The organism is Uliginosibacterium sediminicola (assembly GCF_039631295.1).
Taxonomy (GTDB): domain Bacteria; phylum Pseudomonadota; class Gammaproteobacteria; order Burkholderiales; family Rhodocyclaceae; genus Viridibacterium; species Viridibacterium sediminicola.
Map to the genome: position 1 here is coordinate 57,672 of NZ_JBDIVE010000008.1, position 162,016 is coordinate 219,687.

Consider the following 162,016-nt stretch of genomic DNA (forward strand, 5'->3'; position numbering starts at 1 on the left):
TTGGCCGGTGCTTTGCCCTTGAGCACCCAGTTGTCGAGCAGGTTGTAGAAATCGACTTTGTCCTTGGGCTGGCGGTAGGCCTTGCCCTGGGTGGTCACCGATCCATACGGTTCGACAGCGATGGGGCCGAGTGCTTCGGCGCCGGGATACCAGGTGTCGATGCTACGAAGGGCGTTGCCGATTTTCTGCGAGTGGATGCCGGCGACCTTGTTCACGTGGTAGAGCGTCTTGCTCTTGTCGCCCCGGCCACGGTCGAGAATCAGCTCCTGCGAGGGGAAGACTTCCTGCCCGGCGCCCAAGCGTACGAAAGCCGTCACCTCCAGCAGCACATGGGCATCCCCCGCAAGCCCGCTGGCGATCAGCGCGGCAAGTTCATCCAGCGCTGTGCTCCCGGCCGCGAAGTCGCGCAAAGACAAGGCCAGCGCATCGAAAGTCCAGCTCTGCGCGGCTTGCCCGTTTTGCAGGCGGCGGATCTGCACTTCCACCTGCTCGGCGCCGATGCGGTTGCGCCACAGGAAGCGGCCATTGGCGAGGTTGGTGGCATAGCGGCGGGCGAGTTCACTGAAGCGATGCTGCTGCACATAGCCCGCGACAGTGGCCTGCAAGGCTTTCTGGTAATCAGCGTCGTTGCAGGCCGAAGGCTTGCCGGTGCCGGCGAGCACGCGCAGGGTGAAGCGCACGCGCAGAGTGTCGGCCTCGGCCGGGAGGGCGGCGACGTCGACTTTTTGCAGGTTGGGGTTTTCGATGGCGGCATCGAGTTTGGCAGGGTCCTGATCCTTGGTTTTGAGGCGGTTGGAAATCGTGCCGCGCACGGACTTCTCGTTGATGGCGACGGCTTGCCAGCTGGCGGCTTCGCCACGTTCGGCCCATTTACCGGCGTGGAACAGCGCATCGGAAGGATCGAGCTTGCGTTCAAAGGCGAGTACGGAAGCGGTCTTGAGGGTGATGGTTTCAGCCATGATGGATGCTCCTGGATTCAATTCGTTTAAACGGATTCGGATAGCGTTTCGGTCGCGGGTTTGAGCCCGGCGGCATAGTCGTTGCGCACGCGGTAGAGGCCGGCTTCAGCGTCGGAGTCGGCGTACCAGAGGAGTTGCTGCGGCGATTGCAGACGGTGTGGCGCCAGCCATTCGCCAATCGAGTAGAGGCTTTCGACGAAGCGGAAAGGTGTCGTCGCATCGCGGGCGTTGGCGACGGTTCCTGCTGGATGCAGGTCGGAGAGCGCGCCATAGCCCACCGGAATCGGCACCAGCCAGCCCTCGCGGTCGTTTTGCCAGACGATCTCGCGCTTTTTCACTTCGCCGGTGTCCGGGTCTAGTGTTTCTTTGACGTCGGATCGCCAGTTGAAACGCGCGAGGTCCAGCCAGGCATCCAGCGCGGTGGCAGTCGCTTGCGTGCTGCGCAGCGTGCTCAGGCGGCGGGCGAGCAGATCGTCGCGGCTGACCAAGGCAAAGCCGGGCAGCCAGCGGCGACGCAGTTGGCGGAACTGCTTGGCCGCATCGTCCGGCTTTTCATCGAAAACCTGGATTTTCGGCTGGAAGCGCCAGCCACTCTGGCGTGGCAAGACGCTGCCACCCGCCACACGCATCTGCGCCAAGGTGTCGGCCAGGGCGACTGCGCAGGCTTGGCGTGCCTCATCCGATTCCGCGATGATGCCGCCACGAATGCCGAACACCAGGGTCAGCTCCAGGTGGATGCGACCTTCCTCGACGATGGCGGCGGTGCTGCCATCTTTGCCCACCGGATTGCGCGTGAGGCGAAAGGCACGGGTGAAGCCACCTTCGGTGGTCTGCTCCTCGTGGCTGTGGCAGATCACGCCCAGGCCATCGAACACAAGCGGCCACGCGCCGGCCAGCTTGCGCTCCAGTGCCCACATCAGCCCCAGAAAGGCACTCATCGCCGGGAAACCATGCGTCAGCGGGCTGGAGATGGCATTGGCGTTCTGGATGCGCAGATGCGGCAGGATCAGCAGCGCATCCACTTTGGTTTGAGCGCTCATGTGCCCTCCCGCGTCGGAATGTAAGTGGGCGCATCAACGTCATGACGCAGCGTATGCAAGCGACCGGCCCAGGTGGCACGGCGTGCTTTGGGGTCTTCAGGCGGCTCATCAAGCAGTAGCTCTTTGACCCATTCACGCGCTTCGATTTCGCCGAGTGGCAGACGCTTGTCGAGCTGGTTATTGAGCCAGTTGCCAAAGCGCTTGCCGATTTGAGCAGGCCAATCCATCCATTCCCAATCTGAACGGAAAACTGCGTCCTTTTCCGTGCGGTGTGGGTCCAGCCAAAGCTGCTCCTCGCGGACCAGCTCGCAATCCTCGTCCAGCGTCCAGCCTTGCGGTAGCGCCTGCTGCAGTTCGGCAGCAAAGCTCACCAGCTCGTCGAGCAGTGCGTCGATGAAAGCATCGCGCTGATTGCGTGTCTCCATCGTGGGCGGTGGATCGCTTTCGAGAAAGCTAAGCAGCTCGCGGACGGTCTTGCGCACCGATGGACTGCGCCCGAAACGCGGAAAGACCGAATCCGTGCTCAAGGGGGCGAGGATGCCGCGCGACTTCCACTGTGGCGGCAGCGAGCCCAGCAGGTAGTTGTTGCCGCCGCGTTCGCTGTTGAGCTGGCTGATGTTCTGCGGTTTGGTGCCGCCCAGCTTTTGCACCGCGAGCGAGGGGTATTCCGCGTAGCCCTGCGGGTGCTCGACATTGTCGCGCCGGGCTTGGCGCGCGGCCTTGGCAGCGTCTCCGAAGCGGTCCTCGTTGAGCGTCTGGAATACCCGGTGCGCCAAAGCACTGGCATACAGCGGCGCCAGCAGGTGGTAGTGGGTATCGTCGAGTGGATCGCCGCCGCTCAGCCAGTACAGCTGCTTGGCCAGGGTGTGGCTTGAAAGCTTGCTTCTCGGTTTGGAAAGTGCTGCAAAGCTTGCTGCCCACGCATGGGCTATTTCTGGGTCATCGTTCAGGGCTGCAATCGCGTCCGGGTCGCCATCTCGGAACCACTCCAGCAATGTACGTCCTTCAAATTCCTGTTTTAGCAGCTTGTAGTGTCCAAGGGCTGCCGCATCTCCGGTTACGTCGTCAGCAAAACCCGTACTCGCCAAGCAATGACTTCCGACCTCTTGATGCTGAATTAATGTCGTTGGATTGACGTACAGGTTGGTTGCTTGTTTGATCTTGATGTCAGGATGCGTTCCCTTCAGGGGATGAGTGACTAACTGAATGTCTTGAAGCTTTACGGTTGCCTCGGCTAGTCTGGTACTGCGTTCGTACTGTGCTGCTAGTGCCGTGTATTTCGGATCGTCATCCGGCAGCTTGTCGCGCTTGGCATCGAGGCTTTTTTGGAAGAAAGCTTCGATGAGGGCGCGGAAGGCTGTACGGCGTGCTTGTGATGGATCGTTCAAGTCATGCCCTCCCAGGTCAGTTGATTGGCGGACTTTCTGGATGGCATGCGCCATCCAGCTGGGATACTGACATGGCGAGAGCGACCGATGTTTGCGGGGGCTCGGGCCTACCTATTTAAAGGAGTATGCATGCCCTTCTGGGCATAAAGACTTTCAAAGTGCTTCGAGCCCCAACTCCCTCGGATGCCTGAACGCGCTGGCCACGCGGTCAATCTCTTCGCCTGGCACGCCGAGTTCTTCGAAGCGCTGTTTCCATTCGCGCACCACAGCCGCGATGTGCTGCATGATCCCGCTTGCCTGTGGCCGGGTGAGGGCGAATACGCCGTGCTGGCTCATGGCGTTGGGCAGGGTGGCAAGGCGTCCTTGCTTGCCGACGCCCAGATGCAGATGGCGCTCCTGGGCGAGGCTGGGCGTGGGGAGCACGTCGTAGAGCGGCGAGAGACGCAGGCCGCCGATGCTGGGGTCGAACAGGAAGCCGTGGTTGCGCAGGTGGTCGTCGTTGTTATGGACGAGGATGTTGAACACCATGCGCGCAAAGAGCTGGTGCTGGTCGGCGCGGATCGCCGCTGCCGCGCCGTGGGTGGCGATGGCGTGCGAGAGATCCGCATAGCTCATGTGCGGCGAATCGGCCTCGTGGCAGGCCAAGAGCGTCAGCGCGGAGAGAAAGTGGCGGCGCGCGTAGCCGCCGGGCAGGCGCTCGCGGTCAAAGCGCTCGATGAGCAGCACCGGTCGCGCACCCAGCCATTCGAGGCGCAGCGCGGGCACCTGCAGGCCGGCGGCGCGGGCGAGTTCGAGCGTGGCGTACTCGATCAGCGGAATGTTGAACGGATCATTGGGCAAGGCGAACTTGGCCAGCCACTGGCGGTCATCGGCCTCGACCACGGCCTTGGGGCGTGCGCCCCCCATACTGCTGCCGGCATCGAAAATGCCGGCCAGCCGTGCTGGTATCTGGTCGCCGATGTCGATGCGTTCAGCCGCTTCCTGCAGATAGGCCAGATCCAGCACCTGGGCCAGCGGGCTGTTGCTGGCCGGCGAATCGGGCGCGGCGCGGAAATCCAGCGCGCCGCTGCGATTGCTGCCGGCGTGACGCAGGTATTCCGATTCAGGCAGCGGGCCGCTTTTCTGCAGTTTGTTTTCGATGACGCGGCGGCCCCAGCGGTCGGGTGCTGCGTCGCGGATCACGCCGAATTCCTTGAGCGCGCCATGGCGGCCTGTCGGCGGCGTGCGCGGCACATCGATGCCGGGGCCTGGTAAAGCCAGGCTGAGTGGATCGAGGGCGAGGCGGTTGCGGCGCTCGGCATAGCGGCGGCCGTAGCGAAAATGCGATTGCACGGTGTCGGCCGCTTGCTCCAGCAGTTCGAGCAGGCCGGCGGGAGTGGCTTCAAGCTGATCAGGCAAGTGGATGAAGACCGCAAACTCCGTGAGTCTAGAAGTCATAGCGCGCATCCTCGTCGGCCGATTTGCGCACGCGGCGTGGCGCTTTGCGGGCGCGCAGCGCTTCGCCGAGCGCATCGGCCTGTGGCGCCGTGGCGGCCAGCACGGCGTCGAGCAGTTGCAGCTGGTGCAGGACGGTGATCCAGGTGCCAAGCGCGACCGAGGGTTCGCCCGCTTCCAGGCGTTTGTAGGTGGCGGGCGAGACCAGGCTGCGCGCGGCAGCTTCGGCGATGGTCCAGCCGCGCGCCTGGCGGGCTGCACGCAGATTGCCGCCCAGCGTGTGCAAGGGCGCAACGAGCAGGCTTGGCAGCGCAGCACTGGCTTGTTTTTTCATGGCTCTTAAAATGACCCTAAAGTTAGATAGTGGCTAATTTATGAGCCAATATAGGCGGGTGCGGTGGTTTTGCCAAGGCGCTTTCGCGACCTCGCTAACGCTTGGCGCTGAGGCCCAGGGCGGGGTGAAAGCACCAGCCTCGATCGTTTTTGGGGACACGCAAGCTGCCATAGCGGCGCGCGCACTGCGCCAGCGGCATGTCGAGTGTTTCGGCGAGCTGGCGAAGTTCGTCCATGTAGTCGAGTACGCCCCAGGCGCTGATTTGCTCGCCCTGTACGGCGCTGGCTGGCAGGCGTTCCTCGGAGGCTTCGACCAGCAGTTCGCCAGGGCCGGAAACGCCAATTAATTCATTCTTGTCGCGGGCCCGCTTGAGGCGGTAGTCCTCGCCGTCATCGTCAGGCATCAGCACCAGCTCGACTTCAGGCACGTCGTCGTCGCGGAAGGGTTGGCGCTGCGAGAGCACAGCGGTGAGGTGTAGCAGGCTGTGTGACCAGATGCTGCTGGCGTTGAGTGTGCTGGTGGGTTTGATGCCTGCGCGCAGCTCGCGTGCGGTGAGCGGTTTGGCTTCTGCGCCGGGCAGCATCAGTTCGCGCAGGCGGGCGTGCTCAAGGTCGACAAGGTTGTCCTGCGGTCGTCGTACGGCGGGCGGCCGCTCCTGGATGCGCGGGCGGGAATCCGGGCTGGTGTATTCCTCGTCATGCAGGAGCTGGGCGAGATCATGGCTGCCCAGCAAGTTGGCGGCGTCTTCGAAGCCAGGCTTGCAGAATGCAGGCTCGCCTGGTTTCTCGATATGGCGCAGATTGGTCGATAGCACGGCGATATTGGCCTGCGTGCACACGCCATTGCGATGCCGCTGCACCCGCCCGGCCAGCTGGATCAGCGAGCGCATCGATGAAGGTTCGACGATGGCCCAGTCGTAATCGTGATCACGGCCGACTTCGGTGACTGGGCTGCCGAGCACGATGAACAGTTGGTCTGGCGCCGCATGCGCATCGAGCCGTTGGCGGATATCGGGCAGCTTGAAGACGGCGTCCGGCGTGTGGCGGGCGAGCGCGGCATCGAGCTGGGCCTCGATGGCCGAGCGCAGCAGCAGCGGGTATTGCGCGTGGTACACGCAGAGATGGACTTGGTAGCCGGCCGGGAAGCCTTGCGCGTAGAGCGCTTGCGCGACTTCGATGAGCGGGCGGATGTTGGCCATGCGTACGAGGCCGAAGCTTACGCGCTTGCCACTTGCCGGGTCGATGCTGTGATGCACGGCGTGGAGCGCCAGCGCTTGCTCGCGCAGCGTGGCAGCGAAAGCCTCGACGCGTTGGGCCTTGCTTGGGCTGAAAGGCACCAGACGCGCCAGGCGGCGCGGCGCTTCGCGGCTGGCTTGGCCGAGCTTGGCGTGGCGCGCGCTGGCGAACGCTAGATGGCTGCTTTCGAAGCTCGCCGCGTCGCCGCAGGCATGTGCCTGGGATGCGAATTCGTCAAACCAGGCGCAGGCGATGTCCGGCGCGCTGCCGGGCCGCTCGCCACGATTGCGCTGAAAGATTTCGCGTCCGGCACGGTAGGCGAGGAACATGCCCTGCACGAGGGCGGGCGGCAAGGTGGCGGACGACAACAGCACACGGCTGCCCAGCAAGCCGGCCCAATGCACGAGGCGCGTGAGGGCGGGCAGGTCGTCGAGATCGAAGTCATCGAGCTCATCGAGCACCAGGTCGCTGCTCATGAGGCGCAGCATCGGCACAATCTGGTGGCCGCCGCGTTGGCTCTCGGTGGCCGGCGCCAGATGGTCGACGGTGCACACCAGGATGGGGGCCGTGAGCAGGGCACGGATACGTGGATCGGCGCTGAGGCGTGCCAGTACGGGTGAGTCGGTGTTGCCCTCGTAGAGCACCCCTCCCTCGCCAAAGCTTTCATCTTCGGGCAGCGGCTGGGCGGATTCGGAGCCAGCCTGGGCGGCAAGCCGAGTGTGTAGTTCGAACAGTTCGCGGCTGGCGCCACCGCCCACGCGGATCGCCAGTTCGTCTTCACCGAGCGCGAGGCGCTGGCGCAATGCATGGCCGCTCTGCAGGGTCAGCGTGCGCAGGCCCAGCGCGATGACGCAGCGCAAACCGTGTTGTGGCGTGGCCAGTGCGTTCATGATGCGCGCGTTGGCCAGCGTCTTGCCGCAGCCGGTGGAGGCGAGATTGATGCCGAAGAAGCCGTGGCGCAAGGAAGCTTCCCGCAGGCCGCTGGCCAGATCGGCCGCCTTGTTCTGCCACTGGAAGCGCTCGCCTGTGCTGCGCTGGCGCAAGCCCTTGTGGCGCGCCAGGCTGGGCAGATTGCGCGCGAGCTCCGGCAGAGCGCGCAGAGCGAGACTGGCGTGGCGCTCCACGCCCAGCAAGTGTTCGTCCAGGCCCTGGTTGAGTGCGCCGGTGTCGCGCCGCGTATTGGCGTGCAGCGGATAGCCGGCTTCGCCGGTAACGCGATCAGACTTATTGCTCAGGCTCGAATAATGATGGTCGGCCAGCATCAGGCAGAGGCGCGAGACGTGCATCACGTAGGGGTCCTGCAGCCAGCCGCCGGCGCGCATGCGCGGCAGGCGTTCCAGCAGGCGCTGGGCGAGCCGGGCTGCGCGCTTGCGCCACAATGCTGTGGTGACGGGCAGGCCGTGCTCGAATTGCCAGTACGGCGCAATCACGCTGGGTTCGCTGCTGGTGGGGAGTTCGTTCCACAGCACATCGATCTTGCCGAGCAAGTCGTTCACCTGGGCGCTCTGAAAGCTGCGCAGCTTGGCGCCATGGTGGCGCCACAGGCCTTCGCTGTCGCGCTCGGGCATGGCCGGCAAGCGGTGGTGTGTCAGTACCAGCCAGCCGATGGCGGCGGCGAGTGGTGGCAGTCTGGCGAAGGGCTTGTCGGTGACGGCGTCGATGCCATCGCGCTGCAGGCGGCTCAGCCAGCTGGCATCGTCTTCGGTGCTTGGCGTGATCAGCCGCTGCAGCCATTGCTCATCGTCGCCTTCGCCGACAAAGGCCTGGAACAGGCGCAACGAAGTCCATTCGTGGCGGTATTGGTTGCGCTCCAGCCCGCCATGCTTGAGGCGCTGCTGGAAAGCACGGCTGGCCTTGCCCAGATCGTGCAGCAAGGCGGCCAGCGCGGCGAGCAGGCGGATGTCTTCGCCGCTGTGCCAGTCGTTTTCGTCCTGTGTGCGCAGCACGTCGCGTGCGGTGCTGTTGGTGGGGGCGGCGCCGAGGGCGTTGAACTGGCTGGCGTCGCCGACGATCCACAGCAATTCACTGTGATCGAGGCCGCGAATCCAGTGGCAGGCGACGGCGGTATTCTTGCGTGCGGTCTTGCGCAGCAGGCGGCGCACGGTGTCCAGCCCGGCCTGGGTGATCGGCGTCTGCCAGGTGCGCTCGCCGCGGCGTTCGGCAAACTGGTCGAGGATGCGGCGCGTTTCGCTGAGTGCGCGCTTGCTGCACTGGGAGACGAACAGCACATTCACGGCGCCGCCTTGCCGAGGCGGTCGGCGATGAGTTTGAGGGTGTCGATCATGAAATCCAGCGACTCGCTGCGCGTCAGTGCTTCGATACAAGCCTGGCGGAACTGTTGTTCATCGTCGCCGCGCATGGCGCTGATGAACGCCTGAGGCAGGATGATGGCGTCCTTGACCAGATCTGCAGCGTCGAACACCAGGCCGCCACGCCGTGTCTTGCCGTGCAGCACGGCGAGCCCGTGCGGCAAGCCCAGTACCCAGGTTGCGGTGGCGCCCAGACCGTAGGCGAGGTAGTTGCCGTGGTCGAGGAAGCGATTGGCCGGATCGCTGGCGTCACCGCGCTGGCCGCGCACGAAATCGCCATAACCGGTCGCTCGCGCTGCAAGCTTGAAGAGCTGTTTGGTAAGCCGTGCTTCTTCGGTCAGCAGGTGGGTGACATCGGGCGCGCTGTCCACGCCTTGCGCGCAAGCTTGGAGCGCCTTGTCCAGCGCGGCGGCGTCGATGTCGAAGCCGGCCTCGCGCAGGGCGCGGCTGCAGCTCCAGCGCTCGCGGACGAAGGTCAGGCGTGTGCGCTGGATCTGTTTGGCCGCTTCCAGGCGCAGTGCGTCGTCGAACCAGAACTTCACCCAGCGCTGCAGGTATTCGGTGGGGCGGTATTCGCTTTGCGGCGAGAACCAGGCGACTTCGACATCGATCTCGTTGGCCGAGAACAAGGGCGTGCCACCGCCACCGCAGAAGCCAACCAGCACGCCCGCGCTGGCCAGTTCGCGCATGGCGGCCTGGGTGATGGAGGTGCCGGTGCCGAGCAGTACGCAAGTGGTATTGGCAATGGGAATGTTCCAGTACAAGGAACGCTTGCCTTCGTCGGTGACGAATTCGACGCGACCGCCATTGACCAACACCCGGCAATGTTCCAGGTAGTAAAGGTTGGCACGTTTGGAGTGCAGGATGGACTTGAGGTCGGACGATGAAATAGGCATGTGTGCTCAGTCGCTTAGACGCCAGATTGGCATATTAAGGCCAGACATGATGCGGCTGAAGCGTTGATTGACATCGCCGAATGGGGCCCGCCATTGCCGTCGAATGCGCCGCCAAGCGGCGATGTTTGATGGTTGGGTTGTGCCGGCGCGCTCTGTGTCTGAAATATGCGTGTAACAGAACAGAAATAAGCTTGCGCCCGTTCTCACTCACCCTATGGGGAAACGCAATGCGCAAGACTTTGATTTCTGCAGTTCTGATGAGCCTTCTGGCCGGCGTGTCGCTGGCAGCTTCCGCCGCTGAGGTGACGGGTGCAGGTGCCTCGTTCCCGGCGCCGATCTACTCCAAGTGGGCCGATGCTTACCAGAAGGCGACTGGCAACAAGGTGAACTACCAGTCGGTGGGTTCGGGTGCCGGTATCAAGCAAATCACGGCCAAGACTGTCGATTTCGGTGCTTCCGACATGCCGATGACGCCGGAAGATCTGGCCAAGAACGGCATGGTGCAATTCCCCGCTGTGATCGGCGGCATCGTGCCGGTGGTCAATCTGGCAGGTATTAAGCCCGGCGAGCTGAAGTTCACGGGCGCTGTGCTGGCTGATATCTACGCCGGCAAGATCACCAAGTGGAACGACGCAGCAATCAAGGCGCTGAACCCCTCGATCAACCTGCCGGAGCATGACATCGCCGTGGTGCGCCGCGCCGACGGTTCGGGCACGACTTTCAACTTCACCAACTACCTCTCCAAGGTGTCGCCGGAGTGGAAGAAGAATGTTGGCGAAGGCACGACCGTGCAGTGGCCGGTGGGTCTGGGTGGCAAGGGTAATGAAGGTGTTTCGGCCTTCGTGCAACGCATTCCGAGCTCGATCGGCTATGTCGAATACGCCTACGCCAAGCAAAACAAGCTGACCTACGCGCTGGTGCAGAACAAGGAAAAGGCCTTCCCGCAACCGGACGACACGACTTTCGCGGCCGCTTCGGTGAGCGCCAACTGGAGCAACAGCTTCTATGAAATCCTGACCGACGAACCGGGCAAGGATGCATGGCCGATCACCGCTGCCACCTTCATCCTGATGCACAAGACGCAAGACAAGCCGGCACAAGGCGCTGAAGTGCTGAAGTTCTTCGACTGGTCCTACAAGAACGGTTCGAAGATGGCTGCCGAGCTTGAGTATGTGCCGCTGCCGGAAGCCACCATCAAGCTGATCGCGAACTCCGCCTGGACTCAGGTCAAGGACGCCGCGGGCAAGCCCGTGTTTTCCAAGTAAGCAAGTAAAGTAGAATCCTATGTCTGTAAAGCTGGGTTCTGGCGGTGATTCTTCCGGGGCCGCACTGGCCTCGGAGGTGTCCGTGATGGAGAGCATGTTGGTGGATAAGCAAGCAGAATCGGTCGTCGCCCCGCGGCGGCAGGATTGGGGTGATGTGGTCTTTGCGTGGTTGTTGCGCATTGTCTGCTCGCTGACCTTGCTGACACTTTTCGGCATCATCGTAGCGCTGGTCTACGCCGCTTGGCCCAGCATCCATGAGTTCGGCTTCCATTTCTTGCTGACCAAGGAATGGAATCCGCCGATGGACCGTTTCGGTGCCGTTGCACCGATCTACGGCACCCTGATCAGCTCGATAATCGCGCTGGTCATTGCAGTGCCGGTGAGTTTCGGTATCGCATTGTTCCTCACCGAACTCTCGCCTTCCTGGTTGCGTCGCCCGCTGGGTACGGCCATCGAGCTGCTGGCGGCGATTCCCAGCATCGTGTATGGCATGTGGGGCTTGCTGGTGTTCTCGCCGGTCTTCGGTGAGTACGTGCAGCCTGCGCTGTCGGCCACGCTGGGCAAGATCCCCTTCATCGGCGCCTTGTTCAGCGGCCCGCCGATGGGTATCGGTCTGCTCTGTGCCGGCATCATCCTGGCCATCATGATCATTCCCTTCATCGCTTCGGTGATGCGTGACGTGTTTGCGATCACGCCGCAGATGCTCAAGGAGTCGGCCTACGGTCTGGGCTGCACGACCTGGGAAGTAGTGTGGAGCGTCGTGTTGCCGCACTCCAAGGCAGGTGTGGTCGGCGGCATCATGCTGGGCTTGGGTCGTGCGCTGGGTGAGACCATGGCCGTGACCTTCGTGATCGGCAATACCAATTTCATCGACTCGGCCTCGCTGTTCATGCCGGGTAACAGCATCACCTCGGCGCTCGCCAACGAGTTCTCCGAAGCCTCGCCGGGTCTGCATACGGCCGCGCTGATGGAGCTGGGGCTGATCCTCTTCGTCATCACGCTGATCGTGCTGGTGATTTCCAAAATGTTCCTCGCTCGCCTGGCGCGTAGCGAAGGCAGCAAGTAAGAAAGGGCTACACCATGCAACTTGTTGCCCAACGCAAACTGATCAATCGCGTCGCGCTGACGCTGTCGATGGCGGCCATGGTTTTCGGCCTGTTCTGGCTGGCCTGGATCCTCTTTACCGTGCTCAAGCTGGGTATTGGCGGCTTGTCGCTCGATCTCTTCATCAAGATGACGCCGCCGCCGGGTTCGGCTGACGGTGGCCTGGCCAACGCTATTGTCGGCAGCGGCATCATGGTCGGGCTGGGGACCCTGGTGGGTGCGCCGATCGGGGTGCTGGTCGGTGTCTATCTGGCCGAGTACGGTGTCAAAACGCCGCTGGGTCGTGTCACCCGTTACGTCAATGACCTGCTGCTGTCGGCGCCGTCGATCGTCATCGGCCTGTTCATCTGGACAGTCGTCGTGGCCCGCTTCGGCGGCTACTCGGGCTGGGCCGGCGTGGTGTCGCTGGCGCTGATCGTGGTGCCGGTGGTGGTGCGTACGACTGAGAACATGCTGGCCCTGGTACCCAATACCTTGCGTGAAGCGGCCTTCGCTCTCGGTGCACCGAAGTACAAGGTGATCCTGATGGTCTCCTTGCGGGCCGCCAAGTCGGGCGTGGTGACGGGTCTCCTGCTGGCGGTGGCGCGGATTGCCGGTGAGACGGCGCCGCTGCTCTTCACTGCGCTGTCCAATCAGTTCTGGAGCACCGATCTCACCAAGCCGATGGCCAATCTGCCGGTGACGATCTTCCGCTTTGCCATGAGCCCCTTCACCGAGTGGCAGCAGCTGGCCTGGGCAGGGGTGCTGATCATCACGGTGGCCGTCCTCGTCCTCAACATCGTTGCCCGCGTGTTCTTCCGCCAAGAAGCACAGCACTGACAGAGAAAATTGGAAAACAAGATGACCAAGCTCGTCTCGCAGATCGAATTCAAGAACTTCAATTTCTACTACGGCAAGTATCACGCCCTGAAGAACATCAACCTGTCGCTGGCGCGTCGCCATGTGACGGCCTTTATCGGCCCCTCCGGTTGTGGCAAATCGACCCTGCTGCGCACCATCAACCGTATGTACGACCTGTATCCGGATCAGCGTGCCGAGGGTGAGCTGCTGCTCGAAGGCAATAACATCCTCAGTTCGGCCATCGATTTGTCGTCGCTGCGTGCCAAGGTTGGCATGGTGTTCCAGAAGCCGACGCCGTTCCCGATGTCGATCTATGACAACATCGCCTTCGGCGTGAATCTGCACGAGCGCATCTCCAAGGCTGACATGGACGAGCGCGTCGAATGGGCACTGCGCAAGGCGGCGCTGTGGGACGAAGTGAAGGACAAGCTGCACAAGAGCGGCATGGGCCTCTCCGGCGGTCAGCAGCAACGTCTGTGCATCGCCCGCGGCGTGGCGGTCAAGCCCGAAGTGCTCCTGCTCGACGAGCCGACCTCGGCGCTGGACCCGATCTCGACGATGCGCATCGAAGAGCTGATCGACGAGTTGAAGGAAGAATTCACCATCGTCATCGTCACCCACAACATGCAGCAAGCCGCGCGGATCTCGGATTTCACGGCTTACATGTATCTGGGCGAGCTGGTCGAGTTCGGCGATACGGACAAGATTTTCGTCAAGCCGGCGCGGAAGGAAACGGAAGACTACATCACGGGCCGCTTCGGCTAAATCCGAACCGCGCATCAGGCTACTGCGCGGCCCGATCTCAAGTCTGCGATGCTCAACGTACATGCGTACGTCTGCGCTTCTCGACTTGACCTCGAACCGCTCGCTACGCCCGCTGCACGATTCTCGCACCGAGAAAGATTCATCAAAACCCCGCTTCGGCGGGGTTTGTTTTTGCTGCGCCGGTCTGAGGTAGTAAGATCGGATTTTCGTCCACGTTCATTGAAAGGAACGCTCGTGAGTACTGCTGTCCAACGCGCCGATTTTGATCGGTACATGGTGCCTGTCTTCAACCCGCTCGAAATGATTTTCGTGCGAGGTGAAGCCTCGCGCCTGTGGGACCAGCAGGGACGTGACTACATCGATTTCGGTGCCGGCGTGGCGGTGACGGCGCTCGGCCATAGCCATCCGGTGCTGCTCAAGGCTTTGAGCGAGCAGTCGGTCAAGCTTTGGCACGTCTCCAACTATTACACCAACGAACCGGCGCTGCGCCTGGCGAAGAAGCTCTGCGAGGCGACCTTTGCCGAGCAGGTGTTCTTCTGCAACTCTGGCGCCGAGGCCAACGAGGCCGCGCTCAAGCTGGCGCGCAAGCGCGGCGTCGATATCAATCCGGACAAGATCGAAATCGTCGCTTTCAACGGCTCTTTCCACGGCCGGACCTTCTTCACCGTCTCGGTCGGCGGCCAGCCCAAATACTCTTCGGGCATGGGCCCCAATCCGGCTGGCATCATCCATGTCGATTTCAATGACATCGAGGCGGTCAAGCGCGTCATCGGTGCGAAGACCTGCGCCGTGATCGTCGAGCCGGTGATCGGCGAAGGCGGCATCATCCCGGCCAGCCCGGAGTTCCTGCAAGTGCTGCGCGAACTCACTACGGCCCATGACGCGGTGCTGATCTTCGACGAGATCCAGTCCGGCAACGGTCGTACCGGCGCGCTCTACGCCTACATGAACACCGAAGTCGTGCCCGACATCCTGACCACCGCCAAGGGCATCGGTGGCGGTTTTCCGATTGGCGTGATGCTGACCACGGCGGCGGTGGGCAACTACTTCAAGCCGGGTAGTCATGGTTCGACCTTCGGTGGCAATCCGCTGGCCTGCGCCGTGGCCGAAGCCGCTTTCGACTTCATCCGCGAGCCGGCCTTGCTGGCTAGCGTGAAGGACAAGGCGGATCGCGCTGCGGCCAAGCTGCGCGAACTCGGCCAGCGCTATGGCTGCTTCTCCGAGGTGCGCTACTTTGGTCTGTGGTTCGGCTGCGAAATGAGCCCGGCATTTGCCAATCGCGCCGGTGATTTGATCAGTGCCGGTGCCGCACGTGGCGTGCTGATGCTGCAGGCCGGGCCGAACGTGCTGCGTATCGCGACATCCCTGACGATCAGTGAGGCCGAGCTGGACGAGGGATTGCAGCGCCTGGAACAAGCTTGCGCCGCGCTGGCCGGCTGAGTGGAGGCGGGGGCTTCAGTCTGGGGCCCCCGATCCCGTTATCTGCTGTGCTGAGTATGCACACAACCCCATGCCATGACACTGCCTGAGCGGCCGACAACAATAACAGCGCTGCGTGCCGAGCTCGAACAGCTCGCTGCGCGGGCGGGCCGTGCGCGCTTTTTCGACGCCTGTGACGATTCACCCGAATCGCTGACCTGGCGCCTGAAAACCCTGCTCGAAGACGAAATCAACCAGCGCGCCCGTGTTGAATTGGCGCTCGATAGCGCCCATGACGGCCTGTGGGATTGGGACCTCGTCACCCATGGCAGCTACCTGAGTCCGCAGTGGCGGCAGGTGCTGGGCATCAGTGATGAGAACTTGCTGCAAGGCCTCAGCTTCTGGGAGACCTTGATCCATCCCAACGACGTGCTGCCCGCGCGCAGCCGGCTCGACGAGCATCTGCTGGGCAAGAGCGAGGTGTTCTCGGCCGAGTATCGTCTGCGCTACGCCGATAGCAGCTGGCACTGGGTGGCCACCTATGGCCGCGTGGTGGATCGCGACCCTGCCGGCAAGGCTTTGCGCATGGTTGGTGTGCATCGCGATATTTCAGAGCGCAAGCGTTTCGAGATGGAATTGCTGCGCGCCAAGGAGCTGGCCGAGTCGGCCAGCCGCGCCAAGGGGGACTTCCTGGCCAATATGAGCCATGAAATCCGCACCCCGATGAATGGCATCATCGGCATGACCGAGCTGGCCCTCGACACGCCGCTGGACAACGAGCAGCGCGGTTACCTGCAGACCGTCAAGCGCTCGGCCGAATCCCTGCTGTCGATCATCAATGACATTCTCGACTTCTCCAAGATCGAGGCCGGCCGCATGGAGCTGGAGAACATCGAGTTCTCGCTGCCAGCGGTGCTCAGCGATGCTTTCAAGGCGCTTGCCCTGCGCGGACATCAGAAAGGGCTGGAGCTGGTCTACGGCATCGAGAGCGGCACGCCGGAAGTCTTGCGCGGCGACCCGAACCGTTTGCGCCAGGTCTTGTTGAATCTGGTCGGCAATGCCATCAAATTCACTGAGAAAGGCGAAATCGAGGTGCGTGTGCGCCAGGTCGGCGCGCATGGCCGTAATGTCCGCCTGCAGTTCAGCGTGCGCGATACCGGCATCGGCATCGCCGCAGACAAGCAGGACGATGTGTTTGGCGTGTTTTCGCAGGCCGATACCTCGACCACGCGGCGCTACGGCGGGACCGGTCTGGGCCTGGCGATCTGCCGCCGCATGATCGAGCTGATGCGCGGCCGCATCTGGCTGGAGAGTGAAGTCGGGCGCGGCAGCTGCTTCCACTTTACGGCCGAACTGGAAATGCTGCGTGACAGCGTCAATGGCGATCAGCTCGATGGCAGTCTGCGCGGGCGGCGCTTGTTGCTGGTCGAGGACAATGCTTGCGTGCGCCGCAATATCGCTGAAAACCTGCGGCGCTGGGGCGTCATGGTGGTCGAGGCGATCAGTGGCGACGAAGCGATGGCGGCGCTGCGCATGGCGCAAAAAGCCGGCGATGCCTTCGATTTGATGCTGGTTGACGCCAAGATGCCCGAACCCGGTGGTTTCGAGTTGCCGTCGCACTTCCACGCCGAGGGCGCGCCCTGCGACCGCATCGTGATGATGCTCAGCACCGAATCGCAGCGTAATGACTCGGCGCGTTGCCGCCAGCTCGGGGTGCGCTCGCATGTCGTCAAGCCCTTTTCCAGTATCGAGTTGCTCGATGCAATCCGGCTGGCCTTGGTCAACAATGTCGAGCCGGCCGAAGCGCTGGAAGAGTTCCGCATCGACGAAGCGCTGGCTGAAGTGGGTAAGCCGGTCAAACGGCGCAAGGTCTTGCTGGTGGAAGACAATCCGGTCAACCAGACCGTGGCCAGCAAGGTGCTCGAACGCAATGGTTTCGAGGTGACGGTGGCCAGCGATGGTCAGGAAGCCATCGACTGTTTCGAGAAGCAGCGCTTTGACATCATCCTCATGGATGTGCAGATGCCGATTCTTGGCGGGCTGGAGGCGACGCGGGCGATCCGCGCACGCGAGGCGCGGCGCAGCTGGGCGATGTCAGGGCGCTGGGAGTCGGTGCCGATTGTGGCGATGACCGCGCACGTGATGGCCGGCGACCGCGAGCGCTGCCTTGATGCGGGCATGGACGACTATGTGACCAAACCGATCCAGCCGGCCGAGCTGTTCGCCGCCATCGAGCGCGCCTGCGCTCGCTATTCGCGCACCGATGTCGAGTCGGAAATGATCAGCACCGACGAGTTGCTGCGCGGTGACGCCGACGAGATCGCTGACCTCTCGCAAACGCGCAGCCTGCTCGAAGGTGACGAGGAGGCAGTCACCGCGCTGATCAGTGTTTTTCTCAACGATGTCGGCAATGTCTGCAACCGTTTGCAGGCCGCTGTGCAGAAGGGCGATGCCCAGGCGCTGGGTGCGGTGGCGCATTCGGTCAAGTCTTCAGTCGGGATTTTCGGCGCCATGCATGCGGCTGAAGCGGCGCGCCGGCTGGAGATGGTGGGGCGTCAGGGCGACACCGATGGGGCGCTGGCGGCCACACCCGCCTTACTCAAGGAGATTAACCGCCTGGCGGGCTATTTGCGGCAGCAAATCAAGCCGCTTTGAGGCCTTGATAGGTTCTGTGGTGACGGTCGGCATTGCCGGAGGTGGCAAAAAACGTTACAATTCCAGAAATTAGCTGCAGCAGTATCTAGCTAGGGAAAAACAACGGGATGGGCCCAGTTCGATAGGGGACCGTCCCGTTTTTTACGTCACCCGTCACGCGCCCAGGGCGCGCCGACTGCGGTGCCCCGGCTGCTGTGGCTCCCCGGAATGACGACTTCAGGAGTTTTACCTTGTCCGACACCCTGCATGCCTTGCTTGCCCTTGCCGACGGAACGATTTTTTACGGGCAGGGATTCGGCGTCGTAGGCAATTCGGTGGGTGAGGTGGTGTTCAATACGGCCATGACTGGCTACCAGGAAATCCTCACCGACCCGTCTTATTCGCGTCAGATCGTGACGCTGACCCAACCGCATATCGGCAATGTCGGCGTCAATGCCGAAGACAGTGAATCGGGCAAGGTGCATGCTGCCGGCCTGATCATCCGCGACTTGCCGCTGCGTGTTTCCAACTTCCGTGCCGAACAAAGTCTTGATGCCTACATGAAGGCGCAAGGCGCGGTCGGCATCGCCGGCCTCGACACCCGCAAGCTCACCCGCATCCTGCGTGAAAAAGGTGCCCAGGCCGGCTGTATCGTCACCGCGACGAGCGCTGCCGGGCTGGATGCCGAAGCTGCCATCGCCAAGGCGCGCAGCTTCCCCGGCCTGGCCGGCATGGATCTGGCCAAGGTGGTGACGACTGACAAGTCCTACCCCTGGACTTCGGGCGAGTGGAAGCTGGGCCAGGGCTATGTCGAGCAATCGGCACCCAAGTTTCATGTCGTGGCCTACGATTTCGGCGTCAAGAAGAACATTCTGCACATGCTGGCCGAACGCGGTTGCAAGCTGACCGTGGTGCCGGCGCAGACGCCGGCCGCCGAAGTGCTGGCGCTCAATCCGGATGGCGTGTTCCTCTCCAATGGCCCCGGCGATCCGGAACCGTGCGACTACGCCATCGCCGCTGCGCGTGAATTCCTTGAACGCAAGCTGCCGACTTTCGGCATCTGTCTGGGTCACCAGATTCTCGGTCTTGCCGCGGGCGCCAAGACGCTGAAGATGAAGTTCGGTCATCACGGTGCGAATCATCCGGTCAAGGATCTGGATAGCGGCCGCGTGCTGATCACCAGCCAGAACCACGGTTTCGCGGTCGATGCCGCGACGCTGCCGGCCAATGTGCGTGCCAGCCATGTGTCGCTGTTCGACGGCAGCCTGCAAGGCCTGGTGTGGACCGACCGACCGGCGCTGTGCTTCCAGGGGCACCCGGAAGCGAGCCCTGGTCCGCACGATGTGGCTTACTTGTTCGATCAATTCATTGCCTTGATGGAAAAGGGTAAAGGGGCTAGGGGCTAGGGGCGAGTGTGAAGTTTCCGGGCGCGGGGCGCCCGCATGAATTTCCTAATCCCTAATCCCTAATTCCTAGTCCCTCAAACAAAATGCCCAAACGTACAGACATCCAATCCATCCTCATCATTGGCGCTGGCCCGATCATCATCGGCCAGGCCTGCGAATTCGACTACTCCGGCGCCCAGGCCTGCAAGGCTCTGCGTGACGAGGGTTACAAGGTCATCCTGGTCAATAGCAATCCGGCTACGATCATGACCGACCCGGAAATGGCCGATGTGACCTACATCGAGCCGATTACCTGGCAAGTCGTCGAACGCATTATCGAAAAAGAGCGTCCGGACGCCGTGCTGCCGACCATGGGTGGCCAGACCGCGCTCAACTGCGCGCTGGATCTGTGGCGCCATGGCGTGCTCGACAAGTACAAGGTCGAGCTGATCGGCGCGACGCCGGAAGCCATCGACAAGGCCGAAGACCGCCTCAAGTTCAAGGATGCGATGACCAAGATCGGTCTCGAATCAGCGCGCTCGGGCATTGCCCACAGCATGGAAGAAGCGCTGGCCGTGCAGGCCAAGTTGGGCTTCCCGGCGATCATCCGCCCGTCCTTCACAATGGGTGGCAGCGGCGGCGGTATCGCCTACAACATCGAGGAATTCGTCGAGATCTGTACGCGCGGCCTCGACCTCTCGCCGACCAACGAGCTGCTGATCGAAGAGTCGCTGCTGGGCTGGAAAGAGTTCGAGATGGAAGTGGTGCGCGACAAGGCGGACAACTGCATCATCGTCTGCTCGATCGAGAACCTCGACCCGATGGGCGTGCACACCGGTGACTCGATCACCATCGCGCCGGCGCAGACGCTGACCGACAAGGAATACCAGATCATGCGTAATGCATCGATCGCGGTGTTGCGCGAGATCGGTGTCGATACGGGCGGTTCGAATGTGCAGTTCGCGGTCAATCCGCGCGATGGCCGCCTGATCGTCATCGAAATGAATCCGCGCGTCTCGCGCTCCTCGGCGCTGGCCTCCAAGGCCACCGGCTTCCCGATTGCCAAGATCGCCGCCAAGCTGGCTGTCGGCTTCACCCTCGACGAGCTGAAGAACGACATCACCGGCGGCGTGACGCCGGCGTCCTTCGAGCCCTCGATTGACTACATCGTCACCAAGGTGCCGCGTTTTGCCTTCGAGAAATTCCCGACCGCCAACAATCGCCTGACCACGCAAATGAAGTCGGTGGGCGAGGTGATGGCGATTGGCCGCACCTTCCAGGAGTCCTTCCAGAAAGCGCTGCGCGGCCTGGAAGTGGGCGTTGATGGCCTGAACCAGAAGACGACTGACCGCGAAGAGATCGAAAAGGAACTCGGCGAGCCCGGCCCCGAGCGCATCTGGTACGTTGGCGACGCCTTCGAAAACGGCTTCACGCTGGAAGAAGTGCATGCCCTGACCAAGATCGACCCGTGGTTCCTCGCGCAGATCAAGGACATCGTCGATCACGAGATGGATCTCGATGATCGCGAGCTGGATTCGGTCAGCGCCGAAGAGCTGCGCCTGCTCAAGCGCAAGGGTTTCTCGGATCGTCGCCTCGGCAAGCTGCTCAAGGTGGGCGAGCAAGCCGTGCGTCAGCGTCGTCACGCGTTGGCCGTGCGTCCGGTCTACAAGCGCGTCGATACCTGCGCGGCCGAGTTCGCTTCGAACACCGCCTACATGTACTCGACCTACGAGGACGAGTGCGAAGCGCTGCCGACCGACAAGAAAAAGATCATGGTGCTCGGCGGTGGCCCCAACCGCATCGGCCAGGGCATCGAGTTCGATTATTGCTGCGTGCATGCCGCGCTGGCGCTGCGCGAGGACGGCTACGAGACCATCATGGTCAACTGCAATCCGGAAACCGTGTCGACCGACTACGACACCTCGGATCGCCTCTATTTCGAGCCGCTGACGCTTGAAGACGTGCTGGAAATCGTGGCGATTGAAAAGCCGGTCGGCGTGATCGTGCAGTTCGGCGGCCAGACGCCGCTCAAGCTGGCTCGCGAGCTCGAAGCCAATGGCGTGCCGATCATCGGCACCTCGCCGGACATGATCGACGCCGCCGAAGACCGCGAGCGCTTCCAGAAGCTGCTCAACGATCTGGGCCTCAAGCAGCCGCCCAACCGCACCGCGCGCAACGAGCAGGATGCGATCGCCCTGGCCGCCGAAATCGGTTACCCGCTGGTGGTGCGTCCGAGCTATGTGCTGGGCGGCCGCGCGATGGAAATCGTGCACGAACAGAAGGACCTGGAGCGCTACATGCGCGAGGCCGTCAAGGTCTCCAATGATTCTCCGGTGCTGCTCGACCGCTTCCTCAATGACGCGGTTGAAGTCGACGTCGACGCCATCTCTGACGGCAAGCAATTCATGATCGGCGGCATCATGGAGCACATCGAACAAGCCGGCGTGCACTCGGGCGACTCGGCTTGCTCGCTGCCGCCCTATACCTTGTCGGCCAAGCTGCAGGACGAGCTGCGCCGCCAGACCGAAGTGATGGCGCGTGGCCTCAATGTGGTCGGCCTGATGAATGTGCAGTTCGCCATCCAGGGCAAGGGCGACGATGCCGTGGTCTATGTGCTCGAAGTGAATCCGCGTGCCTCGCGTACCGTGCCCTTCGTGTCCAAGGCTTGTTCATTGCCGCTGGCCAAGATCGCCGCACGCTGCATGGCTGGTCAGTCGCTGGCCGAGCAAGGCATCAAGGGCGAGATCGTGCCGCCGTACTACTCGGTGAAGGAGGCTGTGTTCCCCTTCAACAAGTTCCCCGGCGTCGACACCATTCTGGGGCCGGAAATGAAGTCCACCGGCGAGGTGATGGGCGTCGGTCGCACCTTTGCCGAAGCCTTCGTCAAGAGCCAGCTGGCGGGTGGCACGCGTCTGCCCACGGCAGGCAAGGTGTTCATCAGCGTCAAGCCGGCTGACCGTCCCAAGGCGGTTGAAGTGGCGCGCGAGCTGATCGATCTGGGCTTCTCCCTGGTCGCGACCAAGGGCACGGCGACCCATCTGCAATCGATGGGCATTGAAGTTGCTCCGGTCAACAAGGTGATGGAAGGTCGTCCGCACATTGTCGACATGGTCAAGAATAACGAGATCGCCCTGGTCATCAACACGGTCGAGGAAAAGCGTCAGGCCATCATCGACTCGCGCTCGATCCGTACCAGCGCGCTGGCCGCCAAGGTGACTTCCTACACCACCATCGAAGGTGCGCGCGCGGCCTGTATGGGCATGCGTCATCTGGCCGGTCTTGAAACCTATTCGCTGCAAAGCTTGCACGCAGAACTGAGCGCCAAACAATGAACAAGATTCCCCTCACCGTGAAAGGCGCGGAGCTGCTGCGCGCCGAGCTGCATCAACTCAAGACGGTGGAGCGTCCGCGCGTGATCGAGGCGATTGCCGAGGCGCGTTCGCACGGCGATCTGTCGGAAAACGCCGAGTACGATGCAGCCAAGGAACGCCAGGGCTTCATTGAAGGGCGCATCAAGGAGGTGGAAGGCAAGCTGTCGTCTGCCCAGATCATCGACCCAAAGCTGCTTGATGCTGACGGCCGCGTGGTCTTCGGTGCGACTGTCGAGCTGGAAGACTTGGACAGCGGGGAATCGGTGACCTATCAGATCGTCGGTGACGACGAGGCCGATCTCAAGTCGGGCAAGATCTCCATCTCCTCGCCGATTTCGCGCGCCCTGATCGGCAAGTTCGCCGGCGATGTCGCCGAGGTGCAAGCCCCCGGCGGCGTGCGCGAATACGAAGTGCTGGACGTCAAATACATCTGAGCGGCAGGAATCCCCCGGACTTCTGCGTCAAACTTCTGGAGTTGCCGGCATGAACCGTGTGGCCGATTATCTGTTCGCCATCTGCATCACGCTGTGGGTGGGCGCGCTGTGGGCGGTGGGCTTTCTCACCGCACCGGTGCTGTTCCACGAGCTGGCCGACAAGACCCTGGCTGGCAATCTGGCCGGCAAGCTCTTCGCGATCATCGCCTGGCTGGGCATCGGTTCGGCCGCTTACGCGTTGCTCTATGTTCTGGCGCGCCAGGGCGCACGCAGCCTGAAGACGGCCGTCTTCTGGCTGATCTTCCTGATGCTTCTGCTGACCCTTGCCGGACATTTTGGCGTCACCCCCGTCATCGCCCAGCTCAAGGCCGAAGCCTTGCCGCGTGAGGTGATGGAGAGCGTGCTCAAGGATCGTTTTGTCGCCTGGCACGGTGTGTCGAGCGTGCTCTACCTGATCCAGAGCGTGCTCGGCATCGCCCTGGTGACCCAGATCTACCGGCGCTGAGCGCGCCGGCCGCAGCGACTTAGCGTGCGCTTTTCTTCGGGCGGGCGCTGCCCAGCGGGGTCTTGCGCACGCGTTCGGACACGCCGCGCAGCTTGGCGCGCGGCGGCGCCTTGGTGGTGGGGCGTGCGGCGGTGCGCGGCGTAGCAGCTTTGCCGGACTTGGCCGGCGCTTCCTTGACGACCAGTGCCTTGGGCTGCGGGCGGAACACCACCAGCAGTTTGCCAATGCTTTGCACGGCGGCGCAGTCGAGCTGCTTGCAGATTTCTTGTAGATAACCCACACGTGCGTCGCGATCATCGCCATAGACGCGGATCTTGATCAGTTCGTGGGCTTTCAGGGCGGCATCGATTTCCTTGATGACGTTTTCGGTCAGACCGTTGCCAGCGATGCTGACAACCGGATCAAGGTGATGCGCTTTGGCGCGCAATTCGCGACGCTGGATAGGTTTTAGTTCAAACATTGAGTATTTCTTTCAGCAAACCGCTATTTTACTGCCATGAAGCGTAGCAAGACCAGCAAAGGCTGGATGCAAGAGCATATGAACGATCCCTGGGTGCAAAAAGCCAGGGCCGAAGGCCTGCGTTCGCGTGCCGCCTACAAGCTGATGGAGATCGACGACAAGGACCACTTGCTCAAGCCGGGCATGGTGGTTGTCGACCTTGGCGCTGCGCCGGGTTCCTGGTGCCAGGTGGCAGCACGGCGGATCCAGCCGGGTGGCTTGTTGCTGGCGCTCGATCTGTTGCCGGTCGAGCCCTTGCCGGGCGTGAGCTTCTTGCAGGGGGACTTCCGCGACGATGAAGTGCTGGCCGAATTCGAGCGCTTGCTCGACGGTCGTCAGGTAGACCTTGTTTTATCGGACATGGCCCCCAATATGTCGGGAGTGTCGGTCAGTGACGATGGCCGCATGATGCATCTGGCTGAACTTGCACTCGATTTTGCCGACAAACACTTGAGACCGGGCGGCAACATGCTCATCAAGCTGTTTCAGGGCGCGGGCTTCATGGATTACCGCAAGGCCATGCAGGCGATGTTTGCCAGCGTGGCTTCACGTAAGCCGGAGGCTTCGCGTGATCGCAGCGCCGAGGTTTATCTGCTGGGGCAGCGCAAGTCCGGATAATCCCTGCCGTCTGCGCTTTGCGGCCGGGAACGAAGCAGCATAAAATGGGTCTGTTCCACATTGGACGTATAAAAGCCCCGCAGCGTCGGGCAGCGAGGAAGCAACTTGAACAATATTTTCAAGAATCTGGCGATATGGGCAGTCATCGGCATCATTCTCATGATGGCCGTTGGCAAGATCACGGGCGGCGGCACCAGCGGTGCGCAGGAAGTGACCTATTCCGAATTCATTGATGCCCTGCATGCTGGCCAGCTCAAGCAGGTGGACATCATGGAGGGCGGGCGTTCGCCGGAACTCATTGCCGAGCGCAATGATGGCCGTCGCATCCACACCACCGGCACCTACATGGACAAGGGCCTGATCGAGGACCTGGTCGTCAAGTACAAGACGCCTTTTGACGTCAAGCCGCGCGAAGAGCAGGGCTGGTTCGTCAGCGCGCTGATTTCCTGGTTCCCGATGTTGCTGCTGATCGGCGTGTGGATTTTCTTCATGCGCCAGATGCAAGGCGGTGGTCGTGGTGGTGCGTTCTCGTTCGGCAAGAGCCGTGCGCGCATGCTCGATGAGTCGGCCAATTCGATCACTTTTGCTGATGTCGCAGGCTGCGACGAAGCCAAAGAAGAAGTCTCCGAACTGGTCGACTTCCTGCGTGATCCGACCAAGTTCCAGAAGCTGGGGGGGCGTATCCCCAAGGGCGTGCTGATGGTCGGTTCGCCCGGTACGGGTAAGACCCTGCTGGCCAAGGCGATTGCCGGTGAGGCCAAGGTGCCGTTCTTCAGCATCTCGGGTTCGGACTTCGTTGAAATGTTCGTTGGTGTCGGCGCCGCACGTGTGCGCGACATGTTCGAGAACGCCAAGAAGCACGCGCCGTGCATCATTTTCATCGATGAAATCGATGCGGTGGGCCGTCAGCGTGGTGCGGGTCTGGGCGGTGGCAACGACGAACGCGAGCAGACGCTTAACCAGCTGCTTGTCGAGATGGATGGTTTTGAAGGCCAGACTGGCGTGATCGTCATCGCCGCCTCGAATCGTCCTGATGTGCTGGATCCCGCGCTGATGCGTCCGGGCCGCTTCGACCGTCAGGTCGTCGTGCCGTTGCCGGATATCCGTGGTCGCGAGCAGATCCTCAAGGTGCACATGCGCAAGGTGCCGATTGCACCGGACGTCGATGCAATGGTGCTGGCACGTGGTACGCCGGGCATGTCGGGTGCCGATCTGGCCAATCTGGTCAATGAAGCCGCGCTGTTTGCCGCACGCGCCAACAAGCGCTTGGTCGACATGGAAGACTTTGAAAAGGCCAAGGACAAGATCTTCATGGGCCCCGAGCGCCGCTCGATGGTGCTCACCGAAGACGAGCGTCGTGCCACGGCTTATCACGAGTCGGGTCATGCCGTGGTGGCCAAGGTGCTGCCGGGAACCGATCCGGTGCACAAGGTCACCATCATGCCGCGCGGCCGCGCGCTGGGTCTGACCTGGCAGCTGCCGGAGCGTGATGCAATCAGCCTCTATCAGGATCAGATGCTGTCGCGCATCTCCATCCTGTTCGGCGGTCGTATTGCGGAAGACCTGTTCATCCATCGCATTTCGACCGGCGCATCGAACGACTTCGAGCGCGCGACCCAGCTGGCCCGTGACATGGTCACCCGCTACGGTATGTCGAGCAAGATGGGGCCGATGGTGTACGGTGAGAACGAAGGCGAGGTCTTCCTCGGCCGTTCGGTGACGACGCAGAAGAATGTGTCCGAGAGCACCATGCAGCAAGTCGATAGCGAGATCCGTCGCATCATCGACGAGCAGTACGCTCAGGCGCAGCGCATTCTGGAAGAGAACCGCGACAAGGTTGAAGCCATGACGGCCGCGCTGATGGAATGGGAAACCATCGACGCAGAGCAGATCAACGACATCATGGATGGCCGCCCGCCGCGTCCGCCCAAGCCGCCTTCGGCCAGCTACCCGCCCAAGCAGGATAGCTCGCCGGGCGCAGCGCCCAACGCACCGGCTCCGGCCTGAGTGGCTTTGCCGCAAGACCAATGGCCCCGCCTGGCGGGGCCTTTTTCTTTGTTCGAATCTACGCGATGAGTGCTCAATCCCAATTTCGTTGCGGTCGTTTCACGCTGTCGCTTCAGCGGCCATTGATCATGGCCATTCTCAACGTCACTGCAGATTCATTCTCTGGCGATGGCCTGGCCGGTCGGCGTGATGCGGCCTTGCGTCGCGCCGAACAGGCGGTGCGGGACGGCGCCCATATTCTGGATATCGGCGGCGAGTCCTCGCGTCCAGGCGCGCCTCCAGTCAGCCTGCAGGAGGAGATGGATCGTGTGCTGCCTATCGTCGAAGCGCTGGCGGCTCAGGATGTGCCTTTATCCATCGATACCGTGAAGCCCGCATTGATGCGCGCAGCCATTGCCGCAGGCGCTGCGATCATCAACGACATCTGCGCCCTGCAAGCCCCCGGCGCGCTGGAGGCGGTGGCGGCCAGTGAGGCGGGCGTCTGCCTGATGCACATGCAAGGCGAGCCACGCACCATGCAGCAGGACCCGCATTACCAGGATGTGCTGGGCGAGGTTGAGGCATTTCTGGGTGAGCGTCGCGATGCCCTGCTAGCGGCCGGTGTGGCTGCCGAACGCATTCTGCTTGATCCGGGCTTTGGCTTTGGCAAGACCCTGGCGCACAATCTGGCCCTGTTCGCCGCCTTGCCGCGCTTGCGTGCGCTACAGCAGCCGTTGTTAGTTGGCGTGTCGCGCAAATCCATGCTCGGGCAGATCACTGGTCAGCCGGTTGAGCAGCGTGTTGCAGCCAGCGTCGCGGCTGCCTTGCTGGCGGCGCAATCCGGCGCGGCCATCCTGCGCGTACATGATGTCGCTGCCACGCGTGATGCACTGGCTGTCTGGACAGCCGTAGAAGAACATCGAAATTCTGGGGACTTGGTCTGAAATGAGTCGTAAATATTTTGGTACGGATGGTGTGCGCGGCAAGGTGGGTGAAATGCCGATCACGCCTGATTTCGTCATGCGTCTGGGCTATGCCGCAGGCAAAACCCTGGTCGGTCGCGAGCAGCTCAAGCAGGGCGAGCATCCAGCGGTGCTGATCGGCAAAGACACGCGGATTTCCGGCTACATGCTTGAAGCTGCACTGGAGGCGGGTTTTGCTGCAGCAGGCGTCGATGTCATGCTCGCCGGCCCGATCCCGACGCCGGCCGTTGCCTATCTGACGCGCGCGCTGCGCTTGCAGGCGGGGGTGGTGATTTCCGCCTCGCATAATCCCTACGACGATAACGGCATCAAGTTTTTCTCCGCCGGCGGCACCAAATTGCCTGACGCGGTTGAAGAGCAAATCGAGGCCTATCTGGAAGAGCCGCTGGGTTGCGTGGATTCGGCGCGTCTGGGCAAGGCACGGCGGATTGATGACGCAGCCGGGCGCTATATCGAATTCTGCAAGAGCACTTTCCCCAATGACCTCGATCTGCGCGGCATGCGTATTGCGCTCGATTGCGCCAATGGCGCGGCCTACAACATTGCGCCCAAGGTTTTCCACGAGCTGGGGGCGGATGTCATCGCCGTGGCGGTCGAGCCGAATGGCCGCAATATCAATGATGGCGTGGGTGCCACGGTGCCGGCGCATCTGAGTGCTGCCGTCAAGCGGAGTGGGGCGCATATCGGTATCTCGCTCGATGGCGACGCAGATCGCCTCGTCATGTGTGATGCAAACGGTACGGTCTACGACGGTGACAAGCTGCTCTACGTGATTGCCCGCGCCCAGTACGCCCAGGGTCGCCTGGGTGGTGTTGTAGGTACCTTGATGAGCAATCTGGGCTTTGAACTGGCGATTCGCCGGTTCGGTGTGCCCTTTCACCGCGCCAAGGTCGGTGATCGCTACGTGCTGGAAAAGCTTTACGAGAGCGCGTGTACGCTGGGTGGCGAAAATTCCGGACACATCATTTGTCTGGACCGGCATACCACGGGAGACGGCATCGTTTCGGCTCTACAGGTTCTGGCTGCATTGCGCCAGTCTGGCGAGAGTCTGGCGCAAGCGTGTGCCGACCTGGTGTTTTATCCGCAGTTGCTCCTCAATGTCCGCATGCAGCAAGGCTTTGATTGGGCGGACAATCCGGCAGTGTGTGCGGCGGTGAAAGCAGCTGAAGATGAGCTGGGGGCCTCGGGGCGGGTATTGTTGCGCCCCTCCGGTACCGAGCCGGTATTGCGCGTCATGGTAGAAGCTGCCGATGCCGCCGTGGTGGAGCGTCTGGCAGGCGGGATTGCACGCGAAGTCGAAAAAGCAATGGCCTGATTGTTGCAAGATCCTTGCGTTATCCAGAAGTTCTGCCTATAATCTCGCTTCTTTTTTCAGGCCATAGTCGATAGGCGACTGAGTCATGGGTGGTTTCCTCGGCAATCTCATTCTTGTTGTGCATGTGCTCATTGGCCTAGCGGTCATTGTGTTTGTGCTTTTGCAGCATGGTAAGGGTGCCGACATGGGGGCTTCCTTTGGCAGTGGCGCATCGGGTAGCTTGTTTGGGGCATCGGGTTCGGCGAACTTCCTCAGTCGCACGACCGCCATTCTTGCAACGATGTTTTTTTTGACGAGTCTGACTTTGGCCTATCTTGCAGCGCATCGCATTGATACTCCGAAGAGTGTGCTGGATACCTTGGGTGCGCAGTCTGTGCCCGTGGCTGCGCCAGTTGCTGCTTCGGCTCCCAGTGCGGGCGATCTGCCTAAGTAAAGGCAGCTTGGCAAGAGGGTTTTTAAAAAAGATTTCTGGTCTTGTTGCTTGGCACCATTTAGGGTGCCACGTATAATCCGCTCAGTTTTGAGCGTGCCGACGTGGTGAAATTGGTAGACACGCCATCTTGAGGGGGTGGTGGCGCAAGCCGTGTGAGTTCGAGTCTCACCGTCGGCACCATGGTTATCAAAACGCCCGCAATTGCGGGCGTTTTTCCAAAATCTGTCTATCTGGAGTGCGAGGGAAAAATGCTGGAAAACTACTTCCCGGTGTTGTTGTTCATAATCCTTGGGGTAGTGATCGGTGTTGTTCCCGTTGTACTCGGTTGGTTTGTCGCTCCGCATCGTCCTGATGCGGAAAAGAATTCTCCCTATGAGTGTGGCTTCGAGGCATTCGAAGATGCGCGGATGAAGTTTGATGTCCGTTACTACCTCATTGCCATTCTCTTCATCCTGTTCGACCTCGAAGTGGCCTTCTTGTTGCCCTGGGCGTCGATTCTCAAGGAAATCGCCGCGAGCAACTCGCTGCGACTCTTCGGTTTCATCGAAATGTTCGTTTTTCTTGCCGTGCTCGTAATTGGCTACGTGTATGTCTGGAAAAAAGGCGCGCTCGACTGGGAATGATCCATCTTCGCTGCAGGGTCTAGATCTGTGGCTTTGTGTTGATGGTTTTGTTTGTGCTGCATCCCGCGTGGGGTGTAGGCATTGAGTGCCTGATACGATATCGGGCTCTGGAACGCGACTTGAATTGAGGAAATCGCCGTGAGTATCGAAGGCGTCTTGCGCGAAGGTTTTGTCACAACCTCGCTGGATACGGTCATCAACTGGACGCGTACCGGTTCGCTGTGGCCGATGACTTTTGGTCTGGCGTGCTGTGCGGTCGAGATGATCCATGCTGGCTGTGCGCGCTACGATCTTGACCGCTTTGGCGTGGTGTTCCGCCCGAGTCCGCGGCAGTCCGACCTGATGATTGTCGCCGGCACGCTCTGCAACAAGATGGCGCCGGCTTTGCGCCGCGTCTATGACCAGATGGCTGAGCCGCGCTGGGTGATCTCCATGGGCTCCTGTGCCAATGGTGGCGGCTACTACCACTATTCCTACTCTGTTGTGCGCGGCTGTGATCGCATCGTGCCCGTTGACGTCTATGTGCCGGGCTGTCCGCCGACGGCCGAGGCGCTGCTCTACGGCATCGTGCAGCTGCAAAATAAAATCAAGCGCACCAACACCATCGCCCGCTAAGGACCCCAAGGACATATCTGATGAGTTCAAGGCTGGAAAATCTGCAGGCGGCGCTTGCCTCTGTGTTTGAATCGAAGGGTTTGACTTCGGTGCTGGATCGCCAGGAAGTCACCCTTGATGTGGCTGTCAATGACTACCTCGTCGTTGCCGAAACCTTGCGTGATCACGCTGAGCTGCGTTTCGAGCAGCTGATCGACCTCTGTGGTGTGGATTACTCCAGCTATGCCGCGCCGCGTAGCAGCTCCCTGCGCTATGCCGCTGTCTTGCATCTGTTGTCGGTGAGCAAGAACTGGCGTCTGCGCCTGCGTGTGCATGCTGCTGACGATGAATTCCCGGTTCTGCCCTCGGTGAACGGCATCTGGCCGGCCGCCAATTGGTTCGAACGCGAAGCTTTTGATTTCTACGGCATCATGTTTGAGGGCCATCCGGACCTGCGTCGCATCCTCACCGACTACGGTTTTGTCGGACATCCGTTCCGCAAGGATTTCCCGGTTTCCGGTTACATGGAAATGCGTTACGACCCCGAACAAGGTCGTGTCATCTATCAGCCTGTGACGATTGCGCCGCGTGAAGTGACGCCGCGCATCGTGCGTGAAGAAAGCTACGGAGACGTCGGCCATGGCTGAGATTCGCAACTACACGATCAATTTCGGCCCCCAGCATCCGTCTGCCCACGGTGTGCTGCGTCTGGTGCTTGAGCTCGACGGCGAAGTGGTGGAGCGTGCCGATCCGCACGTCGGTCTGCTGCATCGCGGGACGGAGAAGCTTGCCGAGACGCGCACCTGGATCCAGTCCGTGCCGTATATGGACCGTCTCGATTACGTCTCGATGATGTGTAACGAGCATGCGTACTGCATGGCCATCGAGAAGCTGTTGGGCATCGAAGTGCCGCTGCGTGCGCAATACATCCGTGTGATGTTTGACGAAATCACGCGTGTGCTCAATCACCTGCTCAACATCGGCACCCACGCGCTCGATATCGGCGCCATGACCATGGTGCTCTACACCTTCCGCGAGCGTGAAGACCTGATGGATGTGTACGAGGCCGTCTCCGGTGCACGTATGCATGCAGCGTACTACCGTCCGGGTGGTGTCTATCGCGATCTGCCCGACACGATGCCCAAGTACGAGGTGTCGAAGTTCAAGAATGCCGCCACGGTCAAGTCGCTCAATGCTGCACGTGAAGGCTCCTTGCTCGACTTCCTGGAAGACTTCACCAAGCGTTTTCCGACCTACCTCGACGAATATCACACCCTGCTGACCGATAACCGCATCTGGAAGCAGCGTACAGTTGATATCGGCGTCGTGACCCCCGAGCGTGCTCTGGCGCTGGGCTTTACCGGCCCGATGCTGCGTGGTTCCGGTATCGAGTGGGATCTGCGCAAGAAGCAGCCTTACGAGGTCTACGATCGTCTCGATTTCGATATTCCGGTGGGCGTCAACGGCGACTGTTATGACCGTTATCTGTGTCGCATGGAAGAGATGCGTCAAAGCAACCGCATCATCCAGCAGTGCATTGCCTGGTTGCGCGCCAATCCTGGTCCGGTGATTACCGGCAATCACAAGGTTGCCCCGCCGGCGCGCGAGAAGATGAAAGAAAACATGGAAGAGCTGATTCACCACTTCAAGCTCTTCACCGAAGGTATTCACGTGCCGCAAGGCGAGGCCTATGCCTCGGTCGAGCATCCCAAGGGTGAATTCGGCGTGTACGCCATTTCGGATGGGGCCAACAAGCCTTATCGCCTGAAGTTGCGCGCACCGGGCTTTGCGCACCTTGCCGCGATGGACGAAATGTCGCGCGGCCACATGATTGCAGACGTGGTTGCCATCATCGGTACGATGGACATTGTGTTCGGTGAAATCGACCGATAAGCGATAGACAAGAGAATGAGTATGCTCAGCGCAGAATCCCTGCAGAAGATCGACCGCGAAGTCGCCAAATATCCGGCTGACCAGAAGCAGTCTGCCGTCATGGCTGCCTTGCGTATTGCGCAGGTGGAAAAAGGCTGGCTGGCGAACGAGACGATTGCCTTCATTGCCGATTACCTCGGCATGCCGGCGATGGCCGTGCTCGAAGTGGCGACCTTCTACAACATGTACGACCTCAAGCCGGTCGGCGCCCACAAGATCACGGTCTGTACCAATCTGCCGTGCGCGCTCTCCGGTGGTGAGCAGGCGGCCGAGTACCTCATGGAGAAGCTGGGGATAGGTTTCAACGAAACGACGCCGGACGGCAAGTTCACGCTTAAGGAAGGCGAGTGCATGGGCGCCTGCGGTGATGCTCCGGTCATTCTGGAAAACAATCATCGGATGTGCTGCAAGATGGATCATGCGCGCATCGATGCGCTGCTGGCGGAGCTGGGCAAATGAGTGAGCTGGTGACTGAAACGCCAAGCCTGCCTTCGGGCTACGGCATCATTCTTGACGGGATTGCCGGTGAGTCGAGCTGGCGCCTGGCCGATTACGAAAAGCGTGGTGGCTATGACGCGCTCAAGAAGATCCTGAACAACAAGATTTCGCAAGACGAAATCATTGCCGAATTGAAGAAGTCGGCGCTGCGTGGTCGTGGCGGTGCGGGTTTTCCGACTGGTCTGAAGTGGAGCTTCATGCCGCGGGCGTTCCCGGGTGCGAAGTACGTGGTCTGCAACTCGGACGAAGGCGAGCCGGGTACCTTCAAGGACCGCGACATCCTGCGCTACAACCCGCACGCCCTGATCGAAGGCATGATCATCGCCGGCTACGCGATGGGTAGCGCAACGGGTTACAACTACATTCACGGCGAAATTTTCGAAGTCTACGAGCGCTTTGAAGAAGCGCTGGCCGAGGCGCGTGCCGCGGGTTTGCTGGGCCAGAATATTCTGGGTTCGGGCTTCAATTTCGAGCTGTATGCTCATCATGGTTATGGTGCGTATATCTGTGGCGAAGAAACTGCGCTGCTCGAATCGCTCGAAGGCAAGAAGGGACAGCCGCGCTTCAAGCCGCCGTTCCCGGCCAGCTTCGGTCTGTACGGCAAGCCGACAACGATCAACAACACCGAGACTTTCGCTTCGGTCCCCTTCATCATTCGCGAGGGTGGCGATAAGTTCCTGAGTCTCGGCAAGCCGAATAATGGCGGAACCAAGCTGTTCTCGGTGTCGGGTCATGTCAACAAACCCGGTAATTATGAGATTCCGCTCGGCACGCCGTTCTCGGTGCTGCTGGAGATGGCCGGCGGCATGCGCGGTGGGCGCAAGCTCAAAGCCGTGATTCCTGGTGGTTCATCTGCACCGGTGCTGCCCGCCAGCATCATGATGGACCTCACCATGGATTACGATGCGATCTCCAAGGCCGGCTCCATGCTCGGTTCGGGCGCTGTCATCGTGATGGATGAGTCGACCTGCATGGTCAAGGCGCTCGAACGCCTCGCTTACTTCTATCATGAAGAATCCTGCGGCCAGTGCACGCCTTGTCGTGAAGGCACCGGCTGGCTGTATCGCATCATCCATCGCATCGAGCATGGCTTGGGCCGCCAGGAAGATCTGGAAGTGCTCGACAGCGTGGCAGAGAACATCATGGGCCGCACGATCTGCGCGCTCGGCGACGCGGCAGCAATGCCGGTCAGAAGTTTCATCAAGCACTTCCGTGACGAATTCCAGTTCCACGTCGACAACAAGCGTTGCGTCGTGCCGACGGATGTACAGCGCGAAGGCAGCAAGATTTATGTGGGCTGATTTTATGTGGACTGACGCAGATGCTTGAGATCGAAATCGACGGCAACAAGCTTGAAGTGCCGGATGGCAGTACGGTGATGGACGCCGCCAACAGGATTGGCGCCTACATCCCGCATTTCTGCTATCACAAGAAGTTGTCGATTGCCGCCAACTGCCGCATGTGTCTGGTCGACGTCGAAAAGGCGCCCAAGGCGCTGCCGGCCTGTGCAACGCCGGTGACGCCGGGCATGAAGGTCACCACCCATTCTGAAAAGGCCGTCAAGGCACAGAAGGCGGTGATGGAGTTCCTGCTGGTCAACCATCCGCTGGACTGCCCGATCTGTGACCAGGGCGGTGAGTGCCAGCTGCAGGATCTGGCCGTCGGTTACGGCGGTTCGGCTTCGCGCTACAAGGAAGAGAAGCGCGTTGTCTTCAACAAGAACCTCGGCGCGCTGATCAACACCGACATGACGCGTTGCATCCACTGCACGCGCTGTGTGCGTTTCGGCCAGGAAATCTCCGGCATCATGGAGCTGGGCATGTCGGGTCGCGGCGAACACTCCGAGATCCAGGCTTTCGTCGATCGCACGGTCGATTCCGAGCTCTCCGGTAACGCCATTGACCTGTGCCCGGTGGGCGCGCTGACCTCGAAGCCTTTCCGCTTCTCGGCGCGGACCTGGGAACTGTCCCGTCGCAAGTCGGTGAGCCCGCATGATTCGCTGGGTGCCAATCTGATCGTGCAGACCAAGCATGAGAGCGTCATGCGTGTGCTGCCGCTCGAAAACGAAGCCATCAACGAATGCTGGCTGTCCGACAAGGATCGCTTCTCGTACGAAGGCCTCAATGCCGCAGACCGTCTGACCCAGCCGCGCATCAAGCATGGTGGTGAGTGGCACGATGTGGACTGGCAGACGGCGCTCGATTACGTTGCGCGTACGCTCAAGGACATCGTCGCCGAGCATGGCGCTGACCAGGTCGGTGCGCTGCTCTCGCCGCACAGCACGCTCGAAGAACTGTTCCTCGCGCAAAAGCTGGTGCGTGGTCTGGGCAGCGACAATGTTGACTTCCGCTTGCGTCAGAGCGATTTCTCGCTGGACGGCAAGCTGGCCGGCGCGCCCTGGCTCGGTCTGCCGATTGCAGACTTCAATACCCTCGACGCGGCGCTGCTGATCGGCAGTTTTGCGCGCAAGGATCATCCGCTGCTGACCCAGCGCCTGCGCCAGGCTGCACGTACCCACTGGGCCAAGATCAGCCGCCTGCATGTGGCACGCGAAGACTGGCTGCTGCCGATTGCGGCTGAAGCGATTGTCGCACCGGATGCGTTGGTGGCTGCGCTGGCCGCTGTGCTGGCCGCTGTGCTCAAGCAGCAAAATCTGACCGCGGGCGAGCCTTTCGCAGCCCTGCTGGCCGGTGTGACGATCAGCGCTGAGGCTGAGGCTGTCGCTGCTTCCTTGCTTCACGGCGAAAAACGGGCTGTGTTGCTTGGCAACTATGCCGTGCATCACCCCAACTACGCCTCGCTGCATGTGCTGGCGCAGGAAATTGCACGCCTTGCCGGCGCCAGCTTTGGCGTCATCGGCGAAGCGGCCAACTCGGTGGGCGGTTATCTGGCCGGTGCCGTACCGCAGCAGGGCGGCAATGCGCGCAGCATCATCGAACGCAAGCTACGTGCTTACATCGTGATGGGTGCTGAACCCGAGTTCGATACCGCTGACGGTGTGGCTGCACGTGCTGCGCTGGAATCTGCCGCTTCGGTGATCTATCTGGGCAGTTTCGTGGGCAGTGCCGCAGCGTACGCAGATGTGCTGTTGCCGATTGCACCTTTCACTGAAACCTCAGGCAGTTTCGTCAATACCGAAGGCAAGTTGCAATCCTTCAATGCAGTGGCCAAGCCGGTGGGCGAGACGCGTCCGGCCTGGAAGGTGCTGCGCGTTCTGGGCAATCTGCTGGGCCTGTCGGGCTTCGAGCAGACGAGTTCGGAGGCCGTGCGTGCCGAGGTCGAAGCGCTGGGTGATATCGCTTCGCGCCTGAACAATGCGGTCACTGGTGTGGTGCCGGTGCTGCCGGCTGCCGCAAGCGGTCTGCAACGTGTTGCGGATGTGCCGATCCACTTCGCCGATCCCTTGTCGCGCCGTGCGCCGGCACTGCAGAAGACACGCGATAGCGCGGCACCGATGGCACGTCTGGCGGCTAGCACGCTGAGTGCGCTGGGTGTGGAAGAGGGCGCTTTGCTCAAGCTGCGCAGCGCACAAGGCGAGGTGAGCCTCAAGGCCAAGCGCGATGACACGCTGGCCGCCGGCACGGTGCGGGTGGCTGCGGCCCATGCCAGCACGGTGGCGCTCGGCGCCCTGTTTGGCGAGCTGACTGTGGAGCGCGCGTGATGGAAGCCTTGTTGCTGAGCATTGTTCAATTCATCGCCGACACGGTTCATCTGCCGGCCAGTCTTGTGCCGACGATCTGGCCGCTGATCTGGAATGTGGTCAAGATCCTCGTCATCATTCTGCCGATCTTCGGCTGTGTGGCTTACCTGACGCTCGCCGAGCGCAAGGTGATCGGCTACATCCAGGTGCGTATCGGTCCTAACCGCGTCGGTCCGGCGGGTTTGTTGCAGCCGATTGCCGACGGCGTCAAGCTCCTGCTTAAAGAAGTGATGGTGCCTACACAGGCGAGCAAGGGGCTGTTCCTGCTGGCGCCGGTGCTGGCGCTGGCGCCGGCGCTGGCGGCCTGGGCTGTAGTGCCGTTCTCGGACACATTGCTGCTGGCCGACGTGAATGCTGGCATGTTGTATCTGATGGCCATTACCTCGTTTGGCGTGTATGGCGTGATCATTGCTGGTTGGGCGTCTAATTCGAAGTACGCTTTCCTCGGCGCGATGCGTTCTGCGGCGCAGATGGTGTCCTACGAACTGGCGATGGGGTTTGCGCTGGTCTGCGTGCTGATGGTGTCGGGCACGCTGAACATGTCGGATATCGTGGGCGGGCAGGGCAAGGGCTGGTTTGCCGCGCATGGACTGAGCTTTCTGTCCTGGAACTGGCTGCCACTGCTGCCGATGTTCCTGGTCTATCTGATCTCTGGCATTGCGGAAACCAATCGCGCGCCGTTTGACGTGGTGGAAGGCGAATCGGAAATCGTCGCCGGTCACATGGTCGAGTACTCGGGCATGGCCTTCGCACTGTTCTTCCTGGCCGAGTACGCCAACATGATCCTGGTGTCGGCGCTGACCAGTACCTTCTTCCTCGGCGGTTGGTTGTCGCCGGTGGGCTTCTTGCCGGATGGTTTCGGGTGGCTCGCACTCAAGACAGCGTTCATCCTGTTCCTGTTCTTGTGGTTCCGGGCGACTTTCCCGCGCTTCCGCTACGACCAGATCATGCGTCTGGGCTGGAAGGTGTTCATCCCCATGTCTATTGCATGGGTGCTGGTGCTGGGGATTTGGATCATGTCGCCGCTGTCGATCTGGAAGTAGGAAAAAGTTATGGGTGCAGTCAGCGAATTTTTTGGCAGCGTATTGTTGCGCGAGCTCGTCAAGGGTCTGGCCCTGACGGGGCGTCACCTGTTTGCGCGCAAGATCACCGTGCAGTTCCCGGAGGAGAAGACGCCGCAGAGCGCGCGTTTCCGTGGTCTGCATGCCTTGCGCCGCTATCCGAACGGTGAAGAGCGTTGCATTGCCTGCAAACTGTGTGAAGCGGTTTGTCCGGCAATGGCGATCACCATTGAGTCCGATCAGCGCGATGATGGTTCGCGTCGTACGACGCGTTATGACATTGATCTGACCAAATGCATCTTCTGCGGTTTCTGCGAAGAAGCTTGCCCGGTCGATGCAATTGTTGAAACGCGTGTCTTTGAGTACCACGGCGAGCAGCGCGGTGATCTTTACTACACCAAGCAGATGTTGCTGGCGGTCGGTGCGCGCTACGAAGAACAGATTGCCAAGGACCGGGCGCAGGACGCGCCGTTCCGTTAAGACATACTGAAGACATATAACCCGTCACATCACTGATACGGACTGCCGAAAGAACCGGCTACATGGAAATCTCGACTATCTTTTTTTACATCATGGCGACCGTGCTGGTGGCATCCGGCTTGCGGGTGATCACGTCGCGCAATCCCATTCACGCAGCCCTGTACCTCGTGCTCGCGTTCTTTACCTCGGGTGCGATCTGGATGCTGCTTCACGCAGAATTCCTTGCCATCGCCATCGTGCTGATCTATGTCGGCGCGGTGATGGTGTTGTTCCTGTTCGTGGTGATGATGCTCGATATCAATATCGACAGGCTGCGCGAGGGCTTCTGGCGCTATCTGCCGGTCGGCCTCATCGTCGCACTGGTGATGGTTGCCGAGATGGCCATGGTGCTCAATGGCGCCTACTTCCAGCTGCAACAGCTGCCTGCACCGGCTGCTCCGCCTGCTACGCACAGCAATACGCAGGATCTGGCGCGTGAGTTGTTCACCAACTACGCCTATCCCTTCGAGATTGCTTCGCTGATCTTGCTGGTAGCCATGATTGCTGCCGTGGCGCTGACCTATCGTCGCCGCCAGGGTAATAAATACACCAACCCAGCCGACCAAATTGCCGTCAAGGCAGCCGACCGCATGCGCATCGTTTCGATGCCGTCCGAGTCGCGCGACTGACCCGGAGCCGAACCAGGAACAAACATGCTGCCGCTCGCACACGTACTCATACTCGGCTCCTTGCTCTTCGCCATCAGCGTGGTGGGGATCTTCCTCAATCGCAAGAACCTGATCATCCTGCTGATGGCCATCGAATTGATGCTGTTGGCGGTGAACATGAACTTCGTCGCCTTCTCGTCCTATTTTCAGGATCCGGATGGCCAGATTTTCGTTTTCTTCATCCTGACCGTGGCGGCTGCTGAGTCGGCCATTGGTCTGGCGATCCTCGTGGTGCTGTTCCGCAACATGCGCTCGATTCACGTTGATGACCTGGACAGCCTCAAGGGCTAACGATGACGGCTATGCAGAATCTCTATCTCCTCGTACCGCTTGCTCCTCTGGCTGGCTCCCTTCTGGCCGGTCTGTTCGGGCGAGTCATTGGCCGCACCGCTTCGCATGTGGTGACCATTCTCGGCGTGCTGGTCGCGCTGATCGCCTCGATCATCATTTATCGCGACGTGCAGGCCGGGAACACCTTCAACGGTGCGCTCTATACCTGGGCGACCAGCGGTGGCATCAAGTTCGAGATTGGCTTCCTGATCGACAGCCTGACCGTGATGATGATGCTGGTGGTGACCTTCGTCTCGCTGATGGTGCACCTCTACACCGTCGGTTACATGTCGGAAGACCCCGGCTACCAGCGCTTCTTCAGCTACATCTCGCTGTTCACCTTCTCGATGCTGATGCTGGTGATGAGCAACAACTTCCTGCAGCTGTTCTTCGGCTGGGAAGCGGTGGGTCTGGTCTCTTACCTGCTGATCGGTTTCTGGTACACGCGTCCGACGGCGATCTACGCCAATATGAAGGCCTTTCTGGTCAATCGTGTGGGTGACTTCGGCTTCCTGCTTGGTATCGGCCTGATTGCTGCCTACGCAGGCACGCTCAATTACGCCGAGGTGTTTGCCAAGGCGCCGGAGCTCGTCAAGCTCAGCGTGCCGGCAACTGGCTGGCCGATGCTGACGGCGATCTGTATCTGCCTGTTCATCGGTGCGATGGGCAAGTCGGCGCAAGTGCCGTTGCACGTCTGGCTGCCGGATTCGATGGAAGGTCCGACGCCGATCTCGGCGCTGATCCACGCCGCCACCATGGTGACGGCCGGTATCTTCATGGTCACGCGCATGTCGCCGCTGTTCGAACTCTCGTCGACGGCGCTGTCCTTCGTGCTGGTGATCGGTGCGACCACCGCCTTGTTCATGGGCTTTCTGGGCATCATCCAGAACGACATCAAGCGCGTGGTGGCGTACTCGACCCTGTCGCAGCTTGGTTACATGACTGTTGCGCTGGGCGTCTCGGCCTATCCGGCCGCCGTTTTCCACCTGATGACGCACGCCTTCTTCAAGGCCTTGCTGTTCCTCGGTGCCGGTTCGGTGATCATGGGCATGCACCACGATCAGGACATCCGCAACATGGGCGGGCTGCGCAAGTACATGCCGATCACCTGGATCACCTCGCTGATCGGTTCGCTGGCGCTGATCGGCTTCCCCTTCCTGTCGGGTTTCTACTCGAAAGATTCGATCATTGAAGCGGTGGCGGAATCACATCGTTGGGGTGCCGACTACGCCTATTTCTGCGTGATCGCAGGCGTGTTTGTGACGGCTTTCTACTCGTTCCGCATGTACTTCCTGGTCTTCCATGGCGAAGAGCGCTTTGGCAAGGCACACGATGCACATGCCCATGACGATCATGCTCATGCCGATGATCACCATGCCGCCGCGGATGCCCACGACGATGCACATGGCGCCCATGATGACGCGCATGCCGACGAACACCATCACGGTCTGGCGCCGGGTCAGAAGCCGCATGAGTCGCCCTGGGTGGTAACCGTGCCGCTGGTTCTGCTGGCGATTCCTTCGGTGCTGATCGGTTTCTTCACCATCGAGCCGATGCTGTTCGGCGAATGGTTCAAGGGCGTTGTGACGATCGCCGAGCACAACGATGTGCTGGGTGAAATCGGCCACGAATTCCATGGTCCGGTAGCGATGGCCGTGCATGGCCTGACCAGTCTGCCGTTCGCACTGGCGATGGCGGGTGTGTTGCTGTCCTGGTTCTTCTACCTGAAGCGTCCGGATATCCCCGCCGCGATTGCCAAGCGTCTGAGCTTCGTCAATCGTGTGCTTGACAACAAGTATTACTTCGACCGCTTCAACGAGATCGTGTTCGCCGGTGGCGCGCGCGGCTTGGGGCAGTTCCTGTGGAAATTCGGCGATCAGACGGTGATCGATGGCGCCGTTGTCAATGGCTCGGCAGGTTTCGTCGGCTGGCTGGCACGCGTCTCACGTCTGTTGCAGACCGGTTATGTTTATCACTATGCGTTCTGGGTCATTTTCGGTGTGGTCATCCTGCTCGTCTGGGGCCCGTACCTGCGCACGGTGGGAGCCGGCTCCTGAGCTGTTTGAAGATATGAACTTGAATTCCACGCGACTACACATTAACGGAAACTGCAGATGACCGCTGTGCCTTACCTCAGTCTTTCCATCTGGATACCGATCCTCGGTGGCCTGCTCGTGCTGGCCACCGGTTCTGATCGCAATGCCCAGGTTGCGCGCGTCATCGCTCTGATCACGGCTATCGCTGGTCTGCTGGTGACGATTCCGCTCTACACACATTTCAATGTGGCGAGCGCGGCCATGCAGTTCCAGGAGAGCACGCCCTGGATTCCGTATATCCGCATCAATTACGCTCTGGGCGTGGATGGCATCTCGATGCCGTTCATCCTGCTCAACAGTTTCATCACCCTGATTGTGGTGGTCGCCGGCTGGGAAGTGATCCAGACCAAGGTGGCGCAGTACATGGCCGCCTTCCTGATCATGTCGGGCCTGCTCAACGGCATCTTCTCGGCGCTCGACGCCGTGCTGTTCTACGTGTTCTTCGAAGCTTCGCTGATCCCGCTGTACCTGATCATCGGTATCTGGGGCGGCGCCAACCGCGTCTATGCGGCGATCAAGTTCTTCCTCTACACGCTGCTCGGTTCGCTGGTGATGCTGGTGGCTTTCATCTACCTGTTCCTCAACTCGGGCGGCAGCTTCAACATCCAGGACTGGCATGCCCTGCGTCTGTCCCTGCCGGTGCAGCAATGGATCTTCTGGGCCTTCCTGCTGTCCTTCGCGGTCAAGGTGCCGATGTGGCCGGTGCACACCTGGTTGCCGGATGCCCACGTTGAAGCGCCGACCGGTGGCTCGGTGGTGCTCGCTGCAATCGCGCTGAAGCTCGGTGCTTACGGCTTCCTGCGGTTCTCGCTGCCCATCGTTCCGGACGCCAGCCAGTACTTCGCGCCGCTGATGATCACCCTGTCGCTGATCGCCGTCATCTACATCGGCTTTGTGGCGCTGGTGCAGACCGACATGAAGAAGCTCGTGGCGTATTCCTCGATCTCGCACATGGGCTTTGTGACCCTCGGTTTCTTCATGTTCAACGCGCTGGGTGTTGAAGGTGCGCTGGTGCAGATGATTTCGCACGGCTTTGTTTCGGGCGCGATGTTCCTCTGCATCGGTGTGCTCTACGATCGCATGCACAGCCGTCGCATTGCTGACTACGGTGGTGTGGTCAACACCATGCCCAAGTTCGCTGCGCTGTTCATGCTGTTCTCGATGGCCAATGCCGGTCTGCCGGCAACCAGCGGTTTCATCGGTGAATTCATGGTCGTGCTGGGCGCCGTCAAGTTCAATTTCTGGATCGGTTTTGCCGCTGCGACCACCCTCATCATGGGTGCCGCCTACACGCTCTGGATGTACAAGCGCGTGGTTTTCGGCGCGGTCGCCAATTCGCATGTCGCCGAACTCAAGGACATCAACCCGCGTGAATTCGCTTTCCTGGCCGTGCTGGCAATCTGCGTGCTTGCCATGGGGATCTACCCCATGCCCGTCACTGAAGTCATGCATGCTTCGGTCACCGAGCTGCTGCAACACGTTGCAGCCGGAAAACTCTAAGCCAGGCAAACACACAGGCACAAAATGGAATTCCAGATCCCCGACTTTTATCCCGCAAGCGCAGAGTTCTTCCTCGCCGGCGCGGCTATCCTGACCCTGCTGATCATCTCCTTCGTCAAGCAAGGGGCTGAATGCGTGGCTTACCGTCTGAGCCAGGCGGCGCTGTTGCTGACCGCCTTGCTGACGCTGGCGCCGATCCTCGCCAACATCGACTTCGGCCAGATGTTCGGCAGCAAGAGCTGGACCCTGGAAGGCCTGGGCTTCTCCTTCGGCCACATCGGTTTCACCTTCGGCCAGATGTTCATCAATGACGGCCTCGGTGTGGTCCTCAAGTTCTTCTCCTGCATCAGCGTTGCAGCGGGCCTGTTCTACGGTCGTCGTTACATCGCGGATCGTCGCATCGAGTCGCCCGAGTACTACCTGCTGGTGCTCTTCGCGACCCTCGGTGTGATGGTGCTGATCTCCGCCGGCAGCTTGCTGACGGTGTATCTGGGCCTGGAAATGCTGTCGCTGGCCTCTTACGCACTGGTGGCGATCAATCGCGACTCGATCCAGTCGACCGAAGCCGGCATGAAGTATTTCGTGCTCGGCGCACTGGCCTCCGGCCTGCTGCTCTACGGTATCTCGATGGTCTATGGCGCGACGCAGACCCTCAATATCGTCGATGTCGCCCGCGCGCTGTTCGAACAGCAAGCCAATAACACGGTGATGCTCTTCGGCATGGTCTTCGTGGTCGCCGGCATCGCCTTCAAGCTGGGTGTCGTACCTTTCCACATGTGGATTCCGGACGTCTATCAAGGCGCGCCGACCGCAGTCACCCTGCTGATCGCCACCGCGCCCAAGCTGGCTGCCTTCGCGATGGCGTTTCGCGTGCTGGCCGTGGGCTTCTGGGCCTTTGCCGATCAGTGGCAGAAGATGTTCATCTTCCTCGCCATCGGCTCCATCGTGCTGGGTAATCTGGCGGCCATCGCGCAGACCAATATCAAGCGCATGCTGGCCTATTCGGCAATCTCGCACATGGGCTTCGTGCTGCTGGGCCTGACTTCGGGCGTGGTCAATGGCGATCCCTACCTTGCAGACAATGCCTACGCCGCATCGCTGTTCTATGTGATCACCTATGTGCTGACCTCGCTGGCCGGCTTCGGCATCCTGCTGCTGCTCTCGCGTGCCGGTTTCGAGGCCGAGACGCTCGACGATCTCAAAGGCCTCAACAAGCGCAGCAGCTGGTGGGCGGCGATGATGGCGATCGTGATGTTCTCGATGGCCGGTATTCCGTTCTTCGTCGGCTTCTTCTCGAAGTTCCTGATCCTGCAGTTCGTGGTGGCGACCGACCACATCTGGCTGGCCGTGCTGGCTGTTCTGATGTCGCTGATCGGTGCCTTCTACTACCTGCGTATCGTCAAGCTGATGTTCTTCGATGAGCCGACCGACAATTCGCCGATCACCGCGGGTCTGGGTCTGCGCCTGACGCTGTCGTCGAACGTGTTGATCATCGCCTTGCTCGGTCTGTCGCCGAATCTGCTGATGACCTTCCTCAGCGTCGTCATGCACGGTTCGTTCTGAGCGGGATGAGCGAGACGCGCAATCTCGAAGAGCGCTGCCTGAGCAGCGAGCAGATCTTCGAAGGCGGCCTGCTCAAGGCCTGGCGTGACCGCATCGAGTTGCCGGACGGTTCGCAGTCGGTGCGCGAATACGTCCGCCATCCCGGAGCCAGCGTGGTGATCGCCGAGACGCAGCCGGGTGTGCTGCTGTTCGAGCGCCAGTTCCGCTACCCGGTCGGCCAGGTGTTCATCGAATTCCCGGCCGGCAAGCGCGACCAGGGCGAAGACTTCCTCGCCTGCGCCCAGCGCGAGCTGCGCGAAGAGACGGGCTACCGCGCCGAGTCCTGGCAGCATCTGGGTACCATGCATCCTTGCATCGGCTATTCGGATGAGCGTATCGACATCTTCCTGGCCCGTGAGCTGAGCTATGTCGGCCAGCATCTGGATCAGGGCGAGTTCCTCGAAATCTTCGAGATGTCGCTGGCAGAGGCCGAGCAAGCCGTGCTCGATGGCCGCATCACTGATGCCAAAACCGTCACCTGCCTGTTCTGGGCAGCTAAATACCTCGCTTAATCCGGGCGAAGCGTTTTGTTGACCTGGGGCGCCTGCGGGCGCCCTTTGTTTTTTCCGCATGCATCCTGATTGAGCCCTGTCAACGCTGAGCTACAGGTAAATGCTGATGATGATGCTGAAGCAAGACCATTCGCACAAGGAGCAGCCGCTATGGAAATCATCACCTGGACCGAAGATCTGCGCACCGGGCACACGGACATCGACCAAGATCACCGCGGCTTGTTCGAGCTGCTGGCACGTTTGCAACATGATGGCAGCACCGGCCTGATCAATCAGGAAACGCAAGCCATCGTCGATGCCCTGCGTGAATACACCGAAGCACATTTCTCGCGCGAAGAAGTCTTCATGCGCGAGATCGAGTACCCCGGCTACCCGGCCCACAAAGCCGCGCATGACCGTTTTGTCAGCGATGTCTGCGCGCTGCAGTCGCGCATCGCCCGTGGCGCCCAGACGCCGCAGCTGGATATCCACAATTTGCTCTGTGAGTGGCTGCGCAACCATGTGCTGGTGATGGACAAGGCACTCGCCGCAACCCTGGGTGCGACGGTCTGAACATCGCTGATTGACAGCGTGGCGTCCTGCTCGGGCGCCCCGGGTGTGCATCCATGAAAGCCGCCATGGCCAGCGCTTGCGCTGCCATCGCGGCTTTTTTGCGTCTGCTGGCCGGCCTGCGGGGCGGGGCGCTGCATCAAAGGCCTGCGAGCAGGCACAATCGCGGCTCACGTGTATTTCGCATCTGGAGAATCCCCGCATGAGCGACTGGACGGCCGGCTATGTAGCCGAATGCGGCTATACCTACGGCTATTACCCCGAACTCAATCCGCTGGCGACGCAGCTGGCGTTTGCCCATGCCGGTCTCCCGCTGCCCGTGGTGTCGACGGCCTGTGAGCTGGGCTTCGGCCAGGGCTTGAGCGTCAATATCCACGCCGCGGCGAGCGGCACGCGCTGGTTCGGCAATGATTTCATCCCCGCGCAGGCTGCTTTTGCGCAGCAGCTGGCGGCGATCTCGGGTGCGGCTGCGCAGCTCACGGATCAGAGCTTTGCCGATTTCACCCGGCGCAGCGATCTGCCGGACTTCGATTTCATCGCCATGCACGGCATCTGGAGCTGGGTCTCGGCCGAGAACCGCGCCATCATCATCGATTTCGTGCGCCGCAAGCTCAAGCCGGGCGGTGTGCTCTACATGAGTTACAACGCGCTGCCGGGCTGGTCGGCGTTTGCGCCGATGCGCCAGCTGATGAGCGAGCACGCACGCCGCGCCGCCGCTGCGGGCGATGGCATTGTCCAGCGCATCGACGCAGCAGTCGACTTCGCCGGCGCGCTGCTCGCCACTGATCCGCTGTACCTGCGTTCCAACCCGGCGGTGCTCAATCATTTTCGCCAGGTCGCCGGCCAGGCGCGGCCGTATCTGGCGCATGAGTATTTCAATCGCGACTGGGCGCCGATGTATTTTGCCGAAGTGGCCGATCTGCTGGCGCCGGCTGGCCTCAGCTTTGCCTGCTCGGCCAGCTATTTCGAACATATCGACGCGCTCAACATGACGGCCGAGCAGCAGGCTTTCCTGCTGCGCATCGAGGACGCACGGCTGCGCGAGAGCAGTCGCGACTACATGCTCAACCAGCGCTTCCGCCGCGATTACTGGATCAAGGGGGAAGCGCCGCCGCGCGAGCCCGGCTGGAGCGAGGCGCTGGCCCGGCAGCGGGTGATGCTGATCGTGCCGCGTGCGGAGGTGCCGCCACGCATCGTGGGCTCGCGGGGCGGTCTCGACATGGACCCGGCAGTGTATGGTCCGCTGCTCGACGCACTCGCCACCCAGCAGCCCTGTAGCCTGGGCGAGCTGGCCGAGCGCCTGCAGCCGCAGGGCGTCACGCGGGCGCAGCTGCTGCAGGCGCTGATCATTCTCTGCGGCATGCAGCAGATCGCCAGCGTGCAGGACGCAGTGCTGGCCGCCGCCGCCCGCCCGTGTTGCCAAGCGCTGAATGCCTGGCTCATCGAGCAGGCGACGCACAGCGAGGATCTTGGCCATCTGCTCAGCCCGCTCACCGGTGGCGGAATCGCCGTGTCGCGCCTGCATCAAGTCTTTCTGCAGGCTTTGCCTGCGACGGAATCGCCGGCTGATCTGGCAGGGCATGCGCGCCAGGTGCTCGGCGAAGCGCGGGACTTGGCTGGCGACCAAGATGAGCTGAGCGCCCGCGCCCGGATCTTTGTCGAGCGCCATCTGCCGGTGTTGCGCGCGCTGCAGGTCGTCCCTTAGCCAAAAGAAAAGGCCGCATGCGCGCCATGCTGTTCAGTGAAGGCGTAGGCAGTTTTTAAGCGCTGGATATGGCATCGATATGGCATCGCAAAGCTGGCTGAGAAAGACGAAAGGTCCGCAAAGGGAAGCATGAACTGCTTTTCCTTTGCGGACCTTTGCTGTTTCTTCGCGCCCTTCGCGTCTACAGGCTGGCGCACAAAAATGCACGGTGTCTAATGCATTACTGCATGTGCGGCCTTTTCATAGCGCAGGGCTGAACTTAGCCGCAGGTACCCACGGCGCCGCAGGCGGTGCAGAAGTCGCAGCCATCCTTGCGGATCACCGACAGATTGCCGCATTCGTTGCACAGCCCGCCCTGCATCAGCTGGCTGTCGCCACGTTCACGCGGGGCTTCGAGCAGACCGCTTTCGCGGATCGGGTAGCCTTCTTCATCCAGCACGCCGAGCATGGCGTAGCGGTGGATGATCAGGCGCGCCAGATAGGCCACCGTGCTCGGCCAGTTCTGCTGACGGCGGGTGCCGGGCACGAAGGCCATGAAGTCGCCCAGCGGCTCGGGGTAGTTGAGCAGCTTGCGCAGCTTCATGCCGATCCAGCCCGGATCGACGACGCGCATGTCGAGCGACAGCAGGCGCGCCAGGCCATCGAGGGCGCGCGGGTAGTTGCCCGACAGCCACATCGAGTACGGGCGGGTGACGCCGTCGGGCAGGCTGATTTCCTTGAGGCCCAGCACGAACTCTTCGCCGGTGGCCGGGTTATTGATGTCCACCGTCCACGACAGGGTGCCATCGGTACCGGTTTTCGGTTCCTGCACGCTGAACACCGCGTCTTGCAGCGGGGTGTCGCCCTGGCTCTCGAAGGCGCCGAGCTTTTCGCAGCGGTAGCGCACGACTTGGGCAAAGGCGGAGACCACGCCGGGCACGCGGCGATGCTCGCCATGCGGCGGGAAAGGCAGCTCGAAACCGGATTCGCCGACCGTGAAGGCCAGTGCGTCGAGCTTGAGCTTGAGCCAGGCGCGGTCATTGGCGCGCATGTCCATCGACAAGGTCTTGGCGACGGCGCCGAGGCCGCGCGGCTGGTCAGCACCATTGACCCACACTTCGAAGGGGAAGGCGCCGCGCGTGCGTTCGTCTTCGCTGGCATCGGCATGGCCGACGAAGATGGCGAAGGAGCCTTGCGGGCTGCTCAGCATGTAGGTCCACGAGCTGTTGCCGTCCGGCATGTCGGGGCGGCCCGGCCAGCGCAGGCTGGAGAGCACCGGCGCGGGCAGCGAGGGAATCGTCAGGCGGCGGTTGGCGTCATTGACCACCACATCGTGCGGCGCGCGCTTCTCTTCCTTGGCCTGGGTTGATTCGACCGACAGCACCGAGCCGAGCACGCTGTTCGGGCGATAGGTGGCCAGACCCTTGAGGCCGGCCTTCCAGGCCGACATGTAGAGGTCTTCGAAGTCGCTGTACGGATAGTCTTCCGGCACATTGACGGTCTTCGAGATGCTGGTGTCGACGTAGGGCGCGACGGCCGCGACCATGTCCTTGTGCGCCTGGGCGGAGATTTCCAGCGCGGTGACGAAGTAGGGCGGCAGCGCTTCGACATTGCCGCCGAGGTGCTTGTAGAGGCGCCAGGCGTAGTCTTCAACCGCGTACTGCTTGTGGGTGCCGTCGGCCATGCGCTTCTTGCGCTGGTAAGTCCAGGAGAAGGGCGGTTCGATGCCGTTGGAGGCGTTGTCGGCAAAGGCCAGGGAGATGGTGCCGGTGGGCGCGATCGACAGCAGGTGCGAGTTGCGGATGCCGTGCTTGCGGATCTGTTCCTTGATCTCGGCCGGCAGGCGCGAGGCAAAGTTGCCGCCGGAGAGGTAGAGGTCGGCATTGAACAGCGGGAAGGCGCCACGCTCGCGGGCCAGTTCGACCGAGGCCAGGTAGGCGCGGTCGCGCATCAGGATGCTGATTTCGCTGGCCTTGGCGCGCGCCTCCGGCGTGTCGTAACGCAGACCGAGCATGATCAGCGCATCGCCCAGACCGGTGAAACCCAGGCCGACACGGCGCTTGCTGGCCGCCTCTGCCTGCTGCTGCGGCAGCGGCCAGTGGGTGGTGTCGAGCACGTTGTCGAGCATGCGCACCGAGGTGTCGACAACCTTGCCGAAGGCGGCTTCATCAAAGCGGGCCTTGGCACTGAACGGATCGCGCACGAAGTTGGTCAGGTTGATCGAGCCCAGGCAGCAGCAGCCGTAGGGCGGCAACGGTTGCTCGGCGCAGGGATTGGTGGCTTCAATCGTCTCGCAGTAGTAGAGATTGTTGTCCTTGTTCATACGGTCGAGGAACAGGATGCCCGGCTCGGCGTGGTCGTAGGTCGAGCGCATGATTTGCTCCCACAGCTCGCGTGCCGGCAGCTTGCGGTACACCCACCAGCCGTCGTCACGTTGCCAGGCGCCGGCGGCCATGATGTCGGCCGCCGGTTCGGCGCGGTGCGCCAGTTCGACTTCGCCATCGACTTCAACGGCCTTCATGAACACATCGGTCACTGCCACCGAGATGTTGAAATTGGACAGATCGCCCTTGTCCTTGGCGTGGATGAAGGCTTCGATGTCCGGGTGGTCGCAGCGCAACACGCCCATCTGCGCGCCACGGCGGGCGCCGGCCGATTCGACGGTCTCGCAGCTGCGGTCGAAAACGCGCATATAGCTCACCGGGCCGCTGGCGCGCGACTGCGTGCCACGCACCAGGGCGCCCGAGGGGCGGATGCTGGAGAAATCGTAGCCCACGCCACCACCACGGCGCATGGTCTCGGCCGCATGGGCCAGGGCCGTGTAGATGCCGGGGCGCGCATCGACTTCCTCGGTCACCGAGTCGCCAACGGGCTGCACGAAGCAGTTGATGAGGGTGGCCGACAGCTTGGTGCCGGCCGCCGAGTTGATGCGGCCGGCGGGCACGAAGCCTTGTTCCTGCGCCGACAGGAAGCGCTCTTCCCACTGTGCGCGCTTGTCTTCGGACTCGATGCTGGCCAGGGCGCGGGCCACGCGCAGGCGCACATCCAGCGCCGTTTTCTCGTCACCCTTGGCATACTTCTCGATCAATACTTCGCCCGCTATTTCCTGTTCGGTCAGCGGTGCGATGGTGGTGACTTGTTTGCTCACGTACTCACTCCGTCAATATCTTGATTTGAAAGATTCTGTTCTTGTCTCTCAGTGCAGGGGCAGTCCCAGCGAGCGCAGCATTTCCTGCAATTGCGCCTCGCAGTGACTGATCAATACCGGTAGTTCGCCCGGCTCGATGTCGGCCAGTGACAGCACATCGAGGTCGAGCTGGCCCACCATGTCGTCGAGCGCAGCCTCTGCTTCGCAGTGCTCGTCGATCTGGCGCGCCGTGTTGAGGATGGCGGCAAGGCGCAGATGCTCGCCGGCCTGTTCCGGATGCAGCTGGGCGCCCAGGGTCACGCCGATGCTCAGCGGCAGTTGCCAGGAAGAGGCCAGCGCCGCGCCGACTTCGGCAAAGTCGCAACCGATGATCTGCCGTTCGCGCTCGGCACGTGCCTTGAGCGAAGCTTGCGTGCCGTCCATGGACAGCTCGATGAGATCCGGAATCGCCTGATACATCACCAGATGCCCCATGTCGGCCAACAGGCCGAGCAGGAACACCCGTTCGCCGTCGCTCTTGTGATGCCGCTCGGCAATCCCGCGGCAGAGCAGGGCGCAGCGTACCGAGCTGCGCCAGAAGCGCGCCATGTCCATGCGATTGGGGCGGATGCCGCCAAAGCTGGTGGCGATGGCGCTGGTCAGCACCAGATCGCCGACCTGTTCCAGACCGATCAGATTGATCGCCCGGCTGACCGTTTCGATGCGCCGTGAAAAGCCGTAGAACGCCGAATTGGCCAGGCGCAGCAGGCTTGCACTGAGCGCTGGCTCGCTGCCGATCTGCTCGGCCAGTTGCTGGATGGAGGCCTCCGGATCGTCCAGCGTTCGGCGGATGCGGAAATAAACGCTGGGCAGGCTGGCCAGCTTGTCAAGACTTGCAACCAGCTCTTGAGCCACATGCATGCGCAGCACTCCGTGTTAGGCAGGGGTTGAACAGTATGCGTGAAAAAGCGCCAGCGCGCATACCTTAGGCGCAGTGCGCGCGGCGGGCTTTGACCGAGAATAAGACTGGCCGTTTAGATCCGCGTCAGCTGCCACAGCTCGCAGGAGGCCAGGCGCTCACTCACGCCCTCCAGCCGGAAGCGCAGATCGCCCTCGCGCTGCGCCACGCGCAAGACCATGCCGACCGTTACGTCATCGTGTGGCGCCAGCATCGCCGGGCCGCCGTCAAAACACACGCTGCGCGGCAGCAGGAGCACCGGAATCGAATGCGTGCTGCCATCGGCGAGCGTCTTTTCGATCAGGGTCGGCAAAGCGCTGCCGCTGAGGCGTTCGAGGCCGATATTGCAGCCCTCATCCTCATGGCGCAGCCGGCGCGTCACGCAGATGTGCACGTGGGAGCGTTCGAGCGGGCGCATCGCGACCACCTCGCCAATGCTCACCGGCAGAGTGTGTGCGCTGGCTTGGCGCAAGCCGAAGCCGGAGCGGCTCTGATCGAGAATGCGCCATTCGCTGGCCACCGACAGACCCGCACCAGCGCCTTGCAGGCGGTCTGACTCGCGGCGGCGGAAGGCGGTGCTGCTGAGGAACTGGCGGATTGCATCGAAGCCGCTGACCAGCTCGGCCAGCGGCAGGTAATCCTCGCGTGTGTGGCGCCGGGTCTTGGCCTCCGACCATTGCTCGACGCAGCGCGACAGCATGTAGGCGTAGGACGCTTCGTTGGCGACCATCGGCAAGCCCAGCTTGGTGGCGTGCAGACCCTGGCGCAGTCCGGCCAGGTGATGGCGTGCGCGTGCCAGCAGCTCGCGGCAATCGAGCACGCGCTCCTTATCGCCCAGAACCTGATCGGCGCGCAGCTGGCTCGGCCCGCGTGGGCCATTGCCGAAGACGAAGAGGCCGGCGCTGGTGTCCTCGAACAGGGAGACTTCCTTGCGCAGCTTGGCCAGATGGCCGAAGCGCTCGATGTAGAAGCGGATCCGGCCCAGTTCGCTGTTTTCCAGGCTGGCCGGATCACAGAGGCTCATCAGGCATTCGCGGGCGATGGCCTGTTCAAGGGTGTCGCTGCTGCCGGGGATTGCCGGTTGGTTGAGCAAGGCGTATTGCTCGCCAATCTCCAGCAGCTTGCGCAAGAGCTTCCAGCGACGCGGTGAGCCGGCGGCGTGCGCACGATGCACGACGGCGGAACGGCGATTGATCAGCTGTGCGGCGCGCAGCATGGCCATGGCGAAGGTCTTGCCGTGCAGGCGACGCTGGATGCTGCTCGGCTTGATCGTCTGCACAATGTGCAGATGCGCTTCGGACAGGCTTTTGAGCAGGCGGTCGGCGGTGTTGGCGGCGGCCTTGCTGGCCGAATCCAGCGGCAGGCGGCAGGCGTCCAGCTGCGCTTCGAGGCGCTTGAGCAGCGGTTCGGCGTGCTGGGCGAGCTGTTCAAGCTGGCGGAAGCGGCGGCTCGGCGAGACGCTGCTGTGGGCGACCGCCTTGGCGCGCTCGGCCAGACTGTCGAGCACCACCAGCGGCTGTTCCGCAGGCAGTCCGGCGACCCAGCTCGACATCTCGCGGGTCGAGGGCGCGATGCTGAAACTGACGGCGGGCAGGACGCTTTGCAGAAAGCCAAAGCGCGCCAGGCGGGGCGGAAGTCGGATATCCAAGTGATGCTCGCGGCGGGTCTGGAAAGGCAATCGGGCAGTACTCAGTGAGGATGAGTCTGCCCGATTGCATTATGCACCGTGGTCGGCGCACAGACAGCGGAGGCCGCGCACCGGTCGCTGCTGGCGGTCCAGCGGGCGGTGCAGCGGGTGGAAGGTGTTTTGCCGCAGCTCGGTCGCGCCCTCAGGCCAGGCTGGGTGGCGTGAGCAGGCGCTCGATCAGGGTGATGCGGTCGCGTACCATCAGGCGGCGCTTCTTGAGGCGATGAAGAACCAGCTCGTCGTCGTAAGGGGCTGCCTGTTGTCCCAGATGCGAGATGGTGTCATCGATCTGGCGATGTTCGTCGCGCAGCGATGACAGGCGGGTTTCAAGACTTGTCGCTTGCGCGATGATGCCGTCCATCATTTTTCCTCCAGCTTGTCTGAGCATGACCGTTAAAAGAGTAATGCAGCTGCTTTGCTGCATCGCCGAGAAACATTATTTTTCAACTAACGGCTTGAAGTTCCGCAGGTTTAACCCGATTTTTAAAACAAGGTCATCTTTTCGGGTGACCGATTCCGATAAAGGGGGCTGCCATGCAGGTCGTACTGAACAACCCGATTCTCTATGTGGTTGACTATCCCGATGTCGATGGTCTTGAAGCCATCGACAAGCGGCGCGCACGTGGCATGTATCTCTTTGGCGACGCAGCCCAGCGCTTTCGCGATGAGCTGGCCGATGCCCTCAAGCGTGGTGAAGGGGCTGATGAACTGGATCTGTGTATCGACCAGTTCGATGGCTTGTTCACCCAGCCTGCAATCTATCAGTGAGCGGCGGCTCGCTATCTGTTCAGCGTAGACAGCTGGCCGTGAATTAGTTCATCAGGACAAACCTCAAGTCTTTGTTGCATGCGGATTTGTTCGCCCAAGAAAACGGCCCTGCAGGCTGACGCCTGCAGGGCCGTTTCATTGCCTGAGCAAACGGTGCTGGCTTATTTCGGACCGGCGTTGGCCTGCACGATGCTCGGGATATTGGTGGTATCCGCCGTGTAGGTATAAGCGCCGACGGGCGAGCCGGTGAACGCTGCGCCGGTGATCTTGGTGCCGGTAACACCGTTGTAGGTGTTGGTGCCGCTCTTCTCGAAGAAGCTGTAGCTGTCACCCGAGGAGTCGAGGCCGAGCTGATTGCTGTTGTTGGTCAGGTAGTAGTAGTTGTACTCGGAGTAGATGACACTGCCGCTACCGATCTGGAAGGCGTTGTACTGTTGCTTCGAGTAAGCCGTGCCATTGGTGGCGGTGATCGTGCCGCTCGGTTGGCCGGTATTGTCGAAGTAGTTGTTGTAGGCATGCACCCAGCCACGGATCAGCGGACGGCCGCGCATGTTGGGGCCGAACCAGTTGTGATGCATGGTCACGCGAAGCTTGTTGCCGCCATAGGTGTAGGAGTCCGACTTGTTGGCGCCGATGACCATGGCCAGGCGTTCGCCGGCCAGATCGCTATCGGTGCCGACCCAGTTCCACACCGGATCCGGATTCATGTCGCGCCAGGCGGCCGTGAAGTAGAAGTGGTTGTAGGAGAGGGTGACATTGTCCGAGGACAGCGACACGCTCATCAGATCATCGCTGATGTCATAGAAGGTGCAGTGATCAATCCAGGCATTGCTGACGCGGCGCAGCGAGACACCCAGGTAGTTGATGCCGACATTGTTCGAGGTGCCATAGACCTGTTTGGGCAGGGCTTGCAGGTCGGCGATGCGGCCGCGGAAGGTGATGTTCTTGACGACGATGTTTTCGATATTGGTGCCGGTCGCCAGGGTTTCGCCGGAGAACTTCAGCTGGATGTTTTCCAGAATCGCTTGGCCGCCGCTGGCGCCTTCGATGGTGGTGTTGTTCCAGCTGGTGGAGGCGAAGGTCAGCGTGGTGAGCGTGGCGCCGCCGTAGATCGTGCCACTGACGATGATGTGATGATTGCCGTTGTTGAAGGCGTTCTTGAGTTCGGTCAGTGTGGTGACGGTCACTGCCGTTGCGGTTGAACCGGTGCCGCTGGAAAAGCCGCCGGTTGCAGCTTCACTCACGGCACTGAGGCCGATCAGTGAAACCACCAGCGCCATACGCGCCATGTTTTTGATGCGGTGAATCATGATTTGTGTCTCCTGATGTTTTTGTGATACCGATAACATTACGCAATCTCCGTTAAAAGAAATTGCTGTTACCGGTAACACAATAGTCTCAACTTAGTCGTTGCAAGGGTTACTAGGGATAACCTGTACGCTGCGTGACGGATTGGAGCTTGCTGCTCAATTGCCGTACGTCCCGTCCGCTGTCTGGCTCGCGTGCACAGGCGGATGAATGCCCATCCGGCGCCCAGCTCCACTAGAATCGGCCTGATTGACAGAGGTGGGCATGAGCAAGGCATTTACCAAAGAGAGTGATCAAGACGACGAGGAAGAGGCGGGCGCCACGCCGGCCTTGCCGCCGGGGACGCGTAACTACATGACGCGGCGCGGTTTCCAGATGCTCAAGAGCGAGCTGGATCAGCTGCTGCGCAAGGAGCGGCCGGAGGTGGTGCAGGTGGTGTCCTGGGCGGCCGGCAACGGTGACCGCTCGGAGAACGGTGACTACATCTACGGCAAGCGTCGCCTGCGCGAGATCGATCGGCGCATCCGGTTCCTGATCAAGCGCCTGGAGTCGGCCGAGGTGGTTGATCCGGCTGATCAGCAGAACGTCGACCAGGTCTTTTTCGGCGCCACGGTGCGCGTCTGCGATGAGGATGGCGAGGAAGCGGAATACCAGATTGTCGGCGTCGACGAAGCGAATGCCACCGAGGGGCGCATCAGCTGGATCTCGCCGATGGCGCGCACCCTGCTCAAGGCGCATGTCGGCGATACCGTCAAGCTGATGACGCCGTCGGGCCCGCGCGAGATCGATATCCTCAGCGTGCGCTACGTCTGAGTCGATGCCGCGCCGCGCCGGCGTCGCACCACGGCCAGCTGCTGCGGCAGGGTGAAGATGAAGCGAGCGCCTTCGCCGGGGCTGGATTCGGCATGGATCTGCCCGCCATGCCGTTCGATGATGCGGCGCACCGAGGCCAGACCGATGCCCATGCCGCCAAAGCCCTGATCCGCATGCAGTTGCTGGAAGGGCTGGAACAGGCGCTTGGTGTGCGCGAGGTCAAAGCCCAGGCCGTTGTCACTCACCGTGTATTGCATGCCCTCGGCCAGCGCTTCGGCGTGGATGCTGATCCGCGTGATCGGCTGGCCGCGCGTGAATTTCCAGGCATTGTGCAGCAGGTTGTAGAGCGCATTGCGCAGCAGAGCTTCATCGCCCTCGGCATGCAGGCCGGGCTGTACGCTGAGCTCGGCCTGACGCTCGGGCTCGGTGATCTGCAGCTCGGCAAAGATCTCTTGCGCCATCTGGCTCAGCTGCAGCGGTTTGATATTGAGCGGGCGGCGCGACACATTGGCGAGGTTGAGCAGTTCATCGATCAGCTCGCCCATGCGCACGCTGGCGCGGGTGATGCGCGAGAGGTGGTCGTGGGCCGTCTCGTCAAGCTGCTCGGCGCAGTCTTCGCGCAAGGCGTGGGCAAAGCCGTTGATGGCGCGCAGCGGCGTGCGCAGATCGTGTGACACCGAGTAGCTGAAGCCGACCAGGTCGCGATTCGATTGCTCTAGCTCGGCGGTGCGCTGGCGCACGCGTTCTTCCAGCGAGGCGTTGATGTCGGCCAGCTCGGCGCGGTCGCGCTCGCGCTGGCGCGCATCGCGAAAAATCACCCAGGTACTCAGGGCCAGCAAGCCCAGCAGCAGGGCGCCGCCGACCACCAGACGGGTGCGCATCTCGAAGTAGTTGCGCAGTGCGACGTTGCGTGGCCGTGCGATGCCGACCAGCAAGGGGTAGTTCTGCAAGCGTCGCCAGGCGACCACACTCTGCTGTCCATCGTTGTTCTGTTCGCCGCTGAAGGCCTGCATTGTGCTGGGACCGGTGTCGAGCATGGCGGGCGGCGCTGGCAGGCGGCGGCTGTTGCCGTCCTGCGGTGGAAAGCGCAGCAGGCTGCGGCCGTCGCTGGCCAGCAGGCTGATGCTGTCACCTGGCGCGAACTGGATGTCATGGTAGAACTCGTCGAAGTAACGGCTGCTGATCCAGCCGCTGACCGCGCCGATGTGTTGCCCGCCCAGGCCACGGATCGGCCGCGTCACCGGGATGAACCATTCCTCGCCTTGACGCTTGAGCCATTTGACCGGCGTTGCAATCGTCAGCGTGTCCTCGATCTTTCCGGCAGCGCTTGTAGGCGGGCTCAGCGCCATGCGCAGCCAGTTCTGCTGCACCAGCAGCAGCGGTTCGCCGCTGACATCGCTGATCGCCAGTGCGCCAGCCTCGGGCGCAGCCTGCAGCCAGTTACGCGCATAGATGCTCAGCGTGGCGAGCGCTTCAGGGCGGATGTGGGTGTCGTTGGCGAGCAGGCGGGCGAGAAACTGCAGGCTGGTATCGACGTGGCCGATGGTGCGTGTGACGTGCTCTTCGAGTGCCCGCGCCAGGCTGGTCAGCTCGGTTTGCTGGCGTTCCAGCTCGCGCTGGCGGTCGCGCGCTTCCAGCGCCCAGATGCTGCCGATGATGAGCACGGCAATCAGCGCATAGGCACCAAAGAAGCTGCGTGCCAGGCTGTTGTAGCGGCGCGCCGCCGGCATGACAGGCGTCTGCGGCGTCGATGCAGTCGATTGCGATGGGGGCTCTTGAATCGTGCTCATTGCGCCCCATATTACGTCGGTCTCCCAAACCTTAGTTTCACGAACAGAAGGAGTTATTCCCATGTCCGACACCGTACAAGCCGAAAAACGCGGTTTCCAGGCCGAGGTCAAGCAGCTCTTGCACCTCATGATCCACTCGCTGTATTCCAACCGCGAGATCTTCCTGCGCGAGCTCGTTTCCAACGCTTCGGATGCCTGTGACAAGCTGCGCTTTGAGGCGCTCGACAAGGCCGAGCTGTTCGAGTCCGACAGCGAGCTGAAGATCCGCGTCGCCTTTGACAAGGCCTCGCGCACCATCACCATCTCGGACAACGGCATCGGCATGAGCCGCGATGACGCCATCGCGCATCTGGGTACCATCGCCAAGTCCGGCACCAAGGAATTCTTCTCCAAGCTCTCCGGCGACAAGCAGCAGGATGCCAATCTGATCGGCCAGTTCGGCGTCGGCTTCTACTCGGCCTTCATCGTCGCCGACAAGGTCACCGTACTGACGCGCCGTGCCGGTCTGGCGGCCGATGCTGGCGTGAAGTGGGAATGCTCGATGGCTGGTGACGAAGCGGGCGAATACACGGTCGAGCCCTACACCAAGGCGATCCGCGGCACCGACATCATCCTCCACCTGCGCGACGGCGAAGACGACCTGCTCTCCGGCTGGAAGCTGCGCAGCATCCTGCGCAAGTATTCCGACCACATCATCCAGCCGATTCTCATGCGCAAGGAAGAGTGGAACCAGGAGAAGGCCGAGAACATCCTCAGCGACGAGGAAGAGACCGTCAACCAGGCCAATGCGCTGTGGACGCGTGCCAAGAACGACATCTCGGACGACGACTACAAGGCTTTCTACAAGCACATCTCGCACGACTACGAAGACCCGCTGGCCTGGAGCCATGCGCGCGTCGAAGGTCGTCACGAATACACGCAGCTGCTCTACATCCCCAAGCGCGCACCGTTCGACCTGTGGGACCGCAACACGCAACACGGCTTGAAGCTCTACGTGCGCCGCGTCTTCATCATGGACGAAGCCGAGAAGCTGCTGCCGCACTACCTGCGCTTCGTGCGCGGCATCGTCGATTCGGCTGATCTGCCGCTCAATGTCTCGCGTGAAATCCTGCAAGAGAGCAAGGACGTCGACACCATCCGCGGTGGTTGTTCCAAGAAGGTGCTGGGTCTGCTCGAGGACCTCGCCGAGAATCGCAAGGAAGACTACACCGAGTTCTGGGGCCAGTTCGGCCGCGTGCTCAAGGAAGGCCTCGGCGAAGATCACGCCAACAAGGACAAGATCGCTGGCCTGCTGCGCTTTGCCTCGACCCACCTCGATTCGCCCGAAGAGTCCGTCTCGCTCAAGGACTACATCGGCCGCATGAAGGAAGGCCAGGAGAAGATCTACTACGTCACCGCCGAGAGCTTCAACGCCGCCAAGAACAGCCCGCACCTCGAAGTGTTCCGCAAGAAAGGCATCGAAGTGCTGCTGCTCGCCGACCGCATCGACGAATGGGCGGTGAGCTACCTCACCGAATTCGACGGCAAGGAAGTCGTCTCTGTCGCCAAGGGCGGCCTCGACCTGGGCAAGCTCGAAGACGAGGAAGAGAAGAAGAAAGTCAGCGAACTGGCCGAAGAGTTCAAGCCCCTGGTCGAGAAGATCCAGGCTTCGCTCGGCGACAAGGTCAAGGAAGTGCGCGTCACCAACCGCCTCACCGACAGCCCGGCCTGCCTGGTCGTCGACGAGCACGACATGGGCGCCAACCTCGCCCGCATGCTAAAGGCCGCCGGCCAGAACGTACCGACCAGCGCACCGATCCTCGAAATCAACACCGAGCATCCTTTCGTGGTGCGTCTGAAGAGCGAGGAAGCCAAGTTCGACGACTGGACCGCAGTGTTGTTCGACCAGGCGCTGCTGGCAGAAGGCGGCACCCTGGATGATCCGGCGACTTTCATCAAGCGCATGAATCAGCTGATGTTGGATCTCAGCAAGTAATCCCAGAGGCCGCAGTCGCGGCCTCTTTTTTTGCCCGGATACACGAGCTCAGCGGAGTCATCGATGAGCTCTGCCTCGATACGCCGCTGCGCGGCACGCGTCACGAACGGGTGGAGAGGGGCTAAGCTTGGCGAGGGGTATTCCGCGAACAAGCTTCGGCGCGGTGTTATGTGCCGAATGTGCTGGTCGAGGGCGAGGCGGGCGAGCAGCATCACGGGCACAGGGTGGCTGTTTGCCTTGGCTCATGCTGTGGTCTGATTCTCAACCTGTTCTATGCAAAAATCCTTATGCTTTTCGCACATTACATAAGGAGACATTTGTGAGGCCTTTCTTCCGTCTGTTTGCGCTGGCCCTTTTTCTCTTGCCCAGCATATCGTCTGCTACGCGTCTGACTGTGTTGCCTGAAGTGGGCGTGTTGCCGCAGGTGCGTCTGGGCGGGGTTCAGGTCGAGGATTGCGATTGGAGCGCGCAGCTGGTGAAAACGCTCAGTGTGGCCGTGGCCAAGGGTAATTACACGCAGATCAGCGGGCATCAGGCCTTGCAGCTGAGCCTTGCGCTGCGCCGCCGGGATGTCGCGCAGCGCGGGCTGGCGTTCGAGGCGGATGTCGGTTTGCGTGTTGGTCTGCTGGCGGGTGGTCACATGATAGCCAGCACCGATGCCGTTGATGAGCGCGAGGGCGTCAAGGCGCCGAGTCAGGCATGTGATGCCTTGCGTGCGGTGGTGCCGGCTCTGGTGGAATCGATCGGGGACTGGCTGAGCGAGGTTCAGGTGCCGCAATGTGCGCAGGACTGCGAAGACGTTCTGCCGGATCAGCCCTTGTTTGTGGCAGCCTCGATTACCGAGATTGCCGCCGGCGTGCGTAACGATGCTGCGCGCGACGAATGCCGCTGGCTGGACTACATGCCGGCCCAGATAGCGGGCGCCTTCAACCAGCTGGACAAGAACGTCTATATGCAAGCGCCGCCGCTGATCGTTAAGAAAAATCACCAGCCTGCGCCGGGTGTGCGGACCCTGATCTTGAAGCTCGGCGATGCACGCAGCACAGCGAATGGATCATCCGCCAATTTGCCGGACCTGCGTGGCGAACTCTACGCCGGGCGGATGCTGCTGGGCAGCTTCCAGACCAAGCCGCGCTCCAGCACTTTTGGCTCGGCTTTCGGCGCCAGCCTGTGCAATCAGCTGGTAAGTCTGAGCGACAAGGCTGCTGAAGCCATTGCCGAGTGGCTGAAGCTGCCCAGGCTCGACGCTCAGCTTTGAGTTTCTTATTTGGCGGGCGCGGATTGCGCCACCGCTGCGCTCTGCAGCTGCTCGCCGATGATCGATGCCTCGCCCAGGGGCATCGCCCACATGCCTACTTTGTCGGCCTTGGCGCGGGCCTGCAGTGCATGCAGGTCCTTGCGCGCCGGCGAGGCGGTGGCGAGGCCGGCGGAGACCAGGGATTCGCCGACGTGTTCGGTGCCCACCTGCACGTCGCCTTCGAGCACGCCATCGGGCGCGATGCGCACGTTGGTGACCAGCACATTGCGACCGAACACCAGGGTGCGTAGCGCCAGGTCGGCGTCGTAGGCTGCCTTCTGGTCCTCCGGCAGGCTCAGGTCGCGTACGCGCAGATTGGCCAGCTCGTTGGCGGCGAGGGATTTATCCACGGTGATCGACATGGTGATGCCGTTCGAGGTGGTCATCACGAAGCCACGGAAGCTGGCCGGTACCTTGCGCGGATCAATCACCTGCTGGGTTGGCGCATCGATCGGATTGCCCAGCGCCGAATATTGGGCGGCCGAGCTGATCTTGATCTCCTCGGCCGGCTTGTTCAGCCCGAAGTAGTAATAGGCGCCGGCTGCGCCGAGTGCTGCGACAAGCGTGACTGCGAGGAGGATTTTTTTCATGGCGATTTTATTGTTTTTGAAACGTGTGGTCGGTAGCTGGATGGCGAGGGGGCATCTTGCTGCAGGGTTTTTAAGGCTCTGTCATGCGCAGTATATCGTCCAAGCTATTTTTGGCGCGGCTTGTTATGCATGGGGCTCTTCGCGTAAGCACGTGGCGTCGAGGACATTATTGTCGCAGTGCTCGGGGTTTTCGCGCGACGGCGAGGCGGCAAGGTGATAAACGGCGTGCTTTGCGCCCCTGCTGGTCATTCGCCGGGGGCTCGACGTCGCAGCCGGATGGATGCCAAGCCGGCTGAGGGGCTAAACGCCTGCAACACAGGCAGGTGGATGTCCTACACTGGGAGTGGATGTTGCTCTGACAGGCAGAATTCCAAGCCTGTTGCCTGAGTTGCGAGAGACACGCTGATGAACGCTAATTCCACACTTTCACCGAGCGGGCTGGCAGGGCTCTCTGGCCTTACGCCAGTGGCATTCTCTGCGCTGAGCGGTGCAAGTGGCAGCAGCAGCGTGCAGCTGACTCCCACGCCGTCGAGCATCGTGCAGCTCTCGGGGCTGGCCCAGGTGCTGTCGGCCAGCGCCAGCCTGGGCAGCAGCATTCAGTCACTGCAGGGCGAAGCACGGACGGCCACGCCGGACAGCGTGCAGAGCGCTGCGACAAGCTTTGTCGCGGCCTTCAATCAGCTGCAGGGCAAGCTTGGCGAGGCCGCATTTCTTTCTGGCGATGGCGCTGCGGACAACTTGATTGAAAATTTCGCCTTGAGTCTGAACGCAGCGAGCACGGCGAAGACTGATGCCTCGCTGGCCAGCCTGCAGGCAATGGGCATCCGCGTCGAGGTGTCGACAGCGCAGGGGAGCGGACAAGTCCTGCTGAGCCTGCAGCTGGACCCGACGCGCCTGGACGCGGCGGCGACGGACGATCCCGCTGGCACCCTGCGTACGCTGGGCGAGGCCGCCGCCAGTCTGCTGGCGCCCATCACCCGTTTTGAGGCGCAGGCCAGCAGCTCGGCCAGCGCGCTGGCCGGTGGCGAGCTGAGCAGCGGCGAGCTGCTCGCGAATCTGCTCAGCAGTACGGCCAGCACTGCAGGCACGCAATTGATCACCCCGGACATCAGCAGCCTGGCGGTCGACAGCAGTAGCGGCCCGGTGGCGCGCAGCGCGGCAGTGACGGCCACATCGCTTGCCGACACGACGCGTGCGAGCAGCGTACAAAGCACCGCGATGACAGCGCCAGCGCAGACGAGTGCAGCCCGGACGACTGTCAATGCCGAGCCCGCCGAGGCCCGTGTGGTGGCAGATCAGACCGAGCTGAGCGTGGCGGAGACGACTGACTCCACCGCGCCAAGTCCGAGCCAGACCGCTGCGACACAAAGCGCCGCCGCGCAGGGCGCGGTGCGGCCAGCCATGGCCGATCCGGCGCTCAGCACCCAGGCGGCCAATCCTTTCTACGCCGGCAGTGTAGCGGCCTATCTGCAGAATGCCCTGAGTCCGCCTGCGTCGGCCGCCCGCCCGCTGGAGATCGAGTTGCCCGAACCGGTGGCGGCGGTGGCGGCGGTCAGGGCCGTACGCGGACTGTCGGCCTGAGCGCTGGTTCGCTCGGACTACTCAGATCGCGCAGCCGTCGACACCGCATTGCGGCAGGCTCGTCGCCTGTGCCGGCGCCGGTACCCGTGCGCTGAGGAAGTCCGTCCAGGCTTGCGGCTGACCCAGGAAGCGGCCGATGTCCAGCGTCTCCAGGCGACCGTCGGCGTGTTCCAGCGCGATGGTCGGGAAGCCCTGGCCGCCCGCGCGCGCCAGCCACTGGCGGCTGTCGCGGAAATGCGCATCGGTGGCTGCACCTTCCAGGCGCTCGAAGGCGGCCTTGAAGCTGGCCTCATCCAGCCCCAGCTCCGCAGCAAGCGCGAGGATCACGCTTTGATCCGCGATGCGGCGACCTTCGGCATAGTGTGCGTGCTGCAGGCGATGCGCCATCTCCAGACCGCGTCCGGCAAGCTCTTCGGCGGCGAGGATGGCGGTGCTCGGCGGTGCCGAATCCATCAGCGCCGTGTTGTCGCGCAGCAGGCCTTCGAAATAGGCCTCGCCGAAGGGCTGGCCGGTGAGCTGGGCGATGCGCTGGTCATGCGGCATGACGTAGTCGCGCCATTGCGGTGTCACGTGCTGGCGGCGCGCGCCGGTGAGCATGCCGCCGCTGTGGAACGTGATTTTGAGGCCCGGCAGGGCCTGGCTGGCCTTGATCAGCGGCGCCACGGCGTAGCACCAGCCGCAGAGCGGGTCGAAAATGTAGTGCAGGTTTGTCATGCTGTGTCCTTTCGCGGCAAGCCGGCCAAAGCTGGCGCGGCTTGCCCGGGAGTCTGGGATTCGGCTTGTGGGTTCAGTTGCCTGCGCTTACCACTTCATCTCGCCCTTGATCACCTTGGCCGAGATCTCGAGGCTGGCCGGTTCGCCGACATCGGGGTAGCTGGTCTTCATGGCGCCAATCAGTTCGGCTGAATCCTTGGCCTTGGCCGCTTCGGCTTCGAACTTCTGGATGTAGCCGCTGGTGAACTTTACCGCAGCCAGACCCTTGGGCGCGGCGCCCAGGTAGTGGCCGGGCACCACGGCGACCGGCTTCAGTGCCGCGATGCTGTTGAGCGTGGCCTGCCAGTTCTGACGCGATTGCGGGCTTTGCGTATCAGCGATCCAGACGTGGGTAGCGCTGAACACATTGATGCCGCCGGTAACCGTCTTCAGCGAGGGAATCCACAGGTAGCTGCGCTCCGGCGCCGCACTCTTGAGGCCCTTGATGCTGATGCGCTGACCTTCGAGCTTGAGCGTGTCGCCCTTGATCACTTCGGGCAGCACCAGCTTTTGCGGCGCGTTGTTCTTGAGGATCGGGCCCCAGTAGGCGAGCTTGCCGTCCATCGTTGCCTTGATGTGCTCGACCGTCGGCGCGGTGGCGAGGATCTTGGCTGCGGGGAAGGCGGCCTGGATCACGTCGAGACCGAAGTAGAAGTCCGGATCGCCGTGGCTGATATAGACCGTGCTCAGCGTCTTGCCGCTGGCCTTGATCTTCTGCACCAGGGCTTCGGCGTCGTTGCGCTGGAACTGCGCGTCGACAAGGATCACCTCGTGTGCGCCGGCAATGATTGTCGAGCTGACCGGGAAGATTGCTTTGTCGCCCGGGTTGTAGACCTCCAGGCTCAGGCCGGCGGCGCCTGCTGAGCTGGCGGCCAGCAGGCCGAGGGTGGCGAGGGTGAGGGAAATCGAGCTGCGCTTCATGGTGTTCGTCCTTGTGTGTGCGTTGCGATGGCTGAATCTTAGGTTGCACATATCGAACGAAAAAGCCGCTATAGTGCAATGAATAGTTGCGTCAATCGGACGAATCATGGACCGCATCCTCGCCGCACAAGTCTTTGTGAACATCAGCGAACGCGGCAGCCTGGCGGCGGCGGCCGAGGCGCTGGATATGTCGCGCGCCATGGTGACGCGTTATCTGGCAGAGATGGAGGATTGGGCCGGCGCCCGCCTGCTGCACCGTACGACGCGTCGCCTGGGGCTGACAGCGGCCGGCGAGGTCACCCTGGCGCGCTGCCGCGAGATGCTGGCGCTGGCCGAGCAGATGCCTTCGGCGGCCGATGCGGCGGCGGCTGAACCGGCCGGCATGTTGCGTATTGCCTGTGCGCAGTCCTTGGCGCAGGCCAGCCTGGCTTCGGCGGTGGCGGCGTATCTGCAGCGCTACCCGCGCACGGCGGTCGATTTGCTGATCGGCAACAAGGCGATCAATCTGGTGGAAGAGCGCATCGATCTGGCGATCCGCATCACCAACCAGCTCGATCCCAATCTCATCGCCCGCCCGCTGGGCTCATGCCCCTCGCTGATCTGCGCAGCGCCGTCCTACCTCAAGGCGCACGGCACGCCACAACGCGCCGAGGATCTGGCCCTGCACAACTGCCTGACCTATTCCTACTTCGGCAAGAGCTTGTGGAATTTCGAACGCGACGGCGAAGCGCTGAGCGTGCCGGTCAGCGGCAATCTCAGCGCCAATGAATCCCTGGTGCTGTTGCAGGCAGCCGTGGCTGGCGCCGGCATCACCATGCAGCCGGTGTATTCGGCGGCGCCGCTGATTGCCAGCGGTGCGCTGCTGGCGATCCTGCCGCAGGAAACACCACAGGCCTTGGGCATCCACGGCATCTACAGCTCGCGCCAGCACCAGTCGGCGACCCTGCGCAGCATGCTGGACTTTCTCGTCGACTGGTTCCGCGACTGAGCGGGAGACTTATTTGTAGCGCTGTGGCGTCGGGGCCGGGATGAGGTTGGCGCTGGCGATGCGCTGATCCCGGCGCAAGCGCGTCTGGACCTCGCCGATCTTGTCGACGCCAACGGCAACCTGGATGTAGTTGCTGTTGGCGAACACGGTCGCCAGCTCCGGATGTGCGGCGGCATAGCTGGCGGCGCTGCCGGGCGTGGCCATGACCAGGGTCAGCCCGGCCTGGCGGTAGCTCAGTTGCCCGCTTTCCGGGTCGCGCAAGGCGACAAGATCCGTGATGCCGGGGATCTCCGCCTTGCCGAGCTTTTTCGCGCCGATGACTTGCCACAGCCGCCCATCGATCTGCACGGCGCTCTCGCCGGACGGAATCTGATCGAGCTGCAGTATTTGCGCCAGTGATTCGCGGCTCATGTTCGCCAGGGTATTGCCATTACCCGGCGGCAGGCTGGGCGGGGCAGGCTGGGCTTCGGCATCCTGCGGCGAATTCGCACCGCTACCACCACCGCCCGCTGAGGGCTGCCCCGCGCCGCTTGCGGCCGAGGCGGCGAGGGCCGCCGCTGGTGCGGCGCCCTCATCGGCAGCGTGGCTGTTGGCCATGACGATCAGCCCGACAAGCAGCGCGATTACAATCACCACCAGTGCTCCCCAGATCCATCGTTTAGCGAGCATTCTGCCAGCACTCCTTACAGGCTGTAGGACGTGAGTGTGGCCTTAACATCGGCGCTGCTCTTGAAGCTCACGCCGGTGCCCACACTCATGACCTTGACCGACCAGGTGCCGCTGAGCGCTTCACCATAGAAGGCATTGGTGAAGATGCGCAGCTTTTGCTGACCGCCAACTTGCAGCAGATTGGGGCCGACCGCCAGGTTCGAGGGGTTGTAACGCGAGCCGGCGAGGAAGTTGCCAAAGGCCGGCAACACCACCGAATTGACGCCGCTGCTGGCCCCTGCGGGGATGTGCTGCAGCTCGATCTGCACGGAGCCGAGATTGAGCGGCGAGCCCGTGGTGTTGTTGAGCGTCACATCGATCTGCATGGTGCCGGTCGGCACGGCGGAGGAGAAGCTCGGCGTCAGCGTCTGGATGACGGTATTGGCCTTGCTGCTGCTACCCGCGTCGAGCGAAGCGGTGGTCGAACTGATGCGCGAACTGTCGATGTCGCCGCTACGACGGCCCGCCGGGGTGCTGAAGTTCTGTGCCAGCGTCACGGCCGCCGTCGCATCCACCAGACCAAAGCCATAGCGGTTGTGGAAGTTAAAGCCCGCTGCATTGGTCTGCCAGGCCGGCATGATGTCGATGCTGCCTGCTGCGCCATTGCCGGTGAAGCTCACCGCAGCGGCGCTGGCATCCACCTTGCGCGCGGTCTTGGCAAGGATGTAGCCGACGTCTTGCCAGCTCAGGTTGGCATTCTGTTCGAGCATCAGCGCGACCACGCCAGCGACCGAGGGCGTGGCGGCCGAAGTGCCGTTCATGGTGCCGGTGTAGTTGCAGTTGGTGTCATTGCTCGAACGGCCAAACAGGTCGGCAATCCGCTTGGGGAACCATTCGCTGTTGAAGATCGCATCGATCAGGGCGGTGAAGAAGGCACGCCAGCCACCACTCGGGCGCGTCACCGTGGTGCCCTGGGCATTGGTGATCGAATCGGGATTGTCAGCGCCGGCGCCGCAGCCCTGATTGTCGGTGGTGACGATGGCTGCGCGATCCGTGCCGAATTCGCCGCCGAAACCGGTAATCCAGTTGGCCGCCGAGGCGCTCGAATAGGTCGAGGCGAGGCCGGTGTTGGAGATCGCGGCAACCTGATACATGTACGGCTTGTTCATGTAGGTCTGGTTGCTGTCACCGCAGCTGACCGGCGCCGACAGGAGGCCATTGATCAGCGGTGCGCCGTCCTGCGCGTTGAACAGCGCCTGGATGGCGGCGACGCTGGAGCAGTCGGTCGTAATCCTGGTGGTGCCATCCTTCAGCAGCGCATTGGCGTCAGTCTGGTACTCATTACCGGTGGCTTGCAGGTAGATATTGCCCTTGCCGCCGCGACCGTTCTTGACGCCCCATTGCACAGCCTGATGGATCGGGTCCGCGTCGGCGTCCGTGGCGGGAATATCCAGCGGCAGGGCTGCGTCATAGCCGGCGCTGTAGTTGAAGATGGCGACGCCGTCGGCGCGAGAGGCGAACTGCGTGGTCGTCGCATCACCCGTTGCGGCCAGGCTCTTGGCGCCAAAGGCGAGCAGTTGCTGGTTGTTCTGGTTGGCGCCGGAATAGCCGACCAGAGAGGCATAAGGTGCCGTGCCGCGCGAGCCCTTGCCGTTCCAGCCGACTGCAGCAGCGACCCCTGCGACGCCGGTGCCGTGGTCGAGCGACTTGGCATTGGCAGCAGGTGTCGGGTCGTCACTGCTCTTGGTGAAATTGAAGGACTTGGTCGTCGTGGTGCTGACCACATTGGCGGCCAGATCTTCGTGGGTCACATCCAGACCGCTGTCGATCACGGCAATCGTGACGCCCTTGCCGGTGCAGCCTTTGCCAGCGTTGTGCGCGGCTTTGACATTGGCATCAATGCCGGCCAGTGCGCCGGTATTGTCGTCGGCCGATACGACCTGAGTTGCGCCGGTATTTTCCAGGTGCCAGGCGGCGCTGTAGAGCGGGTCAGCTGCGCCGGGGGCATTGCTGGGGCCGGTCGAGCCGCAGAAGGCGGTCACGCTGCTGGCGCTGGATGCCGCGCTACTCGCCGCCGTGCTACTCGCAGCCGCGCTGCTGGTGCTGCTCGTGGCCTTGCTGCTGGCGGCGCTGCTTGCTGCGGCACTGCTGGCTACCGCACTGCTGGCGGCTGCACTGCTGGCGGCGGAACTGGAACTGCTGCTCGGCGTTGCACTGCTGGTCGAGCTGCTTGAGTTGCTACTGCTGGCGGCAGCGCTACTTGCATTGCCTGCCGATGAAGATGTGTTGCCCGATAAAGCCGTGCTCGTGCTGGGGCTGCCGCCACCGCCGCCGCAACTGGCCAGAACCAGTGTGCTCAGCAGGCAGAAGACGAGGTGATTGATTGCGGTCCGACGCATGCAGTAACTCTCCCTGAAGCTTGATTGGCCTGGGCGTACAGCACTCAGTCAAGACCGCTGCCCGCCCTTGGTAACTTTTTGACGAGCGCTCTGGCCCGTGAAAATCCTTGACCTGCGAGAGCCGGATTTTCATTTTTTGCCATGTATACAAGACGGGATGCGGCGGATCAAGTAATTTTTTAACAGATCGTGTGAGGGTTCATGTTTTTGCGTAAAAACCTTCAGCGTCAGCGCTTCGCTCACAGCCATCCGCGCAAGCATTGTTTTGCTGTGCGGATGGCTGTTTGCCCTGGTCAGCTCAGCGCAAGCCGATGGGTGCGCGTGGCCGGGTCAGCACATCGGGCTGCAGGATTTCATCGAGCTGGGCGCGGCTGAGCAGCCCGCGTGCCAGCACCAGCTCATAGACGCTGGCACCGCTGAGCAAGGCTTCTTGCGCGATTTCGGTGGCATTGGCGTAGCCGATATAGGGATTCAGCGCGGTGACCAGGCCAATCGAGTTCTCGACGCTGCGCCGCAGTTGCTCGCGATTGGCGCTGATGCCGCGCACACAGCGCTCGGCCAGGGTCAGGCAGCCGGCGCGCAGGTGGGCGACGCTCTTGAACAGGCTGTGAGCGATGATCGGCTCGAAGGCATTGAGCTGCAGTTGCCCGGCTTCGGCGGCGAAGCTGATGGTGACATCGTTGCCGATCACCTCGAAGGCGATCTGGTTGACGACTTCCGGGATCACCGGATTGACCTTGCCGGGCATGATCGAAGAACCAGCCTGCATCGGTGGCAGATTGATCTCGCCGAGGCCGGCGCGCGGCCCGGAGGCGAGCAGGCGCAAGTCGTTGCAGACCTTGGAGAGCTTGACCGCGACACGCTTGAGCACGCCGGAGAGCTGCACGAAGCTGCCACAGTCCTGGGTGGCTTCGACCAGGTTGGGCGCGGTCAGCACCGGAATGCCGGTGATGCCGGCCAGATGCTGGCGGACCAGGCCGGCGTATTCCGGGTGTGCATTGATGCCGGTGCCGATGGCGGTGGCGCCGAGATTGATCTCACAGATCAGCAGCGATGCTTCGCGCAGGCGGGCGATATCCTCGCTGAGCATCTCCTCATAGGTCGAGAATTCCTGGCCGAGCGTCATCGGCACCGCGTCCTGCAGCTGGGTGCGGCCCATCTTGAGCACATCGGCGAATTCGCGCGCCTTGTCGCCAAAGGCATCGCGCAGCACCTGCATGGCGGCGATCAGCTGCTGCACGCCGACATAGCCGGCCAGCTTGAGCGCGGTGGGATACACGTCATTGGTGCTCTGGCTCATATTGACGTGCTCGTTGGGATGCAGCTGGGCGTAGTCGCCGCGCGCATGGCCGAGGATCTCCAGCGCCCGGTTGGCGATCACCTCGTTGGCGTTCATATTGGTCGAGGTGCCGGCGCCGCCCTGGATCACATCGACGACAAAATGCGCGTGCAGCGCGCCGCCGCGGACTTCCTGGCAAGCCTGGATGATCGCGCTGGCACGGGTTGCGTCGAGCAGGCCCAGCTGCAGATTGGTCTGCGCCGCAGCCTGCTTGATCGCGGCGAGCGCCTTGATCAGCTCCGGGTAAATGGAGATCGGTGTGCCGCTGATCGGGAAGTTTTCAATCGCGCGCAGGGTGTGCACACCGTAATAGGCGCTGGCCGGCACGGCGCGTTCGCCGAGCAGGTCGTGTTCCAGACGTTCCGCAGTCATGATGCATCCTTTGTGGTTGGGGGTGTCTGGATACTAGGAAAATTAAGGCCAAGCCTGTACATTTGATGCATTAATTGCATGATGAGCGCCATTTTCCGAATGTGCGCCGGGCCGGGAGGGCGCGATGCAGGTACGCTGGCTGGAGGATTTCCTGAGTCTTGCCGATCTGCGCAGCTTTGCGCGGGCCGCGACACAGCGCAATATTTCGCAGCCCAGCCTGAGCCGTCATCTCCAGGCGCTGGAAGACTGGCTGGGCGTAGAGCTGGTCGATCGTCGCGAGCACGGCGTGCAGCTGACGCCGGCCGGGCGCATCTTTCGCGGCTTCGCGGCCGAACAGCTCAAGCGCACCTATGACATGCGGACCTTGTTGCGCGGCCAGGCGCCAGCGCAGCAGGACGCGGTGCGTTTTGCGGTGGCGCATACCTTGTCGCTGACCTTCTTTCCGCGCTGGCTGCGCGGCATCAAGGAGCAGCTGGGCAATGTGCTGGCCCGCGTCAGCGCGGTGAATGTGCCGGAAGGCGTGACCGCCCTGGTCGAGGGCGCGGTGGATCTGCTGATCATCTACCACCACCCGCAGCTGCCGGCCTTGCTGGATGCCGAGCGCTTTCCCTTTGTCAGCCTCGGTGTTGATCGCATGCTGCCTTTTTCGGCGCCGCGCGAAGACGGCCGGCCGCGCTACGCCTTACCGGCACAGGCGGGCCAGCCAGCGCCCTTGCTGGCGTATGCGCCGGGGTCCTATCTGGCGCACGTGGTCGAGACGATCCTGCTGGCTGCGGCCGAGCGCGCCTATCTGGAGCGTTCTTTCGACACGCATATGTCCGAGGCCCTCAAGGCGATGATCGTCGAGGGGCATGGCTTGGGCTGGTTGCCCGAGAGCTGCGTCGCCCATGAGCGCGCCGAGGGGCATCTGGTGGAAGCGGGCACGGCACAGTGGCGTTGCTCGCTGGAGGTTCGCCTGTATTGCGCACGAGACAATCAGAACCCGCTGGCGCAGCGCATCTGGTCACAGTGCGCTGCTGCGCCACTTGCATGATGCCGGCCGGATGATCTGCGTTCTGCTTAAAAGAACGCTATGCTGCAGTTTGAGCACAGGTGCGGCACTTGCACCGGTTTTTGCGCCAGCGCAGTTCCGGTGTCATGCTGGACGGGCACACTGCAGGCTGGGGGCGCCTGTGTGTGGGGCCAAGGGGAGAGGGGTCGCGGCAATGGGGAAGACATGAATAAGATCCACGGACACTGCCGGATGCAACAGGAAGGCCGCATTCTGCACGCCTGGGTGCAGGGCCCCTGGAATCTGGATCTGGTTCTCTTGTTCCGTGAACAGGCCCAGGCCTTGCTGCCGTCGCTGGCTGCGCAAGGCGCCTGGGGCATGCTGATCGAGTTCGATGGAGATGCGGTGTGCCCGCTCGACGCCACCCTGGCCATCCATGAGATGGCGGAAGACCATTCACGCAACTGGCAACGCGCCGCCACCGCCTATGTGGTCGGCCCGCAGGTCGGTGGTTATCAATTCATGAATCGCGTCTGGCATGGCATCTACCAGCAGGTCGGCAGCTGGGCGAGCTTTGATGCCCTTGACCCGGCGCTGGACTGGCTCAACGACCAGCTCGATGAACTCGAGGCGCCGCAGTCGCAACGCCTCAGCGGCGGCTGATGCCGCTCGCTGAGCGCAAGGCCTCGGCCAGATCCTTGACCGACATGGCGTAGAAGCTGGAGCGGTTGTAGCGTGTGATGACGTAGAAATTCTGCAGACCCAGCCAGTACTCGGTGGCCTCGCCAGGGGTGACCAGATCGATCAGCGCCGCTTTTTCGCCATTTGCCAGTTCTGCCTGGCTGCTCACGCCAGCTTGGCGCAGCGTATCTGCTGAGAGACTGGGTGTGAAGCCGGCGGCGAGCAGTGCGCTGGCGTCGCGGCCATCGGCGAGCGTGGCGCGCAGCGCAATGCGGCCATCGCGTTGCCAGCCGTTTTCGGACAGATAGCTGGCGACACTGCCGATCGCATCAGCCGCGCTATTGCGCAGGTCGATCACGCCGTCGTGATCGAAATCCACCGCAAAAGCGCGAATGCTGCTCGGCAGGAACTGCGGCAGACCGATGGCGCCGGCATACGAGCCCTTGAAGTCGAGGGCGCTGACGTGGCGCTCATGCGCCAGCTGGAACAGTGATTCGAGCTCGCGGCGGAACAGGTCGGCACGCGGCGGGTAATCGAAAGCCAGGGTGGCGAGCGCGGCGACCGTGCTGAAGCTGCCGGTATTGCGGCCATAGACGGTTTCGACGCCGATGATGGCGGCGATGATCTCGCGCGGCACGCCGTACTGCGCCTCGGCGGCAGCCAGTGTGGCGGCATTGTCGCTCATGAAGCGCTGGCCGTGGCTGATGCGGATCGGCTCGACAAAGCGCGCGCGATAGCGCTTCCAGGAGCGCACCAGAGGATTGGCCGAGGGCTTGATCAGATCGATCACCTTGGGCACCGGCGTGACCTCGGCGAGCGTCTGTTCGAGTTCGGCGCGTGGCAGGTTCAGGCGCAGGCTGACATCACTGATGAAGTCCTGCACATCCTGGCGCAGCAGGTAGCTGCCCTTGCCGCCGGGCGCCGGTTCGAGCGGGGTGTTCTGGGCGCAGGCCGAGGTGCCGAGCAGGGCGGGTAGCAGGCAGACAAGAGCAAGAAGCTGACGCATGGACCGTGGTGATTTCAAGTGGAGCCCAGGCTGGCGCTCAGGGTTTTGATGCGCGCACGCAGCGTGCTGATGTCGTCTGCATGGGCGGCGAGCTTGCCGTAGCGCAGGCGCGCGTAAAGCTCGGCAATGCCCTGCAGGTTATCAGCTTGTGCCGGATATTGCAGGCTCAGCCGTGCGGCATAGGCGGCCGGCGTCTCCCAGCTGTGGCGTGCATGTCCACGCCGCGCCATCTGCTTGCAAAAGCGCTGCCAGCTGCGATCGAGCGCATCGGCACGCGCATATTTGGGGGCCAGGCGCCAGATCAGCCACAGCAACCACAGCCCGGCGCTGCCGGCCATCAGGCTGACCAGCATGCGCCAGTCGGCGTCGGCAAAACCCAGGCTGCGCAGCATTGCCATCTGGCGCTGGGCGTTATAGCCGAGCACCCACAGATTCCAGGTATTACCCAGCGCTTCCCAGCGGTAGCGCAGATTGCGCAGCCAGCCGATATCGGTGCGCACCATGAAGGGCAGGGCGTCGCTGGGCGGCAAGCTGCTCTCCAGACCGCGTTCGTCAATGCGTCGCGGAAAGCTCTCGGCGGTCGGGTCGACGCGTAGCCAGCCGCGTTCGGGCAGCCACACTTCGGCCCAGGCATGGGCGTCGGACTGGCGCACGACCAGGGTGCCATCGAGCGGATTGACTTCGCCGCCCTGATAGCCGGTCACTACCCGCGCCGACAGACCGGCCGCGCGGGCGAGCACCACGAAGGCCGCCGCAAAGTGTTCGCAGAAGCCGCTGCGGGTGACGAACAGGAAGTCATCGACGCTGTTGCGTCCGGTGGGCGGCGGCGACAGCGTGTATTGCAGGCTGCGGCTGCGCATCAGATCGATCACCGCACGCAGGCGTTCGGGGGCGCGTAGCCAGCGCCCGCCGATTTCTTCGCCGCTGGCGATGGCACGCGGATTGAAGCCCGGCGGCAGGCGCTGCATGATCTCCAGCAGCTCCGCTGATTCATTGAGGCCGACCACGATGTCCGGGTAGGAGCGCAAGTTGTAGCGCGTGCGCTGGCGCACCGGCGCACTGGCGATCAGGCCGTTGTCGTAGCTGAAGCGCCCGCTGTCACTGCGCAGCGGGTAATCGAGGCTGAGCAGCCAGCGCAGATTATTCGGCTCCAGGGTGATGCTGTAATCCCAGCTGCGGCCGATTTCCTCGTAACTGGCGCGGCTGCGTGGCGGCGCCAGCAGCGGCCTCCATTCTTCGCCATTGAACAGTCCCAGCACCGGGCCGCGCCAGTAGCGCTCGGCCGGCGGCGGAATGGCGCCCTTGAAGCTGGCACGGAAGGCGATGCCACCGGTTGGCACCAGCTTGCTGATGCTGGCGCTGTCCATGCGATCCGACAAACCCGTGCTGCCCGTATAGGCATCCAGCGGCATGCCCCACAGCGGCCCTTCGATGCGCGGGAAGAGCAGGAATAGCAGCAGCATCAGCGGCAGGCCGAGGCCGAGCAAGCGGCCGCCCAGACGCAGCGACTCGCCGAGCGGCAGCGCCGGGCGCTGGGTGCGCGCGGCGCAGGCGATGGCGAACAGGCTGGCAGCACCCGCCGCGATGGCAACGATGGCCGACTGCTCATGCAGGAACATGCCGACGATGAGGAAGAAGGCCAGCAACAGGGTGACGCGGATGTCGCGCGTGCGCTGCGTCTCCAGCAGCTTGAGCGGCAAGAGCTGGCACAGCGCGGCGAGCCCCGGCAGGCGGCCGACCGGATTGCCGTAGGCAAACAGGATCAGCGCCAGCGCCACCAGGGCCAGCGGCAGCTGTACCAGACGGCGCGGCGTGGCGCGATCCTGCCAGGCCAGGGCCGCGCGCCAGCCGATCAGCAGCGCCGCCAGCAGTGACAGATACCAGGGCTGGAACAAGGCATAGGGCCATAGCGTGATGGCGGCCAGCGCGCAGAGCTGCAACTGCAGCGCTCGCGGAATGCGCGCGGCCTCAGTCATGCTGCGCCTCCGCATGGGCGAACAGCGCCAGCGTCTGCAGACAGAGCAGGTAGTGGCTGGCGTCCTGTGCGGCGTCCAGCTGTACGCCGGGCAGCTGCAGGCTCACCCGCAGCTGCGCCGTTTGCGCTTGCAGCAGCCATTGGCAGAGCTGGGACAGGCGTGCTTCGACATCCAGCGCGGCGGGGAGCTGCTGCCAGCTGAGCGCGAGCTCGGCGTAATCGAGTGGCGTGAAGTGCTTGACCAGCAGGGTGCCGTCGCGCGCCGTGCGGCGCCAGGCGATGCGCCCGGGCGGGTCGCCTGGACGATGTTCGCGCAGGCCGGCGAATTCCTCCTCGGCGAGCGCCAGCGGCTGGCGGGCATCCTGCTGGCCGCTGGCGCCACCGCTGGGCAGGGGCAGATCGCCCGCCGGCTGCGGATAGACGAGCAGCTGCGCATCCGGCTCGATATAGCTCCAGGCGCGCACCCAGCCCAGCGGATAGCGCGTCTCGATTCGCAGTCGCCCGGCGCGCAGCCAGCCACGCCGCTGCGCCGGCAGCGCCATCGGCGAGGCGAGCGTGCCGCTGTGGTCTATGCTCAGGCGTTCGCTGCCGGCCGCATCGAAAATCTGCAGGGCATAGCGGCGCTGTTCGCGCGGGCAATCGAGCTGTACGCGGAATTCCGCCATCTCGCCGGCAAAGCAGGGCTCGCCGGGCTTGAGGTGGATGCGCAGGCCGACCAGGTTATGCCAGGTGGCGAGGATGTGCGCCACGCCGCTGCCAGCAATCAGGAAGGTGAAGGCATAGCCCAGCGAGAGGTTGTAATTGATCGCCGCCAGCAGCATCACCACCAGCATCACTACCACGCCGAGGCCGGCTGCGGTAGGCATGACATAGACGCGGCGCTGCGGCAACACGATCGGTTGCCGCTCGGGTCCGGGCACGCGCTGCATGAGGCGGCGCGCGCGCTCACGCCAGGCGTTCAGGTGCTTGTTGAGGCCAAGTGCAGACACGTGCGGCTCAGGGCAGGGCGACGGCTTCGATCAGTTGCCGCACGCGGGCACCAGCACCGGCACCCGCGCCTTGCAGGCGGTGGCCGGCGACGCTGGGCAGCACGGCCTGCACATCGTCCGGCAAGACGTGATCGCGCCCGGCCAGCAGCGCCCAGGCGCGGGCTGCGGCGAGCAGGCCGATGCCGCTGCGCGGGCTCAAGCCTTGCGCCACGCCGGCCATGCTGCGGCTGGCAGCAAGCAGGCCTTGCACGTAGTCGAGCAGGCGTTCGCCGACATGCACGCTGCTGCAGGCGCGCTGCATGACGAGCAGCTGCTCGGCCGAGCACAGGGGCTGCAGCTGCACCAGCAGTTCGCGGCGGCTTTGCCCGGCGAGCAAGGCACGCTCGGCCACCGCATCCGGCAGGCCGATGCTGATGCGCATCAGGAAGCGGTCGAGCTGCGATTCGGGCAGCGCGAAGGTGCCGATCTGGTGCGAGGGATTCTGCGTGGCGATGACGAAGAAGGGCTCGGGCAGCGCATGCGCCTTGCCATCGACGCTGACCTGCTGTTCTTCCATCGCTTCAAGCAGGGCGCTCTGTGTTTTCGGCGTGCTGCGATTGATTTCGTCGGCCAGCAGCACTTGCGAAAAGATCGGCCCCGGATGGAAGCGGAACACCTGCTCGCGCGCATCGAAGATCGACACGCCGAGCAGGTCGGCGGGCAGCAGATCGCTGGTGAATTGCACGCGCTGGAAGCGCAGGCCCAGGGTCACCGCCAGGGCGTGGGCGAGGGTGGTTTTGCCGACGCCTGGCTGGTCTTCGATCAGCAGATGGCCACGGGCCAGCAGGCAGGCCAGCGCCAGGCGCAAAGGTTGCGGCTTGCCGAGCACGATCTGCTCGAGCTGGGCGAGGATCTGGCTGGCCAGCTGACTGCTGTGGGCGATATCGGCGTGCTGGGGACCTGCGTTCATGGATGAAACCCTGTTTGTGTGGCGGGATGAAAACTGCATGGGCTGCGCGTGGCGCATGGCAATTTTCAGGATTATTGACCATGAGCAGAAACTATGGGGGCTTCCCGGCCTACTGTGGCTGCGCCTTCCGCTGAGCGGAGGCCCAGACATGCGCCAGTTTGCCGGAGACAAGAGAATGAACAACCCCTTTGCCAGCAGGCAGCCTGCCCCACCAGCGTCGCTCATCGCTGACCGTGGCCTCAAACCCAGTTATGTCAAACGCTTGCCGCCCTGTAATGGCGTCTGTCCGGCCGGCGAGGATACGCAAGCCTGGCTGGCCTTTGCCAGCAAGGGCGAATACGAGACGGCCTGGCGCGTGCTGACCGCGCAGAACCCGCTGCCGGCAGTGATGGGCCGCGTTTGCTATCACCCCTGCGAGGGCGCTTGCAATCGCGGCAAGCTCGACGAAGCGGTGGGCATCAATTCGGTCGAACGCTTCCTCGGCGATGAGGCGATCAAGCACGACTGGCAGTTTGCCTTGCCCGAGCAGGAATCGGGCAAGCATGTGCTGGTGGTCGGCGCGGGGCCCTCGGGCCTGGCTGCCGCCTACCATCTGCGCCGTCTCGGGCATCGGGTGACGATTCGCGAGGCCGGCCCGCTGGCGGGCGGCATGATGCGCTTTGGCATTCCCAAATACCGCCTGCCGCGCGAAGTGCTCGAAGCCGAGGTGCAGCGCATCGTCAAGATGGGCGTCAAGCTTGAACTCAATACCAAGGTCGAACGCATTCTCGACGCCATGAAGGAAGGTTTCGACGCCGCCTTCCTGGCCGTCGGCGCACACATCGCCAAGCGCACCAGCATTCCGGCCGGTACGTCGGCACGCATCCTCGACGCGGTGTCGGTGCTGCGCAGCATGGAGGGCGAGGAGATGCCGATGCTCGGCCGCCGCGTGGTGGTCTATGGCGGCGGCAATACCGCGATTGACGTGGCGCGCACCGCCAAGCGCCTGGGCGCCACCGAGGCGATCATCGTCTATCGGCGCACCCGCGACAAAATGCCGGCGCATGATTTCGAGGTCGAAGAGGCGCTGCAGGAAGGCGTCATGATGAAGTGGCTGTCGACCATCAAGGAAGTCGGCGAAGGCGCCATCACCGTCGAAAAGGTAGTGCTCGATGAGAGCGGCAAGGCCGTGCCGACCGGCGAATTCGAGACCCTGGCGGCTGACTCGGTGGTGCTGGCGCTGGGCCAGGATGTCGATTTGTCCCTGCTCGACGAGGTGCCTGGCCTGAGCATCAAAAATGGCAGTGTGGAAGTGGCGGAAAACATGATGACCGGCTACCCGGGCATCTTCGCCGGCGGTGACATGGTGCCGTCGGAGCGCACGGTGACGGTTGGTGTCGGCCACGGCAAGCTGGCGGCCCGTCATATCGACGCCTGGCTGCGCGGCGTCAAGCATGTGGTTGCGCCGCGAGCCGAGATGGCCTCGCTCGACAAGCTCAATACCTGGTACTACAGCGATGCGCCGCAGTCGGTGCGGCCGATGCTCGATGTGCTGCGCCGGCAGAGCACGTTTGACGAGGTACAGGGCGGGCTCGATAGCGAGACGGCGCTGTTCGAGGCGCGGCGCTGCATGTCCTGCGGCAACTGCTTCGAATGCGACTGCTGCTACAACGTCTGCCCGACCCAGGCGGTGATCAAGCTCGGGCCGGGCAAGAAGTTCGAGTTCAATTACGAGGCCTGCAACAACTGCGGCCTCTGCGCGGGCGAGTGCCCCTGCGGCGCGATCAAGAACGAGCTGGTCGGCGCTTGAGCTTTGCCCTGCGCCGCAGACCGCATCAGGGCTGCGGCGGCTGACCGAGGCGCTGGCGCCGGGTCAGTTCGGGGAAGCTGCGCATCCACACGGCGACCACCACCAGGGTGCCGATGCCGCCGACCAGGACTGACCACACCGCGCCCCACCAGGCGGCGGTGACGCCGGACTCGAATTCGCCGAGCTGGTTGGAAGCGCCGATGAAGATCGAATTGACCGCGCTGACGCGGCCACGCATGTCGTCCGGCGTTTCCAGCTGCACCAGGGACTGACGGATCACCACGCTGATCATGTCGGCGATGCCGGTGACGAACAGCGCCGCCAGCGACAGCACGAAGGAATGCGACAGCGCGAAGATGATGGTGCCGACGCCGAAGATCGCCACGGCGCCGAACATGATCTTGCCGACATTGCGCTCGAAGGGGTGACGGGTCAGCCAGATCGAGGTGAGCAAGGCGCCTGCCGCCGGTGCGCCACGCAACATGCCCAGCCCGAGCGGGCCGACCATCAGCACATCGCGCGCAAAGATCGGCAGCAGCGCCGTGGCGCCGCCGAGCAACACGGCAAACAGATCCAGCGAAATGGCGCCGAGCACGGCCTTGCGATGCCAGATGAATTGCACCCCGGCAAACAGGCTCTGCAAGCTCACCGGCTCGCGTCTGAGCGTTTGTTGCTGTTCCAGACGCATCAGCCAGAAACAGCCGGCCGACACCAGCGAGAGCAGCGCGCACAGCGCATACACCACGCTGGCACCCAGGGCATACAGCAGGCCGCCGAGTGCCGGGCCGACGATGATTGCGAACTGTGTGCCGGATGAGGCAAGTGCCAGCGCACGCGGCAAGTGCTGTGTTGGCACGGTCAGCGGTGCCAGCGCTTGCTGGGTCGGCAACTGGAAGGCCTTGGCGGTGCCGATCAGGAAGGAGCAGATGAGGATCAGCTCGCGATTGATCCAGTGCTCATGCGTGCTCAGCAGCAGCACGCCGACCAGCAGCACTTGCAGTGTCAGGCACAGGCTGAGGATCAGGCGCCGTTCGTAGCGATCAGCCACATGACCGACCACCAGGGTGAACAACAGTGCCGGCGCAAACTGCACCAGGCCGACCAGGCCCAGATCCATCGCGCTGTTGGTCAGATCGTACATCTGCCAGCCGATGGCCACGGCCAGCATGTTGTTGGCCATCGAGGTGAAAACGCGCCCCAGCCAGAACAGCAGGAAGGGGCGATGCTGGAATAGAGGGAAGTCCTGGCCTGCCACAGTGTTCAGAATTTGAAGTCCAGCAGTGAGCCGCTTTCGCGCTGGGTGATCGTGATGCGGCGGGTTTGCGGCGACAGGTCGAACACGATCTGGTTGTTGTCCGAGTCATAGCGCCAGTCCGCCGGATTGACGCCGGTGACGCTGCGCGGTGCCGTGGCCTGGCTGACGCGCAGGGTGGTCGCCTGCGGCTGGCTGATGTCCAGGGTGATGATCTTGCCTTTGAGGCTGATGTCGATATCCAGCGGACGATCTGCGTCCAGGCTCAGCCAGTTCGATTTGAGGCGCCGTGCGGCAACGACCACCAGCTGCGCTTCCTGTTCGTCACGTTTGCCGATCCAGCCGGCTGCGCCGTCGATCTCGATGCCCTCGGCACGGATGCGCTGTTCGTCCTGGCGTGCGATGTAGACGCGATCTTCCTTGCCATCGCGGGTCAGCGCCAGGGCAAAGCCGCGCGAAGCGGGCAGGCTGCGCGCACTGGCGTCTTCCGCCGAGACATCCGCACGGTGCGGATAGAGCAGGCTGAAGAAAGCTTGATCGCGCGCGGCATTGAGGGTGCTGGCGCTCACATGCCATTCATTGGGCATGCGTTGTTCGTAGCCCGGCGCGACCGGCGGTGTGAAAGCATCGGTCTGCTTGAAGGCAAGCTGGCCCGGTGCCGGCCAGAACAGTTGCACATCGAGGCGCGCCGCGTTGCGAGCGATGCCGATGCTGTTATGGCTTGCGTCGATGTTCATCTTGTCACGCGCGTGCAGCAGCCACTGGAATTGCGCCGGCGCTTTGGCACTCAGCTCATCGAGCATCACGAAGTAGCGCTTGTCCACGAAGAACACATGGCGCAATGCCTGATTGGCCTGCTGGCTGTAGGCCTCGCGTGCGTCGCCGGTGGTGAAGGTGAAATGCTCACCCTGCACAAAGCGCGTAATGCGCCCGCGGGCCGCGGCCGACTTGATCGGCTGCCCCTCGCCATTGATCAGGATGGCGTTCTTGGCGGCGGTGCTGCGCGTCCAGCCCTTGTGGTGCGGGCTGTCGTACCACTCGCGATAGCCCGAGGAGATCGCCAGCGGCTCGCCGAAGGCATTGATCACAAAGCTGTTCTGGTCGGCAAAGCTGTGGCTGGCCGAGCCGTAAGGGCTGGACTTGAAGCCGAGCATGATGTCGTTGGCCTTGTCGCCAAAGTTCGAGTGCATCGCCACCCAGCCAATATCGTCGAAATAGCGGCTGGCCGGCAAAGCCTTGAGGCCGATCTCCTGCAGGCTGGTGCGGCGCGTGCGGAACACCTGCAAGAGGGTGTCGATGGCATTGAATTCGTAGTAGCTGAAGCCGCTCGGGTAACGCGGATTGAGCGTGTGGGCGTAGCCGTAGAGATAAGGGTCTTGCAGCAACAAGGCGAACTTCTCGACCAGCATGGCCATGCTCGGCGAGGGCGCCATCACATTGGTCAGGTCGCCAAAGGAGCTGGCCGCGTAAGGCTGCTGGAAGTAGCTGGCAAACCACGCCGTGTTGCGGAAGAAGGGACGCTGCAAAACATCGTCGAAGCCCAGCAGTTGCATCGCTTCGAGAAAGCGCAGGTGCTGGGTCATGCCGGTGGACCAGTAGTTCAGGCCCTCGGCCCAGCCGCCTGCATCGCCGCCCCACACCGGGAACTGGCGCAGGTAATACTCATAGCTCCAGGCCAGCCAGGCCGGCGCTGCGCTCGATTCGTGATACAGCGCCAGACCGCCCAGACCCAGGGTCGAGATGAAGCGCAGCGGATGGCTCAGCGAATTGTCGGGCGCACTCGGGCGGCTCAACGAGAACTTCGGCTGGATGCGATCAGCCAGCAGTTGCAGGCGTGCCGTCAGCGCTGCGCGAACCGTCGTGCGCTCTTCCGGCGTCAGCGCGTTCCAGGCCCAGTCGTAGGCGAAGATCATCGGCCGCAAGTGCTGGATGAACAGCTCGTCATTGGTGCGCAGCACTTCAGCATCGATCTTCCAGCTGGCCAGATGCAGCAGCCAGCGTGCGGCTTCGCGGCCGTAGCGCTGTTCGCCGGTAAGCTGCCAGGCCAGCGCATAGCGCCAGGCCATATTGCCGGTGTCGTTGGCAATGTTGTAACCCTCGCGCCAGGCTTGCGAGCCCTCTTGCGTGCCATTCGACACCGCCAGCGGCTGCGCCGGCAGCGCTTTGCCGTCGATGGCCGGAATCAGCTGCTTGAGCATGGTGCCGCCGTCACCTTCGCGCGGCAGCACCTGCGTGGCGAACTGTTTGAATGCGGATAGCTCCTCAGGTTTGAGCAGCAGGCGCGGATGCTGATCCTGCAGCTTGGCCGAGAAGACGGCGATGCGCGCCTTGACGATGTCGCCATCGGACTCAGCGGCTAGCGCAGCGTGTGAAGTCAGGAAAGTGAGACCGAGGGCCAGCAGCAACTGGCAGGCACGTAGCACGCGAGGCGCGCTGATCAGCATGGAGAGGGCGAGCATGATTTCCTTGGTGTGCGAGCGGCGCAGCAATCAGGGCGCCGTGGCGCGCAGCCGTGATACGGGGGTCCGCAATATAGCATTCGTCCCTGTGCTGAAGGCGAAGTTCCATCAGGCTGGCGACTCAATCGCCGGCCGGTGGCTGAAAACTCGGAAAGTCGGCAGCGTATTTGCCTATCCATTCGGTGGCGGCTGAATGGCCGTCGAGCAGCCGGCCTTCGCGACGCAGCACCTCGTTGCGATAGTGCTCGATGTGGCAGATCTGTTCGACCATGCGCGCCGCGTAGGCATCTTCCTCCTGCATGAACTGGATCCCCAGCTCGTGCCGGCCATCGCACTGGCGGCACCACACCACACGGCCGGCCGCCTCGAAAGGCGGCGAGACGCAATCGATGCAGACATTGACCGGCGTGCCAATCTCCAGCGCGTACTCGATGCGACAGGCGAGGCCGCCGATGCAGACATCCTTGAGCGGCGCATGGCGTTGCTCGGCAACAGCCATGACCTTGATGCGGATCGGTATATCCGTGGGGTGGCGCAGATAAGCGCGTGGTCGTGGCGATGTGACGCCCATGAACGGGATGTCTCGCAGGGAGAGGGAAGCGCATTATGGCGGCATGCCAGGATTTTGAATATTGCTGTCAGCCCCAAGCCGCGCGGCCTCATTTCTCGCGCATTACCCCGTCCACATAGAACCAGCGCCCATCCTCCAACACGAAGCTGCTCAGCTCGTGCATGCGCTGGGCGCGGCCGCCAATGCGGAAGCGCGCCACGAATTCGACCTCGGCGCGCTCGCCCTGGGTTTTTGCGGCGAGTACCTGGAGGCCGATCCACTGCGCGGCATCGCCGCTCAGATCCAGCTCGGCCGGGCGCGTGCTGGGGTGCCAGCTGGCCAGCACATAGTCCGCCAGGCGCAAGGCGTAGGCGCTGTAGCGTGAGCGCATCAGCGCTTCGGCGCTGGCTGCCGGCGTGCCGGCGTGCAGCGGCGCGCAGCAGCTGGCATAGGGCCCCTTGCCGCAGGGGCACGCGGATGGGGTGTTGGTGCGAGGTTTCATGTTCAGAAATCAGCAGGTTCCAGGGGTTCTTCTTCCATCGCGGCGATCTGTTCCTTGAGTTCGAGGATGCGATCCTGCCAGTAGCGCTGGCTGCCAAACCAGGGGAAGGCGCGCGGGAAGGCCGGGTCCAGCCAGCGACGGCCGATCCAGGCGGCGTAGTGGATCAGGCGCAGGGTGCGCAGCGCTTCGATCAGCTGCAGTTCGCGCAGGTCGAAATCGCGGAACTGGCGATAGCCGCGCAGCACGGCGCCCAGCTGCAGGGCGCGGGTGTCGCGCTCGCCGGCGAGCAGCAGCCACAGGTCCTGCACCGCCGGGCCCATGCAGCTATCGTCGAAATCGACAAAGCACGGCCCCTCGTCCCACAGCACATTGCCGGCATGGCAATCGCCGTGGATGCGCAACTGCTGCACCGCGCCGGTCTGCGCGAACAGCGCCTTGACGCCTTGCAAGGCGCGCTCTGCGGTGCCCAGCCAGGCGTCGCGGATGTCGGCGGGCAGTAAGTCTTGCGCAGCGATCCACTGCAGCGCCTCGCTGCCGAAGCGCTCGACGCTGAAAGTCTGGCGCACGCGGTAGTCCTGCTGCTCGCCGACGAGATGGCTGCGGGCGATGAAGCGGCCCATCCAGCGCAGGGTGTCCAGATCGCCCAGCTCCGGCGCACGGCCGCGCATGCGCGGGTAGAGCGCGAAGCGGAATTCGCCATGGCTGTGCAGGCTTTGCCCACCGAAGTTCAGGGGCGCCGCGACGGGAATTTCCGCTGCGGCCAGTTGCTGGGTGAAGGCATGCTCTTCGAGGATCGCCGCATCGCTCCAGCGTCCTGGCCGGTAGAACTTGGCGATCAGCGCTGGCGCATCTTCGATGCCGACCTGATAGACGCGGTTTTCGAAGCTGTTGAGCGCGTGCAGGCGCCCGTCGGTGCGCACGCCCAGACTGTCGATGGCGTCGAGCAGCGCATCGGGCATCAGTTGGGAAAATGGCTGTACAGCGTCGCTCATTACAGGCTTTCGGCTAGGTTAGGGCGTGTTCACAGTAGGCGAGGGGTTGCGCTCGCACGCAATGGGTGCAGGGCAAGGCGCGGCGACGCTGGCAGGGTAGTCTCCTGGCGAGTCGCCGCAACGCAGCCATGCGCCCATTTCGTCCGAGCCCTTCGGGTTGAGGACTATGGCCTGCGCTACTGCGTTGCGCTCCTTGTGCGGGGGAACCACCCCGCACCGCGTCGCACGCCTTGTCCCGCAAGCCATAGTCCTCAACGCAATCCCCTCGCCTACTGTGAACACGCCCTAATTCCCGAGTGTACATGCTGTTGGAAATCTTGCAGGAGTAAGCTCTGGCTTGCGATCAATCCGGTCGCCTCGAAGGGAGTGCATGAATGATTTATTTCTGGCTGATTGTGGCGGTGCTCGCCATCGTCTGCGAAATGTTGAGTGGCACTTTGTATCTTCTCGTCATCGGCCTTGCTGCCGCCTGCGCAGCCGGGCTCGCCTGGTTCGATCAAAGCCTGGTCTTGCAGCTCTTCGCTGCTGCGCTGCTGGCCTTGCTCGGCGGCCTGCTGGTGCGCAAATACCGCAGCCCGGCGCGTGCCGACATGGCCGCCGATCTGCACGGCAAGGCCGAGGTTGCCAGCATCGTGGCGCCGGGGCGCTTGCGTGTGCGCTGGCGTGGCACCGAGTGGGAGGCTGAATGCGCGATCGGCTCTGCTCTTGCGCCGGGCGATGCGGTGAGCATCCTCAGCCAGCAAGGCAATGTCCTGCAAGTGGTGGCGTTTGTGCCGCCCCAACAGCAATAAGGCCGACCGGCCATCACATTACGGAGATTCTCGATCATGATCCAAATCGCATTCGCCCTGGCCTTGCTGGTGGTGGTTTTCTTCTTCGTCGCCCAGGCGATCCGCATCGTGCCGCAGCAGACGGTGTTCATCGTCGAGCGCCTGGGCAAGTTCCACGAGCAACTGCATGCCGGTCTGCATTTCCTGGTGCCCTTTATCGACCGCGTGGCCTATCGTCACTCGATCAAGGAAGTGCCGATGGATGTCGCGCCGCAGATCTGCATCACCAAGGACAATACCCAGGTGCACATCGACGGCATCCTCTACTACCAGATCACCGATCCGCGCCTGGCGTCTTACGGCACCGCCAATTACGAGTTCGCCATCGAGCAGCTGGCCAAGACCATGCTGCGTTCGGAAGCGGGCAAGCGCGAGCTCGACCTGCTGCTCGAAGCGCGCAGCGAGATCAATCAGGCCGTTGTCGCGGCGCTTGACGAAGCCTCTGGCGCCTGGGGCGTCAAGGTGCTGCGCTATGAAGTGAAGGACATCACGCCGCCGGAGAGCATCCTGCAAGCCATGGAATTGCAGATCAAGGCGGTGCGCGAGAAGCGTGCGGTGATCGCGCGTTCCGAAGGCGAGCGGCAGGAGCAGATCAACCGTGCCGAGGGCGCCCAGCAGGCCGCGGTGATGACGTCGGACGGCGAGCGTCAGGCGGCGATCAACCGTGCCGAGGGCGAGGCGCGTTCCATTGCGCTCGTCGCGGATGCTACGGCATCAGCGATTCGCGTCGTTGCCGCAGCAATCCAGAGCGACGGCGGCGACAAGGCCATCCAGCTCAAGGTCGCCGAGAAATACGTCGAATCTTTCGGCCAGATCGCCAAGACCGGCAATACGGTTGTCGTGCCGGCCGATCTGGGCAATATGGCCGGGCTGATCAGCGCGGCGATGAGCATTGTGGGCAACAAGCCGGCGAGCTGATCGAAGCCGGCGGGCGGGCGCAAGCTGCGCCCGCTTCAGCCGCCAGCGAGCAGGGAGGCCACCGCGCTGCTTTGCTCGGCGCTGAGCTTGAGTTCCTTGACCAGCTTGCCCAGCGAACCGGTGGCCGTGGTGATGGCACCCGACATGGCCTGGATCTGTGAGCGCAGCGCCTGCACGGCGGCGTTTTTCTGCTCTTCCGTCTGGTTTTGCGCCGACTCGGCGGCAGCCAGCTTTTCTTGCAGCTGTTTGAGCTGCTCTTTCAGCTGACGAATCTGCTTGATGCTGTTCTTGATTGAATCGGGCAAGTCGGCCTTGTCGACATCCTCGTTGGCATTTTTCTTCGCCCCGGCTTTCTTGCTGTCGGCGCTCGCCATGAGGAGCCCCATCGACGAGAGGCTCACGCGCACGCTGCCCTTGTCAGCCTTGGTGCTTGTGCTTTGATCGAGCTTGGGAAGCGCTGATACCGGCAGGCTCGCGGTGATGCTGCTGTCGAATGATGTGTCGATGCTCGTGCTGGAGATCGGATTCATGGCTTTACAAGACAGTCGTTACTGCCAGGCTTAACGGCAGCCTGGCCGCATTTCTGAAGCCAGGCCGGATCGTGCGAGGAGGCTTCAAGCATGCTCAAGGCATGTATTGCCCGCCATTCACATCGAGGATCTGCCCGGTGATGTAGCCGCTCATCGCGTGCGAGGCGAAGAACAGGAAGGCGGGTGCCATTTCTTCAGCCTTGCCGAAGCGCCCGAGCGGGATGCCGTTGCTGATGCGCTGGCGTACTTCATCGTTCTTGTCGGCGTGGAAGGCGGTGTCCACGGTGCCGGGCGAGACGATGTTGAAGCGGATGTCGTCTTGTGTGTGGTAATCGACCCAGTTCTTGTGGATGTTGTGCAGCCAGGCTTTGGCCGCGCCGTAGAGCGAGGCGCCGGGGCCGCCGCCGGTGTGGCCGGCGATTGAGCCGACCGAGATCACGCTGGCGCTCTGGCCGCTGGCCTTGGCCGAGGCGCGCAGATGCGGCAGGGCGGCGCGGGTGGTCATCAGCACCGAGCGCATGTTGAGATCATTGACGGCGTCGAAGAAGGCGTCGTCGATCTCGGGCAGCGGCTTGCGGCCGACCAGACCGCCGGCGTTGTTGATCAGCACGTCGATGCCGCCGAAGCGGGCGACGAAATCGTCGACGAGCTTGGCGCAAGCTGCGCTGTCAGCGAGGTCGGCAGCGAAGAATTCGGCTTCGCCACCATCCTTGCGCAGGTCTTGCAGGATCTCGGCGAGCTCGGCAGGCGCGCGGCGCGCGTTGAGACCGACGTGCGCGCCCTGGGCAGCGAAGGCGCGTGCTGCAGCCAGGCCGATGCCCATGCTGGAGCCGGTGATGAGGACACGTTTGTGGGCAAGATCGGGGAAGTGGGCAGCGCTCATGGTGTGCAGAGGATGTCTGTAGAGGAATGCCGCAATCTACCATTCACGCGCGGTGTGGGGTAAGTCACGGTAAGCTATGGCATGGGCTTCGCTTGCCCACTTTCGTTCCGATTCATACCGAGGTGTCCCCATGTCCGTTCATGCCAAGATCGCTGCCGCGACCGAAACCATCATCGAGCGCAGCCGCGAACGTCGCGCGCGCTATCTGGCGCGGCTCGATGCAGCCATCCCCGGCTCGCCTTATCGTGGCCAGCTTGGCTGTACCAATCTGGCGCATGGCTTTGCGGCCAGTCCGGCCGATGACAAGTTCCGCATCAAGACGATCAAGGCGCCCAATCTGGGCATCATCACCGCTTACAACGACATGCTCTCGGCGCACCAGCCGTTTGGCGACTACCCGGAGCTGATCAAGGCGGCCGCGCGCGAAGTCGGCGCCACAGCGCAGGTTGCGGGCGGCGTGCCGGCAATGTGCGATGGCATCACCCAGGGTCAGCCGGGCATGGAGCTGTCGCTGTTCTCGCGCGACGTGATCGCCATGAGCACGGCGATCAGCCTCTCGCACAATATGTTCGATGCCGGCCTATGCCTGGGCGTCTGCGACAAGATCGTGCCGGGTCTGCTGATGGGCGCGCTGCGCTTTGCGCATCTGCCCTTCATCTTCGTGCCCGCCGGCCCGATGCCGACCGGCATCTCCAATGACCAGAAAGCCAAGGTGCGCCAGCAGTACGCGGCGGGCGAAGTTGGCCAGGACGCCTTGCTCGAAAGTGAGGCACAGTCCTACCACGCGGCGGGTACCTGCACCTTTTATGGCACCGCCAACAGCAACCAGATGCTGATGGAAATCATGGGTCTGCACCTGCCGGGCAGCGCCTTCGTGCCGCCGGGCACAGCGCTGCGCGAAGCGCTGACGCGTGCGGCGACCCAGCGCGCGGTGGAGATCACCGTCGGCAAGCCGGATTTCGCGCCGATCGGTCGCGTGGTCGATGAACGCGCCGTGGTCAATGGCATCGTCGGCCTGCTGGCTACCGGCGGCTCGACCAATCACACCATGCACCTGGTCGCTGCAGCACGCGCGGCCGGCATCCTCATCGACTGGAGCGATTTTGAAGCGCTCTCGCATGTCGTGCCGCTGCTCGCCAAGGTGTACCCGAACGGCAAGGCCGACGTGAACCAGTTCCACGCCGCAGGCGGCATCGGCTGGGTGATCCGCGAACTGCTCGATGCGGGCCTGCTGCACGAAGACGTGCAGACGGTGGTCGGCAACAGCCTGCGCCCCTACGCCACGGCGCCGCGCCTGGAAGGCACGACCCTGGGCTGGCACGCGCTGCCGCAACAAAGCGGTGATGAGGGCATTCTCGCGCCGGTCAGCAAGCCTTTCAGCGCTGACGGCGGTCTGCGCCTCCTGCAGGGCAATCTGGGCCGTGCGGTGATCAAGGTCTCGGCGGTCAAGCCCGAGCATCGCAAGATCACGGCGCCGGCGCGCGTGTTTGAAAGTCAGGACGCTTACCTCGCGGCTGCGCGCGCCAAGCAGCTTGAATGCGACTTCATCGCCGTGCTGCGCTTCCAGGGCCCGAAGGCGATTGGCATGCCCGAGCTGCACCAGCTCACGCCGACGCTCGCCAATCTGCAGGACAAGGGCTTCAAGGTTGCGCTGGTGACCGATGGCCGCATGTCGGGCGCTTCCGGCAAGGTGCCGGCGGCGATCCATGTCTCGCCCGAAGCGGCGGCTGGCGGCCCGCTGGCCCGCGTCAAGGATGGCGATCTGATCGAGCTCGATGCGGACACGGGCAGCCTGCGCTTCCTCGGCGAGCAGGCCGAATTCGATCAGCGCACGGCGGCGACGTTTGACTTGACAGCCATGCAGTACGGCATGGGCCGCGACATGTTCGGCCATTTGCGTGCCTGCGTGAGTGCGGCGGAAGAAGGCGCTTCGGTGCTGACCTTGGAAGACTGAGGTCCGCTCAGGCTGGCCTTGCCGGGCGTCGCGAGCGATGCAGCAAGGCCGGCCAACTGAGCACCCAGGTGTAGAGCGCACCGAACATCAGTACATCAAGCAGCGGCCCGCAGGCGAGGAACAGCAGCGGGATCACGGCGGTGCTCAGCTGGCTGATCAGCAGGCAGTGCAGCACCAGCTTGAGCGGCAGGCTGAGGATCTGGTAGGCGATGATCAGCAGCGTGGCGAGCAGGCGGTTGAACAGCCGCCGTTCGCTGAGGTAGTAGCCGGCGGCCAGCAGGCTGGGCGTGAGCAGCAGCCACAGCAGCGAAAAATCCACCAGTGATTGCGTGTGACGCAGAACGTCCCAGCTGTAGTGATCAGCTTGCAGCTTGATCAGTGCGAGGCTGATGCCATGCGTCACGCACAGTGCTTGCACGACCAGGCGCGCCGGAGTGCTGCGCATGGCCAGCGCGAAGCAGAACACGCCGGTGATGATCACCGCATGCAGGCTGAGTACGAACCAGTCGGCAGCGGCCACGCTGATATCCAGGCCGAAGCGCATGGCCAGGGGCAGTTGTCGCAGCAAGAGTTCGTCTTCGACCAGCGACAGTTCAATCGAGAGTGCGCGCAAGAGCTGGGTGCTCAGCTGCGCCTGAAGCTGGCTGATTGAAGGCAGGGCCAGCAGCAGCATGAGGCTGATGAACAGCGCCAGCAATACCGCCTGGGCAGCGCGGCGGCCGGGCGTCAGGGGCGGCGTCTTGCTGCGCAGCGCACGCAGGCGGCCGGTGGCGGCCATCAGCGCCGAGCTTTGTTCGTCTGCCGGTTCGAGTGAGTGAGGGCCGTTCATGTGCGGGCGCTCTCGGCACAGACTTCGCCGCGCTGGATGGCATGAATCGCACCATGCACGATGCAGCCCTCGTGGATCTGCAGCTGGCGGGCGATGATTGTACTGGGCCGGTTCGGCGTGCCGACGATGGTTTGACTGCCCAGGCTCAGACTACCTGCGCAGCGAATCGGCCCGGCCAGCAGGCAGCATTCGCCGACGCGCATCTCGGCATCGCATTGGATGGCGCCGTGGATGTAGGCGTCGTGATGCACCACTAGTTCGCCCATCACATGCAGCTCGCCCCGTAACTGGCTGCCGGTGCCGACCAGCAGCGAGCCATTGACGATCAGGCGCGCCTTGAGCTGGCGTGCCGGCGGAATGCTCAGATCGCCGTCGACCAGCCAGCGGCCATCGCTCATCTGGCGGGCATGCGCGGGTAGCTGCATTTCCAGGCAGCGCAGCGGCGCCGCCGGGCGGCGCTGGCCGAAGCTGTGGCCAAAGCGGATCCGCGCCGAGAGCAGGCGCTCGAAGCGGGCACGGCGGGCCAGCACGATCTCCTGCCCGGCGCTGGCACAGCCGGCGAGAATGGCGCCTTCGGCTACATCGAGGCGATTGCCGGCGTGAATCCACTGGCGCACGCGTGCCCGCGGGCCGATGACTGCATCGCGCCCGGCCAGTGCGGTGCGCAGCACCACGTTGTGGGCGATGTTCAGCCGCGCCTGGGCATAGACCAGGCGATCGCAGATCAGCTCGCCGGGAATGTCCAGATGGCCCACCGCGAGCAACTGGGTGCGCAGACGCCGTGTCGAGATCTGCAGGTGCTCGGACAGGTAATCATGCGGACCGAGGATCATGAACAATGCGCCGTCCTCACGCGCGCCACGGATCAGGCCGTCGCGTTCGGCGTGTTGCAGCAGATCGCTGAAACTCTCCTGCACGCGCTGCAGGCTGGCCCGCGCCGGAGCATCCCAGGCCGCGCCGATGGGCCAGATGCGCTCGCCAGCGACCGCTACGCCAGCGCGCCAGCGCGATAGCAGCGGCCACAGCGGCAGCAGCAAGAACAGCAGGGCAAGCGGCAGGAAGCTGGCGGCCAGCAGACTCATGTGCCGACTCCTGATAGCTGTGAATGTTCGCTGCTGATCATCGCAGCCTTTGGCTTGATGCCCAGCAGCGCGCACAGTGTGCCGCGTCCGCTGGCCAGCAGGTCGAACAGGAAGACGATCGGGCTCAGCGCCATCAGCGGCGTGGTGTTGCGCCCGCAATAGGTCCGCGTGAGCACGGCACTGGCCGGCAGCGACTGCGGGCGTCCGTTGAGCCCATAGGCGCTGAGTGCGCACAAGGCCAGGCCGCAGGCGGCGGCAAGCCCCTGATCGAGGAAGAACATCGTCAGGCTGGCGCTGGCGAGCAGCAGCCACAACAGGCGCATCAGGCTGTCGGAGAGGCGGCCCAGCTGCGCCGGATGTGGTGCGCGCAGGCCGGGTTCGGCATAGCGGTCACGCGGCGTGCGGGCATTGAGCGCCAGCCAGTTGCCGCGTTGCTGCCAGGCGCTGCCGCTATGCCCGATGGCGACATACTCGTGACACAGAGCGATGCGATAGGCTTGCTGGGTGAGCTTGGCCAGCAGTTCGATCAGCGTGGTGGGTGAGAGCACGTCGATATCATGATCGCTGGCCGCCGAACGGCGGATGCCCAGCAGGGCCATGCCGGGCGGGATGTTGCGGATCTCTTCAACAGCCAGGTTGCCGCGCTGCAGACGTGTCAGGCGTTGCGCCAGGTCGCCGTGCGGGCTCTCGGTATCGGGCAGACAGTCGAGCAGGGCGCCCAGCGAGGGGTCGAAGAAGCGGCTGGCACAGGCGCGGATCAGATGCGGCGCGACGCTCTGTCTATCGTGCAGGGCCAGCAGGATCTCCCCGGCGCCGTGCTGCAAGCCAGCCTGGAAGCAGCGCTGGCTGGTGTCGCCGGAACGGCCTGCGGGCAGCGCCAGCAGACGCCCGGCCCAGTCCTTGGCGACGGCTTCGAGCACGCTTTGCGTGGCGCTGTCCTGTGTTCTGCACAGGGCCAGCACACGTAGGCGCTCAGCCGGGTAGTCCGACTTCTGCAGGCTGGCCAGCATGCTGGCCAGGCGCTGCGCGTCGAGGCTCTCGAAGACGACGGTGAGCAGCGGCCAGGGGGCGAAAGGCAGATGGCTGGGCGCCAGCGGCGTGCCGGAGAGCAGGCGGGCAAGGCTTTGCAGATTGTCACGCAAGAGCTGGAAGGCGAGGAACAGCAGCACAAACCAGAATCCCAGCTTGAACAGCTTGCCCGCGTCACTGTTGGCAAAGGCCGACTCATCTTCTGTGATCGGGCGCAGATGCAGTGTGCGCGATAGCTGCAGACTGAAATCGCTTGGCTCGTGCTCGTCCGGGAACAGGAAGTCCGGCGATGCCGGCTCGCGCTGCAGTTCCGCGTGCTGCGCCAGTTGCAGTCGGAGTGGGGCTTGCGCTGCGCTGGTCCCTGCGAGCATGCACAGGCAGAGCGCACAGCCTGCCAGGCGCAGGGTGCGCAGCAGGAAGTGCGCTGTGGCGTGCCAACTGTGTCTCATCTATTTTTATTGGGATCAGGTCTGGCGCCGCGCCTGGGTTCAGGTGACTTCGAGGTTGTCGATCAGGCGCGTGCCATCGAGTCGCGCGGCCGCCAGAATCACCCGGCTGTCTCCCGGGCCGGGTTCGAGCAGATCGGCACGGCGGCGGATCGCAACATAGTCCGGCTGCCAGCCATGCTGGCGCAGCTGTGCGCAGGCCGCCTCTTCCAGCGCGCGCAGATCCGTCGCGCCCGCATTCAAGGCCGCTGCGATGGCTTGCAGCTGGGCGTAGAGGCGCGGCGCTTCGGCGCGTGCGCTGGCCGACAGATAGCCATTGCGCGAGGAGAGGGCGAGTCCGTCGTCGGCGCGCACGGTGTCGCAGCCGACGACCTCAATGGGCATGTTGAGCTGCTCGACCATGTTGCGGATCACCATCAGCTGCTGGTAATCCTTCTTGCCCAGCAGCGCGGTGTGTGGCTGCACGATGTTGAACAGCTTGCACACCACCGTCGTCACACCCTGGAAGTGGCCCGGCCGTAAGGCGCCTTCGAGGATGTTGTCGTGCGCTGTCGCCGGCACTACCACATAGCTTTGCGGCTGCGGATAGAGCGTGTTTTCGTCGGGCGCGAAGAGGTGCTGCACGCCCGCAGCCTGCAGCTTCTGGCAGTCGGCTTCGAAAGTACGCGGGTACTTGTCGAAATCCTCATGCGGGCCGAACTGCAGGCGATTGACGAAGATGCTCGCCACCACGCAGTCGGCGTGCGCATGGGCTTGCTGCATCAGGCTCACATGGCCGGCGTGCAGATTGCCCATGGTGGGAGCAAAGGCTACTCGTCCAGCTTGCCGCAGCGCGGCGCGCAAGCTGGCAATCGATGTATGGATCTGCATCGTTGTCGGTACCTTGGAAGCGCTCAGCGCTCGGGCGGTACGTAGTCGCGGCTGAGCCAGGCGCTGTTCGGGTAGTTCTGGCGCAGCACGCGTTCGGCGTCGACACGCAGCGACTCCAGCCCCATCTGCTTGTAGCTGGCCGCCATCAGCGCCAGGGTTTCCTCGATCACGCGTGAATCCGGGTGATTGCGCAGCAGGTCCTTGGCGCGGTTGGCGGCGGCCAGCGGCGCGCCACGGCGCAGGTAATAGCGTGCGATGTTCAGTTCGCCGCGGGCCAGAGCGTCGGCAATGTTGATCATGCGCTGGCGCGAATCCGGTGCGTAGATGCTGTTCGGGTAGTTCTGCACCAGCTGCTTGAAGATGTCGAAAGCTTCACGCGTGGCCGCCAGGTCGAGATTGGCCATGTCGCGCTGATAGACGAAATTGAGGATTTCGTCTTCGGGCATCAGTGTGGACAACGCCTTCAGGTAGTAGGCGTAATCGACGTTCGGGTGCTGCGGGTATTGCTTGATGAAGCGGTCGCAGGCTGCGATGGCCGAGGCCGATTCATGCATGCGGTAGTAGGTATAGGCAATTTCGAGCTGCGCTTGCTGCGCCTGACGGCCGTAGGGGAAGGTGGCCTCCAGTTGTTCGAAGCCCTTGATCGCTTGTTCCCAGGAGCCTGAGGACTGCAGCGCCTTCGCTTCATCGAGCATGGCCTGCGGCGATTCGCCCTTGAGGCGGGGAGGTGTGCTGTCGCAAGCCGTGAGGCTGAGCATCAGGCAAAGAACGGCGACTACCGGTACACTGCTTGGGGTGAGCTTGAACATTCCGACACCACTGACAAAAGAGTCCGCCGATTATAGCGGAAGGGCTGAGCCGCCGACGCTCGACATGCAAGTGCCGCGTGAGCTGGCCGGCATGCGCCTCGATGCGGCCATCGCAAAACTGCTACCGGAGCACTCGCGCAGCCGTCTGCAAGCGTGGATCCGCGAGGGTCGCGTCAGCCTCAAAGGCACGCCGGTGCTCGATACGCGCTTCCGGCTGGCGGGCGACGAGGACCTGCAGATCCGGCCCGCACTCGCCGATACCGAGCTGGCCAGCGAGCCTGAAAATATTCCCATTGATGTGGTCTTCGAAGACGAACACATCATCGTGATCAACAAGGCAGCCGGTCTGGTGGTCCATCCGGGCAGCGGTAATCCGCAAGGCACCTTGCAGAACGCGCTGCTGGCGCACGACATTTCGCTCAAGGGTTTGCAGCGCGCCGGCATCGTCCATCGCCTGGACAAGGAAACCTCGGGCCTGATGGTGGTGGCGCGCAGCCTGATCGCGCAGACCGACCTGGTGCGCCAGCTGCAAGAGCGCAGCGTCAAGCGCCATTACGCGGCGCTGGTGATGGGGCAGCCGATTCCTTCCGGCACCGTTGATGCGCCGATCGGCCGTCACCCGACGCAGCGCGTACGCATGGCGGTGGTCGATTCGGGCAAGGAGGCGCGCACGCATTTCAAGGTGGTCGAGCGCTTCAACAACTGTGCGCTGGTTGAATGTGCGCTGGAATCGGGGCGCACGCATCAGATCCGCGTGCACATGACCCACATCGGTCACCCTCTGGTGGGCGATCCGGTCTATGGCGGGCGTCGTCCGCCACCACCGGCCGCCAAGGATTTCAAGCGCCAGGCCCTGCACGCTTTTCGCCTTGGCCTGATTCATCCGCTGACACGCCAGGCCATGCAGTGGGAAGTGCCGCTGGCCGCTGACTTCCAGGCCTTGCTCGAAGCTTTGCGGGCGAGCAGCTGAAGCATGGCTGAGCTGCCTTTCATCACCCCCGACTGGCCCGCGCCCGCGCGCGTCAAAGCGCTGGTGACGACGCGCGCCGGCGGCGTCAGTGTGGCGCCGTGGAACAGCTTCAATCTCGGCCTGCACGTGGGCGATGATGCGCAGCACGTGGCGGAAAACCGCCGCCGCCTGCGCGCGCAGCTGCCGGCCGAACCGCGCTGGCTTGATCAGGTGCACGGCACCAGCGTCTGGACTTGCGAGCAAGCCGGCCCGGCCAGTGCCGATGCGCTGGTGACGCGCTTGCCGGCGCAGGTTTGCGCGATCATGACGGCCGACTGTCTGCCGGTGCTGTTCACCAATCAAGCCGGTACTGTCGTCGCGGCTGCGCATGCGGGCTGGCGCGGCCTGTGCGCCGGCGTGCTTGAACGTAGTCTGGAGGCCATGCAGGAACCTGCCGGGGCGGTGATGGCCTGGCTGGGGCCGGCCATCGGGCCGCAGCAATTCGAGGTCGGGCCGGAAGTGCGCGCAGCTTTCATCGAACAGGCCGCCGAGGCGGCAGAAGCCTTTGTGCCCGGAGCTGAAGACCGCTACTTGGCCGACATCTACCAGCTGGCTCGCCAGCGTCTCTGTGCCGCCGGCATGCGCGCCGAGGCCATTTACGGCGGTGGCTTGTGCACTGTCAGCGAGCCGCAGCGCTTCTTCTCCTATCGCCGCGATCGCGTGACCGGGCGCATGGCCAGTCTGATCTGGCTAGATCAGGGAGGTGACTGAGCGTCTTGTTGCTTAGCCGCTTGCGGGCGTCTGCGTACGAAGATGTACCAGATGATCGACAGCGGCAGTGGCCCCCAGGCAATAAAACCGAGCACCCCTGCAATCAGCGATTCACTGCCCAGTGAGAGCATGAGGGCGACATAGATCCAGGCAATAACGATGGTCATGAACATAAGCTTGACGAGTCTATTGTGCGGTGCAAAAATCCAGACGCGAAATGCTCTTTGAGCGCGCTGTTCGCCGCCTTGTATCACCGCTTTGTGCCGTACCTGTAGCAAATTAGTTTCACACTTGCTTCACACCAAGACACTTCAAACGGGTTTTTACAATGACTATGACGCCAGAGCAGTCCCGCGAATCGCTTGAAGCCATGATGCGCGCAGGTCAGGCCTTCATGCAGAATTTTTTCCAGCAGTTCTCCCAGATTCCCAATGCCGCCGCCGCACCGGCGCCGGTTCCACCGGTTGCCCTGCCGGGTTTGTCCAGTCTCGGCGTCGATGCCGAAAAATTCGCCCAGCTGCAGCGCGAGCACCTGGAGCAGCACGCCAAGCTGTGGGCCAGTGTCGCTGCCCGCAAGGCTGACGAGCCGGCGGCCGAACCTGTGGTGGCGGCCGTCGCCAAGGATCGCCGCTTTGCCGCTCCGGCCTGGTCGGCCAGTCCGTTCTACGATTATCTGCGTCAAGCCTATGTGCTGAACTCGCAGTTCCTCACCGCCGTCACCGAAGCGCTGCCGATCAATGACAAGGGCGCCAAGAGCCGTCTGCAGTTCATGACCAAGCAGTACGTCGAAGCGCTGTCGCCAGCCAACTTCGCGGCCACCAATCCCGAATTCGTGCAGCGTGCGCTCGACACCAAGGGCGAGAGCATCACCGCCGGCATCATGAACATGATTGCCGACATGGAAAAAGGCCGCATCTCGATGACCGATGACACCGCCTTCGAGGTCGGAGTGAATCTGGCGACCACGCAAGGCTCGGTGATCTACGAGAACGAGGTGATGCAGCTGATCCAGTACGCGCCGCTGAGCGAAAAGGTCAGCGAAACGCCGTTCCTGATCGTGCCGCCGTGCATCAACAAGTATTACATCCTCGACCTGCAGGCCGAAAACTCCTTCGTGCGCTACGTGGTGGAGCAGGGCTTCACGGTCTTCCTGGTGTCCTGGCGCAATCCCAAGGCCGAGCAGTCCACGCTCAGCTGGGACGACTACGTCGGCGATGGCGTGCTCAAGGCCATCGATGTGGTGCGCGAGGTGAGCAAGGTTGCCAAGCCCAATATCCTCGGCTTCTGCATTGGCGGCACCCTGGTTGCCAGCGCGCTGGCTGTGGCTTACGCGCGTGGTGAAGATCCGGTCGAGAGCGTCACCTTCCTGACCACGCTGCTGGATTTCTCCGATACCGGCGAGATCGCCTGCTTTGTCGACGAGACCGCCGTGGCGGCCAAGGAAGCCACCATCGGCAATGGCGGCCTGCTCAATGGTCGCGAGCTGTCGAACATCTTCTCCAGCCTGCGCCCGAATGACCTGATCTGGAACTACGTCGTCGACAACTACCTCAAGGGCAACAAGCCGCCGGCCTTCGACCTGCTGTACTGGAACTCCGACAGCACCAATATGCCCGGCCCCTTTGCAGCGTGGTATCTGCGCAACACCTACCTCGAAAACAATCTGCGCATTCCGGGCAAGCTCGAAGTGCTCGGCGAGAAGGTCGATCTGGGGCGCATCAAGGTGCCGGCTTATTTCATGGCAGCGCGCGAAGACCATATCGTGCCCTGGCAGACCGCTTACCTGGGCCGTCGTCTGGTCTCCGGGGAGACCACCTTCGTGCTCGGCGCTTCCGGGCATATTGCTGGCGTCGTCAATCCGGCGGCGAAGAACAAGCGCAGCTACTGGGTCGGTGAACAGGATGCCGCCAGCGCTGAAGAATGGTTCAATGCAGCCCAGGAGCAGAAAGGCAGCTGGTGGCCGCACTGGATCGAATGGCTGCGCGCGCGTAGTGGCAAGCAGATTGCTACTCGCACGCGTCTGGGCAATCGCCAGTACAAACAGATGGAGGCTGCACCCGGTCGCTACGTCAAGGAAATGCTCTGAACAGGTGCTGCGCGATCGGTCCGCGTCGCGCAGCGCTGATACCGACGACGGACATCCAAAAACAGAGGAGACAGGTATGGTTCGCAATGCATTGGTAACGGGTGGCATGGGTGGTCTGGGTGAAGCGATCTGTATCAAGCTCGCAGCGCTTGGCTACAAGGTCGCCACCACGTACTCGCCCGGCAATACCACGGCGGACGAATGGCTGACCCGCATGCATCACCTGGGCTATGCCTTCAAGGGTTACAAATGCGATGTCACCGATTTCGACTCGGCCAAGGCCTGCGTGCAGCAGTTCAATGCCGAGATCGGCCAGGTCGATGTGCTGGTCAACAACGCCGGCATCACGCGTGACATGACCTTCAAGAAAATGAGCAAGGCCGAGTGGGATGCCGTCGTGCACACCAATCTGGACTCGGTTTTCAACCTCACCAAGCAAGTGATGGACGGCATGACCGAGCGCCGCTGGGGACGCATCATCAATGTCTCGTCGGTCAATGGTCAGAAGGGCGCTTTCGGTCAGACCAACTATGCCGCCGCCAAGGCCGGCATGCATGGTTTCACCAAGGCGCTGGCGCTGGAAGTGGCGCGTCACGGTGTGACGGTCAACACCATCTCGCCCGGTTACATCGGTACCAAGATGGTGACGGCGATTCCGCAGGAAATCCTGGAGTCGAAGATCCTGCCGCAGATTCCGGTGGGTCGTCTGGGCAAGCCCGATGAAATCGCTGGCCTGGTGGCCTATCTGGCCTCGGAGGAAGCGGCTTTTCTCACCGGCGCCAATATCTCGATCAACGGGGGGCAGCACATGTACTGAGGGGCGTTTGCCGTGTTGGCGGACGTACATGTCCGGCGACCGATTCCCCGTCGGCAGCCGGACAGAATCTGAATGAGCGAGAGGTAGATCATGGCAAAGAATGTGGCACTGGTAACGGGCGGCATGGGTGGTCTGGGCACCGCCATCTGCAAGGCGCTGGCCGATGATGGCTGGAAGGTCGTGGCCAACTGTCTGCCCGGGTTCGCCCCCAAGGACGAGTGGCTGGCCAAGACCAAGGCTGATGGTTACGAGTTCTTTGTCGGTGAGGCAGATGTGACCGACTACGAGCAGTGTGCGGCAATGGTGCAGAAGATCGAGGCCGAAATCGGCCAGATCGATGTGCTGGTCAACAACGCCGGCATCACGCGTGACGGCATGTTCCGCAAGATGGAAAAGACGCAGTGGGATGCAGTGCTGTCGACCAATCTGGATTCGGTTTTCAATGTCACCCGCCCAATCCTGCCGGCGATGGCCGAGCGTGGTTTTGGCCGCGTCATCAATATCTCCTCGGTCAATGGCGTCAAGGGGCAGTTCGGTCAGGCCAACTACTCGGCCGCCAAGGCCGGCATCCTGGGTCTGACCAAGGCACTGGCGCAGGAGGTGGCCAAGAAGGGCGTGACGGTCAACGCGATTGCCCCGGGCTATATCGGCACCGACATGGTCATGGCGATCAAGGAAGAAGTGCGCGAGGCGATCATCGCCACGGTGCCTGCCGGTCGTCTGGGCAAGCCGGAAGAAATCGGTGATCTGTGCGCTTACCTGGCTTCCGACAAGGCCGGCTACATCACCGGTGCAACCATCAATATCAATGGCGGTCTACACATGGGTTGAGCGTAGTGCGCTCATGCTGCTAACCCGGCAGCATGAGCCGCCTGTGCTACAGCGAGAACTAGTTCCGCGCTGGTGTTTGAATTTCTTTGCGGGGCTGAATTTTTCGCGCTGTTATAATCGCAGCAAAACACACAAGGCGACGCGACGGGTAAATTGTTATTACCGGGCACAGCGCCATAACCAGCAGCAGGAATGCGGAGGAAGACATGGCGGAGCATCACTCACGACTTATCAAGAAGTATCCCAATCGCCGTTTGTACGATACGGCTTCGAGCTGTTACATCACCCTCGCCGATGTGCGCGATCTGGTGCTGGGACAGGAAGAGTTTCAGGTCATCGACGCCAAGTCGGGCGAAGATCTCACGCGCAGCATCCTGCTGCAGATCATTCTCGAAGAGGAGAGTGGCGGTTCGCCGATGTTCTCCAGCGATGTGCTCTCCCACATGATTCGTTTCTATGGCAATGCCATGCAGGGCTTCATGGGGCGCTACCTCGAGAACAACATCTCGGCCTTCACCGAGATGCAGGCCAAGCTGCAGGAACAGACCAAGTCCCTCTACGGCGAAAACAGCCCGATGAGCAAGGATCTGTGGGCGCAGTTCCTCAACTTCCAGGGGCCGGCACTCAACAGCATGATGACGGCCTACGTTGATCAGAGCCGGCGCATGTTCTCGCAGATGCAGGAGCAGATCGAGTCACAGACGCGCACCTTGTTTACCGGCTTTCCCTTCCCGGGCAGCAAGCCGCCGGGCGACAAGTCTTGAACCTTCAGCATCGATCAAACAACAGCGCCTGCGGGCGCTGTTGTTCTATGTGCGCAGCCCTCAGTCGTTTTCGGCGACTTGATAGCCGATGACCTTGTGGGTTTGCTTATCGACGTTGATGTAGAGCTGGGCTGAGCCGAAGTTGTCGCTCGACGGTGTTTCGTAGGCCAGCGAGTAGCTGCCGTCAAGCCAGGCCGGCTTGAATTCGGGCTTGCCGAGCATGGCAATCACTTGCTTGGCCGGCTCGCCGGGCTGGATCATGTCCAGTTGTTGCGGGCTGACGATGTGGGGGGCGGGGGCGGCCTGCGCCAGGCTTGCGAAACCGAGCAGAACGGGCAGGGCGATAGCAAAGCGTGTCATGTCAAACTCCTTGAGAGATAGAGGGGGCCGGCTCACTGACCGGTCGCAAGCTTGGAGTGCCCTCACCCTGGCCGAGGTTCCAGTCCTTATGTAACAGGGTGTTGCCCGGCGTAGCTGGTAGAATCGGCGGATTGAAGCGAAACGCGGCATGGGCCGCATTCGCAGTTTCCGGAAGGTTGAGCTGATTTGAGTACCACCACTCCCCGCGTTGGTTTTGTTTCCCTGGGCTGCCCCAAGGCCGCTTCAGACGCCGAAGGCATCCTCACGCGCTTGCGCGCCGAGGGCTACGACATCTCCTCGAACTACGCCGGCGCCGATCTGGTCGTCGTCAATACCTGTGGCTTCATCGACGCGGCCGTCGAAGAATCGCTGGACGCCATTGGCGAAGCTTTGCGCGAGAACGGCAAGGTCATCGTGACCGGCTGTCTGGGCGCGAAGAAGAATCAGGACGGCAGCGGCATCGTCGAGAGCGTGCATCCCAAGGTGCTGGCGGTGACCGGCCCGCACGCGACCGAGGAAGTGATGACGGCGGTGCACGCCTACCTGCCCAAGCCGCACGATCCCTTCACCGATCTGGTGCCGCCGCAAGGCGTGCGCCTGACGCCGGATCACTTCGCGTACCTGAAGATTTCCGAAGGCTGCAATCACCGCTGCACCTTCTGCATCATTCCCTCGCTGCGTGGCGATCTGGTCTCGCGGCCGATCCACGAAGTCATGCGCGAAGCCGAAGCCCTGGTCAATTCCGGCGTCAAGGAGCTGCTGGTGATCTCGCAAGACACCAGCGCTTACGGCGTCGACGTGAAATACAAGACCGGCTTCATCGGCGGCAAGCCGGTCAAGACCAAGCTCTACGACCTGTGCAATGCACTCTCGGAGCTGGATGTGTGGGTGCGCCTACACTACGTCTATCCCTACCCGAATGTCGATGACATCATCCCGCTGATGGCCGAGGGCAAGATCCTGCCGTATCTGGATGTGCCCTTCCAGCACGCCAGCCCGCGCATCCTCAAGTTGATGAAGCGCCCGGCCAGCGCCGAGAACAATCTCGAACGCATCCGCCGCTGGCGCGAGATCTGTCCGGATCTCACCATCCGCAGCACCTTCATCGCCGGCTTCCCCGGCGAGACCGATGCCGAGTTCGAAGAGCTGCTCGGCTTCCTCGAAGAAGCGCAGCTTGATCGCGTCGGCTGCTTTGCCTATTCGCCGGTCGAAGGTGCGACCGCCAATGCATTGCCGGATGCCGTGCCCGACGAACTGCGCGAGGAGCGCAAGCAGCGCCTGATGGAGTTCCAGGAAGACATCTCGACGCGTCGCCTGGAGGCCAAGATCGGCAAGGAAATCGTGGTGCTGGTTGATGATGTCGATGAGGAAGGCGCCATTGCCCGCAGCGAGGGCGATGCACCGGAGATCGACGGCCTGGTGATGATTCCCGACGGGCAGGAGATGGAGGTTGGCGGTTTCTACCGCGTGCGCGTGACGGACTGCGATGTGCACGACCTCTACGCCGAGCCGATCTACGCGGACGAATAAGGCGCAGCATGTACCGCAACAGACCTTCCGTTCTCGAGCATTGCGTCTGTTGCCTGTGGTTCGCCGGCTTTGCCGGCCTGGCCTTCATGGCGCTCAGCGAGCGCAGTCTGGCGCTGGGCGGCTATGCCGACATCCGCCTCGGCAGCGGCCATGCGGCGCTGGTCGGCTTGTTGCTGCTTGGCGCTGCGCTGCTGATGCCTGCCGTGCTGCTGCGTTACGCGCGTTTCAAGCGCCTGTTGCTGGCCGGCATCGGCCTTGCCTACCTGATCTTCGTGGGCGTCTATCTGTGCTGCCGGGCCTAGGCGTGCCGCGCTGATGTATCCGAGAGGTCGCCATGCTCTTGCTTGATCTGCTGGCTGAACAACGCATTGAACAGGCGCGCGATGCCGGCGCCTTCGACAATCTGCCTGGCGCCGGCCAGCCCTTGCCGGAAGAAGATCTGAGTCTGGTCCCCGAGGAAGAGCGCGTCGCCTTCCGCATCCTCAAGAACGCCGGCTACATCCCGCCCGAGCTGGAAATGCACAAGCGTGCGGTCGATCTGGCCCTGCAGCTGGCTACCGAATCCGCTCCTGAAGCACGCGCGGGTTTGCTGGGCCGCCTGGCGCGCATCAATATCCTGTTGGCCGAGGCGGGCAAGCCGCAACTTTGCGTGCCCGCCGATTACCAGGCGCGCTTGGCCGAGCGCCTCTCGAAAGGCAATTGAATTCCATGCAGGCTTTCATCGAGCAATTGCGCGCCATTGTGGGCGACGCTCATGTGCTGACGGCGGACGCTGATCGCGCCGCTTATGAACTGGATTGGCGTGGCCGCTACAAGGGCCGCGCCCTGTGCGTGGTGCGGCCGGGTTCTACCGAGGAAGTGGCCGCCGTGGTGCGTGCCTGTGTCGCCGCCAAGCGGCCGATGGTGCCGCAGGGCGGCAATACCGGCCTGGTCGGTGGTGGCGTGCCGCACGCGGACGGTGATGAAGTGCTGATCAGCCTCGCGCGCCTGAACCGCGTGCGCGCCATCGATGCGGCCAATAATACGATTACCGTTGAAGCCGGCTGCACCCTGGCTGCCGTACAGGCCGCAGCGGCAGCGGAGGAGCGCTTGTTCCCGCTGTCGCTGGCCTCCGAAGGTAGCTGCCAGATCGGCGGCAATCTGTCGACCAATGCCGGCGGTGTGCAGGTGCTGCGCTATGGCAACACGCGCGAGCTGAGCCTCGGGCTCGAAGTGGTGCTGCCCAGCGGCGAGATCTGGCAAGGCCTGCGCGGCCTGCGCAAGGACAACACCGGCTACGACCTCAAGCATCTCTTCATCGGCGCCGAGGGCACGCTGGGCATCATCACCGCCGCCGTGCTCAAGCTGTTCCCGCTGCCGCGCAGCCGTGTCGTGGCCTGGGCCGCGCTGGCCAGCGCCGAGCAGGCGATCAGCTTGCTGGCCGCCGTGCGTAGCGGCTGCGGCGAGCGGCTGACAGCGTTCGAGATCATCTCGCGCCAGGCTCTGGCGATGGTCTTGCAACACATTCCGGGCACCACCGATCCCTTGCAGGACGTGGCGCCCTGGTATGTGCTGATCGAACTCAGCGATCCTGCGGTAGAGGCCGACTTGCAAGGCGTGCTCGAAACCGTGCTGGGCGCCGAGCTCGAAGCAGGGCGCCTGCTCGATGTCGTGCTCTCGGCCAGTGAAGCGCAGGCGCTGGCGCTGTGGGCGCTGCGTGAGAACATTTCCGAAGCGCAGCGCATCGAGGGCGTGAGCATCAAGCACGATGTGGCGGTGCCGGTGAGTAGCATTCCCGATTTCCTGCAGCAGGCGGGGGCGGCGCTGCAGGCGCAGTTCCCGGATGTGCGCTGCGTGGCCTTTGGCCATGTCGGCGACGGTAATCTGCACTACAACCTGTCCAAGCCGGTAGCGGGCGACAACGCCGCCTTCATCGCCCAGACCGAGGCCGTCAATCGCATCGTGCACGACATCGTGGCGGCGCTGGGCGGCTCGATTTCAGCTGAACATGGCCTGGGACAGTTGAAACGTGAGGAGATTACGCGTTATAAATCAGCCCTTGAGCTGGGCTTGATGCGCAGTATCAAGGAGGCCTTTGATCCGGCCGGTCTGATGAACCCGGGAAAGCTGCTGTGATGCGGCCCGGCCTTGAATGCAGACAGTAAAAAAATTGCATTCTGGTGTTGACGAACGGGTCTTTGGTTTCTATAATTTCGCTTCTTCGTTGCCGGGGGGTATAGCTCAGCTGGGAGAGCGCTTGCATGGCATGCAAGAGGTCAGCGGTTCGATCCCGCTTACCTCCACCAACTGACGAAGAATGCAGTACAGCAGTAGAAGTTTAGTTTTGCCTCTGTCCCCATCGTCTAGAGGCCTAGGACATTACCCTTTCACGGTAAGTACCGGGGTTCGAATCCCCGTGGGGACGCCAGATTTCTGGCAGCTGGTTGCAGTAAAAGTGTAGCCGGCAGCTTGCAGTTAAAAGGCTTCAGACTTCGGTCTGGAGCATGGAGTGGTAGTTCAGTTGGTTAGAATACCGGCCTGTCACGCCGGGGGTCGCGGGTTCGAGCCCCGTCCACTCCGCCAATCATGCAAAGCGCCTGGCAAATTCGTCCTCACACGATATGCCAGGCGTTTTGCTATGTAGTGTAAGCAGCAAGTTTTTGTAGCTGTCCGGGCGCGCTGATCTGATCAGCCAGCGCTTCATCGACGAAGATGAGCCGGCTGCAGGAATATGTTGTTTTGCCTCTGTCCCCATCGTCTAGAGGCCTAGGACATTACCCTTTCACGGTAAGTACCGGGGTTCGAATCCCCGTGGGGACGCCAGATTTCTGGCAGCTGGTTGCAGTAAAAGTGTAGCCGGCAGCTTGCAGTTAAAAGGCTTCAGACTTCGGTCTGGAGCATGGAGTGGTAGTTCAGTTGGTTAGAATACCGGCCTGTCACGCCGGGGGTCGCGGGTTCGAGCCCCGTCCACTCCGCCAAATATCAAAAAGCCGCCTTCGGGCGGCTTTTTGTTTTGTGGCTGCTGCGCAGCCTTCTCCGCTGCCAGCCTGATGCGGCGCGGCTAGGCTGCGGCGCGGTTTGCAGGTAGCCTTCAGGGCCTTGAATGAGGCCAGAGATGAGCGAAAGCATCCAGAAAAAGTTATTGCGCGTCCGTCCGCCGCGTGTGCGGATCACTTACGACGTGGAGAGCGCCGGCAGCATCGAAAAGCGCGAGCTGCCCTTCATCGTCGGCATCTTTGCCGAGCTCAGTGGCGACGCCGATGCGGCGGGCGCCTTCAAGACGCGGCAGATGCTCGACATTGACCGCGACAACTTCGATGCCGTGCTGCGCGCCTGTGCGCCACGCGTTTCGCTCGCCGAGGTGGCCGACCTCATCAGCGGTGGCGGGGCGATGCTGCAGGGCGCGCTCAGCTTCAGCTCCCTGGCCGACTTTGAACCGCTCAGCATCGTCCGCCAGCTGGATGTCCTGAACCGCGTATTCGTGCAGCGCACTGCGCTGCGCAGCCTGCAAGCGCATGCGGACGCCGATGAGCGCTGCGCACAGCAACTCAGCGCGATCTTCAGCGCAGCGCCGGATGGGCGGGATCGTGCCGTGCAGGCGCTTGCCAGCGAGTATGTCGCGGAGCACCTTGATGCCTTGCAGGCCGCGCTGACGACCTATGTCTTGCCGCTGCTGGCCGACACGCCCGCTGCCGCGCCACAGCGCTTGCTGGATCAGGGCATTGCGCGCATCGATGCGCTGCTCAGCCAGCAGCTCTCGCTGATCATGCACGCGCCGAGCTTTCAGCGCCTGGAAGCGAGCTGGCGTGGCCTGCACCGCCTGGTCGCGCAGAGCGAAACCGGCGCCAATCTGAAGCTGCGCGTCTTCAACGCCAGCAAGCAGGCCGTGTATGAAGATCTGGAAAAGGCTGTCGAATTCGATCAGAGCCATCTCTTCAAGCTGATCTACGAGGCCGAGTTCGGCACGCTCGGCGGCGAGCCTTACAGCGTGCTGATGGCTGATTACGAAGTGGGCCGGAGTGCCGAAGACCTGAGCTTCCTGCGCAAGATGGCGGCCATCGCCGCCGCCGCCAATGCGCCCTTCATCACCGCCGCAGCGCCGGACTTGTTCGACTTGCGGCAGTTTGCCGATCTGCGCAAACCGCGCACCTTGAGCAAGATTTTCGAATCCGTCGAGCTCAGCGGCTGGCGCGATTTCCGCGACAGCGAAGATGCCCGCTACGTCGCCCTGGTGCTGCCGCGCGTGCTGATGCGCCTGCCCTATGGCCACGGCACCGAAAAGATCGCAGCAGACGGTGTGTGCTTCGAGGAAGAGCTTGGCCCTGACGCCGCACAAGGCCCCGCGCCTGAACGACTGCTGTGGGGCAATGCCGCGTATCTGCTGGTCGAGCGCATCACCCAGGCCTTCGCCACCTATGGCTGGCCTGCGGCGATCAGCGGCGTGGAGGGCGGCGGTCTGGTCGAGGGCTTGCCGTACTGGCAGATCAAAGACGATGGCGATGTCGCCGGCAGGCCGCGAACGCTGGGGCCGACCGAGCTGGATATCAGCCTGCGCCGCGAAAGGGAATTGCGCGATCTGGGCTTCATCGCCCTGTGTCATCGCAAGGGCGAGGGCAGCGCCGCTTTCCTCGGCACGCACAGCAGCCAGCAGGCACGCAAAAACTTGAGCGACGGCGCCAATGCCGATGCCGCCATGGCCTGCAGCCTGCCCTACATGCTGGTCTCCACGCGCATCGCGCATTACGTCAAAGTCATGATCCGCGACAAGATTGGCAGCTTTCTCACGCGCGCCAATGTCGAGCAATTTCTCAACGCCTGGGTCGCGCAATACGTCTTGCTCGATGAAGACGCCCCGGCGGAAGTCAAAGCCGCTTTTCCCCTGCGCTTTGCTCAGATCAGTGTTGAAGAAGTACCCGGCGCACCCGGCAGCTACAAGAGCAATATCTTCATCAAGCCCCACTTCCAGCTCGGTGCGCTGGCCAGCTCGATCCACATCGTCGCTGATCTGCCGGCCTGAGCCGGCCGCCAGCGCTTTTACACGGAGTCCAAGATGGACCTGATCCTCCTCCAGCCCGGCGACAGCAGCCTGCTAGGCACAGCGCCTATCGCTGCGGACAGCCATTTGACCACCGACCAGGCCTGGCGCACCCAGCTCCCCGAGCTTGGCCCCTGCATTGAACTGATCTCGCTGCATCAAGGCATGAAGCAGCAAATGACGACTGATATCAGCAACAGCGCCCGCAGCTCTGGACGCCCCGTTGTGACCGAATTCACCTGCGTGAAATACGTCGATCAAAGCTCGGTGAAGCTCTACGACCACTGCCTGCGCGCCCAGCCGCTGGGGCAGGGCGCCGAGCAGCCAAGCCGCATCTACATCTGCCGCAACACGGGGGATGCCATCGCCACCATCATGAGCTTCGCCCTGCGCGACGCCATCATCAGCGAAATCCAGCTGCAATCGCACCCCGACGACATGCCGACCGAGCAATTCAAGCTTAATTTCACGGAAATCCTGTGGGCCTACCACACGCAATCCGCCCGCGAGCCGGGCACCAGCCAGCACGCGGGCTGGAGCCTGATGCGCAATCGGCCGATTACGGCGTTCAGTTGAAGCTGACCCGGCATTGACGTTAGCGAATGGCGTGGTGTGATGACTGTTTCGACCCTGTACCGATAGGGCTTGATGCTATTTGAGTAATTGGATCTGGTAGCGGGTGCTGCGGCCCCCGCCGGGGAGTTTGACGAGGCAGCCGCGCGTGACGAGGTCTGCAAGGTGGCGGGTGGCGGTGGCCTTGGAGACCTTGGCGACGGCTTGATACTGGGCGGCGCTGATGCCTTGCTCGAAACCACCACGGTCGGGCTGGTCGCCATCGAGCAGGCGGTTGAGCACTTTGACCTGCTCGGGGCTGAGCCCTTGGGCGCGGTGCTGCAGCCAGAAACGGCTTTTGCCCAGTACGCGGTCGATCTGCGTCGAGGCGCTCTGGATGGCAGCCAGCAGGGTGCCGAGAAACCAGCTGAGCCACGGAGTGAGGTCCAACGGCTCAGCGCTGGCGCGCATCTTCTGTGCGGCTTCGAGCTGGGCGTAGTAGGCCTTGCGCTCGGCGAGGATGGCCGCGGACATGGCGTAGAAACGAATGCTCTGCTGCTCGCCTTGAGCAAGTGCAAGGTCGGTGAGCGCCCGAGTGAGGCGGCCGTTGCCGTCGTCGAAGGGGTGGAGCGTGACAAACCAGAAGTGAGCGATGGCGGCGCGCAAGAGCGGGTCGAGCGTGGCGTTTGTCCGGCTGGTGTTGAACCAGGTGAGAAATTCGGCGATACGCGCTTCAAGGCCTTCACGCGGCGGAGCCTCGAAGTGCACGGTGGGGCGGTCGATGCGGCCGGAGACGACCTGCATGGCGTTCAGCCCGCGCCAGTCGCCGATGCGGATCTTGCGACCGAGAAAGCCATCGTCGCCTGCGAAGAGCCAGGCGTGCCACTGCAGCAGGCGCGCTTCGCTGAGCGGCGTATCAAGCTCGGTGGTGGCATCCCACATGATTTGGGCAAGGCCTTCGCTGCGCGCTTCGGGCGGGGATGCGTTTCCGTCGGGTAGGCCAAGGCGGCGAGCGATGCTGGAACGCACAGAGCCAACATTGAGGGTTTCGCCCTCGATGGCGCTGGAATTGACGATGTTCTGCAGCAGGGCATCGAGTGTGAATTCGGTGCGCAGCGCGGGCTCTGAGCCTTGAGTACGGCCGAGCAGGGCGCCCTGGGCGAGCGTGACCTGACGCAGCAAGGGCGCTAGGGTGTCCGCTTGCCAGGTAACCTGCGGCCAGTTGGGGTGTTGCCAGATCCAGCGGGGCATCAGAGCGCGGCTCGAAAATGGAGTGAGCCGAATTTTATCATTATTCGGCTCATGATTTGATTTGATTGTGCTGGTGTTTCAGCTCGATTCGGCTCGGGCGGTGGTAGTCCAGAGGGCTTGGGTTTTCCTCTGTTCCGTAGATCAGGTCTTTTCCAGTGCCACGACTGTGTCATACAGCCCGTAATGCGCCAAGCCTTCGTGGCTCTCGATCCCTGTGTAACGCAGTGACGCATCTTCATAGCGGCGGAATGCGAACACCGCCTGATTCATCTGCTCGGTGTTGAAGACCTTGAGGCGCACAAGCAAATGGAAGTCGCTCACCGTCAAACCAGTGACGGCCTGGAACAATTCCGGCTCCAGCCTAGTGATCACATCGCGCAGCGTGTTCTCACGGAAATCGGTGAGGTACATGAAGGCGGGGATGCGCGTGGCGAACTTGATCAGCTTTTCCTGGATCAGCTTGCGCTTGGACTTGTATTCCCTCTCCGCGTCCGTCAGCTCCTTTTTCTCCTTAGCGCTGAGTTTGCCTTCCTTGGCCTTTTTCTTGAGATCTTTAACCTTCTCGCTTTTGTTGATGATGGTCTCGATGATCTTGTCACCCAGCGCGCGCCAGCCCTCAATGCGCTCCACCGCGGCCATGGCCTCGGGGTTGTCCATGATGCGGCGCAGGGTGTCATTGTCCACGTTCACCAAGAGCGCACTTTCCCACTTGCGCGCCAGTAGCGTGGCGGAAGTACCCGCCATGGCGATGTCGAGAATGCCGCCCGCGTCGATCTGCGTCATGTTCGCGCCGTCGTAGGCCAGCACGGGCAGGAAGGCGACCAGATCCTTGACCGCGTTTTCCGGGTTCGATTCATTGGGCGACAGCCCGATACCGTACTCCGAGAGCTGTCGCAGCGCCCGCGTCGGCGCAAAGTCGAAGACGAAGCAGGCGGGTTTGAGGATTTCTTCCTCGTTCGGATTGTCACCGTTGGGATTCTTGATCGACCACGGCGACTGCACGCGGAACGCGGCCTGGAAATAGGTCTCCGGCGACTTGAGATTGCGCAGCATCAGGATGGACGACCACTGCGGCACGGTCACGCCCGTGGTGAGTTTGCCGCAGGAGAGCGTGATGGTCTTGCTCTCGAAACCGCTGCCAATCGCACGGCGCACCGGCGGCAAGGCTTCCAGCCCGATGCCCGCAGAGGCCCCGGCGGCAACCAGCACTTCGTAACCGTGCCAGAAAGTGTTGTGCCGCTCTGCCAAAAGGTTCGCCATGGCGTGGCAGGCCGCCACATTGGGCAGGAACCAGAATGAATGCTGCAGGTAGGGCAGCAGGCGCACATCGGAGTACGGAAATGGCGGCCGTGTGCCGGTCTTTAGGTGCTCCACCGATGTCGGCGCGTAGCCGCCCCGGATGATGTCCAGCCACTTCTGCACGTCGCTCTTGTGCGTGAACTCGGCCGCTTTGCCTGTGCCCTTGGCCGCGAAGAACTCATTGAGGTCGAATTCATCGAACTCGCCAGAACTCGCCACCGTAATCAGCTCATCGGGCATCTGGTAGGTGAGCAAACGCATCTGCGGCAAGGCGCCGTAGGGGTTACGCTTGTCCGGATGTTCCGCCGCAAACGCTTCCTTGGCGCGCTGCTCGTCGGTGTAGGTCCAGTTGAAAATCTGCTCTTCGATGAACTCGCCCGTCGCCAGCGCCTTGAACGGTGTGCCGGAGAGGTAGAGATAGGCTCGCGTGGTGATCGGCAGGAACTCTGTTTCCTTCTCCGAGAGCACGCTGAGGTCTTCGTTCAACTCATCCAGCCCGCCCGCGTACTCAAGCTTGGCCTCTTTCTTAGCGACAGCATCTTCCTCCCCCTCGAACAGCTCCTTGGCCGTGTCACGCCAGGCGCCGAAGTGGTATTCGTCGAACACCACGAGGTCCCAGTTCACCGTGTGCAGCCACTCGTTCGTCGGCTTCACGTTGCCGACGTCATCGCGGCCCAGCAAGTCCTGGAAGGAGCCGAAGTACACCACCGGCTTGTTGCGGTCAATCTGCGTCGGGTCGCTGCCCGATGAGCGCGACAGATACTGCCAGCCATCAAAATCCACATGGCTTTCAAGGTCGCTCTGCCAGGCATCTTCCACCGCAGGCTTGAAGGTCAGCACCAGCACGCGGCGGGCGCCGAGCTTCTTCGCCAGTTGATAGCTCGTGAAGGTCTTGCCGAAACGCATCTTCGCGTTCCACAAAAAGCGCGGTACTGCCTTCGGATTTTCTGCCCAGATCGACTGGTAGTAGTCGAAGGTCTTGTCCACTGCCTCACGCTGCTCGCGGCGTGGCGGAAAGCTTTCGTGATGCGTGCCGCCCAGGGGCTTGCCTGTGCGCAACTCGGCCAGCACGGTCTGCACATCCGCAACAGTGCAGCGCATCCACTCCAGCTCCGTGTTCTCGAAACCCTTGCGCACCAGTGCTGCCCGCACCTCATGGTCGCTGAAGAGGCTGCCATCGTCGCGCTCGGCAGGCACATCAAGCTCAATGGTGAAATTCTTGATCGCGGCGGTCTTGAGCTGCTCGGCCACGCGCTGCCTCACCTCACGCGTGGTCTGCCCCACCTTGAGCTGCCCCGCGTGTGCCGCATCGGCAATCGAATAGACGTAGATGCGTGGCCGCGCTTCGGGTTTGGGGGCGAGGATCTCGTCGACGGTTTTACTCATCAGCCTCGCCCATCGGACGGATCAACGATTCAATGAAAGCTTGCTCGTCATCCGAGATGTCGTACTTTGCGTAGAGCATTTCATCCGTCCACTTACGGTCCCATGCTTGCATCGGAACCCATTTATATGTCGAGTGAGTAGCATCCTGAGTGATCTTTCGGAGGGAAACTAAAAACCGAAAGAATCGAGTTTTGTAATAGGACTGAAGGCTCTCCACCTCTTCGCTTGAGGATACGTAGAAGAATAGGAACGATTGCGTACACACCGACGGTGAAGGCGCAATTTGCGATGGGCCTAGGACAAGATCAACCCCGCTTCGCTCTCTTTCTCGGCCAGAACCAACCTTTGGTACAAGCAACTTCCAAGTGTCAATCAGGTGTTCGCTTTTTGTTACCTCTGTCCGTGCGATATAGCCCACGGAGCGCTTCATCGTACGAATGTAGTAAAGCGGCAAGTCGCCTTCACGTTCCTTCTTATGGAAGCCGTCAAAGTTTGACGTCCAACCAAACTCTTTGTCGCGTGCAAGGATCGTGTTGATGGACGTTTCGTTGTGGGCCAGAACTTTGCGTAGGATGTTTAAAGCTCGGGTATCGCGAACCAATACGTCAAACTCGTTGAGTGCTCGACTCGTAGGGCCGTAAACGTCGCCAGACCGAACATTTGAAAAGTCGCACGGTCCGCTATGTGCCGCCTCCCACAGGAAATAACATATGCCCCCATTGATCCCCACTGAGGGAAAAACGTCCGCAGCATTGGGATAGTCGACGAGATTGCGAATACGTGTGTCGCTGAGCATAGTCTCGCGGAACTCACTCAACCCAAGCCCGCCAGCCATCCAACGTGACGGAATAATCATCGCCAGATAGCGCGGTTCAAGCTTCTTGGCTTGTTCCACAAAATGATGATAGATGGGAATGTCGCGACTTCCCCCATCGCTTTTCAATTGGTACGGCGGGTTCCCAATGATCACGTCGAACTGCATGTTTTCTCCAAACAACTCGGCAATACGAGTCGTGATGTTGTCAGTGTGAATGAAGGCATAGGCGTGGGTTTCCATACCTTCGCCACGGTCGTAAGTCGCCTGGTTCGCATTGCAATACTCACATTTGCCTTTGTCCCATGTGTGCTCCAAGCGCTCAAACCAAATGTTGCCGGCCTCACTTGAGAACCCCTTGGCAATCGAATGCGGCCCGTCAGCATGCTTGGAGCAGTACACGCTACGCCGCGCCAGCAGGCTGGTTAGCTGGGTGATGCCGATGCCGAAGACCTGGCGGGTGAGGATGTGATTGACGCGGGTTGCGAGGTCCGGCATTTCGCCGGCCAGTCCTTCGGTGAGGCGGCGGGTGATCTCGCGCAGGAAAACTCCGGACTTGGTGCAGGGATCGAGAAAGCGCACGCTGCTGTCGGCCCACAGATTGGCGCCATCGTGACTTTCGGCCCATGCGGCGGCCAGGGTGTCGAGCATGCGATTGGCGAACTCGGGCGGGGTGAACACCTCGTCGTTGGAGAGGTTGGCAATGCAGGTGAGCACGTCCGGGTTGCGGCCTCTTAGTGTGAAACTGGCTTGCTCGATCAACGCGTCCGGTGCAACACTCATGTTTGCTTGCCCTCCTGATTGGCTAGTTCGCTTAGCGTCATGGGTGGCCAGGTCTTGGCTGGTGTGAAAATCTCGTGCTTGCCGAGGCTGGCAAAGAGTGAGCCTTCTGCGCTGAAGGCTGATGAACCAGTCAGCACATCCAAGCGGAAGTCGCGCCGCTGAAACTTGCCCTTGCCGAGATAGCCCCATTCGGCAAAGGTGATGGGTTTCTTGTCTTGCTCAAGCATAGTGAGTGCATCGCCGTGAACGAGATTGAGTGAAAGTACGTGGGATGCTGCCCGATAGAGGTCGTCGCCTTCATCAAGATTCAGGTAGCCAGCCAGAATTTCCAGCATGTTGGTGCGGCACTCAACGATGTTGTCAGGCAGTAACTCGATGCCGTAGATGCACATGAGCGCGAGCAGCGCGTAATGACGCCGTTCGAAATCGGACTTGCCGTATTTGATCTCCACGGCGGCAAGCTTGCGCTGCAGGATGCGCACGATGAAGTTGCCGCTACCGCAAGCCGGCTCAAGAAAGCGGGCGTCGATTCGTTCTGATTCGTCCTTCACCAGATCGAGCATGGCATCAACCATCCATGCTGGGGTGAAGACCTCGCCATGGTCTGCGACGCGTTGTTTTGATTTGACTAAGCTCATGGGGTAGATCGGTCCGAATCTGGATTGTGTTTAATGAGCGATAGCAGCGCTGGATGGATAAACAATTTTTCTCGTCCCGCCTTCTCTTCTCGCAGTATGCCAATGTTGCACAGTTTATTGCGGTGCGCAGAGGCGGTCTGGCGGTGCGCTAGCCCGGCATCTACGAGCTTGCCGATGCTCATGACTCGCTTCCTTCGTCTTGCGCTGGCCAGTCGAGGATATGGCGGCGTTCAAGCTCGGCTTGCAGTTCTTCTTCGCTGGGCAGGACGAGGCGATAGCGGGAGGCGAAGAGTTGCTGGCTCTCGCTGAGCACGGAGTAGCGGACGAGGGTTTCGTCTTTGTCGGCGCAGAGGATGATGCCGAGCGTGGGGTTGTCACCCTCGCCGCGCTTGAGGTCGTCAAACATGCGCACGTACATGTCCATCTGGCCGATGTCACCGTGGCTGAGTTTTTTCGTCTTCAGGTCGATGAGGACGAAGCATTTGAGCAGGTAGTTGTAGAAAACGAGGTCGACGTAGAAGTGGCTGCTCTCGGTGCTGATGCGGTATTGGCGGCCGACGAAGGAGAAGCCTTTGCCGAGTTCCATGAGGAAGTCGCGCAGCCGGGTGACGAGAGCGCCTTCGAGCTGGCGCTCGCTGGGTGTGTGAGCTTCCGGTAGGTCGAGGAATTCGAGGATGTAGGGGTCTTTGAGGAGTTGGTGGGGCGTGGGTCCGGACTTGGGGGGCCGGCCGGCCGGGGCGCTGGGCGCTGGGTCCGCGAGCAGTCGTTGGTAGCTGCAGGTTTCGATGGCGCGCTCCAGCATGCGGGAGCTCCATTGCTGGCGGGCGCATTCTTCGATGTAGTAGGCGCGGGCCTGCGGGTGGTCGACGCGCATGACGAGGCGCCAGTGCGTCCAGCTCAATTCGCTACGCAGTGCGTAGCCTTTTCCGGCTTCGGGAAAAGTTAGATAAAACTGTCTGAAATTCTTGAGATTGGCAACCGAAAGACCCTTGCCGAATTCTTCGCCCAGCGCGCGGGCGAGGTTGCGGATGAGTTGGCTACCGTATTCGGCGCGTGCGGCGCCGCCTTGCTCTTCTTCGACAATGCGTCTCCCGATACGCCAGTAGGCGTCCACCATGGCGGTATTGGCGGCGGCATAGGCGGTGCTGCGCGCTTCGCGCAGGATGCTGCGAACCTCGTCGAAAAAGCCGGAAGGCGCCGCTGGCGGTGTTGTCTTGGGCATGGTCAAGCTCTCTCCTGTGGGGCTAGCTTGCTGGTGTTGCGCTCGAGTCGGTGCAAACGTGTTGTGGGGCTTTGACGAGGTTCATACGGCCTGGCTCGAATCGATGAGGCGCTGTGGCAGGGGCGAATGAATAGCTTTTCCAGGCCCGCTTTTTCCTCGCGCAGTGTGCCAATGTTGCACAGTTTCTTGATGTGTGTGGAAGCGGTTCGCTGCTGCGCGGGCCCTGCATCAACCAGGTCGCCGATGCGGCAAGAAAGCTGCTCGAAAATGAGTTCGACGAGTTCCCGGCTGTAGATCTGCCGGGCGTTGCGGCGCATCGTTTCGGCGGTGTCTTGCATCAGGCTACGGATGGCAAGTGCTTCGAGCGCTACCGGAGGCTGGGCCATGGGTGCGTGGCGGGACTTGCTCGGCTCAAAGACGATAGACGCGGCCATCAGTCGAAAAATCTCCGCCAGATCGACATGTTTTCAGAAGGTGTCGAGCGTATCGACATATTGAATCGATGTGTTGAGGAATCTAGGGCGTGTTCAACCTATGCGCTTGGCTGGCGCCGAGGCTTGGTGGAGGAGTCTGCGCGCAATGCGCGCGCGAAGGCTGTCCGGGGGTTTTGGGCTTGGCTTTGTGGTCGGCATGCCGATCTCTAGCTAAGTCTTTGTTTTGCTGGTGCCCGGGACGGGGGTCGAACCCGTACAGCGTTGCCGCCGAGGGATTTTAAGTCCCTTGTGTCTACCAATTTCACCACCCGGGCGAGGGGGCTGGGGAGCCCGCTATTATTACCCGGAGTGGTGTCGAAAGCGAGTGCTTCAGAAGCCGGCTTCGCGTTGGGGCGAGACGGCGGCGCGGACGTTGGCTTCGGTGAGCAGGGGGGCGCAGAGCTCGATGAAGCGGTAGGCGTAGCCGCGCAGGTAGTGGCCGCGGCGGACGGCGATGCGCGTGGTGTTGAGGGCGAACAGCTCGGGCGCTTCAATGAGGCGCAGGTCGTTGTCCTTGGCTGCGTTGTAGGCGCCGGGGGCGATGATGCCGATACCGAGGCCGAGTTCGACGTAGGACTTGATGACGTCGGCGTCGAGGGCGGACATCACGATGTCTGGTGACAGATTGGCTTCGGCAAAGGCGCGGTCGATCTTGCTGCGGCCGGTAAAGCCGGTGTGATAGGTGACGATGGGGTACTCGGCGAGCGCGGCGAGGCTCAGCGGCTGCACGTCGAGCAGGGGGTGACCGGCCGGGACGAGCACGGCGTGGTGCCAGTCGTAATAGGGGAAGGTGACCAGCTCGCTCTCGGTGTCCAGCGATTCGGTGGCGATGCCGATGTCGGCTTCGCCGGAGAGCAGCTGTTGCACGATCTCCTGCGGGCTGCCCTGGTGCAGGGCCAGGTGCACCTTGGGGTATTCCTGCTTGAAGCTAGTGACCACTTTGGGCAGGGCGTAGCGCGCCTGCGTGTGGGTGGTGACTATAGTCAGCTGGCCCTGGTCCTTCTGCGTGAACTGGTCGGCGAGCTTTTTGATGTTGCGTGCGTCGAGCAGCATGCGTTCGACGATCACCACGAGTTCCTTGCCCGGCTCGGTGAGGCCCAGCAGGCGCTTGCCACGGCGGATGAAGAGTTCGACGCCAAGCTCGTCTTCAAGGTCCTTGATGTGCTTGGAGACGCCCGGTTGCGAGGTGAACAGGGCGTTGGCGACATCGGTCAGGTTGAAGTTCTGGCGGACGGTCTCGCGGATGATGCGGAGCTGCTGGAAATTCATGATGCATGCGCCTCTTTGCGTGAGCCGATGGGAGTGTCGGCAGCGTGTTCGAAGACCTTGAGACGCGAGGGGACCAGGCGTACTTCGAGGCCGTCCTTCAGTTGCAGTGCGATCAGGCGCTCGAGCGTCAGTTCGACTTCGTGGTGATGCGTGGTCTCGCCTTCCTGACGTTCGAGTTCGACACGTGCGGTCAGGCCGAAGGCGAGGATGCGCGTGATGCGGGCGCGGATGCCTTCGGCATTGTCCAGATCGGTGACGATATCAAGTTCATGCGGGCGGGCGAAGGCGACGACTTCGGCGCCGTGCGGCAGGGCGTCTTCTTCGTGACGCAGGGCGTGATCGCCGACCTTGACTTGGCCGCTGTCGGCGCGTCCGTGGAACAGATTGACTGCGCCAAGGAAGCTGTAGACGAAGGGTGTCTTCGGCGCCGACCAGACTTCTTCGGGCGTGCCCAGTTGCTCGATGCGGCCGCGGTTCATCAGCACCACGCGGTCGGCCACTTCGAGGGCTTCTTCCTGGTCGTGGGTGACGAAGATCGAGGTGATGTGCAGCTCGTCATGCAGGCGGCGCAGCCAGCGGCGCAGTTCCTTGCGCACCTTGGCGTCGAGCGCGCCGAAGGGTTCGTCGAGCAGCAGCACGCGCGGTTCCACCGCCAGGGCACGCGCCAGGGCGATGCGCTGGCGCTGGCCGCCGGAGAGTTGCGAGGGGAAGCGGTCGCCGAGCCAGTCGAGCTGGACCAGCTTGAGCAGCTCGCTGACCTTTTCGCGGATCTTCGCTTCCGACGGGCGCTCGCTGCGCGGCTTGACGCGCAGGCCGAAAGCGACGTTATCAAACACGGTCATGTGGCGGAACAGGGCGTAGTGTTGGAACACGAAGCCGACCTGACGCTCGCGCACATGGGTGTCGGAGGCGTCAGTGCCTTCGAGGATCACATTGCCGGCGTCGGCGTTTTCGAGGCCGGCGATGATGCGCAGCAGGGTGGTCTTGCCGCAACCGGAGGGGCCGAGCAGGGCGACCAGTTCGCCAGTCGGGAAATCCAGCGTGACATTGTCGAGGGCGACGAAGTTGCCGAAGCGCTTTTGTATGTTCTGAACTTGGATGCTCATTTTTGACTTTCTTCCGACTGACTTATTCTGCGGCGGCTTCGCGTGCTGCCACGGCGGCACGCCATTCGATGAACTGCTTGAGAACCAGGGTGACCAGGGCCAGCAGGGCCAGCAGCGAGGCCACCGAGAATGCAGCTGCAAACTGGTACTCGTTGTAGAGGATCTCGATCTGCAGCGGCAGCGTATTGGTTAGACCACGGATGTGACCGGAGACCACGCTCACCGCGCCGAACTCGCCCATGGCGCGGGCATTACACAAGACCACGCCGTAGATCAGACCCCATTTCACATTGGGCAGGGTGACGTGCCAGAAGGTCTGCCAGCCACTGGCGCCAAGTACCACGGCGGCTTCTTCCTCGTCCTTGCCTTGCGCCTGCATCAGCGGGATCAGCTCGCGCGCCACGAAGGGGAAGGTGACGAAAATGGTGGCCAGCACGATGCCCGGCACGGCAAACACGATCTTGATGTCATGCGCTTGCAGCCAGGGGCCGAACCAACCCTGTGAGCCGAACAGCAGGATGTAGATCAGGCCGGCGACAACCGGCGATACCGAGAAGGGCAGGTCGATCAGGGTGATCAGCAGCTGCTTGCCACGGAAATCGAACTTGGCGATCGCCCAGGCAGCCGACACACCGAACACCAGATTCAGCGGCACGGCAATCGCGGCAGCGATCAGCGTGAGCTTGATCGCCGAGAGGGTGTCCGGTTCAGTGACCGCAGCGGTGTAGGCGTCCCAGCCTTTCTTGAGGCCTTCGACAAACACCGTGATCAGCGGAAACAGCAGGAAGCAGGTGAAGAACAGCAGCGATACCGCGAGGATGCTCCACTTCACCCAGCTCGCGTCGCGCGTGGCCGGGCTGTCCTCGTAATGGCGATGTTGCTGCAGTGCGCCTGCGTGCAAAGCGGTGACGACGCCAGCCATTATTCAACTCTCCCGATGCGGTTCGAGGCCCAGGCCTGCAAACCATTGATGATGAACAGCAAGACAAAAGACAGCAGCAGCATGACCACGGCAATCCCGGTGGCGCCTGTGTAGTCGTATTGCTCCAGCTTGGTGATGATCATCAGCGGCGTGATCTCCGAGATCATCGGGATATTGCCGGCAATGAAGATCACCGAACCGTATTCTCCGACCGCGCGGGCAAAGGCCAGCGCAAAGCCGGTCAGCAGCGCGGGCAGCAAGGCCGGCAGCAGCACCAGGCGGAAGGTCTGCCAGCGCTTGGCACCGAGACTGGCGGCGGCTTCTTCAAGCTCGGTTTCCAGCTCTTCGAGCACCGGCTGCACGGTACGCACCACGAAGGGCAGGCCGATGAAAATCAGCGCAATCAGGATGCCCCAGGGCGTGAAGGCGATACGGATGCCGTGTTCAGCCGCGAGCGAGCCGACCCAGCCCTTGGGCGCATAGATGGCGGTGAGCGCGATGCCGGCCACGGCGGTGGGCAGGCAGAAGGGCAGGTCGACCAGGGCATCGATCAGCTTGCGACCGGGGAAGCGGTAGCGCACCAGGCTCCAGGCCAGCAGCAGGCCGAACACGCTGTTGATCGCGGCGGCGATCAGCGCCGCACCGAAGGAGAGCCGGTAAGAGGCCATTACGCGCGGCGAGGTCACGGTTTGCCAGAAGTGCTCCCAGCCGCCGCTGGCGGTCTTGAAGAACACCGCTGCAAGCGGGATCAGCACGATCAGGGAGAGATAAAGCAGGCTGAAGCCCAGCGTCAGCCTGAAGCCGGGCAGGACGCGTCTGGGTTTGGCGGGAGGGGTGTGGGTGATGGCAGTCATTGTTCCTTGCTCTGCTTGTCCTTGAACACAGTGGCCTGTGTTTCGTTCGAGCGCCCAGTCTATGAAGCAATGCTTAGATCAATAAATAATAAATAGTGTTTTGTTTATTCTTTAGTTTTATATAGAAAAATGCTTGCGGTGACGGTGTTCTTTCCGCAACCTTGTGCGTTAAGGCTTGATGACGTGGTTTTTCGGCGCATGCTGTGCTGAACGCTCGTCGCCCGGCGTGCATGTGGCATCTACTTTGCTACATGCTTGCCGTTAGTGCAGTCATGTATTTGCAATGGAGTTGTGATGTGCCAGTTGTTGGCGATGAATTCCTTCAAGCCTGCGCGGCTTGATTTCTCGCTCGCAGGCTTTCTGCGACGCGGTGGCGAGACCGGCGAACACGCCGACGGCTGGGGCGCCGCCTTCTTCGGCGAGGAAGGCTGCCGTCACATCATCGATGAGCAGGCTTCGGCCCGCTCGCCGCTGGCGCAGGCGGTGCAGCAGCAAGCGGTCAGCGCTTGCAACATCATCGTGCATATCCGCAAGGCCACGCGTGGTGCAGTAACCAGCGAAAACTGCCATCCTTTTGTGCGCAAGCTGTGGGGCCGCGAATGGGCATTTGCCCACAATGGCACACTGGAACAGGTCGATGCCTCTGCCACGGGGCATTTCCGCGCCGTCGGTCAGACCGATAGCGAGCTGGCCTTCTGCAGCCTGCTCAATGCCTTGCGTGAGGAGTTCGGCGAGCAGGCGCCCGAGCTGCAGGCGCAGATTGATTGCCTCGACGCCGTCAGCGCCAAGCTGGCCCGCCATGGCAGCTTCAATTTCGTGATGTCCAATGGCGAGACCCTGTTCGCACGCCGCGCCACCGAACTGAGCTACGTGCAGCGCGCCTATCCCTTCGGCTGCGCACGTCTGCTCGATTGCGCGATGAACATCGATTTCGCGCGCCACAACCATCTCGACGACCGCATGGTTATCGTCGCCACGGCGCCGCTCACCGATGAAGCCTGGCAGCCGCTGCCGCAAGGCGAGGTGATCGCCTTTCAGCGCGGCATGGCGCACACCGCCTCGCCGATGCAGTTCGCGGTGTAGCGCGGCTCAGTGGTTCAGCGGTTCAGGCGCAGCGCCTGACCATGGCGCAGGCGCGTTTCCAGCGCCTGGCCAAAGCGCGAGATGCCGTAGCAGAACGCCCAATACACCAGGGCGATGAATAGATACGCCTCCAGGTAGAACGGCCGCCAGTCCGGATCGCCGCCCAGCGCCAGCGACAGTGCGCCGGTGAGTTCGTGCAGGCTGACGATGGAGATCAGCGAGGTGTCCTTGAAGATGCCGACGAAGTTGCTGATCAGCGCCGGCAGCGCAGCGCGGAAGGCTTGCGGCAGCACGATGTAGCGCATCGCCTGGCTGTAGCGCATACCCAGCGCCAGCGCACTTTGATATTGCGTTGCCGAGACCGCCTGCAGGCCGCCGCGAATCACTTCCGCCAGATAGGCCGCCGCAAACAAGGCGATGGCGATGATCACGCGCGGCAGCATGTCCACATGCCAGGCCTGCGGCAGCAGCAGTGGGAACAGGAAGGCCGCCATGAACAGCAGGCTGATCAAGGGCACGCCGCGCACCAGTTCGATGTAGCTGGCGCAGAGGCTTTTCAGCAGTGGCAGTTGCGAGCGCCGCCCGAGCGCCAGCAGGCAAGCCAGCGGCAACGCCAGGACCGTTCCGCTGATGGCGACGATCAGGGTCAGTGGCAAGCCACCCCATTGCGCGCTCGGAACGCGGGCGAGCCCCAGGATGCCGCCGTACATGAGCACGCCGACACAGGCTGCGAGCAACAGCCAGGCGCCAACCAGGGCGGGGCGCCACAGGCGTGGCCAGCAGCTGCCCAGCAGGGCGAGGATGATCAGCAGCGAGGCGAGCAAGGGGCGCCATTGCTCGGCATAGGGATAGCGACCAAACAGCAGCAGGCGGTGCTTCTCCGCCAGCACGCCCCAGCAGGCGCCAACGCCGCGCGCCGCGCGGCAGGCCTCGGCGTCGGCGCCGAACACCGCATGCGTCAGGCCCCATTGCCAGGCTGGAATCAGGCATAGCACGGCGAGGGCGAGCCACAGCAGCGTCTGCAGATGATGCGGCCAGCGCGCCAGCAAGCTTGAGTTCATGCTTCACCCCGCAAGGCGATGCGCGCATTGAAAAGATTCAGCAGCACCGCCGTCAGCAAAGACAAGCTCAGGTAACTGGCCATCACCACCACAATGCATTCGAAGGCGCGACCGCTCTGGTTGAGCGCGGTATTTGAAATGGATACCAGATCGGGGTAGCCGACGGCCACTGCCAGTGAGGAATTCTTGATCAGGTTGAGGTACTGGTTGCCCAGCGGCGGCACGATGCTGCGCAGTGCCAGTGGCAGGGTCACGTAGCGCATCACCTGGCCGGGGCGCATGCCCAGCGCGCGGGCCGCGTCGAGCTGGCCGTCAGGCACGGCGAGGATGCCGCCGCGCACGATCTCGGCGATGAACACTGCGCCATAGACGCTCAGCGTCAGCAGCACGGCGAGGTATTCGGGACTCAGCGACCAGCCGCCCTCGACGCCGAAACCGGCGACTTCCGGCAGCTGCCAGTGGCAGCCCGCCGCGCAATCGAGCACAGGCATGAACAGCCCGCTGCGCGCCAGCAGCACGCCCGGCAGCAGATGGATGGCAGCCTCGGCATCGGGCAGCAGATTGCTGAGCGTGAAATAGATCATCAAGAGCTGCAGCAGCAAGGGGATGTTGCGCACCGTCTCGATGATCAGGCCGCAGATACGCCGCGTGATCGTGTGGGTCGACAGGCGGCCAATTCCCAGCGCGGTGCCGAGCAGGCTGGCCAGCACGATGGCCGGCAAGGCGGCGCGCAAGCTGTTGAGCAGGCCGACAACGAAGGCGCGCCACAGGCTCTGGCTGGCATCGTAATCGAGCAGGCTTTCGCTGATCTCGAAGCCGGCCGGTTGCAGCAGAAAGTCGAAGCCGGCGCGGATGCCGCGCGCGCGCATCGCCTCCAGCGCGTTATGCCCGAGCCATGCGATCAGCAAGGCGAACAGGAGTAGGATGAAGAGCTGCGGCAGGTAGCGGCGCAGCCAGGCAGGAATCGATGCAGACATGGCTGCGATGATAGCGCTTCATTGCATGGCAGCCAGCAATTGACGCGGCTGCGCGCAACTTTGTAACGCGGCGCATGTCCTAATGCTTGAACGGCCCGCATGTGCATTCTGTACATGATGCCGTCTCGACATTTTTCAGGAGACTCTCATGGCGAATACAACTTCTAGTTTGCTCGACGAATCGAAAGACATCCTGCAGGAAACCGAACAGCTGCTCTCCGAAGTGGCGGACGCAACCGGTGAAGAAGCCAAGGCTTTGCAAGCGCGCATCATCGCCGGCTTGCGTGACGCCAAGGCGCGCCTGGGCGAAGCGGAAGAAGTGGCCGTTGCCAAGGCCAAGGCCGCTGCGCGTGTGACCGATGAATACGTGCATGCCAATCCCTGGAAAGCTATCGGCGTCGGTGCCGTGGTCGGCCTGCTGGTCGGCGCGCTGATCGCGCGTCGCTAGGATGGGGAGCGGACTCTCCGAGCGTCTGCGACGCCTGCTGGGCCATGCGGCGGCGCTGGCCGCCACCCGCGTGGACCTCTTCGGGCTGGAGCTGCAGGAAGAGCTGGAGCGCCAGATCAAGCATCTGGCGCTGCTGCTGGGCGTCTTGCTGTGCGCCGCGCTGGCCGCCATTTTTGGCGCCGTGCTGGTTCTTGTGCTGGCCTGGCACAGTGGTCATCTGTTGGCGGCGGCGACTGCGCTGATGCTGTGTTTTGCGGCGCTGGCGCTGGCTGGCTTTGTGGTTCTGCGCCGTTGTCTGCAGCGTGCGCCGACGCCCTTTGCGGTCACCCTGGAGGAGTTTCAGCGTGATGCCGAAAGCATGCGCACGGCTCGGGAGTCCGACTCATGAATGAACGTCAGCTGACCCGTCAATTGCGCAAGCAGGCCTTGCAGCTGCAGGCGCGCCGTTATCGCCTGAGCATCCGGCAAGACATTGCCGCGCTGGCCGAACCCTTTACGCACAGCGCCAGCGAGCTTGGGCAGGGCTTTTTGCGCGGCCATTGGGCCGAGATTTTCAGCACCCTGTTGTCTGTTCTGCCGGGGCGCTGGAGCCGCATCCTCAGCATGGGCAGCGTGGCTTGGCAGTTGGCGCGCCGGGTGCTTGCCAAGCGCGCGGCGCAGGCCGGCGATACGGACACAGAGGAGGCCGCAAAAGAGGCCGCACAGAAGGCGACTGCGCCGGCAAAGGAAAAAGCCCGCTGATGCCTGTGGCATGAGCGGGCCAGTTGCGGCGGAACTTGCCGTGCCGCTTCAGTCCTTGTGGAACAGACTGTAGATGTCAGCGCCGAAAATCGCCACGGCCAGTACGATGCAGGCCAGCGGTGCGATGCGCAATCCAGCAAACGCGGCGACGATGGCGATCAGCAGGAAGGTCGCGGCGTAGCACTCGGCACAGACGTGCGGGTTGTAGCGGAACGCCTGCCAGCGGTCGCGCAGGCTGATTGCGCGGGTGCTGCCCGCTCGATTGCTGGGTGTCATGATGGTCTCCTTCCACACACACAAAGCCTCTTTGTTTCATGCTAGGCCGTGATTCGGGCGCGGCCGGGAAATCATGCGCAGATTTGATCTGGCTTAAATCTCACCGGTCGCTGTGGCAGGAGACGCGTCGCTCAGGGCTTGATGACCTTGTACACGGCGGCGATGTCTTCGTCGCCATAGCCGGCAATCAAGGCGCGCTTGAACACCTCATTGGCGCTGCTTGATGTGTGCAGGCTCTGACCCAGCTCTTCGCCCAGCGCGAGCGCCAGGCGCAGATCCTTCTGCATGTGCTTGAGCGGGAAGCTGGTGCTGTAGTTCTCGGCCAGGAGCATCGGGCCTTTGCCCTTGAACATCGGGCAGGCCATGGCGCCGGCATCGAGCACATCGAGAATCTGTGCGCCGTCCAGGCCGCCCTTGAGCCCCAGCGCAAGACCTTCGCCGAGGGCGCTGAGCATCGAGCCCATGATCATGTTGACCACCAGCTTCATGCGCGCGCCCTGACCGACGGCGCCGAGGTAGAGGCGCTTCTTGCCGAGCTTGTCGAAGGCACTGCCGGCTTCGTCGTAAAGGCTTTGGTCGCCGCTGGCGAGGATGATCAGGGTGCCGTCTTCGGCCGGTTTCTTGGTACCGGAGACCGGTGCTTCGAGAAAGCGGCCGCCCTTGGCGCTGATGGCGCTGGCGATCTCGGCAGCGGTCTGATCATCGACCGTGGACATGTCGACATAGCCACGCCCTTCGCCAATGCCGGCGAGCACGCCATCGCTACCGAAACAGACTTCGCGCGCGGCGGCCGGGTCGGAGAGGATGGCGAAGGTGATGTCGCAGCTGGCGGCGACTTCGCGCGGCGTCGCGGCCTGGCGCGCACCGAGCGCCACCAGGGGAGCGCATTTGTCGGCGCTGCGGTTCCACACCGTGACATCGAAGCCAGCGCGGATCAGGTTGCTTGCCATGGCCTTGCCCATGATGCCGAGGCCGAGAAATCCATAACTTGCCATGTGTTGCGTCCTTTTCATGTAATGCGTGTGGGGGGCGTCATCTTACCGTGCGGGCTGGCGGCGGCTGCCGCAACGGCCATCTGCTTTGGCGCATGAAGCTTATTGGTCAGTCACCCGCCAGGACCACGCGATTGCGCCCGGCAGACTTGGCCAGGTAGAGCGCTGCGTCAGCGCGATCCATCAAGCTGTGGATGCTCTCGCCGTGCTCATCGTGGGTGGCGGCGCCGATACTGACTTTCAGGTCGACGCGCCGATCCTGCCAATGAATGTTCAGCGCGCGCGATGCGGCACACAGCTTTTCCGCAATCAGCCGGGTCTGCTCGCCTGCAATGCCCGGCAGCAGTACGCAGAACTCTTCGCCACCGAGGCGGGCAATGATGTCGGAGCGGCGGAAGTGCGTTTTGAGCAGGCTGGCGTATTCCTGCAGTACGTAATCGCCGGCGGCGTGGCCGTAGCTGTCGTTGATGCTCTTGAAGTGGTCGATATCGATGTAGAGCAGCGAGAAAGCCTGCTGGTTACGCGCCTGCATGGCGTGCTCGTGCTCGGCCAGCTCGTAGAAGATGTGGCGGTTGTAGAGTCCAGTCAACGCATCGTGATGGGCCTGTATCTTCAACGAGGCATTCAGGCGTAGCGCAATGCTGAGGATGATCGAAAAGTACAGCGCGATGACCGCCAGCATCGCCGCCATGGCTGAGATCAGGCGCGGCAGCGAGTAGTCGAACAGCGAGGCGCCGGCATACAGCTCTGGCGGCGCGGGGAGGAATACGAAGCGATACAGCGCCTGCGCTGCCAGCAAGGTCGTGATGCCGCTTAGCGTCAGCAAGGATATGTAGAGGCAGCCGAGCAGACCGGTGCCGCGCACTTGCGGCAGATCTTTGCGCACGGTCTTGGCGCCGATGAACAGCAGCAGCGCATTGAAGCCGGAAGTAGTGACGATGCGTAGATTGGTGTCGGGCACCACGAACCAGCCGAACAGCTGGCCGAGGATCACGCACAGCAGGATCGCCCACAGCACACGTGGTTTGACGGCGTGTGAGAAGTCCAGGCCGAGCGCGCGGACCACCAGGCACAGCGCTCCGGTCAGCAGCATATTGCCGACCATTGCGCTGAAAATCGGCGAGATGCTGCCGCGCAGGCCCAGCAGCGCCAAGCCGACGCCGAACATGGCGCATGAAATTGACCACAGTGGCAGCGAGGGAAATTGCCGCATGTAGTGCGCAGCGAGACGAAAGGCCAGCGCACAGGACAGCAGCAGCACACTATTGGACAGCATCAGCGTGCGCAAGTCCGGGACGAAACTCATGGGTGCAGCCAGCTCTGTAGATCAGGTCGTCAAGTGTGCTGACTGTTGCGCCTGAATTCAAGTTCACACGCGCTGCGGGCCGGCACAGACATGGCGGTGCTTGCAGCCCGCTTGCTAGAATGCAGCATCCGCGCCGCATCTCGCGGCGGAGCCATAACAATGAAAAGGACTTTCCCCATGATCAAATCCCGTGCTGCCGTTGCCTGGGCTGCTGGTGCGCCGCTGGAAATCACTGAAATCGACGTGGCGCCGCCGCAAGCCGGCGAAGTGCTGCTGCGCGTGGTGGCGACCGGTGTCTGCCACACCGATGCCTACACCTTGTCGGGCGATGATCCGGAAGGTCTGTTCCCGGCCATTCTTGGCCACGAAGGTGGCGCCATTGTCGAGGCCATCGGTCCGGGCGTGACCTCGCTGGCGGTCGGCGATCATGTGATCCCGCTCTACACGCCCGAGTGCGGCAAGTGCAAGTTCTGTCTGTCGGGCAAGACCAATCTCTGTCAGGCCATTCGTGGCACGCAAGGCAAGGGTTTGATGCCGGACGGCACCAGCCGCTTCTCCAAGGACGGCAAGCCGATCTTCCACTACATGGGCACTTCGACTTTCTCCGAATACACGGTGCTGCCCGAAATCGCCGTGGCCAAGATCAGCAAGGATGCGCCGCTGGAAAAGGTCTGTTTGCTCGGCTGCGGCGTCACCACCGGCATGGGCGCGGTGCTCAATACCGCCAAGGTCACGCCGGGCAGCACGGTGGCGATCTTCGGTCTGGGCGGCATCGGCCTCTCGGCGGTGATCGGCGCGGTGATGGCCAAGGCCTCGCGCATCATCGGCATCGACACCAATCCGGCCAAGTTTGAGATCGCCAAGCAGCTGGGCGCGACCGAATGCATCAACCCCAAGGACTTCGACAAGCCGATCCAGCAAGTCATCGTCGACCTCACCGATGGCGGCGTCGATTACTCCTTTGAGTGCATCGGCAATGTGAACGTGATGCGCTCGGCGCTGGAGTGCTGTCACAAGGGCTGGGGCGAGTCGATCATCATCGGTGTCGCCGGGGCGGGGCAGGAGATTTCGACGCGTCCCTTCCAGCTGGTGACTGGCCGCGTCTGGCGCGGTTCGGCTTTCGGCGGTGTGCGCGGTCGCAGCGAGCTGCCGGGCTATGTCGATCGCTTCCAGAAGGGCGAGATTCCGCTTGACACCTTCATTACCCACAAGATGGGTCTCAAGGACATCAACCATGCTTTCGAGCTGATGCATGAGGGCAAGAGCATCCGTACCGTCATTCACTACGACCTCTAAATCATGCTGACGCAGCTTTCTGAGAATCTCGCCTTCGGCGGCGTGCATCGCCGCTACCGTCATAGCTCCACCGTGCTCGCTTGCGACATGGTCTTCGCCGTGTTCCTGCCGCCGCAAGCGCTGGCCGGCGCCAAGGTGCCGGTGCTGTACTGGCTCTCCGGCCTCACTTGCACGGACGAGAACTTCATGCAGAAGGCTGGCGCGCAGCGCGTCGCGGCCGAGCTGGGCATCGCCATCGTCTGCCCGGACACCAGTCCGCGCGGCGAAGGCGTACCGGGCGATCCTGATGGCGCCTGGGACTTCGGCCTCGGCGCCGGCTTTTACCTCAATGCCACGCAGGCGCCCTGGTCGGCGCACTACCGCATGCACGACTACGTGGTGCAGGAGCTGCCGGCGCTGGTCGAGGCGGCATTGCCGGTGAGCGATCTGCGCAGCATCAGCGGCCACTCCATGGGTGGCCATGGCGCCCTGGTCTGCGCGCTGCGCAATCCCGGCCGCTACCGTGCGATCTCGGCGTTTTCGCCGATCACGCATCCGGCGGATGTTCCGTGGGGCGAGAAGGCGTTTAGCCGCTACCTCGGTGAAGACCGTGCGACCTGGGCGGAGTGGGATGCCAGCTTGCTGATCGCCAAAGCCGCCGAAAAGCTGCCCTTGCTGGTCGATCAGGGCAGTGCCGACAGCTTCCTGCACAGCCAGCTCAAGCCCGAGGCCTTGCAGGCTGCGGCGGAGGCAGCTGGCTACCCGCTGACTTTGCGTCTGCAGGAAGGCTACGACCACAGCTATTACTTCATCGCCAGCTTCATCGAGGCGCATCTGCGCCACCACGCGGCGGCGCTCGGCGTGTGAGTGCCGACGCGGCCACGCCGCAGCACTGGCGCATCCACTGCGATGGCACGGCCTGGCCCAATCCGGGCCGCATCGGTATCGGCGTGGTGTTGCAGGCGCCGGATGGCAGCATCGAGCAGATCTCGCAAGCGGCGGGCTCGGGCTGCAACAACGAGGCCGAGGCGCGTGCGCTGATCGCGGCCTTGCAGGCGGCGCGGGCAAGAGGCGCGCAGCAGCTCTGCGTGTATTCGGATAACAGCGTGCTGGTCGAGCATGTATCAGGCCGCGCTAAGACCCGGATCGAGCGCCTGCAGCGTCTGTTTGCCGAAGCGCAAAGCCTGCTGGCAAGCTTTGCGGGCGTCGAGCTGAGCTGGATTCCGCGCCATCGTAACAGTGCAGCCGACACCCTGGCGCGTGCCGCGCTGGGTTTGCCGGCCAAGCCTGCTGGCCGACCGCTGTCGCGCCGGCGAGGTAAATAAGTGTTGCCGGAGGCGGCTGCGGACCAGCGGCCTTGATCGGGAAGCTGCGCGATGCGCTGGCCTCATGGCATCATGCGAAGCTTATTGTGTTCTGCCTTCCCTGAAGCTCGAAAATGTCGAATCTGATTGTTCACGGTGGTCGCCCCCTGCGTGGCGAAATCGTCCCGTCCGCCAACAAGAATGCTGTGCTGCCGATCCTCTGCGCCACGCTGCTGTCGGATCAGCCCCTGCGCTTGCTCGGCGTGCCCGAGATCACCGATGTGCGCAAGATTCTGGACATCTTCCGCGCGCTGGGCAGCGACGTGAACATGGACTTCAGCACCGGCACCCTGGAGCTGCACCACAAGAACACCCGCTTTGATCCGCAGCAGCACCATCTGCCCGAGGAGATGCGTTCCTCGATCATGCTGGTGCCGCCGCTGCTGGCGCGCTTTGGCGTGGCCCGCCTGGAAGATGACGTCAAGGGCTGTACCCTGGGCGTACGCGAGATCGACCCGCACGTCGAAGTCTTCAGCCACTTCGGCGGTCAGGTCGAGCGCGGCCACGGTTCGCTGATCGTGCGCGCCGATTCGCGCCTGCAGGCGGTCGAGCACTGGCTCGATTACGCCTCGGTCACCACCACCGAAAACTTCGTGCTCTGCGCGGCCTCGGCCGATGGCGTGTCCACCCTCACCAATGCCGCCTGTGAGCCGCATGTGCAGGAGTTCTGCCGCTTCATGAGCATGCTCGGCGTGCCGATCGAGGGCATCGGCACTTCGCGTCTGCGCGTCAATGGCGTGACGCGCTTCAAGGGCGGCGAATACCGCTTCGATGAAGACTTCCACGAGATCACCACCTTCCTCGCGCTGGGCGCCATCACCAAGGGCGAGATCGTCGTCAAGAACTCCGCGCCGGAGCAATTCCCGCTGATTGACCGCAGCTTTGCCAAGTTCGGCATCGAAGTCGAGCACAAGGATGGCTGGTCGCGTGCGCATACGCAGCCCGAAGGTTTGCGCGTACGCCAGCCTTTCACGCCGAACATCCTGACCAAGATCGAAGCTGCGCCCTGGCCGTACTTCCCGGTCGACCTGTTGCCGATCTTCGTTGCGCTGGGCGTCAAGGCGCAGGGCAGCGCGATGTTCTGGAACAAGATCTACGACGGTGCCATGGGCTGGACCAGCGAGCTGTCCAAGTTCGGCGCCCATGTGGTGCTGGCCGACCCGCACCGCCTGATCACCTTTGGCGGCATCCCGCTGCGTCCTTCGCAAGTCGAGAGCCCCTACATCATCCGCGTGGCGATTGCCTTGCTGATGGTGGCGGCGAGTATCGAGGGCAAGTCCACCATCAAGAGCGCCACGCCGATCCGCCGTGCGCATCCGCGCTTCGTCGAGAACCTGCAGACGGTGGGTGCCGAAGTCGAGTGGGTCGAGGGCGACTGAGCCGTCTAGGGTTGCGGCGGCCTGACGTTTGAGGGCCGTGTGGCGAAGTCCAGTGCCAGCTGCTGGTAGAGCTCAGGCCCGATGCGCGCGCTGATGGCCTTGGCGATCAGTGCCACGGCCATCAGGCTGATCACCATATCGTGGCCGTCGATCATTTCCATGACGATGATCGCGGCGGTGATCGGCGATTGCGTCACCGCGGCAAGAAAGCCGGCCATGCACAGCGCCACGCAGGGCACGATCTGTGCGTGTTCGCCGAGCAGATGGGCGGCGTTCGAGCCCAGCGCGGCACCGACCGCCAGCGAGGGCGCAAACAGCCCGCCCGGAATCCCCGAGTAATAGCTGATCAAGGTCGCGATCAAGCGCGCCAGCGGCGCATACCAGGGCAGGACGGTGTCCGCCGACACCGCCTGCGTGCTGATCAGATAGCCGCTGCCGTAGGAGAGGCCGCCGCTGGCCCAGCCGATGAGGGCGATGCACAGGCCGCAGGCGCCGGCAAACCACACCGGATGTTCGCGGCGCCAGCGCCACAGTCGATTGCCCGGCCGCTGTTGCGGCCAAAGCAGCAAACGGCTGGTCAGCCCGCCGAGCAGACCGCAGGCGATGCCGGCCAGCACGACCGGCAGCACGATGGCGCGGTTCATGTCTTCAATTTTCAGGTGACCGAAGTAGTTGTAATTGCCCTGCAGCGCGATGGCGACCAGGCCGGCCATGATGATGCTGCTGAGCAGAACGCCGCTGGTGCGTGTTTCAAGCTTGCGCCCGAGCTCTTCGACGGCGAACACGATGCCGGCCAGCGGCGTATTGAAGGCGGCGGCAATGCCGGCGGCGCCACCGGCGAGAATCAGATCCTTGGCACGCAGCGCACGGCTGTTCGGCAAGAAGCGGTGCGAGGCATGCAGGATCGAGGCCGCCACCTGGACCGAAGGCCCTTCGCGTCCCGCCGAAAAGCCACCGCACAAAGCCAGCGCGCCCAGCAAGACCTTGCCGCAGGCAATGCGCAGCGAGACCAGATGAGCGACCGCGCCGCCAGCGCCGGCGATGCGTGTGGCGGCGATGACTTGCGGAATGCCGCTGCCCTGGCTGCCCGCGCAATACCGCCGGCTGGCCCACACGACCAGCATGCCAAGGCCCGGCGCGAGCAGGAAGGGCAGCCAGGGGCGCTGCGCTGACAGCGCAAAAAACAGATCCAGTGCCCATTCTGCAAGCTTGGCAAACAGTACGACGACGAGGCCGGCGCTCAGCGCTGCGGCCCATAGCGTGGCGCGGATGCGCCAGCGTGCGGCGCTGAACTGGCCGGAGAGCTGGCCGAATAGCTGAACGGATTGGCGGCGCATGGCGGCTTAGAGATCGGCCAGCGGCTTGTCGGCGAAGCGTTCGTCGCGCAGCTGTAGTTGTTCGACCACGCCGGAGAGTGCGGCATCGAGTTGCTGCAGCTGTTCAGGGCTCAGCGCGGCGAGGGCTTCGGGCAGCAAGCCGCTGGCCGGGCCGGGTGCGCGGGCGAGCAGTTGCTGTGCGGTGTGCGAGAGCAGCAGGCCGACACGGCGCTGGTCCATGCGGCTGCGTTCCTTCTGGATCAGGCCGCGCATGTTCAGCTTCTCGACCAGCTGGCTGCAGGTCGATTGATGGATCGACAAGCGCTCCGCCAGTTCGCTGACGCCGATGCCAGGTGTCTGCGAGATCTCCTGCAAGATCCACAGCTGCGAGCCGGAGACGCCGCAGCTTTGCTCGATGTCACGGTAGTGCTGGCGTACCGAACCGTAAATCACGCGAAATTTTTTCAGCACCCGCGTCGGGGCGGGGGGCAGCTTGAGCTGATCTGTGGACATTGAACTCGCGCCTGGTGCATGCGGTGACGGACAAGGCGCGATTTTATATGGATTGCAATTGAATGGATATAAATGTATCGCTTGCGGTGTTCAGCTGTGTAGCACCTGCAAGCGTTCGCTGGCCGCCTGCAGGGTCTGCTCCTGTTTGGCAAAGCAGAAGCGCACGAGCTTTTGCGCCGGCGCCTGGCGGTAGAACACCGAGACCGGAATGCTCGCCACGCCATGCTCGATGCACAGCCAGCGCGCGAAGGCGACATCGTCCAGATCGTCACGGATCGCCGAGTAATCGGCTAGCTGGAAGTAGGTGCCGGCGCTTGGTAGCAGCGTGAAGCCTGCCGCCTGCAAGCCGGGCGCGAGCAGATCGCGCTTGCGCTGGAAGAAGGCTGACAAGCCCTGCCAATGCGCAGGCTCCGCTAGATGCGCGGCAATCGCGTGCTGCGCCGGGCTGTTCACCGCGAAGACCAGGAACTGATGAATCTTGCGGAATTCGCTGGTCAGCGCAGCAGGCGCGACGCAATAGCCGATCTTCCAGCCGGTGGCGTGGAAGGTTTTGCCGAAGGAGTAAGTGGCGAAGCTGCGCGCGCGCAGCGCCGGGTGGGCGAGCACGCTGTGGTGTTGCTGGCCGTCGAAGACGAGGTGCTCGTAGACTTCGTCGGCGAGCACCAGCAGATCGTGGCGTTCGGCAATCGCGGCGAGTGCGTCGAGATCGGCGCTGCTGAACACCGAGGTCGAGGGATTGTTCGGGTTGTTGATAAGGATCAGCCGCGTGTGCGGCGTCACCGCGGCTTCGACCAGCGCCCAGTCGACCGCGAAGTCCGGCGCGCTGAGCGCGATGTGCACCGGCTTGGCGCCTTGCGCGAGGATGCTCGGCGCGTAGCTGTCGTACGAGGGATCAAGCAGGATTGCTTCGTCACCGGCATGCAGCACAGTGGCAATCGCCGTGAACAAGGCCTGGGTGGCGCCGGCGGTGACGGTGATTTCCGTCTCGGCATCGACGCTGATTCCATGCTGCAGCGCCAGCTTGGCGGCGATGGCTGCGCGCAGTGCCGGCAGGCCAGCCATTGGCGCGTACTGGTTGTATCCAGCCTGCGCCGCGCGGTTCAGTGCATCGAGCAGGCCGGCATCGCAGGGGTAGTCGGGAAAGCCTTGCGAGAGATTGATCGCGCCGTGCTCGTTGGCCAGGGCGCTCATCACCGTGAAAATGGTGGTGCCGACTTCGGGCAGCTTGGACTGGATAGGCATGATGGGTCTTGGATCCGGGCCTGCGTGGCGTGATTGAATACTGCGGCGCAGTTTAGCGCATGCTGCGCTGCAAGCCGACGATCAGCGCCAGGGGCAGGCTCAGGCAGGCCAGCGCGAGGAACACATCGGCGCTGGCCATCGACACCGCGCTGAGCGATTGCGCCGTGTTGGTGGCATGGATGAGTGACTCCAGCTGCGCCGCCGTCGCCTGGCTCCCTGCGTTGTCGGGCTGTGCGTAGAAATACTGCAAGGCCGTCGTGGACAGCGAGATGCTGGAGGAGAGGCCAAGCTGGCGCACGATATTCTTCACCTGGTAGGCGTGCGAGAAGACTTCGGCACGCACCTCGGTGAAGGTGCCGAAGGCAACCGAGCCGAGGAAGAAGGGCAGCGACAGGCTGCACAACATCAGCGGCATCAGCAGGGTGTGCCAGCTATGGCTGTTGAGCGCACGGCTGAGCCAGTAGCAACCGGCCGCATAGAGCAGCAGGGCGAACAGCATGAACAGCCGCAAGCGCGGCCAGTGTTTGGCGCACAGCGCGTGGATCAGCGCTGCAACGACGCTGCCGGCAAAGCACAGCGACATGATGGCGGCGCTCAAGCCCAGCGACAGCCCCAGACCGTGTTGCAGCAGCAAGGGCGCCATGAAGCCGTAGGCGCCGATCAGCGCATAACCGCAGAAATACAGGCACAGACCCAACAGGTAGCGCATCTGGAACAGACCGCGATAATTGATCAACGGGCGATCCTTGTGCCACTGGCGCCAGGCAAACACGCTGAGCACCACAATCGAGGCGGAGCCGATGTAGAGCAATTGCGCCAGCGAGCCATCGATCATCGCCGGGATCGCCTGGATGGCGTATTGCAAGCCGAACACGCCGAGCACCAGCCAGACCAGCCAGCCCCAGTGCTCCTCGCTGCGCTGATGCGCCGGGCTGCGCTCGCTGGGCAGATCGCCAGCGGCAAGCCAGGCGACGGCGCCACACAGCGGCAGCGAAACCCAGAACAGGCTGCGCCAGCCACCCAGGCTGAGCAGGCCGGCGGCGGCAATCGGTGCGATGGCAGCGGCGCCGAGCAGACTGGTGACGAAGGCGAGCAAGCCAGCAAAGCGCTTGTCGGCCGGCAGCTGGTTGATCAGCATGCGGCCGGCGGTGAAGAAGGTGGCACCGGCGAAACCTTGCAGCGCACGGCCGCAGGCGAACTGGGCGAAGCCATGGGCGGTGGCGCAGAGCAGGCCGCCAAGGGCAAACACGCCCAGCGAGGCGAGGATGAAATCCCGGTAGCCCAGGCGTTCGACCATCCACTGATGCTTGTAGAGCATGAAGATGGCGGTCACGCCATAGAGGGTGTAGGCCAGCGCAAACTGATGCGGCTGCAAGTGCAGGGCGGCCATGATGTGGCTGGCCGAGAAGGTGACCATGCCGGTTTCGAAAAACTCGACACCGGTGACCGCCATGATGATGGCCAGGAAATGCGGCAGGGCGCGGACGGGGGATTGTTGCGAGGACATCGGCAGACAGAAGGTCGATTCAAGCTCAGGAGTCTAAGCGCTGAGTGCTTAATGCTTTAAATCGATTGATCTGATTTATATTATCGATATGGATAATGTTGACCACACCTCTTTCCGCCGCCTCGATCTCAACCTGCTGGTGGCGTTCGACGCCTTGCTGGTCGAGGGCAATGTGACGCGCGCAGCGGCGCGGCTGTGCATCGGCCAGCCGGCGATGAGTCACGCTTTGGCGCGCCTGCGCGAGCTGTTTGGCGATGACATCCTCTACCGTGATGGCGCCGCCATGCGGCCTTCGACGCGGGCGCGGGCGCTGGCGCCGCGCGTGCGTGCGCTGCTGGAGGAAATCCAGAGCCTGGCCAAGATCGATGAAGACTTCGATGTGGCAAAAATCAGCGCGCAGTTCCGCATGGCGCTCAATGATCCGCTCGAAGCGCTGCTGCTGCCCGGTCTGGTGGCACGGCTGCGTCTGGCTGCGCCCGGGCTGACCCTGGCGGTGCGCCCGATATCAGCCTCGCAGCAGCTGGCCCAGCTCGATGCCGGCGAAATCCAGCTGGCGACGGGTTATTTCCCGCAGCTGAGCAGCGTGCACGATGCCAGCCTGCTGCATCGCACGAGCTTCTGTTGCATCTACAACCCGGCCCTGCTGACATTGCCGGAACACATTGATTTGCAGTGCCTGACGCAGTACCCGCACATTCACACCACCTATACCGGTGACAGTCCGGGGCTGCTCGATCGCCTGTTGCAGGAACACGGCCTGCAGCGCCAGATCGTCGCCTATACGGCGACGCCCTTGTCGATTCCCTTCGTGGTCAAGCAGAGCCCGCTGATTGCCGTGCTGCCCGAGCTGGTCACCCGCCTGTTCAGCCGGCACAGCGATTTGTGCATCCGGCCGCTGCTGATCGAGGGCATGAGCTTCCCGATCAGCATGGTCGCGCATCGCCGTGATCACAGTGATCCGCTGACGCGCTTCGTGATGGAGCAGGTCCGCCAGACCGTGCAGGCGCTGTTGGGTGAGGTGGCCTAGTGTTGAGCCAGCGCTGCACTGTGACGTGTGGCGCTGATTTTCTCTGCCAGTTCTTGCTGCAGCGTGCCTTCGGCCAGATGCTGGGCGGCGTAGATGCTGCCGACTTGCGCGTAGAGTTCTAGCGCGCGGCTGTACTGGGTGTCGGCGGCATAGGTGGCGGCCAGGCTCATCAGCGCGCCGGCGTAGGGCATGCTGTTCCTGTAGCCCATGTCTTCGATCAGGCTCAGTGCGCGCTGCGCCATGCTGATCGATTCCTTGAAGCGGATGGTATTGCGATAAAAGCTCGCCAGCTCGTTGAGCAGGGTCAGCCGCGCAGCCAGGTCGCGTCCCTGGGAGGCCAGTTCCAGCCGCGAGAGCAGGAAGGGTTCGATCTGTGCAATGTCTTGTTGCAGGAACAGCGCATTGAGTTCTTGCAAGGTGTGGTCGAGTTTCAAAACAGAAGCCTTTCTGGCTGCGCCAGCGGGATTGCCGCGGCAGCGTATGATTCCGGCATCACCGGCAAAGAGCGCCACCATAGCGCATCTGCGCGCCGCGCTTCTTGACCCACCTCCACTGTTGTCCATTGCGCTGGCCGGTGACTGCCGGGCTTTGTACAATTGTGTTGCGAATGCATCGTCGGAGGGGGCGATGTCCCCGTCGTGCGGCACTTCATGCTGCGCGGCATCTGTGCTGACTGATCCGAAGGGAAACGAGATGTCCAAATGGTTTGCTGATAATGCCCAGTCCATCGGCAACACGCCGCTGGTTCGTTTGAATCGCGTGACCGATGGCGCGGGCGCCACGGTGCTGGCGAAGATCGAAGGTCGTAATCCGGCCTATTCGGTCAAGTGCCGCATCGGCGCGGCGATGATTGCCGACGCTGAACAGCGCGGCCTGCTCGGGCCGGGCAAGGAACTGGTCGAGCCGACCAGTGGCAATACCGGTATCGCGCTGGCTTTTGTGGCCGCCGCCAAAGGTATTCCGCTGACTCTGACCATGCCGGAGACGATGAGCATCGAGCGCCGCAAGCTGCTCGCAGCCTACGGCGCCAAGCTGGTGCTGACTGAAGGTGCCAAGGGCATGAATGGCGCGGTGGCCAAGGCCGAAGAGATCGCCGCCTCGAGCCCCGACAAATACGTGCTGCTGCAGCAGTTCAAGAACCCGGCCAATCCGGCGATCCACGAAGCGACGACGGGGCCGGAGATCTGGAATGACACCGATGGCGCGGTCGATATCTTCGTCGCTGGCGTGGGCACCGGCGGCACCATCACCGGCGTCTCGCGCTACATCAAGAATACCCAGGGCAAGCCGATCATCTCGGTGGCCGTGGAGCCTTCGGCCAGCCCGATCCTCACCCAGACGCGTGCGGGCGAGGCGATCAAGCCCGGCCCGCACAAGATCCAGGGGATTGGCGCGGGCTTCGTGCCCGGCGTGCTGGATATGTCGCTGATCGATGCGGTGGAGCAAGTCAGCAATGAGGAGGCGGTGGCCTTTGCGCGGCGCCTGGCGCGCGAGGAGGGCATTCTCTGCGGCATCTCTTGCGGCGCTGCCGCCGCAGCAGCGGTGCGCGTGGCGCAGCGTCCGGAGAACGCCGGCAAGACCATCGTGGTGATCCTGCCGGATTCGGGCGAGCGCTATCTGAGCTCGGTGCTGTTCGAAGGCATGTTTGACGACAAGGGTCTGCCGCTGGCGGGCTGATCACTCGGGCCTGCGGGCCACGGGCAATGAACAAGGGCAGGCTGCCGCTGAGGGCTGCCTGCCTTTTTTTATACCATTTCACGCATTCGCTGATTTGCGTTTATATTGTTTTTGTTGTTTTTGACAAATAGTAACAAAGAGGAGGCGCTTGTTTTGCCACAATGCCTGGCTCAGCCAGATTGCGTGCGTGGTCATACGAATGTTCGAAGTGAGGTTTTCCGGGCGCAAAGTTCTCGGCCTGCTGCTCGTCGTCAGTGCGCTGTTCAGCGCAAAGCTGGCTTTTGCCGCCAATCCTCTCTATACCCTCGCGGCCTCACTCGATGCGCCCACGCCCAGCACGGCGCGCCCGGCGTTCAAGCTGCAACTGCCGGACGCAGGCTTTGAGCGCGAGCTGAAAATCGCCGATCTGGGCTTTGCCGAAGGCGCCGAGCTGGGCGCGCTGGGCGGCACGCAGACTTTCTATTTCCCGATTGCCCGTGCGGCCCGTTACACCGGTGCAACGCTCAATCTCGCCTACGAGGCGGCGACGCCGCTGGCAGGCCAGCGCAGTCTGCTGGTGCTGGTCGGCGAACGTGTGGTGGCCTCGCGCAAACTGCTGGCCGGCAGTGATGCACAGCGCATCAGCGTCGCCTTGCGGGCGGAGGATCTGCGCGGAGATTTCGTCAAGCTCAGCGTTCGCTATTCGGGCTTGCTCGGCGATCAGCGCTGCTTCGACGCACGGCGTGCCAATGATTCGCTGCGCATCTTGCCGGACAGCTCGCTGCAGCTGAACGTGGCGAAAGAGAGCCTCAGCCAGGTGCAGAACGTGCTGGCCTTGATGCCGTCGCGGGTGGCGATCGGCATGCCCGAGCGCGTGCTCAGCGAGGCCGAGTCGGCGGCGGTGATCGCTGCGATCCGCCTCTTCCGCCAGCGCGGCCAGCAGATTGAGGTTCTGCCGCTGGCGCAGCTCTTCGCCAAGCCCGCTGCAACATCGGGCAGCTGGCGGCGCGGCGTGGTGGCGGTGGCCAATGCGGCCGATCTGCGCAGCCTGCAGAGCACGGCGGCCTTGCCGGCTACGGCACCGGCGAACGTCAGCAGCTGGCTGTTTGCGGATGGACCGGGGCTCCTGCTCTCTGGCAGTGATCCGCAATTGGCGACGAACTTCCTGGCGGCGCGCTGGGCGGGGGCGGGCGAGGGACGGGCTTTCACGGTTGTGCACAACCAGCGCAGCGCGCTGCAGGGCGAGCGCATCAGCTTCGATCAGCTGGGCATTGCCTCGCCGGTGCTCGATGTCGCCGAGCAACAGAGCTGGAGTGTACGCATCAATGCGCGCGATCTGCCGGCCGGTCGCTGGCCGGTGGCGCTGGATCTGGACATCGGAATGGGGGCCGACGGGCATGCACAGCCTGCGGTGGCCAATGTCTTCCTCAATGGCCGTTATCTGGATGGGCGGATTGCGGCGCGCGAGGGCATCACCCACATTCACGCCAGCATTCCGCGTGGCCTGATCGGTCTGGACAATGAATTGCGCGTGGTCCTGCAACGCCAGCCCACGGGCGGCGATTGCCGCGAGCTGTCGCCAGCATATCCGGCCCAGGTGCTCGGATCGAGTAGTTTGCAGCTGAGCGAATCGGCGACGCCGGATGCCGACTTTTTCAGCCTGGCCCCGCATGCCAGCGAGCAGCTGACTGTTTATCTGCGTGACAGCTTGCCGCTCGCCAGCCAGGCACAGGCGCTGCGCAGTATCGGGCTGGCGGCGGCCCAGCTGTCCTCCGCCGCAGCGCCTTTGCAGGTCAAGCGAGTCAGTGCTGCGCAGATCGACAAATTGCCGGCGGCCTTCATTGCCTGGGGCGATTTTGATTTCTCGCGCAATACGCCGCCGCTGCGCCTTGATCAGGGCAAGGTGCTGCTGGCCACCCGCGAGGGACGCGAGCTGTTCAAACTCGAACCCGGGCAGAGCAGCTTGCTGGCCCAGGTGATCAGCGTTTCGGGGCAGGCCGCCGGTGTCTGGCTGCATGCGTCGGGGGCGTCCGCGGACTGGCCGCAGCCCGAGGCGATTGATCTGGACCGTGGCAATGTCGCCTTCATCAATCAGGGCGGCGTGGCGACCGCGCTATCGACCGAGCGCGAGCGCCTGATCGAGGTGCGCTATCCGGAAGCGCATTCCTGGCTGGACTGGCTGGAGCGCTATCGCGCCTGGCTGGTGGTCGCTGCCTGGTTGCTGCTGACCCTGGTGGTGCTGATGGCACTGCGGCGCATGTACGCGCGCAAGCAGCCGCATGACCAAGCCTGAGCGACTGAGCCTGAGCGCCGGCACGCCGGCTGCCAACGCACCGCGCCTGGGCGACGTGCTGCTTGAGCGCGGGCTGATCACGCCGGCGCAGCAGGCGCGCGCGCTCGATCTGTCGCGCAGCTGGCGGGTGCGTTTCGGCGAGGTGGTGATCGCCATGGGCTGGACCAAGTCGCTGGACTTGTTCCGCACCCTCGCGGCACACCTTGGCGCGCCCTTCGTCGATCTGCTCGCCGAGCCGCCCGATGCGGCCTTGCTGCACGCCGAGGACGCGCCGCAGTACATGGCCCAGCTGCTGATCCCCTGGCGCAAGCGCGCGGATGGCGTACTGATTGTGGCGACCGCAGCGCCGGGCGAGGAGACCACCGCCTTCATCGCCCGCAAATGGGGGCTGGATGTCGAGATCGTCATCACCTCGAAGTTCGACATCATCTGGACCATCCAGCGCAGCTTTGACCGCATCCAGTCGCACGACGCGGTGCACAGCCTGAGCGAGCGCGATCCGCTGATGTCGGCCAAGCAGATCATCACGCCGGAACAGCTGATCTTCATTTACGCGCTGCTCTCGCTGCTGGCGCTGGGCCTGATTGTCTCGCCGGTGGCCACGCTGATTGCTGCCAATACCATCATGGGCCTGTGGTATCTGGGCAATTTCATCTTCAAGGGGCTACTGGTCTGGCATAGCGAGCAGGCGCAGGATGCCGAGGGCGACCAGCTCAGCCGCGCGGCGCAGGCGCTGCGTGACGAGGATCTGCCGGTGGTCACCGTACTGGTGCCAATGTTCCGCGAGCCCGAGGTGCTGCCCATCCTCACCCACGCGCTGCGCAATCTGCAGTACCCGCGTTCCAAGCTCGACATCAAGCTGGTCCTCGAAGCGGGCGACCACGAAACCATCCAGGCCGCCCAGGCGCTGGGGCTGGAGGGGATTTTCGAGATCCTGCGCGTGCCGCCCTCGCATCCGCAAACCAAGCCCAAGGCCTGTAATTACGCGATGCGCTTTGCGCGCGGCGAGTATCTGGTGATCTACGACGCCGAGGACAAGCCCGAGCCCGACCAGCTGCGCAAGGTGGTTGCCGCTTTCCAGCGCTCGCCTGCCAATACCGCCTGCATCCAGTGCCGGCTGAATTACTACAACGCGCATGAGAACTGGCTGACGCGGATGTTCACGCTGGATTACTCGTTGCTCTTCGATCTGCTGCTGCCCGGTCTGGAGCGCCTCAAGGTGCCGATTCCCCTGGGTGGCACCTCGAATCATTTCCGCCTCGATGTGCTGCGCGAACTCAATGGCTGGGACCCGTTCAACGTCACGGAAGATGCCGATCTGGGCATCCGCCTCACGCAAAAGGGCTATCGCGTCGGCGTGATCGATTCGACCACCTACGAAGAGGCCAATGTCGCCATTGGCAACTGGATCCGTCAGCGCTCGCGCTGGATCAAGGGCTATATGGTGACCTTCCTGGTGCACACCCGGCGGCCGATCCATCTGGTGCGCGCCACCGGCATCGGCGGCGCCCTGGGCTTCACCTTCTTCGTCGGCGGCACGGTGCTCTCGGCTCTGCTCAATCCGCTGTACTGGTTGATGCTGCTGTTATGGACGCTCTCCCATGCCAGCGGCTTCGAGCGCTTTTTCCCGCCGCTGCTGGGCTATCTGAGCCTCTTCAACCTGCTCGCCGGCAATGGTGCCTTTGTCTATCTGAGCATGCTGGCGCCGCTGCGCCGGCGCTGGGTGGACCTGGTGCCGTACAGCCTGAGCATCTTCGCCTATTGGGGGCTGATGTCGGTGGCGGCCTACAAAGCCTTGTGGCAACTGGTGTACAAACCGTTCTACTGGGAAAAGACCCAGCATGGCCTGTCCACCCACACGGCGGCCGAGCTGGCCAAGGCCAAGGCGGCCATGCAAGAGGGCAATCAATGAATGCCTTGCTGCGCCATGCCAGTACCTGGCTGGCGGCGCTGCTCCTGCTCCTGCTGGCCAATGCCTGGTGGAGCGGGCAGGGCTATCTGTCCAGCGCAGTCTTGCAGGAATGGGCCACGGTGATGCGCTACGCCGCGGGTCATGGCAGCTATCGCGAATTTCTCAGCAGCTATCCGCCGCTGGCCTTCCTGCTCAATGTACTGCTTGGCGTGCCGCTGCACTGGCTCAGTTCGCTGCCAACGCCCTTGTTGCTGGCGAGCATGCTGAGTGCTGGCCTGCTGGCGCTGTGGCGTGCGCAGCTGTTGCGTGCAGGTTGGTCGGGCATGGCCAGCGCGCTGGCGGTCTTGCTGGTGCTCATCAATCCGCTGTTCCTCTACCTGCTGAGTGCCGGCATCAGCGCGATCCTGCTGCTGGGCGCGCTCTACTGGTTTGCTGCGGCTTTCTGCGCCAGCCATCGCCATGGCCGGGTCAGTGACTTGATGAGTCTGGCGCTGTCCCTGGTCTGTCTGGTGTTCGTGCATCCCTTTGGACAGCTGTTCGCTCTGGTGGCTTTGCCCTTTCTGGTGCTGGTCTTGCCGCAGGCACTGCTGGCGCGCTCGGTTTTCAATTCCTTGTTGGTCTTGCTGTTTCCGCTGCTCTTTTCGATCCTCAGCTTTGTCTACGTGGTGGGCATGTTCGACGAGGCGCCGGCCAGTTTTCTGGCGGCTGCCTTGCAGCATCCGCCGCTGCAGCCAGCGGCCTTGAGCGCCAGCCATACCCATGGCGGGGCCGGGTCCCTGGCGCTGGGTCTGGCGCTGGGTGTGCTGCCGAGCGCCTGGCTGATTCTGCGGCGGCCGCCTGCTCATGCTCGCCGCGCAGTCTTGCTTCTGATCCTGATGTGCGTGTTGGCGGCCGCTTTGCAGCTGTGCATCCAGGCCAGCCAGCAAGCCTGGTCGCCCGGTCTGGGCGAGGCCTTGATCGCCCTGGCGCCTTGCATGGGTGTGCTGCTGGCGCTGCTGCGCGACTGGCCGCTGTCGCGGCTAGCATTCTCCGCTGCGCTGGCGGTATTGCTCGCCAGCCTGTTGCTGGCGGGGCTCGGTTTGCTGCAGCTTGGTACGGGCGAGGCGGCGCGTTGGCGCGATGCGGGTCTGGGGCGCGGTATTCCGCCAGCGGAGAGCGCCAGCATTGCGCTGGGCAAATGGCTGGCGCAGCATACGGACATTTTGCTCGATGCGCAGGCGCACCCGGCGCTGCTCGCCGCGCGCGGCGGCGCACGCGGGCTGATCGTGCCTGGCGACGAGGCCTTCAGTGTTTTGCTGCTGGGGCAGGCGCCACAGGCGCGGTTTGTGGTGCTGCCGGACCCGCTCAGCGCGGCCGGCGAGGACCAACTCAATCAGCGCTTCCCAGAGTTTTATCTGCACGGCATGCCGGGCTATCACCTTGAATATGAGACGTATGGCTGGAGAGTCTATGAACGCAATCCATCAATCACGACTGCGCCTTGAGATGCGGCATCTACCGCTGTGCCTGGCCTTGCTGTTACCCGGTACTTCGGCCTGGGCCGGCGCCTGGACCTTGTCGGCCGGCATGACAGACACCTTGCTGAGCAGCACGATCAGCTCCAGCGAGCATTATTTCGACGCCGATCACAAGATCATCAAGGGCGAGCGCTACAGCAAGAAGGAATTCCAGCTGCGTCTGGAACATGGCATGAGCGATACGACCACCGTCATCGTTGCGCCGACCTACATGCGTACGCGTGCCGGTGGCAGTGCGGGTGGCAGCTACAACGGCATGGGCTATTCGGAACTGGGCCTGCGTCAGCGCGTGTATATCGATGACGCCAACGTCTTCTCGTTGCAAGGTGTTTTGCGTGCGGCCGGGGCGCGGGACTCGGACAATGCGGCGGAGCTGGGCAATACCGACCATGAATACGATCTGCGTGCGCTGTATGGCCGCAACCTGCAGTTCGGCAGCTGGCCGGCCTTTGCCAATATCGAACTGGCCTGGCGCATCCGCAGCGGTTCGCCGCCCGACGAGCATCGCGTCGACCTGACCCTGGGGCTGAAACCCAGCCCGCAATGGCTGATCACCCTGCAGTCCTTCAGCGTCTATTCCGATGGTACGGGGCAGGGCGCTTTTACCGCGCCTTATTACTATCACAAGGCGCAGGCCGGGCTCACCTGGCGCTTCCTGCCGGCGTGGTCAGCAGGCGTGAATGCGCTGACTACTTACGCCGGCAAGAACGCCTGGCGTGAGCAAGGCGTGGTGGCCACTCTCGGGCATCAGTTCTAAACCTCGCTGCGGCCCTGACGCGAGGCTGCGCCGGGGCGAGGCAGATGCTTGGCGCGGCCTTCGAAGCGGCCCAGCGGCAGGCCGGCATTGGCCGCGCGCAGGGCAGAGAAAATCTCCAGACCGTCGATCCAGGGACCGAAGCCGGATTCGGCATTGATGTGCCCTTTGGCGCCGATATTGATCAGGCGGCTCTCCCATTGCTCGGCCAGAAAGCCGGCTTTGAGCATGCGCACCCAGGGATCATTGGTGCTGGCGACGACGACGCTGGGAAAACCCAGTGGCCCCTCGGGCAGTAGCGCGCTGACATTGAATTTGTCCGGGTCGGCCGGTGCGACCAGCATGGCGCCGGCGATGCGGTCACGGTACTCGGTGGCGGCGTGGACGGCGGCCAGGCAGCCGAAGCTGTGCGCGACGATCCACACCGGACCGTTGGCGCGCGCCAGTTCATGGCGCACGGCACCGGCCCAGCGCGGCAGGTAGGGCTCGTCCCAGTCCTCCTGTTCGACCCGCACGCAGCCTTCGAGCTTTTGCTCGAACCAGCTTTGCCAGTGTTGCGGGCCGCTATTACCAAGCCCGGGCACAATCAGGATGGTGGACATGTGATTCTCCGCTGAGACCTGATGCAGTATGGTCTCAGAGTGTGGCGATGGACACCTCGGTCGATTTGACCAGGGCGACGACTTCGCTGCCGATTTTCAGACCTAGATCGTCAACAGAACGTGTGGTGATCACCGAGGTGACGATGCCGGAAGCGGTTTGCACATCGATTTCGCTGACGACATCGCCGCGGATGATTTCCTTGACGACACCACGAAACTGGTTGCGCACATTGATGGCTTGAATGCTCATGATGGGTTTCCTTGTTCTCTGGAGGATGGACGGACGTGCTGCCGTGCAAGGCGGCATGTCTGGCGGGGCTTGTATTGGCGCCACTCTATGAGCTGCCCAGCCTGAACGGAAAGAAGAAATCGTGACTTGCTTATGCCGCGTCTCCGTATAAGCGCGTATGCATTTATTCGTTTGCCGCCCTGCTCATGCGATCTAGTCTTGCACTCACACCACATCAGGGGAGTGATGATGAATGCATTGATTGTAGGCGCTGATCGCATCGAACCGATCCGTCAGGAACTGGAACGCCACAGTGAGACCCTGGGTATCCAGCGTTGCTTGCATTGGTCCGGCCGTCACGTCGGCGATTCGCGTCGCCAGGTGCCGGGGGATACGCGTGTGATCGTGATGATCTGTGATCGCCTCAGCCACCAGTTGCTCAATAATGTACGCAAGCAGGCGCAGAAGCTGGGCGTGCCGGTCATCTATGCACGCCACTCACTGGTGGAAGTGCGTGACAAACTGCAGGCGCTGCAGAGTGTGGCGCTGCATTGAGCATGTGCGCGTGCCGGGGCTGAATCGTGGCCCATGAACTCTCCACGCGGCAGATCAATGCCTTGCGCGCCGTACTGGAGCGCCGGCATTTTTCGGCCGACGATGTGGCAGGCATTGATTACCAGATCCTGATCCGCACCCCAGGGCTGGGCAGCAAGAGCCTGCAGACCATTCTCGACTGGCTGCATGCGCAAGGCCTGGAACTGCGCAATGCGCCTGGTTCGGACACCCTTCATACCCATTCCCTGCGCCGCGGTGGCCGCATCGAGCGCGCCATCGCCTTGCTGCTTGCCCACGGCTATCGTGTGCTGCCACCGGAGTCGGCCAGCGCGGCGGCGAATCCGGGCTTGTCTGCCAGCCCGCTGCGAACTACCCAGCCACAGAGCGAAGACGAGGGCCTCAATCACTGAGCATCTGTATATAAGCTCAGACGATTTGCTTTGTTGGTGCGTGCTACCCCTTGCCCTAGGCTGTGCCGCCTTTCATTCCTGCGTCCTCCATTCCGCTTTGCCCTTGAACACCTTCCGCTGTGTGTGTTTCCCTTCAGCCGTCTGCACATTACGACGTATGCATGGTCCTTTGCGTGTATAACAATCGCTTACAAACAAGCAATTCGTTGTTTCACGCGACTCGATACGATGTCGTCGTTCGACTTGCGCGCTGTGCCGGGATCCACCTCTCTGAACGAAGCCATGAATCCACCCACCTCTCCCGACAGCGCAGGCGCTGTCTCGCCAAAATCTTCTACAAAACGTCTGCGTCGCGGTGTGCTGGCGACGCTTCTGATTCTGGCGCTCGGCGCCGGCGCCTGGTTCGCGTGGTCACGTTGGCAGGCTCCGGGTGGGGCCGCCGCCAGCAAGCCCGATGCCGCACAGCGCGGCGGGCAGCGCCCGCCACGACGCCCGACGCCGGTACAGGTTGGCGCCGTGACACGCGGTGATGTGCGCGTCTATTTCGCCAGCCTCGGCACGGTGACGCCGAGCAGTTCGGTCGTGGTGCGCACTCGCGTCGATGGCCGGCTTGATCGCCTGGCATTCAAGGAAGGGCAGGTGGTGCGCGCCGGTCAGCTGCTGGCCGAGCTCGACCCCAAGCCTCTGCAGGTTGAGCTGGCGCAGGCTGAAGGCCAGCTGGCCAAGGATCAGGCCCAGCTCCTGAACGCTCGCCGCGATCTGGCGCGTTATCAGGATCTGCTGGCCAAGGACTCCATCTCGCGCCAGCAGGTCGATACCAGTGATGCGCTGGTCAAGCAGTACGAAGCGGTGGTGCGGACCGATCAGGCGCAGGTCGATAGTGCCAAGCTGCAGCTCAGTTACACCCGTGTTGTCGCACCGGTGAGTGGCCTGCTCGGTTTGCGCCAGGTGGATGCCGGCAACATGGTGCATACCTCGGATAGCGCCGGCATCGTGCTAATCAACCAGGTGCAGCCGATCAATGTGAGTTTCACCTTGCCTGAATCGCAGCTGCCGACGGTGCTGCAAGCCAAGGACAAGGGTGAGAGCCTGCGCGTCGAAGCCTGGGACCGCGAGCAGAAACACATGCTGGCGCGTGGTCGCGTCGCCGCCCTCGACAACCAGATCGACCTGAGCACGGGCACGGTCAAGCTCAAGGCGGTGTTCAGCAATGAAGATGGCAGCCTGTTCCCCAACCAGTTCGTCAATGTGCGCCTGCTGGCAGACACCCACCGCGATGTGGTGATCGCGCCGGCAGCGGCAATTCAGCGTGGTCGGGCCGGTAGCTTTGTCTATGTGGTCAAGGCGGACAACAGTGTCACCCAGCGCGTGGTCAAGACCGGCGTGGTCGATGGCACAGGCATCGAGATCATCGACGGCTTGCGTGGTGATGAAGCGGTGGTGACCGATGGCATCGACCAGTTGCGCGAAGGCGCCAAGGTCGAAGTGGCCAATCCGGCCGCCTTGCTCAAGGAGAAGCCGCGTGGCGCGGGACGGCGTAATGCTGGCCGCCGTGACGACGCTGCAAGTGGCCCCGCTGCAGCGGGCGAGGCTGAGAGCAGGCCGCGTGCTCCGCGCCGTGAGGGCGCTGAAGCGGCGCCCGCCGGCTTGTCTGCTGCCGCGCCTGGTCCGGGCAGGGGGCCTGGCGATGAGCGTCGCGCCAATGCTGGCGCGCGTCCCGACTGGGCCAATCTGAGCGAAGCGCAGCGTGCCGAATGGCGTGCGCGCCGCGAAGCCATGGGCTTGGGCCCGCAGAGCGGGCCGCGTGGCGAGGGTGGCAATGCTGAGCGGCCGCGTCGTCGGCCCGATGCAGCGGCGGACTGAGTAAAGCTTTCATGAGTCCTTCGCGAATCTTCATCCTGCGGCCGGTGGCGACCTCGCTGCTGATGCTGGCCATCCTGCTCGCGGGTCTGGTGGCTTTACGGGTGCTGCCGGTTTCGGCTTTGCCCGAGGTCGATTACCCGACGATCCAGGTGGTGACGCTTTATCCGGGCGCCAGTCCCGACGTGATCACCTCCTCGATCACCGCGCCGCTGGAGCGGCAGTTCGGCCAGATGCCGGGGCTCGACCAGATGTCCTCGCAGAACTCGGCGGGCGCCTCGGTGATCACGCTGCGCTTCTCGCTGGACCTGAGTCTGGACATTGCCGAGCAGGAGGTGCAGGCGGCGATCAATGCCGGCTCCAACCTGTTGCCCAGTGACCTGCCCAATCCGCCGATCTACAGCAAGGTCAATCCGGCCGATGCGCCAATCATGACCCTGGCGATCAGCTCGAACAGCATGCCGCTGCCGCGCATCGAGGATCTGGTCGAGACGCGTGTGGCGCAGAAAATCTCGCAGATTCCCGGTGTGGGTCTGGTCAGCATCTCCGGCGGGCAAAGGCCGGCAGTGCGCATCCAGGTCAATCCGCGTGCGCTGGCCTCGCTCGGCCTGGATCAGGACGATATCCGCACCGTCATCACCAATGCCAATACCAAGCAGGCCAAGGGCAATTTTGATGGTCCGCTGCGCTCATCTTCGATTGACGCCAATGACCAGCTGAAAACCATCGACGAGTACCGCAATCTGGTGCTGGCCTGGAAGAACGGTGCGGCGATCCGCCTGGGCGATGTCGCACAGATCGTCGATGGCGCCGAGAACGCCAAGCTTGCCGCCTGGGCTGATCGCACGCCGGCCATCGTGCTCAACATCCAGCGCCAGCCGGGCGCCAATGTCATCGATACGGTCGACCGCATCAAGGCCATGCTGCCGCAGTTGCAGGCCAGCTTGCCCGGCGCGGTGGAGGTCCGCTTGCTGACGGATCGTACGGTCACCATCCGCGCCTCGATTGAAGATGTGGGCATAGAACTGGCGATAGCAGTGTGTCTGGTGGTGTTGGTGATCTTCCTGTTCCTGCGCAATGTGCCGGCCACCATCATTCCGGCGGTGGCGGTGCCGCTGTCTCTGGTCGGCACCTTCGGTGTGATGTATCTGGCCGGCTTCTCGGTGAACAATCTGACCCTGATGGCGCTGACGATTGCCACCGGCTTCGTCGTCGATGACGCCATCGTGATGATCGAAAACGTCTCGCGCTACATCGAGGATGGCGAGTCACCGATGCAGGCTGCGCTCAAGGGCGCCAAGCAGATCGGCTTCACCATCATCTCGCTGACCATCTCGCTGATTGCCGTGCTGATTCCGCTGCTGTTCATGGGCGACGTGGTCGGCCGTCTGTTCCGCGAGTTTGCGATCACGCTCGCGGTGTCCATCCTGATCTCGGCCGTGGTCTCGCTGACGCTTACGCCGATGATGTGTGCGCGCCTGCTGCGCCATGTGCCGGAGAACAAGCAGAGCCGTTTCTACCACGCCAGCGGGCGTTTCTTCGATGCGGTGATTGCAGCCTACGGCCGCATGCTGCGCTGGGTGCTCGATCGCCAGGCGCTGACCCTGCTGGTCGCCTTGGCGACCCTGGTGCTGACGGCAGTGCTCTACCTGTGGGTGCCCAAGGGCTTTTTCCCGATTCAGGATACCGGCGTCATCCAGGGCATTTCCGATGCCACGCAATCGACCTCGTTCGCCGCCATGGCCGAGCGCCAGCAGGCTTTGGCCGACATCATCCTCAAGGATGCCGATGTCGAGAGCATCACCTCGTTCATCGGCACCGATGGCACCAATGCCGCGCTCAACAACGGCCGCATGCTGATCAACCTCAAGCCGCTGGAGCAACGCTCGGCGCGCGCGCCCGCCATTGCCAAGCGCTTGCAGGAGGCGGTTGCAGGCGTGCCGGGCATCAAGCTCTATCTGCAGCCGGTGCAGGATCTGAGCATCGAAGACCGGGTCAGCCGCACGCAATACCAATACACCTTGCAGACCAATGACCCGGCCGTGCTCGGTGAGTGGATGCCCAAGCTCACCGAGCGCCTGCAGCATGTGCCACAGCTGGCGGATGTGGCCAGCGACTATCAGGACAAGGGCTTGCAGACCTATATCGAGATCGACCGCCAGGCGGCGGCGCGGCTCAATGTGACGGCAGCGGGCATCGACAACGTGCTCTACAGCGCTTTCGGCCAGCGCCTGGTGTCGACCATCTTCACGCAGTCCAACCAGTACCGCGTGGTGCTGGAGGTGTCACCGCAATTTCAGAATGGTCCCGAGGCGCTGAAGGAACTGTATGTGCCTGCGGGGGGCTCGGTGGTGCCGCTGACCAGTGTGGCCCGTATCGTCGAGCAGAACAGCTTATTGGTGATCAACCACATCGCGCAATTCCCGGCCGGCACCATCTCCTTCAATCTGGCGCCCGGCGCTTCGCTGGGCGATGCGGTCCAGGCGATTGAGGCCGCGAAGGACGAAATCGGTGTGCCGCTGGCGGTGAAGACCGGCTTCCAGGGCGCGGCGCTGGCCTTCCAGGCGTCGCTCTCCAATGAGCTGTGGCTGATCCTCGCCGCCATCGTCACCATGTACATCGTGCTTGGCGTGCTCTACGAGAGCTACATCCACCCGGTGACGATTCTGTCCACGCTGCCCTCGGCCGGCGTGGGCGCCTTGCTGGCGCTCAAGCTGGTCGGCTCGGAGCTGAACGTGATTGCGATCATCGGCATCATCCTGCTGATCGGCATCGTCAAGAAAAACGCGATCATGATGATCGACTTTGCGCTGGAAGCCGAGCGGGGTAGCGCTGGCGTGCCGGGCTTGAGTCCGCGCGAGGCAATCTATCAGGCTTGCCTGCTGCGCTTCCGGCCGATCCTGATGACCACGCTGGCGGCCTTGCTGGGCGCCTTGCCGCTGATGCTCGGTAGCGGCATGGGTTCGGAACTGCGTCATCCGCTGGGCGTCACCATGGTTGGCGGTTTGCTGGTCAGCCAGGTACTGACCTTGTTCACAACGCCGGTGATCTATCTGGCCTTCGACCGCCTGACCCGCTGGCGTCGCAAGGCCACTGTGCAGCCTGCACTTGAGTCGGCGCCATGAGTTTCTTTGGTCTGTGCATCCATCGCCCGGTGGCGACGACGCTGCTGAGCATCGCCATCGCACTGGCCGGTGCAGCGGCGTTCCGGCTGTTGCCGGTGGCGCCGTTGCCGCAGGTGGATTACCCGACCATCTCGGTGAGCGCTTCGCTCTCCGGCGCTTCGCCCGAGACCATGGCGGCGACCGTTGCAACGCCGCTGGAGCGTGCGCTGGGGCGGATTGCTGGCGTCAATGAAATCACCTCGACGAGTGCGCTGGGCAGTACGCGCATCACCTTGCAGTTCGATCTGGACCGCGACATCAATGGCGCGGCGCGCGACGTGCAGGCGGCGATCAATGCTTCGCGTGGCATGTTGCCGGCGATGCCGCGCAACCCGACTTATCGCAAGGTGAATCCGGCCGATGCGCCGATCATGATTCTCGCCCTGACCTCGGAGAGCATGACGCGCGGGCAGATGTACGACGTGGCCGCCACCTTCCTCGCGCAAAGCCTGTTGCAGGTCGAAGGCATTGGCGATGTCGGCGTCAGTGGTGCCTCGCTGCCAGCCGTGCGCGTCGAACTCAATCCCGATCAGCTCTCGCGCTACGGCATTTCGCTCGAAGATGTGCGCACGGCGATCAGCAATACCAATGTCAATCGTCCCAAGGGCTTCCTCGAACAGGATGATCGGCATTGGCAGATCCTTGCCAATGATCAGGCGACCAAGGCTGCCGATTACCAGCCGCTGGTGATCCGCTATGTCAATGGCGCCGCTGTGCACCTCTCGGATGTCGCCAGCGTGGTCGACTCGGTGCAGGACCTGCGCAATGCCGGCTCGGCCAATGGGCAGCCCTCGGTACTGCTGGTGCTCTCGCGCGAGCCGGGGGCCAACATCATCCAGACTGTGGATCGCGTGCGCGCGCTCTTGCCGCAGCTCGAAGCGCAGATTCCCGCCTCGATGAAACTGGCTGTGGCGATGGACCGCTCGCCGACGATCCGCGCTTCGCTTGCCGAGGTCGAGCATTCGCTGGTGATCTCGGTGGTGCTGGTGATTTTCGTCGTCTTCCTGTTCCTGCGCAGCGGCCGCGCCACCCTGATTCCCACGGTGGTGGTGCCGGTGTCGCTGATCGGCAGCTTTGCGCTGATGTATCTGTTCGGCTTCAGCCTCAACAACCTGACCTTGATGGCGCTGACCATTGCTACCGGTTTCGTGGTTGATGACGCCATCGTCGTGATGGAGAACATCCACCGCCATGTCGAGCGCGGTGTGGCGCCGTTCAAGGCGGCCTTGCTGGGCGTGCGCGAGGTGGGCTTCACGGTGCTGTCGATGAGTCTGTCACTGATCGCCGTGTTCATTCCCATCCTTTTGCTCGGTGGTGTGCTGGGGCGCCTGTTCCGCGAATTCGCGATCACCTTGTCGGTCGCCATCCTGATCTCGCTGCTGGTCTCGCTGACTACCACGCCGATGATGTGTGCGCGCCTGTTCCGCCACGAACCGGCGGCCGAGGCCGCGGCGCGCCGTGGCTGGCTGGCGCGCTTTCATGCGGCGAGCGAGGGCTTCTTCAGCCTGTTCCTGCGCGCCTATGAGCGCTCGCTGGGCTGGGCCTTGCGGCACGGGCGCTGGATGATGCTGATCCTCGCCGCCACCGTCGGGCTCAATGTTTATCTGTATTCCATCGTCAACAAGAGCTTCTTTCCGCAGCAGGACACCGGCCGCATCAATGGCGCGGTGCAGGGCGACCAGGCGATCTCGTTCCAGGCCATGCAGCAGAAGCTGGCCAACTTCATCGAGATCGTCCGCAAGGACCCGGCCGTCGACAGCGTGACCGGCTTCACCGGCGGTTCGCGCGTCAATAGCGGCTCGATGTTCCTGTCGCTCAAGCCCTTGTCGGAGCGCCAGGAGAGCGCGGATCAGGTGATCGACCGCCTGCGCCTCAAGCTCGATCACGAACCCGGTGCGCGGCTCTATCTGCAATCGGTGCAGGACATCCGCATTGGCGGTCGGCAGAGCAATGCGCAATACCAGTACACCTTGCAGAGCGATGATCTGGATGCGCTGCGCGAATGGGAGCCGAAGATTCGCCTGGCTTTCTCCAATCTGCCGCAACTGGCTGATGTGAACACCGACCAGCAGGAGAAGGGGCTGCAGACCTCGATCACCATCGACCGTGATGCGGCGGCGCGTCTCGGGCTCTCGCCACGTGCGGTGGACGCGGCGCTGGCCGATGCCTTCAGCCAGCGTCAGGTGTCGACCATCTACCGGCCGCTCAATCAGTACCGCGTTGTCATGGAGGTCGCCGAGCCCTTCCGCCAGGGGCCGGAGGCGCTGGACAAGATGTACCTGATCAATAGCAGCGGGCAGCAGATTCCCTTCTCGGCCTTTGCGCGCTATGCACCGAGCTTCACCTCGCTGGGCGTCAATCACCAGAGCGGCTTTGCCGCCTCGACCATCTCCTTCAATCTGGCCGAGGGCGTGTCGCTTTCGGAAGCGTCACGCGCGGTCGATAACGCCATGCGCCAGATCGGTGTGCCGACCTCGGTGCATGGCAGCTTCCAGGGCTCGGCGGCGGCCTTCAAGTCCACCTTCTCCGGCCTGCCGCTGCTGATCCTCGCCGCCATCATCACCATGTACATCGTGCTCGGTGTGCTCTACGAGAGCTACGTGCATCCGCTGACCATCTTGTCCACCCTGCCGTCGGCGGGTGTCGGCGCGCTGCTGGCGCTGATCGTCTTCAAGACCGACTTCAGCATCATCGCCTTCATCGCTGTCCTGCTGCTGATCGGCATCGTCAAGAAGAACGCGATCATGATGATCGACTTCGCGCTGAGCGCCGAGCGCAATGAAGGCCTGTCGCCGCGCGAGGCGATCCTGCGCGCCTGCTCGCTGCGCTTCCGGCCGATTCTGATGACCACGCTGTCGGCCATCCTCGGCGCCTTGCCGCTGGCCCTGGGTCATGGCGAGGGGGCCGAGCTGCGCCAGCCGCTGGGCATCTCGATCATCGGCGGCCTGCTGCTCAGCCAGCTGCTGACGCTCTACACCACACCGGTGGTCTATCTCTATCTGGACCGCTTCGCGCTCTGGTGCGGCAAGCTGCGCGCTGCGCGCAGTCATGCTGCAGCAGTGCCGGTCCTACCGCAAACCAATCAGGATCGTGCATGAACACGCCGCATTCTTCTGTCTTCCGCCGCTCACTGCTGACTGTGCTGGTGGCGCTTGCGCTACCCGTCCTCGCTGCTTGCGTTGCCGGGCCCGACTACATCAAACCCGCGCAGGATCTGCCGGCGGACTTCAAGGAGGCGCGCGGCTGGAAGAGCGCCCAGCCGGCTGACACGCTCCCGCGTGGCCAATGGTGGGAGGTGTATGGCGATGCCGAGCTCAATGCCCTGGTCGCCCAGCTCGACGTCTCCAACCAGAATGTTCAGCTGGCGCTTGCGCAGTATCGCCAGGCGCAGGCGACGGCTGATGCAGCGCGGGCAAGCTTTTCGCCGACGCTCGGCGCATCGGCGGGTGCTTCGCGTAGCGATAGCGGCAGCAAGACGGCCAACAGCTTCAAGCTGGGTCTCGACGCCAGCTGGGAGCCCGATCTGTGGGGCAGCATTGCGCGCAGTGTGGAGTCGAACGACGCGAGCCTGCAGTCCAGCGCGGCCTCGCTGGCTGCGGCCAGCCTCAGCGCGCAAGCCAGCCTGGTGCAGAACTACTTCCAGCTGCGCGTGACCGACGCCAGCATCGCCTTGCAGACGCGCACCGTGGAGGATTACCGGCGCGCCCTGCAGATCACCCAGAACCAGTTCGCTGCCGGCATCGTGACGCGTTCGGATGTCGCCCAGGCGCAGACCCAGCTCAAGACGGCCGAAGCCTCGCTGATCGATCTGGGCGTCACGCGCGCCCAGCTTGAACATGCCATTGCGATCCTGATCGGCAAGGCGCCGGCGCGCTTTGAGCTGGGCAGCAAGACTTCATTGGCGCCCTTGCCCGAGCTGCCGCTGAGCCTGCCATCGAGCTTGCTCGAACGCCGGCCCGATGTAGCGGCCGCCGAACGCAAGGTGGCGGCAGCCAATGCGCAGATTGGTGTGGCGCGAGCAGCCTTCTTCCCCTCGCTGAGCCTGAGCGGCAGCGCGGGCTATCAGGCCAGCCGGGTGTCCGACTGGTTTGACGTGCCGGCGCGCGTCTGGTCGCTCGGCGCCTCGCTGGCGGCCACGCTGTTCGACGGCGGCTTGCGCGAAGCCCGCACGCGCAACGCCATCGCCGCCTACGACGCAACGGTGGCGCAATACCGCCAGAGCGTGCTCGGCGCTTTTCAGGAAGTCGAAGACAACCTGGTTGCCCTGCGTCTACTCGCCGATGAGGCACAAGTGCAGGAGCAGGCGGTAGCCGCCGCGCGCGAGGCGCAACGCCTGGCGCTCGACCAATACAAAGCCGGCACCACCAGCTACACCAGCGTGATCAGCGCACAGTCGGCACTCAATAGTGCCGAACGCAATGCGCTGCAACTGCTGGGCCGCCGCTACACCGCCAGCGCCTTGCTGATCAAGGCGATTGGTGGCGGCTGGCAAGGGCTGGATGCGTACTGATATGTGTGCGGTTGTCCTTTCATCACGCTTTGGTGAAGTCAGAATCTCTCTTTTCTGAGATTGGCGTCGATATCTTCTCTTTCCCCGTCGTACCTATACCGCTTGGCAATCGCTTCTAGCATGAATGCCACGTTCGGATGGGTGCTTTGTACGCGCTCAGCTTGAGCTAGGTAGTAAGCGGCGAGTTCGCGTTCTTGGTCACCGCCCTCATTAGGCAAGCGGCTCGTCATGCCACGTTTGTTGAACGTGCCGATGCTAAACCCGCTTCGCATCTCATCCATCTCGACTCTGTCCAGTATTTCGCGTGCGGGGAGAAGTGGCCAAGTACCATCGTCGTCGGCAGGGGCATGAGCGAGAATCTGGCCGAGAGTCCTGTCGCATGAACCAATTCGATCTACGGTCATGCATAGGTTGCGTGCAGTTTCGATAAAACGAGCGAATTCAGCAGGATCAATTTTTCCGTTGTCCTGCGTGCCGGGTTGTCGTTTGCAGGCATGCAATATCTTCCATCCTGCATGTGCGTTAGCTTGAGTCGCTTCAGTTAGCTCTTCGCGTTCGCCATGATCAGGTTTGAACGTCAAGCAGATGATTTCCTTGAATAGCTCTGGCGTGGACATGATCCCCTCGTACAGCGCCCTGGCACTGGTTTCGTAGCCATAGCTCAGCGCAGGGAATAGACCGAACTCAAGCTGAATCAAGGACGCTCTATTGATCGCGCTTGATGTTTCCAAGCGCTGCAGCATTTTATCAAGATGCCAAGAGTCGATCATGTCTGCATCCGCTTCTTCACCTGCCAATAAGTGTTGAAGCGCATCCATGAGTAATCCCTCTGACATTTTATCGAGGTTGAATTTACAGCACTGTAGTGCTGTACGTGGACGCTTGGCTTGGAGCAGACTTTCGACAACGTGACCAATTTCTGTGTCGTAACGCCAGTATCCTGGACGTACCTGTTGCCAGTAATGCATTTCCACTTCCGGGCCGCATTCCTGCGCTAGTGTCCATGTCAGTGTATGAATTGGAGCCAGAACCAGTAGGCGTGCGAGTTTTTCAGAAGACCAGCTGTTGGTTTTGCCCAGCTCAATGACGGATGAAAGCACTTTGTTATCTGCAAAGCCAGGCGAACCTAATAGGCTGGAAATGCACCAAGAAGGTTTTTCCATCGGCAGGAACTCTCCACCGAAATCTGCAATCCATTGCGACCATGGAAAGGTGTTTCCCACAGCCTGAACTAATGGATTTCCAATAGAGCCTGGTTCAGTGCTTGTTTCAATCAAGTGTTCGATTCCGGGCATGCCTTGAGCGCGAAAAATTTCACTGAGTGCGGCAATCCTGGCGCGCGTGACAAGTTCTATTTTTGCGTTCGAGTCGTTCAGTCGGTCATGGCAAGGCAGTTCCGGCCAATGGTTTCCGAATAGCCAGCGATGGCGAACAATCAGATCATGCGGGGCGAGTCGTTCGTACATTTCTTCGATGGGCTTTAACCATCGATCCAATTCTTCTGTCGGCGCATCGTCATAGTTGCGGTGCCAATGGATGACTTTCCTGAGTGCTTTGCGCAGCAAGTCACGATCCTCATCAATCGCTTGCTTGGTGGAGAATGGTTCCATCAAAGACAGAACTTCTGGCATATCGTCCTGGTGCGTCAGTACGTTGTGTTCAAGCAAGGACGCAATTCTTGAAGCATTGTGATGACTCAGTCGGATGATTCTTTCTCGCGCAGCGATCTGCATGGCCTGCTCCTCTTCAACTGTCACGCCATGGCCTGCCCCCGCGTCATCCTCGCGCCATTTCGGTTGTGCAGCAGAGTCTGCCATTTGCGGTCCGCCTGAGCCGAGAGCGATGAGGACATCAAATGCCGCATCAGGGGCATGGGCAATCAATTTGTCCAGTGTTGCGATTCGTGCCGGTAGGCCTGCCGCGGTACGCGGTAGCCACGAACGAAAAAGGCCGAAAAGGCTGGAGGCTGGGGTGTTGCTCCAGTTCCCTTTGACAGGTTCGTGACTGAGTTGCGCCAGAATCAAGGCGACGCGGGTTAGACGGTTTGGCGCCCAAGCAAGCGTTTCCAAAGCCCAAAGAAGTCCTGCGTGCCAACACCGGCCACCAAATCCGGTTGTGCTGCCTGTCTCGGAAATCAGGCGAAGAACAGGCGGGTTGGCTTGGCGCAGGCTCTTTTCAATCGCTTTCAGAAAAGCGTCCGGTGCAGCTTCGGCCAAAGCAGGAAGATGGCTTGCCAAAGACAACCAGCGAATTTCATCTGCGTTATCGAACAGTTCGTGAATCAATCGATCCACACGGCCGTCTATGTGGAGGTTTTGCAAGGCAGGGAGTTCCATGCCACGCACGGACAACTTGATCAAAGAATCGCAGATTGCCTCGAACATCAGTCCGGAGTAGAGGTGAGTTTTTCCGTAAACCTGTGCCTTCCAACGATCTTCGTCTGGAAGATCAAGCTGTGGGTCTGGCGTCTCCAGAATCGTTTTCGCTATTGAGAAAAAACGATCTAGTTGCCCGGTTGTGATGCGGTTGCCGATTTGTACCAATAATTCCAGAGGCGATTTCGATTTCCATATATCCCCGATCTTCAACAATGGGGCGTCATCCATTGCTGCGAGCGCGTGCAGGTCTTGTTCAATGTCTTCATATGAACGGTTTGCCAAATCCGTCACGACTGCCTTGTCAGCGTCTTTGCGTGAATTCCATGCTCCGAGCAAACACAGTAAGGTCAGACAGTTCGCTTGAGGCGTATCGAGCCATGCCGGGTGACGAATAGCCGGGTTGATGGCATTGGTCCGCCGAAAGACAGTCCAGGATCGTCCCGTATTCAAGGCCAGGCGTCTGGCGTCAGATTCTTCAACGCCGATTGATACCAAAGCCTTCTCGTACTCATAGATCCCGGGCCTCTCTAGCGTCAGCTCTTCGCGATGTGTTCTACCCGTCCAGTTACCCGTCGCTTGGGGGATGACAACAAGAAGGTCAGGTCGAGAGACGGGGCGAGTCGCCACCTCTGCGTTTGCCGCAATGGCTAGTTTGAGCTGCGGATTTGCATTCACGTAACGCCAACCTGTTTCGTCCGTCACAACGACTGCTTCGTCCTGAATACTGCTGAGATGCATGGCCGTCGCAGTGCAAAAGGCGACAGCCTCTTCCACACTTTCTGCCCGAATCGTCAGAGACGAAGAGGAAGGCGGAGCCACTGATAATTTTGCGGAAAGTTCATCTCGTACTTTGATGCGGTCAACAAATAACGCATCGGCAGTGATGGCAGGATCGCATTGCTGCGACCATGCCTGCCAATAGCGCGACAGACTTTCAATGCCCGGCCCGCTCAACCCTAGTTCTTCACCAAATTGCAAAGCAACCGCAGGTGTTTGCTCAAGCCATTGCTCTAGATCATCGGCATCGTAGGCGCGTACCTCGGCCCATTCATTTCGCGCTTCTTGGGCGGCAATCCACTTGCACTTTCCTTTCCATCTTCTGGGAGAAACAAACACGAATGCGCAGGAGTGGCGCTCTTCATCCGATGTACTTTTCGTGCGCTTTCGATACTCTATGTTGGCTTTTTTAGTGACTGTCTGATCGCATCCTATTTCCCAGCGGGATGCGCCTTTCGGAATCCATGCATTACCTTGGTCGCTGAACAGGACGCCATCCCAACCAGGCATAAAGGTCGAGTCTCCAGAAGGGAAAGACAACTGGCGTGTTGCATTCGGATCGAAGCAAAGCCGCCTTATCCAGCGTGGCAGGTTGGCTTGTGCTTCTTTTGAGTGCTTATCGACCCAGCTGATGATGTGCGAGGCGGTGATTCGCAAGGCATTCTCCCGTGAAGTTATAAGGTGCTTCGGGTACGCAGGATCGAGCATCATATGCGAAGGATTAAAGGGACGAGATCGTTGTCTCCCATCTGGACGCTGCAGCGGCTCTGCGTTTTGCGCCTTAGCTCCAAACCGGATCAGGCACAGGCAATTTCGCGTACGGCTGCATGCCAGCACCCGTTTCAGATTTTGATGATGGTGTCGCTGTTGCGCGCGACTAGCGAGTCGTGCGTCATCAGCCGCCCAGCTCGCCGTACTACTTCCTCGGTGAGAAGTCTGCCTATCCGGTTTCGTCGCCCGATGTGAATGTGCCACGCGAAGACCGTGTCACCGCGCGCTCCTTCGGTTTGCCTGGTGAAGACGAGCTGCGTGCACTGCTCGTCGGTACGCCACCCACTGCAGCAGCGGCGCCGGCTGCATCGGCGCCTGCGAAGAAAGACCAGTGGTATTACTTCACTGATCTGACACGAGGGAACGGAAAAGCGGAAACTGGCAAGGCTCCCGCGCGTCAGCAGGACGCTCACCCGGCCTTCGACGTGAATGCCGTGCGCCGCGATTTCCCGATCCTGCAGGAGCGGGTGAATGGCAAGCAGCTGGTCTGGTTCGACAACGCCGCCACCACGCACAAGCCGCAGGCCGTGATCGACCGCCTCGCGTACTTTTATGCGCACGAGAACTCCAACATCCACCGCGCTGCGCACGAACTCGCCGCGCGCGCCACGGATGCCTACGAGGGCGCGCGCAACAAGGTCACGCGATTCATCGGTGCATCCTCGCCTGAAGAGATCATCCTCGTGCGCGGCGCCACCGAGGCGATCAACCTGGTGGCCAAGACCTGGGGCGTGCAGAACGTCGGCGCCGGTGACGAGATCGTCGTTTCCAATCTCGAACACCACGCCAACATCGTGCCCTGGCAGCAGCTCGCTGCACAGGTCGGTGCCAAGCTGCGCGTGATTCCCGTGGATGACAGCGGTCAGATCCTGCTCGAAGAGTATCGCAAGCTGCTTAACGACAAGACCAAGATCGTCGCCGTCACGCAAGTGTCGAACGCACTCGGTACGGTCACGCCGATCAAGGAAATTGTCGCCCTCGCACACAGCGTTGGCGCCAAGGCCCTGGTCGATGGCGCGCAATCCGTGCCGCATATGCGGGTCAACGTGCAGCAGCTCGAGGCGGACTTCTTCGTCTTCTCGGGTCACAAGATCTTCGGCCCGACCGGCATCGGCGTGGTGTACGGCAAGCGTGACATCCTCGAACACATGCAGCCATGGCAAGGCGGCGGCAACATGATCGCGGACGTCACCTTTGAACGCACCATCTACCAGGGACCGCCCAACCGCTTCGAAGCCGGCACCGGCAACATTGCGGATGCCGTCGGCCTTGGCGCAGCACTCGATTATGTGGATCGCATCGGCATCGACAACATCGGCAAGTACGAGCACGACCTGCTCGCCTATGCCACGCAGGGCTTGTTGACGATTCCGGGCATCCGCCTGATCGGTACTGCGGCGGACAAAGCCAGCGTCGCCTCCTTTGTGCTCAAGGGTTACACGACCGAAGAAGTCGGCAAGGCACTCAACCGCGAAGGCATCGCCGTACGCACCGGCCACCACTGCGCGCAACCCATCTTGCGCCGCTTCGGTGTCGAGACCACGGTGCGCCCCTCGTTGGCCTTCTACAACACCTGCGAAGAAGTCGATCGCATGATTTCGGTGGTGTACAGGTTGGCGACGGCGGGGCGTTGATTGTGTGAGTTGTGCAAATAAAAAACGGCCGCGTGAGCGGCCGTTTTTACTGGAGGATCCCATGAGCGAACTGAATCGCCCCGGGTTTTCTAGACAGTCCCGAGCCTCATGAAGTACTGCTTTTCGTAGTCTACCGGAGACATGCCAT

At 62.6% G+C, this 162,016-nt stretch carries 140 protein-coding genes and 7 tRNA genes (1 of these 147 running past the window's edge); 84 read left to right on the forward strand and 63 right to left on the reverse strand.

What is annotated here, in order from left to right; all coding sequences use genetic code 11:
- From csy3 to cas1f, 7 genes are all read right to left on the reverse strand, one after another.
- A protein-coding gene (gene csy3 / locus ABDB84_RS14260; protein WP_345920420.1) for a type I-F CRISPR-associated protein Csy3 crosses the window boundary here: on the reverse strand, positions 1-959 show its 5' portion. The gene continues 67 nt to the left of window position 1, outside the view; 959 of the gene's 1,026 nt are visible here — the first part of the coding sequence; its start codon is at positions 957-959; its stop codon lies off the left edge, out of view.
- A gap of 26 nt (positions 960-985) precedes the next feature.
- Positions 986-1,999, reverse strand: coding sequence for a type I-F CRISPR-associated protein Csy2 (gene csy2, locus ABDB84_RS14265; protein ID WP_345920421.1), 1,014 nt, complete (start codon positions 1,997-1,999; stop codon positions 986-988).
- Positions 1,996-3,387, reverse strand: a complete 1,392-nt coding sequence (gene csy1, locus ABDB84_RS14270; protein WP_345920422.1) for a type I-F CRISPR-associated protein Csy1 — start codon at positions 3,385-3,387, stop codon at positions 1,996-1,998. The genes csy2 and csy1 overlap by 4 nt, the downstream gene beginning before the upstream one ends.
- A 153-nt stretch (positions 3,388-3,540) precedes the next feature.
- A complete protein-coding gene (locus ABDB84_RS14275) occupies positions 3,541-4,824 on the reverse strand; it encodes a type II toxin-antitoxin system HipA family toxin (RefSeq protein WP_345920423.1) in 1,284 nt (427 codons plus the stop codon).
- Positions 4,814-5,155, reverse strand: coding sequence for a helix-turn-helix domain-containing protein (locus ABDB84_RS14280; protein WP_345920424.1), 342 nt, complete (start codon positions 5,153-5,155; stop codon positions 4,814-4,816). The genes ABDB84_RS14275 and ABDB84_RS14280 overlap by 11 nt, the downstream gene beginning before the upstream one ends.
- A 94-nt stretch (positions 5,156-5,249) precedes the next feature.
- Positions 5,250-8,624 (reverse strand): type I-F CRISPR-associated helicase Cas3f, encoded by a 3,375-nt coding sequence (gene cas3f, locus ABDB84_RS14285; RefSeq protein ID WP_345920425.1) that lies wholly within the window; start codon positions 8,622-8,624, stop codon positions 5,250-5,252.
- A complete protein-coding gene (cas1f, locus tag ABDB84_RS14290) occupies positions 8,621-9,595 on the reverse strand; it encodes a type I-F CRISPR-associated endonuclease Cas1f (protein WP_345920426.1) in 975 nt (324 codons plus the stop codon). Before cas1f ends, cas3f begins: the two co-directional genes overlap by 4 nt.
- A 227-nt stretch (positions 9,596-9,822) precedes the next feature.
- Here cas1f and pstS point away from each other — a divergent pair, with 227 nt between their 5' ends.
- The 10 genes from pstS (at position 9,823) to ABDB84_RS14340 (ending at position 23,317) form a co-directional block, all read left to right on the forward strand.
- Entirely contained in the window at positions 9,823-10,860 is a 1,038-nt protein-coding gene (gene pstS / locus ABDB84_RS14295) for a phosphate ABC transporter substrate-binding protein PstS (protein WP_345920427.1), read from the forward strand.
- A gap of 100 nt (positions 10,861-10,960) precedes the next feature.
- Positions 10,961-11,926 (forward strand): phosphate ABC transporter permease PstC, encoded by a 966-nt coding sequence (gene pstC, locus ABDB84_RS14300; RefSeq protein WP_345920428.1) that lies wholly within the window; start codon positions 10,961-10,963, stop codon positions 11,924-11,926.
- 14 nt (positions 11,927-11,940) lie between these two features.
- The gene (gene pstA / locus ABDB84_RS14305; protein ID WP_345920429.1) at positions 11,941-12,783 is read left to right on the forward strand and encodes a phosphate ABC transporter permease PstA; all 843 of its coding nucleotides are present in this window, start codon (positions 11,941-11,943) and stop codon (positions 12,781-12,783) included.
- Positions 12,784-12,804: 21 nt separating this feature from the next.
- Positions 12,805-13,569 carry a phosphate ABC transporter ATP-binding protein PstB gene (pstB, locus tag ABDB84_RS14310; protein WP_345920430.1) on the forward strand — a complete coding sequence of 255 codons (765 nt, stop codon included), beginning with the start codon at positions 12,805-12,807 and terminating at the stop codon, positions 13,567-13,569.
- 234 nt (positions 13,570-13,803) lie between these two features.
- Positions 13,804-15,009: an acetylornithine/succinyldiaminopimelate transaminase gene (locus ABDB84_RS14315; RefSeq protein ID WP_345920431.1), complete on the forward strand. Its 1,206-nt coding sequence runs from the start codon at positions 13,804-13,806 to the stop codon at positions 15,007-15,009.
- A 75-nt stretch (positions 15,010-15,084) separates the two neighbouring features.
- Positions 15,085-17,643 carry a response regulator gene (locus ABDB84_RS14320; protein WP_345920432.1) on the forward strand — a complete coding sequence of 853 codons (2,559 nt, stop codon included), beginning with the start codon at positions 15,085-15,087 and terminating at the stop codon, positions 17,641-17,643.
- Between the two features lie 230 nt (positions 17,644-17,873).
- Complete coding sequence (carA, locus tag ABDB84_RS14325; protein ID WP_345920433.1) at positions 17,874-19,028, forward strand: glutamine-hydrolyzing carbamoyl-phosphate synthase small subunit; 1,155 nt, start codon at positions 17,874-17,876, stop codon at positions 19,026-19,028.
- Positions 19,029-19,111: 83 nt separating this feature from the next.
- Positions 19,112-22,339 (forward strand): carbamoyl-phosphate synthase large subunit, encoded by a 3,228-nt coding sequence (gene carB, locus ABDB84_RS14330; protein ID WP_345920434.1) that lies wholly within the window; start codon positions 19,112-19,114, stop codon positions 22,337-22,339.
- Complete coding sequence (gene greA / locus ABDB84_RS14335; RefSeq protein WP_345920435.1) at positions 22,336-22,812, forward strand: transcription elongation factor GreA; 477 nt, start codon at positions 22,336-22,338, stop codon at positions 22,810-22,812. The genes carB and greA overlap by 4 nt, the downstream gene beginning before the upstream one ends.
- 49 nt (positions 22,813-22,861) lie before the next feature.
- Entirely contained in the window at positions 22,862-23,317 is a 456-nt protein-coding gene (locus ABDB84_RS14340; RefSeq protein WP_345920436.1) for a DUF4149 domain-containing protein, read from the forward strand.
- 19 nt (positions 23,318-23,336) lie between these two features.
- On the opposite strand, the gene yhbY is transcribed toward ABDB84_RS14340, so the two are convergent.
- On the reverse strand, positions 23,337-23,777 hold the full coding sequence (gene yhbY / locus ABDB84_RS14345; RefSeq protein ID WP_345920437.1) for a ribosome assembly RNA-binding protein YhbY: 441 nt from the start codon (positions 23,775-23,777) through the stop codon (positions 23,337-23,339).
- Between the two features lie 36 nt (positions 23,778-23,813).
- Between yhbY and ABDB84_RS14350 the strand changes: the two genes are divergently transcribed.
- The 23 genes from ABDB84_RS14350 (at position 23,814) to ABDB84_RS14460 (ending at position 47,040) form a co-directional block, all read left to right on the forward strand.
- Positions 23,814-24,434, forward strand: coding sequence for an RlmE family RNA methyltransferase (locus ABDB84_RS14350; protein ID WP_345920438.1), 621 nt, complete (start codon positions 23,814-23,816; stop codon positions 24,432-24,434).
- 105 nt (positions 24,435-24,539) lie between these two features.
- Positions 24,540-26,441 (forward strand): ATP-dependent zinc metalloprotease FtsH, encoded by a 1,902-nt coding sequence (ftsH, locus tag ABDB84_RS14355; RefSeq protein ID WP_345920439.1) that lies wholly within the window; start codon positions 24,540-24,542, stop codon positions 26,439-26,441.
- Positions 26,442-26,569: 128 nt separating this feature from the next.
- Entirely contained in the window at positions 26,570-27,364 is a 795-nt protein-coding gene (gene folP, locus ABDB84_RS14360) for a dihydropteroate synthase (RefSeq protein ID WP_345920440.1), read from the forward strand.
- A gap of 1 nt (position 27,365) precedes the next feature.
- Positions 27,366-28,718, forward strand: coding sequence for a phosphoglucosamine mutase (gene glmM / locus ABDB84_RS14365; protein WP_345920441.1), 1,353 nt, complete (start codon positions 27,366-27,368; stop codon positions 28,716-28,718).
- Between the two features lie 85 nt (positions 28,719-28,803).
- Complete coding sequence (secG, locus tag ABDB84_RS14370) at positions 28,804-29,151, forward strand: preprotein translocase subunit SecG (RefSeq protein WP_345920442.1); 348 nt, start codon at positions 28,804-28,806, stop codon at positions 29,149-29,151.
- Positions 29,152-29,246: 95 nt separating this feature from the next.
- A tRNA-Leu gene (locus ABDB84_RS14375) sits at positions 29,247-29,331 on the forward strand.
- 68 nt (positions 29,332-29,399) lie between these two features.
- Positions 29,400-29,774, forward strand: a complete 375-nt coding sequence (ndhC, locus tag ABDB84_RS14380; protein WP_345920557.1) for an NADH-quinone oxidoreductase subunit A — start codon at positions 29,400-29,402, stop codon at positions 29,772-29,774.
- 138 nt (positions 29,775-29,912) lie between these two features.
- Positions 29,913-30,389 carry a NuoB/complex I 20 kDa subunit family protein gene (locus ABDB84_RS14385; RefSeq protein WP_345920443.1) on the forward strand — a complete coding sequence of 159 codons (477 nt, stop codon included), beginning with the start codon at positions 29,913-29,915 and terminating at the stop codon, positions 30,387-30,389.
- A gap of 20 nt (positions 30,390-30,409) precedes the next feature.
- Entirely contained in the window at positions 30,410-31,015 is a 606-nt protein-coding gene (locus tag ABDB84_RS14390; protein ID WP_345920444.1) for an NADH-quinone oxidoreductase subunit C, read from the forward strand.
- Complete coding sequence (locus ABDB84_RS14395; protein WP_345920445.1) at positions 31,008-32,261, forward strand: NADH-quinone oxidoreductase subunit D; 1,254 nt, start codon at positions 31,008-31,010, stop codon at positions 32,259-32,261. The genes ABDB84_RS14390 and ABDB84_RS14395 overlap by 8 nt, the downstream gene beginning before the upstream one ends.
- 21 nt (positions 32,262-32,282) lie before the next feature.
- The gene (gene nuoE, locus ABDB84_RS14400) at positions 32,283-32,759 is read left to right on the forward strand and encodes an NADH-quinone oxidoreductase subunit NuoE (protein ID WP_345920558.1); all 477 of its coding nucleotides are present in this window, start codon (positions 32,283-32,285) and stop codon (positions 32,757-32,759) included.
- Entirely contained in the window at positions 32,756-34,099 is a 1,344-nt protein-coding gene (gene nuoF, locus ABDB84_RS14405; RefSeq protein WP_428715099.1) for an NADH-quinone oxidoreductase subunit NuoF, read from the forward strand. Before nuoE ends, nuoF begins: the two co-directional genes overlap by 4 nt.
- Positions 34,100-34,119: 20 nt before the next feature.
- Positions 34,120-36,459, forward strand: a complete 2,340-nt coding sequence (nuoG, locus tag ABDB84_RS14410) for an NADH-quinone oxidoreductase subunit NuoG (protein ID WP_345920446.1) — start codon at positions 34,120-34,122, stop codon at positions 36,457-36,459.
- Positions 36,459-37,541 carry an NADH-quinone oxidoreductase subunit NuoH gene (gene nuoH / locus ABDB84_RS14415; RefSeq protein WP_345920447.1) on the forward strand — a complete coding sequence of 361 codons (1,083 nt, stop codon included), beginning with the start codon at positions 36,459-36,461 and terminating at the stop codon, positions 37,539-37,541. Before nuoG ends, nuoH begins: the two co-directional genes overlap by 1 nt.
- Positions 37,542-37,550: 9 nt before the next feature.
- Positions 37,551-38,039, forward strand: coding sequence for an NADH-quinone oxidoreductase subunit NuoI (gene nuoI, locus ABDB84_RS14420; RefSeq protein WP_345920448.1), 489 nt, complete (start codon positions 37,551-37,553; stop codon positions 38,037-38,039).
- A gap of 62 nt (positions 38,040-38,101) precedes the next feature.
- On the forward strand, positions 38,102-38,707 hold the full coding sequence (locus ABDB84_RS14425; RefSeq protein WP_345920449.1) for an NADH-quinone oxidoreductase subunit J: 606 nt from the start codon (positions 38,102-38,104) through the stop codon (positions 38,705-38,707).
- A gap of 24 nt (positions 38,708-38,731) precedes the next feature.
- Positions 38,732-39,037 carry an NADH-quinone oxidoreductase subunit NuoK gene (nuoK, locus tag ABDB84_RS14430; protein ID WP_345920450.1) on the forward strand — a complete coding sequence of 102 codons (306 nt, stop codon included), beginning with the start codon at positions 38,732-38,734 and terminating at the stop codon, positions 39,035-39,037.
- 2 nt (positions 39,038-39,039) lie between these two features.
- Positions 39,040-41,133, forward strand: a complete 2,094-nt coding sequence (gene nuoL / locus ABDB84_RS14435; protein ID WP_345920451.1) for an NADH-quinone oxidoreductase subunit L — start codon at positions 39,040-39,042, stop codon at positions 41,131-41,133.
- A gap of 57 nt (positions 41,134-41,190) precedes the next feature.
- Positions 41,191-42,672 carry an NADH-quinone oxidoreductase subunit M gene (locus ABDB84_RS14440; protein WP_345920452.1) on the forward strand — a complete coding sequence of 494 codons (1,482 nt, stop codon included), beginning with the start codon at positions 41,191-41,193 and terminating at the stop codon, positions 42,670-42,672.
- A 24-nt stretch (positions 42,673-42,696) separates the two neighbouring features.
- Positions 42,697-44,235, forward strand: coding sequence for an NADH-quinone oxidoreductase subunit NuoN (gene nuoN, locus ABDB84_RS14445; protein ID WP_345920453.1), 1,539 nt, complete (start codon positions 42,697-42,699; stop codon positions 44,233-44,235).
- Positions 44,236-44,240: 5 nt separating this feature from the next.
- Positions 44,241-44,786: an NUDIX domain-containing protein gene (locus tag ABDB84_RS14450; protein WP_345920454.1), complete on the forward strand. Its 546-nt coding sequence runs from the start codon at positions 44,241-44,243 to the stop codon at positions 44,784-44,786.
- A 150-nt stretch (positions 44,787-44,936) separates the two neighbouring features.
- Positions 44,937-45,338, forward strand: a complete 402-nt coding sequence (locus ABDB84_RS14455) for a bacteriohemerythrin (protein ID WP_345920455.1) — start codon at positions 44,937-44,939, stop codon at positions 45,336-45,338.
- Between the two features lie 199 nt (positions 45,339-45,537).
- Positions 45,538-47,040, forward strand: a complete 1,503-nt coding sequence (locus ABDB84_RS14460; RefSeq protein WP_345920456.1) for a methyltransferase regulatory domain-containing protein — start codon at positions 45,538-45,540, stop codon at positions 47,038-47,040.
- Positions 47,041-47,299: 259 nt separating this feature from the next.
- Here the strand turns inward: ABDB84_RS14460 and ABDB84_RS14465 are convergent, their stop codons facing one another.
- The 4 genes from ABDB84_RS14465 to ABDB84_RS14480 all read right to left on the reverse strand — a co-directional run bounded on the left by ABDB84_RS14465 (position 47,300) and on the right by ABDB84_RS14480 (position 53,155).
- Positions 47,300-50,167, reverse strand: coding sequence for an adenosylcobalamin-dependent ribonucleoside-diphosphate reductase (locus ABDB84_RS14465; RefSeq protein WP_345920457.1), 2,868 nt, complete (start codon positions 50,165-50,167; stop codon positions 47,300-47,302).
- 48 nt (positions 50,168-50,215) lie between these two features.
- Positions 50,216-51,067, reverse strand: a complete 852-nt coding sequence (locus ABDB84_RS14470) for an HDOD domain-containing protein (RefSeq protein WP_345920458.1) — start codon at positions 51,065-51,067, stop codon at positions 50,216-50,218.
- Positions 51,068-51,180: 113 nt separating this feature from the next.
- Positions 51,181-52,752, reverse strand: coding sequence for a hypothetical protein (locus ABDB84_RS14475; protein ID WP_345920459.1), 1,572 nt, complete (start codon positions 52,750-52,752; stop codon positions 51,181-51,183).
- Positions 52,753-52,933: 181 nt separating this feature from the next.
- A complete protein-coding gene (locus tag ABDB84_RS14480) occupies positions 52,934-53,155 on the reverse strand; it encodes a YdcH family protein (RefSeq protein WP_345920460.1) in 222 nt (73 codons plus the stop codon).
- A gap of 170 nt (positions 53,156-53,325) precedes the next feature.
- On the opposite strand from ABDB84_RS14480, the gene ABDB84_RS14485 reads away from it, so the two are divergent.
- Entirely contained in the window at positions 53,326-53,559 is a 234-nt protein-coding gene (locus ABDB84_RS14485) for a DUF3567 family protein (protein WP_345920461.1), read from the forward strand.
- A 161-nt stretch (positions 53,560-53,720) separates the two neighbouring features.
- Here the strand turns inward: ABDB84_RS14485 and ABDB84_RS14490 are convergent, their stop codons facing one another.
- Positions 53,721-54,869 (reverse strand): pectate lyase family protein, encoded by a 1,149-nt coding sequence (locus ABDB84_RS14490; RefSeq protein ID WP_345920462.1) that lies wholly within the window; start codon positions 54,867-54,869, stop codon positions 53,721-53,723.
- A gap of 262 nt (positions 54,870-55,131) precedes the next feature.
- On the opposite strand from ABDB84_RS14490, the gene greB reads away from it, so the two are divergent.
- Positions 55,132-55,680: a transcription elongation factor GreB gene (greB, locus tag ABDB84_RS14495; RefSeq protein WP_345920463.1), complete on the forward strand. Its 549-nt coding sequence runs from the start codon at positions 55,132-55,134 to the stop codon at positions 55,678-55,680.
- On the opposite strand, the gene ABDB84_RS14500 is transcribed toward greB, so the two are convergent.
- Complete coding sequence (locus ABDB84_RS14500) at positions 55,671-57,470, reverse strand: sensor histidine kinase (RefSeq protein ID WP_345920464.1); 1,800 nt, start codon at positions 57,468-57,470, stop codon at positions 55,671-55,673. The genes greB and ABDB84_RS14500 overlap by 10 nt on opposite strands.
- 61 nt (positions 57,471-57,531) lie before the next feature.
- Between ABDB84_RS14500 and htpG the strand changes: the two genes are divergently transcribed.
- Together htpG and ABDB84_RS14510 are read left to right on the forward strand one after the other, a co-directional pair.
- The gene (gene htpG / locus ABDB84_RS14505; protein WP_345920465.1) at positions 57,532-59,445 is read left to right on the forward strand and encodes a molecular chaperone HtpG; all 1,914 of its coding nucleotides are present in this window, start codon (positions 57,532-57,534) and stop codon (positions 59,443-59,445) included.
- A gap of 319 nt (positions 59,446-59,764) precedes the next feature.
- Positions 59,765-60,703, forward strand: coding sequence for a hypothetical protein (locus tag ABDB84_RS14510; RefSeq protein WP_345920466.1), 939 nt, complete (start codon positions 59,765-59,767; stop codon positions 60,701-60,703).
- 5 nt (positions 60,704-60,708) lie between these two features.
- Here ABDB84_RS14510 and ABDB84_RS14515 read toward each other — a convergent pair whose 3' ends face one another.
- Complete coding sequence (locus tag ABDB84_RS14515) at positions 60,709-61,332, reverse strand: thermonuclease family protein (RefSeq protein ID WP_345920467.1); 624 nt, start codon at positions 61,330-61,332, stop codon at positions 60,709-60,711.
- 507 nt (positions 61,333-61,839) lie between these two features.
- Here ABDB84_RS14515 and ABDB84_RS14520 point away from each other — a divergent pair.
- A complete protein-coding gene (locus ABDB84_RS14520) occupies positions 61,840-62,913 on the forward strand; it encodes a hypothetical protein (protein ID WP_345920468.1) in 1,074 nt (357 codons plus the stop codon).
- Positions 62,914-62,934: 21 nt separating this feature from the next.
- On the opposite strand, the gene ABDB84_RS14525 is transcribed toward ABDB84_RS14520, so the two are convergent.
- On the reverse strand, positions 62,935-63,627 hold the full coding sequence (locus tag ABDB84_RS14525; RefSeq protein ID WP_345920469.1) for a DsbA family protein: 693 nt from the start codon (positions 63,625-63,627) through the stop codon (positions 62,935-62,937).
- Positions 63,628-63,714: 87 nt separating this feature from the next.
- Positions 63,715-64,587 carry an MBL fold metallo-hydrolase gene (locus ABDB84_RS14530; protein ID WP_345920470.1) on the reverse strand — a complete coding sequence of 291 codons (873 nt, stop codon included), beginning with the start codon at positions 64,585-64,587 and terminating at the stop codon, positions 63,715-63,717.
- 106 nt (positions 64,588-64,693) lie between these two features.
- Between ABDB84_RS14530 and ABDB84_RS14535 the strand changes: the two genes are divergently transcribed.
- Positions 64,694-65,575: a LysR family transcriptional regulator gene (locus ABDB84_RS14535; protein ID WP_345920471.1), complete on the forward strand. Its 882-nt coding sequence runs from the start codon at positions 64,694-64,696 to the stop codon at positions 65,573-65,575.
- A gap of 9 nt (positions 65,576-65,584) precedes the next feature.
- On the opposite strand, the gene ABDB84_RS14540 is transcribed toward ABDB84_RS14535, so the two are convergent.
- Positions 65,585-66,244: a DEAD/DEAH box helicase family protein gene (locus tag ABDB84_RS14540; RefSeq protein ID WP_345920472.1), complete on the reverse strand. Its 660-nt coding sequence runs from the start codon at positions 66,242-66,244 to the stop codon at positions 65,585-65,587.
- A 14-nt stretch (positions 66,245-66,258) separates the two neighbouring features.
- On the reverse strand, positions 66,259-68,265 hold the full coding sequence (locus ABDB84_RS14545) for a S8 family serine peptidase (protein WP_345920473.1): 2,007 nt from the start codon (positions 68,263-68,265) through the stop codon (positions 66,259-66,261).
- On the opposite strand from ABDB84_RS14545, the gene ABDB84_RS14550 reads away from it, so the two are divergent.
- Positions 68,231-68,602 carry a hypothetical protein gene (locus ABDB84_RS14550; RefSeq protein WP_345920474.1) on the forward strand — a complete coding sequence of 124 codons (372 nt, stop codon included), beginning with the start codon at positions 68,231-68,233 and terminating at the stop codon, positions 68,600-68,602. The genes ABDB84_RS14545 and ABDB84_RS14550 overlap by 35 nt on opposite strands.
- 318 nt (positions 68,603-68,920) lie before the next feature.
- Here ABDB84_RS14550 and aspA read toward each other — a convergent pair whose 3' ends face one another.
- Positions 68,921-70,333, reverse strand: coding sequence for an aspartate ammonia-lyase (aspA, locus tag ABDB84_RS14555; RefSeq protein ID WP_345920475.1), 1,413 nt, complete (start codon positions 70,331-70,333; stop codon positions 68,921-68,923).
- A gap of 124 nt (positions 70,334-70,457) precedes the next feature.
- Here aspA and ABDB84_RS14560 point away from each other — a divergent pair, with 124 nt between their 5' ends.
- Together ABDB84_RS14560 and ABDB84_RS14565 are read left to right on the forward strand one after the other, a co-directional pair.
- Positions 70,458-71,366, forward strand: coding sequence for a LysR family transcriptional regulator (locus ABDB84_RS14560; protein ID WP_345920476.1), 909 nt, complete (start codon positions 70,458-70,460; stop codon positions 71,364-71,366).
- 183 nt (positions 71,367-71,549) lie between these two features.
- On the forward strand, positions 71,550-71,987 hold the full coding sequence (locus tag ABDB84_RS14565) for a hypothetical protein (protein ID WP_345920477.1): 438 nt from the start codon (positions 71,550-71,552) through the stop codon (positions 71,985-71,987).
- Here the strand turns inward: ABDB84_RS14565 and mltB are convergent.
- The 4 genes from mltB to ABDB84_RS14585 are packed head-to-tail and all read right to left on the reverse strand — an operon-like array spanning position 71,974 to position 76,924.
- The gene (gene mltB, locus ABDB84_RS14570) at positions 71,974-73,011 is read right to left on the reverse strand and encodes a lytic murein transglycosylase B (RefSeq protein WP_345920478.1); all 1,038 of its coding nucleotides are present in this window, start codon (positions 73,009-73,011) and stop codon (positions 71,974-71,976) included. The two genes, ABDB84_RS14565 and mltB, sit on opposite strands and share 14 nt — an antisense overlap.
- Positions 73,012-73,025: 14 nt before the next feature.
- The gene (locus ABDB84_RS14575) at positions 73,026-74,987 is read right to left on the reverse strand and encodes a transglutaminase TgpA family protein (RefSeq protein WP_345920479.1); all 1,962 of its coding nucleotides are present in this window, start codon (positions 74,985-74,987) and stop codon (positions 73,026-73,028) included.
- Positions 74,980-75,975 (reverse strand): DUF58 domain-containing protein, encoded by a 996-nt coding sequence (locus tag ABDB84_RS14580; RefSeq protein ID WP_345920480.1) that lies wholly within the window; start codon positions 75,973-75,975, stop codon positions 74,980-74,982. The genes ABDB84_RS14575 and ABDB84_RS14580 overlap by 8 nt, the downstream gene beginning before the upstream one ends.
- Before the next feature lie 7 nt (positions 75,976-75,982).
- The gene (locus ABDB84_RS14585) at positions 75,983-76,924 is read right to left on the reverse strand and encodes an AAA family ATPase (RefSeq protein WP_345920481.1); all 942 of its coding nucleotides are present in this window, start codon (positions 76,922-76,924) and stop codon (positions 75,983-75,985) included.
- Positions 76,925-77,099: 175 nt separating this feature from the next.
- Between ABDB84_RS14585 and ABDB84_RS14590 the strand changes: the two genes are divergently transcribed.
- On the forward strand, positions 77,100-78,713 hold the full coding sequence (locus tag ABDB84_RS14590) for an NAD(P)-binding protein (RefSeq protein WP_345920482.1): 1,614 nt from the start codon (positions 77,100-77,102) through the stop codon (positions 78,711-78,713).
- A gap of 25 nt (positions 78,714-78,738) precedes the next feature.
- Here the strand turns inward: ABDB84_RS14590 and ABDB84_RS14595 are convergent, their stop codons facing one another.
- From ABDB84_RS14595 to ABDB84_RS14615, 5 genes are all read right to left on the reverse strand, one after another.
- The gene (locus ABDB84_RS14595; protein WP_345920483.1) at positions 78,739-79,968 is read right to left on the reverse strand and encodes an MFS transporter; all 1,230 of its coding nucleotides are present in this window, start codon (positions 79,966-79,968) and stop codon (positions 78,739-78,741) included.
- A gap of 5 nt (positions 79,969-79,973) precedes the next feature.
- Entirely contained in the window at positions 79,974-82,424 is a 2,451-nt protein-coding gene (locus ABDB84_RS14600; RefSeq protein ID WP_345920484.1) for a DUF4962 domain-containing protein, read from the reverse strand.
- A gap of 121 nt (positions 82,425-82,545) precedes the next feature.
- Complete coding sequence (locus ABDB84_RS14605; RefSeq protein WP_345920485.1) at positions 82,546-82,995, reverse strand: PilZ domain-containing protein; 450 nt, start codon at positions 82,993-82,995, stop codon at positions 82,546-82,548.
- Between the two features lie 88 nt (positions 82,996-83,083).
- Complete coding sequence (locus ABDB84_RS14610) at positions 83,084-83,476, reverse strand: YchJ family protein (RefSeq protein WP_345920486.1); 393 nt, start codon at positions 83,474-83,476, stop codon at positions 83,084-83,086.
- Between the two features lie 2 nt (positions 83,477-83,478).
- On the reverse strand, positions 83,479-84,468 hold the full coding sequence (locus ABDB84_RS14615; RefSeq protein WP_345920487.1) for a serine/threonine protein kinase: 990 nt from the start codon (positions 84,466-84,468) through the stop codon (positions 83,479-83,481).
- 374 nt (positions 84,469-84,842) lie between these two features.
- On the opposite strand from ABDB84_RS14615, the gene ABDB84_RS14620 reads away from it, so the two are divergent.
- Both ABDB84_RS14620 and ABDB84_RS14625 read left to right on the forward strand, forming a co-directional pair.
- A complete protein-coding gene (locus ABDB84_RS14620) occupies positions 84,843-85,259 on the forward strand; it encodes an NfeD family protein (protein ID WP_345920488.1) in 417 nt (138 codons plus the stop codon).
- 36 nt (positions 85,260-85,295) lie between these two features.
- Positions 85,296-86,216, forward strand: a complete 921-nt coding sequence (locus tag ABDB84_RS14625) for an SPFH domain-containing protein (RefSeq protein ID WP_345920489.1) — start codon at positions 85,296-85,298, stop codon at positions 86,214-86,216.
- Positions 86,217-86,251: 35 nt separating this feature from the next.
- Here the strand turns inward: ABDB84_RS14625 and ABDB84_RS14630 are convergent, their stop codons facing one another.
- Both ABDB84_RS14630 and ABDB84_RS14635 read right to left on the reverse strand, forming a co-directional pair.
- Complete coding sequence (locus ABDB84_RS14630; RefSeq protein WP_345920490.1) at positions 86,252-86,746, reverse strand: hypothetical protein; 495 nt, start codon at positions 86,744-86,746, stop codon at positions 86,252-86,254.
- Positions 86,747-86,840: 94 nt separating this feature from the next.
- Positions 86,841-87,629: an SDR family NAD(P)-dependent oxidoreductase gene (locus ABDB84_RS14635; RefSeq protein WP_345920491.1), complete on the reverse strand. Its 789-nt coding sequence runs from the start codon at positions 87,627-87,629 to the stop codon at positions 86,841-86,843.
- Positions 87,630-87,759: 130 nt separating this feature from the next.
- On the opposite strand from ABDB84_RS14635, the gene edd reads away from it, so the two are divergent.
- Positions 87,760-89,583: a phosphogluconate dehydratase gene (gene edd, locus ABDB84_RS14640; RefSeq protein WP_345920492.1), complete on the forward strand. Its 1,824-nt coding sequence runs from the start codon at positions 87,760-87,762 to the stop codon at positions 89,581-89,583.
- Between the two features lie 7 nt (positions 89,584-89,590).
- Here edd and ABDB84_RS14645 read toward each other — a convergent pair whose 3' ends face one another.
- From ABDB84_RS14645 to ABDB84_RS14665, 5 genes are read right to left on the reverse strand one after another with little or no spacing between them, the layout of a single operon-like run.
- Positions 89,591-90,412 carry a hypothetical protein gene (locus tag ABDB84_RS14645; protein WP_345920493.1) on the reverse strand — a complete coding sequence of 274 codons (822 nt, stop codon included), beginning with the start codon at positions 90,410-90,412 and terminating at the stop codon, positions 89,591-89,593.
- Positions 90,409-91,494 (reverse strand): bactofilin family protein, encoded by a 1,086-nt coding sequence (locus ABDB84_RS14650; protein ID WP_345920494.1) that lies wholly within the window; start codon positions 91,492-91,494, stop codon positions 90,409-90,411. The genes ABDB84_RS14645 and ABDB84_RS14650 overlap by 4 nt, the downstream gene beginning before the upstream one ends.
- On the reverse strand, positions 91,491-92,972 hold the full coding sequence (locus ABDB84_RS14655; protein WP_345920495.1) for a glycosyltransferase family protein: 1,482 nt from the start codon (positions 92,970-92,972) through the stop codon (positions 91,491-91,493). The genes ABDB84_RS14650 and ABDB84_RS14655 overlap by 4 nt, the downstream gene beginning before the upstream one ends.
- A 39-nt stretch (positions 92,973-93,011) precedes the next feature.
- Positions 93,012-93,839 carry a pantoate--beta-alanine ligase gene (panC, locus tag ABDB84_RS14660; RefSeq protein ID WP_345920496.1) on the reverse strand — a complete coding sequence of 276 codons (828 nt, stop codon included), beginning with the start codon at positions 93,837-93,839 and terminating at the stop codon, positions 93,012-93,014.
- A gap of 23 nt (positions 93,840-93,862) precedes the next feature.
- Positions 93,863-94,648 (reverse strand): outer membrane protein assembly factor BamD, encoded by a 786-nt coding sequence (locus ABDB84_RS14665; protein ID WP_345920497.1) that lies wholly within the window; start codon positions 94,646-94,648, stop codon positions 93,863-93,865.
- A gap of 64 nt (positions 94,649-94,712) precedes the next feature.
- Between ABDB84_RS14665 and rluD the strand changes: the two genes are divergently transcribed.
- Positions 94,713-95,618 (forward strand): 23S rRNA pseudouridine(1911/1915/1917) synthase RluD, encoded by a 906-nt coding sequence (rluD, locus tag ABDB84_RS14670; protein ID WP_345920498.1) that lies wholly within the window; start codon positions 94,713-94,715, stop codon positions 95,616-95,618.
- Positions 95,619-95,621: 3 nt separating this feature from the next.
- Entirely contained in the window at positions 95,622-96,368 is a 747-nt protein-coding gene (gene pgeF, locus ABDB84_RS14675; RefSeq protein WP_345920499.1) for a peptidoglycan editing factor PgeF, read from the forward strand.
- Here the strand turns inward: pgeF and ABDB84_RS14680 are convergent.
- Entirely contained in the window at positions 96,353-96,535 is a 183-nt protein-coding gene (locus tag ABDB84_RS14680) for a hypothetical protein (RefSeq protein ID WP_345920500.1), read from the reverse strand. The genes pgeF and ABDB84_RS14680 overlap by 16 nt on opposite strands.
- Before the next feature lie 161 nt (positions 96,536-96,696).
- On the opposite strand from ABDB84_RS14680, the gene phaC reads away from it, so the two are divergent.
- The 4 genes from phaC to phaR all read left to right on the forward strand — a co-directional run bounded on the left by phaC (position 96,697) and on the right by phaR (position 100,866).
- Entirely contained in the window at positions 96,697-98,454 is a 1,758-nt protein-coding gene (gene phaC, locus ABDB84_RS14685) for a class I poly(R)-hydroxyalkanoic acid synthase (RefSeq protein ID WP_345920501.1), read from the forward strand.
- Positions 98,455-98,530: 76 nt separating this feature from the next.
- The gene (gene phbB, locus ABDB84_RS14690) at positions 98,531-99,271 is read left to right on the forward strand and encodes an acetoacetyl-CoA reductase (protein WP_345920502.1); all 741 of its coding nucleotides are present in this window, start codon (positions 98,531-98,533) and stop codon (positions 99,269-99,271) included.
- A gap of 90 nt (positions 99,272-99,361) precedes the next feature.
- The gene (gene phbB / locus ABDB84_RS14695) at positions 99,362-100,102 is read left to right on the forward strand and encodes a beta-ketoacyl-ACP reductase (RefSeq protein ID WP_345920503.1); all 741 of its coding nucleotides are present in this window, start codon (positions 99,362-99,364) and stop codon (positions 100,100-100,102) included.
- Positions 100,103-100,308: 206 nt separating this feature from the next.
- Positions 100,309-100,866 carry a polyhydroxyalkanoate synthesis repressor PhaR gene (gene phaR / locus ABDB84_RS14700; RefSeq protein ID WP_345920504.1) on the forward strand — a complete coding sequence of 186 codons (558 nt, stop codon included), beginning with the start codon at positions 100,309-100,311 and terminating at the stop codon, positions 100,864-100,866.
- A 60-nt stretch (positions 100,867-100,926) separates the two neighbouring features.
- On the opposite strand, the gene ABDB84_RS14705 is transcribed toward phaR, so the two are convergent.
- A complete protein-coding gene (locus ABDB84_RS14705) occupies positions 100,927-101,226 on the reverse strand; it encodes a hypothetical protein (protein ID WP_345920505.1) in 300 nt (99 codons plus the stop codon).
- A 186-nt stretch (positions 101,227-101,412) separates the two neighbouring features.
- On the opposite strand from ABDB84_RS14705, the gene rimO reads away from it, so the two are divergent.
- The 11 genes from rimO (at position 101,413) to ABDB84_RS14760 (ending at position 108,346) form a co-directional block, all read left to right on the forward strand.
- Positions 101,413-102,756, forward strand: a complete 1,344-nt coding sequence (rimO, locus tag ABDB84_RS14710; RefSeq protein WP_345920506.1) for a 30S ribosomal protein S12 methylthiotransferase RimO — start codon at positions 101,413-101,415, stop codon at positions 102,754-102,756.
- Positions 102,757-102,764: 8 nt separating this feature from the next.
- On the forward strand, positions 102,765-103,058 hold the full coding sequence (locus tag ABDB84_RS14715; RefSeq protein WP_345920507.1) for a hypothetical protein: 294 nt from the start codon (positions 102,765-102,767) through the stop codon (positions 103,056-103,058).
- Between the two features lie 32 nt (positions 103,059-103,090).
- Positions 103,091-103,459: a DnaJ family domain-containing protein gene (locus ABDB84_RS14720; RefSeq protein ID WP_345920508.1), complete on the forward strand. Its 369-nt coding sequence runs from the start codon at positions 103,091-103,093 to the stop codon at positions 103,457-103,459.
- A 5-nt stretch (positions 103,460-103,464) separates the two neighbouring features.
- Entirely contained in the window at positions 103,465-104,871 is a 1,407-nt protein-coding gene (locus ABDB84_RS14725; protein ID WP_345920509.1) for an FAD-binding oxidoreductase, read from the forward strand.
- A 94-nt stretch (positions 104,872-104,965) separates the two neighbouring features.
- Positions 104,966-105,041, forward strand: a tRNA-Ala gene (locus tag ABDB84_RS14730).
- 46 nt (positions 105,042-105,087) lie between these two features.
- Positions 105,088-105,163 (forward strand) — tRNA-Glu (locus ABDB84_RS14735).
- A gap of 78 nt (positions 105,164-105,241) precedes the next feature.
- Positions 105,242-105,318: transfer RNA gene (locus tag ABDB84_RS14740), tRNA-Asp, on the forward strand.
- A 164-nt stretch (positions 105,319-105,482) separates the two neighbouring features.
- A tRNA-Glu gene (locus ABDB84_RS14745) sits at positions 105,483-105,558 on the forward strand.
- 78 nt (positions 105,559-105,636) lie between these two features.
- A tRNA-Asp gene (locus tag ABDB84_RS14750) sits at positions 105,637-105,713 on the forward strand.
- Between the two features lie 137 nt (positions 105,714-105,850).
- Positions 105,851-107,752, forward strand: coding sequence for a type VI secretion system contractile sheath large subunit (gene tssC, locus ABDB84_RS14755; protein WP_345920510.1), 1,902 nt, complete (start codon positions 105,851-105,853; stop codon positions 107,750-107,752).
- 33 nt (positions 107,753-107,785) lie between these two features.
- Positions 107,786-108,346 carry a type VI secretion system tube protein Hcp gene (locus tag ABDB84_RS14760; protein WP_345920511.1) on the forward strand — a complete coding sequence of 187 codons (561 nt, stop codon included), beginning with the start codon at positions 107,786-107,788 and terminating at the stop codon, positions 108,344-108,346.
- A gap of 75 nt (positions 108,347-108,421) precedes the next feature.
- Here ABDB84_RS14760 and ABDB84_RS14765 read toward each other — a convergent pair whose 3' ends face one another.
- From ABDB84_RS14765 to cysT, 12 genes are all read right to left on the reverse strand, one after another.
- Positions 108,422-109,573, reverse strand: coding sequence for a Fic family protein (locus ABDB84_RS14765; protein ID WP_345920512.1), 1,152 nt, complete (start codon positions 109,571-109,573; stop codon positions 108,422-108,424).
- A 141-nt stretch (positions 109,574-109,714) separates the two neighbouring features.
- Complete coding sequence (locus tag ABDB84_RS14770) at positions 109,715-112,258, reverse strand: DEAD/DEAH box helicase family protein (RefSeq protein WP_345920513.1); 2,544 nt, start codon at positions 112,256-112,258, stop codon at positions 109,715-109,717.
- Entirely contained in the window at positions 112,251-113,855 is a 1,605-nt protein-coding gene (locus tag ABDB84_RS14775) for an Eco57I restriction-modification methylase domain-containing protein (RefSeq protein WP_345920514.1), read from the reverse strand. Before ABDB84_RS14775 ends, ABDB84_RS14770 begins: the two co-directional genes overlap by 8 nt.
- Positions 113,852-114,493, reverse strand: a complete 642-nt coding sequence (locus tag ABDB84_RS14780) for an N-6 DNA methylase (protein ID WP_345920515.1) — start codon at positions 114,491-114,493, stop codon at positions 113,852-113,854. The genes ABDB84_RS14775 and ABDB84_RS14780 overlap by 4 nt, the downstream gene beginning before the upstream one ends.
- Complete coding sequence (locus tag ABDB84_RS14785) at positions 114,490-114,675, reverse strand: hypothetical protein (protein ID WP_345920516.1); 186 nt, start codon at positions 114,673-114,675, stop codon at positions 114,490-114,492. Before ABDB84_RS14785 ends, ABDB84_RS14780 begins: the two co-directional genes overlap by 4 nt.
- On the reverse strand, positions 114,672-115,715 hold the full coding sequence (locus ABDB84_RS14790) for a PDDEXK nuclease domain-containing protein (RefSeq protein WP_345920517.1): 1,044 nt from the start codon (positions 115,713-115,715) through the stop codon (positions 114,672-114,674). The genes ABDB84_RS14785 and ABDB84_RS14790 overlap by 4 nt, the downstream gene beginning before the upstream one ends.
- Before the next feature lie 2 nt (positions 115,716-115,717).
- Entirely contained in the window at positions 115,718-116,149 is a 432-nt protein-coding gene (locus tag ABDB84_RS14795; protein ID WP_345920518.1) for a hypothetical protein, read from the reverse strand.
- 227 nt (positions 116,150-116,376) lie between these two features.
- Positions 116,377-116,463, reverse strand: a tRNA-Leu gene (locus ABDB84_RS14800).
- Between the two features lie 55 nt (positions 116,464-116,518).
- Positions 116,519-117,457 carry a CysB family HTH-type transcriptional regulator gene (locus ABDB84_RS14805; protein WP_345920519.1) on the reverse strand — a complete coding sequence of 313 codons (939 nt, stop codon included), beginning with the start codon at positions 117,455-117,457 and terminating at the stop codon, positions 116,519-116,521.
- Positions 117,454-118,563: a sulfate/molybdate ABC transporter ATP-binding protein gene (locus tag ABDB84_RS14810; RefSeq protein WP_345920520.1), complete on the reverse strand. Its 1,110-nt coding sequence runs from the start codon at positions 118,561-118,563 to the stop codon at positions 117,454-117,456. Before ABDB84_RS14810 ends, ABDB84_RS14805 begins: the two co-directional genes overlap by 4 nt.
- A gap of 22 nt (positions 118,564-118,585) precedes the next feature.
- Complete coding sequence (gene cysW / locus ABDB84_RS14815) at positions 118,586-119,485, reverse strand: sulfate ABC transporter permease subunit CysW (protein ID WP_345920521.1); 900 nt, start codon at positions 119,483-119,485, stop codon at positions 118,586-118,588.
- Positions 119,485-120,339, reverse strand: a complete 855-nt coding sequence (gene cysT / locus ABDB84_RS14820) for a sulfate ABC transporter permease subunit CysT (RefSeq protein WP_345920522.1) — start codon at positions 120,337-120,339, stop codon at positions 119,485-119,487. The genes cysW and cysT overlap by 1 nt, the downstream gene beginning before the upstream one ends.
- A gap of 294 nt (positions 120,340-120,633) precedes the next feature.
- Between cysT and ABDB84_RS14825 the strand changes: the two genes are divergently transcribed.
- Positions 120,634-121,422, forward strand: a complete 789-nt coding sequence (locus tag ABDB84_RS14825) for a class II glutamine amidotransferase (RefSeq protein ID WP_345920523.1) — start codon at positions 120,634-120,636, stop codon at positions 121,420-121,422.
- 14 nt (positions 121,423-121,436) lie between these two features.
- Here the strand turns inward: ABDB84_RS14825 and ABDB84_RS14830 are convergent, their stop codons facing one another.
- Positions 121,437-122,483, reverse strand: a complete 1,047-nt coding sequence (locus ABDB84_RS14830) for an amino acid ABC transporter permease (RefSeq protein WP_345920524.1) — start codon at positions 122,481-122,483, stop codon at positions 121,437-121,439.
- On the reverse strand, positions 122,480-123,460 hold the full coding sequence (locus tag ABDB84_RS14835) for an amino acid ABC transporter permease (RefSeq protein WP_345920525.1): 981 nt from the start codon (positions 123,458-123,460) through the stop codon (positions 122,480-122,482). Before ABDB84_RS14835 ends, ABDB84_RS14830 begins: the two co-directional genes overlap by 4 nt.
- Positions 123,461-123,608: 148 nt before the next feature.
- Between ABDB84_RS14835 and ABDB84_RS14840 the strand changes: the two genes are divergently transcribed.
- Genes ABDB84_RS14840 through ABDB84_RS14850 form a run of 3 tightly spaced genes read left to right on the forward strand, consistent with a single transcriptional unit; the run spans position 123,609 to position 124,649 of the window.
- Positions 123,609-123,908 (forward strand): ElaB/YgaM/YqjD family protein, encoded by a 300-nt coding sequence (locus ABDB84_RS14840; protein ID WP_345920526.1) that lies wholly within the window; start codon positions 123,609-123,611, stop codon positions 123,906-123,908.
- Between the two features lies 1 nt (position 123,909).
- Complete coding sequence (locus tag ABDB84_RS14845; protein WP_345920527.1) at positions 123,910-124,296, forward strand: phage holin family protein; 387 nt, start codon at positions 123,910-123,912, stop codon at positions 124,294-124,296.
- Complete coding sequence (locus tag ABDB84_RS14850; protein WP_345920528.1) at positions 124,293-124,649, forward strand: hypothetical protein; 357 nt, start codon at positions 124,293-124,295, stop codon at positions 124,647-124,649. The genes ABDB84_RS14845 and ABDB84_RS14850 overlap by 4 nt, the downstream gene beginning before the upstream one ends.
- Positions 124,650-124,697: 48 nt before the next feature.
- Here ABDB84_RS14850 and ABDB84_RS14855 read toward each other — a convergent pair whose 3' ends face one another.
- The 3 genes from ABDB84_RS14855 to ABDB84_RS14865 form a co-directional block, all read right to left on the reverse strand.
- A complete protein-coding gene (locus tag ABDB84_RS14855) occupies positions 124,698-124,925 on the reverse strand; it encodes a hypothetical protein (RefSeq protein ID WP_345920529.1) in 228 nt (75 codons plus the stop codon).
- Between the two features lie 131 nt (positions 124,926-125,056).
- Positions 125,057-125,920 carry an NAD(P)-dependent oxidoreductase gene (locus tag ABDB84_RS14860; protein WP_345920530.1) on the reverse strand — a complete coding sequence of 288 codons (864 nt, stop codon included), beginning with the start codon at positions 125,918-125,920 and terminating at the stop codon, positions 125,057-125,059.
- A 106-nt stretch (positions 125,921-126,026) separates the two neighbouring features.
- Positions 126,027-127,223, reverse strand: coding sequence for a GGDEF domain-containing protein (locus ABDB84_RS14865; RefSeq protein WP_345920531.1), 1,197 nt, complete (start codon positions 127,221-127,223; stop codon positions 126,027-126,029).
- Positions 127,224-127,400: 177 nt separating this feature from the next.
- Between ABDB84_RS14865 and ABDB84_RS14870 the strand changes: the two genes are divergently transcribed.
- From ABDB84_RS14870 to ABDB84_RS14885, 4 genes are all read left to right on the forward strand, one after another.
- A complete protein-coding gene (locus ABDB84_RS14870; protein ID WP_345920532.1) occupies positions 127,401-128,519 on the forward strand; it encodes an S-(hydroxymethyl)glutathione dehydrogenase/class III alcohol dehydrogenase in 1,119 nt (372 codons plus the stop codon).
- Between the two features lie 3 nt (positions 128,520-128,522).
- The gene (fghA, locus tag ABDB84_RS14875) at positions 128,523-129,365 is read left to right on the forward strand and encodes an S-formylglutathione hydrolase (protein WP_345920533.1); all 843 of its coding nucleotides are present in this window, start codon (positions 128,523-128,525) and stop codon (positions 129,363-129,365) included.
- Positions 129,362-129,823 carry a ribonuclease HI family protein gene (locus tag ABDB84_RS14880; protein WP_345920534.1) on the forward strand — a complete coding sequence of 154 codons (462 nt, stop codon included), beginning with the start codon at positions 129,362-129,364 and terminating at the stop codon, positions 129,821-129,823. Before fghA ends, ABDB84_RS14880 begins: the two co-directional genes overlap by 4 nt.
- A gap of 113 nt (positions 129,824-129,936) precedes the next feature.
- Positions 129,937-131,241: a UDP-N-acetylglucosamine 1-carboxyvinyltransferase gene (locus ABDB84_RS14885; RefSeq protein WP_345920535.1), complete on the forward strand. Its 1,305-nt coding sequence runs from the start codon at positions 129,937-129,939 to the stop codon at positions 131,239-131,241.
- Positions 131,242-131,246: 5 nt separating this feature from the next.
- On the opposite strand, the gene ABDB84_RS14890 is transcribed toward ABDB84_RS14885, so the two are convergent.
- The 4 genes from ABDB84_RS14890 to ABDB84_RS14905 form a co-directional block, all read right to left on the reverse strand.
- Complete coding sequence (locus ABDB84_RS14890) at positions 131,247-132,578, reverse strand: chloride channel protein (RefSeq protein ID WP_345920536.1); 1,332 nt, start codon at positions 132,576-132,578, stop codon at positions 131,247-131,249.
- A 6-nt stretch (positions 132,579-132,584) separates the two neighbouring features.
- On the reverse strand, positions 132,585-133,070 hold the full coding sequence (locus ABDB84_RS14895; protein ID WP_345920537.1) for a MarR family winged helix-turn-helix transcriptional regulator: 486 nt from the start codon (positions 133,068-133,070) through the stop codon (positions 132,585-132,587).
- Positions 133,071-133,160: 90 nt separating this feature from the next.
- A complete protein-coding gene (locus ABDB84_RS14900; RefSeq protein WP_345920538.1) occupies positions 133,161-134,312 on the reverse strand; it encodes a methionine aminotransferase in 1,152 nt (383 codons plus the stop codon).
- Positions 134,313-134,364: 52 nt separating this feature from the next.
- On the reverse strand, positions 134,365-135,819 hold the full coding sequence (locus ABDB84_RS14905; RefSeq protein ID WP_345920539.1) for an MFS transporter: 1,455 nt from the start codon (positions 135,817-135,819) through the stop codon (positions 134,365-134,367).
- A gap of 88 nt (positions 135,820-135,907) precedes the next feature.
- Between ABDB84_RS14905 and ABDB84_RS14910 the strand changes: the two genes are divergently transcribed.
- A complete protein-coding gene (locus ABDB84_RS14910; protein ID WP_345920540.1) occupies positions 135,908-136,846 on the forward strand; it encodes a LysR family transcriptional regulator in 939 nt (312 codons plus the stop codon).
- Here the strand turns inward: ABDB84_RS14910 and ABDB84_RS14915 are convergent.
- Positions 136,843-137,280, reverse strand: a complete 438-nt coding sequence (locus tag ABDB84_RS14915; RefSeq protein ID WP_345920541.1) for a hypothetical protein — start codon at positions 137,278-137,280, stop codon at positions 136,843-136,845. The two genes, ABDB84_RS14910 and ABDB84_RS14915, sit on opposite strands and share 4 nt — an antisense overlap.
- Before the next feature lie 259 nt (positions 137,281-137,539).
- Here ABDB84_RS14915 and cysK point away from each other — a divergent pair, with 259 nt between their 5' ends.
- From cysK to ABDB84_RS14940, 5 genes are all read left to right on the forward strand, one after another.
- A complete protein-coding gene (cysK, locus tag ABDB84_RS14920; RefSeq protein ID WP_345920542.1) occupies positions 137,540-138,523 on the forward strand; it encodes a cysteine synthase A in 984 nt (327 codons plus the stop codon).
- A 199-nt stretch (positions 138,524-138,722) separates the two neighbouring features.
- The gene (locus ABDB84_RS14925; RefSeq protein WP_345920543.1) at positions 138,723-140,795 is read left to right on the forward strand and encodes a cellulose biosynthesis cyclic di-GMP-binding regulatory protein BcsB; all 2,073 of its coding nucleotides are present in this window, start codon (positions 138,723-138,725) and stop codon (positions 140,793-140,795) included.
- On the forward strand, positions 140,782-142,707 hold the full coding sequence (locus ABDB84_RS14930; RefSeq protein WP_345920544.1) for a glycosyltransferase family 2 protein: 1,926 nt from the start codon (positions 140,782-140,784) through the stop codon (positions 142,705-142,707). Before ABDB84_RS14925 ends, ABDB84_RS14930 begins: the two co-directional genes overlap by 14 nt.
- Positions 142,704-144,191, forward strand: a complete 1,488-nt coding sequence (locus ABDB84_RS14935) for a hypothetical protein (protein WP_345920545.1) — start codon at positions 142,704-142,706, stop codon at positions 144,189-144,191. The genes ABDB84_RS14930 and ABDB84_RS14935 overlap by 4 nt, the downstream gene beginning before the upstream one ends.
- Positions 144,157-144,981 carry a hypothetical protein gene (locus ABDB84_RS14940; protein ID WP_345920546.1) on the forward strand — a complete coding sequence of 275 codons (825 nt, stop codon included), beginning with the start codon at positions 144,157-144,159 and terminating at the stop codon, positions 144,979-144,981. The genes ABDB84_RS14935 and ABDB84_RS14940 overlap by 35 nt, the downstream gene beginning before the upstream one ends.
- Here the strand turns inward: ABDB84_RS14940 and ABDB84_RS14945 are convergent.
- Both ABDB84_RS14945 and ABDB84_RS14950 read right to left on the reverse strand, forming a co-directional pair.
- A complete protein-coding gene (locus tag ABDB84_RS14945; RefSeq protein ID WP_345920547.1) occupies positions 144,978-145,580 on the reverse strand; it encodes an RBBP9/YdeN family alpha/beta hydrolase in 603 nt (200 codons plus the stop codon). The two genes, ABDB84_RS14940 and ABDB84_RS14945, sit on opposite strands and share 4 nt — an antisense overlap.
- 34 nt (positions 145,581-145,614) lie before the next feature.
- A complete protein-coding gene (locus tag ABDB84_RS14950) occupies positions 145,615-145,830 on the reverse strand; it encodes a TOBE domain-containing protein (protein ID WP_345920548.1) in 216 nt (71 codons plus the stop codon).
- Positions 145,831-146,055: 225 nt separating this feature from the next.
- Here ABDB84_RS14950 and ABDB84_RS14955 point away from each other — a divergent pair, with 225 nt between their 5' ends.
- The 6 genes from ABDB84_RS14955 to ABDB84_RS14980 all read left to right on the forward strand — a co-directional run bounded on the left by ABDB84_RS14955 (position 146,056) and on the right by ABDB84_RS14980 (position 156,308).
- Positions 146,056-146,364: a DUF2325 domain-containing protein gene (locus tag ABDB84_RS14955; RefSeq protein WP_345920549.1), complete on the forward strand. Its 309-nt coding sequence runs from the start codon at positions 146,056-146,058 to the stop codon at positions 146,362-146,364.
- A gap of 26 nt (positions 146,365-146,390) precedes the next feature.
- The gene (locus tag ABDB84_RS14960; protein WP_345920550.1) at positions 146,391-146,774 is read left to right on the forward strand and encodes a hypothetical protein; all 384 of its coding nucleotides are present in this window, start codon (positions 146,391-146,393) and stop codon (positions 146,772-146,774) included.
- Positions 146,775-147,056: 282 nt separating this feature from the next.
- Complete coding sequence (locus ABDB84_RS14965) at positions 147,057-148,637, forward strand: MdtA/MuxA family multidrug efflux RND transporter periplasmic adaptor subunit (protein WP_345920551.1); 1,581 nt, start codon at positions 147,057-147,059, stop codon at positions 148,635-148,637.
- Between the two features lie 11 nt (positions 148,638-148,648).
- Positions 148,649-151,759 carry an MdtB/MuxB family multidrug efflux RND transporter permease subunit gene (locus tag ABDB84_RS14970; protein ID WP_345920552.1) on the forward strand — a complete coding sequence of 1,037 codons (3,111 nt, stop codon included), beginning with the start codon at positions 148,649-148,651 and terminating at the stop codon, positions 151,757-151,759.
- Positions 151,756-154,896 (forward strand): multidrug efflux RND transporter permease subunit, encoded by a 3,141-nt coding sequence (locus tag ABDB84_RS14975; RefSeq protein ID WP_345920553.1) that lies wholly within the window; start codon positions 151,756-151,758, stop codon positions 154,894-154,896. Before ABDB84_RS14970 ends, ABDB84_RS14975 begins: the two co-directional genes overlap by 4 nt.
- Entirely contained in the window at positions 154,893-156,308 is a 1,416-nt protein-coding gene (locus ABDB84_RS14980; RefSeq protein ID WP_345920554.1) for an efflux transporter outer membrane subunit, read from the forward strand. The genes ABDB84_RS14975 and ABDB84_RS14980 overlap by 4 nt, the downstream gene beginning before the upstream one ends.
- A gap of 38 nt (positions 156,309-156,346) precedes the next feature.
- Here ABDB84_RS14980 and ABDB84_RS14985 read toward each other — a convergent pair whose 3' ends face one another.
- On the reverse strand, positions 156,347-160,120 hold the full coding sequence (locus ABDB84_RS14985) for a hypothetical protein (RefSeq protein ID WP_345920555.1): 3,774 nt from the start codon (positions 160,118-160,120) through the stop codon (positions 156,347-156,349).
- Between the two features lie 230 nt (positions 160,121-160,350).
- Here ABDB84_RS14985 and ABDB84_RS14990 point away from each other — a divergent pair, with 230 nt between their 5' ends.
- On the forward strand, positions 160,351-161,868 hold the full coding sequence (locus ABDB84_RS14990; protein ID WP_345920556.1) for a family 2A encapsulin nanocompartment cargo protein cysteine desulfurase: 1,518 nt from the start codon (positions 160,351-160,353) through the stop codon (positions 161,866-161,868).
- Positions 161,869-162,016 lie beyond the last annotated feature (148 nt).

Excerpts from the sequence above, each read along its gene's own strand:
- csy2 (WP_345920421.1), bottom strand. The coding sequence starts at position 1,999 with ATGAGCGCTCAAACCAAAGTGGATGCGCTGCTGATCCTGCCGCATCTG.
- ABDB84_RS14275 (WP_345920423.1), bottom strand. The coding sequence starts at position 4,824 with ATGACTTCTAGACTCACGGAGTTTGCGGTCTTCATCCACTTGCCTGAT.
- ABDB84_RS14280 (WP_345920424.1), bottom strand. The coding sequence starts at position 5,155 with ATGAAAAAACAAGCCAGTGCTGCGCTGCCAAGCCTGCTCGTTGCGCCC.
- cas1f (WP_345920426.1), bottom strand. The coding sequence starts at position 9,595 with ATGCCTATTTCATCGTCCGACCTCAAGTCCATCCTGCACTCCAAACGT.
- pstS (WP_345920427.1), top strand. The coding sequence starts at position 9,823 with ATGCGCAAGACTTTGATTTCTGCAGTTCTGATGAGCCTTCTGGCCGGC.
- pstA (WP_345920429.1), top strand. The coding sequence starts at position 11,941 with ATGCAACTTGTTGCCCAACGCAAACTGATCAATCGCGTCGCGCTGACG.
- pstB (WP_345920430.1), top strand. The coding sequence starts at position 12,805 with ATGACCAAGCTCGTCTCGCAGATCGAATTCAAGAACTTCAATTTCTAC.
- ABDB84_RS14320 (WP_345920432.1), top strand. The coding sequence starts at position 15,085 with ATGACACTGCCTGAGCGGCCGACAACAATAACAGCGCTGCGTGCCGAG.
- carB (WP_345920434.1), top strand. The coding sequence starts at position 19,112 with ATGCCCAAACGTACAGACATCCAATCCATCCTCATCATTGGCGCTGGC.
- greA (WP_345920435.1), top strand. The coding sequence starts at position 22,336 with ATGAACAAGATTCCCCTCACCGTGAAAGGCGCGGAGCTGCTGCGCGCC.
- ABDB84_RS14340 (WP_345920436.1), top strand. The coding sequence starts at position 22,862 with ATGAACCGTGTGGCCGATTATCTGTTCGCCATCTGCATCACGCTGTGG.
- yhbY (WP_345920437.1), bottom strand. The coding sequence starts at position 23,777 with ATGTTTGAACTAAAACCTATCCAGCGTCGCGAATTGCGCGCCAAAGCG.
- ABDB84_RS14350 (WP_345920438.1), top strand. The coding sequence starts at position 23,814 with ATGAAGCGTAGCAAGACCAGCAAAGGCTGGATGCAAGAGCATATGAAC.
- folP (WP_345920440.1), top strand. The coding sequence starts at position 26,570 with ATGGCCATTCTCAACGTCACTGCAGATTCATTCTCTGGCGATGGCCTG.
- glmM (WP_345920441.1), top strand. The coding sequence starts at position 27,366 with ATGAGTCGTAAATATTTTGGTACGGATGGTGTGCGCGGCAAGGTGGGT.
- secG (WP_345920442.1), top strand. The coding sequence starts at position 28,804 with ATGGGTGGTTTCCTCGGCAATCTCATTCTTGTTGTGCATGTGCTCATT.
- ndhC (WP_345920557.1), top strand. The coding sequence starts at position 29,400 with ATGCTGGAAAACTACTTCCCGGTGTTGTTGTTCATAATCCTTGGGGTA.
- ABDB84_RS14390 (WP_345920444.1), top strand. The coding sequence starts at position 30,410 with ATGAGTTCAAGGCTGGAAAATCTGCAGGCGGCGCTTGCCTCTGTGTTT.
- ABDB84_RS14395 (WP_345920445.1), top strand. The coding sequence starts at position 31,008 with ATGGCTGAGATTCGCAACTACACGATCAATTTCGGCCCCCAGCATCCG.
- nuoE (WP_345920558.1), top strand. The coding sequence starts at position 32,283 with ATGCTCAGCGCAGAATCCCTGCAGAAGATCGACCGCGAAGTCGCCAAA.
- nuoF (WP_428715099.1), top strand. The coding sequence starts at position 32,756 with ATGAGTGAGCTGGTGACTGAAACGCCAAGCCTGCCTTCGGGCTACGGC.
- nuoG (WP_345920446.1), top strand. The coding sequence starts at position 34,120 with ATGCTTGAGATCGAAATCGACGGCAACAAGCTTGAAGTGCCGGATGGC.
- nuoH (WP_345920447.1), top strand. The coding sequence starts at position 36,459 with ATGGAAGCCTTGTTGCTGAGCATTGTTCAATTCATCGCCGACACGGTT.
- nuoI (WP_345920448.1), top strand. The coding sequence starts at position 37,551 with ATGGGTGCAGTCAGCGAATTTTTTGGCAGCGTATTGTTGCGCGAGCTC.
- ABDB84_RS14425 (WP_345920449.1), top strand. The coding sequence starts at position 38,102 with ATGGAAATCTCGACTATCTTTTTTTACATCATGGCGACCGTGCTGGTG.
- nuoK (WP_345920450.1), top strand. The coding sequence starts at position 38,732 with ATGCTGCCGCTCGCACACGTACTCATACTCGGCTCCTTGCTCTTCGCC.
- nuoL (WP_345920451.1), top strand. The coding sequence starts at position 39,040 with ATGACGGCTATGCAGAATCTCTATCTCCTCGTACCGCTTGCTCCTCTG.
- ABDB84_RS14440 (WP_345920452.1), top strand. The coding sequence starts at position 41,191 with ATGACCGCTGTGCCTTACCTCAGTCTTTCCATCTGGATACCGATCCTC.
- nuoN (WP_345920453.1), top strand. The coding sequence starts at position 42,697 with ATGGAATTCCAGATCCCCGACTTTTATCCCGCAAGCGCAGAGTTCTTC.
- ABDB84_RS14450 (WP_345920454.1), top strand. The coding sequence starts at position 44,241 with ATGAGCGAGACGCGCAATCTCGAAGAGCGCTGCCTGAGCAGCGAGCAG.
- ABDB84_RS14455 (WP_345920455.1), top strand. The coding sequence starts at position 44,937 with ATGGAAATCATCACCTGGACCGAAGATCTGCGCACCGGGCACACGGAC.
- ABDB84_RS14460 (WP_345920456.1), top strand. The coding sequence starts at position 45,538 with ATGAGCGACTGGACGGCCGGCTATGTAGCCGAATGCGGCTATACCTAC.
- ABDB84_RS14470 (WP_345920458.1), bottom strand. The coding sequence starts at position 51,067 with ATGCATGTGGCTCAAGAGCTGGTTGCAAGTCTTGACAAGCTGGCCAGC.
- ABDB84_RS14480 (WP_345920460.1), bottom strand. The coding sequence starts at position 53,155 with ATGATGGACGGCATCATCGCGCAAGCGACAAGTCTTGAAACCCGCCTG.
- ABDB84_RS14485 (WP_345920461.1), top strand. The coding sequence starts at position 53,326 with ATGCAGGTCGTACTGAACAACCCGATTCTCTATGTGGTTGACTATCCC.
- ABDB84_RS14490 (WP_345920462.1), bottom strand. The coding sequence starts at position 54,869 with ATGATTCACCGCATCAAAAACATGGCGCGTATGGCGCTGGTGGTTTCA.
- greB (WP_345920463.1), top strand. The coding sequence starts at position 55,132 with ATGAGCAAGGCATTTACCAAAGAGAGTGATCAAGACGACGAGGAAGAG.
- ABDB84_RS14500 (WP_345920464.1), bottom strand. The coding sequence starts at position 57,470 with ATGAGCACGATTCAAGAGCCCCCATCGCAATCGACTGCATCGACGCCG.
- htpG (WP_345920465.1), top strand. The coding sequence starts at position 57,532 with ATGTCCGACACCGTACAAGCCGAAAAACGCGGTTTCCAGGCCGAGGTC.
- ABDB84_RS14515 (WP_345920467.1), bottom strand. The coding sequence starts at position 61,332 with ATGAAAAAAATCCTCCTCGCAGTCACGCTTGTCGCAGCACTCGGCGCA.
- ABDB84_RS14525 (WP_345920469.1), bottom strand. The coding sequence starts at position 63,627 with ATGACAAACCTGCACTACATTTTCGACCCGCTCTGCGGCTGGTGCTAC.
- ABDB84_RS14530 (WP_345920470.1), bottom strand. The coding sequence starts at position 64,587 with ATGAAGCGCAGCTCGATTTCCCTCACCCTCGCCACCCTCGGCCTGCTG.
- ABDB84_RS14535 (WP_345920471.1), top strand. The coding sequence starts at position 64,694 with ATGGACCGCATCCTCGCCGCACAAGTCTTTGTGAACATCAGCGAACGC.
- ABDB84_RS14540 (WP_345920472.1), bottom strand. The coding sequence starts at position 66,244 with ATGCTCGCTAAACGATGGATCTGGGGAGCACTGGTGGTGATTGTAATC.
- aspA (WP_345920475.1), bottom strand. The coding sequence starts at position 70,333 with ATGACTGCGGAACGTCTGGAACACGACCTGCTCGGCGAACGCGCCGTG.
- ABDB84_RS14560 (WP_345920476.1), top strand. The coding sequence starts at position 70,458 with ATGCAGGTACGCTGGCTGGAGGATTTCCTGAGTCTTGCCGATCTGCGC.
- ABDB84_RS14565 (WP_345920477.1), top strand. The coding sequence starts at position 71,550 with ATGAATAAGATCCACGGACACTGCCGGATGCAACAGGAAGGCCGCATT.
- mltB (WP_345920478.1), bottom strand. The coding sequence starts at position 73,011 with ATGCGTCAGCTTCTTGCTCTTGTCTGCCTGCTACCCGCCCTGCTCGGC.
- ABDB84_RS14575 (WP_345920479.1), bottom strand. The coding sequence starts at position 74,987 with ATGACTGAGGCCGCGCGCATTCCGCGAGCGCTGCAGTTGCAGCTCTGC.
- ABDB84_RS14585 (WP_345920481.1), bottom strand. The coding sequence starts at position 76,924 with ATGAACGCAGGTCCCCAGCACGCCGATATCGCCCACAGCAGTCAGCTG.
- ABDB84_RS14590 (WP_345920482.1), top strand. The coding sequence starts at position 77,100 with ATGAACAACCCCTTTGCCAGCAGGCAGCCTGCCCCACCAGCGTCGCTC.
- ABDB84_RS14600 (WP_345920484.1), bottom strand. The coding sequence starts at position 82,424 with ATGCTCGCCCTCTCCATGCTGATCAGCGCGCCTCGCGTGCTACGTGCC.
- ABDB84_RS14605 (WP_345920485.1), bottom strand. The coding sequence starts at position 82,995 with ATGGGCGTCACATCGCCACGACCACGCGCTTATCTGCGCCACCCCACG.
- ABDB84_RS14610 (WP_345920486.1), bottom strand. The coding sequence starts at position 83,476 with ATGAAACCTCGCACCAACACCCCATCCGCGTGCCCCTGCGGCAAGGGG.
- ABDB84_RS14615 (WP_345920487.1), bottom strand. The coding sequence starts at position 84,468 with ATGAGCGACGCTGTACAGCCATTTTCCCAACTGATGCCCGATGCGCTG.
- ABDB84_RS14620 (WP_345920488.1), top strand. The coding sequence starts at position 84,843 with ATGATTTATTTCTGGCTGATTGTGGCGGTGCTCGCCATCGTCTGCGAA.
- ABDB84_RS14625 (WP_345920489.1), top strand. The coding sequence starts at position 85,296 with ATGATCCAAATCGCATTCGCCCTGGCCTTGCTGGTGGTGGTTTTCTTC.
- ABDB84_RS14630 (WP_345920490.1), bottom strand. The coding sequence starts at position 86,746 with ATGAATCCGATCTCCAGCACGAGCATCGACACATCATTCGACAGCAGC.
- ABDB84_RS14635 (WP_345920491.1), bottom strand. The coding sequence starts at position 87,629 with ATGAGCGCTGCCCACTTCCCCGATCTTGCCCACAAACGTGTCCTCATC.
- edd (WP_345920492.1), top strand. The coding sequence starts at position 87,760 with ATGTCCGTTCATGCCAAGATCGCTGCCGCGACCGAAACCATCATCGAG.
- ABDB84_RS14645 (WP_345920493.1), bottom strand. The coding sequence starts at position 90,412 with ATGAACGGCCCTCACTCACTCGAACCGGCAGACGAACAAAGCTCGGCG.
- ABDB84_RS14650 (WP_345920494.1), bottom strand. The coding sequence starts at position 91,494 with ATGAGTCTGCTGGCCGCCAGCTTCCTGCCGCTTGCCCTGCTGTTCTTG.
- ABDB84_RS14655 (WP_345920495.1), bottom strand. The coding sequence starts at position 92,972 with ATGAGACACAGTTGGCACGCCACAGCGCACTTCCTGCTGCGCACCCTG.
- panC (WP_345920496.1), bottom strand. The coding sequence starts at position 93,839 with ATGCAGATCCATACATCGATTGCCAGCTTGCGCGCCGCGCTGCGGCAA.
- ABDB84_RS14665 (WP_345920497.1), bottom strand. The coding sequence starts at position 94,648 with ATGTTCAAGCTCACCCCAAGCAGTGTACCGGTAGTCGCCGTTCTTTGC.
- rluD (WP_345920498.1), top strand. The coding sequence starts at position 94,713 with ATGCAAGTGCCGCGTGAGCTGGCCGGCATGCGCCTCGATGCGGCCATC.
- pgeF (WP_345920499.1), top strand. The coding sequence starts at position 95,622 with ATGGCTGAGCTGCCTTTCATCACCCCCGACTGGCCCGCGCCCGCGCGC.
- ABDB84_RS14680 (WP_345920500.1), bottom strand. The coding sequence starts at position 96,535 with ATGACCATCGTTATTGCCTGGATCTATGTCGCCCTCATGCTCTCACTG.
- phaC (WP_345920501.1), top strand. The coding sequence starts at position 96,697 with ATGACTATGACGCCAGAGCAGTCCCGCGAATCGCTTGAAGCCATGATG.
- phbB (WP_345920502.1), top strand. The coding sequence starts at position 98,531 with ATGGTTCGCAATGCATTGGTAACGGGTGGCATGGGTGGTCTGGGTGAA.
- phbB (WP_345920503.1), top strand. The coding sequence starts at position 99,362 with ATGGCAAAGAATGTGGCACTGGTAACGGGCGGCATGGGTGGTCTGGGC.
- phaR (WP_345920504.1), top strand. The coding sequence starts at position 100,309 with ATGGCGGAGCATCACTCACGACTTATCAAGAAGTATCCCAATCGCCGT.
- ABDB84_RS14705 (WP_345920505.1), bottom strand. The coding sequence starts at position 101,226 with ATGACACGCTTTGCTATCGCCCTGCCCGTTCTGCTCGGTTTCGCAAGC.
- ABDB84_RS14715 (WP_345920507.1), top strand. The coding sequence starts at position 102,765 with ATGTACCGCAACAGACCTTCCGTTCTCGAGCATTGCGTCTGTTGCCTG.
- ABDB84_RS14720 (WP_345920508.1), top strand. The coding sequence starts at position 103,091 with ATGCTCTTGCTTGATCTGCTGGCTGAACAACGCATTGAACAGGCGCGC.
- ABDB84_RS14725 (WP_345920509.1), top strand. The coding sequence starts at position 103,465 with ATGCAGGCTTTCATCGAGCAATTGCGCGCCATTGTGGGCGACGCTCAT.
- tssC (WP_345920510.1), top strand. The coding sequence starts at position 105,851 with ATGAGCGAAAGCATCCAGAAAAAGTTATTGCGCGTCCGTCCGCCGCGT.
- ABDB84_RS14760 (WP_345920511.1), top strand. The coding sequence starts at position 107,786 with ATGGACCTGATCCTCCTCCAGCCCGGCGACAGCAGCCTGCTAGGCACA.
- ABDB84_RS14765 (WP_345920512.1), bottom strand. The coding sequence starts at position 109,573 with ATGCCCCGCTGGATCTGGCAACACCCCAACTGGCCGCAGGTTACCTGG.
- ABDB84_RS14770 (WP_345920513.1), bottom strand. The coding sequence starts at position 112,258 with ATGAGTAAAACCGTCGACGAGATCCTCGCCCCCAAACCCGAAGCGCGG.
- ABDB84_RS14775 (WP_345920514.1), bottom strand. The coding sequence starts at position 113,855 with ATGAGTGTTGCACCGGACGCGTTGATCGAGCAAGCCAGTTTCACACTA.
- ABDB84_RS14780 (WP_345920515.1), bottom strand. The coding sequence starts at position 114,493 with ATGAGCTTAGTCAAATCAAAACAACGCGTCGCAGACCATGGCGAGGTC.
- ABDB84_RS14785 (WP_345920516.1), bottom strand. The coding sequence starts at position 114,675 with ATGAGCATCGGCAAGCTCGTAGATGCCGGGCTAGCGCACCGCCAGACC.
- ABDB84_RS14790 (WP_345920517.1), bottom strand. The coding sequence starts at position 115,715 with ATGCCCAAGACAACACCGCCAGCGGCGCCTTCCGGCTTTTTCGACGAG.
- ABDB84_RS14795 (WP_345920518.1), bottom strand. The coding sequence starts at position 116,149 with ATGGCCGCGTCTATCGTCTTTGAGCCGAGCAAGTCCCGCCACGCACCC.
- ABDB84_RS14805 (WP_345920519.1), bottom strand. The coding sequence starts at position 117,457 with ATGAATTTCCAGCAGCTCCGCATCATCCGCGAGACCGTCCGCCAGAAC.
- ABDB84_RS14810 (WP_345920520.1), bottom strand. The coding sequence starts at position 118,563 with ATGAGCATCCAAGTTCAGAACATACAAAAGCGCTTCGGCAACTTCGTC.
- cysW (WP_345920521.1), bottom strand. The coding sequence starts at position 119,485 with ATGGCTGGCGTCGTCACCGCTTTGCACGCAGGCGCACTGCAGCAACAT.
- cysT (WP_345920522.1), bottom strand. The coding sequence starts at position 120,339 with ATGACTGCCATCACCCACACCCCTCCCGCCAAACCCAGACGCGTCCTG.
- ABDB84_RS14825 (WP_345920523.1), top strand. The coding sequence starts at position 120,634 with ATGTGCCAGTTGTTGGCGATGAATTCCTTCAAGCCTGCGCGGCTTGAT.
- ABDB84_RS14830 (WP_345920524.1), bottom strand. The coding sequence starts at position 122,483 with ATGAACTCAAGCTTGCTGGCGCGCTGGCCGCATCATCTGCAGACGCTG.
- ABDB84_RS14835 (WP_345920525.1), bottom strand. The coding sequence starts at position 123,460 with ATGTCTGCATCGATTCCTGCCTGGCTGCGCCGCTACCTGCCGCAGCTC.
- ABDB84_RS14840 (WP_345920526.1), top strand. The coding sequence starts at position 123,609 with ATGGCGAATACAACTTCTAGTTTGCTCGACGAATCGAAAGACATCCTG.
- ABDB84_RS14845 (WP_345920527.1), top strand. The coding sequence starts at position 123,910 with ATGGGGAGCGGACTCTCCGAGCGTCTGCGACGCCTGCTGGGCCATGCG.
- ABDB84_RS14850 (WP_345920528.1), top strand. The coding sequence starts at position 124,293 with ATGAATGAACGTCAGCTGACCCGTCAATTGCGCAAGCAGGCCTTGCAG.
- ABDB84_RS14855 (WP_345920529.1), bottom strand. The coding sequence starts at position 124,925 with ATGACACCCAGCAATCGAGCGGGCAGCACCCGCGCAATCAGCCTGCGC.
- ABDB84_RS14860 (WP_345920530.1), bottom strand. The coding sequence starts at position 125,920 with ATGGCAAGTTATGGATTTCTCGGCCTCGGCATCATGGGCAAGGCCATG.
- ABDB84_RS14865 (WP_345920531.1), bottom strand. The coding sequence starts at position 127,223 with ATGAGTTTCGTCCCGGACTTGCGCACGCTGATGCTGTCCAATAGTGTG.
- ABDB84_RS14870 (WP_345920532.1), top strand. The coding sequence starts at position 127,401 with ATGATCAAATCCCGTGCTGCCGTTGCCTGGGCTGCTGGTGCGCCGCTG.
- fghA (WP_345920533.1), top strand. The coding sequence starts at position 128,523 with ATGCTGACGCAGCTTTCTGAGAATCTCGCCTTCGGCGGCGTGCATCGC.
- ABDB84_RS14885 (WP_345920535.1), top strand. The coding sequence starts at position 129,937 with ATGTCGAATCTGATTGTTCACGGTGGTCGCCCCCTGCGTGGCGAAATC.
- ABDB84_RS14890 (WP_345920536.1), bottom strand. The coding sequence starts at position 132,578 with ATGCGCCGCCAATCCGTTCAGCTATTCGGCCAGCTCTCCGGCCAGTTC.
- ABDB84_RS14895 (WP_345920537.1), bottom strand. The coding sequence starts at position 133,070 with ATGTCCACAGATCAGCTCAAGCTGCCCCCCGCCCCGACGCGGGTGCTG.
- ABDB84_RS14900 (WP_345920538.1), bottom strand. The coding sequence starts at position 134,312 with ATGCCTATCCAGTCCAAGCTGCCCGAAGTCGGCACCACCATTTTCACG.
- ABDB84_RS14905 (WP_345920539.1), bottom strand. The coding sequence starts at position 135,819 with ATGTCCTCGCAACAATCCCCCGTCCGCGCCCTGCCGCATTTCCTGGCC.
- ABDB84_RS14910 (WP_345920540.1), top strand. The coding sequence starts at position 135,908 with ATGGATAATGTTGACCACACCTCTTTCCGCCGCCTCGATCTCAACCTG.
- cysK (WP_345920542.1), top strand. The coding sequence starts at position 137,540 with ATGTCCAAATGGTTTGCTGATAATGCCCAGTCCATCGGCAACACGCCG.
- ABDB84_RS14925 (WP_345920543.1), top strand. The coding sequence starts at position 138,723 with ATGTTCGAAGTGAGGTTTTCCGGGCGCAAAGTTCTCGGCCTGCTGCTC.
- ABDB84_RS14930 (WP_345920544.1), top strand. The coding sequence starts at position 140,782 with ATGACCAAGCCTGAGCGACTGAGCCTGAGCGCCGGCACGCCGGCTGCC.
- ABDB84_RS14935 (WP_345920545.1), top strand. The coding sequence starts at position 142,704 with ATGAATGCCTTGCTGCGCCATGCCAGTACCTGGCTGGCGGCGCTGCTC.
- ABDB84_RS14940 (WP_345920546.1), top strand. The coding sequence starts at position 144,157 with ATGAACGCAATCCATCAATCACGACTGCGCCTTGAGATGCGGCATCTA.
- ABDB84_RS14945 (WP_345920547.1), bottom strand. The coding sequence starts at position 145,580 with ATGTCCACCATCCTGATTGTGCCCGGGCTTGGTAATAGCGGCCCGCAA.
- ABDB84_RS14950 (WP_345920548.1), bottom strand. The coding sequence starts at position 145,830 with ATGAGCATTCAAGCCATCAATGTGCGCAACCAGTTTCGTGGTGTCGTC.
- ABDB84_RS14955 (WP_345920549.1), top strand. The coding sequence starts at position 146,056 with ATGATGAATGCATTGATTGTAGGCGCTGATCGCATCGAACCGATCCGT.
- ABDB84_RS14965 (WP_345920551.1), top strand. The coding sequence starts at position 147,057 with ATGAATCCACCCACCTCTCCCGACAGCGCAGGCGCTGTCTCGCCAAAA.
- ABDB84_RS14970 (WP_345920552.1), top strand. The coding sequence starts at position 148,649 with ATGAGTCCTTCGCGAATCTTCATCCTGCGGCCGGTGGCGACCTCGCTG.
- ABDB84_RS14975 (WP_345920553.1), top strand. The coding sequence starts at position 151,756 with ATGAGTTTCTTTGGTCTGTGCATCCATCGCCCGGTGGCGACGACGCTG.
- ABDB84_RS14980 (WP_345920554.1), top strand. The coding sequence starts at position 154,893 with ATGAACACGCCGCATTCTTCTGTCTTCCGCCGCTCACTGCTGACTGTG.